Source organism: Bacillus sp. SA1-12 (genome assembly GCF_000981385.1).
Lineage (GTDB): Bacteria > Bacillota > Bacilli > Bacillales > Bacillaceae > Metabacillus.
Genome location: NZ_LATZ01000128.1, coordinates 1 through 230686 on the forward strand (window position 1 = coordinate 1; position 230686 = coordinate 230686).

General features: G+C 38.0%; 198 protein-coding genes, 4 tRNA genes and 1 rRNA gene (1 of these 203 cut by a window edge). 140 read left to right on the forward strand and 63 right to left on the reverse strand.

Annotated features, from left to right (window positions below; genetic code table 11):
• The 10 genes from WQ54_RS24250 to dnaA form a co-directional block, all read right to left on the reverse strand.
• Nucleotides 1-104 (reverse strand): 16S ribosomal RNA (locus tag WQ54_RS24250); the annotation flags it as partial.
• A 260-nt stretch (nucleotides 105-364) separates the two neighbouring features.
• A complete protein-coding gene (locus tag WQ54_RS32160) occupies nucleotides 365-910 on the reverse strand; it encodes an HD-GYP domain-containing protein (RefSeq protein WP_052737858.1) in 546 nt (181 codons plus the stop codon).
• A 60-nt stretch (nucleotides 911-970) separates the two neighbouring features.
• A complete protein-coding gene (locus WQ54_RS32165) occupies nucleotides 971-1453 on the reverse strand; it encodes a hypothetical protein (RefSeq protein ID WP_052737859.1) in 483 nt (160 codons plus the stop codon).
• Between the two features lie 160 nt (nucleotides 1454-1613).
• Nucleotides 1614-4100 (reverse strand): DNA gyrase subunit A, encoded by a 2487-nt coding sequence (gene gyrA, locus WQ54_RS24260; RefSeq protein WP_046588167.1) that lies wholly within the window; start codon nucleotides 4098-4100, stop codon nucleotides 1614-1616.
• A 330-nt stretch (nucleotides 4101-4430) separates the two neighbouring features.
• Nucleotides 4431-6353 (reverse strand): DNA topoisomerase (ATP-hydrolyzing) subunit B, encoded by a 1923-nt coding sequence (gene gyrB / locus WQ54_RS24265; RefSeq protein WP_046588678.1) that lies wholly within the window; start codon nucleotides 6351-6353, stop codon nucleotides 4431-4433.
• 56 nt (nucleotides 6354-6409) lie between these two features.
• Complete coding sequence (gene remB, locus WQ54_RS24270; RefSeq protein WP_046588170.1) at nucleotides 6410-6658, reverse strand: extracellular matrix regulator RemB; 249 nt, start codon at nucleotides 6656-6658, stop codon at nucleotides 6410-6412.
• Nucleotides 6659-6671: 13 nt separating this feature from the next.
• Entirely contained in the window at nucleotides 6672-7787 is a 1116-nt protein-coding gene (recF, locus tag WQ54_RS24275) for a DNA replication/repair protein RecF (protein WP_046588171.1), read from the reverse strand.
• 15 nt (nucleotides 7788-7802) lie between these two features.
• Entirely contained in the window at nucleotides 7803-8018 is a 216-nt protein-coding gene (gene yaaA, locus WQ54_RS24280) for a S4 domain-containing protein YaaA (protein ID WP_046588173.1), read from the reverse strand.
• Nucleotides 8019-8240: 222 nt separating this feature from the next.
• Nucleotides 8241-9377, reverse strand: coding sequence for a DNA polymerase III subunit beta (gene dnaN, locus WQ54_RS24285; protein ID WP_046588175.1), 1137 nt, complete (start codon nucleotides 9375-9377; stop codon nucleotides 8241-8243).
• A 279-nt stretch (nucleotides 9378-9656) separates the two neighbouring features.
• On the reverse strand, nucleotides 9657-11009 hold the full coding sequence (gene dnaA / locus WQ54_RS24290; protein WP_046588177.1) for a chromosomal replication initiator protein DnaA: 1353 nt from the start codon (nucleotides 11007-11009) through the stop codon (nucleotides 9657-9659).
• A 538-nt stretch (nucleotides 11010-11547) separates the two neighbouring features.
• Here dnaA and rpmH point away from each other — a divergent pair.
• The 11 genes from rpmH (at nucleotide 11548) to WQ54_RS24345 (ending at nucleotide 22241) form a co-directional block, all read left to right on the forward strand.
• Nucleotides 11548-11682, forward strand: coding sequence for a 50S ribosomal protein L34 (rpmH, locus tag WQ54_RS24295; protein ID WP_026561635.1), 135 nt, complete (start codon nucleotides 11548-11550; stop codon nucleotides 11680-11682).
• Nucleotides 11683-11885: 203 nt separating this feature from the next.
• Complete coding sequence (gene rnpA / locus WQ54_RS24300; RefSeq protein ID WP_046588679.1) at nucleotides 11886-12230, forward strand: ribonuclease P protein component; 345 nt, start codon at nucleotides 11886-11888, stop codon at nucleotides 12228-12230.
• 195 nt (nucleotides 12231-12425) lie between these two features.
• A complete protein-coding gene (gene spoIIIJ, locus WQ54_RS24305) occupies nucleotides 12426-13193 on the forward strand; it encodes a YidC family membrane integrase SpoIIIJ (RefSeq protein ID WP_046588180.1) in 768 nt (255 codons plus the stop codon).
• A complete protein-coding gene (gene jag, locus WQ54_RS24310) occupies nucleotides 13190-13825 on the forward strand; it encodes an RNA-binding cell elongation regulator Jag/EloR (protein ID WP_046588181.1) in 636 nt (211 codons plus the stop codon). The genes spoIIIJ and jag overlap by 4 nt, the downstream gene beginning before the upstream one ends.
• 499 nt (nucleotides 13826-14324) lie before the next feature.
• Entirely contained in the window at nucleotides 14325-15710 is a 1386-nt protein-coding gene (gene mnmE, locus WQ54_RS24315; RefSeq protein ID WP_046588183.1) for a tRNA uridine-5-carboxymethylaminomethyl(34) synthesis GTPase MnmE, read from the forward strand.
• A 175-nt stretch (nucleotides 15711-15885) separates the two neighbouring features.
• Nucleotides 15886-17775: a tRNA uridine-5-carboxymethylaminomethyl(34) synthesis enzyme MnmG gene (gene mnmG / locus WQ54_RS24320; RefSeq protein ID WP_046588185.1), complete on the forward strand. Its 1890-nt coding sequence runs from the start codon at nucleotides 15886-15888 to the stop codon at nucleotides 17773-17775.
• 17 nt (nucleotides 17776-17792) lie between these two features.
• Nucleotides 17793-18509, forward strand: coding sequence for a 16S rRNA (guanine(527)-N(7))-methyltransferase RsmG (rsmG, locus tag WQ54_RS24325; RefSeq protein ID WP_046588187.1), 717 nt, complete (start codon nucleotides 17793-17795; stop codon nucleotides 18507-18509).
• Between the two features lie 106 nt (nucleotides 18510-18615).
• Nucleotides 18616-19494 carry a nucleoid occlusion protein gene (noc, locus tag WQ54_RS24330; protein WP_046588189.1) on the forward strand — a complete coding sequence of 293 codons (879 nt, stop codon included), beginning with the start codon at nucleotides 18616-18618 and terminating at the stop codon, nucleotides 19492-19494.
• 286 nt (nucleotides 19495-19780) lie between these two features.
• Nucleotides 19781-20542 (forward strand): ParA family protein, encoded by a 762-nt coding sequence (locus WQ54_RS24335; protein WP_046588191.1) that lies wholly within the window; start codon nucleotides 19781-19783, stop codon nucleotides 20540-20542.
• Nucleotides 20535-21386, forward strand: a complete 852-nt coding sequence (locus WQ54_RS24340; protein WP_046588193.1) for a ParB/RepB/Spo0J family partition protein — start codon at nucleotides 20535-20537, stop codon at nucleotides 21384-21386. Before WQ54_RS24335 ends, WQ54_RS24340 begins: the two co-directional genes overlap by 8 nt.
• Before the next feature lie 153 nt (nucleotides 21387-21539).
• Nucleotides 21540-22241: a DUF554 domain-containing protein gene (locus WQ54_RS24345; RefSeq protein ID WP_046588196.1), complete on the forward strand. Its 702-nt coding sequence runs from the start codon at nucleotides 21540-21542 to the stop codon at nucleotides 22239-22241.
• Nucleotides 22242-22296: 55 nt separating this feature from the next.
• On the opposite strand, the gene yyaC is transcribed toward WQ54_RS24345, so the two are convergent.
• The gene (gene yyaC / locus WQ54_RS24350; RefSeq protein WP_046588199.1) at nucleotides 22297-22920 is read right to left on the reverse strand and encodes a spore protease YyaC; all 624 of its coding nucleotides are present in this window, start codon (nucleotides 22918-22920) and stop codon (nucleotides 22297-22299) included.
• 1112 nt (nucleotides 22921-24032) lie between these two features.
• Between yyaC and WQ54_RS24355 the strand changes: the two genes are divergently transcribed.
• From WQ54_RS24355 to rlmH, 25 genes are all read left to right on the forward strand, one after another.
• Nucleotides 24033-24902 (forward strand): mechanosensitive ion channel family protein, encoded by an 870-nt coding sequence (locus tag WQ54_RS24355; protein ID WP_046588202.1) that lies wholly within the window; start codon nucleotides 24033-24035, stop codon nucleotides 24900-24902.
• Between the two features lie 16 nt (nucleotides 24903-24918).
• Complete coding sequence (locus tag WQ54_RS24360) at nucleotides 24919-25125, forward strand: DUF951 domain-containing protein (protein ID WP_046588204.1); 207 nt, start codon at nucleotides 24919-24921, stop codon at nucleotides 25123-25125.
• A gap of 18 nt (nucleotides 25126-25143) precedes the next feature.
• Nucleotides 25144-27153, forward strand: a complete 2010-nt coding sequence (locus WQ54_RS24365) for a molybdopterin-dependent oxidoreductase (protein ID WP_046588205.1) — start codon at nucleotides 25144-25146, stop codon at nucleotides 27151-27153.
• Between the two features lie 332 nt (nucleotides 27154-27485).
• On the forward strand, nucleotides 27486-28586 hold the full coding sequence (gene ychF, locus WQ54_RS24370) for a redox-regulated ATPase YchF (protein ID WP_046588207.1): 1101 nt from the start codon (nucleotides 27486-27488) through the stop codon (nucleotides 28584-28586).
• A gap of 125 nt (nucleotides 28587-28711) precedes the next feature.
• A complete protein-coding gene (gene rpsF / locus WQ54_RS24375; protein WP_046588681.1) occupies nucleotides 28712-28999 on the forward strand; it encodes a 30S ribosomal protein S6 in 288 nt (95 codons plus the stop codon).
• Between the two features lie 42 nt (nucleotides 29000-29041).
• Nucleotides 29042-29560 carry a single-stranded DNA-binding protein gene (gene ssb / locus WQ54_RS24380; RefSeq protein ID WP_046588210.1) on the forward strand — a complete coding sequence of 173 codons (519 nt, stop codon included), beginning with the start codon at nucleotides 29042-29044 and terminating at the stop codon, nucleotides 29558-29560.
• Between the two features lie 46 nt (nucleotides 29561-29606).
• Nucleotides 29607-29846 carry a 30S ribosomal protein S18 gene (gene rpsR / locus WQ54_RS24385; protein ID WP_046588211.1) on the forward strand — a complete coding sequence of 80 codons (240 nt, stop codon included), beginning with the start codon at nucleotides 29607-29609 and terminating at the stop codon, nucleotides 29844-29846.
• A 228-nt stretch (nucleotides 29847-30074) separates the two neighbouring features.
• The gene (locus WQ54_RS24390; protein ID WP_084822310.1) at nucleotides 30075-31019 is read left to right on the forward strand and encodes a YybS family protein; all 945 of its coding nucleotides are present in this window, start codon (nucleotides 30075-30077) and stop codon (nucleotides 31017-31019) included.
• 34 nt (nucleotides 31020-31053) lie between these two features.
• Nucleotides 31054-33027 carry a DHH family phosphoesterase gene (locus WQ54_RS24395; protein ID WP_046588215.1) on the forward strand — a complete coding sequence of 658 codons (1974 nt, stop codon included), beginning with the start codon at nucleotides 31054-31056 and terminating at the stop codon, nucleotides 33025-33027.
• Entirely contained in the window at nucleotides 33024-33470 is a 447-nt protein-coding gene (rplI, locus tag WQ54_RS24400; RefSeq protein ID WP_046588217.1) for a 50S ribosomal protein L9, read from the forward strand. The genes WQ54_RS24395 and rplI overlap by 4 nt, the downstream gene beginning before the upstream one ends.
• A 135-nt stretch (nucleotides 33471-33605) precedes the next feature.
• Nucleotides 33606-34967, forward strand: coding sequence for a replicative DNA helicase (gene dnaB / locus WQ54_RS24405; RefSeq protein ID WP_046588683.1), 1362 nt, complete (start codon nucleotides 33606-33608; stop codon nucleotides 34965-34967).
• A 256-nt stretch (nucleotides 34968-35223) separates the two neighbouring features.
• The gene (locus WQ54_RS24410) at nucleotides 35224-36510 is read left to right on the forward strand and encodes an adenylosuccinate synthase (protein WP_046588219.1); all 1287 of its coding nucleotides are present in this window, start codon (nucleotides 35224-35226) and stop codon (nucleotides 36508-36510) included.
• A gap of 341 nt (nucleotides 36511-36851) precedes the next feature.
• A tRNA-Lys gene (locus tag WQ54_RS24415) sits at nucleotides 36852-36927 on the forward strand.
• 21 nt (nucleotides 36928-36948) lie between these two features.
• A tRNA-Glu gene (locus tag WQ54_RS24420) sits at nucleotides 36949-37020 on the forward strand.
• A gap of 29 nt (nucleotides 37021-37049) precedes the next feature.
• Nucleotides 37050-37126: transfer RNA gene (locus WQ54_RS24425), tRNA-Asp, on the forward strand.
• A gap of 122 nt (nucleotides 37127-37248) precedes the next feature.
• Nucleotides 37249-37321: transfer RNA gene (locus WQ54_RS24430), tRNA-Phe, on the forward strand.
• A gap of 287 nt (nucleotides 37322-37608) precedes the next feature.
• Nucleotides 37609-39057, forward strand: a complete 1449-nt coding sequence (locus WQ54_RS24435; RefSeq protein WP_231597640.1) for a M23 family metallopeptidase — start codon at nucleotides 37609-37611, stop codon at nucleotides 39055-39057.
• Between the two features lie 410 nt (nucleotides 39058-39467).
• Nucleotides 39468-40175 carry a response regulator YycF gene (gene yycF, locus WQ54_RS24440; protein WP_046588221.1) on the forward strand — a complete coding sequence of 236 codons (708 nt, stop codon included), beginning with the start codon at nucleotides 39468-39470 and terminating at the stop codon, nucleotides 40173-40175.
• 4 nt (nucleotides 40176-40179) lie between these two features.
• Nucleotides 40180-42030, forward strand: a complete 1851-nt coding sequence (walK, locus tag WQ54_RS24445) for a cell wall metabolism sensor histidine kinase WalK (RefSeq protein WP_046588223.1) — start codon at nucleotides 40180-40182, stop codon at nucleotides 42028-42030.
• Nucleotides 42023-43357, forward strand: coding sequence for a YycH family regulatory protein (locus WQ54_RS24450; RefSeq protein WP_046588225.1), 1335 nt, complete (start codon nucleotides 42023-42025; stop codon nucleotides 43355-43357). The genes walK and WQ54_RS24450 overlap by 8 nt, the downstream gene beginning before the upstream one ends.
• A complete protein-coding gene (locus tag WQ54_RS24455; RefSeq protein ID WP_046588227.1) occupies nucleotides 43344-44177 on the forward strand; it encodes a two-component system regulatory protein YycI in 834 nt (277 codons plus the stop codon). The genes WQ54_RS24450 and WQ54_RS24455 overlap by 14 nt, the downstream gene beginning before the upstream one ends.
• 21 nt (nucleotides 44178-44198) lie before the next feature.
• The gene (locus WQ54_RS24460; RefSeq protein ID WP_046588228.1) at nucleotides 44199-44993 is read left to right on the forward strand and encodes an MBL fold metallo-hydrolase; all 795 of its coding nucleotides are present in this window, start codon (nucleotides 44199-44201) and stop codon (nucleotides 44991-44993) included.
• A gap of 335 nt (nucleotides 44994-45328) precedes the next feature.
• Entirely contained in the window at nucleotides 45329-46561 is a 1233-nt protein-coding gene (locus WQ54_RS24465; protein WP_046588230.1) for a S1C family serine protease, read from the forward strand.
• A gap of 140 nt (nucleotides 46562-46701) precedes the next feature.
• Complete coding sequence (locus WQ54_RS33045) at nucleotides 46702-46857, forward strand: CxxH/CxxC protein (protein ID WP_084822312.1); 156 nt, start codon at nucleotides 46702-46704, stop codon at nucleotides 46855-46857.
• Between the two features lie 69 nt (nucleotides 46858-46926).
• Nucleotides 46927-47406, forward strand: a complete 480-nt coding sequence (gene rlmH, locus WQ54_RS24470) for a 23S rRNA (pseudouridine(1915)-N(3))-methyltransferase RlmH (protein WP_046588231.1) — start codon at nucleotides 46927-46929, stop codon at nucleotides 47404-47406.
• Nucleotides 47407-47532: 126 nt separating this feature from the next.
• On the opposite strand, the gene WQ54_RS24475 is transcribed toward rlmH, so the two are convergent.
• The gene (locus tag WQ54_RS24475) at nucleotides 47533-48465 is read right to left on the reverse strand and encodes a GNAT family N-acetyltransferase (protein ID WP_046588232.1); all 933 of its coding nucleotides are present in this window, start codon (nucleotides 48463-48465) and stop codon (nucleotides 47533-47535) included.
• Nucleotides 48466-48912: 447 nt separating this feature from the next.
• Here WQ54_RS24475 and WQ54_RS24480 point away from each other — a divergent pair, with 447 nt between their 5' ends.
• Nucleotides 48913-50304 carry an amino acid permease gene (locus WQ54_RS24480; protein ID WP_046588233.1) on the forward strand — a complete coding sequence of 464 codons (1392 nt, stop codon included), beginning with the start codon at nucleotides 48913-48915 and terminating at the stop codon, nucleotides 50302-50304.
• A 147-nt stretch (nucleotides 50305-50451) separates the two neighbouring features.
• Here the strand turns inward: WQ54_RS24480 and WQ54_RS24485 are convergent, their stop codons facing one another.
• Nucleotides 50452-50883, reverse strand: coding sequence for a MarR family winged helix-turn-helix transcriptional regulator (locus WQ54_RS24485; RefSeq protein WP_046588234.1), 432 nt, complete (start codon nucleotides 50881-50883; stop codon nucleotides 50452-50454).
• 115 nt (nucleotides 50884-50998) lie between these two features.
• Between WQ54_RS24485 and WQ54_RS24490 the strand changes: the two genes are divergently transcribed.
• The 4 genes from WQ54_RS24490 to WQ54_RS24505 all read left to right on the forward strand — a co-directional run bounded on the left by WQ54_RS24490 (nucleotide 50999) and on the right by WQ54_RS24505 (nucleotide 53863).
• Nucleotides 50999-51583, forward strand: a complete 585-nt coding sequence (locus WQ54_RS24490) for an NAD(P)H-dependent oxidoreductase (protein WP_046588236.1) — start codon at nucleotides 50999-51001, stop codon at nucleotides 51581-51583.
• A gap of 318 nt (nucleotides 51584-51901) precedes the next feature.
• Nucleotides 51902-52477, forward strand: a complete 576-nt coding sequence (locus WQ54_RS24495; protein WP_046588238.1) for a bifunctional transcriptional activator/DNA repair enzyme AdaA — start codon at nucleotides 51902-51904, stop codon at nucleotides 52475-52477.
• A complete protein-coding gene (locus WQ54_RS24500) occupies nucleotides 52474-53382 on the forward strand; it encodes a DNA-3-methyladenine glycosylase (protein ID WP_046588240.1) in 909 nt (302 codons plus the stop codon). The genes WQ54_RS24495 and WQ54_RS24500 overlap by 4 nt, the downstream gene beginning before the upstream one ends.
• Nucleotides 53375-53863: a methylated-DNA--[protein]-cysteine S-methyltransferase gene (locus WQ54_RS24505; RefSeq protein ID WP_046588241.1), complete on the forward strand. Its 489-nt coding sequence runs from the start codon at nucleotides 53375-53377 to the stop codon at nucleotides 53861-53863. Before WQ54_RS24500 ends, WQ54_RS24505 begins: the two co-directional genes overlap by 8 nt.
• A 96-nt stretch (nucleotides 53864-53959) precedes the next feature.
• On the opposite strand, the gene WQ54_RS24510 is transcribed toward WQ54_RS24505, so the two are convergent.
• Nucleotides 53960-54718 (reverse strand): SDR family oxidoreductase, encoded by a 759-nt coding sequence (locus tag WQ54_RS24510; protein WP_046588243.1) that lies wholly within the window; start codon nucleotides 54716-54718, stop codon nucleotides 53960-53962.
• A 446-nt stretch (nucleotides 54719-55164) separates the two neighbouring features.
• On the opposite strand from WQ54_RS24510, the gene WQ54_RS24515 reads away from it, so the two are divergent.
• From WQ54_RS24515 to WQ54_RS34935, 3 genes are all read left to right on the forward strand, one after another.
• Nucleotides 55165-55731 carry a TetR/AcrR family transcriptional regulator gene (locus WQ54_RS24515; RefSeq protein ID WP_046588245.1) on the forward strand — a complete coding sequence of 189 codons (567 nt, stop codon included), beginning with the start codon at nucleotides 55165-55167 and terminating at the stop codon, nucleotides 55729-55731.
• Nucleotides 55732-56018: 287 nt separating this feature from the next.
• Entirely contained in the window at nucleotides 56019-57518 is a 1500-nt protein-coding gene (locus tag WQ54_RS24520) for a malate:quinone oxidoreductase (protein ID WP_046588247.1), read from the forward strand.
• A gap of 784 nt (nucleotides 57519-58302) precedes the next feature.
• Complete coding sequence (locus tag WQ54_RS34935) at nucleotides 58303-58836, forward strand: GGDEF domain-containing protein (RefSeq protein WP_269431592.1); 534 nt, start codon at nucleotides 58303-58305, stop codon at nucleotides 58834-58836.
• 111 nt (nucleotides 58837-58947) lie between these two features.
• Here WQ54_RS34935 and WQ54_RS24530 read toward each other — a convergent pair whose 3' ends face one another.
• Nucleotides 58948-59547, reverse strand: coding sequence for a hypothetical protein (locus tag WQ54_RS24530; RefSeq protein ID WP_046588249.1), 600 nt, complete (start codon nucleotides 59545-59547; stop codon nucleotides 58948-58950).
• Between the two features lie 328 nt (nucleotides 59548-59875).
• A complete protein-coding gene (locus tag WQ54_RS24535) occupies nucleotides 59876-60580 on the reverse strand; it encodes a DUF421 domain-containing protein (protein ID WP_046588251.1) in 705 nt (234 codons plus the stop codon).
• A 234-nt stretch (nucleotides 60581-60814) separates the two neighbouring features.
• Between WQ54_RS24535 and WQ54_RS34415 the strand changes: the two genes are divergently transcribed.
• The gene (locus WQ54_RS34415) at nucleotides 60815-60940 is read left to right on the forward strand and encodes a helix-turn-helix transcriptional regulator (protein ID WP_046588253.1); all 126 of its coding nucleotides are present in this window, start codon (nucleotides 60815-60817) and stop codon (nucleotides 60938-60940) included.
• A gap of 208 nt (nucleotides 60941-61148) precedes the next feature.
• Here the strand turns inward: WQ54_RS34415 and ahpF are convergent, their stop codons facing one another.
• The 4 genes from ahpF to WQ54_RS24560 form a co-directional block, all read right to left on the reverse strand.
• Nucleotides 61149-62678, reverse strand: a complete 1530-nt coding sequence (ahpF, locus tag WQ54_RS24545; protein ID WP_046588254.1) for an alkyl hydroperoxide reductase subunit F — start codon at nucleotides 62676-62678, stop codon at nucleotides 61149-61151.
• A 14-nt stretch (nucleotides 62679-62692) separates the two neighbouring features.
• Nucleotides 62693-63256 (reverse strand): alkyl hydroperoxide reductase subunit C, encoded by a 564-nt coding sequence (gene ahpC / locus WQ54_RS24550; protein ID WP_046588256.1) that lies wholly within the window; start codon nucleotides 63254-63256, stop codon nucleotides 62693-62695.
• Nucleotides 63257-64126: 870 nt separating this feature from the next.
• On the reverse strand, nucleotides 64127-64996 hold the full coding sequence (locus WQ54_RS24555; RefSeq protein ID WP_046588260.1) for an RNA polymerase sigma-70 factor: 870 nt from the start codon (nucleotides 64994-64996) through the stop codon (nucleotides 64127-64129).
• Nucleotides 64980-66284 (reverse strand): NAD(P)/FAD-dependent oxidoreductase, encoded by a 1305-nt coding sequence (locus WQ54_RS24560; protein ID WP_231597641.1) that lies wholly within the window; start codon nucleotides 66282-66284, stop codon nucleotides 64980-64982. The genes WQ54_RS24555 and WQ54_RS24560 overlap by 17 nt, the downstream gene beginning before the upstream one ends.
• Before the next feature lie 397 nt (nucleotides 66285-66681).
• Here WQ54_RS24560 and WQ54_RS24565 point away from each other — a divergent pair, with 397 nt between their 5' ends.
• The gene (locus WQ54_RS24565) at nucleotides 66682-69876 is read left to right on the forward strand and encodes a DEAD/DEAH box helicase (protein WP_046588265.1); all 3195 of its coding nucleotides are present in this window, start codon (nucleotides 66682-66684) and stop codon (nucleotides 69874-69876) included.
• A gap of 151 nt (nucleotides 69877-70027) precedes the next feature.
• Nucleotides 70028-70756 (forward strand): DsbA family oxidoreductase, encoded by a 729-nt coding sequence (locus WQ54_RS24570; RefSeq protein ID WP_046588268.1) that lies wholly within the window; start codon nucleotides 70028-70030, stop codon nucleotides 70754-70756.
• Between the two features lie 175 nt (nucleotides 70757-70931).
• On the opposite strand, the gene gnd is transcribed toward WQ54_RS24570, so the two are convergent.
• The 6 genes from gnd to WQ54_RS24600 form a co-directional block, all read right to left on the reverse strand.
• Complete coding sequence (gene gnd, locus WQ54_RS24575; protein ID WP_046588270.1) at nucleotides 70932-72335, reverse strand: decarboxylating NADP(+)-dependent phosphogluconate dehydrogenase; 1404 nt, start codon at nucleotides 72333-72335, stop codon at nucleotides 70932-70934.
• Between the two features lie 117 nt (nucleotides 72336-72452).
• On the reverse strand, nucleotides 72453-73799 hold the full coding sequence (locus tag WQ54_RS24580) for a GntP family permease (protein ID WP_046588273.1): 1347 nt from the start codon (nucleotides 73797-73799) through the stop codon (nucleotides 72453-72455).
• An 18-nt stretch (nucleotides 73800-73817) separates the two neighbouring features.
• A complete protein-coding gene (gntK, locus tag WQ54_RS24585; RefSeq protein ID WP_046588274.1) occupies nucleotides 73818-75362 on the reverse strand; it encodes a gluconokinase in 1545 nt (514 codons plus the stop codon).
• Nucleotides 75355-76086 carry a GntR family transcriptional regulator gene (locus WQ54_RS24590; protein WP_046588276.1) on the reverse strand — a complete coding sequence of 244 codons (732 nt, stop codon included), beginning with the start codon at nucleotides 76084-76086 and terminating at the stop codon, nucleotides 75355-75357. The genes gntK and WQ54_RS24590 overlap by 8 nt, the downstream gene beginning before the upstream one ends.
• A 198-nt stretch (nucleotides 76087-76284) precedes the next feature.
• Entirely contained in the window at nucleotides 76285-77808 is a 1524-nt protein-coding gene (locus tag WQ54_RS24595; protein WP_046588278.1) for a BCCT family transporter, read from the reverse strand.
• A gap of 47 nt (nucleotides 77809-77855) precedes the next feature.
• Nucleotides 77856-78521, reverse strand: coding sequence for a hypothetical protein (locus WQ54_RS24600; RefSeq protein ID WP_046588280.1), 666 nt, complete (start codon nucleotides 78519-78521; stop codon nucleotides 77856-77858).
• A 197-nt stretch (nucleotides 78522-78718) separates the two neighbouring features.
• On the opposite strand from WQ54_RS24600, the gene WQ54_RS24605 reads away from it, so the two are divergent.
• Nucleotides 78719-79390 (forward strand): YdeI/OmpD-associated family protein, encoded by a 672-nt coding sequence (locus WQ54_RS24605; RefSeq protein ID WP_046588281.1) that lies wholly within the window; start codon nucleotides 78719-78721, stop codon nucleotides 79388-79390.
• A 62-nt stretch (nucleotides 79391-79452) separates the two neighbouring features.
• On the opposite strand, the gene WQ54_RS24610 is transcribed toward WQ54_RS24605, so the two are convergent.
• The 4 genes from WQ54_RS24610 to WQ54_RS24625 form a co-directional block, all read right to left on the reverse strand.
• Nucleotides 79453-81393 carry an FtsX-like permease family protein gene (locus WQ54_RS24610; RefSeq protein WP_046588283.1) on the reverse strand — a complete coding sequence of 647 codons (1941 nt, stop codon included), beginning with the start codon at nucleotides 81391-81393 and terminating at the stop codon, nucleotides 79453-79455.
• The gene (locus WQ54_RS24615; protein ID WP_046588285.1) at nucleotides 81383-82144 is read right to left on the reverse strand and encodes an ABC transporter ATP-binding protein; all 762 of its coding nucleotides are present in this window, start codon (nucleotides 82142-82144) and stop codon (nucleotides 81383-81385) included. Before WQ54_RS24615 ends, WQ54_RS24610 begins: the two co-directional genes overlap by 11 nt.
• 100 nt (nucleotides 82145-82244) lie before the next feature.
• On the reverse strand, nucleotides 82245-83249 hold the full coding sequence (locus tag WQ54_RS24620; RefSeq protein ID WP_046588287.1) for a sensor histidine kinase: 1005 nt from the start codon (nucleotides 83247-83249) through the stop codon (nucleotides 82245-82247).
• Entirely contained in the window at nucleotides 83242-83937 is a 696-nt protein-coding gene (locus WQ54_RS24625; RefSeq protein WP_046588290.1) for a response regulator transcription factor, read from the reverse strand. The genes WQ54_RS24620 and WQ54_RS24625 overlap by 8 nt, the downstream gene beginning before the upstream one ends.
• A 315-nt stretch (nucleotides 83938-84252) precedes the next feature.
• On the opposite strand from WQ54_RS24625, the gene WQ54_RS24630 reads away from it, so the two are divergent.
• Nucleotides 84253-84675 carry a DUF1801 domain-containing protein gene (locus tag WQ54_RS24630; RefSeq protein WP_046588293.1) on the forward strand — a complete coding sequence of 141 codons (423 nt, stop codon included), beginning with the start codon at nucleotides 84253-84255 and terminating at the stop codon, nucleotides 84673-84675.
• Nucleotides 84676-84992: 317 nt separating this feature from the next.
• On the opposite strand, the gene WQ54_RS24635 is transcribed toward WQ54_RS24630, so the two are convergent.
• Both WQ54_RS24635 and WQ54_RS24640 read right to left on the reverse strand, forming a co-directional pair.
• Nucleotides 84993-86423: a Na+/H+ antiporter NhaC family protein gene (locus WQ54_RS24635; protein WP_156178130.1), complete on the reverse strand. Its 1431-nt coding sequence runs from the start codon at nucleotides 86421-86423 to the stop codon at nucleotides 84993-84995.
• Nucleotides 86424-86630: 207 nt separating this feature from the next.
• Nucleotides 86631-88166, reverse strand: a complete 1536-nt coding sequence (locus WQ54_RS24640) for a DHA2 family efflux MFS transporter permease subunit (RefSeq protein ID WP_046588296.1) — start codon at nucleotides 88164-88166, stop codon at nucleotides 86631-86633.
• Between the two features lie 379 nt (nucleotides 88167-88545).
• On the opposite strand from WQ54_RS24640, the gene WQ54_RS24645 reads away from it, so the two are divergent.
• The gene (locus WQ54_RS24645; protein WP_046588299.1) at nucleotides 88546-88905 is read left to right on the forward strand and encodes a DUF488 domain-containing protein; all 360 of its coding nucleotides are present in this window, start codon (nucleotides 88546-88548) and stop codon (nucleotides 88903-88905) included.
• Between the two features lie 56 nt (nucleotides 88906-88961).
• Here the strand turns inward: WQ54_RS24645 and WQ54_RS24650 are convergent, their stop codons facing one another.
• Entirely contained in the window at nucleotides 88962-89759 is a 798-nt protein-coding gene (locus WQ54_RS24650) for a helix-turn-helix transcriptional regulator (RefSeq protein WP_046588301.1), read from the reverse strand.
• Nucleotides 89760-89938: 179 nt separating this feature from the next.
• Here WQ54_RS24650 and WQ54_RS24655 point away from each other — a divergent pair, with 179 nt between their 5' ends.
• A complete protein-coding gene (locus tag WQ54_RS24655; RefSeq protein ID WP_046588303.1) occupies nucleotides 89939-90388 on the forward strand; it encodes an SRPBCC family protein in 450 nt (149 codons plus the stop codon).
• Between the two features lie 32 nt (nucleotides 90389-90420).
• Here the strand turns inward: WQ54_RS24655 and WQ54_RS33945 are convergent, their stop codons facing one another.
• Nucleotides 90421-90588: a hypothetical protein gene (locus WQ54_RS33945; RefSeq protein ID WP_156178132.1), complete on the reverse strand. Its 168-nt coding sequence runs from the start codon at nucleotides 90586-90588 to the stop codon at nucleotides 90421-90423.
• Between the two features lie 456 nt (nucleotides 90589-91044).
• Between WQ54_RS33945 and WQ54_RS24660 the strand changes: the two genes are divergently transcribed.
• Nucleotides 91045-91689 (forward strand): LytTR family DNA-binding domain-containing protein, encoded by a 645-nt coding sequence (locus tag WQ54_RS24660; RefSeq protein ID WP_046588305.1) that lies wholly within the window; start codon nucleotides 91045-91047, stop codon nucleotides 91687-91689.
• Between the two features lie 128 nt (nucleotides 91690-91817).
• The gene (locus tag WQ54_RS24665; RefSeq protein WP_046588306.1) at nucleotides 91818-93332 is read left to right on the forward strand and encodes an acetyl-CoA hydrolase/transferase family protein; all 1515 of its coding nucleotides are present in this window, start codon (nucleotides 91818-91820) and stop codon (nucleotides 93330-93332) included.
• Nucleotides 93333-93451: 119 nt separating this feature from the next.
• On the opposite strand, the gene WQ54_RS24670 is transcribed toward WQ54_RS24665, so the two are convergent.
• The gene (locus WQ54_RS24670) at nucleotides 93452-94945 is read right to left on the reverse strand and encodes a peptide MFS transporter (protein WP_046588307.1); all 1494 of its coding nucleotides are present in this window, start codon (nucleotides 94943-94945) and stop codon (nucleotides 93452-93454) included.
• A 286-nt stretch (nucleotides 94946-95231) separates the two neighbouring features.
• Between WQ54_RS24670 and WQ54_RS24675 the strand changes: the two genes are divergently transcribed.
• From WQ54_RS24675 to WQ54_RS34940, 10 genes are all read left to right on the forward strand, one after another.
• Complete coding sequence (locus WQ54_RS24675; RefSeq protein ID WP_046588309.1) at nucleotides 95232-97055, forward strand: sigma-54-dependent Fis family transcriptional regulator; 1824 nt, start codon at nucleotides 95232-95234, stop codon at nucleotides 97053-97055.
• A 154-nt stretch (nucleotides 97056-97209) separates the two neighbouring features.
• The gene (locus WQ54_RS24680) at nucleotides 97210-98406 is read left to right on the forward strand and encodes an iron-containing alcohol dehydrogenase (protein WP_046588310.1); all 1197 of its coding nucleotides are present in this window, start codon (nucleotides 97210-97212) and stop codon (nucleotides 98404-98406) included.
• A gap of 232 nt (nucleotides 98407-98638) precedes the next feature.
• A complete protein-coding gene (locus WQ54_RS24685) occupies nucleotides 98639-100096 on the forward strand; it encodes a CoA-acylating methylmalonate-semialdehyde dehydrogenase (protein ID WP_046588312.1) in 1458 nt (485 codons plus the stop codon).
• Between the two features lie 147 nt (nucleotides 100097-100243).
• Entirely contained in the window at nucleotides 100244-101467 is a 1224-nt protein-coding gene (locus WQ54_RS24690) for a HAMP domain-containing sensor histidine kinase (protein ID WP_046588314.1), read from the forward strand.
• A gap of 17 nt (nucleotides 101468-101484) precedes the next feature.
• Nucleotides 101485-102324, forward strand: a complete 840-nt coding sequence (locus WQ54_RS24695) for an oxidoreductase (protein ID WP_046588316.1) — start codon at nucleotides 101485-101487, stop codon at nucleotides 102322-102324.
• A gap of 904 nt (nucleotides 102325-103228) precedes the next feature.
• A complete protein-coding gene (locus WQ54_RS24700) occupies nucleotides 103229-104413 on the forward strand; it encodes a ParM/StbA family protein (protein WP_046588318.1) in 1185 nt (394 codons plus the stop codon).
• Nucleotides 104414-104422: 9 nt separating this feature from the next.
• Nucleotides 104423-105034, forward strand: a complete 612-nt coding sequence (locus WQ54_RS24705; protein WP_046588320.1) for a hypothetical protein — start codon at nucleotides 104423-104425, stop codon at nucleotides 105032-105034.
• Nucleotides 105035-105669: 635 nt separating this feature from the next.
• The gene (locus tag WQ54_RS24710; protein WP_046588322.1) at nucleotides 105670-107418 is read left to right on the forward strand and encodes an ABC transporter ATP-binding protein; all 1749 of its coding nucleotides are present in this window, start codon (nucleotides 105670-105672) and stop codon (nucleotides 107416-107418) included.
• A complete protein-coding gene (locus WQ54_RS24715) occupies nucleotides 107419-109452 on the forward strand; it encodes an ABC transporter ATP-binding protein (protein WP_046588324.1) in 2034 nt (677 codons plus the stop codon).
• An 82-nt stretch (nucleotides 109453-109534) separates the two neighbouring features.
• Nucleotides 109535-109630, forward strand: a complete 96-nt coding sequence (locus WQ54_RS34940) for a hypothetical protein (protein WP_231597642.1) — start codon at nucleotides 109535-109537, stop codon at nucleotides 109628-109630.
• A gap of 95 nt (nucleotides 109631-109725) precedes the next feature.
• On the opposite strand, the gene WQ54_RS24720 is transcribed toward WQ54_RS34940, so the two are convergent.
• Together WQ54_RS24720 and WQ54_RS24725 are read right to left on the reverse strand one after the other, a co-directional pair.
• Nucleotides 109726-111015 (reverse strand): MFS transporter, encoded by a 1290-nt coding sequence (locus tag WQ54_RS24720; protein ID WP_156178134.1) that lies wholly within the window; start codon nucleotides 111013-111015, stop codon nucleotides 109726-109728.
• A gap of 102 nt (nucleotides 111016-111117) precedes the next feature.
• On the reverse strand, nucleotides 111118-111564 hold the full coding sequence (locus tag WQ54_RS24725) for an N-acetyltransferase (protein ID WP_052737959.1): 447 nt from the start codon (nucleotides 111562-111564) through the stop codon (nucleotides 111118-111120).
• A gap of 506 nt (nucleotides 111565-112070) precedes the next feature.
• On the opposite strand from WQ54_RS24725, the gene WQ54_RS24730 reads away from it, so the two are divergent.
• The 12 genes from WQ54_RS24730 to WQ54_RS24785 all read left to right on the forward strand — a co-directional run bounded on the left by WQ54_RS24730 (nucleotide 112071) and on the right by WQ54_RS24785 (nucleotide 126043).
• Nucleotides 112071-112364: a WXG100 family type VII secretion target gene (locus WQ54_RS24730; RefSeq protein ID WP_046588331.1), complete on the forward strand. Its 294-nt coding sequence runs from the start codon at nucleotides 112071-112073 to the stop codon at nucleotides 112362-112364.
• A 65-nt stretch (nucleotides 112365-112429) separates the two neighbouring features.
• Complete coding sequence (locus WQ54_RS24735) at nucleotides 112430-112669, forward strand: EsaB/YukD family protein (protein ID WP_046588689.1); 240 nt, start codon at nucleotides 112430-112432, stop codon at nucleotides 112667-112669.
• A 14-nt stretch (nucleotides 112670-112683) separates the two neighbouring features.
• A complete protein-coding gene (gene essB, locus WQ54_RS24740; protein ID WP_046588335.1) occupies nucleotides 112684-114018 on the forward strand; it encodes a type VII secretion protein EssB in 1335 nt (444 codons plus the stop codon).
• Between the two features lie 71 nt (nucleotides 114019-114089).
• Entirely contained in the window at nucleotides 114090-118565 is a 4476-nt protein-coding gene (gene essC, locus WQ54_RS24745; protein ID WP_046588336.1) for a type VII secretion protein EssC, read from the forward strand.
• Nucleotides 118562-121603 (forward strand): type VII secretion protein EsaA, encoded by a 3042-nt coding sequence (gene esaA / locus WQ54_RS24750; protein WP_046588337.1) that lies wholly within the window; start codon nucleotides 118562-118564, stop codon nucleotides 121601-121603. Before essC ends, esaA begins: the two co-directional genes overlap by 4 nt.
• Complete coding sequence (essA, locus tag WQ54_RS24755; RefSeq protein WP_046588338.1) at nucleotides 121593-122099, forward strand: type VII secretion protein EssA; 507 nt, start codon at nucleotides 121593-121595, stop codon at nucleotides 122097-122099. Before esaA ends, essA begins: the two co-directional genes overlap by 11 nt.
• 13 nt (nucleotides 122100-122112) lie before the next feature.
• Nucleotides 122113-122544 carry a DUF5082 family protein gene (locus tag WQ54_RS24760; protein WP_231597643.1) on the forward strand — a complete coding sequence of 144 codons (432 nt, stop codon included), beginning with the start codon at nucleotides 122113-122115 and terminating at the stop codon, nucleotides 122542-122544.
• The gene (locus WQ54_RS24765) at nucleotides 122544-122807 is read left to right on the forward strand and encodes a YwqI/YxiC family protein (protein ID WP_046588343.1); all 264 of its coding nucleotides are present in this window, start codon (nucleotides 122544-122546) and stop codon (nucleotides 122805-122807) included. Before WQ54_RS24760 ends, WQ54_RS24765 begins: the two co-directional genes overlap by 1 nt.
• Before the next feature lie 103 nt (nucleotides 122808-122910).
• Nucleotides 122911-124656, forward strand: a complete 1746-nt coding sequence (locus WQ54_RS24770; RefSeq protein WP_052737960.1) for a ribonuclease YeeF family protein — start codon at nucleotides 122911-122913, stop codon at nucleotides 124654-124656.
• 46 nt (nucleotides 124657-124702) lie between these two features.
• A complete protein-coding gene (locus tag WQ54_RS24775; protein ID WP_231597644.1) occupies nucleotides 124703-125200 on the forward strand; it encodes a hypothetical protein in 498 nt (165 codons plus the stop codon).
• A complete protein-coding gene (locus WQ54_RS24780; protein WP_046588345.1) occupies nucleotides 125160-125801 on the forward strand; it encodes a DUF4291 domain-containing protein in 642 nt (213 codons plus the stop codon). The genes WQ54_RS24775 and WQ54_RS24780 overlap by 41 nt, the downstream gene beginning before the upstream one ends.
• 17 nt (nucleotides 125802-125818) lie before the next feature.
• Nucleotides 125819-126043, forward strand: coding sequence for a hypothetical protein (locus WQ54_RS24785; RefSeq protein ID WP_046588347.1), 225 nt, complete (start codon nucleotides 125819-125821; stop codon nucleotides 126041-126043).
• A 156-nt stretch (nucleotides 126044-126199) separates the two neighbouring features.
• On the opposite strand, the gene WQ54_RS24790 is transcribed toward WQ54_RS24785, so the two are convergent.
• Nucleotides 126200-127069, reverse strand: coding sequence for an N-acetylneuraminate lyase (locus WQ54_RS24790; protein WP_046588349.1), 870 nt, complete (start codon nucleotides 127067-127069; stop codon nucleotides 126200-126202).
• Nucleotides 127070-127237: 168 nt separating this feature from the next.
• Here WQ54_RS24790 and WQ54_RS24795 point away from each other — a divergent pair, with 168 nt between their 5' ends.
• Nucleotides 127238-127930 (forward strand): FadR/GntR family transcriptional regulator, encoded by a 693-nt coding sequence (locus tag WQ54_RS24795; protein ID WP_046588351.1) that lies wholly within the window; start codon nucleotides 127238-127240, stop codon nucleotides 127928-127930.
• Nucleotide 127931: 1 nt separating this feature from the next.
• A complete protein-coding gene (locus WQ54_RS24800; RefSeq protein ID WP_046588353.1) occupies nucleotides 127932-128603 on the forward strand; it encodes a FadR/GntR family transcriptional regulator in 672 nt (223 codons plus the stop codon).
• A gap of 84 nt (nucleotides 128604-128687) precedes the next feature.
• Here the strand turns inward: WQ54_RS24800 and pepT are convergent, their stop codons facing one another.
• The 4 genes from pepT to treP form a co-directional block, all read right to left on the reverse strand.
• Entirely contained in the window at nucleotides 128688-129926 is a 1239-nt protein-coding gene (pepT, locus tag WQ54_RS24805) for a peptidase T (protein ID WP_046588354.1), read from the reverse strand.
• 199 nt (nucleotides 129927-130125) lie between these two features.
• Complete coding sequence (treR, locus tag WQ54_RS24810; protein WP_046588356.1) at nucleotides 130126-130842, reverse strand: trehalose operon repressor; 717 nt, start codon at nucleotides 130840-130842, stop codon at nucleotides 130126-130128.
• Between the two features lie 59 nt (nucleotides 130843-130901).
• On the reverse strand, nucleotides 130902-132590 hold the full coding sequence (gene treC, locus WQ54_RS24815) for an alpha,alpha-phosphotrehalase (protein ID WP_046588358.1): 1689 nt from the start codon (nucleotides 132588-132590) through the stop codon (nucleotides 130902-130904).
• Between the two features lie 172 nt (nucleotides 132591-132762).
• Nucleotides 132763-134163, reverse strand: a complete 1401-nt coding sequence (treP, locus tag WQ54_RS24820) for a PTS system trehalose-specific EIIBC component (protein WP_046588361.1) — start codon at nucleotides 134161-134163, stop codon at nucleotides 132763-132765.
• A gap of 330 nt (nucleotides 134164-134493) precedes the next feature.
• On the opposite strand from treP, the gene WQ54_RS33950 reads away from it, so the two are divergent.
• A complete protein-coding gene (locus WQ54_RS33950) occupies nucleotides 134494-135618 on the forward strand; it encodes an SEC-C metal-binding domain-containing protein (protein ID WP_052737961.1) in 1125 nt (374 codons plus the stop codon).
• 490 nt (nucleotides 135619-136108) lie between these two features.
• Here WQ54_RS33950 and ade read toward each other — a convergent pair whose 3' ends face one another.
• Nucleotides 136109-137836 (reverse strand): adenine deaminase, encoded by a 1728-nt coding sequence (ade, locus tag WQ54_RS24830; protein WP_046588362.1) that lies wholly within the window; start codon nucleotides 137834-137836, stop codon nucleotides 136109-136111.
• Between the two features lie 151 nt (nucleotides 137837-137987).
• On the reverse strand, nucleotides 137988-138923 hold the full coding sequence (locus WQ54_RS24835) for a DMT family transporter (protein ID WP_231597645.1): 936 nt from the start codon (nucleotides 138921-138923) through the stop codon (nucleotides 137988-137990).
• 393 nt (nucleotides 138924-139316) lie between these two features.
• Between WQ54_RS24835 and WQ54_RS24840 the strand changes: the two genes are divergently transcribed.
• The 3 genes from WQ54_RS24840 to purU are packed head-to-tail and all read left to right on the forward strand — an operon-like array spanning nucleotide 139317 to nucleotide 141505.
• Complete coding sequence (locus WQ54_RS24840) at nucleotides 139317-140072, forward strand: threonine/serine exporter family protein (RefSeq protein WP_046588363.1); 756 nt, start codon at nucleotides 139317-139319, stop codon at nucleotides 140070-140072.
• Nucleotides 140073-140114: 42 nt separating this feature from the next.
• Complete coding sequence (locus tag WQ54_RS24845; RefSeq protein WP_231597646.1) at nucleotides 140115-140555, forward strand: threonine/serine exporter family protein; 441 nt, start codon at nucleotides 140115-140117, stop codon at nucleotides 140553-140555.
• 50 nt (nucleotides 140556-140605) lie between these two features.
• Nucleotides 140606-141505: a formyltetrahydrofolate deformylase gene (gene purU / locus WQ54_RS24850; protein WP_046588365.1), complete on the forward strand. Its 900-nt coding sequence runs from the start codon at nucleotides 140606-140608 to the stop codon at nucleotides 141503-141505.
• Nucleotides 141506-141605: 100 nt separating this feature from the next.
• Here purU and WQ54_RS24855 read toward each other — a convergent pair whose 3' ends face one another.
• Nucleotides 141606-141980 (reverse strand): YmaF family protein, encoded by a 375-nt coding sequence (locus tag WQ54_RS24855; protein ID WP_046588367.1) that lies wholly within the window; start codon nucleotides 141978-141980, stop codon nucleotides 141606-141608.
• Between the two features lie 211 nt (nucleotides 141981-142191).
• Here WQ54_RS24855 and WQ54_RS24860 point away from each other — a divergent pair, with 211 nt between their 5' ends.
• Nucleotides 142192-143001 (forward strand): uroporphyrinogen-III synthase, encoded by an 810-nt coding sequence (locus WQ54_RS24860; protein ID WP_046588369.1) that lies wholly within the window; start codon nucleotides 142192-142194, stop codon nucleotides 142999-143001.
• A 244-nt stretch (nucleotides 143002-143245) separates the two neighbouring features.
• Nucleotides 143246-144229, forward strand: a complete 984-nt coding sequence (locus tag WQ54_RS24865; protein ID WP_046588371.1) for an aldo/keto reductase — start codon at nucleotides 143246-143248, stop codon at nucleotides 144227-144229.
• A 94-nt stretch (nucleotides 144230-144323) separates the two neighbouring features.
• On the opposite strand, the gene WQ54_RS24870 is transcribed toward WQ54_RS24865, so the two are convergent.
• The 3 genes from WQ54_RS24870 to WQ54_RS24880 form a co-directional block, all read right to left on the reverse strand.
• A complete protein-coding gene (locus WQ54_RS24870; RefSeq protein ID WP_046588373.1) occupies nucleotides 144324-145523 on the reverse strand; it encodes an MFS transporter in 1200 nt (399 codons plus the stop codon).
• Nucleotides 145524-145529: 6 nt separating this feature from the next.
• A complete protein-coding gene (locus WQ54_RS24875; protein ID WP_046588702.1) occupies nucleotides 145530-145907 on the reverse strand; it encodes a MarR family winged helix-turn-helix transcriptional regulator in 378 nt (125 codons plus the stop codon).
• A 337-nt stretch (nucleotides 145908-146244) separates the two neighbouring features.
• A complete protein-coding gene (locus WQ54_RS24880; protein ID WP_046588374.1) occupies nucleotides 146245-147450 on the reverse strand; it encodes a NarK/NasA family nitrate transporter in 1206 nt (401 codons plus the stop codon).
• A gap of 279 nt (nucleotides 147451-147729) precedes the next feature.
• On the opposite strand from WQ54_RS24880, the gene nirB (WQ54_RS24885) reads away from it, so the two are divergent.
• From nirB (WQ54_RS24885) to cobA, 5 genes are all read left to right on the forward strand, one after another.
• Complete coding sequence (nirB, locus tag WQ54_RS24885; RefSeq protein WP_046588377.1) at nucleotides 147730-150075, forward strand: nitrite reductase large subunit NirB; 2346 nt, start codon at nucleotides 147730-147732, stop codon at nucleotides 150073-150075.
• 46 nt (nucleotides 150076-150121) lie between these two features.
• Nucleotides 150122-152254, forward strand: coding sequence for a molybdopterin oxidoreductase family protein (locus WQ54_RS24890; RefSeq protein ID WP_046588379.1), 2133 nt, complete (start codon nucleotides 150122-150124; stop codon nucleotides 152252-152254).
• A gap of 237 nt (nucleotides 152255-152491) precedes the next feature.
• The gene (gene nirB / locus WQ54_RS24895; RefSeq protein WP_046588381.1) at nucleotides 152492-154903 is read left to right on the forward strand and encodes a nitrite reductase large subunit NirB; all 2412 of its coding nucleotides are present in this window, start codon (nucleotides 152492-152494) and stop codon (nucleotides 154901-154903) included.
• 51 nt (nucleotides 154904-154954) lie between these two features.
• A complete protein-coding gene (nirD, locus tag WQ54_RS24900; protein ID WP_046588382.1) occupies nucleotides 154955-155278 on the forward strand; it encodes a nitrite reductase small subunit NirD in 324 nt (107 codons plus the stop codon).
• A gap of 100 nt (nucleotides 155279-155378) precedes the next feature.
• Nucleotides 155379-156863: a uroporphyrinogen-III C-methyltransferase gene (cobA, locus tag WQ54_RS24905; RefSeq protein ID WP_156178136.1), complete on the forward strand. Its 1485-nt coding sequence runs from the start codon at nucleotides 155379-155381 to the stop codon at nucleotides 156861-156863.
• Nucleotides 156864-157017: 154 nt separating this feature from the next.
• Here the strand turns inward: cobA and WQ54_RS33955 are convergent, their stop codons facing one another.
• Complete coding sequence (locus WQ54_RS33955; protein ID WP_156178138.1) at nucleotides 157018-157167, reverse strand: hypothetical protein; 150 nt, start codon at nucleotides 157165-157167, stop codon at nucleotides 157018-157020.
• Between the two features lie 289 nt (nucleotides 157168-157456).
• Here WQ54_RS33955 and WQ54_RS24910 point away from each other — a divergent pair, with 289 nt between their 5' ends.
• Nucleotides 157457-158575, forward strand: coding sequence for an acyl-CoA desaturase (locus WQ54_RS24910; RefSeq protein WP_046588385.1), 1119 nt, complete (start codon nucleotides 157457-157459; stop codon nucleotides 158573-158575).
• 228 nt (nucleotides 158576-158803) lie between these two features.
• On the opposite strand, the gene WQ54_RS24915 is transcribed toward WQ54_RS24910, so the two are convergent.
• Nucleotides 158804-160345, reverse strand: a complete 1542-nt coding sequence (locus tag WQ54_RS24915; RefSeq protein ID WP_046588387.1) for an FAD-dependent oxidoreductase — start codon at nucleotides 160343-160345, stop codon at nucleotides 158804-158806.
• 246 nt (nucleotides 160346-160591) lie between these two features.
• Between WQ54_RS24915 and WQ54_RS24920 the strand changes: the two genes are divergently transcribed.
• From WQ54_RS24920 to WQ54_RS24945, 6 genes are all read left to right on the forward strand, one after another.
• Nucleotides 160592-160942 carry a hypothetical protein gene (locus tag WQ54_RS24920; RefSeq protein WP_046588389.1) on the forward strand — a complete coding sequence of 117 codons (351 nt, stop codon included), beginning with the start codon at nucleotides 160592-160594 and terminating at the stop codon, nucleotides 160940-160942.
• Between the two features lie 87 nt (nucleotides 160943-161029).
• Entirely contained in the window at nucleotides 161030-161680 is a 651-nt protein-coding gene (locus WQ54_RS24925; protein WP_046588391.1) for a PspA/IM30 family protein, read from the forward strand.
• Nucleotides 161681-161850: 170 nt separating this feature from the next.
• The gene (gene liaF, locus WQ54_RS24930; protein ID WP_046588393.1) at nucleotides 161851-162591 is read left to right on the forward strand and encodes a cell wall-active antibiotics response protein LiaF; all 741 of its coding nucleotides are present in this window, start codon (nucleotides 161851-161853) and stop codon (nucleotides 162589-162591) included.
• Nucleotides 162588-163634: a sensor histidine kinase gene (locus WQ54_RS24935; protein ID WP_046588395.1), complete on the forward strand. Its 1047-nt coding sequence runs from the start codon at nucleotides 162588-162590 to the stop codon at nucleotides 163632-163634. The genes liaF and WQ54_RS24935 overlap by 4 nt, the downstream gene beginning before the upstream one ends.
• The gene (locus WQ54_RS24940) at nucleotides 163627-164259 is read left to right on the forward strand and encodes a response regulator transcription factor (protein ID WP_046588396.1); all 633 of its coding nucleotides are present in this window, start codon (nucleotides 163627-163629) and stop codon (nucleotides 164257-164259) included. The genes WQ54_RS24935 and WQ54_RS24940 overlap by 8 nt, the downstream gene beginning before the upstream one ends.
• A gap of 26 nt (nucleotides 164260-164285) precedes the next feature.
• Nucleotides 164286-165122, forward strand: a complete 837-nt coding sequence (locus tag WQ54_RS24945; RefSeq protein WP_046588398.1) for an STAS domain-containing protein — start codon at nucleotides 164286-164288, stop codon at nucleotides 165120-165122.
• Between the two features lie 92 nt (nucleotides 165123-165214).
• Here WQ54_RS24945 and WQ54_RS24950 read toward each other — a convergent pair whose 3' ends face one another.
• Entirely contained in the window at nucleotides 165215-166765 is a 1551-nt protein-coding gene (locus WQ54_RS24950) for an ABC-F family ATP-binding cassette domain-containing protein (RefSeq protein WP_046588400.1), read from the reverse strand.
• A gap of 566 nt (nucleotides 166766-167331) precedes the next feature.
• Between WQ54_RS24950 and WQ54_RS24955 the strand changes: the two genes are divergently transcribed.
• Complete coding sequence (locus WQ54_RS24955) at nucleotides 167332-168510, forward strand: NupC/NupG family nucleoside CNT transporter (RefSeq protein WP_046588402.1); 1179 nt, start codon at nucleotides 167332-167334, stop codon at nucleotides 168508-168510.
• Between the two features lie 151 nt (nucleotides 168511-168661).
• Here WQ54_RS24955 and WQ54_RS24960 read toward each other — a convergent pair whose 3' ends face one another.
• Both WQ54_RS24960 and WQ54_RS24965 read right to left on the reverse strand, forming a co-directional pair.
• Nucleotides 168662-170854, reverse strand: a complete 2193-nt coding sequence (locus WQ54_RS24960; RefSeq protein WP_046588404.1) for a DNA topoisomerase III — start codon at nucleotides 170852-170854, stop codon at nucleotides 168662-168664.
• 340 nt (nucleotides 170855-171194) lie between these two features.
• On the reverse strand, nucleotides 171195-171467 hold the full coding sequence (locus WQ54_RS24965) for a spore morphogenesis/germination protein YwcE (protein ID WP_046588405.1): 273 nt from the start codon (nucleotides 171465-171467) through the stop codon (nucleotides 171195-171197).
• Nucleotides 171468-171742: 275 nt separating this feature from the next.
• On the opposite strand from WQ54_RS24965, the gene WQ54_RS24970 reads away from it, so the two are divergent.
• The 8 genes from WQ54_RS24970 (at nucleotide 171743) to WQ54_RS25005 (ending at nucleotide 180027) form a co-directional block, all read left to right on the forward strand.
• Nucleotides 171743-172948 (forward strand): MFS transporter, encoded by a 1206-nt coding sequence (locus tag WQ54_RS24970; RefSeq protein WP_046588408.1) that lies wholly within the window; start codon nucleotides 171743-171745, stop codon nucleotides 172946-172948.
• A 159-nt stretch (nucleotides 172949-173107) separates the two neighbouring features.
• Nucleotides 173108-173857 (forward strand): oxygen-insensitive NADPH nitroreductase, encoded by a 750-nt coding sequence (nfsA, locus tag WQ54_RS24975; protein WP_046588409.1) that lies wholly within the window; start codon nucleotides 173108-173110, stop codon nucleotides 173855-173857.
• A 105-nt stretch (nucleotides 173858-173962) separates the two neighbouring features.
• Nucleotides 173963-174832 (forward strand): ABC transporter permease subunit, encoded by an 870-nt coding sequence (locus tag WQ54_RS24980; RefSeq protein WP_052737963.1) that lies wholly within the window; start codon nucleotides 173963-173965, stop codon nucleotides 174830-174832.
• Nucleotides 174832-175854: an ABC transporter permease gene (locus WQ54_RS24985; protein WP_046588707.1), complete on the forward strand. Its 1023-nt coding sequence runs from the start codon at nucleotides 174832-174834 to the stop codon at nucleotides 175852-175854. Before WQ54_RS24980 ends, WQ54_RS24985 begins: the two co-directional genes overlap by 1 nt.
• A complete protein-coding gene (locus WQ54_RS24990; protein WP_046588411.1) occupies nucleotides 175851-177161 on the forward strand; it encodes a DUF5050 domain-containing protein in 1311 nt (436 codons plus the stop codon). The genes WQ54_RS24985 and WQ54_RS24990 overlap by 4 nt, the downstream gene beginning before the upstream one ends.
• 159 nt (nucleotides 177162-177320) lie before the next feature.
• Nucleotides 177321-178226 (forward strand): SDR family oxidoreductase, encoded by a 906-nt coding sequence (locus WQ54_RS24995; RefSeq protein ID WP_046588413.1) that lies wholly within the window; start codon nucleotides 177321-177323, stop codon nucleotides 178224-178226.
• Nucleotides 178227-178787: 561 nt separating this feature from the next.
• Nucleotides 178788-179699, forward strand: a complete 912-nt coding sequence (locus WQ54_RS25000; protein ID WP_046588415.1) for an NAD(P)/FAD-dependent oxidoreductase — start codon at nucleotides 178788-178790, stop codon at nucleotides 179697-179699.
• A gap of 73 nt (nucleotides 179700-179772) precedes the next feature.
• Nucleotides 179773-180027, forward strand: coding sequence for a hypothetical protein (locus tag WQ54_RS25005; protein WP_046588417.1), 255 nt, complete (start codon nucleotides 179773-179775; stop codon nucleotides 180025-180027).
• Nucleotides 180028-180365: 338 nt separating this feature from the next.
• Here the strand turns inward: WQ54_RS25005 and WQ54_RS25010 are convergent, their stop codons facing one another.
• Nucleotides 180366-181211, reverse strand: a complete 846-nt coding sequence (locus WQ54_RS25010) for an AraC family transcriptional regulator (RefSeq protein ID WP_046588418.1) — start codon at nucleotides 181209-181211, stop codon at nucleotides 180366-180368.
• Nucleotides 181212-181650: 439 nt separating this feature from the next.
• Between WQ54_RS25010 and WQ54_RS25015 the strand changes: the two genes are divergently transcribed.
• From WQ54_RS25015 to WQ54_RS25030, 4 genes are all read left to right on the forward strand, one after another.
• Nucleotides 181651-182832 carry a galactokinase gene (locus tag WQ54_RS25015; protein WP_046588420.1) on the forward strand — a complete coding sequence of 394 codons (1182 nt, stop codon included), beginning with the start codon at nucleotides 181651-181653 and terminating at the stop codon, nucleotides 182830-182832.
• 12 nt (nucleotides 182833-182844) lie between these two features.
• Nucleotides 182845-183834 (forward strand): UDP-glucose 4-epimerase GalE, encoded by a 990-nt coding sequence (gene galE / locus WQ54_RS25020; protein ID WP_046588421.1) that lies wholly within the window; start codon nucleotides 182845-182847, stop codon nucleotides 183832-183834.
• Between the two features lie 117 nt (nucleotides 183835-183951).
• Nucleotides 183952-185478, forward strand: coding sequence for a UDP-glucose--hexose-1-phosphate uridylyltransferase (galT, locus tag WQ54_RS25025; RefSeq protein ID WP_046588709.1), 1527 nt, complete (start codon nucleotides 183952-183954; stop codon nucleotides 185476-185478).
• 277 nt (nucleotides 185479-185755) lie between these two features.
• Nucleotides 185756-186313: an HPP family protein gene (locus WQ54_RS25030; RefSeq protein WP_046588423.1), complete on the forward strand. Its 558-nt coding sequence runs from the start codon at nucleotides 185756-185758 to the stop codon at nucleotides 186311-186313.
• A gap of 255 nt (nucleotides 186314-186568) precedes the next feature.
• Here WQ54_RS25030 and WQ54_RS25035 read toward each other — a convergent pair whose 3' ends face one another.
• A complete protein-coding gene (locus tag WQ54_RS25035; protein ID WP_046588425.1) occupies nucleotides 186569-186883 on the reverse strand; it encodes a general stress protein in 315 nt (104 codons plus the stop codon).
• A 159-nt stretch (nucleotides 186884-187042) separates the two neighbouring features.
• On the opposite strand from WQ54_RS25035, the gene WQ54_RS25040 reads away from it, so the two are divergent.
• The 5 genes from WQ54_RS25040 (at nucleotide 187043) to WQ54_RS25060 (ending at nucleotide 189445) form a co-directional block, all read left to right on the forward strand.
• On the forward strand, nucleotides 187043-187864 hold the full coding sequence (locus tag WQ54_RS25040; protein WP_046588426.1) for a glycosyltransferase family 2 protein: 822 nt from the start codon (nucleotides 187043-187045) through the stop codon (nucleotides 187862-187864).
• Nucleotides 187861-188532, forward strand: coding sequence for a uracil-DNA glycosylase (locus WQ54_RS25045; protein WP_046588428.1), 672 nt, complete (start codon nucleotides 187861-187863; stop codon nucleotides 188530-188532). Before WQ54_RS25040 ends, WQ54_RS25045 begins: the two co-directional genes overlap by 4 nt.
• A 30-nt stretch (nucleotides 188533-188562) precedes the next feature.
• A complete protein-coding gene (locus WQ54_RS25050; protein WP_046588430.1) occupies nucleotides 188563-188739 on the forward strand; it encodes a hypothetical protein in 177 nt (58 codons plus the stop codon).
• A gap of 15 nt (nucleotides 188740-188754) precedes the next feature.
• The gene (locus tag WQ54_RS25055) at nucleotides 188755-189060 is read left to right on the forward strand and encodes a YwdI family protein (RefSeq protein WP_046588432.1); all 306 of its coding nucleotides are present in this window, start codon (nucleotides 188755-188757) and stop codon (nucleotides 189058-189060) included.
• 85 nt (nucleotides 189061-189145) lie between these two features.
• Nucleotides 189146-189445: a hypothetical protein gene (locus tag WQ54_RS25060; protein WP_052737965.1), complete on the forward strand. Its 300-nt coding sequence runs from the start codon at nucleotides 189146-189148 to the stop codon at nucleotides 189443-189445.
• 153 nt (nucleotides 189446-189598) lie between these two features.
• On the opposite strand, the gene WQ54_RS25065 is transcribed toward WQ54_RS25060, so the two are convergent.
• Nucleotides 189599-191035, reverse strand: coding sequence for an amino acid permease (locus WQ54_RS25065; RefSeq protein ID WP_046588434.1), 1437 nt, complete (start codon nucleotides 191033-191035; stop codon nucleotides 189599-189601).
• A gap of 326 nt (nucleotides 191036-191361) precedes the next feature.
• Entirely contained in the window at nucleotides 191362-192786 is a 1425-nt protein-coding gene (locus WQ54_RS25070) for a sigma-54-dependent Fis family transcriptional regulator (protein WP_046588436.1), read from the reverse strand.
• A gap of 514 nt (nucleotides 192787-193300) precedes the next feature.
• On the opposite strand from WQ54_RS25070, the gene WQ54_RS25075 reads away from it, so the two are divergent.
• From WQ54_RS25075 to WQ54_RS25085, 4 genes are all read left to right on the forward strand, one after another.
• Nucleotides 193301-194503, forward strand: coding sequence for an ornithine--oxo-acid transaminase (locus WQ54_RS25075; RefSeq protein ID WP_046588438.1), 1203 nt, complete (start codon nucleotides 193301-193303; stop codon nucleotides 194501-194503).
• A gap of 66 nt (nucleotides 194504-194569) precedes the next feature.
• Nucleotides 194570-195862, forward strand: a complete 1293-nt coding sequence (locus WQ54_RS25080; protein ID WP_046588440.1) for a Glu/Leu/Phe/Val dehydrogenase — start codon at nucleotides 194570-194572, stop codon at nucleotides 195860-195862.
• A gap of 71 nt (nucleotides 195863-195933) precedes the next feature.
• Nucleotides 195934-196074 (forward strand): hypothetical protein, encoded by a 141-nt coding sequence (locus tag WQ54_RS34420; RefSeq protein ID WP_197089670.1) that lies wholly within the window; start codon nucleotides 195934-195936, stop codon nucleotides 196072-196074.
• 470 nt (nucleotides 196075-196544) lie between these two features.
• The gene (locus WQ54_RS25085; protein ID WP_046588713.1) at nucleotides 196545-196916 is read left to right on the forward strand and encodes a DUF423 domain-containing protein; all 372 of its coding nucleotides are present in this window, start codon (nucleotides 196545-196547) and stop codon (nucleotides 196914-196916) included.
• 43 nt (nucleotides 196917-196959) lie between these two features.
• Here WQ54_RS25085 and gerQ read toward each other — a convergent pair whose 3' ends face one another.
• A complete protein-coding gene (gene gerQ, locus WQ54_RS25090; protein ID WP_046588715.1) occupies nucleotides 196960-197499 on the reverse strand; it encodes a spore coat protein GerQ in 540 nt (179 codons plus the stop codon).
• Between the two features lie 580 nt (nucleotides 197500-198079).
• Here gerQ and WQ54_RS25100 point away from each other — a divergent pair.
• Entirely contained in the window at nucleotides 198080-198565 is a 486-nt protein-coding gene (locus WQ54_RS25100; RefSeq protein WP_046588443.1) for a GNAT family N-acetyltransferase, read from the forward strand.
• Between the two features lie 39 nt (nucleotides 198566-198604).
• Here WQ54_RS25100 and hemQ read toward each other — a convergent pair whose 3' ends face one another.
• Nucleotides 198605-199357, reverse strand: a complete 753-nt coding sequence (hemQ, locus tag WQ54_RS25105; protein ID WP_046588445.1) for a hydrogen peroxide-dependent heme synthase — start codon at nucleotides 199355-199357, stop codon at nucleotides 198605-198607.
• A 259-nt stretch (nucleotides 199358-199616) separates the two neighbouring features.
• Between hemQ and WQ54_RS25110 the strand changes: the two genes are divergently transcribed.
• The 12 genes from WQ54_RS25110 to WQ54_RS25165 all read left to right on the forward strand — a co-directional run bounded on the left by WQ54_RS25110 (nucleotide 199617) and on the right by WQ54_RS25165 (nucleotide 216171).
• Entirely contained in the window at nucleotides 199617-199850 is a 234-nt protein-coding gene (locus WQ54_RS25110; protein ID WP_046588447.1) for a hypothetical protein, read from the forward strand.
• An 88-nt stretch (nucleotides 199851-199938) separates the two neighbouring features.
• Nucleotides 199939-201033, forward strand: a complete 1095-nt coding sequence (locus tag WQ54_RS25115) for an endospore germination permease (RefSeq protein WP_046588449.1) — start codon at nucleotides 199939-199941, stop codon at nucleotides 201031-201033.
• Between the two features lie 176 nt (nucleotides 201034-201209).
• The gene (gene pta, locus WQ54_RS25120) at nucleotides 201210-202178 is read left to right on the forward strand and encodes a phosphate acetyltransferase (protein WP_046588451.1); all 969 of its coding nucleotides are present in this window, start codon (nucleotides 201210-201212) and stop codon (nucleotides 202176-202178) included.
• A 749-nt stretch (nucleotides 202179-202927) separates the two neighbouring features.
• Nucleotides 202928-203785 carry a biotin/lipoate A/B protein ligase family protein gene (locus tag WQ54_RS25125; protein WP_046588453.1) on the forward strand — a complete coding sequence of 286 codons (858 nt, stop codon included), beginning with the start codon at nucleotides 202928-202930 and terminating at the stop codon, nucleotides 203783-203785.
• A gap of 3 nt (nucleotides 203786-203788) precedes the next feature.
• Nucleotides 203789-204484, forward strand: coding sequence for a copper homeostasis protein CutC (locus tag WQ54_RS25130; protein WP_046588455.1), 696 nt, complete (start codon nucleotides 203789-203791; stop codon nucleotides 204482-204484).
• A gap of 246 nt (nucleotides 204485-204730) precedes the next feature.
• The gene (locus WQ54_RS25135; RefSeq protein ID WP_052737966.1) at nucleotides 204731-206989 is read left to right on the forward strand and encodes a helix-turn-helix domain-containing protein; all 2259 of its coding nucleotides are present in this window, start codon (nucleotides 204731-204733) and stop codon (nucleotides 206987-206989) included.
• A gap of 425 nt (nucleotides 206990-207414) precedes the next feature.
• Entirely contained in the window at nucleotides 207415-208356 is a 942-nt protein-coding gene (locus WQ54_RS25140) for a sugar ABC transporter permease (protein WP_046588717.1), read from the forward strand.
• Nucleotides 208357-208366: 10 nt separating this feature from the next.
• Nucleotides 208367-209272 (forward strand): carbohydrate ABC transporter permease, encoded by a 906-nt coding sequence (locus tag WQ54_RS25145; protein ID WP_046588459.1) that lies wholly within the window; start codon nucleotides 208367-208369, stop codon nucleotides 209270-209272.
• 103 nt (nucleotides 209273-209375) lie between these two features.
• The gene (locus WQ54_RS25150) at nucleotides 209376-210959 is read left to right on the forward strand and encodes an extracellular solute-binding protein (RefSeq protein WP_046588460.1); all 1584 of its coding nucleotides are present in this window, start codon (nucleotides 209376-209378) and stop codon (nucleotides 210957-210959) included.
• Nucleotides 210960-211069: 110 nt separating this feature from the next.
• Nucleotides 211070-213364, forward strand: a complete 2295-nt coding sequence (locus tag WQ54_RS25155; protein WP_046588462.1) for a glycoside hydrolase family 3 N-terminal domain-containing protein — start codon at nucleotides 211070-211072, stop codon at nucleotides 213362-213364.
• A gap of 239 nt (nucleotides 213365-213603) precedes the next feature.
• The gene (locus WQ54_RS25160; RefSeq protein ID WP_046588463.1) at nucleotides 213604-214614 is read left to right on the forward strand and encodes an asparaginase; all 1011 of its coding nucleotides are present in this window, start codon (nucleotides 213604-213606) and stop codon (nucleotides 214612-214614) included.
• Between the two features lie 180 nt (nucleotides 214615-214794).
• Entirely contained in the window at nucleotides 214795-216171 is a 1377-nt protein-coding gene (locus WQ54_RS25165) for an alpha-L-fucosidase (RefSeq protein ID WP_046588464.1), read from the forward strand.
• A 55-nt stretch (nucleotides 216172-216226) separates the two neighbouring features.
• Here WQ54_RS25165 and WQ54_RS25170 read toward each other — a convergent pair whose 3' ends face one another.
• Nucleotides 216227-217048 (reverse strand): EcsC family protein, encoded by an 822-nt coding sequence (locus WQ54_RS25170; RefSeq protein ID WP_046588466.1) that lies wholly within the window; start codon nucleotides 217046-217048, stop codon nucleotides 216227-216229.
• 441 nt (nucleotides 217049-217489) lie between these two features.
• Nucleotides 217490-218245: an RsfA family transcriptional regulator gene (locus WQ54_RS25175; RefSeq protein WP_046588468.1), complete on the reverse strand. Its 756-nt coding sequence runs from the start codon at nucleotides 218243-218245 to the stop codon at nucleotides 217490-217492.
• Nucleotides 218246-218723: 478 nt separating this feature from the next.
• Here WQ54_RS25175 and WQ54_RS25180 point away from each other — a divergent pair, with 478 nt between their 5' ends.
• From WQ54_RS25180 to WQ54_RS25190, 3 genes are all read left to right on the forward strand, one after another.
• Nucleotides 218724-218948: a DUF1450 domain-containing protein gene (locus tag WQ54_RS25180; RefSeq protein ID WP_046588719.1), complete on the forward strand. Its 225-nt coding sequence runs from the start codon at nucleotides 218724-218726 to the stop codon at nucleotides 218946-218948.
• Between the two features lie 441 nt (nucleotides 218949-219389).
• Entirely contained in the window at nucleotides 219390-220682 is a 1293-nt protein-coding gene (locus tag WQ54_RS25185; protein ID WP_046588470.1) for an HD domain-containing protein, read from the forward strand.
• A gap of 43 nt (nucleotides 220683-220725) precedes the next feature.
• A complete protein-coding gene (locus WQ54_RS25190; protein WP_156178140.1) occupies nucleotides 220726-221247 on the forward strand; it encodes a YwgA family protein in 522 nt (173 codons plus the stop codon).
• Between the two features lie 348 nt (nucleotides 221248-221595).
• Here WQ54_RS25190 and WQ54_RS25195 read toward each other — a convergent pair whose 3' ends face one another.
• Nucleotides 221596-221781 (reverse strand): 2-hydroxymuconate tautomerase, encoded by a 186-nt coding sequence (locus WQ54_RS25195; protein WP_046588475.1) that lies wholly within the window; start codon nucleotides 221779-221781, stop codon nucleotides 221596-221598.
• Nucleotides 221782-221996: 215 nt separating this feature from the next.
• On the opposite strand from WQ54_RS25195, the gene WQ54_RS25200 reads away from it, so the two are divergent.
• Together WQ54_RS25200 and WQ54_RS25205 are read left to right on the forward strand one after the other, a co-directional pair.
• A complete protein-coding gene (locus tag WQ54_RS25200) occupies nucleotides 221997-222665 on the forward strand; it encodes a site-2 protease family protein (protein WP_046588476.1) in 669 nt (222 codons plus the stop codon).
• A 26-nt stretch (nucleotides 222666-222691) separates the two neighbouring features.
• Nucleotides 222692-223204: a YwhD family protein gene (locus WQ54_RS25205; RefSeq protein WP_046588478.1), complete on the forward strand. Its 513-nt coding sequence runs from the start codon at nucleotides 222692-222694 to the stop codon at nucleotides 223202-223204.
• Between the two features lie 236 nt (nucleotides 223205-223440).
• Here WQ54_RS25205 and WQ54_RS25210 read toward each other — a convergent pair whose 3' ends face one another.
• Nucleotides 223441-225507, reverse strand: a complete 2067-nt coding sequence (locus WQ54_RS25210) for a transglycosylase domain-containing protein (RefSeq protein WP_046588480.1) — start codon at nucleotides 225505-225507, stop codon at nucleotides 223441-223443.
• Nucleotides 225508-225859: 352 nt separating this feature from the next.
• Here WQ54_RS25210 and speE point away from each other — a divergent pair, with 352 nt between their 5' ends.
• From speE to argS, 5 genes are all read left to right on the forward strand, one after another.
• Complete coding sequence (gene speE / locus WQ54_RS25215) at nucleotides 225860-226690, forward strand: spermidine synthase (RefSeq protein ID WP_046588482.1); 831 nt, start codon at nucleotides 225860-225862, stop codon at nucleotides 226688-226690.
• A 150-nt stretch (nucleotides 226691-226840) separates the two neighbouring features.
• On the forward strand, nucleotides 226841-227722 hold the full coding sequence (speB, locus tag WQ54_RS25220; RefSeq protein WP_046588484.1) for an agmatinase: 882 nt from the start codon (nucleotides 226841-226843) through the stop codon (nucleotides 227720-227722).
• Nucleotides 227723-228103: 381 nt separating this feature from the next.
• On the forward strand, nucleotides 228104-228835 hold the full coding sequence (locus tag WQ54_RS25225; RefSeq protein WP_046588487.1) for a CAP domain-containing protein: 732 nt from the start codon (nucleotides 228104-228106) through the stop codon (nucleotides 228833-228835).
• 594 nt (nucleotides 228836-229429) lie between these two features.
• The gene (locus tag WQ54_RS25230; protein ID WP_046588489.1) at nucleotides 229430-229861 is read left to right on the forward strand and encodes a DUF1934 domain-containing protein; all 432 of its coding nucleotides are present in this window, start codon (nucleotides 229430-229432) and stop codon (nucleotides 229859-229861) included.
• Nucleotides 229858-230686: the start of an arginine--tRNA ligase gene (gene argS, locus WQ54_RS25235; protein WP_046588491.1), read on the forward strand. Its footprint extends 842 nt past the window's final position; the window shows 829 of its 1671 coding nt (coding positions 1-829); its start codon is at nucleotides 229858-229860; its stop codon lies off the right edge, out of view. Before WQ54_RS25230 ends, argS begins: the two co-directional genes overlap by 4 nt.

Here is a 230686-nt window from a genome sequence, read left to right on the forward strand (position 1 = left end):
CCGCCGCTAATCGTCAGGAGCAAGCTCCCTCAGATTCGCTCGACTTGCATGTATTAGGCACGCCGCCAGCGTTCGTCCTGAGCCAGGATCAAACTCTCCAATAAAGAGTTGATATAGCTCATAAAACGTACTAGTTTAGTACGTTGTTTTGTTAATCAAAATTAACGTTGGCACGCTTGGTTTTGTTTAGTTTTCAAAGAACTTTTTATTACTTTCGCCTAAAAGCGACTTCTTTAATATAACATGTAAGTCATGGTATAGTCAACATTTTTTTAAAAATTCTTTTAAATCATTTGCTCTGTTTTGCTGACTTAAAGAAGTATACCAGCATACTTATCACTAGTCAACACAATTAGAGCATTTTTTATATAATTTCTTGTATATAAAGTTCTTTTATATCCTTTAAAGAGAATATGTCCCCAGTTTGCTCAATTTTCACTATTGGCCGTGTTGGAAATTGTTCCTCCACAAAAACAATTTCCGCTTTTAATCCATTCGAAAGTTTGATCTTTGTCCCAGTCGAGAATTTAATTATTGCTTTTTTTAACTCATTTACAGCATTAAGATCAAATCTTCCAAAGTCTTGTTGTATGATTTGTTCTAAAACTTTAAAAGGGGATTGTTTACTGCGGTATGGACGTTCTGACACCATTGCCTGATATGTATCAGCTAAAGCGACAATTTTACTGTACGGATGAATCTGGTCTCCTTTAACGCCTAAGGGATACCCGCTGCCATCAATTCTTTCGTGATGCTGAAGGACTCCCATTTTAACTCCTTCTTTTATTGACATGATGTGTTTCAATAATTGATAGCTATGTACTGGGTGTTGTTTTATATCAAGATACTCCCGCTCAGTTAATGTCACTTTTTTGTCATAATAGCCGGGCTTATTCTCGCCATTCCACAATCACATACTAATCCCGTAATGGCAATTTGGTTTATCTCTCCTTGGATATAGCCTAATTTTTTAGCTAAAAATGCACTCGTCAAAGCTACTGCGATAGAATGATGGTAGAGATAGTTTTCTTTTTTGCTGTACTGATAAAGCTTTAACATTTCGCCTTCTGTTTTCCAACTCGGAAACTAACGGAAGGATAACTTGCCTGACTTTAGCTATTTCAACCTGGGTACCAGATTGCCAGCCTGTGAACAATTGCTTCAGTTCCATGACAGCCTGGATATAAAGTAAATGAAAGGTTTTAACAGGCTTGTTTTCTTTCATTTCTTTCACACCAATTGAATCATCTTTCAGAATACCTTCCGGTTGAAACTCTCTTCCATCTTCTAAAAAGGTTTCCACATGAACCTCATACACAAGAAAGGCTTTTAAGGCTTTTTTTATATGCTTTGTAACAATTGTTTTTTTATAAGCTAACACTTTATTTGAAGCAGATAAAATATCCTTTGCTAAAATACACCCTTCTTCCAATTGGTCAATATGAATCTTCATTGGTATCCCCCCTATTCTCATTATATAAAAAATAGTCTTAAATACTCATTTACCTTCATAAGCTTTAGGGTATTTTTTACTATAAAACCCCTATTATTTAGTGGGAATTTTTATAAAAAAAAGACTAACTCACATGAAATGAGCTAGTCTATAAAAGCTTTTATTCTTCTTCTGGAGCTTCTATTATTTCTCCTTCTTCTACTGTTTCTTGTTCAATTTCCTCTTTTTCAACAAGGGCTACAGTTGATACTGCTACATTTTCGTCTAATTTAATTAACTTAACACCTTGTGTATTTCTGCCCATTGAGGAAATAGTCGCAACGTCCATACGAATAATTACACCGCTTGCTGTGATCAGCATTATATCTTCTTCTCCAGTAGCAGCCTTAACAGATACTACATGGCCATTTTTCTCCGTGATATTACATGTTTTTAAACCTTTACCGCCACGACTTTGAATTCTGTATTCCTCAGAAGGAGTTCGTTTTCCATAACCATTTCTAGTAACAATTAATACGTCAACACCTTCATCAAGGATCTCCATTCCTACTACTTCATCGTCCTCATCCAATGAGATCCCTTTTACACCAGTAGCAGTACGTCCCATAGAACGAACATCTGTTTCAGGGAAACGGATCAGCATTCCATTTTTTGTTCCAATGATAATATCCTTCGAACCATCTGTTAGTTTAACAGAAATAAGCTCATCAGCTTCACGCAAGCTAACAGCAATTAAACCATTATTTCGAATGTTTGCGAATTGTGATAATGGTGAACGCTTAGAGATCCCCTCTTTTGTCGTAAAGAATAGGAACCAATCATCCACAAATTCAGAAACAGGAATAATTGCATTGACCCACTCGCCTTTTTCGACACTTAGCAGGTTAATAATTGGAAGTCCCTTTGCTGTTCTGCTGAATTCAGGAATTTCGTAGCCTTTTGCACGATATACCTTTCCTTTGTTTGTAAAGAACAGAATCGTATCATGAGTCGAAGTTGTTAGAAGCTGTTCAACGAAATCATCATCATTTGTACCCATTCCTTGAACGCCTCTACCACCGCGTTTTTGTGTGCGGTAGGTTGAAACTGGAAGACGTTTAATATACCCATTATGAGTTAATGTAATAACAATATTCTCTACTGGAATTAAATCCTCGTCTTCGATATTTTCAAGCCCTCCAGCAACAATTTCAGTACGACGTTCATCGTTAAATCGCTCTTTTAATTCAAGAAGCTCATCACGGATAATGGCTAGTACTTTTTCTTCATCTGCTAGAATTGCTTTTAATTCTTCAATAAGCTTTACAAGTGATTGATATTCTTCTTCAATCTTTTCTCTTTCTAAACCAGTTAATCTTTGAAGCCTCATATCTAGTATCGCTTGCGCCTGTTTTTCACTTAATGAAAACTGCTCCATCAACCCATTCCGGGCAATATCAGTTGTTTGAGAATTACGAATAAGGGTTATCACTTCATCTAAGTGATCCAGTGCTATTCTTAAGCCTTCAAGAATATGAGCACGTGCTTCAGCCTTTCTTAATTCAAAAGCTGTTCTGCGCTTGATAACAACCTTTTGATGCTCTAGATAATGATAAAGCATTTGCTTAATGTTAAGGACCTTTGGATGGCCGTCAACTAACGCAAGCATATTTATTCCAAAGCTTGTTTGTAAGGCTGTTTGTTTATAAAGATTGTTTAAAAGAACATTTGCATTTGCATCCTTACGAACCTCGATAACAACCCGCATACCGTTCCGATCAGATTCATCTCGCAAATCTGTTATGCCATCAATTTTTTTATCACGAACAAGCTCGGCAATTTTCTCTACCAGCTTTGCTTTATTTACTTGATAAGGGATTTCTTTTACAATAATAACTTGTTTACCTGACGGCTTTTCCTCAATTTCTACCTTCGCGCGCAGTGTAATCGATCCGCGACCAGTTTCATATGCCTTGCGGATTCCGCTTCTTCCGATAATTTGTCCGGCCGTTGGAAAGTCTGGACCAGGGATAATTTCCATCAATTCGGGAATTGTAATATCAGGATCCTTACTAATAGCAAGTACACCGTCAATAATTTCACCTAACTGATGTGGAGGTATATTTGTAGCCATACCAACAGCAATTCCAGTCGCACCATTGACTAATAGGTTAGGGAATCTTGCTGGAAGCACAACAGGTTCTCTTTCAGAGCCATCATAGTTATCCTGATAATCGATCGTATCCTTGTTAATATCACGGATGAGTTCCATTGAAATCTTCGACATCCGTGCCTCTGTATAACGCATTGCTGCTGCCGAATCACCATCAACAGAACCGAAGTTTCCATGTCCATCAACTAACATGTATCGAAAGTTGAAATCTTGAGCCATACGAACCATTGTTTCATAAACAGCAGAGTCGCCATGTGGGTGGTATTTACCTATTACTTCACCAACGATACGAGCTGATTTTTTAAATGGTTTATCCGATGTCATCCCTAAATCGTTCATCGCATATAAAATACGGCGATGTACAGGTTTTAATCCATCTCGAACATCTGGTAAAGCACGTGAAACAATAACACTCATTGCATAGCCCAAAAAGGATTCACGCATTTCATTACTAATATTTCTCTCAATTACTTGTGAGTTTTGATTTTCCGCCATCCTAAAATAACCTCCCTTTGTCCTTTTCATATTTTAAATTGGGAGAGCCAAATAAACATTTATAAAAAAGGAATCAATACCGCCCAATTAATTGCCTATTCTTCATTATATCAATGTTAGTGAAAGATTACACATTAATTTCGTAGAATAATATTCGTTTATAAAATATAACTGAAAGATTTATTATCAAAAAACACCTCACCGAAAATGAGGTGTTCTTTTAATAAGGCTCTGGTTAACATACCCCATTGATTCCCGCTGGAATCTAGCTTATACGTTCCAATTAACAATGGGTTTTAACAGAGCTTTTAAAAGCTAGGAGCTTTCACTCTAAATATCTAGATTTTTAACATATTGTGCATTTTCTTCAATGAAGTTTCTTCGCGGCTCTACTTTGTCACCCATTAACGTATCGAATGTTTCATCCGCATCAATGGCATCCTCAAGTGTTACTTGAAGCAGCGTACGTGTTTCCGGAGCCATTGTCGTTTCCCATAATTGATCAGGATTCATTTCTCCTAAACCTTTGTATCTTTGAATACCAGGTTTAGGCTGCTGCGGCATTTCTGCAAGGATTGTATCAAGCTGACGATCGTTATATGCATATTCAATTCGTTTTCCCTGTTGAATTTTATATAACGGCGGCTGAGCAATGTAAATAAAGCCTTTTTCTAGAATTCCTCTCATATAACGGTAGAAGAAAGTTAATAGAAGCGTACGAATATGAGCTCCATCAACATCCGCATCCGTCATAATGACAACTTTATGGTAACGCGCCTTGGATGAATCAAAATCCTCTCCAATTCCTGTTCCTAAGGCTGTGATTATCGCTCTGATTTCATTATTTGACAAAATCTTATCTAATCTGGCCTTTTCAACATTAAGAATTTTTCCTCTCAATGGCAGAATCGCTTGGAAATGACGGTCCCTTCCTTGTTTCGCAGATCCTCCTGCAGAGTCACCCTCTACAATATAAAGTTCACTAATAGATGGATCCCTTGAAGAGCAATCCGCTAGTTTCCCTGGAAGGTTTGAAATTTCAAGTGCGCTTTTTCTTCTTGTTAATTCACGTGCCTTTTTAGCTGCAAGCCTTGCTCTAGCTGCCATTAACCCTTTATCAACAATTTTTCTTGCAACAGAAGGGTTTTCCAGTAAAAACTTATCAAATGCTTCTGATAAAACAGAATCTGTTACTGTTCGTACTTCTGAATTTCCCAGCTTTGTTTTTGTTTGCCCTTCGAACTGTGGATCTGGATGTTTTACAGAGATAATCGCAGTAATCCCTTCACGAACATCTTCCCCTGAAAGATTATCATCATTATCTTTAAAGATTTTGTTTTTTCTAGCATAATCGTTAATGACACGTGTTAAAGCTGTTTTAAAGCCTGCCTCATGTGTACCGCCTTCATAGGTATGAATATTATTCGCAAAAGAATAAATATTACTTGTATAGCTGTCATTATACTGAAACGCAATTTCCGTAGTGATCCCATCCTTTTCACCCTCAATATAAACAGGCTCATCATGGATCACTTCACGAGTACGGTTTAAATGCTCAACATATGATTTAATTCCACCCTCATAGTGGTATTCATTACTTCGTTTAGTTTCACGCTTATCTTCAATGGTAATTTTCAAACCTCGATTAAGAAAAGCTAATTCCCTTATGCGATTTGCGAGAATTTCATAATCATAAACCGTTGTTTCTGTGAAGATTTCAGGATCAGGTTTAAAATGTGTTGTCGTTCCTGTAACATCTGTTTCACCGATAACTTCTAAATCCGCAGCAGGAACACCCTTTTGAAATTTTTGAAAATGGACTTTTCCTTCACGATGTACAGTGACGGTTAGTTCTGTTGAAAGAGCATTTACTACTGACGCCCCTACACCATGAAGACCGCCGGAAACCTTATAGCCTCCGCCGCCGAATTTTCCTCCGGCATGAAGAACGGTCATGATGACCTCGACTGCTGGACGCCCCATTTTTTCATGGATTCCGACTGGAATACCACGCCCATTATCCTTCACAGTAATACTATTATCTTCCTCAATGGTTACATTAATCTCATCGCAAAATCCGGCTAATGCTTCATCTATACTATTATCAACAATTTCCCATACAAGGTGATGCAGTCCTTTTGAGCTAGTGGAACCAATATACATTCCAGGGCGTTTTCGTACCGCTTCTAAGCCTTCTAACACCTGAATCTGATCTGCGTCGTATGATTGTTGTTGAACTTGATTTTCTTCCATCGTCACACTGATTCACCTACACTTTTCTTAAAGCATTCTTTGAATGAATATCTCTATTATTGATCTATGTCAAAAGCGATTTGCGCTCGTTTTTTTAATGTGCTCGACGACAACGGTGAAAAATAAATTTTATCCAGCGTTATAATAATTGATTTTGCTTCACCATTTGCAAGCTGAACCATTTTATCTTTTTGTTTTTCCAAAAATTCAGCAACAATTGCAGAAGCCTTTGATGATTGACGATCTAATATCATAACAACCTCTTTGGAAGGGACAACAAAATTGTCTCCTAGATGAATATACATGGTAATCACCTCGTTAATCGTCTGAAAGCTTTCCTGCTTGCACATGGAAAGTAGCTGCTTCTTTTAATGTTTGGTGGTCAATGCCTTCAACACTGGTCGTTGTTACAAAAGTTTGCACTTTTCCTTGAATCGTATTTAATAAATGTGATTGTCTATAGTCATCAAGCTCAGACAATACGTCATCAAGTAAAAGGATTGGATATTCTCCAATCTCATTATGAATTAAATCTATTTCTGCAAGCTTTAGCGATAGAGCAGTTGTTCTTTGTTGACCCTGGGATCCGTACGTTTGAACATCATGTCCATTCACATTAAAAATCATATCATCACGATGAGGACCAGCAAGTGTTGTCCCTCGTTCAATTTCTTTCTCTCTTATTTTAGCAAATTTTTGTTCATACGCATCTATCATTTTCGTCAATTCATTGTCTTCTGATACCTCTACAGACGGTTTATATTTAATATCTAACGTTTCTAACCCTCTGCTAATTCCCGAATGAATTGGTTGTGCCCATTTTTGCAACTCATTTATGAACTGCAATCGTTTTTGAATAATCTTCGCAGCTGCTTCACTTAATTGAGCAGTTAACACATCCAACATAGTTTGATCTGTTTGTTTCCTTATTTGCAGAAGCTTTAAATAATGATTTCTTTGTTGCATGATTTTCTGATAACGGCTCAAATCATGAAGGTAAACGGCTGACACTTGACCAATTTCCATATCTATAAATCTTCTTCTTACAGCAGGGCTGCCTTTCACTAAATTTAAATCTTCCGGCGCAAACATAATGACATTCATTGCCCCGACATATTGGCTCAATTTTTCTTGTTCAAGATGATTTAATTTAGCCTTTTTCCCTTTTTTAGAAATAATTAGCTGAAGTTCTGTTGAACGATTATACTTTTCTACGCTACCTTCTATTTTAGCATAATCTTTATCCCAACGAATTAATTCTTTATCATTTGACGTTCGATGTGATTTCGCCATGGCAAGAACAAAAATAGATTCCATTACATTTGTTTTCCCTTGAGCATTTTCTCCAAGGATCACATTGACTTTATTTTCAAACTGGATCATCAAGTCTTCATAATTACGATAATTTTTTAGTTTTAGCTCTTTTATATACAAATTTTGTACACCAACTTAATTTTTCACGATATATGTGCCAAAATCAGGAATATAAACAACATCGCCTTCTCTTAATTTTCTTCCCCGGCGATTCTCCGATTCGTTGTTGACAAATATTTCATATTCCCCTAAAAACCATTTTGCCATTCCGCCCGATTGAATGACATCAGCCAGTTTTAAAAATTGTCCCAGTGTAATATACTCTGTCTCAATCCTTACTTGTTTCGCCATAGTGAACCACCATCCTTCAGGAGTCTCTAACTTTATATTTTACTAAAACTTAGACTAAAAATACAACCATTCTAGTACTTTCAAACCTGATGTCCATTCCAGGTGTACACATCACAGATGTTATCTGAAACATTAGTCCTAAATACCCATACCTCTTCATGTTCGTTAAATAGAAAAGAGGCTGACATATGAGCCAGTCCCCTTAAATAAGTGAAAGTTTTTTTAATAAGTCCTTACCGGAAGAATTAACTGCAGCATTGAGTCATCATCTGTTGTTTTAATAACAAATGGTCTCATTGCACCGGTAAAATTAACATTTATTTCTGTGCCCTCAAGTGCTTTTAGGGCATCCATGACATATTTCGCACTAAATGAGATCTTCAATTCTTCACCTTGAATTTCGGATGTTTGAATTTCTTCACTTACCTTTCCGATCTCTGGTGAATTTGAAGAAATTTCAATCATCCCATCAGTAAGTGTTGAAAGTTTAACAACATTATTTCTTGCTTCCTTCGCAAGCAATGATGCACGATCTATAGATTGTAAAAATTCCTTAGAATTGATTGTCATATTTGTTTTGCTCTCTGAAGGAATTAAGCGTGATGTATCTGGGTAGTTACCGTCTAGCAGTCTAGAGAAAAATAATAGGTTTTTTGCTTTAAATAAAACTTGGTTTTCCGTGATAACAATTTCAATTAAATCACTTGTATCGTCTAAGATTTTACTAAGTTCACTTAAGCTTTTACCAGGAATTACAACATTGTATGAACTTTGATTTTCACTAGCAATTAACGCTTTTCTTAAGGCAAGACGGTGACTATCTGTTGCAATACAGATGAGTTCTCCATTTTCCAGCTTCCAATTTACCCCTGTTAAAATAGGCCTGGTCTCAGATGTAGAGACAGCAAATACCGTTTGACGGATCATTGCTTTTAACAAATCAGTAGGGATTTTGAAGATATTTTCTTCTTCAACCTGTGGTAAATGAGGATATTCTTCGGCATCTAATCCATTTAAGCTAAATTCTGCTTTTCCTGAGCGAATAACTGTTGAGTGGTGATTTCCTACTTCAATTTCGACAATATCCATTGGCAGTTTTTTAACAATTTCACTAAAAAATCTAGCCTGTAAAACAATGCTTCCGCTTTGCGTAATTTCGACAATTTCCTTTCCATTTTCCTCAGCAGGAATAAATGATTCTATTGAGATATCAGAGTCGCTTCCAGTTAAAGTTACTCCTTCAGTATTTGCGACAATTTTAATACCTGTCAAAATGGGAATGGTTGTTCTTGATGATACGGCCTTCATGACGTCTTGAACACTTTGCACCAAATGGTCTCGTTGGATAATGAATTTCATGAAATAACTCCTCCTTTTTTGGGCGAAATTAGAATTTAGGTATATATTTATTATTTAAAAATATAGTAGAAGTACTAGTAGGGACTGTGGAAATGTGGATAACTAGTGCGAACGAAAGGAAACACAGCCTATCCACATGTGGAAAGACTGTGTATATATCAGTATTAGTTATTCACAATGTTCAGGTTGATTTTTTCTTTTTAATAAAGAATAACAACCCTTTTTAATTTGTTTAGTGCCTAGATTTAAGCACAGGATGTGCAATCCGCTTCAGCTTTCTTATGAGCCTTTAAGAAGCCCTGTAATGTCCTTTAATTGCTTTTGCAGCTGCTCGTCATTTTGTAGCATTTTCGAAATTTTTTCGTGAGCATGGATGACGGTCGTATGGTCACGGCCTCCAAATTCTTCCCCTATTTTAGGAAGAGAAGAATCTGTTAATTCCCTTGATAGGTACATAGCAATTTGTCTCGGAAAAGCTACAGATTTCGTCCGTTTTTTCGCTTTAAAATCCTCTAATTTAACTTGGAACTCTTGACCAACTATACGCTGAATATCACTGATCGAAATCATTTTCGGCTTTGAATTTGGAATAATATCTTTTAATGCTTCTGCTGCTAAATCAGCATTAATATCTTTATTTATAAGAGATGAATAGGCAACAACTCGAATTAGTGCACCTTCTAATTCACGAATGTTTGAGTCAATTTGATTGGCAATATAAAGCATGACCTCATTCGGAATATCCAGGCCTTCTGCTTTTGCCTTTTTACGCAAAATAGCAATCCTCGTTTCCAGATCTGGCGGGGTAATATCTGTTATTAATCCCCATTCAAAACGCGAACGCAGCCTGTCCTCAAGGGTTGGGATTTCCTTAGGCGGCCTGTCGCTGGAGATGACAATTTGCTTGCTTTCTTCATGCAATGTGTTAAATGTATGGAAAAATTCCTCTTGCGTTTGTTCTTTTCCAGCCAGAAATTGAATATCATCAATTAGTAAAACATCAACACTTCTGTATTTATTTCTAAAATCAACAGCTTTGTTGTCACGAATTGAATTAATAAATTCATTTGTAAATTTTTCAGAGGACAAATAAACGACCTTTGCTGAAGGTTTATGATCAATGACGTAGTGTCCGATTGCATGCATCAAGTGAGTTTTACCTAATCCTACTCCCCCATAGATAAATAAAGGATTATATGCTTTGGCAGGTGCTTCAGCAACTGCTAACGATGCTGCATGTGCAAATCTGTTACCAGAACCAATAACAAACGTATCAAATGTATATTTAGGGTTTAGCATATTTTGCGGCAGCTCAGTATGTTCTGCTTCCGCTTTATTTATTTGTTTTATAGGTGTATTAGGCAAAAATTCATCATCCATTTGGTTTTGAGGAATAATAAATTTAATCGCAAATTCTTCACCTGTTAATTGGTAGATAGTATCGGCAATTAAATGTAGATACCTAGATTCCAGCCAATCTCTCGCAAACTCATTCGGAGCAGTTATGGTAAGTGTATCACCTTGAATCGCATGGGCTTTTGTTGATTTAAGCCATGTTTCAAAGCTAGGCTTGCTTATCTTCTTTTCGATCTCACCTAAAGCTTTACTCCAAAGTTCGGATATATTTTCCAAAGTGGTTTGTCCCTCCTTTACCCAAGCATCAACCTTGTGCAACCTTTGTACAAGGTATGAATAGTCATGTATAAACATACAAATAAGGAAAATGTGAATAAATATATAATATAGTAGAAAAGCGCCTTTTCGACAAAACGACAGATTTGTGGACAACATTTTACACAAGCTGTTTATAATTTTTCCACAATTTATCCACAATCTGTGGATAAAGATAAATATAGCATTCTATATTAAGAGTGAAAACACAAATATAATATCAAAATAAAACTAGAGATGCAATGGTTTTTACAAACTTATCCACATAACTATCCGATTGTTGAAGAAAATTGTCCACATGGGGGGAAGTTGTGAAAAACTTGTCGATAACAGATGTGGATAGTGAAGAATTTTGTCGGATTATTATCCACAGGAGAAGAGTGTGTCGAAGAAGATATTTCCTGATGAAATATTTAAGGGAAGGTTGACAATTTATATGATCGGTCACTATAATTAATAAGACTGTCTTTAACTGTTATTCCTCAGGGAGGTGTCATATATGAAACGTACTTATCAACCAAATAAACGCAAACGTAGTAAAGTTCATGGTTTCCGTAGCCGCATGAGCACAGCTAATGGACGTAAAGTTCTTGCTCGCCGTCGTCGCAGAGGAAGAAAAGTATTATCAGCATAGGCCACTGAAGAATCAGTGGTCTTTTTTTGCAAATAAGATGAGTGCTTGATCTAAAAGGATACACTTATCTTTATGTAAGAGGAAAAAGAAACGATTTTAGCATATCAAGAGATTGGTTTGTTTAAATCGTTTCTATTTCAGCTATAATGATGGTGAGAATTCTGCATAGGGAAAAGCAAGCAGAACATACCGGAGTGAAACAAATGAGAAGAAAATATCGAATAAAAAAAAATGAAGATTTTCAAGCTGTTTTTAAACAAGGAAAATCAATTGCTAATCGACAATTTGTTATTTACATAATGCAAAATCCTGAAGAAAAAGAGTTTCGAATTGGGTTATCTGTTAGTAAGAAAATTGGCAATGCAGTAACAAGGAATCGAATAAAGCGCTTAATTCGACAAGTTTTTTTAGAAGAGAAGCATAAAATCGCAAATGGTAAGGAATATATTATCATTGCCAGAAAGCCAGCTGCTGACATGGGGTATCATGAGGTAAAGAGCAGCTTAAACCACTTGTTTCGAAAGGCAAAAATCTATCAGTCTAATTGAGTACAGGTTAGAATGAAATGATATGCTGTTAGATAACCGATGCTTGATAGTTAAAGAAGATAGAAAAAATATTGTTTCTTTTCTTTTTAAAAAGAAAAATCATGATAAAAATGATAAGATATGAATGATATGAAACTTTTTCATTTTATTAACGTACGGATAGGTATCTATTTTTTGATTAGGAGGAAATAAGGTTTGAAGAGGCGCATACTTTTAATAACTGGCTTTTTAAGTGTTTTAACCCTTTTAACTGGGTGTACGGAGGTAAATCAGCCAATTACATCTGAAAGTGAAGGATTTTGGAATTCGTATATTGTGTATCCTTTATCACAACTTATTACATATTTTGCAGAATTAACTGGCGATAATTATGGAATTTCTATTGTTGTAGTTACCATTATTATTCGCTTAGCTATATTACCATTAATGATTAAACAGATGAAGAGCTCTAAAGCGATGCAAGCCATACAACCTGAAATGCAGAAATTAAGAGAAAAATATAGCTCAAAAGATCAGCAAACACAACAAAAGCTTCAGCAGGAAACGATGGCGTTATTTCAAAAGCATGGTGTAAATCCGCTTGCCGGATGTTTTCCTTTAGTCATTCAAATGCCCATTTTAATTGGTTTCTATCATGCAATTATGAGAACAGAAGCAATTGCAGAGCATACATTCCTATGGTTTGACCTTGGAGAAAAGGATCCTTACTTTATACTGCCGCTTGTTGCTGGGGTAACAACATTTGTTCAGCAGAAAATGATGATGGCTGGCACAGCAAATCAAAACCCGCAAATGGCGATGATGTTATGGCTGATGCCGATTATGATCGTAATCTTTGCAATCAGTTTCCCTGCAGCACTTTCATTGTATTGGGTTGTAGGTAACCTATTTATGATTATACAAACGTATTTTGTAAAAGGACCGGAAATTAAGGCAAGCAAAGATGGAGGAACTAAAAAGTGAAAGAGATAACTGCTAATGGACAGACCGTCAATGAAGCAGTGGAAGAAGCATTAAAGCAATTAAACGCAACTAGAGATGAAGTCGAGATCACAATTCTTGATGAAGGTAAAAAAGGCATCTTGGGTATCTTCGGGAAAAAGCCCGCAAATGTCATGGTAAAATTGATACAAGATCCGGTAAAAGAAGCCCATGCATTTCTTTTAAACGTGATAAAGAAAATGGGAATTGATGCAGAGATTGAAATAAAACAGTCTGGCAAGGTTGTAAATTTTCAGCTTACCGGAGATAAGATGGCTCTTTTAATTGGTAAACGAGGACAAACGTTGAATTCTCTTCAGTATTTAACACAATTAGTAGCGAATCGTTACTCAAAATACTATATTCAAATAATTATTGACGCTGAGAATTATCGAGAACGGAGAAAAGAGACACTAATTCAATTGGCTTCCCGTTTAGCACAGCAGGTTATTCGTACTTCTAAAACTGTTTCATTAGAACCAATGCCTTCATATGAACGAAAAATTATTCATGCTGCTTTATCTGAATTTCATGAAATAAAAACATATTCTGTTGGTGAAGAACCAAACCGACATTTGGTCATTTCACTTAAAGCGAAAGCCGGCTCAAAATAGAGTCGGCTTTTTTTTGCTTAATTTTCTATTAAGAATATTAAATTTTATATACGAATCTGTAACTTGCCTGTTGATTTTCTATTAAGGGTCCTTCATTCCAGATTCGTCTGTAACCTATCTGAGGGATTTCTATTTGATTTGCCAGGATAAGCAATAGACTCACATCTCCCGTTTCAAATAACATATCCTTGAACATAGTTATTTTATTTTGAAAGGTCGTAAAAAATTAGAAATGTCGAATTGGCGTATCAGAAAAAAGAAAGAGAGATTCTGTTGATAAGATAATGTGTTTTGTGATGAAGAGCAAATATTGTTATTAACATGTGGATAAGTTAAAATAAGTAGAGGAATAGTTAGAAAAGGAATAATTGTGGATAAAATTGAGAAGTATTTCGCTTTCGTATAAATGTTAAATATGCTATCTTTGAATTTTGGTTAATGCATATAAAAAGGATGTCATGATATAGATGAAAGATACCAAAGAGAGGTGATCGTAGAAATGGAGTTAGATACAATCGTAGCGATATCAACGCCTTTAGGAGAAGGGGCCATTGCCATTGTAAGATTGAGCGGTGATGAAGCAATCGCTATTGCTGACAAGATATTCAAATCCCCGACAAATAAAAGGCTAAAAGAGGTAGACTCCCATACGATCCATTACGGGCATTTGTTTGATCCGGCAACTGGCAATGTTGTTGAAGAGGTTATGGTTTCCATAATGAAAGGACCAAAAACATTTACAAGGGAAGATGTTGTTGAAATAAATTGTCACGGTGGTTTAGTGACTGTTAACCGAGTTTTACAATTGGCGGTCCAAAATGGTGCACGAATAGCAGAACCAGGTGAATTTACAAAACGTGCCTTCCTAAATGGACGAATTGATTTATCCCAAGCGGAAGCGGTTATGGATTTAATTCGCGCCAAAACTGATCGGGCAATGAATGTAGCTTTAGGTCAAATGGAAGGAAGATTATCAAGGCTGATTCAAAAGCTAAGACAAGAGATTTTAGAAACCTTAGCACATGTTGAGGTGAATATCGATTATCCTGAGTATGATGATGTAGAAGAAATGACTCATAAAATGCTGATTGAAAAAGCAACATTTGTCAAAAATGAAATTAGTAAACTTTTGCAAACATCCAGCCAAGGGAAAATATTAAGAGAGGGCTTATCAACTGTCATTATCGGAAGACCGAATGTTGGAAAGTCATCTTTGTTAAATAGTCTTGTCCATGAAAATAAAGCCATTGTTACTGATATTCCTGGAACAACGAGAGATGTCATTGAGGAATATGTAAACGTAAGAGGAGTTCCGCTTCGCTTAGTGGATACAGCCGGAATTCGCGAGACCGAGGATATTGTTGAACGGATCGGTGTTGAGAAATCGAGAAAGGTATTAAAAGAAGCCGATCTCATTCTGCTTGTTTTAAATTTTCATGAAGAACTGACACATGAAGATATCCAACTTTTTGAAGCTGTTAAAGGGATGGATATTATCGTGATTGTGAACAAAACAGATCTAGAACAACGGATTGATCTTCAAAAAGTAAAGGACCTAGCAGCTGGGCGCCCTGTTGTAACAACCTCTTTATTAGAGGAAAAGGGGATTGACGACTTAGAGGAAGCCATCAGTGCTTTATTTTTCCAAGGAAATGTACAGAGCCAGGATTTGACCTATGTTTCAAATTCCCGCCATATTGCCTTATTAACAGCAGCTCAAACATCAATAAATGAGGCATTAAATGGAATTGAGGAAGGAATACCAATTGATATTATACAGATCGATTTAACACGCTGCTGGGAGCAACTCGGAGAAATCATCGGAGATGCAGTCCACGAAAGCTTAATAGATCAACTATTTTCTCAGTTTTGTTTAGGGAAATAGAAAAGCGGAAGCTCCTTGCTCAGCTCCAATAAGCATAAGACGCTTAGGAACAGAAGACATTCTTTGTCTTCAATTCCAAAGCAGCTAGAACTAAAACTAATTACAAAAGTTATACTTATTTTCACTTAGAAAAGCGGAAGCAAATATAAATTTTAAATAAATAAGGAGGATATTTATGTCCTATCATGCCGGAGATTTTGATGTGATAGTCGTTGGCGCCGGTCATGCAGGTGTTGAAGCTGCACTTGCTTCAGCAAGAATCGGAGCCAAAACACTTGTCATCACAATTAACTTAGACATGGTGGCATTTATGCCATGTAACCCATCTGTTGGCGGACCTGCAAAAGGCATTGTTGTTCGGGAAATCGATGCGTTAGGCGGGGAAATGGGTAGAAATATTGATAAAACACATATACAAATGAGAATGTTGAATACAGGTAAAGGTCCTGCTGTCAGAGCGTTACGTGCACAAGCAGATAAATTTGCTTATCAGCATGAAATGAAGAAAACATTGGAAAATGAAAAGAATATTACCTTGCTTCAAGGAATGGTTGACCGTTTAATCGTTGAAGATGGTGTGTGTAAGGGAATTGTCACTCAAACAGGTGCAGAGTATTCGGCAAAGTCTGTTGTTTTAACAACTGGAACGTTTTTAAGAGGAGAAATCATTTTAGGGGAGTTAAAATACTCAAGCGGCCCGAATAATCAGCAACCATCAATTAAGCTTTCAGAGCACTTACAGGAGCTAGGCTTTGATTTGGTACGCTTTAAAACAGGAACACCGCCACGTGTAAACAGTCATTCTATTGATTACAGCAAAACGGAAATTCAACCTGGTGATGAAGTTCCACGTGCTTTTTCATATGAAACAACAAAATATATTACAGATCAGCTTCCATGCTGGTTAACGTATACTAGTGAAGAGACACATAAAATTATCGATAATAACTTACATCGTTCACCTATGTATTCAGGAATGATTAAAGGTACTGGTCCGCGCTATTGTCCTTCAATTGAAGATAAGGTGGTTCGGTTTAATGACAAACCTCGTCATCAAATTTTTCTAGAACCGGAAGGACGAAATACGCAAGAGGTATACGTTCAAGGGCTATCGACAAGTCTGCCAGAGGATGTTCAGCAGCAAATGTTAAAAACCATTCCTGGTCTTGAAAAAGTTCAAATGATGCGAGCAGGCTATGCAATTGAGTATGATGCGATTGTTCCAACACAGCTATGGCCGACGTTAGAAACGAAAAAGATTTCATCACTATTTACTGCAGGACAAATAAATGGTACTTCAGGTTATGAAGAAGCTGCTGGTCAAGGGATTATGGCAGGGATCAATGCTGCGCAAAAAGCGTTAGGAAGAGAAGAAGTAATTTTAAGCAGATCTGAAGCTTATATTGGGGTTCTCATTGACGATTTAGTTACCAAAGGAACTAATGAGCCTTATCGCTTACTTACATCAAGAGCTGAATACCGCTTGCTGCTTCGTCATGATAACGCTGATTTACGATTGACAGAAGTCGGGAAAAATTTAGGGTTAATTTCTGATGAACGCTTTGAAAGATTCTTAAATAAAAAGCATGCCATCGAAGAAGAAAAGAAACGTTTAGTTTCCACCATTATTAAACCTAATGAAAAAACACAGGAACTAATTCTTTCAGTTGGAGGAAGCGAACTAAAAGATGGCATTAGAGCTTCTGATTTATTAAAACGTCCAGAAATGACATATGACCATATTAAACAGCTTGTTCCATCTGAAAAAGATTTAGATCCAGAGGTAGAAGAACAGGTTGAAATTCAAATAAAATACGAAGGTTATATTGAAAAATCGTTACAGCAGGTAGAAAGACTGAAAAAGATGGAAAACAAAAAAATCCCTGAAAATATTGATTATGATGCTATTAATGGTTTAGCAACTGAAGCTCGTCAAAAACTAAAACAGGTTCGTCCATTATCCGTAGCTCAGGCATCACGTATATCAGGTGTGAATCCAGCCGATATTTCAATTCTATTGATATACCTTGAGCAAGGGCGAATTGCAAGAGTTTCTAATCAATAACCAGAAAGGGTTTGAATATGGATACAGAATTATTTCATTCAAGTCTAGCGGAGAAGGGGATTGTTCTTTCTCCGCAACAAATGGACCAATTTGAGTTATACTTCAACTTATTAGTTGAGTGGAACGAGAAGATGAACTTAACGTCGATCACAGACAAAAAAGAGGTCTATTTAAAGCATTTTTATGATTCAATATCGGCTTCATTTTATTTCGGCTTCTCAAAGCCGCTTTCTATTTGTGACGTAGGAGCTGGTGCGGGCTTTCCAAGTATACCGCTGAATATTTGTTTCCCTGATCTCAAAGTTTCGATTGTGGATTCATTGCAAAAAAGAATTAATTTCCTCACACATCTGACAAATGAATTGGGCTTGAAAAATGTTCATTTGTTCCATGATCGTGCGGAAACATTTGGTCAAGATAAAAGCAAAAGGGAATCATTTGATGTCGTAACAGCTAGAGCTGTTGCAAGACTTTCTGTTCTAAGTGAATTATGTCTGCCTCTAGTGAAAAAGGATGGTTACTTTATTGCGATGAAGGCTGCAGCAGCAAAAGAGGAACTTGATGCTGGTAAAAAGGCAATTAATGTATTAGGCGGCAAGGTAAAAGAAATTCACTCATTTGATCTCCCGCTGGAAAAAAGTGAGCGAACAATCCTAGTGATAGAAAAAATAAAAGATACACCTAAAAAATATCCCAGAAAACCTGGGACGCCAAATAAGCTTCCAATTGAGTAAGTGTTTCATATGAAACACTTACCTGGAACTTTTAAATATTTTGCAGGAAATAATTAATGAAAAAGAGAATATTAAAAATGGTAGTTTTTAAAGGTGGTGTAGGTTCATGAAGCATCCATTTTCTCGTTTTTTCGGTTTGGGAGAAAAAGAGGCAGAACAACAAATCGTCGTTGATGAAATAGAACAAGAAGCAACAACAGAGGAAGAACAACAACACAAGGAAGAGGTTAAGAAAATCCTTATTCAGGATATCGTTCCTAATCGTTTCCAGCCACGTACCGTTTTTTCAGATGAAAAGATAGAAGAATTGGCGTTAACCATTCGTACACACGGAATTATCCAGCCAATTGTTGTTCGTGAAATAGATGGGAAATATGAGATTATTGCTGGTGAGAGACGCTGGCGTGCAGTGCAAACCCTTGGTTGGGATGAGATTCCTGCCATTGTGAAAGATTTTAATGACACTGAAACTGCGAGCGTTGCCTTAATTGAAAACCTGCAAAGGGAAGAATTATCTTCAATTGAGGAAGCAGTTGCTTATGCAAAGTTGCTAGAATTGCATAATCTTACACAAGAGGCATTAGCACAACGGCTTGGAAAAGGCCAATCGACAATAGCGAATAAGCTTCGCTTGTTAAAACTTCCGCAGGACGTACAGGATGCTCTTTTACAAAAGCTTATCACTGAGCGACATGCAAGAGCGCTTATTCCTTTAAAAGATCCGGAAGCACAGACAAAGCTATTAGCGGAAATTATCGATAAGCAGTTAAATGTAAAACAAACAGAGGATCGAGTAGTTAAGTTATTAGAAAAAAAGAATGTAAAACCAAAACCGAAACGAAAAGCATTTAGTAGAGATACTAGAATTGCAATGAATACAATTCGTCAGTCTCTGACAATGGTAGCTGACAGCGGTGTAAAGCTGAATACGGAAGAAGAAGAGTTTGAAGAATATATTCAGTTTACGATAAAAATACCTAAATAACATATGTTATTTTTATAGATAAATAGAAACGAAAGCAGCTCTAAAATTAATATAGCACACGAGGACTGGTTGCCTGGCCAGGCCTTTTTCTCATGTGAAAAACAATCTGTTCATAAAGGAAATCACCAAAAACTAGTGTTAAAAAGATAAAATTCCCTATGTAGAAAATACTATTATCGAAGAAATCCAAAAAAAGACAGACCTTTCGATTAATTTCATGATAAAATAATAAAATGGTAACAAAAAGCTATTCTATTGTTTATTCATGATGAAGGCAGGTGACATCGTGGGAAAAATTATTGCCATTGCAAACCAAAAAGGGGGAGTCGGAAAGACAACGACTTCTGTAAATTTAGGTGCTTGCTTAGCATACATCGGTAAACGAGTGCTTCTCGTCGATGTTGACCCACAAGGTAATGCAACAAGCGGTATAGGAATTGAGAAAGCCGATGTTGAACATTGCATTTATGATATTTTAGTAGATGATGTAGATGTAAAAGATGTTATTAAACAAACAGCAGTAGAAAACTTAGATATTATTCCAGCTACAATACAGCTAGCAGGAGCAGAAATAGAGCTTGTGCCAACTATTTCCCGAGAAGTGAGATTAAAGAGGGCACTTGAATCACTTAAACATCACTATGATTATATGATTATTGATTGCCCGCCTTCTTTGGGATTGCTAACGATTAATGCACTGACCGCATCAGATGCCGTTTTAATCCCGGTTCAATGTGAATATTATGCATTAGAAGGGTTAAGCCAGCTATTGAATACTGTTCGACTCGTCCAGAAGCACTTAAATACAGATTTAATGATTGAAGGTGTTCTTCTAACAATGCTGGACGCCAGAACGAATTTAGGTATTCAGGTCATCGAAGAAGTAAAAAAGTATTTCCAAGATAAGGTTTATAAGACGATTATTCCTAGAAATATTCGTTTAAGTGAAGCACCAAGTCATGGTCAACCAATTATCATTTATGACCCAAGATCCAGAGGAGCAGAAGTTTACTTAGATTTGGCAAAGGAAGTGGTTGTTAGTGGCTAAAGGCTTAGGTAAAGGGATTAATGCTTTGTTTTCACATATTGAAGCTGGACAGGATGAAACAGTACAAGATTTAAAGTTAAAGGAAATTCGTCCCAATCCTTATCAACCACGTAAGGTTTTTGATCAGGAAGCAATCAATGAGCTAAAGGAATCAATCTTGCAACATGGAATCTTACAGCCGATTGTTGTTCGCAAGAGCATCAAAGGGTTTGAAATTGTCGTCGGAGAAAGACGCTTTCGTGCAGCAAAAGAAGCCAAGCTTTCCGTTATCCCGGCTGTAATAAGAGACTTTTCAGAACAGCAAATGATGGAATTGGCTCTATTAGAGAATCTTCAGCGGGAGGACTTAACACCAATTGAAGAAGCTCAAGCCTACCAAGCGTTAATGGAAAAGCTGAATCTTACACAAGAAGTGCTGGCAAAACGCCTAGGAAAAAGCCGACCTCATATTGCTAATCATATTCGCTTACTTTCCCTGCCTGAAAAGATTCAACACTTTATTTCAGAAGGAAAACTTTCAATGGGGCATGGCCGTACACTTCTAGGTTTGAAGAATAAGGAAAAGCTGAATCCGTTGGTGGAAAAAATAATTCGTGAACAGTTAAATGTTCGCCAAGTGGAATTACTTGTCCAACAGTTAAATAACGTTCCACGTGAAACAAAAAAGAAAAAGCCTGAAAAGGATGTTTTTATAAGAGAGCGTGAAACATACTTACAGGAGTATTTTGGCACATCTGTTACGATCAGAAAACAAAAGAAAAAAGGGAAAATTGAAATTGAGTTCTTTTCACAGGATGATTTGGAACGTATTTTAGAACTATTGCAATCGCAGCAATCATCTTAAATTGAATTTCTTGTTTAGAAACCACTGGCTCTTTGTCGAGTCAGTCTTTTTTATGCACGAAACGTTACAGAAACAAAGCACAATACTTTTTCTGCCTGTTTTAGAAAAAACGAATGCAAAATATTTGGAAGACATCAGAAAGGTGGAAAACAGTTGGTTTTATTAGGAAGTATTATTAATGCAATAGGAATAATCGCTGGAACCCTGCTTGGTTTATTCCTTAGAAGAATACCAGAGAGAATGAAAGAAACGGTCATGATAGCAATTGGCCTTTCAGTAGTCATTCTTGGAATTGATATGGCATTAAAAAGTGATAATTTTTTTATTGTAATTGTTAGTTTAGTAGTAGGTACAGTAATAGGTGAATGGTTACGGATAGAAGATTATTTGCATCATGCTGGAAATTTCCTTGAGCGAAAATTAGGCAAATCAGAGAGCGGGAATATTGCTCAAGGCTTTGTAACAGCAACCTTAATTTTTGTTGTTGGAGCAATGGCTATTGTAGGTGCACTTGATAGTGGTTTAAGACAGGATCATGCGGTACTTTTAACAAAATCAATGATCGACAGCTTTACAAGTATTGTATTAGCAAGCACACTTGGGATAGGGGTCTTATTCTCAGCGGTTCCAGTCTTTATTTATCAGGGTGGCATTTCATTATTTGCAAATGTCATTCATCAATTTCTATCAGAATCACTCTTAGACGTATTAATTGCTGAGCTAACTGCAACAGGCGGTGTGCTTATCTTTGCAATTGGAATTAATATGCTTGGTATTAAACAAATTAGAGTGGCAAATCTTCTGCCGAGTATTTTAATTGTTATAATTATTGTTTTATTACAATATTATTTTTGAGAATTATAGATACACTGCATATAAAATGCAGTGTTTTTTTATTTTTAGAATGAAATTAGTTAATAATAGTATTTTGTTCAGCAAACAGGCTGTCTAGGACTGTACGACGTTTTTCTACATATCTTTTTTCAGATTCAATTAAACCTTTAGAAATGACCTCAGCCATACTCATAACAAGATGTAAGCGAGTGTTCTGCAAGACAAAAAATTCCATAAACCCGCTAACATTTACAATGCCTGTGATGTGCATATTCCCAACCGCCGGCAGATCCTTATTCACTCCGGCACCAGGTTTAATTGAGCCTTCTGCAACTTGGACGAAGCCAATACTGTTTAACCGACCCAAACATGCATCAATTGCAATAATAAATGGATTTTTATGTTTCTCTTTAATAAAATCCAAGGTTTCTTTTAAATTAACAGCATGTACAGGATCCTTCAGAGTACCGTAGACATGGAAATGTGATAATTCCTGTTGAATGTTATAGCCTATAAGCGGACCTAAACAATCTCCTGTTGAACGATCTGTTCCAATACAGACGATCACAATAGGCTTTATTGTGAGCTTTGGCAAATGTTCATTAATATGATTTGATATAATTTCGATCGCTTGCTGATCTTCATAATGAATTCGGTCTTGCTTTTTATCAGATTGAAAAAGTCCGGACTTTAGATTCATAGAATTCACTCCCACATCATAGTAGTAACAGTATACGGAAGAATGTTCATTTCTATACATCTTCGTTTCAATTAGGAAAGGCTTAAGAGGTGAGAGAAATGAGGTCAGGGTTAAAATGAATGTTTTTAAATTAAGGATGATTACCAGGTCAGGACATGCTTCTGGCTATGAATATTTGGGTATGAAGGCGGACTTATTTGTATTTTAACTTAATCATCATCGCTGTGTAGGTTATTATGAAAATAAGTTATGAAGAGAGAGTTAATCAGTTTTTCCAGGATTAGAAAGATTAGTAGGCAGAAAACTTTCCTATGTTAATGATGTTTTGATTTGAATTTATCTTTTTAGCCACTACCATTGTAATGAACACTGGAGGCAGTGCTGCCTTTTTAAACCTCATTAGTACCATTTGGGAAGAAATCCTATATTTTTAACCGTATGAGTGCTTCTCTTCTTAGGTAATATAAATGGGATCATTAGACTCAATGTTTTTTATTATTCCAATGCTAGTATTGGGACAGGCTTCAACCGTTACGTTAGTTCATTAATATAATGCCGGCTAATCTTCAATCGGCAAGGGAATGAAAAGACCTTATGGAAGCAAAAGTAGCTAGTATCAAGAACGGCATTGTATAAGGTCTCATTTCGTTTCTTTACAATGAGACATTGGCCCAAATGGCAGATAATTTAGCTGAATTTAAAATTCCACTATTCTCTATTTTAAATGATTCCATTTACCAGCTTTGGCTTTTCTCATCTTGTTGCTATTTTATACCCACTATATGGGTTAATTAACCTTTATCTTATTGTATCCATATTACTTTTCCAATCACAGGCTGCTGTCATACGTGAAAAGCGTTAAAATAGGAAAGACTGACTCTAAGATTATCGATTTTAAGAAATGGATAATCTTTGCCTGAGTCAGTCTTTTTTTGGTATATAATAAGCAAGTACACTAATGAAAAAGGTAATATTTTAGTGCTGCTTTATCAAATTTCCTTTTTTAAATGAGTGTTATGATAGAGTATAATAAGCTATGAAAATAGGGTATTTAATGTTTATTTCAGCAAGGTAGCTCATTGAAAAATAGATTAGTGAAAAGGGTGATAAGATTGAACATCATTGAAGATTTATGGAAGGATTTTTATCAGTATATTACAAATGCAGAACTATGGTTAAATATTGGACAAGGACTTTTGAAGATTGTTCTTGTTCTGGTCATTTCATCTGTATTTATTCGAATCGGAAAGCTTGCCATTGGCAAAATCTTTTTATTCCGTGGGAAATCACCTATTCGTATTTCTGAAAGAAGAGAAAATACACTTGCAAAATTATTGGAAAATATTTTAACATATGTTGTTTATTTCGTAGCTATTATCATGGTGCTGGAGACATTAACAATAAATGTTGGTGCCTTGCTTGCTGGAGCGGGAATTGTTGGACTTGCAGTTGGGTTTGGCGCACAAAGTCTTGTAAAGGATATTATTACAGGATTCTTTATTATTTTTGAGGACCAATTCTCTGTTGGAGATCATATTCGTGTAGGAAACTTTGAGGGAACAGTAGAAGAAATTGGACTAAGAACAACGAAAATTAAAAATTGGACTGGAGAGCTTCATATTTTGCCAAATGGCAACATTACAGAGGTTACAAATTTTTCCATTCATAATAGTATGGCTGTTGTTGATATCAGCATTGCATATGAAACTGACATACCTGAGGCTGAACGAGTTATTCAGGAATTATTAGATGAAGTTCCAGATAAATATGAGGGGATTGTAAAACCTCCTGAGCTCCTTGGTATCCAAACTTTAGGAGCTTCAGAGGTTATCATGCGCGTTGTTTGTGAAGTGGAGCCAATGCGTCATTTTGCTATCGCAAGAATGCTGCGTAAAGATATTAAGTTACGTTTGGATCAACATGGAATTGAAATTCCATATCCTAAAATGGTTATGTTTAACAAAAAAGAACAAGTTGGTTAAGAGCGGAGGGGATAATATGATTGAAAAGGAATTTGGACTAAATGATATTGTTGAAATGAAGAAGCAGCACCCATGCGGAACAAATCGCTGGAAAATAATCCGGTTAGGGATGGATATTCGAATTAAATGCGAAGGCTGTGGCCATAGTGTCCTCATTCCTCGAAAAGAGTTCACAAGAAAGATGAAAAAAGTACTTGTCAAACATGTAGAGTCAAATGAGTAAGGTGAAGGGATAGAGGCAATGAAACAAGTATTTAAGTCATCCTGTCCATTAAACTGTTGGGATAGCTGCGGCTTTGAAGTAACAGTTGAGGATGGAAAAGTAACAAAGGTTGAAGGAGATAAGGATCATCCGATTACCCAGGGTAAGATTTGCGGCAGAGGGAGAATGCTTGAAGCGAAGACAAATTCCCCAGTCCGATTAACAACTCCATTAAAAAAGGTAAAAGGGAAATTTATTGAGATTTCTTGGGAGCAAGCGCTGGATGAAGTTGCTGAAAAAATGAGGGAGATTAAAAGGATCCATGGTTCAACTGCAATCTTACATAGCCATGATTATGCAAACAATGGGCTTTTAAAAAATCTTGATAAGCGTTTCTTTCATTATTATGGCGGTGTTACAGAGTTAGTCGGCAGCGTCTGTTGGGGTTCTGGTATCGAAGCCCAAACCTGGGATTTTGGAAGCTCTTTTAGCCATGCTCCTGATGACATTTTTTATAGTAAGCATGTTGTGATTTGGGGAAGAAATGTAGCTAGAACGAATATGCATTTATTTCATTATTTACAGGAAGCGAAAAAGCGGGGCTCTACTATCACTGTCATAGACCCGATTCATAATGCAACAGCGAAAATAGCTGATCGTTATCTTTCCATTAAGCCTGGGATGGATGGGTTAGCCGCAATCGGTGTGATGAAATATTTGATTGCAGAAAATAAGCAGGATCAGATATTTATTGATAACCATACCACAGGGTATCATGACCTTTTAGCATTATTAGATAGCATAAAGATGGATAACATTTTAGCTCAGGCTGAGATCACCTTAAATGATATTAAGTATTTAGCCTCTATATATGCGGATGGACCAACCTCCACATATATAGGGTTAGGTATGCAAAGATACGCGAATGGCGGCAATACAATCAGATTAATTGATGCATTGATTGCAGTCAGTGGAAATGTCGGAATTCCTGGGGGAGGTGCTAATTTTGGCAACCTACAGGTAGGAAGAAGTTTCCATATGAACAGTCTAACACAACCACATAAAAAAACAGCTTCAAGACAATTTGCTATGATGAACCAGGCTGAAGAGATTTTATCTGCTAAAAATCCTGAAATTAAAATGATCTTTGTCACATGTGGAAATCCGCTGGCCCAAGTTCCAAACTCTAACAAGGTTAAAAAGGCATTTGAAACTGTTGAGACTCTTGTTGTTGTCGATCACTTTTTAACAGATACTGCCGAACTTGCTGACTATGTATTCCCTACCACGACAGTATTTGAGGAAGAAGATATCTATTATTCTTCTATGTATCATCATTATGTTAATTATGGAGAGAAGCTTGTGGACCCTCCTGGTGATGCAAGGTCTGATTTATGGATTTGGACACAATTAGCAGAACGTTTAGGGTTTAGAGAAGCTTTTCAATTGTCACGAACAGAGTTTTTAGAAATAGGTCTTTCTAATTTAAACAAGCATGGCATCACGTTGGATCGACTAAAAGAAGAAAAACGACTGCCACTGCCTGTTCAACATGTTCCATGGGAAACAAAAGAGTTTTTAACACCTACTGGAAAATTTGAATTTACCTCTTCCCTTGCAGAGGGAAAAGGTTTTGAAGGGAAGCCGGTTTATCTCCCGCCAAAAGAATCGATTATCTCTAATTCATCACTGGCCAAGGAGTATCCATATCAGCTTTTATCGATCCATCCTTCTCGGTCAAACCATTCACAGCACTATGTCATGATTAAGGCATTACAAACGGTTAAGATTGAGATCTCTGAGGATATCGCTAATGAAAAACAAATAGGAGACGGTGATTCTGTTGCCATCTATAATGATCGAGGAAGGCTATCGGGTACGGCTAAGATTATGAAGAAAGCTCATCCTCGAACAATTAATGTAGATGAGGGACAATGGCATAAGTTTGGCGGCTCTGTCAATTTACTTACATCAGATGGTCTTTCAGATAATGGATTAGGCAGTGTGTTGTATGATTGTTTAGTCAATATCGAGAAATTAATTGGATAAAAGGCTGTTTAAATACGGACAGCTCCCTTAATGGGGGACTGTCCCCTTTCATTTTATTTACCAGGAAATGATAAATTGATTAAAACTGAGGTTAAGCGCTCACGTGTCAGTTCCTAGGAACAGGACTCTCAACTGTAGTCAGGGAGATTAACTTCATGCCAATTAACTTTAGACTAATTTATCTAAAGCTGTTCAATGCTCTTATGCTTTTGTACCATGACATTATCGTTTAAAGATATTCGCTTGTCTTTTATGAATTTACTATCTATAATTGTTGAAGATTGAATAGAATTCGGACAAATTTTTTTGTTTCTTAATAGAGGAGTGGGAATATGGCATTAACTGCTGGTATTGTAGGTCTTCCTAATGTCGGAAAATCAACATTGTTTAACGCAATTACACAAGCTGGTGCTGAATCAGCAAACTATCCATTTTGTACAATAGATCCTAATGTTGGGATTGTAGAAGTGCCTGATGAGCGTCTGCAAAAGCTAACAGAGCTTGTAAACCCTAAAAAAACCGTGCCAACAGCGTTTGAATTCACTGATATTGCTGGGATTGTTAAAGGTGCCAGCAAAGGAGAAGGTTTAGGAAATAAATTCCTTTCCCATATTCGCCAAGTAGACGCGATTTGCCATGTTGTACGCTGTTTTGCAGATGAAAATATTACCCATGTTTCTGGTAAGGTTGATCCAATTTCTGATATCGAAACGATTAATCTTGAGCTGATTTTAGCGGATCTTGAAACAGTTGATAAGCGAATTGACCGGGTTGCAAAACTTGCAAAACAAAAAGAAAAAACAGCTGTTTTTGAGCATGAAATATTAGTGAAGCTTAAAGAAGCGTTTGAAAATGAAAAGCCTGCTCGTTCTGTAGAGTTTAACGAAGAGCAACTGAAATATGTTAAACAATTGCATTTATTAACCATTAAACCTGTTCTGTATGTAGCAAATGTTAGTGAAGAGGAAGTAGCCGATGCTTCAGAAAATCCATATGTCAAACAGGTTCGTGAGTTTGCTGCTGGTGAAAATGCAGAAGTAATCGTAGTATGTGCAAAAATTGAATCTGAGATTGCTGAGCTTGAAGGGGAAGAGAAGGAAATGTTCCTTGAAGAGCTGGGAATTGAAGAGTCTGGGCTTGACCAGTTAATTAAAGCATCTTACCATCTTCTTGGATTGGCTACTTACTTTACAGCAGGCGAACAAGAGGTTCGTGCTTGGACGTTTAAAAAAGGTATGAAGGCTCCACAATGTGCAGGAATTATCCATACCGACTTCGAAAGAGGGTTTATCCGTGCCGAAACAGTCTCATACGATGACCTGCTAGCTGCAAAGTCAATGGGTGCAGCACGTGAGGCAGGAAAGGTCCGATTAGAAGGAAAAGAATATTTTGTCCAAGACGGAGATGTTATTCACTTCCGATTTAATGTCTAAGACCGGCTGAACAAGGCGCTTGCGCTTTTCTAATTTTTTTGTTAAAATACCTAATTGTGAGTAATTTATTTTAATTGCTCCTTGCCCATAATTGGGCCGTTTAGTCCAGAAGGAGGTGTAAGATGATGAAAAAGTATGAAGTTATGTACATCATCCGTCCAAATATTGAAGATGAAGCTAAGAAAGCTTTAGTTGAGCGTTTCAACAACGTTTTATCTGAAAATGGTGCGGAAGTAACTGAAGCAAAAGAGTGGGGAAAACGTCGCCTAGCATACGAAATCAATGATTTCCGTGATGGCTACTATATGCTTCTTCAAGTAAACTCTGAAGCTGCTGCGGTTCAAGAATTTGACCGTTTAGCGAAAATCAACGAAGATATCATTCGTCACATCGTTGTTAAAAAAGAAGCTTAATTTATAAATAATAGAAAAGATATTCAAAAAAGGATGGTTCTGATGTTGAATCGAGTCGTACTAGTCGGAAGACTAACAAAAGATCCAGATCTGCGTTACACACCAAGCGGAGTAGCTGTTGCGACATTTACTTTAGCGGTAAACCGTACGTTTACGAACCAACAAGGTGAAAGAGAAGCTGATTTTCTTAACTGTGTGATTTGGCGCAAGCAAGCTGAAAATGTTGCAAACTTTCTTAAAAAAGGTAGTTTAGCAGGTGTTGACGGCCGGCTGCAATCACGTAGTTATGAAGATCAAACAGGCAAACGTGTTTATGTAACAGAGGTTGTTGCAGAAAGTGTCCAATTCCTTGAGCCTAGAAGTGCAGGCGGCGGAGGCGGCGGCAACAATAACTTTAACAACAATAATAATTTTGGTGGGTATCCTAGCAATTCTGGTAATCAAAATCCGTTCGGTTCAGATCAAAATCAACGTAATCAAGGGCGTACAAGCTTTGATGACGATCCATTTGCAAATGATGGAAAACCTATTGATATATCTGATGACGACTTACCGTTTTAACTTTAAACATATATTCCAACTATAGTCAGAAGGGAGGAAATGGACAATGGCAGGCGGACGTAAAGGTGGACGTGCAAAACGTCGTAAAGTGTGCTTTTTCACTTCAAACGGAATCACACACATCGATTATAAAGATGTTGATTTATTAAAAAAATTCGTATCTGAGCGTGGTAAAATTTTACCTCGTCGTGTAACAGGTACTAGTGCAAAATACCAACGTAAATTGACTGTAGCTATTAAGAGAGCTCGTCAAATGGCTTTATTACCATACGTTTCTGGTGAATAAGTAAAAAGCACAGATTGGATCTGATCCGATCTGTGCTTTTTTATACATTTGTTGATACATATTCCACAGTTTTTAATTAGACATATTATTTCTCATTTTACGATATACTAACACTATTTTAAGAGTACATATATAAAGTAATGTTGCTATGTTTGTTGTGTCAGATGTTTGATTACAAGTGGAAGGTAGTCTAAAATAAAGCTTGATCCCCTTAAAAAAAGAGGTGAAATGATGAGGCGGATTCATGTAATAACAGAAGGCGCCATTTTATTGGCTCTTTTCCTGGTTTTAATGCTTTTTGCTCTTTACGCACCATTTATAGGTTCTGTCCTGTTATTTGTCCTTCCATTGCCATTCATCATCTTTACGATAAGACACGGTTTAAGTGTATCGTTGATGATGTTATTTGCGGGTAGTCTGCTGTCTGTCCTATTTGGTTCGGTTACTAACATTCTGATGGCCTTCATGTTTGGATTAAGTGGAGTAACAATGGGCATCTTTTATAAAAGAAAACAATCAACGGGTGCTTTAATAGGAGGAAGTATAGCTTATACAATTGGATTAGTTGTGATCTATATAGGAACCATTCTTATTCTTCAAATTGATATGATTAAGGATTCCATTTCTTTATTAGAGCAGTCAATTGAGCAATCAAAATCCATGTATTCATCACTAAATCCTGATGCTGATCTTGAGGAGCAATTTGAACAACTTGAAGATGGATTAGATCTTATACATATTTTAACTCCTACAATATTCGCGGCCACAGGAATGATATTCGCTGTCATTAGCCATATCATCGCCATACCCGTTCTTAAACGGTTGAGGGTTGGAGTTTCTCCAATAAAGCCTTTCAGGTATTTGCGGCTCCCTCAAAGTCTATTCTGGTATTATTTAATTGTCTCCTTGTTTATTATGGTAAACATAGATCCAGACAGCTTCTATTATATGGCACTGATGAATTTATATTTTTTTCTGCAATTTTTTGTCCTTATTCAAGGATTCTCATTTGTATTTTACTATTCCTATATGAAGGGCCTATCAAAGGCTGTGCCAATTATTGTTTTGATTGCTTCATTACTTATACCAATCCTACTTTATCTTGTTAGAATCTTAGGTATAATTGATTTATGCTTCCCTCTCCGTGGTAAAATAACAAAAAAAGTAAGATAGGATTCAGTGCCAAAAGAGGAGTTGATGAGAGCGGATGCCGAGTTTGTATGAAAAACCATTAATCCGATACCCTATTTATGTGTTAATTTCCGTTTCAGTCATATCTGTTCTGTTCCTCTATTTTTTTAATTGGATGATTGGTCTCCTTGTAACGGTTTTTTTAGGTGCTGCCCTTCTTTATCTCAGAAAAGCTGTGGTTGACTTTCAAACTGAAATGGAAGGCTATATCACAACGCTTTCTTACCGATTGAAAAAAGTTGGCGAAGAAGCATTAATGGAAATGCCGATTGGAATTATGCTATATAATGATCAGTATCTTATTGAGTGGACTAATCCTTTTTTAACATCTTGTTTTGATGAAGATACATTAGTTGGCAGATCATTATACGATGTTGCAGATTCCTTAGTACCCCTAATTAAACAAGAGATCAATTCTGAAACCATTACCTTGCATGATGGAAAATTTAAAGTGATTATAAAACGTGATGATCGTTTACTATATTTCTTTGATGTGACGGAACAAGTAGAGATTGAGCAGCAATATGAGAATGAACGGACTGCATTGGCATTAATCTTTTTAGATAATTATGATGAAGTTACACAGGGAATGGACGATCAAACAAGAAGTGCAATTAATAGTGAGGTAACAGCTTTATTAAATAAGTGGGCGAAGGATTATGGAATCTTTTTAAAGAGGATTTCGTCAGAACGTTTTTTAGGTGTGCTAAATGAGAATATCTTAATGAAACTGGAAAAAACAAAGTTTTCCATTTTAGATGAAGTAAGAGAGAAAACGACGGTCCATAATGTATCGCTAACATTAAGTATTGGAATTGGTACGGGTGTCTCATCATTACAAGAGCTTGGCGACCTGGCCCAATCGAGTCTTGATTTGGCTCTAGGCCGCGGTGGTGATCAGGTTGCGATTAAGCAAACAAGCGGCAAGGTTAAATTCTTTGGGGGAAAAACTAACCCAATGGAAAAACGCACGCGAGTACGTGCACGCGTCATATCACATGCTTTAAAAGAAATCGTACTAGAAAGCGATAAAGTAGTGATAATGGGACATAAGTTCCCTGATATGGATGCAATTGGTTCGGCCATTGGGATATTAAAGGTGGCTCAAGTAAATGAAAAAGAAGGGTTCATTGTTTTAGATCCATATGCCCTTGATTCAGGTGTCGAACAATTACTTACTGAAGTAAAGCAAAATCCAGACCTCTGGTCAAGATTTATTACACCAGAGGAAGCACTTGAAATCATGACAGATGAAACACTGTTAATTGTTGTTGATACACACCGGCCATCCTTAGTCATTGATGAAAGGCTGCTTGCTAAAAGTGAGCATGTGATTGTCATTGATCATCATAGACGTGGTGAGGAGTTTATTAAAGACCCTATCCTTGTTTACATGGAGCCATATGCCTCTTCTACAGCTGAACTAGTGACAGAGCTGTTAGAGTATCAGCCTAAGCGTCAGAAAATGAATATGATAGAGGCAACCGCCTTATTAGCAGGAATTATCGTAGATACGAAAAGTTTTACTCTCCGTACGGGATCTCGTACTTTTGATGCTGCTTCTTATTTGAGATCTAAAGGTGCTGATACAGTTTTAGTTCAGAAATTCTTGAAGGAAGATATCGAAAATTATGTAAAACGGGCAAAATTGATCCAAAATGCCTCAATTTTTCGAGAAGGCATCGCTATTACCATTGCTGAAGAAGATCAATATTTTGAGCAGGTTATTATTGCTCAGACAGCTGACACGCTTTTAACGATGAATGGGGTTGTCGCTTCATTTGTCATTGCTAAACGCGGCGAAGGGTGTATTAGTATTAGTGCCCGCTCTCTAGGTGATATCAATGTCCAGTTGATCATGGAAGCTCTTGATGGTGGGGGCCATTTAACAAATGCCGCAACCCAGCTTTTTGATGTCACGCTTCAGGAAGCAGAGGAAAGACTAAAAGCAATAATAGATGATTATCTTGAAGGAGGAGAAGAATCATGAAGGTTATATTCTTAAAAGATGTAAAAGGAAAAGGGAAAAAAGGTGAAATAAAAAATGTTGCTGATGGTTATGCCCATAACTTTTTGATTAAACAGGGGCTTGCAATTGAAGCATCAACTGCAAATGTCAGTTCATTAAATGCGCAAAAGAAAAAGCAAGAAAAAGAAGCAATTGAAGAATTAGAACAAATGCAGGAGCTTAAAAAGGTGCTAAATGAATTAACAGTAGAATTAAAAGCAAAATCTGGTGAAGGCGGACGTCTTTTTGGTTCCATTACAAGCAAACAAATAGCAGATGAGCTAAAAAAGAGCCATAGCATCAAGCTTGATAAACGGAAAATTGACCTTCCAGATGCGATTCGTGCATTAGGTTATACAAATGTACCAGTTAAGCTTCATCCTGAAGTAACAGCAACAGTAAAGGTGCATGTAACGGAACAGTAATTATTGGAAACATATGTGGTTTTGTGGAAAGAGTGAAATTTTTCTTGAAGCGGAGCCACATTTTTTTTATCCTTAATACTTAGGGAGTTTTAAATTTTCATAGCTTACTAATTAATATAAAGGACGGTGATCATCATAAACGAGATAATTGGTGATCGTATTCCACCACAAAATATAGAAGCCGAACAGGCAGTGTTAGGTGCGATCTTTTTACAGCCTGCATCGTTAACACTGGCATCAGAGCTTTTAATTCCTGATGATTTTTATCGGGCTTCACATCAAAGAATTTATAATGCGATGCTTGAATTGTCCGATAAAGGTGAGCCAGTCGATCTAGTAACCGTAACTTCTGAGCTGGCAGATGCAAATCTTTTAGAAGAGGTAGGCGGAGTTTCTTACTTAAGTGATTTAGCGAACTCAGTTCCTACTGCAGCAAATATTGAATATTATGCAAAAATTGTCGAAGAAAAATCGATTTTACGACGCTTAATCCGCACTGCAACAACGATTGCACAAGATGGCTATAGTCGTGAAGATGAGGTTGAAGTGCTCCTCAATGAAGCCGAAAAAACCATCATGGAGGTTGCTCAACGGAAAAACGCAGGGGCGTTCCAGAACATAAAAGATGTTCTTGTCCAAACATACGATAATATTGAATTGCTCCATGACCGAAAAGGAGACATAACTGGAATCCCAACAGGCTTTACAGAGCTAGACAAAATGACTGCGGGCTTCCAGCGAAACGACTTGATTATCGTTGCGGCCCGTCCATCAGTTGGTAAAACAGCATTTGCCTTAAACATTGCACAAAACGTAGCAACCAAAACTGATGAAAATGTAGCAATCTTTAGTCTGGAGATGGGGGCAGACCAGCTTGTTATGAGGATGCTTTGTGCGGAAGGAAATATTGATGCACAAAGGCTGAGAACAGGTTCATTGACTCCTGAAGATTGGGGCAAGCTGACGATGGCAATGGGAAGTCTGTCAAACTCAGGAATTTATATCGATGACACACCAGGTATTCGTGTTAGTGAAATTCGGGCAAAATGCCGAAGATTAAAGCAAGAAAGCGGATTAGGAATGGTCTTGATCGATTACCTTCAGCTTATCCAAGGAAGCGGACGAACCGATAACCGTCAGCAAGAGGTATCAGAGATCTCCCGTACGCTTAAGGAATTAGCCCGTGAATTGAAGGTGCCTGTCATCGCGTTATCACAGCTGTCACGTGGTGTTGAGCAGCGGCAAGATAAGCGTCCAATGATGTCAGATATCCGTGAATCTGGAAGTATTGAGCAGGATGCAGATATCGTTGCCTTCTTATATCGTGATGATTATTATGATAAAGAATCAGAGAATAAAAACATCATCGAAATCATTATTGCTAAACAGCGTAATGGTCCTGTTGGGACTGTATCATTAGCATTTGTTAAAGAATATAATAAATTCGTCAATTTGGAACGGCGTTTTGATGATTCCGGTGTTCCACAAGGTGCTTAAGGAGTTCGCTGATGCGTTCTTCTTTTTTTATTTTAAAGAGAGTGATCCTTTTATATTAGGATAAAATAATATCGGATGTGGTTTTTTAATTAAGAAAGGTAAAGAAGGATAACGTTTTTATTTTTAGGAATAACAATGAATTTACGAACGAATAATCCATTTTTATTTATAAATGTTCGTACTTTCATTGACTTTCCTATTCCTCACTGATAAAATAAACATGTTTGAATAGTGCGAAATTACGGAGGTGCACGGAATGTCTTCAGTAGTAGTTGTAGGAACTCAATGGGGAGATGAAGGGAAAGGAAAGATCACTGATTTCCTTTCTGAAAATGCAGAGGTTATTGCTCGTTATCAAGGTGGAAACAACGCAGGTCATACAATTAAATTTGATGGAGAGACATATAAGCTTCACTTAATTCCATCTGGTATTTTTTATAAAGATAAAATTTGTGTGATTGGTAACGGAATGGTTGTTGACCCTAAAGCACTTGTAAAAGAACTTGCTTATTTACATGAGCGCGGCATTACAACAGATAATTTACGAATCAGTAATCGAGCGCATGTCATTTTACCTTATCATCTAAAATTAGACGAGGTAGAAGAGGAACGTAAAGGCGCAAATAAAATAGGAACAACGAAAAAAGGAATTGGACCGGCTTATATGGATAAAGCAGCACGCGTAGGCATTCGAATCGCTGATTTGCTGGAAAGAGATACTTTTGAAGAGAAGCTAGTTCGTGCATTACAGGAAAAGAACCGTCTTCTAGAGAAATTTTATGAAGTGGAAGGCTTTACTGTAGAAGAAATTTTAGATGAATATTATGAATACGGCCAACAATTTAAGCAATATGTTGTTGATACATCAGTTGTTCTTAACGATGCATTAGATGAGGGACGCCGCGTTTTATTTGAAGGCGCACAAGGAGTTATGCTTGATATTGACCAAGGTACATATCCGTTTGTAACATCATCAAATCCTGTTGCAGGAGGAGTTACAATTGGCTCAGGCGTTGGACCAACTAAGATTAATCACGTTGTTGGAGTATCCAAAGCATACACAACTCGTGTAGGTGATGGTCCATTCCCTACAGAATTAAATAATGAAATCGGCAATCAAATTCGTGAGGTAGGCCGTGAATATGGGACAACAACAGGACGCCCTCGCCGTGTAGGCTGGTTTGATAGTGTTGTTGTTCGCCATGCAAGAAGAGTAAGCGGATTGACAGATCTATCTCTTAACTCTATTGATGTATTAACAGGCATCGAAACATTAAAAATCTGCGTTGCATACAAATACAGAGGAGAAACCATCAGCGAGTATCCAGCAAGCCTTCAAGTACTTGCTGAATGTGAACCTGTATATGAGGAACTTCCAGGCTGGACAGAAGACATAACAAACGTACGTACGTTAAGTGAACTTCCAGAAAATGCTAGACATTATATTGAGCGTGTTTCACAGCTTACTGGAATTCCTTTATCGATCTTCTCTGTAGGACCAGACAGATCACAAACAAATGTTATCCGCAGTGTATACAGCTAATCACTTTTAGGGAATCGGACGGCGATCCGGTTCCCTTTTTAAATGCCTTTTTAAAAAGAATAAATTTTTTTTGAAAAAAGTGTTGTTTTATAATGAATGTATATGATATTATAGAAAACGTCCTGTTAAAAGGTAAACAAAGTTTGAAACGAAAAGCAATTGGTAACAAAATAGTACTGCTCAATTAAAAATGAGCCATTAGCTCAGTTGGTAGAGCACGATCGAATAAGCTGCGAAGCATTAACATCAGCGGACAAATCGAGCTGCATCTTGAATAGCTTCCTGAGATTTGGGCGTCAATAACAAACAGTAAAACAAAATAGTACTACTCATTTAAAAATGAGCCATTAGCTCAGTTGGTAGAGCATCTGACTTTTAATCAGAGGGTCGAAGGTTCGAGTCCTTCATGGCTCACCATTTATTTTTTTGTGTTGCAATGGCCCGTTGGTCAAGCGGTTAAGACACCGCCCTTTCACGGCGGTAACACGGGTTCGAATCCCGTACGGGTCACTTGATTTAGCTTTATAGATTTTCCTTTTGGTCCGGTAGTTCAGTTGGTTAGAATGCCTGCCTGTCACGCAGGAGGTCGCGGGTTCGAGTCCCGTCCGGACCGCCATTACATATTTTTTAAGCTCCTTCTGTTTCAAGAGGGCGATGAGCTTTATTTAATAAGTGTTAAGCAATATATAAGTTATTGATCCAAAAACATCATTAAAAGTTAAACTACATACTAATCATGGCTCGGTAGCTCAGTCGGTAGAGCAATGGACTGAAAATCCATGTGTCGGCGGTTCGATTCCGTCCCGAGCCACTTAAAAAGCATGATCCGAAAGGATTCATGCTTTTTTTCTGTTTATGCAGAAGAAACCTATTTTGATAATATTCCCCTCTAAAATCAACAATATATGACAGGTTTAACCAAAATCTGTATGTATTTATACAATCCTATTACAATTTATCGATATTTAAAGAAGTTGCTAGATTCTATGTTAAATTAGTAGGGTGTAGAATAACGGGGATTTTGTCGACTTAGATCAATATCCCTATGTAAGAGGCTTCCTGAGTTTCTTGTACTAATTATTTAGGAGGAAAAATTCAGTGTGTAAGCGTTTTAATAATTTAATAGAAAAGAATATTCAAGGGAAATACTCCTTTTTTAAAAAGTTAACACTGCTTGCGGCTTTAACAGCTTCCTTTACATTAGGAGGAGTTAGTGCTTCTGCAGAATCATCCTTATCAACGGTCCACCATGTGTACATAGGTGATCAATATATAGGTACAGTTGATAATGAAGAGCTGATCGATCAGGTATCAGCCGCAAAAATAGAAAAGCAAAAATCAAGCTACTCAGATTTACCTTTAACTGTTGAAGATATGGAGATCATTCCAGAAGAAATGTTCCATCCTATTTTTAATAATGATGAGGCTTTATCAAAGCTTGATCAGGAGCTTGATGTTGTTGTTGAGGCAACTGAATTAATAATCGACGGTAAAGCAGTTGCTAGTTTTAAAACTAAAGAGGATGCAGAAGCAGCTTTAAAGGCATATAAGCTTCAATACGTATCTGAATCCGCTTTGAAGGACATGGAAGCTCGCAAAGCTATTGATCATCCTTTAGCAACATTAAAGGAAGGACAGTCTCGTTTATTAGACGTGACTTTTTCTAAAAAGGTTTCACTAGAATCAAAAAAAGTTTCACCAGACAAGGTCATTAGTATTGACCAAGGGGTTAATCTATTAAAAAGGGGAACATTAGAGGAATCAAAGTATATTGTCCATGCTCAAGATGTTTTAAGTGAGATTGCATCTAATCATCAATTATCTCTGGAGCAATTACTAGATTTAAATCCTGGCCTCGGAGAGGACTCATTAATAAACCCTGGTGATGAACTGAATGTTACGGTTTTAAAGCCATTTGTTAAAGTGAATATACAGCAGGAAATGCTCATAAAAGAAAGCATTCCGTTTGAAACAGAGATTAAAGAGGATTCTTCACTGCCCAAAGGCGAAGAAAAAACGCTTCAAGAGGGTTACGCTGGTGAGAGCCTTGTAAACTATGTCGCCCAGCTTGAAAACGGCTCTGAAACTAAGCGTGAAGAATTAAAAGAAGAGATCATTAAAGAACCAGTTAAAGAGATTATCGTTAAAGGGACGAAGGTTATCCCCTCTAGAGGAACAGGAAATTTAGCGTGGCCGGCAGTAGGAGGTTACATTTCCAGCGAACTCGGACAGCGATGGGGCAAGCTTCATAAAGGAATTGATATTGCCAGACCAAGTGAACGAACAATTAAAGCTGCTGATAACGGTACAGTAGTTTCAGCAGGTTATAATGGCGGCTACGGTAATAAAGTAGTGATTAACCATAATAACGGCTTAAAAACTGTTTATGCACATTTGGACTCCATTTCCGTATCTGTAGGACAGGTGGTATCCCAAGGTCAAAAACTCGGAATTATGGGTTCGACAGGAAATTCAACAGGGTTACACCTGCATTTTGAAGTTTATGATAATGGAAGTTTAAAAAATCCAAGAGATTATTTACAATAAGATTGCTTACTAAGGGTCTGACACTAACTATTGTGTCAGGCCTTTTTGTTGTATAGTATAGTAAAAATCTTTTGCTGTGGGATAATGGCTTCGGTATTCATCTCCAGCGCCTAGACCCTCAAGTTAAACTCTAAGGAATTGAAGAAAAGAACATCTTCTATTCCTTAGAGTCTGATGCTTTTCGAAGCTGTTCAAGGCGCTTCTACTTTAGTTATTTCCTACCACATGAAAATAGTTCATTTGAACGTATTTATTTATAATAAAACATTTTATCTTGAATTTTGTTTGATCCTAAAATTAGAATTAATAACTCTCTATTTATTGGTAATCATGTAAAAAAGGTGAATCTCATCTTTGAAAATGTTACATTAAATAATAGGGTTTATACGTAAATAAAAGGGGCGAGAGCTTTGGAGAAGAAGATTTTAGTTGTGGATGATGAAAAACCAATTGCTGATATATTACAGTTTAATTTAAAAAAAGAAGGATATACCGTTTATTGTGCCTATGATGGAAATCAGGCTTTAGAAATGGTCGAGGAAATTACTCCTGACCTGATTTTATTAGATATTATGCTTCCAAATCGTGATGGTATGGAGGTGTGCAGAGAGGTTCGAAAGAAATATGACATGCCAATCATTATGCTGACAGCAAAGGATTCTGAAATCGATAAGGTTCTGGGCCTTGAGCTTGGAGCGGATGATTATGTTACGAAGCCGTTTAGCACAAGGGAACTGCTAGCCCGCGTGAAAGCAAACTTGCGCCGTCAGCAAACAATTGATAATAATGAGCCAAAAGCAGCAACAAATGAAATAAAGATTGGTTCACTTGTGATTCATCCAGATGCATATGTGGTGTCTAAGCGTGGAGAGACCATTGAATTAACCCATCGTGAATTTGAGCTTCTTCACTATTTAGCACAGCATATTGGACAAGTTATGACGCGGGAGCATTTGCTGCAAACCGTATGGGGTTATGATTATTTCGGAGATGTCCGAACAGTAGATGTAACAGTAAGACGATTAAGAGAAAAAATAGAAGATAATCCAAGTCATCCAACATGGATCGTAACAAGACGCGGTGTTGGATATTATTTAAGGAACTCCGAACAGGAGTAATGAGATGAAAAAGGTTAGTTTTTTCCGTTCAATCCATTTTAAGTTTGTTATGGTTTACGTGCTTCTCATTATGCTTGCGATGCAAATCATTGGCATTTATTTTGTTAAAGAGCTGGAGACGTCCTTAAAAGAAAATTTTAATGCATCGTTATCAAAACGTGCCAGCTTGCTTGTTTATAATATTGCAGAAGAAATGTCACCACGTGACCCAAAAGAAAATGAGGATGATGATGGCAATACAGCTTCAAATGAAATAACGTCGATTATTAAGGACTTTGAGACTGATGAAATTCTTGAAGTCCGTGTCATTGATTCCAATAAAACCGTTATTGCAACCTCAAGCATCGACCAAGACATTGTTGGTAAAAAAACAACCGAGGCAATGGTCCTGCGAACGTTAGTTGGTCTGGAGGATAGTAATAATAATTATTTCATCCATCAAGAAACTGGTGACCGTGTAATGGTGATGACCCAGCCAATAAAAGAAAACAACTTCAGTGATAAAACTGTTGGTGCCGTTTATATTGTAGCTTCAATGGAAGAAGTATTTTCTCAAATGCAAATTATTAATAGAATTTTTGCTACTGGTACAGGATTATCATTATGTATAACAGCTGCACTTGGTATTTTCCTTGCAAGGACCATTACAAGACCAATGTCAGATATGAGAAAGCAAGCAATTGAACTAGCAAAAGGAAACTATTCCCGTAAGGTAAAAGTGTATGGAGAAGATGAAATCGGCCAATTAGCTGTGACCTTCAATTATTTAACAGAAAAACTTGAAGAAGCACAGGCAATGACTGAGGGAGAGAGAAAAAAGCTTGCATCTGTTATTGCTCATATGACTGATGGAGTAATCGCAACCAACCGCAATGGAAAAGTTATTCTCATAAACAATCCTGCATTAGAGATGTTAAATGTTTCACGTGGAACGTTAAAAGATGTGCATATTACTGATTTATTAGGAATTGAAGATGGCAATACCTTTGAAAGTCTTATTGATGAACAGGATTCGCTTGTTTTAGATTTTAGCACAAATGAAGGTCCACTAATAATACGGGTAAGCTTCTCTGCCATTCAAAAGGAATCAGGTAAAATAGATGGGTTAATTGCTGTACTGTATGATATTACAGAACAAGAGAAAATTGAACAGGAAAGAAGAGAATTTGTTGCGAATGTATCGCACGAATTGCGGACACCTTTAACAACGATGCGGAGTTATCTTGAAGCTTTAGCAGATGGTGCATGGAAGGATAATGAGATCGCGCCGCAGTTTTTAAACGTTACTCAGACCGAAACAGAACGAATGATTCGCTTAGTAAATGACCTGTTGCAATTGTCAAAGCTTGATCGAACAGAATACAAGTTAAATAAGGATTTTATCAATTTCACTGATTTCTTTAATAAAATTATAGATCGGTTTGAAATGACGAAATTGGAGCATGTGTCATTTGTAAGGAATATTCCTAAAGATGCTCTTTATGTTGATATGGATACTGATAAAATTACACAGGTTTTGGATAATATCATTTCGAATGCGCTAAAGTATTCACCTGAAGGAGGAAAGGTAACCTTCAGCATTGATGTTTTGCCTGCGGAGATTCAAATACGTGTTCAGGATGAAGGAGTAGGGATTCCAAAAGGAAGTGTTAATAAGATCTTTGATCGATTTTATCGGGTAGATAAAGCGAGAACTCGCAAGCTAGGAGGCACTGGTTTAGGATTGGCCATTGCTAAGGAAATGATCCTTGCTCATGGCGGGGATATTTGGGCACAAAGCCAGGAAGGTAAAGGAACGACCGTATACTTTACGTTGCCGTATAACCCGGAACAAGAGGATGAATGGGATGAATAAGGAGTCCATTAAAAGCGCCATTTTAGTCATATTAGTCGTTATCAGCTTGTTTTTCACTTGGAACATGTGGAGCCTTGAGCCAACCCTTGAGGAGTTCGAAGATGAAACGCTTTTTGAAAGTGTTCCAATTGACGAAACCCAAAGAAAGATGTATGAAGTGATCACACCGCAGCAGCTCTTTTTTCATTCTGGTGATAAACATTATAGTACGATAAATGGTAGTTCTGCTAATGAGTTATGGAAGGAAATGCAAAATTGGGAGTATAGCAATCAAAGAGGCTCATCAACGCAAGGCTTTGAAGCATTGGTTCGAGGAAAAAATAATCAATCGCTTGAACTGAGGTTTTTTGATGAAATCCCAATAGAAACCTTTCAATCTATGATAAAATGGGAGGAAGAGACAAGCAGTCTTTTTGCCTTTGATCGAATTTATTTACCAGTTGTGAAAGAGAATGAAATTCAAAAGATTTTCTTTGTTTCAGCTTCTGAAAAAGAAATTGTCGAGGCCTCTGTCAATAATTTAGATGCGAGTGACTTTGTTGCAGACCTGTTTGGCAAGCGGGAAGGGTTTCAGCCTTACTTTGTTTTCCAAGCTGGAGAAGATAATGAAATATTACTCCCAGAGAACCAAATGAAGGTAGATAATTATCAATATTTCACTGAAGTGATCGATGATGAAAAATTTAAAGATGCTTTGTTTAGCAAGCCAAGAATTGTTAAGCAGGATGTCAATAGGAATACAGATGAAACAAGATATACGGATGCCACAAGGGAATTAACTATTAACCCGGCTGAGCATTCGGTGAATTTTGCAAATCCGACTTTAAGGATTAGTAATTCCGTAGATGATTTTACCTTGTTTCAGCAAAGCTTCACTTATTTAAATGATCATGGCGGATGGACTGATAGGTATGTATTATTTGATATTAATGAAAGCGTTCAGGAAGTATCAATGATCATGTCCATTCAATCAATCCCGGTTATTCGTGCATCTAATTCTTCTTTTTATGGTCCCACGATGATTACGCTAAGTTGGGGACAAAATGAAATCGTGAATTATACACGCCCTTCCTATCAGCTTATACATTCGATTTCCGATGATTCTACTATCCTCATGTCAGGTAGAAAGGTAGAGGAAATCATTAGGAATGTTCAGCAGATTGATGATCTATCGCAAATTTATAATATTTTTATTGCATACGAGCTTGGAAGTAGTTCTGATAACGAGCAGATTGTAACAGTCTCTCCAGTTTGGTGTATTAAAATGAAGGATGGAACATTGATGAAAGTCGAACAGACTGGGGGGGATAAAAATGGAGTGGAGTAAAACAAAAACCATTTTTATTCTTGCATTTCTTATCTTGGATATCTTTTTAGCCATTGAATTCTTTGAATTACGTGGAGAAAATGAATTTGCGGTTATTCAGGAAGCAAAAATAGAAGAACAATTAGATGCTGAGGGGATTTCATATGGAAATTTACCTGATGATATCGGGGATAGTTCTTATATTACTTCAAAAAGCAGGGATTTTACTGAGGAAGATGTCAGCAAGCTAAAAAATCAATCAATGGTTTTAACAAGTGCAGACGTTTTAACAAGTGCAGACATAAGTGAAAAATCATTTGTAAAATTAAATATGGAACTTAATGATCCATTTCCATTACCAGAGGTGAATACACAAAGTAAAATCAATCAGTTTTTGAAGGATAATATCATTTCTGGAGAACTTTATCATTTCTGGTATAGAGATGAGCAATTAAATGAAATTATTTGTGTTCAAAAATACAATAATCGATATATTTTTCAAAACAAAGGCGAACATATTGGGATGGTCATTTTAAAACTGAATGAGGACAATGAAATTGTTTCTTATGAGCAATCGATGCTTGAAGATATAAGAGAGGTAGAAGACAGGGAACAGGCTGTTTCTCCTTTAAAGGCCATTGAGGCGTTATATAATAAAAGATATTTAAAGTCAAATAGTGAAATAAAACAAATTCAATTTGGGTATTACACACATATCCCGCTTTCAAATCAACAAATTTTAGCACCAACTTGGCATATTGTTGTGGAAACGGAAGAGGAAGAGAGAGAAGAGTATTACGTCCATGCTTTAGAGGGAGACGTTTTACAATCGCCACAATAGGGAAAAGAGGAGTGAATACTTATGGGCTTGCAGTTTAGTGTCCTTGCAAGCGGAAGTACGGGGAATGCCATCTATGTTGAATCAGAAAATCAATCGTTTTTAGTGGATGCCGGTTTAAGCGGAAAGCAAATGCAGCATTTATTTGAGCAGATCGGAAAAGATATCAAAACGCTATCAGGTATTTTAGTCACACATGAACATAGTGATCATATAAAAGGTCTTGGTGTCCTTGCAAGAAAATATAAGCTTCCTATTTATGCAAATGAAAAAACATGGAAGGCGATGGATGGCTTAATCGGAGAGGTTGCAACAGAACAAAAATTTGTCTTTCATACTGGCACTGTTAAAACCTTTGGTTCATTGGATATTGAATCATTCGGCGTTTCACATGACGCAGCCGAACCCATGTTTTTTGCCTTTCACCATGAAGGGAAAAAGCTTGCATTAATTACAGATACCGGTTATGTAAGTGACAAAATGAAAGGAACTATCCAAAATGCGGATGCGTTTGTATTTGAAAGCAATCATGATGTTTCCATGCTGCAAATGGGGCATTATCCGTGGAGCATTAAACGGCGCATTTTAAGTGATGTCGGCCATGTTTCGAATGAAGATGCTGCTATTGCCATGATGGATGTCATCGGCGATGCAACAAAACGTATTTATTTAGCACATTTAAGTAAAGATAACAACATGAAGGATTTAGCAAGAATGTCTGTACAGCAAACATTAGCAAGCAAGGGTTTTATTACAGGCGAGCAGTTTGAATTATATGACACAGATCCAATAACCCCTACACCGCTTGTAGCGATTTAGGAAGAGTTTTTAGCGTCTATTGTAAAAGATAGGCGTACTACATAGAATGAAAAAGCTAAGAAAGTATAAAAATTTGTACTTAGTTTTAGCGGATAGCTCCAGGTGCCATCGGCCAAGGTTTAAGTCGAATCGGAATTGAAGAAGATTCACCTTCTATTCCAATCCTTATGCTTGTCGCTGAATGGCTTAGTGCCTTGAGCTTTACTTAGTGTTCTCTGTCTCATTTTCAGCATGAAACATAAACATCATGGTTAATATGACGCAGACTAGAGAATAATGTTGATTAGATATAACACTATTCATGCTTTTAGATTAGAAAGGGATGGTGACAGGTAGTGGGTTATTATGATCAAGATTATGAAAACTATGATGCTAGAAAACAAAAGGGAAACCGCGGAGGCTGGTTTTTAGCAGGTTTGGTTGGAGCCGTTATCGGTGTGCTTATCATGCTATTTGCGTTTCCAGCCTTATCAAATTTTTTACCATATAATATGGATTTAGGCGGTGAGGTTACCGAACAGGAAGGTACTGCTGAATCAACCGGACCGGTCAAAAATGTTTCTGTAAATGTAAATACGGCGATTACTGACATCGTCAATGAAGTATCAGATGCCGTAGTAGGAGTTGTCAATCTTCAGGAGGCCGGCTTTTGGAATGAGTCCGGACAAACAGAAGAAGCAGAGGCTGGAACAGGTTCAGGTGTTATTTATAAAAAAGAAGGAAAAAATGCCTTTATTGTGACAAATCACCATGTTATTGCCGGAGCTACACAAGTAGAAATCAGTTTAAGCGATGGAACGAGAATTCCCGCTGAGATTCTAGGCAGTGACGAGTTAACGGATTTAGCTGTTCTTCGTGTAGAAAGCGATAAAATTAAAAAGGTTGCACAATTTGGAAACTCTGATCAAGTCAAACCAGGGGAGCCGGTAATTGCGATTGGAAATCCATTGGGGCTTCAATTCTCAGGTTCAGTTACCCAAGGGATCATCTCGGGTACAGAAAGAGCAGTTCCAATTGATGAGAACGGTGATGGTCAGGTGGATTGGAATGCAGAGGTTTTACAAACAGATGCTGCTATTAACCCAGGGAACAGCGGCGGAGCACTGATTAATATGGATGGAAAAGTGATCGGAATCAATTCCATGAAAATTGCCCAAGAAGCTGTCGAAGGAATAGGATTGGCGATTCCATCTAACCATGCAATTCCGATTATCGAGGATCTTGAAAAATACAGCGAGGTCAGACGCCCTTATATAGGGATTTCAATGCAATCATTGAATGAAATCTCTTCCTACCATAAGCAGCAAACTTTAAAGCTATCAGAGGATATTACAACAGGAATTGTTGTCATGAGTGTAGCTCCAATGTCACCTGCTGCTCAAGCGGGTCTTCAAGAGTTCGATGTCATTACTGAATTTGCTGGGGAAGAACTAAAAGACGTTATTGAACTAAGAAAAATTCTATATAAACAAAAAATTGGTGAGACTGTCGAGTTCACGTATTATCGTGAAGGAGAAAAGAAAACTGGGAAAATGAGATTAGGCGAACAAGATATGTTAGGGAGCTGATAATTCAGCTCTCTTTTTTTACAAAACAAAAAAGACTGTGGATAAATCATCCAAGACAGTTAGAACAAGGTTTGTGGATAAATTAAAAACATGGTAAAACTATTTATGAATGTCCACATGTGGATAAAGGAGGAAGCAGGATGTATTGCTGTGAAGAACATATAGAACTAGCGATTGATATGTACGTAGATGAAAATGAATTAGCACCTGAGATAAAAAAAATGGATAAGGATAGCAACTTATCCACAACTTGTGAATTATGCCAAAACCCTGCAGTATATATAGTGGGAGACTAATTTTCTACTATCGATTGTGGATAAAATAAAGAGTTTTGTGGATAACTATGTTTGAAATGGGGAAGCAGTGTGAATATCTCAATTGTGACAATTGGAAAGCTAAAAGAAAAGTACTTAAAGCAAGGAATTGATGAATACTTAAAACGCCTTTCAACCTATGCAAAAGTCGATGTCATTGAACTGCCTGATGAAAAAGCTCCAGAGAACTTAAGTGAAACAGAAATTGAGATCGTAAAGGAAAAAGAAGGAGAACGCATTCTTACTAAAATCAGTGATGATACCCACGTCATTGCCCTTGCGATCGAAGGGAAAATGAAATCATCAGAACAGCTCGCAAAAGATCTCGATCAGCTCGCTACATACGGAAAAAGCAAAATTGCGTTTGTCATTGGCGGCTCTCTGGGCTTAAGCCCCGCAGTTATTAAACGAGCTAATGATACTCTCTCATTTTCTAAAATGACCTTTCCTCATCAGTTGATGAGGCTGATTTTGCTGGAACAGGTTTATCGGGCGTTTCGGATTAATCGTGGGGAGCCGTATCATAAGTAAATGAGGTTTTTAGTTTCTAGGAAAAATCAAAAAACCAAAAATAAACAAGTTTAAAAACTTGCTTATTTTTGGCTTATTCGCACTACACCATATATCTAACAATTATGGGGTTTGTAATAAAAATGGTTAAAAAGTAAGTTGCTTCAAATAAACCGCTGTTTGGGAATGGGCGCTCATTCCCACTTGTTGATATAAGCGGTTAGCATTTGTTAGACTATCAGAGTCTACATACAGTAAGATTGTTTTTTGATTACGTTTGTAAGCTAGCCCAAATGTATGAAGCAGCAGCGCCTTACCTATTCCATGTTTTCTATATTCACGTTTTACACCTAATAAATCAATGAATAATCCATCATCTTGCATTCTGCTCATTAGGAATCCTACTGGTTTAGATTTCTTCCATACAATAAACCAAAGGCTTGGATCGTATCCTTCGCCCTTTTTTTGCGAAATCCATGTTGTTATATCTTTTTTGGAATACCCCCATGCATCTCGGAATGTTTCGTCGTAGATCGAAAATAGAGTTTCTTCATCATGGTCGGGTTGAAAAGAACGTATCGTTATTCCCTCTGGTAAATGGTGCTGGTATGGTGCTCCTTGTAGCTCGATTTTCATTCGTTCAAATAACCTGCTGAATTGATATCCCCTTGCCTCAACCAGATTTCTGGCATCAATATTGGTATAAGGTAGTTGGTTCATTAACTTTTGCTCGCCGTCTCTACCTTTAACTAGAACATTTGCACGTTCCTCCACTTTCTTTAGTAAAAGTGAACCAATTCCTTGATTTTTAAACTGAGGGTGGACAAATATACAGGTATCCAGTCTGTTTGCCCCTGTTACCTCAACAAAACCATACCCAATCAATTGGTTAGCGGCTGAAAGGGCAATCCATGCATCGGTTTCTATTTGAATGGAATTCCACATATCAAATACATCTGACAATGTAATGTCCGGTTCACCTATTTCCGCAATGTCACATAATGACACCAAATCAGTAACAGCTTGAGCATCTTCTAATGTCGGATGCTTAATAATAAACTTCTGCACGTGTTTTTCCATCTATTTCTCTCTCCCTTTGTTCCAGTCATTAATCCTAATCATAAAGTATTTTTTCTAATTTATACCCATCCATTCTTGAATATGTGACAAGGCTTTGTTTATTTTATTTCAATTATAGCATTTGTTTGTGAAATTTATCACAGGCTTATTTCATAGCATCTCTCTGCCTGTTTAGCTGCTTTTGTTATCGAATGAATGGAAAAAACTATATTAAAATTTAGAAATGATTTAAATTTCGATGTATGGATTTAAACATCTGGATATTAATAAGTGTTTTTCTAGGAAGTACAATTGTGTTTTTTAAAAAACTTTATTATTATAAGATAGTATTTAAATATTTAATAAAGAAGAAATGGATAATTCCAGGAGGAAGCCTTTTAAGATAGATTGAAAAAGGACGCTATCATCATATCTGCGTCTATTAATGGTATAAGAGGAGGAAATGGAGTGGCAAACAAAGAATTGAAGAGAGGCTTGGAAGCACGTCATATTCAGATGATTGCTTTAGGGGGAACAATTGGTGTTGGTTTATTTATGGGTTCTGCTAGCACGATTCAATGGACGGGTCCGTCAGTCCTGCTCGCTTATGCAATCTCAGGGATTTTTATATTTTTCATTATGCGCGCAATGGGGGAAATGTTGTATGTAGAGCCTAGTACCGGTTCATTTGCGACCTTTGGCCATAAGTACATTCATCCATTAGCAGGCTATATGACTGCATGGAGTAACTGGTTCCAATGGGTTGTTGTTGGGATGGCAGAAATTATTGCAGTTGGGACATATATGAAGTACTGGTTTCCAGATTTACCTGCTTGGATACCTGGTATCATCGCAATGGTAATACTCGGTCTAGCGAACTTAATTTCTGTTAAATCATTTGGTGAATTTGAATTTTGGTTTGCGATGATCAAAATCGTTACCATAGTATTGATGATTGTTGCAGGGATTGGTCTAATTTTCTTCGGATTTGGCAACGGTGGAGATGCAATCGGAATAGCTAACCTTTGGAATAATGGCGGCTTTTTTGCTGGTGGCTGGTCAGGGTTCTTCTTTGCTCTATCACTAGTTATTGCAGCTTATCAAGGTGTAGAACTGATTGGGATTACAGCTGGTGAAGCAAAGGACCCGCAAGAAACGTTACCTAAAGCGATTCAAAGTATTATTTGGCGTATTTTAATTTTCTATATTGGTGCAATTTTCATTATAGTAGCGGTTTATCCTTGGGATCAATTAGATTCAATTGGCAGTCCGTTTGTTGCAACTTTTGCGAAAGTTGGTATTACAGCAGCTGCTGGAATTATTAACTTTGTCGTAATCACAGCTGCAATGTCAGGATGTAATAGTGGTATTTATAGTGCTGGGCGTATGCTTTATACATTGGCAATGAATGGACAAGCACCTAAAATCTTTTTGAAACTATCAAATAATGGTGTGCCTTTATTCGGTACGATTGGTGTGTTAGTTGGTTTAGCAATAGGCGTTATTTTAAGTTATATTGCACCGGAAAATTTATTTGTGTATGTATATAGTGCAAGTGTACTCCCTGGTATGATCCCGTGGTTTGTTATTTTGATTAGTCAAATTCGATTCAGAAAAATAAAAGGAGCCGAAATGGACAATCACCCATTCAAAATGCCTTTTGCACCGGTAACAAATTACTTAACAATTTTCTTTTTAATTATGGTATTAATCGGTATGTGGATGAATGATGATACACGAATGTCGCTAATTGCAGGGATTGTTTTCCTAGGTATCGTTGTCATTAGTTTTTACGCTTTTGGAATAGGCAAGCGTGCTTCAGTAGATGCTCAAACAGATGATAGAATCACTAAGGGATAAATCACCCTGTTTGATTAAGGCTAGTAAGTAATAGTTAGTAAAAAAATCAATAATGTAAAATTATATAAAATCAATAAATAGGGACAGTTATGACATTTGGTCCCTATTTTATTTTTTTAGAAACCTCAAGCTTTTGATAGTTAACTGTTATGGATGAAATAATTTTTCCTGAAGAATATCGATTGCTCGTTCAATTTCTTCTAAATTTTCTTTGGAGGCATTTTGTATTCGATTTTGAAACCTGGTTTCAATTGTAGCAAATGCTTCGTTCATGACAACTTCCCCTTCTTCCGATAGACGAATATAGTGTTTTCGTCGGTCTTGGCTATCACTTATCTTTTCAATTAATTTTTTGTCAGCTAACTTGCTAAGCTCACGACTAGTATTGGACATAGACATATTCTGACAATCGTTAATTTCACTAGGAGTCACAGGCTGACTAACTGCTATAAATTCAAGAATGTTATATTGAACTTGTGAGATTGAATTTGGCTTTGCATTTTTTGTTAATTCATTTGTTACACGATGAACAGAAGTTGTAAATGATACCAGTTTATTAAAAAGTTCTTTTTTATCCATTCTTTCACCTCAATAGACAAGATAACAAAATAGTTATCAAAAAACAATTATCAATTGATAATTAAAATTTCGGGTGTTACAATTTAGTTATCAAATGATAATTAAGAGGTGCCTTATGAAAATGTTAATCATTTATACATATCCCAATCATAATAGTTTAAATTATTCATTTTTACAAAACGCCATTAAAGGGAGTAAGCAGAATCCCACTATAAAAGAGTTACAGGTATTAGATTTATATGATGAGGGATTTAACCCAATTTTAGTGTTTAACGAGCAAAAGAGAAGACGTGATATGCATAATGACCCCAATATTGAAAAATATAGACAACAAATTACATGGGCTGACAAGATTGTTTTTATCTATCCTATTTGGTGGGGAAGACCACCCGCGATGCTTTTGGGATATATAGACCAATTATTTGCTTCCAATTTTGCTTATAAAGATAAGAAAGGACTTTTTCCGGAAGGGCTACTGAAAGGAAAGTCGGTTATATGTATATCTACCATGAAGGGTCCAACTCACTATCCATTTCTATGGTGGAATAATGCACATAAAATTTTAATGAAAAGGGCTTTATTTAATTTTGTAGGAATTAAGAAAGTAAAGTTCTTTGAATTTGGGAATATGGAAAGTCCAAAAGGAAAACAAATGAAAAAACTAGAAAAGATTTACCATTATTTTAAAAGACTAGGATAACTCGATCTCTGTTTAGATAAGTCACAGTGAACCGTATCATATTATATACCAAAATTGGTTGGTGTATGACCTTGGGATAACTAGCCAGGCAATTAGGAAATGTTATTAAAATTCGTAACTCTGCACAAGAAGCTCCGGGCTTTCTTTCTAAAAGACGGGCAACGATAGATCCTCATCATTCTCTCGATAGACCATAAGAGCAAGAATGAGGTCGAAGCGGGTGCATTTTCCTTGCTAAAATGAGGTACAACATAGATAAGTCACAATGAATATGACAAAAATTTAGGATGAACTTAATTAGGAAGGACGGAGAGTTTGATGGAAGCTAGTATCAATCTTTCATTTGATGAAATGTGGGAGAAAATCCTTGCTTGTGACCATAAATATGATGGATTATTTTTTACGGCAGTAAAAACAACAAAAATATATTGCCGTCCTTCCTGTAGATCTAGGAAGCCTAAAAAAATAAATGTGGAATTCTTCTGTGACATAAATGAAGTTGAAAAAGCTGGGTATCGTGCTTGCAAAAGATGTCAGCCAAAATCTGAGCATTCTCCGCATATTGGGCTTGTCAAAAATGTGATTGCCTTTTTAGTAAATCATTATAAACAGAAGCTGGAATTACAGGATATTGCAAATCATGTTGGGGTAAGTTCCTTTTATCTAGAACGGGTATTTAAACAGGAAACTTCAGAAACTCCTCGAACATATTTGCAAAAAATACGAGTTGATAAGGCGGTTCATCTTCTAAAAAGCACAGACCGAACGAATCTTGAGATTTGCTACGAGGTTGGATTTCAAAGTCCTTCAAATTTTTATAAAGTATTTCGCCGTCTGAAAAATTGCTCGCCTAGTGAATATCGAGCTCTTCTTAATAAGGAGTTAGAACAATGAAATGGATTGATCAAGGGTCATATCTTGAACTTTTCCCGCCAAAGGAATTTAATTTTAAGGAGTGCCTCGTATTCTTAGGAAGATCAAAGCAAGAGGTATTACATCAGATTAGAGAAGAAAGTGTATATAAACTGTTAAAAATAAATGGAGAAACGCTCTTAATAAAAATAGGGGGGAACCAGAATTCGATTCAAGTAGAATTCCCTATCAGTGCCCCATCTAAAAGTGCCCGAAAAAAAGTGGCCGCCTATGTATGGAAATGGTTTGATCTGGATCAAGAGTTGGAAAACTTTTATTTAATGGCGTGTAAAGATAGAATTTTACAACAAATAGTCCAGCAATACTACGGTTTACGAATTATTTGCATTCCAGATTTATTTGAAGCTTTAACATGGGCGATTATTGGACAACAAATTAATTTGCCATTTGCTTACACATTAAAAAAACGTTTCGTGGAACATTTCGGGGAGAGTCTTACCTTCAATGGACATACCTTTTGGTTATTCCCAGAATTTCAACGAATAGCTATGTTAGATATAGATGATTTAAAAAGGCTTCAGTTTACTTCAAGGAAGGCAGAATATATTATTGGCGTTGCAAAAGCTATGGAAAGCGGCAAATTAACCAAAGCAGCTTTGCTTAAACAACAAGAGTATCAGCTAGTTCATAAATCTTTAATGGCAATCAGAGGTGTCGGAGCTTGGACGGCAGACTATGTCATGATGAAATGCTTACAATTTTCTTCTGCTTTTCCAATTGCTGATGTAGGTCTCCACAATGCAATAAAGATTCAACTTGGGCTTGAACGCAAACCGACAATTGAGGAAATTGAAGAGATGACAATACACTGGGAAGGTTGGCAAGCATATGCTACCTTTTATCTATGGAGGTCCTTATATGAGTAAATTACATAAATTGGATTACAAAACACCCATTGGTGTTCTAGAAATTGTCGGTACAGATGAAGCGATCAGTTCGATTATGTTTACTGAACGGGATCACATAATAAATTCAGTGCAAGATGAAACTCCATATGTCTTGGAGAATTGCCTTCATCAACTTGATGAGTATTTTAAAGGGGAGCGGAGTAATTTTACAGTCCCCTACCTCGTTGAGGGTACAGACTTTCAAAAAACGGTGTGGAATGCTTTAAGAAGTATACCCTACGCCGAAACGGGATCCTATAAAGATATTGCTGTTTCAATTGGGAATGAAAAAGCCATTAGAGCGGTTGGTAGTGCAAATAGTAAAAATAAGTTAAGTATTGTAATTCCATGCCATCGAATTATCGGGTCAAATGGAAAGTTAACGGGTTATGCAGGTGGTTTATGGAGAAAGGAATGGCTTCTTCAGCATGAGAAAACTTGTAATAAGGAACATAAGTAGAGCTCTAAGGCACCGTTTTTGGATTTAAAAAATAAGCACGGATCATAACGCCTTTAATAACAAAGAAGACCACTAAACAGTGGTCTTAATTATTAATTAATAAGCTGTCCAACCGCCATCTACAGCAATAACTTGTCCATTCACAAAACTTGCTTCGTCTGATCCTAAAAAGATGGCCATCTGTGCAATTTCTTCTGGTTGTCCTACCCGTGGATTAATCTTCAGTCCTAATGCTTGGCGGCTTGCGCCAAACTCACTTATATTCTTCATTGAAGAACCTATATTAGTCATGACTGCTCCAGGAGCAATACCGTTACAACGAATGTTTTTGTCAGCATACATAAATGCAGTGTTTTTTGTTAAACCAACAACTGCATGTTTAGAAGCAGTGTAAGCAGCACCAGCACGTGCACCGAATAATCCACCAGCAGAAATGTTATTGACAATTGTACCGTGACCTTGTTCTAAGAATCGGTTTACCGCAATACGCATTGATTTCATTACAGCTGTTGTATTGACAGAAAAAACTTTCTCCCATCTTTCGTCTGAAATTTCACCAACAGGCTCCATCCCATCCATAATTCCTGCATTATTAACAAGAATGTCTAATTTCCCAAAAACCTGTATGGTTTCAGAGAATAATTGATGTAAATCTTTTTCGGAAGTTACGTTTGTTTGAATAGCAATGGCTTCTGCACCTAAAGCTTTCATTTCCTCCGCTACAGTTCGAGCACCCTCTATGTTTAAGTCTGATACAACAACTTTTGCCCCTTCTTTAGCATAACCTTCTGCAATTGCTTTCCCCATGCCTGAAGCAGCACCAGTGATAATCGCTACTTTGTCTTTTAATCTCATTCAAAATGTCCTCCTTTATTTAAAAATAGAAAGTATAACATCTTTGAACATTGTTTTGATTCTAGCTCTACTGATCAAGTATTGCGCTTTACTTATTGCTTAGCAGAAAATAATAAAATGCTTTAACTGTAGGCAAGCACTTCGGCATCCAGCTCCGAAGAACAAAGTGTGCAAGTGCAGACAGTACGCTTAACGCCATAGTTTTTGACTGCCAGCGCCTTAGGCCCTCTAGGATCTAGCCAATTTTGAATTGAAGGCAAAGGACTTCTTTTATTCAAAATCGTTTTAGTTGCCCGAGGCAGTTCTAGGAGTTTGGTACTTTGTTATTGTACAGTTGTTTAATAAAAATTATAATAATATAGAGAAGCGCTTACAATAAGCAAAATAAATAGATCTGTTCATTAATTAACAGAAAGTAAGAAATGTGTTTAATAAGAGGTGAAAAAATGTCACGCACAGATTTGCGAATTGTAAAAACAAAAGAAGCTTTGCATCATGCATTGTTGGAATTACTAAACGGAAAAGCTTTAGAAGAAATCTCAATATCGGAAATTTGCAGAAAGGCAAAAATAAATCGGGGTACGTTTTACTTGCATTATAGCCAAATTGAAGATTTATTTGAGGAGTACTTTAAAGAAATTACTGCAGATTTGACTCGCTCTTATCAAGAACCTTATCGATATGCATCGGTATTAAAAATAAGCAAGTTAGACTCTTCAACCATTCGTATTTTTCATCATATTGAAAAATATAAACCTTTTTATCGTATTGTTTTTTCAAAAAAAGTACCGCTAATGTACTATTATTTATTATTCGAGGAAATACGCCATTTATTACTTCAAGATAAAGAATCCTCCCTTAAAGACGGAATCAATCCTGAGCTTTTTTGTGCCTATCAAGCGAATGCCATTATAGGCATCATTATAGATTGGTACAAAAATGATTTTTCTTATCATGCAAGCTATTTAAATAATCAACTCGTTCAAATTTTAAATATGAAAATAAACACTTAAAAGGTACATTAATAACCGAAAAACAAGGCAAAAAAATGAAGGTTTGTCCCTAGTCTTTTGTTCCGAAAGCTTTGGTGGAAAGACTTCTCACTTTTTTACAAGCCCTAAATAGTTTATAATTATCAGATAATAGTAGAAATTTTAATGGATAAATCATTATAATAGATATGATGTGGTTTTTTATTGAGACAGGGAAGGTATGTATCTAGGTGCCGCTTTGCTTTTGGTGACACCTAAGCAGGAGCGCCGACTCTTTTTTACAAATATAGGGGATAAGGAAGGGTACAATGAGCAACATACAGAATAAAACAGACGTTATTTTAATTGGTGCCGGAGTCATGAGCGCGACTTTGGGATCATTATTAAAAGAATTAGCACCAGAATGGGAAATCAAAGTGTTTGAGAAACTTGCAACACCGGGAGAAGAAAGCTCAAATGAGTGGAATAATGCAGGGACGGGCCACGCAGCGCTTTGCGAGCTTAACTATACTTCTGAAAAAGCTGACGGATCTATAGATATTAGTAAAGCGATTAAAATTAATGAACAATTTCAGCTTTCAAGACAATTTTGGTCTTATTTAGTAAACAGAAATTTGATCCGTAATCCGCAAAACTTTATTATGCCACTGCCTCATATGAGTCTAGTACAAGGTGAAAAAAATGTAGCTTTCTTGAAAAAACGATTTGAAGCGTTATCAAACAATCCTTTATTTCAAGGGATGGAGTTCTCTGATGATTCTAAAAAACTGAAGGAATGGATTCCGCTTATCATGGAAGGCCGTACATCGAATGAACCGATTGCAGCAACAAAAATTGACTCCGGGACTGATGTCAATTTTGGTGCTTTAACACGTATGATATTTAACCACTTAAAGAGTAAAAACGTTGAGATCAACTATAAACATAGTGTGAAAGATATTAAACGTACTAGCGAAGGCTTGTGGGAATTGAAAGTTCATAATATTGATAGCGGTATTACTGAAAATCATACTGCTAAATTTGTCTTTATCGGCGGCGGGGGCGGAAGTCTGCCTTTACTGCAAAAAACCGGTATTCCTGAGTCAAAACATATTGGGGGCTTCCCAGTAAGCGGACTCTTTATGGTTTGCAATAATCCAGAGATTGTAGAACAGCATCATGCCAAAGTGTACGGTAAAGCGAAGGTTGGTGCTCCTCCAATGTCTGTTCCGCATCTTGATACAAGATATATTGATAACAAAAAATCATTGCTGTTTGGACCGTTTGCCGGTTTCTCACCAAAGTTCTTAAAAACAGGATCCTACTTTGATTTGCTAGGTTCTATTAAACCGAATAATCTCCTCACTATGTTAGCAGCAGGTGTAAAAGAGATGGCATTGACAAAATATCTGATCCAGCAGGTACTTTTGTCGAATGAAAAGCGTATGGAAGAATTGCGTGAATTTATTCCAACAGCCAAAAGTGAGGATTGGAGTATAGTAGTAGCAGGCCAACGTGTGCAAGTTATTAAAGATACTGAGGCAGGGAAAGGAACACTTCAGTTTGGTACAGAAGTAGTCAGTGCTGCTGATGGCTCAGTAGCTGCATTACTCGGTGCTTCTCCGGGTGCTTCTACAGCTGTTCATGTTATGCTTGAGGTCTTAGAAAAATGCTTCCCAGAACGTATGATGGAATGGCAACCGAAAATTATGGAAATGATTCCTTCTTACGGCGTATCATTAGCAGAAAACCCAGAACTATTCCAAAAGATTCATACTTCAACAGCACAAACACTTGGTTTAAACGAAAAAGAACCAGTCTTTAGTTAATTATTTAAATATAGAGGTAAAGGTAGTAAATGAAAAAGTTCATATATAATAGATTATCATTGAAAACAAAACTGAGAACCTTTGATCTAACTCTTGATTGAAGGTTCTTTTTTATGCTTTTTAGTAAGTTAGTTGTTATTAGGCAATAGAAGGGGATGTTAAAATTTAGGTTATTCTTTGAAGAGGGACTCTGAGGGAGCAAAGGTTAAGGGAGGCCTAAGCCGGATGGAGCGCTGAGTAGGTTATCGGATCACCTGCTTTAGATGAGCGTCTGTGGCGGAAATTAACATGGAAAAGAGCCGTATCTATAAATAAGAGATTAATATGAAACAATCTCCATACCCGATAGATTATATGGAACAAAAACAATCATTTGTTCCATATAAACATCCACATTTATTTTCGAATGTGGTACATTTAAGCGAAAACATTTACTAATAGAGGGATTCAAACGTGACTTCTCAATTAACTGCTTATATTACTCTTGTTTGCACATCAGACGTATTTAATTTGTATTTATGTTTATATGTATATTTAAAGCGCCACAACTATACAAAAATTGCAAAATTCTTCATTTTCTAACTTTGATAAGGTTTGGTTTTTACTATCGGGAGATTCATTTCCCTTTCATTTAGATAAGGCAGCCTTCAATGAGGAATTACAGCTGAATACCGGTCATGCTGGGCGTATTTATCAGGTTCGTACCTCTCAGTTACAACATGATTAAAATAGCAAAGGTTTATTAGTTATTTTTACTGATATTACAGAGCTAAAAAGGCTGCAGATAAAATTAGAGCACCAAGCTTATTATGATGAGCTGACACAAATTTATAATCGCCGTGCATTTTTTGAGCAATCTGAAAAGGATTTGGCTGAAGCAAAGAGAGATTCATTGCCATTTACGGTTATATTAATTGACGTTGATTATTTTAAAAGAGTGAATGATACCTATGGTCATAATGTTGGTGATCAATTGCTTGTACATGTCGCAAAGGCTTGCCAAACGCAACGGAAGGAAGGCATGCTGTTTGCACGGTATGGTGGAGAAGAGTTTGTCCTTTCCATGAAAGGGTGTACAGCTTCGGAAGGAGAAGCGCTGGCCAATCAGGTGCGCAAGCATATTGAGTCACAGCCTCTTATTACGGATGAGGGAGTTATTTCTGTTACGTTAAGCCTTGGCGTGGCTGAAGCAGCAAGAGAGGCTGGAGAAACTCTCTACCAACTTCTAAATGATGCGGATCACTCTTTATATTCAGCCAAACGAGGAGGACGTAATCAAGTCCGTGTCTATAAAGAGTTATATGAAGTTACTGTTTAACATGAAAAGATGATGACAATGCAATAGCGTTTCCTAGGTCAAAAAGAGGGTCACTACCAAAGGTTGTGGCCCTCTTTTACATTCAACAAATTTACTTTTATTTTTTATCTATTAAGCTAGTCTTTTTACGATGTTTTCTAACTCCTTTGTTAAGGTGCCATTTTTATATTTTTCGATAAAACAGCTATATAATACTTGGATGAGATCTTTTACACTGAATGTTATATCAGGTTCTATAGTTGCTAAATCACTTAAAATGACTTCTAGCCTTAGCGCTTTTTTTCGTTTAATTGTACAGTCTATCCTTTTTTCTCCTTGAATCTTTCTATGAATGTGAAGTACTTCTTGTTCTCCTCTATAATGATAGACTTTGATGGGATGCGGTATTCTTGAATGTAACTCTCTGAATAAACCATAAAAATTCTTACGATTGTTCGCCTGATACAGAAAATCATCAAGAAGAATGCTGATCAGATTAGTTTGGGTAAACGGTTTATTGATTGCCTCGGAAATGTCCTCACAAAATAACTCACCTCTAAGAAATTCTGAAGCAGGAACAGAAATTGTGTAGGTTAAGTCAGTGTTGGAAGAAAACCTTCTTGATACAGTATGAATGAATTTGTCCAAAAGTCCTTTAGGATGATATGTCAGCTCATGAAGTTCTTCTTCATATATCGCATATAAATGTTGATTAGAAGAGGTCTTACTCATTATCATTCCCTACTTTCTAAATGGTTCTATCAATTTGTTATATTGCTAGTCTATTCGAGAGAGAGTAATGATAGAACGTTTAAACTAATAAGTTTTTGTATAAACTAGTAGAAAAAATGGAATAGGATGGGAGAGTAAGATGTCTACTAAAAGGAAAGGCAAGAAAAATAGTCTAGAGGGAGTCGACAAAAAAGTATTAAAGCAGTTTGCCTATACAGCGAAAAAGTCAAAAACAGTTTCTGCTTTTAAAGTAAGATAGGTTAGCAAAAACTAAAAAAATTGAGGTGTATTTTCTTCTATATGATCGGGAAAATGATACCTCAATTTTTTATTTATATAAAAACACGTTCAATTTGTCGTTGTTGTCAATTGTCGCCAGCAGAACATTTTTTACCTCGGTCTGATATAAGCTCTCTAAATTGGTAACCAGCCATCTTTCATCCTTCTGAGCTTCGTTTAACTCTTTTTTAATAATTTTTCCATCCATAATGATTGTCTTTGGCAAATGGAAAGCATTCGTTTTTATTTGTAACATTTCTGCTGTGACAGGCAAATATTTTGGGTCTAAAAAAATGGATATTTTTCCCTCTGCCTCCCAAAATGCTAAGGCTACCTTTTGGATATCCTCTATTTTTTCTTTTCGTAATTCTTCTAACAAAACATCAATAGATATTCTGGCATGGAGTAATCCTTTATAATGAATTTCACCGTTTTGAATGAGTTTGATCGGTTTATGATTTACCCAGTTTCGAATCAAAGGCCATTTTAGAATTGAAAATATGCTTGCCAGGTATAAAATCACCAAAACCATAGTAGTGATGACAGACCCTTTTAACCCAAGTTCTTCATCTGATAAAGGATGAGCGATAATGTTGCCAATAACTAATGCAATGACGAAATCAAGAAGTCTTAATTGGGAAATTGCTCTCTGGCCTAACACCTTCGCAATAATAACTAAAAAGAAAAATGAAACGGCAGCTCGCAGGACCCATTCTAATGTAGTAAGTGATGCTTGGCCGTGGAAAAAATCCATGTAAAACACATCCTTTGTCTCCATAAATCATCTTTAGTTTTCCAATTTCTTTTCTTAATAACCAACAATCAATGATAAATTTTTAAGAGAAAGGACATTAAAGTAAATGCTGATAAATGAAGGTTTTTTGATAGGGTAACCTAAGGTTGCGTGTCTTGTAACTATTGCTATCTTTACATTTAATATATGTTTTAACAATAATGGAGTAGAAACAGGAGGAAGGTGAATCCCAGAATGAATTTTGCAGAGAAATTAAAAAAGGGGAGAAAAGAGAAAGGCTGGTCTCAAGAAGAACTAGCCAAAAAACTTTTTGTTAGCAGACAGTCAGTTTCAAAGTGGGAGAATGGTCGTTTTTTTTAGAATTTTGGCCCTTTAATTTTAATGATTGGCGGAGGTATCGGTTCCGGTGCTATTAAAGAAAAGTATAAAGAGGACTAGGAAACACGTATTATTAAAGAGTACATATGTAAAAGGGATCAGGATTTCCTCTCTTAATTGCTTTAAACTTAAAAAAGAAAGTCACTTAACTACCAGTCAGATAGCAAAGTGACTTTCTGCCATTTATCGATTAATTTCGGATGAGATAGTCAAATGCACCAAGGGATGCATTAGCGCCTGATCCCATTGAAATAATGATTTGTTTATAAGGGCTATTCGTGCAGTCTCCTGCAGCAAACACTCCAGGGATGTTTGTTGCTCCATGATTATCTACAACAATCTCACCCATTCTCGTACGTTCAACAGTATCTCCTAACCAATCTGTATTTGGTACGAGACCGATCTGAACAAAGACACCTTGTAATTCAATATGATGTTCTACTTCTGTATCACGGTCAATATAGGAAATACCGTTAACTTTGTCGGTGCCGGTAATTTCTTTTGTTTGAGCATTCTTGATTACTGTTACATTTGGAAGACTGTAAAGACGGTCTTGCAAGACAGAATCTGCTTTAAGCTCTGGCATAAATTCAAGAACTGTAACATGCTTCACAATTCCTGCGAGATCAATTGCCGCTTCAATACCAGAATTACCACCGCCAATAACGGCTACGTGTTTTCCAGCAAACAATGGACCATCACAGTGAGGGCAGTATGCTACACCTTTATTCTTAAATTCAGCTTCGCCAGGTACACCAACATTACGCCAACGAGCACCTGTTGAAAGAATGACGGTTTTACTCTTAAGAACAGCACCGTTTTCTAATTCAATTTCAATGAGGTCACTCTTTTCTAAGCGTTTGGCACGCTGTAAGTTCATGACATCTATGTCGTACTCTTTCACATGTTCTTCAAGACTTGCAGCGAGTTTTGGACCTTCTGTATATTTCGTACCGATAAAGTTTTCAATACCCAGCGTGTCCATAACTTGGCCGCCAAAGCGTTCAGCTACAATCCCTGTACGGATGCCTTTACGAGCTGCATAGATAGCTGCACTTGCACCTGCTGGACCTCCGCCAACAACAAGTACATCAAATGGATCCTTATCAGCAAATTCTGATGCATCTGGAATACTGCCTACTTTAGCCAGGATTTCCTCCAGTGACATACGGCCGCTGCCGAATGATTCTCCATTTAGAAATACGGTTGGTACTGCCATGATACCTTTGTTTTCAACCTCATCTTTAAATGCTGCGCCATCAATCATGGTATGAGTAATGCCTGAGTTCAGAATACTCATTAAGTTTAGAGCTTGTACAACATCAGGGCAGTTGTGGCAGCTTAGGCTGATGTAGGATTCAAAGTGATATTCACCTTTAATACTTTTAATTTGGTCAATGACCTTTTGTTCAACCTTGGGAGCTCTTCCGCTCACCTGCAGTAAAGCCAGCACAAGTGAAGTAAATTCGTGTCCAAGAGGGATACCAGCAAAAGTTACCCCAGTGTCTTCGCCGATGCGATTTACACTAAAGCTTGGTGTTTTAGGCAATTCTGTGTTTTCTACTTTAATTCTTGGTGACATAGTAGCTAGTTCATCAACTAAAGCCAGCATGTCTCGAGAAACGTCATCGGAGCCTGCATTAACTTTTAGCAGCACGTCACCTTCCATCATTTCAAGATATTGGGCTAGTTGTGCTTTAATATCTGCTTCAAGTATCATGAATCTCGTTCTCCTTAAATTTTCCCTACAAGATCAAGACTTGGCTTTAATGTAGCAGAACCTTCTTGCCATTTTGCTGGACAAACTTCACCTGGATTGTTACGTACATATTGTGCTGCTTTAATTTTGTTAACAAGTGTGCTTGCATCACGGCCGATTCCGTCCGCATTAATTTCAACTGCTTGAACAATACCGTCTGGATCGATAATGAAAGTACCGCGATCAGCAAGACCTTCTTCTTCGTTTAAAACGTCGAAGTTGCGAGAGATTTTTTGTGAAGGGTCACCAATCATGATGTACTCAATTTTTCCAATTGCTTCTGAGTGATCATGCCACGCTTTATGTGTAAAATGAGTATCTGTAGAAACAGAGTATACTTCAACTCCAAGTTCTTTTAAGGTTGCATATTGATTTTGAAGGTCCTCAAGCTCAGTAGGACAAACGAATGTAAAGTCTGCTGGATAAAAGCAAACAACACTCCATTTTCCTTTAAAGTTTTCATCAGAAACTTGAATAAAATCTCCGTTATGATAAGCTTGCGCTTTGAATGGTAATACTTCTTTTCCGATTAAAGACATAATAAATTCCTCCTGGTATAAATTTTGAGTATGTTAGGAAAAATCGTTAATGCGATTCCTAACAATTAATAATTATAATTTGTTTTTAATTATAATTAGTTATTTAAAATAATTCTAATACAAAAGCTATTATTATATAAATCTTATTATTTTGTCAAGGATTAAGTTTTGAGTTGATGAATTTAGAGGAGGGGTGTATAGGTAGCAACACTGATAAATAGTTTTTTTCACAAATTTATAGGAGATTCGCTGATAAATAGGTGGTTTTTGTTGATATTATTGAAGTAGTGCTGATAATATGTTGATTTTCGCTGATATATTTTGGATAACGCTGATGTATAGTTGAATTCCGCAGATATATTTTGAAAAGCACTGATAATTACTTGAATCTGCTGATCTATCATGAATGGGAATGTATTCCAATGTAAGACTAATTATTAAGGGGAGTTTTAACTGAGGCCATAGATCCTAGAAGGGAAGCTTACATTTTCAATTAATCTCAATATTTCTCAATTAATTAGTTAGTGTTTGTTGAACGGTTATCTAGCCTATTCAACAACTATCAGTAAGCTGTAAAAACATTGGTTGTCATATAAAGAAAGTTCATTAGATTCCCTTACAAAATGCTTACTAGCACTTGGAAAATGAATGATTAACAACGGGGAACAAGGTTGAAATCCGTATTTCAAAGGATGGTTTAGTATCTGTAACTGGCAGGGCAACACAGCAAACACTAAATGAGTTATTTCATTTGAATGAAATTAAAAGAATAAAAAATAAATAATAACTGATGAGAAGTGGCTGTCTAAAATGTGCTTTCCTTTTTTGAGACAGCCACTTACTTTTTTTAATAAAGTCAACACAGAAATCCTACTTCTTTCTTTCACCCTCAGGTAACTTCTCAGGATTCAATGTCATGTACATTTCGTAGATTTCCCCCTCAAGAATATAAAAGCTAACAATACAATAAATTCTTTCATTCATATAAATGATAATTGCTGGCTGGCCATTGACGTTTTTTACTTCAAAAGAAAAGTTAGTTGCATGTTTTTTGATGATGCCAAATAAGAAGGCTGTCACATTTGAGGAGGTAATGATTGGGCGAATAGCTGCTCTAACTTTTCCGCCGCCATCAGAGTATAAGATAATATTTTCTGAGATAAGATTTAATAAATCATCGATGTTTCCCCTTTGAAATGCCTGGATAAACAGATTAACTATTGACTTGTTCTTTTCGTAGTTTAAGCATTCATCTTCTACTCTGGATATTTTATGTTTCGCCCGACTATAGATTTTTCGGCAGTTCTCTTCTTTTTTTTCAATTGTTTCTGCAATCTCTGAATACGAGAAATCAAATACTTCTCTTAAAAGGAGAACAGCTCGTTCATCAGGCGTTAAATGCTCCATCATTCGTAAATACGCAATGCTTAATCCTTCCTTTTGCAAAAAATGTTCGGACGGATCTGCTGATTGATCTAGCATAAGAGGTTCTGGATTCCATGGTCCAACGTATTGTTCGCGTTTGTATCGGGCTGATTTTAGGACATCAAGGCAACGGTTTGTCATCATTTTGCAAAGAAAGGCTTTTTTATTTTCAATGCTGTATTCATCTATCTGATAGGCCTTTAAAAAGGTTTCTTGAACAAGATCTTCGGTCTCCGCAGCCGATCCTAACATGCGGTAACCTAATGAAAACAAGAGTGGTTTAAGCTGTTGGTAATCCTCATTTGTAATTTGCAAGGTCTTTCCTCCTTGTGTTTAAGATAATATCTTCCGCTGCTTGCTTGCCGCTGCTAACAGCTCCATCTGCCAATATGTGTTCAGGTGAGGCCCAGTCTCCAGCTATATATAATCCAGGAGTTGCTGAATTATACCGGCTCAGCTTTTGCTCATCTCCGATACGAGGTAAGCGTTGATTAACGGTTATTTGAGGCATGAACCGACTGGAAATTACACACTGTTGCCAGCCTGGCTGCAACTTATTTAAAAATTGTTCAAGTTCGTGCTTTACTTCTATTGCCTCAATAGGGTGGTCGGGATGGTGATATTTGAAGACATGAAGAACCACGCCTTTTCCATCATCAGATAACTTTGCATAATTTGAATGAACAGAATAGTAGTAGGGGTGCTCCATATCCATTGCAAACAATCGTTTTGTATTAGGAAGGTGAGTCAAAGAGATATCAAATGTTGCCCCTTTTACAGTCTTTATACTTGAAAGAAATGACTTTTGTTGAGGATTGATTTTGTCGCCAAGCATGGCAACTAATTCTTGAGGGCCAACTGTAGATATGACATACTTCCCATATATTTCATCTCCGTTTGAGCAGTTTACTAGAATCTGTTCGTGTTCGATAGGGATGAGTTGTTTAACAACAGTATTTGATTGAACTTGAATTCCTGAAATCACCGCTTTATTATGCAGCTGGTCAATTATCGTTTGCCAGCCTCCGTCAATGTAGCGGACTCCGCCAAGCGCACTTTTTAAATTGGCGACAATTATTTTTGCACTTGTCTGCTCGGGTGCATGGCAGTACGACACAAGTCTGCCTAGAACGAAAAGGAGTGACTGTACCTTTTTAGAATTTGTCATTTCCTTAACCCATTGCTCGAAGGTGTGCTCGGCTAATAGATCGGTATTAAGATGAGTTGTTTTTGTCAAAACTGCAGCCCATTCGATCCTTTCCTTCCAATTGAGTAAGTTGGTTGACATGGCTGAGAAAAAATGAAAAGGTGCGGTGTATTCGATATCGTTTTCTATTAAAATACCAGCTAATGAAGGTGAATTTCCATACAGGTTAATATCAAGTTCTTCGAGAATGGACATGGCTTTTCCTTTATTATACAAGGCATGTGGTCCTAAATTAAAATACTTGCCTTTGATCCTGTTTGTTTTCGCTCTCCCGCCAACTGTATTGTCCTTTTCAAGCAGTAATACAGATAAATCTTTTTTTGCCAAGTAATTAGCTGCCGTAAAACCTGCTAATCCGCCTCCGATTATGATAACATCCCATTTTTGAGTCATCATTTAACCTCCAATATTTATTTTTGACTCAGTTAACCTAATTTCCGCTGCAGGTGCTTATCTTTATCTGATGATCCAGGAGTCTCGCACCTTTAGGGCAAACCAACATTGAGTTGTATTTTTGGGGAAATAATATTCTTGTCAAATGGATAACACCTTAGAAACCCAGCATAGAAGCGCTGAGAGTGGAGACTTTCATTCATTGGATCTAATCTGCATGCATTTCCCCTTTTCATAACTCATGACGAAACAGCGCGTATAATTGTGACAAAGAAATAGGTGGAATTTGTTATGGCGGTATGTGGTGCAGGCTTATGGTACAATCAAGGTAATTAGATTTAGACGGAATTTCATATCTAGCCTTGAAAAACGAAATTATAGGTAGAAGTAGGCGAGACATTTGGAGATAGAGTTAAATCAAAAAATAATTGAAAAAATGTGCGGTACTGTCTCCTTTAAACGAGGAGACTCTTTTTATCGTGCCAATAAAGTAAAGTTTAAAAGTTATACTTCTAATTGTTGTGAAGCAGTCGTTGAAGGAACGGAGGATTTCCATGTCACTATTAGTAAGGAGCCTAATGGAAAGATTCAGACCGAATGCAGCTGTCCCACATTAGCTTCGTTTAAAAACGATTGTCAGCATATTGCGGCTGTTTTACTTGCACTTGCTAAAAAGCAACATTCAGGAGCACCAGTTGAATCTTCAACAAATCAAGGACTGACAGAAGGGCTAATGACTATTTTTAAAAGGCGTCCTTCCCGATCAAGCGGCAGCCAGCTTCATTTTGAAAATCGGCAAGTTCTTGATTTAGAGTTTATATGCAAACCAGTCATGGTTAGAAAAGAGCAAAACTTGTTTGCCGTAGAAATATCAATTGGTGATTTCAAGATAAAGCAAATTCGTGATTTTCTAAAGCATGTAAGGGAAGGGGATCCATATGTTCTATCGGACTCCTTTACATACGATCCAGATCTTCATTGTTTTCAAAAAGGAACTAATGATGTGATTCAGCAGCTCATCCAAGTGAGCTACGATGAAAGAGTATATATTGGTGAACTGCCAGATAACCATGAACTAACAAACAGCGATCATATGTTAGTTGTTCCTCCGTCTTCCTGGGAACGATTTTTACAACGCATCATACTGGCTCCCTACGTAAGACTGGAATATGACCGCAAAACGTTTCATGGTCTCCAACGATCTGATGAACATCTTCCTTTAGCGTTTTATTTTTCAAAAAATGCAGGGAAGAGCTATCAGCTAAGGATAAAAGGGATGGATCAGTTCATAATTCTAAAATCATATAGCGCTGCTATCTATGATGGAAAAGTGATTGAGTTAAGACAGGAGGACTGCAACTATCTCTCTGATTTGAAGCAGCTGCTTGATGCTTCGGGAATGAATCAAATCCCAATTGCCCAGAACCAGATGGAGTTTTTTATAGAAAAGGTGCTCCCAGGATTAAAAAGATTAGGCAGCTTTCATTTATCTGAGGAACTATCCAAGCATTTTGAAAAGACGCCTTTGATAGCAAAATTATACCTAGATCGTGTGAAAAATCGCCTGTTAGCAGGTCTGGAATTTCATTACGGGAATATTGTGATTAATCCTTCTGAGAGTCGTGATATCAGAACAGGAGCCTTCTTTATCAGGGATATGGAAAAGGAAGAAGCTATTTTAGAATGGATGGAGAAGAGCTCGTTTGCGGAAACTGATGGCGGATACTTTTTGCATAATGAAGAGCTTGAATATACGTTTTTGTATCACAATCTTCCAAAGCTTCAAAAGCTCGTTCAGGTTTATGCAACTACAGCAGTAAGGAACCGCGTAATCAAGGGAAATAATCAGCCGAAAATCAGGGTAAGGGTAAAAAAGGAGAGGACCAACTGGCTGGAATTCAAATTTGAAATGGATGGCATACCTGATCAGCAAATACGTGATGTTTTAGTGGCTTTAGAGGAGAAAAGGAAATATTACCGGTTACGTAATGGATCATTGTTATCATTAGAAACACGGGAATTTGAAGAAATTCAACGGTTTTTGAAGGCTGCTCCTATACAAGATGAAGACCTTGAAGCGGGTTTACAGGTACCAATTGCCGGAGGATTTCAGCTTCTTGATACAGCTGATGATCAGGTCTTTTCTTTCGAAACATCATTTCATCAGTTCATAGAATCGATCCAACATCCAGACAATCTGGCGTTCAATGTACCAGAAAGCTTAGAAACTATTTTACGAGAGTACCAAAAGCAAGGTTTTAGGTGGATGAAGAGCATTGCTAATTACGGATTTGGAGGAATTCTTGCCGATGATATGGGATTAGGGAAGACACTGCAAAGTATTGCGTTCATTGTCTCAGAACTTTCTGTTATCCGTCAAAAGAAACATCCTGTTCTAATTGTTTGTCCCTCATCTTTGACGTATAACTGGCTAGGCGAAATAAAAAAGTTTTCTCCCGATTTACAAGCTGCAGTTGTTGATGGCAGCAAAGATAAGCGCGCTAAGCAATATAAGGGTCTTAAGGAGATGGACGTTATTATTACTTCCTATACGCTGTTACGCAAGGATATAAAGTGGTTTGAAAAACAATCGTTTCACACCGTATTTTTTGACGAGGCACAAGCGTTTAAAAATCCTATCACACAAACAGCGAGGACAGTAAAAAAGGTTAAAGCAAATCATCGCTTTGCCCTTACAGGTACACCGATAGAGAATTCACTAGAGGAGCTGTGGGCAATTTTTCATGTTGTATTTCCAGAACTATTCTTAGGGTTGAAAGAATATAGCAGGCTTACAAGGAAAAAGATCGCTCGGAGGGCACGACCATTTATGCTTCGCAGGGTAAAAGAGGATGTCCTTTCAGAGCTTCCCAAGAAAAATGAATATATGGAAGCAGTAGAGCTATATCCAGAGCAAAAGAAATTGTATGCGGCTTATTTAGCAAAACTGCGACACAAAACATTGAAGCATTTGGACAAGGATACCATTCGAAAAAATCGAATCAAAATCCTTGCAGGTTTAACACGGTTACGGCAAATTTGTTGTCATCCTGCCTTGTTTATAGATGGCTATAAAGGCAGGTCTGCTAAATTTGAACAGTTGAAACAGATCATAGAGGAGTCAAGGTCCTCCGGCAGAAGGGTGTTAATTTTTTCCCAGTTTACAAAAATGCTGGATCTAATAGGGAGAGAATTAACCAATCAAGGACTACCATATTTCTACCTTGATGGACAAACTCCATCAGAGGAACGAGTGGAAATTTGCCATCGGTTTAATTTAGGTGAACGTGATCTCTTTCTCATTTCCTTAAAAGCAGGGGGGACAGGTCTTAATCTGACTGGAGCAGATACTGTTATTTTATACGATACGTGGTGGAATCCGGCAGTTGAGGAGCAAGCAGCTGACCGTGCTCACCGCATGGGACAGGTAAATGTCGTTCAAGTGATTAAACTTGTTACACGTGGAACAATTGAAGAAAAAATGAGTGAATTACAGGATAAAAAGAGACAATTAATAGAGGAAATGATTGATTCGGATGAAAAAGCGACTGCCACTCTTACGGAAGAGGATATTCGAGAGATCTTAATGATGTAATTGAATGGACGAAAAGCGGAATGAAAAAGATATGAGGGGCAAATTAAGAGTTAGTCAATTAACAATCAATCCGAACATTTTGAGCATGTATTTTTGAGCTTTTCTTTGTTCATGCTACAATGATTGATACCTAAAGGAAAGAGGTGTAATGATGAAAATAGAAGTATGGTCAGATTTTGTATGTCCATTTTGTTATATAGGGAAGAGAAGATTAGAATTGGCTTTAGAACAATTTCCGCATAAAAATGAAGTTGAGGTTGAATTTAAAAGTTTCGAATTAGATCCAAACGCACCATTGTATTCGGGGAAAAGCATTCACGATGTACTCGCATCAAAATATGGAATGAGCATTGAACAAGCCAAACACAATAACGTACAACTAGGTCAACATGCAGCTAGTGTGGGTTTAACTTTTAACTTTGAGGAAATGAAACCGACAAATACTTTTGATGCTCATCGTTTGGCAAAGTTTGCGAAAGAACATAAAAAAGAAAAAACGATTACAGAAAATCTGCTCTATTCTTACTTCACAGAATCTAAAAATATTAGTGATATAGATACGCTCGCAGAAATTGCTGAAGCTTCAGGTTTAGATCGACAGGAAGCTTTAGATGTTCTAAATGATAAAACGGCTTATGCAAATGATGTTCGAATTGATGAAGGAATTGCAGGGCAATATGGGATTTCTGGTGTTCCTTACTTTATTATTAATCAAAAATATGCCATTTCAGGTGCACAGCCACTTGAAACCTTTGTTGGCGCACTTCAAAAGGTGTGGGAAGAAGAAAACCCAAAGCCTAAATTCCAGGAACTTTCCTCAGATGGAGCCAACGGTGCTATTTGTACAGATGGCAGCTGTGAAATACCGCCAAAAGAATAATCGTTTAAATGTTATATCGTTCTATGCGAATCGCTGATCATATAGGAGACCTGCAACGAACTATAACAAATGAAATAATGTGTGATAAAAAAGAGGCAGTCCCAAAAGATTTCAATCCTTTGGACTGCCTCTTCATTCATAGATGAAGTTCTACAAATAATTTTTACCCAATGGTTTATTGCCAATTTGTGTGAAAAACACCTTCCATGTCATTTCGCTCATACGTATGGGCGCCAAAATAGTCACGTTGTGCTTGTAGTAAGCTTGCATTTGATTTTCCTGTCCGGTAGCTATCATAATATGTGAGGGAAGAACTTAAGCATGGAAGCGAGATACCGGAATTAATGCCTTCGCAAACAACTTTCCTTAAGCCCATTTGATATGCTTTAGCCTTATTTGCAAAATAAGGAGCAGTTAACAAGTTATTGAGATTTGCTTCTTGCTGGAAGGCTTCGCTTATAACATTTAAAAATTCTGCGCGAATAATGCAGCCGCCGCGGAAAATAAGAGCAATATCTTTTAACGGTAAATCCCAGCCGTTAAGCTCTGAAGTCATTTTATACTGTGTAAATCCTTGAGTGTAAGCACAGATTTTCCCCATGTATAAAGCTTGTTTGATATACTCAATCCACATCTCTTTATCTAAATTCTCCTGCTCCATCTCTGGGCCAGCTAAGATTGTATCGGCATACACTCTTTCGTCTTTTAAAGAGGAGATGTAACGTGCAAACAATGATTCGGTAATAATGGAAGAGGGGATGCCATTATTAATCGCTTGGATGCTTGTCCATTTGCCTGTTCCTTTTTGGCCAACCTTATCTAGGATAACATCGATTAATGGCAGACCTGTTACATCATCTTTTTTCTTTAAAATTTCTGCTGTAATTTGAATTAAATAACTTTTTAGTTCCCCTTGATTCCAAGATTCGAAGATATCGGCAATTTCATCAACAGTTAATTGCAATCTTTCTCTTAAAAAAGTGTAAGCTTCTGTGATTAATTGCATATCCGCGTACTCGATGCCATTATGGACCATTTTAACGAAGTGGCCCGCACCTTTTGGACCAATATATACACAGCAAGGAATATGGTCAACCTGTGCAGCTATTTTTGTTAGAATCGGAGCTACTTTTTCATAAGCATCTTTATCTCCGCCAGGCATAATAGATGGTCCTTTTAATGCACCGACCTCGCCGCCTGAAATGCCAATTCCTAAATAATCGATTCCTTTCGCTTTTAACTCTTCAAATCTGCGTTCCGTATCCTCATAATGGGAATTACCGCCGTCCATAATAATATCTCCAGCCTCAAGAAAAGGAACTAATGAACTGATTACCGAGTCAATCGCTTTTCCGGCTGTCACCATAAGGAAGATTTTTCTTGGCGTTTTTAAAGATTGGACAAAATCTTGTACTTCGTAATATGGGTTGAGTGAATGACCTGAACTTTTTTCCATTAGTTTATCGGTTAAATCTCTAGTGTAATTATAGACGGCCACTTGTTCACCTTTAGTAGCCATATTTAACGCGATATTACTGCCCATTACTCCTAAACCGATGACACCAATTGTATTCATTATTTCTTCTACTCCTTTAATATCAGATGAATAGGCAGTAAAGCCCTTACTTAATCGTTAGGGGATTTACTGCCTAAATATATTTTTTATTATCTGCAACGCTTAGAATAGTGACTTTGTTTATACGAATAAACTTAGTAAAAGGATAAACACTAATCCAGCTACTGAAATAATCGTTTCAAGCAATGTCCATGTTGCAAAGGTTTCTTTCATGCTTAAGCCAAAGTATTCTTTAAACATCCAGAAACCGGCATCGTTAACATGTGAAGCAATTAAGCTTCCTGCTCCTGTGGCAAGTACAACTAAAGCCAGATTCACGTCAGATTGTCCTAACATTGGAATCACCAAGCCAGCAGTTGTTAAAGCAGCAACAGTGGCAGAGCCTAAAGCTATACGTAAGATGGCAGCGATGATCCAAGCCAGCAGGATTGGGGATAGTGTCGTTTCTTTGAATAATTCAGCTACATAATCACCAACACCGCCATCAATTAATACTTGTTTGAAGGCGCCGCCTCCTCCGATAATTAAGAGCATCATTCCTATATGCAAAATCGCTTGTGTACAAGATTCCATTACGTCTTTTATTGGAATTTTTCTTGCTAATCCCATCGTATAGACGGCAACTAATAAGGAAATTAACATAGAAGTTGATGCGTCACCGATAAAGCGAATTACGGCTAGAAAACTATTATCCTCAATTCCTAATGTTTTTTGAAGCAACGTAATAATCGTCGCAATTGACATTAAAATAACAGGAAGCATAGCTGTAAATACGCTGATTCCAAAGCCTGGTGTGTCTTCTAGCTTAAACGCTTTTTGTTCGCCTAACGAGGCAATACTGCCGGTTTTTGTAAATGATTCAGGTACAAGCTTTTTAGCAAGCTTTGTAAAGACTGGTCCAGCTAAAATAACGGTTGGTACCGCAATAATAAATCCATAAAGTAAAACTTCACCAAGGTTTGCGCCAAATTCCCCAGCAATAACAGTTGGCCCTGGGTGAGGCGGCAAGAAACCGTGGGTTACGGATAACGCAGCAACCATTGGGATTCCAAGATACAAGATTGAAATTCTTAATTCTTTTGAAATGGCAAATACGATTGGAATTAATAATACTAATCCTACTTCGAAAAATAATGCGATCCCGATAATGAATGAAGATGCAACAACAGCCCATTGAATATTCTTTTCTCCAAATTTGTTAACAAGGGTCATAGCAATCCGTTGTGCACCGCCAGCATCTGCAATTAACTTGCCCAGCATAGCTCCTAGTCCAAAGATTAAAGCTAAATGTCCAAGTGTCCCGCCTAATCCGGCTTCAATTGTTTTTACAATATCACCCATTGGCATACCAAGGGCTAAAGCAACGCCGAATGATACAATGATTAATGAAATAAATGTATTTAATTTTAAGCCCATGATCAAGATCAGTAAGGCTATGATTCCTATTGCGACAATAACTAAAGGCATTGTCATTCCTCCTATTGTTTATCTTGTTGGGTTGATTAAGCTTCTTTGATATTTTGCAATTCGTGAATAATCTTCTGTTAGTACTCTTGATAGGTTGATAAAGATTGGCAGAAGCTCCCTGTATTCTTTTGCGGCTTCTTCTTTAGGTGTGTGCTTATACGTGCTGCCAACCATTTCTGAAACAATTTCAAAGGATTCAATTTCACCTGCTGCATAAAGTCCTAAAATACAAGCGCCTAAACATGAACTTTCATAGCTTTCTGGAACAACTACTTCAGATTCAAGAATATCGGACATCATTTGCCGCCAAACTTCAGACCTTGCAAAGCCTCCAGTTGCCTGAATTCGTGTCACAGGACCGTCCATACATTCGGTTAAGGCTAAAAACACGGTGTATAAATTGTAAATAACTCCTTCCAGCGCTGCGCGAATCATATGCTCTTTCTTATGTGACATCGTTAAACCGAAAAATGAGCCGCGTACGTCCGGATTCCATAGCGGAGCACGTTCACCAGCCAGATATGGGTGGAATAACAATCCATCTGCGCCAGGCCGTACACGTTCAGCAATCTTTGTTAAGACCTCGTAAGGATCAATACCTAGTCGTTTTGCTGTTTCTATTTCTGAAGAGGCAAATTCATCTCTGATCCAGCGCAGGACCATTCCTCCATTGTTTACCGGTCCGCCAATGACCCAATGCTTTTCAGTTAGGGCATAACAAAATATTCTTCCTTTTTCATCTGTTTGAGGTTTGTCAATAATGGTTCGAATGGCACCGCTTGTCCCGATTGTGATGGCAATTTCACCTTTTTTTATAGCGTTTACACCGAGATTAGAAAGCACTCCGTCACTTGCACCGATAACAAATGGGGTTGTGGAATCGATCCCAATTTGACGCGCTAAATCCGGATCACAGTTTGTAAAGTTTCTTGTTGTCGGAACAAGTTCAGATAAATGATCTGTGGTTACACCTGCTATCTTTAACGCTTCTTCATCCCAATCCAATGTTTTAAGATTCATCATGCCCATGGCTGAAGCGAGGGAATGATCAACAACATATTGTTTGAAAAATCTATAAAAAATATATTCTTTTATTCCAATGTATTTTTTCGCTTTGTCAGCGATTTCAGGACGTTCATTCACAATCCAAGCAATTTTGGTTAACGGAGACATCGGGTGAATCGGTGTCCCAGTTCGCTTGTAAATTTCATGTCCATTCAGTTCGTCCTTTATTTTATGTGCCCATGCTTCACTGCGATTATCAGCCCAAGTGATACATGGAGTAAGTGGCTGATTATTTTCATCCATCGCAATAACACTGTGCATAGCACTGCTAAATGAAAGAAACGAGATCTTTTTTTGCGGGTGTTTTTTCGTAATATTCGAAATCGCTTGCAATACTGCCTGAAAAATTTCATCCGGGTCTTGCTCAGCTGTTGAGATATCGGGTGTATAAAGGGGATACCCAATGTTCTCTGTTTGAATAACTTCACCCTTTTTAGTGAATAAAACCGCTTTTGTACTTGTCGTACCAATGTCTATACCTAACATATAGCTACTCATTTTCTTGCTCTACTCCTTTAAATAGCATTTGTTGAGACATCCATAGATCTTCTACTTTTCCTTGAACATCATCAAAATTTTGGTGTAAGGACTCAACCATGCGGGCCCTGTCTTTTGTTTTGATCGCTTCTATATAAAGCTCGTGATTTTTTACAATCCTGTCAAAGTCTTCATACTTTTCATTAAAACGTACGCGCATGGATATAAGAATAAAGCTTTCCATAACGGGTTTTAAATTATCCCATATCATCTGGATATAGGAATGATTAATCGCTTTAATAATCGTTTCATGGAATAAAACATCTTGAAAGGCAAACTCATCTGCATCTCGATATTTGATCGCGACTTTCATCATTTCTAGTATTTTACTAAGCTCCGTAACTAATTCATTAATATCCATCTTTACAAGCCGTTCAAATACAAATGTTTCTATAAGTAAACGTACATCATAAATTTCTTCTACTTCTTTTTCTGTTAAGCCAATGACGACTGCACCCATTCTCTCTAAACGAATCATGTTTTCGGAAGCGAGTATCTTTAGCGCTTCACGAACAGGTGAACGACTTACTGCAAAGTCTGCAGCTAATTTATTTTCAGATAGGATGGTGCCGCTTTCAATCATGCCTGAAATAATTCGCATTCTAAGCTCAGAAGTAACACGTGTACCGGCAGAAGCTTTTGAAAGCCATTTTGCAGGATAAAGATATTCTTTTGAATCAGACATATATTCACCTACTTACTTTAATTCAAGTATACTTGTATACAAGTATTATATCGGATATTCATATTTTTGCAAGCCCTTTTATGAAATCAAAATTACTAATTCTTCAAAATTCGACAAAATTCATGTTGCTGTTCTGGTACGAGTGAAGTGAAAAATCACCCCGATAAACAAGGCTATTGGGGTGATTTTGGGTACCTTTTACTGCTGTGCGCCCCGCTTACCGCTTCTTTGTGCATGGACTTCATTTTTTAATCCTCTTAGTAATGAGAAGGACATGACCACCATGATAATAGTAAAGGGGAGGGCGGCTGCGATGGACGCTGTTTGCAATACATTTAAGCCTCCCGCCAAAAGCAATACAGCTGCCAGGGCGGACTGAATGACGCCCCATGTCATTTTTATTTTGTTTGAAGGATTCAATGTACCTCCTTCACTAAGCATACCTAAGACAAAAGTGGAGGTATCAGCAACGGTTATATAATAAATTGTTACAACGGCAAAGCCCACAATACTTAACAAGGAACTAAGCGGCAGATAATCAAAAAAGGTGAAGATTGCCAATGAGACATTGTTTTTAATATAGTTCGCCAGTTCATTGTTTCCTGTACTTTGAACAATCTCTAACGCTGAACCGCCAAATATGGACATCCAGGCAAACGTACCGAGAGTAGGAATGATTAATACGCCAATGACAAACTCACGTATTGTTCTCCCTTTCGATACCCGAGCAATAAACATGCCGACAAAAGGAGCCCAGGCAATCCACCAAGCCCAATAGAACAACGTCCATGAGGCAATCCATTCTCCCTCGCTAAAAGGCTTTAGCCTTAAGCTCATATGGATAAAATCACTGATATAAATACCAGTTGTATTAAAGAGAACTTTAATGATCGTCATTGTGGGACCGACAATTAAAATGAGCAGCATGAGAATAAACGATAAGATCATAGCTGCATTTGATAAATATTGAATTCCTTTTTCTAAGCCTGTGTTGATGGAGATAATAAACAGAACAGTAGCAACAGCAATGACAACCAATTGAATTAGTAAGGTATTAGGAATGCGAAAGATGTCATGCATCCCGGCAGTGACTTGCATGGCGCCTAGGCCTAAGGAGGTGGCTATGCCGAAGACGGTTGCAAAAATCGACAGCACATCAATGGTTTTTCCAATCGGCCCGTAAATCCTGTCTCCCAATATGGGGTGAAATGCTGAGCTGATAGCAGCAGGCAGCCTTTTGTTGTATTGAAAAAAGGCAAGCGCCAAACCAATAACGGTATAAATCGCCCAAGGATCAAGACCCCAATGGAAAAATGTATATTTCATTGCGGTATTGGCGGCATCAACCGTGAAGCCTTTCCCAACAGGTGGCTCTGTGTAGTGGGTTACAGGTTCAGCAACACTCCAATACACAATTCCGATTCCCATACCAGCGCCGAAGAGCATAGCGAGCCAAGAAGCGGTATTAAAGTCAGGCTTATCTGTTTTTCTTCCGAGCCGAATATGGCCGTATTTTGAAAACATTAAGTAGATTGAGAAAATGACAAAAAATAGTGTGGCACCAAGATAGACCCAGCCAAGATAATCAATCGAACCGTTGTAAATCAGGTCGGTTACCTTTGCTAAATTGTCTGTGAAAAAGACCCCCCATATGATAAAGATTAGGGTAAGAATGAGGGAGATGATAAAAACGCTGTTTTCTTTAAAAATATTGCTATTCATAGGAACCTCCTTGTAAAAGAAATAGTAGTTCAATGATAAAGGCAACATCATTTATCATGAAGATGATAGAGAAGCTCCCATTTTTCAGAGTTCATTAACTCATCCTGTAATAACTGCAATCCGCCTCCTAAATAGACCGTTTCATCTCGAATAGCAAGTACCATGGTTTCAAAAAAGGTATCATTTTCGGTATTTCTATAAACGTCACCGACTGCCGGCAGGTCACCGCTCACAATTTTTGGAATGAGATTGTTGAAATCATTGCCATTTTCGCTTTCCCCATGTTCATTATCTAGAAAATCGATTGGATTGCTGCCAGCATCACGGCCAAGCTCCATCAATAAATACTCATGATGTTTTATTCCGTTTGAATTGCTGGTAATCACTCCCTTGTTATCGGCTTTTTCAACAACTTCAATTTCATTTAATGAATAATGATCAAGTGAATCAGGAGTCGGATTGGTAATGAGAATTGTTTCTCCTTCGTTAGCATTTCGTTTCCGGAGGGTATATACTTTGTGATCATAGATAAAACTGTCAAGCAACTTTGGCTTGTATCTTTCCACTTGAGCAGCGCTGGTTAAATGCTGGGTTAAATCTCTCAGCCTAATCAAATGAACGGACTTTTTATACATCGGCTTTACGCCATAGACCCTATGTAACGCATTGTTATAATAGACAAATTGCCCTTTTCTTACGTGATATAGCTTCACGGGTAGATCTCCCTTCATAGATTGCGTTTATTACTTCCTATTTTTAGGATGTCTCATTTAAGAAAAAACATGTTACATAATAAAACGATCATATTCATGGTATGGACATTAGGATGGAGTGACTCGAAAACTTGCTAATCGGATAAGGAACTTTTACACTTAAAAATAAAATCATTACTTTTAACAGGTGGGTAAAAATGGCTAAATCAATCGTTGAAAAACTAAACTTACAAAAATATAAGAGGACTGCGGCTTTAAATTTGCCAGAGGGTGCTAATTATTTAGAAGAGTTAGAGGGTTATGATACAGAGCTTGCTGGCAGCGGATATGATCTGATTTTTGCTTTTGTTCTAGATATGGAGGCATTAAAGGACCTCGTATACACGGTGATTGAGAAGGATTTTTTAAATAAAAACGGTTATCTCTTTTTGGCATATCCAAAAAAGGGGAATAAGGTATATCCGACCTATATCCATCGTGATGATTTATTCCCAAGCTTAGGTGTTGATGAGAGCGGCTATGTTGGTACAAGCTCAATTAAATTTGCCCGAATGGTTGGATTGGACGATGTTTTTACGGTTGTTGGCTTAAAGGAAGACTCTAAGAGTAAAAATAAGACATCTACAAAAGCAAGCCAATGTGTGGATGATTATATCGAGATGATTCCTGATGTGGAAAAAGATTTGAAGGATACCCCAGATTTACTTGCTTTCTATCAAACATTAACTCCAGGCTATCGGAAAGACTGGGCAAGATATGTGTATAGTGCAAAACAAGAAACAACAAGGAACAAAAGACGCGAGGAAATGAAAATGATTCTAGGAGCAGGGTATAAGAGCCGGGATCTATATAAAAAAGAACATTCTTAATGGTCATCTGCTTATTATTACAAAAGCACCCTTTCAAAATGGGTGCTTTTTGCTGTTTATGTTTATAATGCTTCCTTAATTATTTTCTTATAGTAAAGTACTGAAAGGATACCAAAAATTGAGTACAATCCGGTGTAAAGTACCATAACAATAATCATCGGTGTCCAAAGCTCAGTTCCGAATAAAAACCAGCCAGATTGAACAGCAAAATAACTATGAAGAAGACCGATTATTAACGGGATCCCAAAGCTGTAGATTTGTTTGGATTGGATGCCTCTCAGCAGGTCTCCACGGGTAAATCCTAGCTTTCTTAAAATCGTATAATTTCCTTTTTCATCTTCACTTTCATCCATTTGTTTGAAGTAAAGGATACAGCCTGAAGTAATAAGGAAAGTAAGCCCTAAGAAGGCGACAATGAACATGATCAGTCCCATGTTTTGCTTCTGATTGTTACTCATATCAAGGCGTGAAGAATGGTTTTCAGCGTAGTTTGCAGCATGAAATAAATCATTTGCCTTTTTAAGCTGTTCTTCGTCTTTAATGTCTATACCGATATAAACCGATGATTCTTTTTGAATTTCCGGGTTAACGTCCTTCCTTAAACGCTCAAATACAGTTTCATCCACAATGGCAACAGGGAGTCCTCCGCTTGTAAATGTATAAGAAAGAATAAAATCTTTTCTAAGCCCTAAATAGTTTTGTTCAATTTCGCCATTTTTTCCTTTAATGATAATTTTTCCGGAATCCTTTAAGGTCATAAATTTTTGCAACAAATCATCGTAGCCAGTAAAAACCGTGTCTTCTGCATTTAGATCTACATCTGGGACAGCCTGATCACTTATGACAGCAAGCATCATGATATTAGGATCAAAATTCACTTCATCCAGATTGATATCCAAAATATTCCTTGCATCAATTTCAGCTTGAATCACCTCAATCACTTTCTTTTCATAAGAAATCTCATTCTTATTTAAGATCTCTTCAAATTGTTTTGCATCTTTCATTTTTGTCATAGCAAAATGGGAGGGGACTTTATTTTCGGCGGACTTTTCGGCTGAATAATACGAAATATAGCTTAACGATAGTAGACCGATTGCCAGTGCGGATACAGTCGTAATAATCGTTAACAATAAGGCATTGGATTTCATACGAAACATAATTGATGAAAGGGATAATACCTCATTAATGTTTAAATAGCCGCCTTTGCTTTTTCGTATAACATTTGCAATAAAGCTAACAGAGCCTTTATAGAAAAGGTAGGTTCCAATAATGACAGAGCCAAGGATAAAGGTCATGGCTAAGAATAATTCATTCATGGTTGTAAAGTCTCCATCAAATAACTTTGATGATACAAAATATCCTAAAATAATTAGTGCAAAACCGATGACCCCAATGATTATTTCAAACACGGACATCGTTTTAACCTTGCCTTCTGTCGAGGAGGTTACACGAAATAGGGCTAAAATACTCTGTTTTTTTATGAATAGATAATTCATGAGCATGATTAACAGGTAAATCACACAAAAAACGATCAAGGTTTGAATAAGAGCTTGCTGTGAAAATTGCAGCTTGGCAATTGCTTCAACATCCGTTATTTTAAATAAAATCATGATGATTAATTTAGAAACGGAAAACCCGACTAAAATTCCAATCAGTAAGGAGCTGAAGTAAAGGATTAAGTTTTCAGCACTTAGAATGCGAAAGATTTTATTTTTTGTCATACCGATTAATTGAAATAAGCCGATTTCCTTGCTTCGTCTTTTAATAAATATCGTATTGGCGTACAAAAGGAAAATAGCGACAATCGCAACAAGCAAGATGGAAGCTGATCTTATGGCTGCTGCACCTTTAATTGAGCCTTCCACTTCATCCATTGACGGGTCATATTGCAAGGTGACAAAGGCAAAATACAGAGCAACACTGAAGATTAACGCAAAGACGTAAAGGTAGTAGTTTTTTAAATTCTTTTTTAGGTTGCGAAGGATGAGTTGATTAATGTTCATGCTGAACACCGCCTAAAACACCTTGGGTTTTCATAATATCCTTAAAGAAGCTTTGTCTTTCCTGTGTTCCCTTCGTAAGCTGAGTATAAATTTGTCCATCCTTAATGAAAATGACTCTGCTGCAATAGCTGGCAGCGACCGGGTCATGTGTGACCATAATGATTGTTGCATCACGCTTTTGGTTTAATTCACTTAATTTGTTTAATAAATCAGAAGCGGATTTTGAATCGAGTGCCCCGGTTGGTTCATCGGCAAAAATGATACTTGGTTCATGAATAAATGCCCGAGCCGCAGAGGTCCGCTGTTTCTGCCCGCCTGAAATCTCATTGGGATATTTGTCTTGAAGCTCGTAAATTCCTAGTTCTTTAGCTAACTCCTGGAATTTTTGATTTGCTTCTTTCCTGGATGTATTTGAAATAGATAATGGCAAAAGGATGTTTTCTTTCACTGTTAGTGTGTCTAATAGATTGTATTCTTGGAAGATAAATCCTAAATGGTGTTTACGAAATTCAGCCAGCTGCTTTTCCTTCATTTTTGTCATTTCAATATCTTGTATTTTGATTGTCCCCTGACTGACCTGATCAATAGAGGAAAGGACATTAAGCAATGTTGTCTTCCCTGAGCCAGACGCCCCCATTATACTGACAAATTCTCCTTTTTTAATGCTGATATCGATTCCCTTCAATACTTCTTGTTTATTGAATTTATTTCCGTAGCTTTTATGAATTTTCGTTGCTTCTAAAATATTCATCCCAACTAACTCCTTTTGTTTGATAGTTCTATCTTAATAGGGAATGCATTCCTTTTCCTTTGATTGGGCTAACAAAAAACAAAAGCATGTGACAATTTTGTCACATGCCTGTAATATTCACAAAATCATTTTTGTTTGGGAAGGATAACGTAAAGATTGTTCCAGCTTTCATTTCTGATTGCACTTCTATATGGATATGTAGTGGTTCTGCAGCTTTTTTGGTTAAATAAAGCCCCATACCTGTTGAAGCATTATCAGCATGGTTTGTGGTTGAGGTAAAGCCTTTATCATAAATCCTCGGTATATCCCTTGGGTCTATTCCCCGTCCGAAGTCTTGAATCTCTAATTTCGTTCTTCCATTCTGTACATAGCCCCTAATGATAATATCACTTGCATCACTATATTTAATCGAATTGCTCAAAAGCTGCCTAATGATAAAGGCAAGCCATTTTGCATCACTAAGCACTTCTTTAACCTCTAGCTGTATGTCAAAGCCAATCCCTTTTCGAATACACCATGACTGTAAGGTTTTAAGTTCTTTATAAATCAATTCTTTTAGATTGATGTTTTCTATATATAAATCATTTTCTATAAACAAGATCCGTTTATTGTGCAGCTGCTGATCAAGTAGAAGATGAATTCGCAGCCATTCATAGGTTAACTGAGATTTTAGCGGTTTATCTTCGATTCGTTCAATAATTAAATGCATAGCTGTTAATGGTGTTTTCACCTCATGGATCCAAGCTAAAAGTTCATCCTTTTCAATTTCTAACACCAGCTGGTTTTCTGAGGCAAGCTGTTTTAAACGCTCTGTTTGATCTTTAATGCTTTTCTCAATTATTTTCTCAAATGGGCGCTCTGGTTCAATGATGCTTGTTAAATCAAGATTGTTCTCCCATTCTTCTAAGCTTTTATAAAACTTTGTTTCTTTATTATAGCGGACAATCAAAAAGAGAATAAATATAATCATTGATAAAAAGACGATATAGAGAATGGGCTTGAATGGGATCGCATTGTCGAGATAGGCGACCAAAATAATGACGAGTTGCTGGACGATGAAGAGCAAAATCCAGCTCCGTCGTTCAATGAGAAAGTTTTTAATCATATCCTTCTTCCTCTTCAGTAGCAATGTAACCTTGTCCTACCTTTGTTTCAATAAAGCGACCTAAGTTAATTTCATCTAGTTTTTTTCGCAGCCGGTTCAGGTTGACGGTTAAGGTATTATCACTGATAAAGCGTTCATCATCCCACAAGCTTTTAATGAGATCTTCACGGCTAACAATCTTATTTTTATGTTCAATCAATTGCTTTAAAATAAAAAATTCATTTTTTGTCAGTTCAATGGAGCCAGTCTCATTGGTTACAAGGTTTTTTTCATAATCAATCGTTGCCATGCGCCAGGTTTTGAGGGAGATAGGTTCTGTATTGTAATTATAGACACGACGAAGAATCGCTTGTATCTTAGCAATTAATACGTCAAAATGAAATGGTTTTTGGATAAAATCATCAGCTCCAAGCTGCATTGACATGACCATATCTGTAGGATGATCACGAGATGATAAGAAGATAATCGGCACATTTGAATGGGAACGAATCATCCGGCACCAATGAAAACCATCAAATTTTGGAAGTTGAATATCAATAATCACTAAATCAGGCTTTATCATTGTGAATTCTTGAAGCACACTGCTAAAATCGGTGATCCCATAAACATCATAAGACCAACCGGCAAACCGATCCTTGATTTCATTAAACAATGTTTCATCATCTTCTATCAAAAGCAATTTAAACAATGGAATTCACCACACTTTTCCTTTCTTTACATAAAGTGTATAGCAAAATTTCCATTCATGCTATAGAGGAGGTAATATAGAGGAGGTTGAATAAGTAGAATTAGACTTAATGTATGGTGTTTGGTAAAGGGGAAGTTGTTATTTCAGAGGGGGAGCTTGTATCTTGACAGAACTGGCGAATAATTAAGTGTTAATCACTATTAATTTAGCAAGCCCCTCAGTTTATCAGTAAAATTATCCTAAACACCACCCACAAATAACTTATTAACGAAGATATCAGCGAAACCAAAAAATAACGAGGGTGAGGTTATCTTTATGTATGAACTAAAAACAAAAGAAACCGACAGCAATGTGATCGAGTTTATTGAACAGGTTGAAAGTCCAAAGAAACGTGAGGATGCTTATAAATTATTGGATATTTTTACAGAAACGTCTGACTGTGAAGCGAAGATGTGGGGACCAAGCATTATCGGATTTGGAAAATATCATTATAAATATAAAACAGGTCATGAAGGTGATGCACCGCTAGTCGGTTTTTCACCTAGGAAGGCAAAAATCAGCCTGTATTTTGCAACTGGTGACACAGAGCGGGAAGAACTATTAAAAGATTTTGGGAAACATACAACAGGAAAAGCATGTGTCTATATCAATAAAGTAGATGATATTGATATAGAGATTTTAAAGAAGTTAATTCTTCAATCTATAAAGTTTTTAAGAGAAACTTATCCAGATCAATGACCAAAAAGCGAAACACTGCTGTTTCGCTTTTTTTATTCATTCATAGCGTTAAAACGCTTATTTTTCGCGGGATTTATGAACAGTTAGGCATAAGTACAGTTAATTAAGAAGGATGATAATTTTTTAATTAGGTGCCTTGCTTTTGGATTTTACAGCCTTAAATGCGTTGGTTAATAGTTTTTAGCCGATATTGGTGATTTTGGCTGTTTTGCCGGAATGTTTTAGTCTAAAAGAAATCTGACTATTTCACAGGAAATAATAAGGCTAACTCGGGACAATCATCCTAACCAATTGGGTTGGGGGACAGTCTCCCCAGCTTAAATAAAGAAGAAGGCAGCTGCAAGATATAAGACTGTAGCAATTGCACAGCCTATTGAAGCAATTTTTAATTTATACCTGGCATAATCAACAAGCGGCATCTCGAGAATGGATGCAGTTGTAATCGTTGTATCTCCTAAAGGTGAGGTTAAAGCGCCAAAGGAGCCGCTCGCAAATACAGCACCTACTGTAAGGGGAATTGATGCACCTGTTGCGGTAGCCAGTGTCATGCCCAACGGCATAAACAATCCCCAGGTTCCCCAAGAAGATCCGATAAAATAGCCGACAGCCGCTCCAATGATAAATATAATGGCCGGAATAACATATGCAGGCAAAAATGTTCCTAAGGTTGAGCTGATAAAGGATGTAAATCCTAAATCCTCTGCTGTTAATGTCAGTGACCAGACAAGTACAAGCAGAATGATCGCTTGCATCATTTGATTTCCGCCATCGAAGAAATGATACAGAATTTCGTCCAACGGCTGTTTGCGAAATATGTAAAAAACGAATGTTAACACAAGGGTAATAAATATAGCTAATAGCATAATAAATGTTGAATCAGCCTTTGAAAAGGCCTCAAAAATAGTTTTTGCCCCTTTTGAAGTGCCATCTAGCCATAAAAGAAATAAGGAGAGGCCGAGGAGCAAAATAAGCGGAATGATTAAATTCCATGGTTGTGCTTTTACCATAGATAGTTCCTCTTTTAATCCTATCCCGTGATAAGGATGGGCTTCATGTTCATGGTGGTGATGATCTTGATGATCGTTTTGCTTTTCCGCCTTTTTAGAAGATGGCCAAAATGTTTTCAAAATCCCGATCACTAACATACTGATGGCAAAGAAATTAAACGGAATGCTAAGTAAAAACACGTGATATGGAGACATGTCTAATTGATGTTCCTGAATGCCTGCCTCCACTAACGATACCATAAAGCCAACAAATGCTGTGGCTACAGGTAAGAGCACAATGACTGAAGCAGTGGAAACATCCATTACAAAGCCAACTTTTTGCTTTGATAATTTCATTTTTTCCATGATCGATTGAACAATGGGACCAATCATCATAATTCGAAACATTGGCATCATAAAGGTAAAGGGAAGTGTCAGCCAAATAAGGCTTAACAGACCGCGCTGTGACTTAATTTTCTTGCCAACCCACTCAGAAAAACCCTTCATTCCCCCAGAAATTTTCATCATGCCGACGAGACCGCCAAAAAGGTAAAGAAATCCGATGATATTAATATTTGTTGGATCTGATAATGTCTTGACAATATATTTTATTGTTTGTTGCAGTCCATCTAATAAATCAAAAGTGACTAGCAATGAACCAAGGATAAGTCCCAACACAAGACCAGGCAAAATTTTCTTTAACCAAATGGACATAGCAATAACAATAAGAAATGGCAGTAAAGAAAACCAAGATTGCTCCAATTTCCCACGCTCCTTTTACCTTTAAATTCTCCATTTTTAGTTGCTTCATTCATGGATATAGGTTTTTGAGTAGAACAGTTACAAGTAAAAATGCAAAAAGGGCTGCCTTTAAGACTGCCCTTCTTAGATTTATCCTAATGCGATAAAACCGCGTTTTGAGAAAAAATGAAGCTAAGAAGAGTGGGAGATTACTGTCCGAAAGATCTGTTAAGTCTCGCTTAATCGTTCATTCAAAGCCAATTTATGCGGCTCTATTTTTTGCCTTTTGATGGTTTCCTGTCTCTCATCTTCTTCAGGTTTCACCCTTTTTATAAAAAATGCGAGGATAACAGCCAATAACGAAAAGCCGGTAGCAACCACAAAAGCATCATTAATTCCTTTAATGGTTGCTTCTTTGACGATTAAAGCCATTTGTTGTTTAGCATCAGATGTAATACCAGAAGCAGTGGCTAGTTCTGTTACATGCTTTTCCGTTTGGTTGGACATGACAGTGACAAGAAATGCGGTACCGAGTGCTCCGGAAATTTGTTTGAACGTGTTGGACATTGCTGTTCCATGTGCATTTAATCGCTGTGGGAGTTGATTTAGTCCCGCAGTCATAATCGGCATCATCAGCAGTGACATTCCGAACATTCTTGCTGTGTAAATAAGTAATAAAAAAGTATAGGCGGTGGAATCTGTTAGTTCACTAAATTCCCAGGTGGTAACAGTGGTGATGGCCAATCCGATAATAGAAAGCCACCGTGCGCCAACCCGGTCAAAAATCCAGCCTGTAATCGGAGACATAATCCCCATTAATATTGCACCTGGCAAGAGTAAAAATCCTGATTCAAGCGGAGTGAAGCCACGGATCGTTTGCAAATAAATCGGCACTAAAATCATGCCGGCAAACATCGCCATTGTGATAATGACATTAATGATCGTCGTAAGAGTAAACATATTATATTTAAACACTCTGAACTCCAGCATTTGATGATCAGCCCTCATTTGCCGCCAAATAAATAAGGCTAATGCCATCACTCCGACAAGGATCGATACGATAACCTCGAAACTTCCCCATCCTGAGTTTCCAGCGCTGCTAAATCCATATAGTAAGCCGCCAAATCCCAATGTAGACAGGACGATGCCAACAAGGTCAATATTCGGATACGATTGGTCTGTAACATTTTTTAGAAGAATAATTGCAATGATGAAATCAATCGCAGCAATTGGTAAAACGATATAGAATAATATCCGCCATGAATAATTTTGTACAATCCAGCCTGAAAGGGTCGGCCCGATAGCTGGAGCAAAGGTCATTGCGAGCCCAATCAATCCCATTACCTGGCCGCGTTTAGTGATTGGAAAGATCGTTAAAATAACCATCATTAATAAAGGCATAAGGATTCCCGCACCTGCTGCCTGAACCACTCTCCCGGTTAAAAGAATAGTAAAGGTAGGAGAAAGCGCACAGATTAAAGTGCCGATTGAGAATAATCCCATTGCTATTAAATAAAGTTGTCTAGTCGTAAATCGCTCAATTAAGAAGGCTGTAACAGGGATTAATACGCCATTCACAAGCATATAGCCTGTTGACAGCCATTGTGCTGTATTTGCAGATATATGTAAGTCTTCCATCATTTCCGGCAAGGCTACGTTCATTAATGTTTGGTTTAAAATCGCCTCAAATGATCCTAGGAGCATAACCGTAAGAATGGCACCTTTCTTCATTTGCTGATTTGAGACACTTTCAGCAGTGGTCATTTTTCATTTCCTCTCCTTTTACCGATCTTTTATGGTCTTCTCTTTTCTGTAATATGTTTTCAACTTTTTAAATGAAATATGATAAAAGATTTATCCCAATTTTAACGGGCAGCCCAACCCCCTCACTTTGAGTTTAAGGGTTATCTAACAAATACAGGGGAAACTGCCCGTAATGATCGATAATTCTCTCTTTATTTTGATCAGTTAATGATTTACCTTTGTTAACTTTTCCACCTGCGAATATTAACGCTGTACTACTATTTTCCCTTTAAGTGATGTCAACCAGTGCTGTAGAAAAAAGCCTCATGAAAGGATTTTTCATCCCTGCGTTAATAATGAGATAATAATGTAAAAGGGTACTAAATCGAGGAGGATTTTAATGCCGGTGAAAATCAAGCGTGCTTATGAAAAATCATCTAAAGAAGATGGCATCAGAGTCCTTGTTGATCGAATATGGCCAAGAGGTCTTTCAAAGCAGGAAATAAACATCGATCATTGGATGAAGGATGTAGCTCCATCTAGTCAATTACGGAAATGGTTTAATCATGAACCAAGTAAGTTTGAGGCATTTAAAATGAAATATATAGAAGAATTACGTGAGGATAAAAAGGACTTAGTGAAGGAACTTCGAGAAATGGCCGCTGAGGAGACGGTTACTTTACTTTATGCGGCAAAAGATCAGGTGCATAATCAAGCAGTAGTCCTGATGGAAATGGTGGATAAGCAGGAAGTTCCTTAAAAAAAGCAAGGGGTCACTGAGCTCCAATCATGGGCTTGCTGACCCTTAAGGATTGACTAGTCCTTGGTTGCGTATTCTTCAGGTGTTTTACCAATGATAGCTTTAAAATCTTTAATAAAATGTGATTGATCGTAGTAGTTTAGCTCGACAGAGAGGTCTACCCAATTACGATGACCATGGTCGATTCTTTCAGCAGCGTTTTGCAGCCGATACAATTTGATCACCCATTTAGGACTAACACCAACATATTTATCAAACAGCCGCTGCAGCTGTCTTTTGTTAATCTTAAAATGTTCACAAACGGTTTCAACCTTTGTAATAGCATCATTTGCAAATATATGTTCAATAATTTCGTTAATAAAGACAATCTTTTCATCTTTTTCAGGCAGCCTATTCATCATGAGATGTTCCACTTTATTAATCATCGTTCTTACATTATCCAAATGAAGAACTTCATTTTCTAGCTCGGCTTCATTAACATCAAAAATATGACTTAGACCGATGTATCGATTGGTCAGATGAGAAATGGAGGATTTTTGAAAGGGGTAGAATCCTCCGGGTTTAAACTTAATACCGAAAACCATGCCTTTCCCTTCAATAAGCTGGGAGTTTTTTGTTTTTGAAACCCCATAGATCGCTGACTTGTTTTTCTCAATGACCAAATTGATGCAAGGGTTCGGGATAACATCCTGTATGTATGCATCCTGGCCAGTAAGATCCCACCTGACAATCCAATAATGCTTCACGAAAAAATTAATATCGGGTGATGGTGCATATCGTTGCAGCAGATATTTCTCTTCGCCTTTACTTAGATTTAGAATGCCCATACTGGGCTTTGGGAGATGTGCTGTCATTTGATCATTCCTAACATGAAAGATGACCGGATGGAGACTTGGTGTATGGGATAAGGGGGGAATCCGGCAGTTTGCTTGTCGCGTTTTTACAATACGGATGTTCTAAGAGCTGTTATGATTATTTTAACAACATCTGGTAATGTCAGCAATTGCATACATAAAGGAAAGGAGATAAAAGTATGGAACTAAAATATGAGTTTTACATTGGTGCAACAGCAGAGGAAGTCTGGGATGCATTTATGTCACCTGAAGGAACCCGTAAGACCTTCTTTGGCTGTGTCTTAAAATCAACTTTTCAAAAAGGGGAAAGGTTTGAGTATGTTGGACCGGGAAATGATGGCGAGGAAACAGTACACGTATATGGGGAAATTTTAGCTTATGAGCCCCTCAAACTGATCAGTTACCTTGAACATCCCGGTCCGTCTTATCATTCAAACCATGAAGAACTTGAATCAAGGGTCAGCTTTACACTCGAACCAGTAGGAAGTTGTACAAAATTAACCTTGGTAAATGATCAATGGACAGAAAACCATCCTTCCGTAAAAAATGCAGAACAGCACTGGTGGATGATTTTAAGCAATATCAAAACAGTGGCTGAAACAGGAAAAGCATTGGAATTTGGCTGGTAGATATAAAGGGAAGGGGGACAGTCCCCCTTCTTTTAGTCGTTAACAGAAATTGGATTAAGCAATTCGACACTTCCCGTTTTCTTTTTTCGTAATAGAAACGTTAATGGTACAGCTAAGATGGCAATCATCGTGCCTACTAGAAATACATCATCAATCCCTCCAAAGATATAAGGAACTCTGTGTCTTTTTCCTCTTTGCACTTAAAGTAAGTTCCTTTCCCATATCGGTAAAGTCAACATTTTGATTTCGTCCATCTTTAGGATTTGGCAGTCTGCACCAGAACATTTTTTTGAGAGAGTTAATCAATTAGAAATGGTAGCAGCTTTTAATTCCATATGCTCAGTCAATTTAATCGGCAGGCAAGGTCCTTCCTTACTGCTCAATATAATTTTAAATAGTATATTGATTGAGGTTATCAAATGGTTCATTGTAGGTGTCCGACATTTTTTTAAACTGTTAAGTCAATGATTATCTAAAAGATTCACCTCATTAAGTAATTTTATTTTAAACTTTCTAAGGTGTAAACGAAGAACAGGCTATTAATAAACCTAATAATGAAAAAGTAGTTAGAATAACTTGAATTTTTTGCTGTTCGTTCCCAGTGTAAAACCATGGTAAAGTAAAATGGTAGCAATTTATGAAGAAAGGTGATCAAAATGGAGAGGTTTACGATTATTTCTCTTTTAGATGTCATTGGTGAACTATTCTCCGATGAAATATCAATTGCAGTATCCAATACAAAAGAATATATCTATTATCGGCCAAGCAAGCGTATAGACTTAAAGATCAGACCGGGAGATCCTATTAGAGAAGAAACCATCACGCATAAAGCATTGTTCACCAATCAAAAGGTATCTGAATTTATTTCGCGCGATGTGTTTGGAGTTCCGTATCATGGAATGGCTGTTCCCTTTCACTACAATGGTGAACTTGAGGGTTGTGTCACGGCTATTTATCCTTCTGTGACGGATGGGAAATCAGTTATAACTGTTAAAACACTAGATGGATGGGTTCCTATTTCATTTTCAGATGTAAAGTATTTAGAGGTAAAGGACCGTAAAACACATGTATTCACAAATCGGCTTTTAGGTACACATAAAAATTCACTTCAGGAATTTGAGTATATGCTGCCAAGGGAATCTTTTATTCGGTGTCATCGTTCATTTATTGTCAATGTCAATCATATAAAGGAAATCTATCCCGATACCCATTCAACATTTGTTTTGGAAATGAATAATGAAGCAAGAATTCCAGTTAGCCAGTCTTATTCCAGCTATTTTAGAAAGCTGCTAGGTTTTTAATTTCTTCTGCTTCAGGTCTTATTTCTTCTGCTTTAACCCTTCCTTTTCCTTTCTGCGTCCTAATTCACTCATGTTTTAAAGCGCTTACGTTAAAATGATGATAAATAGGATGAAATAGGGGTGGATGTATGGAGAGTTATTTCGGTCGGATAAAAGACCCGCGTTTACTTGGACGAGTCGTATCATCGGAGACAGCTGCATCGTGGATCCAAGATGGCATGACTTTGGGGTTAAGCGGATTTACTCGTGCTGGTGACGTAAAAGCTGTTCCATTTGCGCTAGTAAAGCGTGCTAAAAGGGAAAATTTTAAGGTAAATGTTTATACAGGTGCTTCATTAGGCTCAGATATTGATAAAAAGTTTGCGGAAGCTGGAATTATTCATAAACGTTTGCCCTTTCAAGCTGATTCGACAATGAGAAGAAAGATTAATGGGGGAGAGCATTTATTTGTTGACCATCATTTATCACATACGGCAGAATTAGTAAGGGCAAATGTGTTAGAGCCTATTGATTACGCAATTTTGGAAGCGGTTTCTATTACTGAAAATGGAATGATGATTCCTACTACATCAATTGGAAACTCATTAACATTTGTCCGTCATGCAAAATCTATTATTATTGAGATCAATATGGCACAATCTGAATTTTTAGAAGGAATCCATGATTTATACGAGCCTGAAAAGCAGGGTGATCGGTCTCCAATACCATTAACAAAAGTGAACGATCGTATTGGTACAATTGGGATTCCAATTGAGGTAGAGAAAGTTAAAGGAATAGTATTTACGAATCAGCTGGATTCACCTTCTACAATTGTTCAGCCTGATCGCGAAACAGAAGAAATGGCAAAGCATTTAATTTCATTTTTGCGTACAGAAATAAAGGCTGGTCGACTTACGGAATGTCTTGCACCGCTGCAATCAGGGATTGGTTCTGTTGCAAATGCAGTTCTTCACGGAATGCTGGATTCTGAATTTGAAAATTTAGAGGTTTATTCTGAAGTTTTGCAAGACGCGGTGTTTGATTTAATAGATGCAGGGAAGGTTCGGTTTGCGTCATGTTGTTCGATCACATTATCGGATGAAAAAATGGCAAAAGTTTTCAATAACTTTGATAAATACCGAAACAAATTGATCATGAGGCCGCAGGAAATTTCCAACCACCCTGAAATTATTCGACGACTTGGCTTAATATCAATCAATACTGCATTGGAATTTGATCTATATGGGAATGTTAACTCAACTCATGTATCAGGAACAAAAATGATGAATGGAATCGGAGGTTCAGGTGATTTTGCCCGCAATGCCCGTTTAGCTATCTTCGTAACGAAATCAATTGCAAAAGACGGAAAAATATCAAGCATTGTACCATTTGTTTCTCATGTAGATCATACGGAGCATGATGTGGATATTGTGGTAACTGAACAAGGGTATGCAGATCTGCGTGGGTTGGCTCCAAGGGAACGTGTTGAGTTGATTATTGAACGGTGTGCACATCCTTTGTATCGTGAACAATTACGAGATTATTATGGAGAAGCTCTTGCAAGAGGCGGGCAAACACCACATGTGTTAGAAAAGGCCTTTTCCTGGCATGTTCATTTTATGAAGCACGGTACCATGCTTGAAAAGGTTGAACTAAAAATGTAAGAACTCCTGGGAAATATTTATAAGATAAACGGATGTTGTGAAAGAGAATATATAAAATTACCATTCAAAAAAATCCTATTTAGATGATGGTAACATCATCTAAATAGGATAGACAATTTTTAACGTATGCCCTTCATAAAGCCTTGTATTTTTGGTGATAGAGCGAAAAGGATAATACTTAGAACAATCGCTGCTCCCCCAATAACACCAAAGTAGACCATTTCTGTTTCAGGTGTATAGAAACGAACAATCTGTGCATTAATCGCTTGTGCAGCGGCATTCGATAAGAACCATAGGCTCATCGTTTGTGCCGAGAATGCAGCAGGCGCTAATTTAGTTGTAGCTGAAAGTCCGACAGGTGATAAGCAAAGTTCACCAAGGACAACAATAAAGTAGCTTAGGACAAGCCATAAAGGATTAACTAAAGTATTCTCCCCGCCTATATAGGCCGGTAACAGAATAACGAGAAATGATAAGCCAGCAAATAGTAAACCTAATGAGAACTTTTTAGGAATGGAAGGCTGGCGATTTCCAAGCTTTACCCATAGCCATGCAAAAACAGGTGCAAAGATGATAATAAATAATGGGTTTAGTGATTGGAACCATGCAGGTGAAATATGAATACCTGCAAAATCTAATTGTGTTCGTTTATCTGCATAGTTTGCTAAAATAGTTGAGCCTTGCTCTTGAATTGCCCAGAACATGACAGAAGCAATAAACAATGGGATATAAGCGATAATTCGTGAGCGTTCAACTGCCGTTGTTTTAGGACTGCGGTACATCACGATAAAGTAAATTGTTGGGATCAAGATCCCTAAAATACCAACCAGAGCAATAAAACTAGTGATTGTTAATATGCCTGCTGGAATAGTAATGGCAAGAATAATCGCGATAATAACTGCACCTAATCCAATAATAGTAAAGACTTTTTTCTTTTCTGATGGTGACATTGGATTTGCGATGATCGTACCAGCAAGACCAAGATTTTTTTTCTTAGTTAAGATAAAAACTAATAATCCAAGGAACATTCCAACTGCAGCAAGCCCGAAGCCCAGGTGGAAGTTGTATTTCATTCCCACAGTACCGACAATTAATGGCGCCAAAAATCCACCAAGGTTAATACCCATATAGAAAATACTAAAGCCTGAATCACGGCGATTGTCCTCTTCACTGTAAATTTCTCCGACAACACTCGAAACATTAGGTTTCAGTAAGCCTGTTCCAAGGACAATTAAAACCATTGAAACGAAAAACATAGGAACACTTCCAGGTACTGCCAGTACAATATGACCTAGCATAATCAGGATTCCGCCGTAAAAAACAGCATTTGAGGTCCCGAACATTCGATCTGCAAGCCAACCGCCAATGATACCGGACATATACACTAATGACCCGTAAATCGACATGATGGCTAGAGCGGTGTTTTCATCAATACCTAATCCGCCCTTTGAAACTTCATAATACATATAATAAACTAGGATTGCTCTCATTCCGTAGTAGGAGAAACGTTCCCAAAACTCAGTAAAGAAAAGTGTGAAAAGTCCTTTAGGATGTCCAAAAAACCCTTTCTGAGGGACGCTTGCCACAATTTTCTGTTTATTTAAGTCTGACATTACTCAACCTCCTTTGTTCTTCTACTATAATACTTTTATGATTTGGTATTGTCAAAAAAAATCGAATCAAGTCTATTTTACTAGTTATTTCCTTGTTCTTAGTAAAATGTAAATAGTTATAATGTTTTATTAGAATAATTGAAGCTTTCTTGAAGGTTTATTGGTGTTTTGTATGTAATAAGAACCAGGAGTTTTAGATCAATATTTGAAAACGCTTTAAAAAGTATCTATAGATTAATAAGATAGTAGTAATAGTAATGATCATTTTTTGATGGAATGGGGATGAATGATGGACGTACATGATTTTATTCATATTAGCGAAGATGGCATAAATATAGAAAGCCTCCTTCAGGTGAAAAATTGGATGACGCCGAACCCTTTTTGTATGAACGGAAACAAGACGATAAAGGAAGCAGCAGAGGTCATGATAGAGCATAGGATAGACGGTTTGCCAATTGTCAATGATGATTCACAGTTAATGGGGATCATTACCTTGCGACAGGCGCTATCCTATTTTTTGAATGGACATCAAGGTCAATTAGTAGAGAGTACCATATTAGACCGTCATTTTGCCAAAATACAGCAGTTTGATTCTCTATTAGACGTTTTTTCCTTGCCATTTGATCAGTTTCTTGTTGTTGACTCTACTAGTAAACTTTTAGGAATTTTAACAAAGAGAGATGTTTTAGACGGGTTCTCAAAGTATATTCATAAGCTTAAGCAAAGGCAAAATAGTGCAGAGGCACTCAATATCATTTTGGAAAGTGCTTATGAGGGTATAGCTGTTGTGGACGAAAATGGTATTTTACAAGAGTTTAATCATGCCTATAGCAGATTTACAGGAATTAAAAGAGTAGATGCAATTGGGAGGCATGTATCAGAGGTAATTGAAAATACTAATCTGCATATCACAGTAAAAACAGCGATTCCTGAGCGTGGAGTTATTCAAAATATACAGGGACAGGATATGGTTGTTCACCGAATCCCAATTTTGAAAGAGGAAAAAGTTGTTGGAGCTATTGGAATGCTGATCTTTGAAGGGGTAACAGATATCTATAAAATCTATGAAAAGCTGCAAGTGAGTCACGTTGAAGGTCAAATGGTAGAAAGGCCATTTACCTTAAACAAGGAAAAAGATAGCCGCATGACCCTTGCTCAAATAATTGGTGTTAGTGATTCACTGACAATGATTAAGCGGTTAGCGAGAAAAGCGGCAAGAACATCGGCCACGATCCTGATTACTGGTGAAAGCGGGACAGGGAAAGAGATGTTTGCAAAAAGCATTCACCATTTAAGTCCATTTGCAACAGGACCATTTATAAGTGTCAATTGTGGTGCAATCCCTGAGCATTTATTTGAATCAGAGCTATTTGGATATGAAGAAGGTGCTTTCTCCGGGGCGAAGAAGGGAGGAAAGCCGGGTAAATTTGAATTGGCAGACAAGGGAACGATCTTCCTCGATGAAATTGGGGAATTGCCTTTAATGCTGCAAACAAAACTCCTGCGGGTTCTTCAGGAGAAGGAGGCAGAAAGAGTCGGTGGAATTAAGAAATATCAAATGAATGTAAGAGTGATTGCAGCGACGAACAGGGACCTTAAGGAAATGGTAGAAAAAGGAGAGTTTCGAGAAGATTTGTTTTATCGGCTGAATATTATTCATCTTCATATTCCGCCTCTTCGTGAGCGTAGGCAAGATATACCGATCCTCCTTTCTTATTATGTAAAAGAAATTTGCGATAAGTATCAGATGCAAACAAAATCATTTACGCGTGAAGCGATTTCCGCTTTTATGGACTATGAATGGCGAGGGAATATCCGTGAAATGGTGAATACCATTGAGCGTCTGGTTACATTAGTCGATGGACCAATCATTGAATTGAAAGATTTATTGCACTCCTTAACAGGGTTTGAAAAACGCATTAGCAAGGAAGCAACGGCTTTAAACATGAAAGGGGTGTTAGAAGAGGCGAAATTGGTTGGTCATGAACGGGAGAAGGAATTAATTATTAAAATGCTAAAAAATGCAGGAGGAAATAAATCGAAAGCAGCAGAGCTTTTAGGGATTCATCGTACAACCTTATATCAAAAGCTGAAGAAATACGGATTGTGATCATTGTAGTGTGGTGTTATAACTACAAAATATCTACAGATGTAGAGGTTTCCCTACAATTTAATCAATTGATTTGGCTATAAATCATATGATCTTAAATTGGCACACTTCTTGCATTCTAATCTATGAAATGTAAAAAGGAGTGGAGTTCCAAGTGAATAAATTTTCCGTTTTTTGTACACCGAAAACCATTTTATATGGACGTGATGCTTTTCGTCATGTCGGTGCAGTTGCAAAGCAACGGGGCCAAAAGGTCCTGATCGTTAGTGATAACGTAATGGATGGCCTTGGCCTTGTAGGTGACTGCATAGAGTATCTTCAAAAAGAAGGTGTGAATAGCGAGGTATATTTAGGAGTACATTCTGAACCGACAGATCAGTATGTAGCTGAAGCTTTAGCACTTTTTAAAAAGGGTCAATGTGATGTAATTGTTTCCCTAGGTGGAGGAAGCTGCATAGATACCGCGAAGGCAGTGGCCGTTTTAGCGACAAATGGCGGATATATTGGTGACTATAGAGGAAACAAAAAAATGGCAGCTAACTCACCGATTCCGCATATTGCAATACCTACAACTGCAGGAACCGGCTCAGAGGCAACTGATGTAACGGTTATTACCAACACTTCAAATGATGTCAAAATGATGATCAAGCAACCTGCATTTATGCCGGATGCTGCGATTGTCGATCCATTATTAACAGTTTCATCGCCAATGAAAGTGACTGCAGCAACAGGAGTAGATGCTCTAAGTCATGCGGTAGAAGCCTATCTTTCAAGGCGCGCTCATCCAATGACAGATACGTTTGCTTTATCAGCGATGAAGCTTATCGTGGAAAATCTGCTTGCAGCCTATCAGGATGGGGAAAATCTTGATGCTCGTGAAGCAATGAGTTTAGGAGCATTACAAGCTGGAATTGCCTTTACAAATGCTTCCGTTTGCCTTGTGCACGGAATGTCACGGCCAATTGGTGCACTCTTTCATGTGCCGCATGGATTCTCAAATGCGATGCTGTTACCCGCTGTATTAGAATTTAGTAAAGATTCATGTATTGATCGTTTAGCCGATTTAGGCAGGATGTTTAAGCAAGACAGTGATGGTATGACAAATGAAGCTGCGGCTGAACTTGCTGTTGCTTCTGTTAAAAAGCTATGTTTGCAATTAAATATTCCCAATCTTAAAGGCTGGGGGATTAATCAATCGGCATTTGAAAGCGCTGTAGGAAAAATGGCAGCAGATGCTTTAGATAGCGGCAGCCCGGCAAATAACCCTAGAGTTCCCACTCAAGAGGAATTAGAAGAGCTTTACCATATTTGTTATAACTACCAATTTGCAAGTGAAGAAAAGGTAATTTAAGGAATATCGAAATTTTGCATCAGAGGGATTGGATTCACTGCAGCATTATGGATATCTAGTCATTGCGATCAGATCGATCTGTGGGGAGACCCATTAGCGCCCGATTGGCCAATCTTTCTGCTAATTGTAGTTTTGCTAAAAATCGTCTTATTTTTAGCCGTTATTCTTTATGCAATTTATTAATGAATCTTAGATTTTTTAACATACAGAATGTGAAGGGAGAAGGATAATTATGACAACAACAACGAAAAAGGTGTTAGAAAACTATATTAATGGAGAATGGGTTGAAGCGAGAACAGATCAGTACCAAGTTGTACCTAATCCTGCAACAGGGGAAGAGTTAGCCAAGGTGGCACTGTCGACTAAGGCTGATGTAGTGGCTGGTGTAAATGCAGCAAAGGAAGCCTTTAAAACGTGGAGCAAGACTCCTGTGCCAAAGCGTGCCCGTATCCTTTTTAAATATCAGCAATTGCTAGTTGAAAATTGGGATGAACTTGCTAGATTAATAACATTGGAAAATGGAAAAAGCTATAAAGAAGCGTATGGAGAGGTTCAACGAGGAATTGAATGTGTGGAATTTGCTGCTGGTGCACCTTCTTTGATGATGGGCAAACAACTTCCTGATATCGCAACAAATATTGAATCAGGCATGTACCGTTATCCAGTAGGTGTAATCGGAGGGATAACGCCATTTAACTTTCCAATGATGGTTCCATGCTGGATGTTTCCGCTTGCAATCGCTTTAGGTAATACATTTGTGTTAAAGCCTTCTGAGCGTACACCGTTATTAGCAAACCGATTAGCTGAGTTATTTAAAGATGCAGGGCTGCCAGATGGTGTGTTTAATATCATTCATGGCGCACATGATGTTGTAAATGGCTTGCTTGATCATAAAGATGTTCCAGCTATCTCGTTTGTTGGCTCTCAGCCAGTTGCAGAATACATTTATAAAACAGCTTCATCAAATGGAAAACGTGTTCAAGCATTAGCTGGAGCAAAAAATCACTCAATTGTTATGCCAGATGCTGATTTAGACGCTGCCGTTAAGGAAATAATTGCTGCTGCTTATGGTTCTGCCGGTGAAAGATGTATGGCATGTTCGGTCGTTGTGGCTGTGGATGATGTTGCAGAGCCTCTCATTCAAAAGTTAAATAAAAGAGCTGATCAAATTAAAATTGGAAATGGCCTTGAAGAAGATGTGTTTTTAGGCCCAGTCATTCGCAAGGAGCATAAGCAAAGAACGGAGCACTATATTGAGCTTGGAATTGAAGAAGGGGCGACACTCATTCGAGATGGGCGTCAGGATGAAGCTTACCAGGATGAAGGTTACTTTATCGGGCCCACTATATTTGATAACGTAAATCCATCAATGAAAATTTGGAAGGATGAAATTTTTGCACCAGTTCTATCGGTTGTTCGAGTGCAAAGCCTTGAGGAAGCAATTGAACTGACAAATCAATCTGATTTTGGTAACGGAGCATGCCTATTTACGCAAAGCGGCAGCAATGTCCGCTATTTTAGAGAGAATATTGAAGCAGGAATGCTTGGCGTCAACATCGGTGTACCAGCACCAATGGCCTTTTTCCCATTCTCAGGCTGGAAAAACTCCTTTTATGGAGACCTTCATGCTAACGGACCAGATGGAGTTGAATTTTATACAAGACGTAAAATGCTTACTTCACGTTGGTAACAGCATAAAAGAGTTAAAGGGTAAAACACTCCAAGGTTGTCTTGGGGTGTTTTTTCTTCACTTTTTTTTCGGTAATATTTTCAAAGTATTAAAAGAAAATGGTATTCTTATGGGAAGGACGAGATTATAAAAGAAAAGGATGCATTTATGAGAGATTTCAATTATTCAAAAAATAAAGATTTATACAGAAAGGCTATTCTCTTTTTTATTGTCTTAATGTTTTTAGGCTTAATTATTTCTTACCTTGATCCCGGTCAATATGAATGGGCATTCTATTTTCAATTTTTTCTAGTCATTGTATTATCAGTCTTATTGTTCCTATATCCAAAAAAAGAAACAAATGGCATGAAGTTCCTCATCATTACTTTAACGACAATTTATTTTTATACACTGTTTATCATCTACCCGCAAACTTCATCTACGATTATATTACTTGCCATTATACCTGGAGCTGTTATTTTATTTTTTCAACCAATGCTATTTTATCTATCATTATGCTTAAATATTATCTTCATGACGGTCATTTTTGGTTATGTCTTTTTTATTGATAAGGGGGACAATTATCCCTATTTATATCTGGATTTGATTGGGAACATGATTAATTTCCTCGGAAGCCAGGGACTATTATTTCTCATATTTTATTTTTCCCATACAAGAATGAAGCAATTACAGTTGTATTATGAACAAATCCAACAAGCTGAACGATTAAAGACAACCGGACAGCTAGCTGCAGCTGTTGCCCATGAAATTAGAAATCCCATTACAGTTGTAAAAGGCTTCCTTCAACTTTATAAAGAGGATGATTCAATAGATAAACAAAAAAAGGAGCATTTTTCTTTAATGTTAGATGAATTAAATGTTGCTGAAACGGTGATATCTGATTTTTTATCGATTGCAAAACCAAAAGGCAATATTGATTCAAGCACTGTAAATGTAAAAAATGCAATTTTAAGTGTGACCGATCTCATTCAGTCTTACGCATTGCTTCATAACATTTCGCTGAAAATCGATGTCCAGAATGAATACATCATTTCTTGCAGCTTGATGGAATTTAAACAATTAATGATTAACCTTTTAAAGAACGCAATCGAGGCCTCTCCGAATGATGGCACGATCGATATCGAGGTAAAAGAAAAGAAGAAATTTATTGAGATACTTGTGATTGATTCAGGCTGTGGAATGACAAAGGAGCAATTATCAGCAATTGGTACACCGTTTTACACATTAAAAAGCAAAGGGACAGGCTTGGGCCTTATGATATGCTTCAACATTGTACAAAAATATAATGGCAGTATCCAATTTCAAAGTGAAGAAGGCAAAGGAACGAAAGTATCCATTTGCCTTCCTTCTCAAAAGGCTGAAAGTCAATAGCTAAAAGGAGAAGAAAGATGGATAAACAAATTGCGGTTATAACAGGTGCTTCGAGCGGTTTTGGTTTTATGACATCGCTAGAATTAGCGAAATGCGGCTATTTTGTGATCGCAACGATGCGCAATATTGAAAAATCTTCGCAATTGCTGAAACGCGCAGAAGAGCTTGGTGTATATGATTTGATTCATATACATGAATTAGATGTCACTTCCCAGGCTTCAATTAATCGTTGGAGAGATTTTATGAAAACCTTAGGAAGAATCGATGTGCTGATTAATAACGCAGGTTTTGCAGGTGCAGGCTTTGTTGAGGAGATTCCACTTGATGAATATAGAAAGCAGTTTGAAACGAATGTGTTTGGAGTTATGGCGGTAACAAAGGCTGTATTACCGATTATGAGAGAACAAAAAAAAGGTAGAATTATCAATATTAGCAGCATAAGCGGTCGTTTTGGCTTTCCCGGATTATCACCATATATTTCATCTAAACAAGCTTTGGAGGGATGGAGCGAGGCTTTGCGATTTGAAATGAAGCCTTTTCGTGTTGATGTTGTTTTGGTAGAGCCGGGATCTTTTCAAACAAGTATTTGGACATCGGGTAAACATGTAACAAAGAAATCTTTGGATGTGATGTCTCCATACTATGGAATGATGAAAAAACTTGAGGAACATATTGATAAAGGTGCGGACAAGTTTGGTGACCCATCTGAAGTGGCTAAATTAATTGTTAAGATTGCACAAAAGAAACAGACAAGGATACGGTATATGGTTGGTAAAGGAGTAAAGACAGCTGTTTTTCTCAAAGCCATTCTCCCTTGGAAAGTTTGGGAGGGGATTTTTTTACGGCAGCTAAAATAAGCTGTTTTTTGTGTGTTTTTGTCGGATAGTAGGACTGCCGCTTTATTAGGAAGAGGCAGTCTCATGGAATAAATGAAAGAGGAGAGAAAATGGACAACCTCCGTCACAAGGTTTACCGCACTTTCAATTACAGTTGTACCTCTAAACAAATCGAAGATACGCCTTCAAAATCGGTAGTGATAGCCTTAACCAGCCACCTTTAGGGAATAAAGGGTTTTTCCCTCAGTATCCCAGCACTATTATCTTCGACCTCAATAATGCATGTATAACGATTCCTTTTCACTGAAATCATTAACTATCTACTTTTTGGCAGGGGATGCAAAGTATTTTAGATGAAATAACATTCCTTTCTTAAGTGGTCACTCACATACTAGTTAGGTCATTAGCACTGTTTTCAACCGTTAATTCGACATTCATATAAAATGTATTGGGTTGAATGATCAATTACTTCCCTTAAAAAACTATCTTCCTATATATCCAGTTATTAGAATCGTGAATATTTTCTCTATTATTCACTTTTTTGTGAAATATATTGTTATCTTAATTTTTCGACAATTATTATTTCCATCGAGAAAAAATGAGTAAAAAGAGTGATATTTTAAGCTGGAAATGCAGCAAAACCTAATGTATACACAAATGTATACATGTAAACATAATGTAATCTTTTTGTATACAATCATGTAAACGTGTGTACAAAGCTGTACGCATGTTGATTTAAAGGGATGTATACATAAATGTTTACATGTATACGGTTTTGAGTACGTGTATACGTTATTTGTATACATGTTTACTAGATGAACACAACGAAAGTAATATTGACGCTTTTAGCTATAAGCTTTACCCTTAGATTAAACTGATGAACGTTCTTCTTGGACATCATCATTTAATAGAAAGGAATGATTAGATGAGCGTAACGCGTATTGCAGCAATTGATGTGGGAAATGATTGTGTAAAAGCATTATTTGGAAAATTAGATTATAACTTGTACATACCAAACGTCATTGCAAGAGACACTGAAGACCGACCAGTTATTGGTATTGAAGAATTAAATGATAAGGATCCGCTAGATGGCATTCATATTAGAGTTCACTCCCCTGCTTTAAAAGAAAATAATGTGATTTATCGTGTTGGGAATCTAGCCACGAAAAGTGATCATGCGAGTGAATTAGATCCTGGCAGCAGCAAATCTGAAGAGGACCAAACTCTAGTTATGTTATTTGCTTCATTAGCATTAGATGCAGTAAGAGAAGAAAATTCTACTCTTTATAAAAAGACAAATAATGTCATTGATGCGAATTACACGCTTGGAACAGGACTTCCCCTTCGTGAAGTAAAGGAAGGTAAGGATGTAGGCTATCGCTCACAATTACTAAGCTCTGTTCACCAAGTTGAATTTCTAGTCACACCAAAATACCAAGGACTAAAAGTAAATATAAGATTTGATGAGGTGAAGGTGTATCCAGAGGGATTTGCTGCCTATATTAATCTAGTAATGGATAATGACTTAAATATCATTAATCGTGATCTAATTGATAAAAGAATTCTTATTCAAGACATCGGAGGTTTATCAACTGATATTGCTGTCATCAAAAATCGCAATGTTGATGACGATAAGGCACAAGGTTTTAATCTTGGTGTTTCTGAATCTTTAGAAGCAATAAGAGAAGAAATTCGTTCCAAACATGGAGTTGAATTAGACAGCCGAAGAGATGTTGTTGAAATCATTACTCGAAAAAATGACCGAAACCATATTATGGTAAAAGGGAGCCGGACAAGCGTTCATGATATTACGGATCGTATTTTGCTAGAATTAGCGAAAAAGCAATATCGTCATTTACGCAATGTGTGGCAGAAAAACTCGCAAACAGAAATCTGCTACTTTGTTGGCGGCGGAGCAATGGTATTAAAAGACTATATCAAAATGTTAAATAATAGCTTGGATGGCTATAACATTGAATTCTTTGAAGATGAACAAGAGAGCATTTGGATGATGGCGAATGCATATTATAAATTAATCTCTGATTATGCTAGAAGAAATAATCTGAATACAAAGGGTAAAAAGGCAGAGAAACAAACAGTAGAAAAATAGGGTGGTTTCATGAATAAAAAGGGCTCGGCATCCATACAAAGGGGACAAGCAATTACTTTTCGCCTTCCCTCAGACACTCCTGATCATCTTTTAAAGCAGATTCAGATGTTAAAAGATATAGAAAGACGTAACTTTTCTAGTAAAATAGCTGAGTTTGTTTTAGAAGGGGTTGGCGGCTCGCTGTCAAAGGATCGCGAGACAATAACACTACCTCTGCCGAAAAAACTAAGCAAAGACCAGCGGAACTGGTTAAAACACTCTCATTCAGAAGCGTTATTAGGCAGCATTGTTTATCAGCTGTTAGCAGATCCAGTACGAGCGACATCGATCTTAGCATCACTGAACAGCAATGCGTTGGATATTGATGAGGCACTTTATTTGCAAGAAGTTGAACCAATTGAAATAAAAGATGATGACATTTCCACAGTCTCCTCAAACGAAATGGAAGAGCTGGAAGAGGAGACTGCCCTGCCTAAAGTAGATGATCTGGAATTGGATTTAATCAACTTCGATTGGGAGAAGGTTAGACAAGAGCAAGCCTCTGCAGAAGAAGAAGATCAAGACCAGCAAGAAGATATAGATGACCTTCTTGGAGGGTTTCTTGCTAATATGAATAAATAAGAAACTGGTGCCTAATTAGAGCTTTTTAGCATAAGAAGAAACCTAAATGAATATATGTATGAGAGATCATTTCCGGGGGAATGATTTTGTTAAAAAGATATTGACAACAATAATTTGAAAATCATACAATGAAACAAGAATATAAATTTACAAGAAATGGAGGGTTACAAAAATGGAAAATGTAATGGGAAATAAAGCTTGCCAAATTTCATATTTTTTATGTGACCCGCAAAGGATTGTAAATCGGTAATTCTTTTTAATGAGCAATTTCTACTTGTCATTCATCGCAGGTCACTACTTTAGTGGCGTGCGTTTTTTATTGGCTTCTTTTAGGCATCGTGCGTTTACCGTACGGTGCCTTTTTGTCTTTAAAGAAGGCAAATTCCGAGCGGTTAGCTCGTTTATATAGATATTTTTTTGAAGGGAGCTTTGAAAATGGAAAAAGAGAAGATTAATCGCATTGATTTAGATTGGATGAAAGGTGGCTAACGGCCAAAAAATGAATTATTGTACTTAGTTTTGGTGTCTAGCTCAAGTGTACAGCAGCTAATGAACTTCACACTTAATAGGTGAAGCGTCTATTCATACGTTGCTGGTGAAGGCACTTGTGCTTTTTAAAAGGGAGGGACCTTTCATTGTTCTCAGTACTTGGAAAATTAAGCTGGTTTTTTAAACAGTATTGGAAGCGCTACACTGTAGCGATTACGTTATTAATCATCGTTAGTATATTAGATGTTATTCCCCCGAAAATTATTGGAATAGCGATTGATGATATTCAATTTGGGCAGATGACAGGAGATAGGCTTCGTAACCTGCTTCTCTTCTTTGGCGCACTCCTAATTTTAAGCTATGGGATCACTTATGTGTGGATGTACCAACTTTTTGGAGGCGCCCATTTGATTGAACGAATATTAAGGTATCGATTTATGAGACATCTATTGTCGATGACTCCTAGTTTTTATGAAAAAAATCGAACAGGCGATTTAATGGCAAGAGCGACAAATGATCTTAAGGCGATATCCCTGACAGCAGGGTTCGGTATTCTGACTTTGATCGATTCGACGATCTTTATGATTATTATCATTTTTGTCATGAGCATGACGATAAGCTGGCAACTTACCATTGCAGCTCTTCTGCCATTGCCTTTGATGGCACTCGCGATTAATTATTATGGAAGCCTTATCCATCAGCGATTTACCGTTGCTCAAAATGCCTTTGGTGATTTAAATGACAATGTTCTGGAATCAATCGCTGGTGTCCGTGTCATCCGTGCATATGTACAGGAAAAAGCTGATGAAAAGCGTTTTAGTGATATGACAGAAGATGTTTATCAGAAAAACATTGCGGTGGCAAAAGTTGATGCATTATTTGAACCAACCATTAAAATCCTTGTCGGATTAAGCTATGTGATCGGACTTGGGTATGGCGCATATTTAGTCTTTCATCAAGTGATTACGTTAGGAGAATTAATCAGTTTTAACATTTATTTAGGGATGTTAATTTGGCCGATGTTTGCTGTTGGAGAGCTGATTAATATTCTGCAGCGCGGCAATGCTTCATTAGATCGGGTAAATGAAGTACTTGCATATGAACCAGATGTTAAAGATCACGAAAATCCAGTTAAACTGGATACTGCTGAGTCTATTGTGTTTTCAAATGTAACGTTCCGGTATCCTTCATCCACAACGGATAACTTAAAGAACATTGCTTTACATGTAAAAAGGGGCGAAACGATAGGTGTTGTAGGTAAAACAGGTAGTGGAAAGACAACATTGTTGAAACAGCTTCTGCGAGAATATCCATTAGGGAATGGGAAAATAATCGTATCGGGAACTTCTCTAGAAGAGATTGCGATTGATACAGTGCATTCTTGGATTGGCTATGTCCCGCAAGAACAAATTCTTTTTTCGCGGACGATTCGGGAAAATCTAAAGTTTGGAAAAGAGAAGGTAAGCGAGGAAGAAATAGATCGCGCTTTACATTTAGCAGCGTTTGACCAGGATCTATCTGTTTTGCCAAAAGGGCTTAATACACTTGTTGGTGAAAAGGGTGTTGCCTTATCAGGCGGGCAAAAACAAAGGATTTCAATAGCCAGAGCACTAATTAAAGATCCGGAAATTCTGTTATTAGATGATGCAATGTCTGCTGTTGACGGAAAAACAGAGGCGAAAATTATAAAAAATATTCGTAAAGAGAGAGCTGGAAAAACGACCTTTATCAGTGCACACCGTTTATCTGCCGTTCAACATGCTGATTGGATCATCGTCATGGATGATGGGAGAATTGTGGAAGAGGGCACACATGAACAGCTCCTTAAGCAAGGGAAATGGTATAAAGAGCAATTTGATCGGCAACAGGCTGATTCCTATGGCGAGGTGAGTTAAATGAATCAAAAAACAACAGGAAGACGCCTTTTCGACTACGCCCTTCTCTACAAAAAAACAATCTTGATTGCATTGGTAATGCTGGCTCTGGCTGTTATGGCAGAACTAACAGGGCCATTAATTGCAAAGAGAGTGATTGATCACCATATGATGGGTATTGAAAGCCCATGGGTAGAGGTAAAAGAAAAGGATGAACAAACCGTTCTTTACAATGATCGTTATTATAAAAGAAATAGCAATATGACAGATGGAGCATCAGCAGGTGATGCTAAGCTGCAGATTGTTCAAGTAGGCAGATCCTTCTATGTTACAGAGGAGCATCTTAGCTTTGATGGTGACAGGTCAATCAATGGTAATGAACTAACCATTGTTAAAGGAAATGTGCAAGCCAGCTATAAAGTAGATAGATTAAACCAGCAGGAATTAATGGCTTTTTATCAACCAGAGATTCGCCCAATTATTCTGTTGCTTGGTTTTTATGTCGGTCTGCTGATAATTGCAGCATTTTTCCAATATGGAAAATCGCTAATGCTCCAAAAAGCTGCGAATCGCATAATCCAAAAGATGAGAACTGATGTATTTGAGCATATTCAGCGAGTGCCTATCAACTATTTTGATAATAGGCCAGCCGGAAAAATTGTTTCACGTGTAACAAATGATACTGAAGCAATTAGGGAGCTCTATGTAAAAGTACTTGCGACTTTTTTCACTAGCGGAATTTATATGACAGGTATATTTATTGCATTGTTTTTCCTAGATCAAAAGCTAGCCCTTATCACATTGCTTTTAGTACCAATTATTTTGATTTGGACATTGCTATATCGAAGGGTAGCTTCTAAGTATAATCATTTAATCCGAACGAGAATAAGTGATATAAATGGAATGATCAATGAATCAATCCAGGGAATGCCAATCATTCGGGCATTTAGACGCAAGGAACAAACGACAAAGGAATTCGAATTGTTGAATGAGGAGCATTTTGTCTATCAAAATAAGCTGCTCAGTTTAAATGCATTAACATCGCATAACTTAGTTAATGTTCTTAGAAATGCAACCTTTGTTGTGCTTATTTGGCATTTTGGCGGCCAATCAATTAGCACAGCAGGAATTGTATCAATCGGAATGCTTTATGCGTTTGTTGACTATCTTAATCGATTATTCCAGCCGGTAACGGATATTGTTAACCAGTTAGCGCAGCTGGAGCAAGCGAGGGTTGCGGCTGAACGGGTATTTGAACTTTTAGATGAGAAGGGTGTTGCTGTTGATGAGGGAAAACTTCCTAGATATGAAGGAAATGTTCGCTTCAATCAGGTCTCGTTTTCCTATGATGGTGAGCATGATGTTCTGAAAAATATCTCCTTTGAGGCGAGGAAGGGTAAGACAGTTGCTTTAGTAGGGCATACCGGATCTGGGAAAAGCTCTATTATTAACCTGTTATTTCGGTATTATGATATTGATCGGGGAACGATTACGATTGATGGCAAAGATACGAGTAAACTTCCGCGTCAGCAGTTTAGAAAACATATGGGGATTGTGCTTCAAGACCCTTTCTTGTTCACAGGGACCATTTCTTCAAACGTGAGCTTGGATAATCCAGAAATATCAAAAGAGCAGGTCATAAAAGCACTTAAGGATGTAGGAGCTGAACGATTTATTGAAAAGCTTCCAAACAAATATGATGAGCCTGTACTAGAAAAAGGAAGCACCTTATCTGCTGGAGAGAGGCAGCTTATTTCCTTTGCGAGGGCATTAGCATATGACCCGGCTATCCTCATTTTGGATGAGGCAACAGCCAATATTGATACCGAAACAGAGGCGATGATTCAGGAGGCCTTGAAAATTGTCAAGGAAGGCAGAACAACCTTTATTATTGCCCACCGTCTATCAACAATCCGTAGTGCTGATCAAATCCTTGTATTAGATCACGGTGAAATTGTTGAAAGAGGAAGTCATGAGGAGCTGCTGAACCAAAAAGGAAAGTACTATCAAATGTATCAGCTGCAGCAAGGAAAAGAAGTATCAAAGGTCGGATAATTGAAGAGTTGTGAACCGCTCAACTATGTTTACCCTCTAGCAAATTCGGGAAAATCTATTAAAAAAGCGGGAGGTAAAGGCAATGAAAAGAGCGATTAAAAAATTAATAAAATGGGCTCCTATCATTTATCCAATCGTCAAAAAGTTAATCAACAGCCGGAAAGCTAAACGGATCTAAATTGTAGTATAAGATAAATAAGTAATTAAGTTATGATGCTGAAAGGAGCCGGTTAAAAGATAACTGGCTCCTTCTTATTATGAAACATTCAAGTTTTATGACTGATAAGGTGTTTTTTCAATCGAAACAGGTAAGGCGGTCTGTGGTTCAGGTACTCGAGAAAGAATAAGAAAACCAATGATAAATAAAATCACTAAACTGAAAACGCCGCTATTTGTATCTCCAGTAAGCTGTGCAGTTACCCCGACTAAAAGCGGGCCCATAATTGACGCAAATTTGCCGAATATCGTATAGAAGCCAAAGAACTCATTTGCGTTTTCCTTTGGAACCAGCTTTGCGAAATACGATCTGCTCAATGCTTGAATTCCTCCTTGAGAGGTGGCCACAAGCATTGCTAAAATCCAAAAGTCTAGGGTTGTCTCCAGAAAATACGCATAAACGCAAACGATCATATAGATGATAATGCCAACATACAGCATTTTCTTGCCTGTGAATTTTTCAGCCAGCCGGCCGTAAAGAATGGAAAATGGTGCAGCAACAACCTGCGTGACAAATAAAATGATCAATAGATTTGTAGAACTGATCCCCAAATCCGTTCCATAAGCTGTCGACATTGTAATAATCGTTCCAACTCCATCAATATAGAAAAAATAAGCAAGCAGGAATAAAAATAGTGCCCGATACTTACGGATTTCCATGAAGGTTTTTCCTAAACGCCGGAAGCTGTTTACAATTGGGCTTGGCTCACGTTTAATGTAAAATCGTTGATGGACATTCTTCAAGAGAGGGATAGTAAATCCTGCCCACCATAGAGCTGTTATGATGAAGGCAATCTTACTTGCTGCAGTAGTAGAAACAGGGATGATCTCACTTTGCGCCAAAATAATGATCGCAATGCTGATAATAAACGGAATGGTGCTGCCGATATATCCAAAGCTGAAGCCGCGGGCTGAAACACGGTTCATTCGGTTATCTGTGGCAACGTCAACTAAAAATGCATCATAAAACACATTGGCGCCTGCTGAACCAATTGCTGCGACTGTATAACAGATGAGTAAAAGCAACCACTGGTTACTAGGAATAAAGGCCAATAATCCTGTAAAGATTACCCCTAAAGCTACGAAGAATATAAAAAATCGCTTTTTATATCCTTGATAATCGGCAAGGGTCCCTAAGATTGGACCAAGTATAGCCAAAATAAAGGTTGCGATGGCAATGGTGTAGCCTAAATAGGCGGTCGAATCTGCAGAACTGACTCCTGCATTGGTTGCAGCTGCTTTATAAAATAGCGGAAATACGGCGGTTGAAATAATAATCGAATAGGCTGAACTTGCCCAATCATAAAAAATCCAGCTATTTTCCTCTTTCGTGAAACGCCTCATCAAAACCCCTCCTAAAGTCACCCGTTTCTTATATTTTACAAGAAAAATAGCCTATCTAACCGAAAATTTAAAAAATTAACTCCTAGTTTACATTATTAATCATCCTTAGGTCATATACCTGTCTTCAAGACTTACTTCTTCTAATAATTCTGTTTCCATTACCGTTGAAACGTCACGAAAGCCAAGTTGTTCATATAAATGTTTTGCGGGATTGCCACTGAAAACATTTAAGAGGACTTTTTTGTATCCTTGATTTTTAAAGTCATTAAGAGCAGCTTGCATGAGTTTTTTGCCAATTCCTTTTTGCCTATATGCAGGGAATACATAAAGAGAAGAGATCGATCCTGTCTTAACAGTGTTTAAGGGATTAAAGTCAGGACCTATTAAGGCCCAGCCTAAAAGCATCTTACCTTCAAGTGAAACAAGATAATAGGAGCCCCCATTTAAGAGCGGAATAAAGGCATGAAAGCCACTTTCACTGTTTTCCACAAAGCCCATTGAGCTTTCCTTCATCACATTTACCGTCATTTTTAATAATTCGTTTGTCTCCATTATGCTAGCCCTTCTTATGATTAATCTAGACATTTCCATCACCTTTTCAAAGGATATAAAAGCTGTAAACATATTGTATGGAGAAACTAGGTAAAACGTGTAAGATGCTTATTAATAGCACTGACCTGTACTAGGCTGCCTAGCAAAAAGAAATTGTTAGGGTTTTATGCCTAAGTGTTAAAAAATATTCTAATTAAAATAGTTCAAATGGCTTAAAAACAACTTTTGGTTATTGTGTAAAATTTCCTGTGGACAAATGTGTCGGATAGGGAAAAAGTTTGTTTTTTCATGACAATTTTAGTTTTATTCTATATTTATTTGGTTAAATATGTTATTGGTATAATATAGGAAAAAGAGAATGTTTTTAATTATTTTCCATTTATATGTAGAGGAAATTTTTTGTTGGTCACTCAATATTGAGAGATTTTAATAGAGAAAACATGTAAAGGGTACTCACAATTAATATAGATGATTACCAAATAACAAAATGATAGGGAGAGAATGAAATGTCTGGAATTATTCGCGTTACCCCAGCAGAGCTAGTTAGTATGTCAAACCGTTATTCAAGTGAAAGCAGCCAAGTAGGAGAGCAAGTTTCTCGTCTTGATACAATGATTAGAGAGCTAGAAGGCATGTGGGAAGGTGAATCAAGCAGAGCATTCAGCGAGCAATATCAATCATTAAGACCTTCTTTCATTCAAATGCAGCAATTGCTTGATGATATTTCTACTCAATTGAACAGCACAGCGAAAGCACTTGAAGATGCTGATCAACAAATCGCAAGCCAAATCAGAGGATAATCATTTAAGAGATAAGGGAGCGCTCTTTTACATAGATGGCGCTCCTTCCTTATGAGGTGAATGAGGTGTACATAGAAGTTACAATTGATTTAAAAAACTATCAAAAGGATAGCTTCGATTTGCGGCTATCAAACTACCATACTGTCAAAAAAATGGTCGATATCGTTTGGCAGGCAAAGAAAGTTAGTGAGCTACCAAAAGAAGGGGCTTGGATACGAGTCATTAATAAGCATAAAATCGTTCAAGGAAGTGAACGGTTAATAGATGTTGGCATTACAACTGGAGATCGAATTGAAATACTATGAAGGAGTTAGTGGGAATGTCATCACAAAACGATCGCTCATACTTAGAAGAAAAATTAGAAACGAGTATAAAAACTGATAAGCAAACCATCGCGTTTACCTTTCAAATTGAAAGAATAAAATTGGATAATCCTGCCGAAATTTCTTTTTTAAAAGAGATCAACCCGAAAATAAAAAAGGAAATTACCATGATGGATGATGAATTATCCATTCTTCATACAATCCCTAACACATTCACCCTTCTTCCTCGTATGGAGCAAGCGGAGGAAAGAGATCGCCTGATGATTTCTTATAAAATCGTTCAACAGGCTGAGCTCCATTCCTTAACAAGAATTCATCTCATTGTATGTCCTGAGAATATTGTCCTTGACCAAGGGCTTAATCCATACTTTCTTCATTTTGGGGTAAAAGAAAGTCTTCCACCATATGAAAAAAATTCTGAAAATCTATTAAAAGAGGCTAAAGCAACGGTTGCGGCAATTACAGATAATCAATATTCCTTTCAACAATACGTAAACCACTATGAAACACTTAAGCTTTCAGATTTTACAAAACGCGTATTTGGAGCACAAAGCCTTGATGAATTATTGGGAATCATTGAAGAGCGGATTCAGCAGATAAATGAAGAGAAGTCCCTATTAATGACAGTGAATAAGAAAACATGGAAATTAAATCGCTATGTTTTATATGGTGTCACTCTATGCTTAATCCCGGCACTGGTTTATTCCCTTTATTCTTTATTTTTCCTTCAGCCAAAGCAGGAAAGCTTTATTTATGCACAGGAAAAGTTCTTAAATAATGAGTTTAGTGAAGTTGTGACAGTTTTACAGCCATATGAGCTTGATGAGATGCCTAAAGTCACGCAATATGAATTATCTTTATCCTATATTATCAACGAATCGCTAGCAGAAGATCAAAAAGAGGTCATACGAAATACTGTGTCGTTACAGTCTGATCCGCTCTATTTTAAATATTGGATCCATATCGGACGGGGTAATGCCGAGGAAGCCCTTGATATCGCACGATATCTTGAAGACCGGCAATTGATTATGTACGGGCTTTTAAAATATAAAGAACAAGTGAAAGCAGATGATGAGTTAAATACGGATGAAAGGCAACAGCTTTTAGCTGAAATTGACGGAGAAATAAAAGAATATACAGCAGAATTGAAAGAGGCAGGTCTAATTAGCAAAGAAGAAGAGCAAGAGACAACCTCTGAGCAAGCTCAAGAAAAGCCGCAGGGGCAAACGGAGGGAGCAAGTGCGCCAGCTAATACTGACGCTCAAAAGGCTGTGAATCAAACTAAGCAAACAACAACGACAAATGGTCAGGGAGAAAAATCTCCGCAATAAAGAGAAGCTTTTATACGCCTTTAAATGAGAGTAGTTTAAGGCTAAATTGAACGAGTGCAGGTGGTGATACTATGCCAATTTTATGGGTTTTTTATCGTGACTCTTATCAGTATGTAACATTAAAAACAAATCAAAAGCAGGAGGTAACCATTGGAGGTGATTGGCAGCATACCATCACCATTCAACAGGCACCTTCCGCGCAAAAACCACTGAAAGTGAAATATAGGAATGACTCATACTGGCTTTACCAAGCCGAGGAACATGCTGAACAGCTTGTCTGGCATACACAATACGAGACCAGCTGTGGCAAAGAACCGATCACATTGATGGTTACTGACTCTTTTCTGTCAGCAAAAACGTATTATCTTGGAAACAAGAGTGAGGTCGCCTTTTCAACAACACAGGAAAAGGCAGCCTTTCAAAAGGCTGTTGAAGCATCATGGAAGCAAGACTCTTTTACGCTGTACAAGCAGGATAACCGCTGGGAAATAGTTTTTGATGAAACGGAAACAATTTATCGAAATGGCCAGCGATTGGAGCAAGCAGCAAAATTAGAGATAGGGGACCAGCTGTTTTGGCCGACCATGATGATTAAATTACTAGAAGAAGATCTGATTCAGGTTAATAGCCTGCTAGAATATAAGACAGAGCTTTTGGAAACGATGAAGCCTCAATCCGAAATGCAAAAGAAATACCCTGTATACCGCCGTACACCAAGAATGGTATATGATCTGCCTGATGAGAAGGTGCAGTTCTCCTTTCCGTCTCAGGATTCAGAAGGCTCTAACCGAAGCCTATGGCTGATCATTATGCCTCCGCTGATTATGTTGATTGTCATGGGGCTTGTAGCCATTCTTGTTCCAAGAGGGATTTTTATTATTGTCTCATTGGTCATGTTTATGACAACATTGGTCACTTCTACGGTTCAATATTTTAAAGATCGGGGGCAGCAAAAGAAATCAAAGGAACGGCGCAAACGCATCTATACACAGTATTTAGATTCGAAAAGACAGGAGTTGCAGACGCTTGCCGAAAAACAGAGAGAGGTTTTGACCTTTCACTATCCATCTTTTGAGAGAATGAAGTATTTAACTGCTGAACTATCTGACCGTCTTTGGGAAAGAACCCTCGAAAGTCCGGACTTTCTTCAATTTCGACTCGGGTTTGGAACAGTTCGAGCGAGCTATACGATTTCTTCCTCTTCATCCGATATGTCAAACAGAGAAATGGATGAGCTTCTTGAAGAATCGCAAAAGCTTGAGAGAGCCTATAAGCATTTGAAAAACCTGCCGATTACGGCCAATCTTTCGGAAGGAGCCATCGGGCTCATTGGGAAAGACGCTGTGTTAAAAAATGAATTACACCAATTAATTGGTCAGCTTGCGTTTTTTCATAGCTACCATGATTTGCGGTTCGTGTTTATCTTTGATGAACATGAGTACAATGGCTGGGAATGGCTGAAGTGGTTACCGCATTTTCAATTGCCAAATTCCTTTGCAAAAGGATTTATCTACAATGAAAAAACGAGGGACCAATTGCTTTATTCCTTATATGAAATGATCAGGGAACGTGATCAGGAGGAAGACAAAGAAAAACTGCGTTTTACACCGCATTATGTCTTTGTCATTACAAACCACCACTTGATATCAGATCATGTCATTTTAGAATATTTAGAGGGTAACCATAAGCATCTTGGCATCTCTGTTATTTTTGCTGCAGAAGCTAAGGAAAGTTTATCAGATAATATCCATACCCTTGTCCGCTATATCAATGACGGTCAAGGTGATATTTTAATTCAACAGAAAAAGGCGGTTCAAATCCCGTTTCAGCTTGATTTACATAGCAGGGACACAAATGAGAATTACGCCCGCATGCTCAGGACTCTTGATCATCAAATTGGGATGACAAACTCGATTCCTGAAGCTGTATCATTTCTTGAAATGATGAATGTAAAGAGCGTTGATGAGCTTCCGATTAAGCAAAATTGGCTGACAAGAGAGTCAGCAAAATCACTGGCAGTGCCAATCGGTTTAAAAGGAAAGGAAGAAACGGTTGAACTGAATTTGCATGAAAAAGCCCACGGTCCGCATGGCTTATTGGCAGGTACGACAGGATCAGGGAAAAGTGAATTTTTACAGACATATATCCTTTCTCTTGCTGTTCACTTCCATCCGCATGAAGTTGCGTTTTTATTAATTGATTATAAGGGCGGAGGCATGGCCCAACCCTTTAAAAACATGCCGCATTTATTAGGAACGATTACTAATATTGAAGGAAGCAAAAATTTCAGCTTGCGTGCACTAGCTTCGATTAAAAGTGAGTTGAAACGGCGTCAGCGTTTATTTGACCATTATAGCGTTACACATATTAATGACTATACGAAGCTATTTAAGCAAGGAAAAGCAGAGGATCCTCTGCCGCATTTGTTTCTTATTTCTGATGAGTTTGCGGAGCTCAAGACCGAAGAGCCGGATTTTATTCGCGAGTTAGTTAGTGCGGCCCGTATTGGCCGAAGCCTTGGGGTTCATCTCATTCTTGCTACCCAAAAGCCTGGAGGCGTTATTGATAACCAAATTTGGAGTAATGCCCGTTTCCGTGTCGCATTGAAGGTGCAAAACACAGAGGACAGCCGTGAGATCCTAAAAAATGGCGATGCTGCCTCCATCACGGTTACTGGACGAGGATACTTACAGGTTGGAAACAATGAGGTCTATGAGCTATTCCAATCCGCATGGAGCGGTGCCCCATATCATGAAGAAGATAACTATGATATGGAGGACGAAATAGCGATTGTAACAGACCTGGGGTTAATTCCTTTATCAGAAGTGTCTGCATTAGATCAAAAGCAGAAGGATAATGAAAGTGAAATTGACGTGATTGTCGATAAAATTGAGCAACTTCAGCGTGATCTGGAGATTGAGAAGCTTTCAAGCCCATGGCTGCCTCCGCTTTCAGGACGACTCTATCGCGATGGAATGGATCTTGTCCAAAGAGATCCATCAAGTATTGTCTTTGCGATGATTGATGAACCTGAAAAGCAAAGTCAATCACCATATATGTATGAGGTTATTGAGGACGGTAACATTGGAATCTTTGGTTCCTCTGGTTATGGTAAAACACAAACAATTCTTACTCTTTTACTAGGAATGGCAAAGCAATTTACTCCAGAGGAAGCTCATTATTATTTAATGGATTTTGGAAATGGCGGTCTGCTGCCGCTTAAGCAGCTTCCACATACCGCTGATTATTTCTTGCTTGATCAAGAGCGGAAAATTGAAAAATTTATGGGGATTTTACGTGATGAAGTAGCAAGAAGGAAACAGCTTTTCCAAAAGCAAGAGGTAAGCTCTATTAAAATGTATAATGCTTTAAGTGATGAGCCGTTGCCGTTAGTGTTTGTTGTCATTGATAATTTTGACCTTGTTAAAGAGGAGATGCTTGATCTTGAGCAGCAGTTTAACCAGTTTGCCCGTGATGGTCAGTCTCTGGGTATTTACATGATCCTAACGGCTACGCGAATCAATTCAGTTCGTCAATCATTAATGAACAATTTAAAAACAAAAATTGTTCACTATTTAATGGATTCTTCGGAAGCCTATACGATACTCGGAAGATTGCCATTTACACCAGAAGCAATGCCGGGAAGGGCTATTGTGAAAAAGGATACGGCCTACTTTGCCCAGGTCTATCTTCCGACAAATGGAAAAGATGACTTTGAACAAATGACAAACCTGAAGGAAGAAGTACAAAACCTGAAGGATATGTATGCAATGGCGAAGAAGCCTGCTCCAGTGCCAATGCTGCCTATAGAGCTTACGCTTAGCAATTTTGCTGCTTATATTGACAAGCAGAATGGCATGCTGCCAATTGGACTTGATGAAGAAAATGTTACACCAGTTTATATAAACTTCTTAAAGACAAAGCATTGCATGGTGCTCGGCCAAGCTCAAAAAGGCAAAACAAACTCGCTTAAGGTGCTGATTCAAACAGCAATTGAACAGGATATCGAACACATCGCAATTTTTGATTCAATTGATCGGGGATTATCATCATTTATCGGAGAAGAGAATTTAGTTTACCTTGAAGGAAAAGACCATGTCATTTCATGGTTGGATCATTTGGAAACACTCTTTATTCAACGAGAGGAAGCGTACCATCAGCAAATTCAGAGAGGCGAACAATTGCCGCAATTCTCTCCGGTTCTATTCATCGTTGATGGCTATTCTCGCTTCTTGCAAAGCTTAGATAATCCGACTCAAGATCGGATCGTCCGCTATATGAAAAGTTATAGCCACCTTGGCTTTAACATGGTCGTATCCGGCTCAAATAATGAATTAACAAAGGGCTATGACCCATTAACAACTGAAATCAAACAAATCAGACAAGCGGTTATTTTAATGAAAAAATCTGAACAAACTTTATTTACTCTTACCTATGATCGTAAGGAAGCAGAGATCCAGCCGGGCTTTGGTTATTATGTGGAAAATGGAAAAGAGCAAAAAATTCAGATTCCGCTTGCAAATGTTGAAAGGAAGGTACGCATATGACAGAAAAAGCAAGCATATTTAAGCTTATACTCGTCATTATTATGATTATCATCACACCCCTTCTTTTCTTCCGGTCAATCGGTGACAACCCGTTGCAAGTCGTGAAAACGGAAAATGCAACAAAGTCTATTGCTATTATCAATGAGGATATCGGAACACAGGAAGGCGATGAACAGATTCAATTTGGTCAGGATGTTGCAGCAATCCTGGGTGAAAACTCTTCTTATGAATGGACGGTTGTCGGCAGAAGTGCAGGGGAAAATGGTTTGAGCAATTTAAAATACGACGCCATTGTATATTTACCATCAGACTTTTCGGAAAATATCATGACGTATGATGAGGAAAAACCAGTAAAAACGAATCTCCAATATAAAGTACAAAGCCAGTTGAATGCAGTTAATAAAGAAAAAGTTTTAGTTGAACTTGAAAAGGCAACAAAGCAAATCAACCGAAAGATTTCATCCCTATATTGGAATTACGTCTCAGCCGATATGGAGCATATCCGCCAGGAGTTTGATGAAATTCTTGAAAAGGAAGTTTCCTTCCAAGAAACAATGACAGCTTTTTATAAGCCAAGCTCAAAAAACTTGGCAGGACAGATTGATGATCAAAAAGCCATGCTCACAAACATTCAAGAATCAATTGAGCAGATTGGCGAAAGTGCCCCGGATCAAAAGGCAACGGTGGAAGCCTATGCCAAAGACTTAACAACCTTTGTGGAGTTTGTTAAGCAATATAAGGAATATCAAGAAAAACAACAATCCCTGCTCGCTGAGATTCAGGCAGAGTCAATCAAATCGGTTAATCAAGCAACTGAAAATCAACAGCCGATGTTTGTAAAATCACAAAGCCTGTTTAATGACGAGGGCGAGAAGTTTTTAGAAAGCATGACACAGCTCGACCAGCGAATGGATAACAATCAACAGGTATTTAGTCAACTAGAGGAACAAAGGTATAGCCAGGTAGCTAGACAAGTAAATGAGTTCTACTCCCTGCAAAAAAAGATTCTCGAGTTTTATCAGCAGTTAAAGGATACAAACCTGCTAAATGATGCAGAAGGCCAGCTTGCCATTTATAGCGACAAGCTCAGTGTAGGGGAGGAGCCGGAAGAACCTGTTGAAGAACCAGGTAAACCGGATGATCAGGGTATTGTTTCAAATACCGAGGATAATAACGATGAAACAAATAATGATAGTGCAGAAACCCCAAAAGAGGAGAATCCTGGAGAAGAAAATGGGAATCCCAATAAAGCTGAAGATCCGAAAGAGCCATTTGTAGACTTAACATCTGAAAGAGATGAGCTTAAAAGGATCTCAACTGAAATGAATAGAATAAAAGACTCGCTCAATGTTGAAGAACTGCCGCCAGATGCAGTCATTAAAGCGGTAGAAGATATAACAAATCTTGATAAGCGCATTGTCGAAGTCGAAAAGACATTAGGTGAGAAGGAAACTGGAAATAATCCATTAGAAGATACAGTAAAGCAATTACTTAAGGATCTTGAAAATTTAAATAAAGAAAAATCAAATCTTGAAACAGAGCTAAGCAAAAAAGTAGACGAAATTACTAAACTTGAAGAAGAGAAAGCACAATTAGAAACGGCTATTAGTCAATTGGAAGAAACGAATAAAAAACTTGATACCGAATTAAGCTTATACAAAGACTACGAAGCAAACATCAAAGACGAGATCGAGAAAATGGAACAATCAATCCTTTCTTCTGAAGCACTTTCTGCAACAAGAAAAGACGTTTTAACAGGCATCTTTTCCAAGGAAATAAAAAACAAGGATCTTCTCGACATGATGTATTACTTCTCTTACTTAGGCCGCTACAAGGAAACATTGGACAGCATGCTGGCTGAAAACACTGCAATGAACGCTGTTCTTGGGAATGAAGAGTTTAAGAAAGAAGCAAATAAAATTGTTGAAATTACAAGTGAAGAGGAATCAGGCTGGAAGCAATTGGGTAAAGATATACCAACGACCCAGGATGCGTTAAACACAATGGAAGATGGCTTTACCGTATTCATGGCAAATTACCGAAAAACCGTTGATGAGCAGCAAGCGAAGCTGCTTGAAAGCCTGAATGGCATTCAGCAAGAAGCAACAACGGTGCTTAATCAAATTCAAAAGCCGGAGCAAATGCTTACGGTTGTTGAACCAACCACCCCTGTTGAAGGTCAGGAAATGGTTTCAGGTACAGAAAGAATTAGTGAGCAAATGGACTCGATTCACACATGGATGGATTCTATAGGTGAAAGTCAAAGCAGCATCGTAGAATACACGGGTGAGCTTCAATTAAGAGTAAATGATGTTCAAGTAGACGCAGATAAATTAAACAATAAATGGGCATCAAATGTGGCTTCAACGGAGCTGATTCGCGATGATGTATTTAGTGTTCTAGGCAATACCTTTGTCGATGGTCAACAAAATGGTTATGTCTATGATTTCTTGACAAATCCATTAAAGGTCAGCGGCGATATTCCTGAGGAAACTGAAAGTGAAACGGTAAAAAATATTCCGCCGGTAGTTGTGTTGTTTATCGTGCTTATATCGAGCCTGCTAATTGGCTATACAAGCTATTATTTCCAACAGCCTCCGTTATGGATTCAGGCCATTTTGTTTGTTCTATTAAACCTTATTGTCGGCTTTGTTATAAGCTTGTATGGCCTTGATATTTATCCATTACGAGAGGAAAGTGCGGTTGAATGGACCGTCTATACGATCCTGCTCCTGGCAGCTGGTTCAGCCTTAGTACGCATTTCATTTACTGCCCATCATTTAATAGGGTTGTTTGTAACAGTAGGATTGGTGATTTTTTATGTCACGCCATTACTTGCCTTAACAACACCAAACTTTAGCTTTACAGACCCAATGTCACATGTTTATATGTCTATTCAATACGGCACTGAGTCATTATTTACACAAGCAGTTGTGGTTCTAAGCCTGATTTTAGCAGTGTTGATTGGACTTGAATACTTTATAGGCAAATCAAGATTAAATGATGAGAAAAAAGGATCAGAAACCCATGCAGCATAAGCAAGCTTTACTTGTTTCATTGCTTTTGCTGATCATAATTGGTTATCACCTTTTAGCTGTAAATCCTGTCCATGCAGATACAACGAAAATTGAAGAGCTTGTTCCAAATGATTATCAGGAAAATCAATTTAAAAAAAATAATGAATTGCTTCACGATGAATCATTAACGAACAAACGCTCAAATATACCTGAAGAGGTAAAGGATCTAACCTTTGAACGGGAAAAGCAGTCTCAGGATGACATCGTGAAATCAAGCTTGTTTTTAAGTGAGACAAGTGACAACAATACGATCAAAGCGAAGGCACTTGAATTGCAGCTGTTTACAAATGTAGGAGAAAAAGCTTTGAATCTAGCGGAAGAAGATGAATCTTCTTCTTCCAATCTATCTTTAACGATTTTCATTTGGGCATTAGTTGGTGTTTGTAGTTTGTTGTTAATTGTTGTCTTGTTTGTATGGGGAACCTCCCAGAACAAAGCAAAAAATCCTCAATTTTAGTAGAGAGGTGAAGATGATGAGTTTATCAGACATGCTGTATTCGATTCAAAGGAGCATTTCATCACAATCGAATGATCTTGAAGAAAAGATTCAAAGATTGACCCAAGCAAAAAATGATATAAACCGGGAGCAAGACCTATTGCTTCAGGAAATAAAAAAAATAAAACAGCCGGATTTAGGAAAAGAATGGACAGGAAAAAGAGCTGACAATTTTGATCGTGAGCGCGAGGATGCCTATACAATCATGCAAAGAATTGGACAAATTGATTATTCCAGCTATCAACGTTTAATAGAAAGCAAGATCAATAGCTTAGAAATTGAACAAAGTGTCTTAAATGTTACAAAGGCTCTTGCCTATGAGGCAGGACAGCTCGTTGACAAAGGCGAAGATGCTGTTGATGAGCTTGCAAGCAGAATTAGCGATCTGAAAAGGCGGTTATTATAATGGTGACGATCAAACTTAATTACGAAGCAGTTATGAAGGAATTAGATGAGGTAAAGTCAGCATTAGCTAATGTAAAGATTGCTCCGCCGCAAGCTGGCAGCCTCGGGCAAAACAAGCTGGATTTTACCGCCTATTGGCTTGAACGTGAAGCAAGAATTCATCAGCTCATTAATGAGTATGTGGAAGTTGTTGAGAAAAATGTGGAAGATACAAAAGCAAACGTCCGCTCATTAAAAGAGCAGGATGAAGCGATAACTAGATAGCAGAGACTGTTTTGCCATATACATTACTACCCAAGCCATACCTAATCGAGAAGAGGCTGTCTCAAATCAAGGGTCAGACCCTGTAGAGGCAGTCTCTTTTTCAATGGCGCAAGAAGGAGCGAAACTAAAGGAAAGGCAGATGGTGACCGTGAAAGTATATGAAGTAAAATCATTAGTAGATTCAATGGAAGAAAGGGCCAAGAGCTATACAGACTTACGGGAAAAGCTTGAGGAAATCAAAAATCAATTTAATGATATCGTCAACCTGAACGATCACCTGCAAGGAAAGGGAGCCGACGCGATTAAAGGCTTCTACTTGGCCCAAATCGATGTAGTGGATGCCTGGCTTCGCTTGATTGATCGAAACATTGCCTTTTTCCGCGGCATCGCAGGCACAACCGAGGATGTGGAGCTGTCAGGAGATACGATTGTCCATGTTCCGTTTTTAGAGGACGAACTTACCCATCATGCAAGAATTCATAAAGAAATGGTCTCAAGCCAACAGGATGAGCTGATAAGGATTTTCACCCGAATTGACGACCTCATCTCCCTCGATGCTTTTTCAAAAGACCGATTCGAGGACCATATGGAGAAGGCAGAAAAAGACCGTAAAGACACCGTTGACGCCGTTGAAAAGCTGGACAGTGACCTAAAATCTGAATACTTCCTTTCAGAGGGGGATGAACAGTATGTGGTTGCACTCTTCGGACAGCTAATGGAAGCATCCCGCCAAGGCAGCACCATCCAACCGATCCATTTCAACGCAGAAGCCTACAAATCCAGTGAAGTTTATCAACTGAAAGAACAAGCCGAAAAACAAACAAGTGAATACCTTTCATTCAAAGACGAACAGGAAAAATGGAGAGAAGAGCTAAAACGCCAGGAGGAGCTCGAAAACCGCCCATGGTACGAAAAAACATGGGATGGAATCAAAACCTTCACAGGCGAAATAACAGGCTACTACGATTACATACGAGCCTCAGAAGGAGTTGACCCCGTCACAGGCGAAAAACTAACCACAGGCCAGCGTGTCGCAGCGGGCGCCATGGCAGCCGCAGGCTTCATCCCAATCGTCGGCTGGGCAGGGCGCATCGCCAAAGGCGGAACAGCCATCTACCGAACAGCTAAGGGCATGCACGCCGCTGATCAGGCATTGGACGTCTACAGAACCGCCAACACCTTCTCCACTCTTGAAAAAGCGGAAATGGGCATTTACGGGTTAGTATCTGCCAATGGATTCAGTGAGTATCTCACAGGGAAGGACATGTTTGGGAATGAGCTGACCGAGGAGCAAAAGCAGAATAGTCTTTATCAGGCGTTAGGGTTACTGGCTGTTGGAGGCGGTGCTTATTATATAAGTAAGTTGCAGAAGGGGAATGCAGTTTATCAGGTGCCGAAAAGAACAGATACTCATACAGTAGCGGTAAATGAAAAAATAAAGGATGTAAATCAGGGAAGTACTAATGGAGGAGTTACATACTACCGTGTACAGGGAGGAACTGGAAACCAAAGAAGTAGAGAAATCATTACAGTAAAAGAAGATGGAACAATCACAACCTCCCAAACATCGATTAACGTGAGTACAGGAAATATGGAACATGCTGAGTACTTTTTAAAGGAAAAGCGTCCAGGGGGCCATATTGTATCATTTGATATACCAGATTGGATGGATGAATTTATTAAGGATGAAGCTATTCCTCAGTTAGGATATAAGAAAAATCCACTTAATCAAGGAGGAACTGCACCGAAAATCGTCGACCCCACAACTCCAGGAGATTCATTTGAATTACCTCCTATTTGGTCTGATTGGCTTCAAGAATATGCATTTAATGCTAAAATGAAAAAGTGAAGAGAAATAATGATATGCTTTCATTTGCTATTGGAGATGTTCAATTATGAAAAAGGTGGAGAATATGACAATCGATATTGAATATGCCGAAACAATTATTGTTGGAGTTCTTTACAGAGAAAAGTGGAATTGGTATGTTACAGATAAAGAAATGTGGTTTCTCGATTTAATAAAATTTGAAAAGGCCTTTATTGATGCTGGATACGAACTCTATAATCCAGGAGATTATTCTGACCGATTTGATATCCCAATCATCAATAGGCATACAGTGGCAAACTTTATTGAATATATTGAGGAATATAAAGTGACAACAACACAACTTGCTAAAATGCTGTTGGAAGAGTCCGATAAAGATGAAATAGATAAATATAAACCTTCATTATTTGTTAATTTTGATACAGAAACACTTATTTCTAACTTTCCTGAACCAGCATCGTTTGAGAATTATATTCCAGATCATTGGAAGGGTTTATATAAGGATTTTTTAGAGGATATTCCAGTGGATGAAAGGTATTGGATCGTTGACGAGCAAAGCTACTTTTAAAATAATGGACAGAAATATGAAAGAAAGAACGATATTAGCTGAATATAATGAACAGACAACAAGGGTTTATCAAGCGTATAATAATCAAATTGCAAACGAAGCTCTTAATTTAGGAACGTTTGGAAGTTTGTTCAAGAATGATAGGATGACGTGGATAAAACCCTCTTTTTTATGGATGATGTATCGTTCAGGCTGGGGGACTAAGGAAAATCAGGAGAGAATTTTAGCCATTGATATTAAAAAGGATGGTTTTGATACCTTATTAAGGAATGCTGTTTTAAGCAAGTTTGAACAAGAAATACACGGTTCGATTGATCAATGGCGAATAATGTTAAAACATTCAAATGTAAGGTGTCAATGGGACCCTGATAGAGATATATTTGGTACCCCTCAATTAAGAAAAGCGATACAAATAGGGATAAGCGGACAATATGTTGAGATATATAAAAATAGTTGGATAACGAACATAAGTGATTGTACATCTTTTGTTAAAGAATTAAGAATGAAAATAGAAGCTGGGCATGATATACAGCAAGAATTGCCTAAACTAGAAGAATACAAGGTAGATAAAGTGATCAGAGAAAATTTAGGAATGAAATAATAAATAAGGGTGATTGTATGACACAGGCAAATCAATTTAATATGATGGTAGACAAATTTGTAAATGGTGATACAGGTGAGGAGGTAGACGGAATAACGATTTTAATTGATGGTAAATTAAAACAAGTGTTTGATATTCTAATGGAGAAGGACCCAAAATATACAACATATCCTGAAATATTAAGAGATATTATCTTTTCAGGTACTTCTCAATTAATGGAATCTGTAAAAGATAATAAATAATTATAGATAACTAAAAATAATAAAAAAAATCCTTGAAAATAATAACAATTCAAGGATTTTTTTATATTAAGGAACTTTCCTATTATGCAGGAACACATAAATTTAATTTTCAATAATGATTAGTAATGAATCATCGTTCATGTTTTTCTATTAAACTTATAAATTAAATTCTTTTATTAGCTGATGAATTTCTTCCTTTTTGATTGGGTCAAACGGAGCCATTGGCTTTTTAACAGTGCCTGCATTTATTCCTTTTATGTTCAATATTTCTTTCAATGATTGAAATAATCCAAGTTCCAGTACTTTTTCAATGAGATCATTGGTAATATGCTGTAATTCATAAGCTTCGGCGAATTTTCCTTCCAGACACAACTCCATAATCTGTTTAGCTCGTCTGCCATTAATATTGTATGTACTCCCAATTGCCCCATCCACTCCAGAAATCATTCCGTATATAAGCATTTCATCAAAACCAGAATAAATGATTTTATTAGGAAATCTTTTTCGAAGCCGTTCCAATAAGTAAAAGTTTCCATCGGTATATTTTACCCCTATGACTTTCTCATTTTGTAAAAGCTGGTTGAAATGAGCCATTGTCATAGATACACCTGTTAAAGATGGTATAGCATAAATGATCATATTGTTTTTAGTGTTTTCAATAATTGTTTCATAATAGTTTTTAATTTCCTCGAAAGAAAATTTATAGTAAAAAGGTGTGACAGCGGAGAGACTTTCATAGCCAAGCTCTGTTGCATATTGTCCAAGTTCAATGGCTTCATCTAAATTGATTGAGCCTACCTGGGCAATTAATTTGACCGCCCCTTTATTTTCCATACTAACAATTTTAAAGATTTGTTTTTTTTGTACGGTTGAAAGCATAAAGTTTTCGCCAGTGCTTCCGTTGACATAAAGCCCATCTACTTTTTGAACATCAATATTTTGTCTAACGATATCGCGTAAACCATGTTCGATAATCCTTCCATTTTCATCAAAGGGTACAAGTAAAGCTGAAAATAACCCCTTCATATGGTCTCCCCCTTAAAAATGTGTTAAAATAACTAACGAGATATAATATTGTCAGACCAATTTTGTTGTTTACAACCTCATCTTAAGGGGCCTCTATTGAAAAGTCAATAAGTATTTGTAAGGGTTTTCATAGTACTTTTTATAAATATATATAAGGATGATGATGACATGGCTATACAAAAAACGTCATTAGTCGAAATTGCAATTGAAAGAATAAAGAGCTATATCTTTGAAGAAAAATTCAAACCGAATGATAAATTTTTATCCGAAAGGGAATTAGTTGAACAGCTTCAAGTGAGCCGGACTGTTGTACGAGAAGCGCTGATTTCTCTTCAAACAGTTGGAATCTTACATGTGAAGCCGGGTGGCGGAGTTTACATAGCAGTGCCTACGCTTGATTCAATCAGTACGATATTAAAGCATCACTACGATACATATGGTGTAAAAATTAAAGAATTATTGGAAACTCGAGAAATTATCGAGCTTGGGGCATTGAACTTAATCATTGAAAAACAAATAGATGTTGACATTGATTCCCTTATTGATATCAATGAATCTTACTATCAAACCATAATCGAAAAACAAGATGCAAAGAAATTTGACCGGATCTTTCATCAGTCATTAATTAAGGCCACAAAAAATGAGACGTATTATCACTTTAGTGAAATCATTCATGAATATTTTAATCTAGCGAAAATCGATTTAATTGAAAAGGAGACTGCACTAATCCAAGCCTATAATCAGCATCTGGAAATCATTGAGGCAATAAAAAATAAGAACTTGCAAATCGCCCAGAACATCATGAAGGAACACTTTATACCAATTTACAATTTTATTAACCGGTTGGAGGAAAAAGCGTAAAATGGAACCCATTCAAGCTGAAGAAAGAAAACCGCTTAAGAAAACCGTTATTCAGGAAATTAAGCAATACATGATTGACCACCAATTAAAAGCAGGGGATAAACTTCCGACTGAGAGAAAGTTTACAGAAATGTTTGATGTTAGCAGGTCAGTAGTTAGAGAAGCTTTAAGTTACCTGGAAAATACGGAAGTGATTCGGATTAGACAGGGGCAAGGCGCTTTTTTAAATAAATCCAATATCGAAAATTTATTGGACAGCTTCTTTTTCTTATGGCAAATGAACGGGGGAAAAATTCAGGATATTTTAGGATTGAGGATTTTATTTGAATCAAGTGCCATTGATGAAATTGTAAAAAATCATAAATCAGACAAATTGGAACGTTTAAAGAAGGTTGTTGAAGAGAGTAAAAAGGCAGAAACTTCTGAGGAGTTTAGGGAAGCTGATAGCTTATTCCATAAACAGCTTCTTCAAACAACAGATAATGAATTGTTTATACAAATGACAAATATGATTACAAGTTACTTCTTCCAGGTTCAACATATTATAATAACGATAAAAGAATATCAATCCATTGTTAAAGAGCATCAAAATATTGTCGAAGCTTTATGTCTCGCTGATGCAGAAAAAGCAAAACATCTGCTTGTAAAACATATTAAGAAAACAAGAGTTTAGGAGACATTCTATAGAGCCGCTTCGTTTATAGCGGCTCATCATTTGCTGTACATATAAAGCAGAGCCTAACCAGCCTTCTGAAAGTTACTCTCCTGCTCTTTCCTCAAACAGCTTAATAATTTCAATTACCGTATTGGTTGCTTTGATCATATTTTCGACTGAGATAAATTCAAATTTCCCGTGAAAGTTTTCCCCGCCGGTGAAAATATTTGGGGTTGGCAGTCCCATATAAGAAAGCTGTGATCCGTCTGTCCCGCCGCGAATCGGCTCGACGATCGGCTCAATCCCTAAATTCTCCATCGCTTGATAGGCAATGTCAACAATATATTTCACAGGCTCTATTTTATCTCTCATATTGTAATATTGATCATTTAATTCCAAGATGATGGTATCTTGGCCATACACGTTTTTGAATTCGTCGACAAGGTCAACCACTGTCTTCTTTCTAGCTTCGAATTTCTGCTTATCATGATCGCGGATGATATAGTGAAGTTTTGTTTCTTCTACATCGCCTGTGAACGAAAGTAAATGGTAGAATCCTTCATAGCCCTCCGTGAATTCAGGTGCCTCCATAGCGGGCAGTTTGCTGTTAAAGGCCATCGCCATTTTAGCGGAGTTAATCATTTTTCCCTTAGCAGTTCCTGGGTGGACATTGTTTCCTTTAAACGTAATTTTGGCAGCGGCAGCATTAAAGCTCTCATATTGAAGCTCGCCAAGCGGGCCGCCATCGACTGTATAAGCAAAATCTGCATTAAATGCGGTTACATCAAATTTATGCGGCCCTCTGCCAATTTCCTCATCAGGTGTAAAGGCGACTCTGATTTTCCCGTGCTTAATTTCTGGATGCTTAATTAAATAATCCATCGCTGTCATGATTTCAGCAATTCCCGCTTTGTTATCTGCACCTAAAAGGGTTGTTCCATCGGTTGTAATTAAAGTGTGTCCTTTGTAATTAGCAAGATTCGGATAATGAGTCGGCGAAAGGACAATATGTAAGGATTGATTTAAGGTGACGTCATTACCATCATAGTTTTCGACAAGCTGCGGCTTTACATTAGAGCCTATGAAATCGGTCGCAGTGTCGACATGTGCTAAGAACCCAATTGTTGGTACTTGCTTTTCCGTATTGGACGGAAGGGTAGCCATCACGTATCCGTTTTCATCAATGGTCACATCTTCCATGCCAATTTCCTTTAATTCGTTCACAAGGAGATTGGCAAGTGTTAATTGACCAGGGGTTGAGGGGCAGGAATCATTGTTTTCATTTGATTGGGTATCCACTTTTACATAGCTTGTAAAGCGTTCAATGATTTCGTTTTTCATAGTAACTCCCTTTCTTATTGTAGGATAGCTTTATCATATCACGTTGGATGCAAAACTACATAAAGGGAGACTTTCATTAGTGGGGAGTTATCGGATCTTTACGTGCACTTATCCTTCTTAGCTTCTCTTGAATCACTGCCCGTTAAAAAGGGATAAAAAAACCATTGGGACAAGGCCCAATGGCGTGAAAGGATAGCAACTAAACCCCGCGACGTGCAAAGTCAACAAATCGAAATTTGTCAAGGCGGTGGCGAGATTCCGTATATTGGAACAGACTTGCATTATCTAAATAGACATAGTTCTTCACTACAACAATATGTGAAAATCCATCTAAGTCAAGATATTGGCGATCTTCCTCAGAGCAATCCTCCACTACAATTTCCTTTTTGGCAAAGCTAATGTTAAGCTTTAGCTCTTTTTCAAGGTACTCGTAAATGGAGCCCTCACAAATCTGCTTTGTTAAGGTTGGAACATATTTTTTTAAGAAAAAGTCCTTGTCCAAAATAATGTTTTCGCCGCCGATTGATCTTGACCGAATAACCTTCCAGATTTCGTCCTTGCTTGTGGCATTTAATTGCTGCTTGATAAATGGATCGGGCTTGATTAATCCAAAATCATGAACGGTTGTGATCGGTTCAGCTGTGAAGTTTTTTGAAATTTCCTTAAAGCTGACCAAACCCGAAATGGGAAAACTCATTTTTTGGACATCAATGACGATGGAGCCTTTGCCCTTGATTTTTTGGATAAACCCATTTTGTGATAAGAGGTTTAACGCTTTACGGATCGTTTCTCGGCTCGTATCATATGCTTCGGCCAAATCATTTTCAGATGGAAGAGCTTCACCTGCTTTGATTTCACCGGCTTTTATTTTATCAGTCCATTCCTTGTAAATGGCATGGTATTTATTTTTTCTCATGTCATATCACCATTCTTATCTTACCATGAACAAGCTTGACAATGCATACAGACTAAGGTTTAGTCTTTTTTAAAATAATAAACAACCGATTCATATGGACGAAGATCCATTTTCTCAAATGAATCAGCTGTATCCGAGTAGTTTGAAATGAGCTGTTGTCTTGAATAGCCGTCTACATTGATATGCTCAGGTAATTCAAAAGTTGTCTTATCCTCATAAAAATTATTGATAACCAACAGCTTTTCTTTTTCTGTTGTACGCACATAAGCAAATAGTTGCGGGTCATCCTGTAAAATTAGTTCATAATCACCGTCTGTGATAATGTCATATTCTTTTCGCAGCGAAATAAGTTTTTGATAATGATAAAATATCGAATTTGAATCATTAAGGGCATTTATTGCATTAATGTCTTTATAATTACTTGCTACATCAATCCATGGAGTTCCAGATGTGAATCCGGCATGTTCGGTATTATCCCACTGAACAGGAGTACGTGAATTGTCACGTGATTTCCTTTTCAATACTTCAAGGATGTCTTTTTCAAGCATTCCTTTTTCTTTTAAAATCGAATACATATTTAATGATTCAACATCACGATATTGGTCGATTGAGCTGAATTTAGGGTCAGTCATGCCAAATTCTTCGCCTTGGTAAATATATGGCGTTCCTTGCATCATATGAATTGTTGTTGCAAGCATTTTTGCTGATTCACGGTGGTATGCCCCATCATTCCCATAACGGGAAACAACTCTAGGCTGATCATGATTGCACCAAAACAGGGCATTCCAGCCGCCGCCTTGATTCATTCCGATTTGCCAAGTGGATAAGATTCTTTTCAATGCTTGAAAATCCATGTCTCCAATTGCCCATTTTTCACCATTTGGATAGTCAACCTTTAAGTGATGAAAGTTAAACGTCATGCTTAATTCTTTACGCTCAGGATTGGAATACTTAATGCAGTGCTCAATCGTTGTCGACGACATTTCACCGACGGTCATGCTATCATGCTTAGAGAACACTTCCTCATTCATTTCATTAATAAATTCGTGGACACGCGGTCCATCTGTATAAAACTTTCGACCGTCACCTGGTGGTAGGGAACCGTCATCATCCGGGAATTCCTGGTCTTTGGAAATCAAGTTGATTACATCCAGGCGGAAGCCATCAACCCCTTTTTCGAACCAAAAATTCATCATTTTGTAAACCTCGCCTCGCAGCGTATCATTTTCCCAGTTAAGATCTGCTTGTGTAACATCAAAGAGATGGAGATAATATTGACCGGTCTTTTCGTCATATTTCCATGCAGGACCTCCGAACTTAGATACCCAGTTTGTTGGCTCAGGGCCATCTTCTTTCGGATCCTTCCAAATGTAAAAATCCCTGTACGGATTATCCTTTGAAGAAGCGGCCTGCTTAAACCACTCATGCTCTGTTGAAGTATGATTGACAACTATATCCATAATAATTTTAATGCCGCGTTGATGGGCTTCTTCCACTAAACGATCGAAATCCTCCATCGTTCCGTACTCTTCATGGATATTGTAATAATCACTAATATCATAGCCATTGTCGCGCTGCGGTGATTTATAAATTGGAGTAAGCCAAACAACGTCCACTCCCAGTTTCTTTAAGTAATCTAGCTTTTCTATAATACCAGGCAGGTCACCAACACCATTGCCCTGTGTGTCGTTAAAGCTTTTCGGATAAATTTGATAAACAACTGCCTTTTTCCACCAAGGTTGTTTCATGTTTTTCCACCACCAAATTTAATTTAGGTATTCAAGATATACTCATATAAAGCAAGATACGATACCATGATGAACAAGCTTTTGGCTATTATGTTCCATGGTATCGTTATATGTTTGATATAAGCATGGGAGAGGCTGCTTTCTTTCAGCAGACTCTTACCCAGGCATCATCTTATTTTTCTTTACGCATCTTTCCTAACACCAGTGTTAAGACGAAAGGTACAACTATCACGATCGCCATTCCAATGAAGAATGAACCCCATTTTTCTGGGAAGATGGATAAGAATCCAGGCAGGCCGCCAACCCCAATTGATGGAGCTTTAACACCTTGCACTGAAATGAATGCACCTGCAAGCGCAGATCCGATAATTGCTGAGATAAAAGCAAAACGGAATCGTAAGTTTACCCCGAACATAGCAGGTTCTGTAATACCAAGGTAAGCAGAAACCGCGGATGTTAAAGAAAGACTCTTAAGTTTTTCATCTTTTAGAACAAGCATCATTGCTAATGCAGCAGTACCTTGTGCAATATTAGATAGGGCAACCATCGGCCATAAGAATGTACCGCCAGTGCTGCCGATTAATTGGAAGTCTACCGCTAAGAATGTATGGTGCATTCCTGTAATAACAAGAGGAGCGTAAAGACCGCCGTAAATTAATCCGCCAAGAATTGGAGCCACCTCAAAAATCCCAACAACGATATCTGTTATCACATTACCAATAGCAAATGTAATAGGACCAATCGCAATAAAGGAAATAAGTCCTGTTAACAATAAAGCAATTGGTGCCACAAGGAGCAGCTGGAATGCATCAGGAATACGTTTTCTTAAGAAGATTTCAAGCTTAGCTAACACAAATGAAGCTAGTAAAACAGGTAATACCTGACCTTGGTAACCAACCTTTTGTACTTCTAAGCCAAATAAGTTCCATGTTGGAATTTCTTCAGCTGATCCATAACCCCAAGCATTTAAAAGATCAGGGTGAACAAGCATTAAACCAAGAACGATCCCTAATAATGGACTGCCGCCAAATCGATTGACTGCAGACCAGCCGATTAAACCAGGCAGGAACACAAATGCTGTGTTTGCAATTAAGTTAATAATGCTGGCTACATCAGCCCATTGCGGATATACCTCGATAAGTGCCTGTTCAAAGAAAATTCCCGGTCCGGTTAAGATGTTGTTAATTCCCATTAATAAACCGGCTGTTACGATGGCTGGCAAGATTGGAATGAAGATGTCAGCCAATGTTTTAATGGCACGCTGCAGAGGGTTTAAGTTTTTTTCAGAAGCCTTTTTTACATCATCCTTAGAAGCTGCCCCTACTCCTGTTTGCTGAACAAGCTCTTTGTACACCTTATCAACTGTACCTTGGCCAATCACCACTTGGAATTGTCCGTTAGTTGAAAATGACCCTTTGACAAGATCAATATCTTCTAGTGCTTCTTTATCTACTTTACTTTCATCTACTAATGCAAAACGTAAGCGTGTAACACAATGTGTTGCCGCTGATATATTGTCTTTACCACCTATTGCGTCAACAATTTTACTGACTTGTTTTTGATCGACACTCATGGTTTTCCCTCCCGTGTATCCTTTTTCTGTAATCTATAACATTACAAATTTGAACAAGCTCCCTAGAAGCGTTTTCATAATCAAGTCAGCTTGTCGAAATGTGTATATACATGTCATGCTTTTATCATAAACTTGTATATACATGTTGTCAATAAAAATAAATGCGTTTTCATAAAAAGATGTCAGTTAATGATTTCCACCTTTTGAAAAAAATCAAACGAATAAAAGAAAATTTCCTTATAAATAGTAGTGCGTCATTGTATCGAAAAGATACACATGGTAAAACATAAGTAATTCTTAAAATTGCAGATAAAGAGAAAGAGATGATCAATGATGGATTTTAAAGCAAGAATTAAGCCTTTTTTGAAAACGGATGATGTTCAACTTCAACAATTTATTGGATATGTTTTACATGATTACCCGAATGTAGAAAAAAGCTGGACTGAGGAACTCCTGCATAAGGCTGTCGAAAATAGAGAGTCACCAGCTTTCTTGTCAATTGACCCTGAGCATGAAGAGCTCGTTAGCTATTTAGTTGAGGGGGCTCAAAAAGCGCCATATGACATAGCAGGTGGTTATTATCATTTGATTTATGACCTCTCTCCACAGCTTGCTTGGAAATATAAGCAGGAACTCTCGCCTTTCATTTCAAAAGAAATGTGGGATTTATACGATTTATTAGTTAATGGAACGAGGGAGGAAGTATCAGCTAAATTCGAAGACATCTTAGTCAGACTGGAGACGGAACAATTTCTTGATTCGGGTTTTTATCAAATGGCAAAAAAAATCGCCTATACACTTGTGAAAAAACAATGGATAACAGAGGTCGAACTAGAGAAGGAGCTACTAAGGAATGTAAATGCAGAATGGTTTACTTATAGAGGGATTCTCACCGTTTATATGATTGGGCTGCTAAAGAGGGATACGTATCTTCATGCATTAGCACCATTGCTTGTTCGTGATGAGGATATCTTATTGGAAGAGGTTTCAGCGGCATTAATAACCTTTCAAACAGATGAGGTGGTAGAAGCAGTGGCGCCTTATCTTTTAAAAGAGGAATCCTCTATTTTTGCTGCGTCGATCGTTGAGAATATTAAATCAGATTATGCGATCCAGGTGCTAAAGGAAGCCTATCACCAGGCCGGGGATAAGGATAGTAAGGTTATGATTATTGAGGCACTTGCTCACCAATTAAGCCCGGCAGGTGAACCGGAAATCAATGATTTTGTAAGCAAGAGACCCCAATCATATTTAATTGATCTAAATCTAATGGCTTATGGCTATTATAAAATAATGGGAATCGACCATCCGCTTTTAAGTGAATGGGAAAGAGGGATAGGTAATCAAGGAAATGGACAATTGGAGTCGACGCAGCCGGAAATTGTTAACAAGGTTGGAAGAAACGACCCATGTCCATGTGGAAGCGGGAAAAAATATAAAAAGTGCTGTATGTAGAGAGAAAGTAGCCACTTCAAGGACAAAACCAGGTAAAGGAAACAGAGAAAAGTCACATATAAAGCGTCTAAAGGACAAAACCGGGTAAAGGAAACAGAGAAAAGTCCCATAGAAAGGTTCTAAAGGACAAAACCGGGTAAAGGAAACAGAGAAAAGTCCCATAGAAAGCGTCTAAAGGACAAAATCAGGTAAAGGAAACAAAGAAAAGTCTCATAGAAAGGTTCTAAAGGACAAAACCGGGTAAAGGAAACAAGGAAAAGTTCCATAGAAAGCGTCTAAAGGACAAAACCGGGTAAAGTAAACAAAGAAAAGTCCGTCATCCCGTATGTGAAGGCCAAAACTCGAAAAGAAATCCAAAGAAAAGTCCGTCATCCCGTTTGTGAAGACCAAAACTCGATAAGAAATCCAAGGAAAGGTTTCTCATACACAATGTAAAGGACAAGACTTGGATAAAGAACCCCTTACCATAAAAAGTAAGGGGTTCATTTTATTATTCAACAACATCAATATGCTTAAAATCCTTTACCTGAAAAAGTCCAAGGTTTGTGAGCTTTAGCTCTGGAATAACGGGAAGAGCTAAGAAGGATAAGGTTAAAAACGGATTAAAATCCCCGGTAAAGCCAATTTTTATTAAAGCTTTATCTATTCGCTTTAATCCATCATTCACGTGGTCATACCGATCAGCAGTCATTAACCCTGCAATTTCTAATGGTAAAGAAGCTAAAACTTCCTCATCTTTTATGACAACCATTCCTCCGCCTATCGATGTCATCATGTTTACAGCTTTCATTAGATCAAGGTCATTTGTCCCGACCGCAACCACATTATGTGAATCATGGGCAATCGTTGTTGCAATCGCGCCTGAGGATAGTCCAAAGCCCTTCACAATTCCGAGTCCGATCGTTCCTGTCGAGCGATGCCGTTCAAATACCGCAATTTTTAGCTGGTCTCTTCCAAGTGATGGTTGGAAAAAGCCATTTTTCCCTTCTATTTCTTCCTTACTATGACGGGTGACAATTTTGTTTGGAATGATTTCAATGATATTTGCTTTAGCATGGTTTGGGCATTTAATTTGTATATCTTCTAGGGTAAAGGCCTTTAAATGAACTGTATCTGCCAAGTGTTCAGGAACAAGCACTGTAGGAGATGTGTTCAGGCATTTACCTTTTTCGGCGATAAGTTCTCCCTTGATGAAAACCTGATCGATATCAACCGTTTCTAATTCATTTAATAGAACAAGATCAGCATCATATCCAGGTGCAACTGCGCCTTTTGTCGCCAGGCCGAAGCATTCAGCAGCATTAATTGTTGCCATTTGATAGGCTAGCATCGGATCAAGTCCATTTGCGATGGAGAGTTCTATGCTGTAATCAATGCTGCCCTCTGCCATTAAATCATCCAAATGTTTATCATCTGTGACAAATAGACAGCGGCGGGCATTTCTTTCCGTCACGACAGGAAGCAGTGATACTAAATCCTTGGCAGCAGATCCTTCTCTTAGCATGACATACATTCCCCGCTTTAGGCGGTCATATGCCTCTTCAGGAGTTATACACTCATGATCGGTTTTAATTCCTGCTGCTAAATAGACATTTAGAGGATCACCAGAAATACCGGCTGCATGACCATCAATTTTTTTCTTTAAATGGTTTGCATTTGTGAGTTTCTCCATCATGGCTGAATCCTGATGAAAGACAGAGGGGAAGTCCATAACCTCACCTAATCCAAGTACGCTTTCATCCTCATAAAAAGGCTGCAAATCTTCCGCAGACAGCTTTGCCCCTGCGTTTTCAAAAGGTGTTGCTGGAACACAAGATGGCAGCATGAAATAAATGTTCAAGGGCACATCCTTAGCCGTATCAATCATAAACTGAATCCCTTTAGAGCCGCTGACATTTGCAATTTCATGAGGGTCGGCAATAACAGTGGTAACGCCATGCGGCACAACAAGCTGTGAAAATTGTGCCGGTGTAACCATTGCTGATTCGATATGAACATGACCATCAATGAAACCTGGAGAGATTATCTTTCCTTTGGCGTCTATTGTTTTTACCCCTTCATAGTCGCCAATTCCAACAATGACTCCGTCGGTAATGGCTATTGATTCTTCTATTAAGTCACCATTAAATACATCAATGATTCGCCCGTTTCTGATCACGAGATCAGCTTTCTCTTTTTTGGCAGCTGCCGCCAGCCTTCTGCTATATGAATTATCCATATTGGCTAACTCCTTTCGATTGAAAAAAACCGCATAAAAAAGTTTGTGTACTTTTCTTTCTGCGGTTTCTTTGACTATGCTTTAATGAATCTTACAACAATTATAGGCTGATAATCAATTTTATTGACATAAAAAGTAACATGGTTGCCGTTTATTTTGAAATAACCATTCCTCTTTTGGTTCTCTGATGGCGAAGCAGCTCATCGAATCCCCCAGCACCTAGGACAACGCCGAAGATGATAAAGATAAAGCCGATCACCTGTGTGAACGTGATCACTTCATTTAAAAACAGGGCGGCCCCCACTAATGCAAAGAATGGGTTTAAGTTAATAAAAATGGCTGATTCGGAGGCCCCAACCTTTCCAACTGCATAATTATATGTCATATGTCCAACTGACGTAGCTAAAATGGCTGAAGCAAAAAAGATTAACCAAATTGAAACTGAACCGCCAGCCATGCTTTTCAATCCGTCTGGTTCAACCATTAAACTTATAAGGAATAAGAAAACAGAGCCAATGAGAAGCATATAACCTGTCATCAGACGCGGGTCTAAAGTTGAGGAAACTTTTTTAATGATGATAAAGCTAATGCATTGCGAAAAGATCGCTAAAAATACGTGAACATCCCCTAGAGAAATAGCTTGTAAACTGCCAGCGCCTTTGAAAACAATAAACGAAATTCCGACAAATCCAAACATAATGCCAATAAAGCGTAGCAAGGTTACTTTATTTTTAAGAAAAAAGATTGCTAGAATCGTAGTTAATATCGGACCCATCCCTAAAATAAGCCCGCCATTAGAGGCAGATGTTCCTTTAAGCCCAACCGATAAGAAATAATGATGACCAACAACATTAAATAAGGAACAAATAAGGATCCAAAGGAATTCTTTTTTAGAGGGTTTTCTAACGAGTTTCAAACCGAATAAAATGATGAATACTCCAATACCTGCAGTGAAAATTCGCAGAGCAGTCATTGTGACGGGCATAAAGCTTGCTACAAGCAGCTTAGTTGCAATGACATTTAATCCCCAAATCACCATGACAAAAAATAACGAGATGTAAATTTGATATTTGCTTTTGTTGCTCAAGGTTTTTCCTTCTTCCTTTATTACAATTTGTTTAACTTTTGTATGCTTCATCCATGATATAGCAAAACAACTCCATCTGTCTAATGAAGAAATCTAAATTTAATAAGTGCATTTTTCATAGGTTCATAATGTGAGAGCCCCATCAGTGGGGGAATTCTTTATCCCCCCATTGACTTATCACCATAAAATGCCACGGCTATTTTTCACGACTGACTTGGACAACGATCCTTCATCGGATCTTTACGGGCAGTTATCCGAAACTTAGCTCCAAAGCTCCTCTAGATTTCGAATTAGTGGGTTTACTGTCAGTTAAGAACATTATGAAGTAATATTTGCTTTCAGACTGCTTCTTCATTAAACTCTATATAGAATCTGATATGGAGTGATGGCAAGTTGGATCACAAACAAGCGCAAAGCTATGAGATTATTGAGGTATGTTTACTAGCAGGAAAAATTATGCTCCGCAGCGGTGCTGAGACGTACCGGGTAGAGGATACGATGATGCGTATTGCTGCAGCCTATGGAATCTTGCACTCCCATAGCTATGTAACTCCTACGGGAATCATTTTTTCGATTGATAGTCACCATCCAACACAATTAGTGAGAATTGTTGATCGTTCAACAGATCTTCAAAAGGTTGCAAGAGTAAACAGTGTTTCAAGGATGATTAGCAGCGGTGACCTTACTATAAAAGAGGCATATGAACATCTAAAGGTCATCGAACAGGACGCCCATGCCTACCCGATATGGGTGCAAATTGCTGCTTCGTCAATTGCTAGCGGGTGCTTTTTGATCATGTTTCAAGGCGGCTGGACTGATTTTCTTCCTGCTTTATTTGCTGGAGGTATTGGCTTTTCCTGCTTGCTCTATATTCATCGGTTAATTGAGATCAAGTTTTTTGCAGAGTTTTTAGCTGCTTTTATCATTGGATTATTATCGGTTTTATTTATTACGTTTAATCTTGGAACAGAGCTTGATAAAATCATTATTGCTTCTGTTATGCCGCTGGTACCGGGTTTATTAATTACAAATGCTGTAAGAGATTTAATGGCAGGTCATTTAGTTTCCGGTATCTCAAAGGGAGCTGAGGCGTTTCTGACAGCATTTGCGATTGGAGCAGGTGTTGCTGTTGTTTTTTCCTTTTATTAACTGAGTCAATTGGACAAGCTAGGAAAAATGGGGGGAGATAGATTGATTGAACAATTCATTACAAGTTTTGTTGCTTCCTCTGCATTTGGGATTATATTTAATGCTCCTGTGAAATCCTTATTTAAATGCGGCTTTATTGGGATGATCGGATGGATGATTTATATTGGGCTTTATGAATCCATGAATGATAGTGTATTTGCATCGGTGGTTGCTTCCTTTTTTATTGCTATCATTAGTCAATTTTTTGCCAAAGCTTATAAAACACCAGTTATTATCTACAATGTATCAGGCATTATTCCATTAGTACCTGGAGGTTTAGCCTATGATGCTATGAGACAGGTTGTGGAAAATAATTATAATGAGGCCATTCCTCTTGCTGCAAAGGCCTTTATGATTTCAGGAGCAATTGCCATTGGACTCGTCCTATCAGAAGTGATTAACCAAATTATTCGAAAGGTGAATCTTCGAAAGACTACATTTTAATCAATGGCTGTTGTATAATGTTTTTCATCACTATTAGAGAGGTTTTAACAATGAATTCAACTATAAAAAATCAACTTGAACTATTTCAAGAACGAAAAAAAAATCGCGGCCGCCTTTTAGTTAGCTGTCCCGATCAGCCAGGTATTGTCTCTGCCATCTCAAAGTTTTTGTTTTCACATAATGCAAATATCTTAGAGTCTAGCCAGTATTCGACAAATCCAGAGGGTGGGACATTTTTCATTCGCATCGAATTTGAATGTCCGGGCTTAAAAGAAAAGGCAAAAGATATGGAGGAGCAATTCACTCAAATCGCTGAAGGTTTTTCTATGGATTGGAGCTTCACACATGTGTACAATGTAAAAAAAACAGCGATCTTTGTATCCAAGGAACTGCACTGCTTACTTGAGCTTTTATGGGAATGGCAAAGCGGAGATTTAATGACAGATATCGCCATGGTCATCAGCAACCATGAAGAAGCGAGGGATGTTGTGGAAGGGTTGAATATCCCGTTCTATTATATTCCGGCAAATAAGGATATCCGTGAACAGGTTGAAGAAAAACAGCTGCAGCTTCTTAAAGATCATAATATTGATTTAATTATTCTGGCGCGCTATATGCAAATCCTAACTCCAAAATTTGTTGCGGCAAATCCAAATAAAATCATCAATATCCATCATTCCTTTTTACCTGCCTTTATCGGAGCAAGACCATATGAACGAGCATATGGCCGCGGTGTAAAACTAATTGGTGCAACTTCGCACTATGTCACAAACGATCTTGACGAAGGTCCGATTATTGAACAGGATATTGGCCGTGTTGATCATCGTGATGATGTTGACAGCCTGAAAAAAATTGGCCGTTCGATTGAACGCAGCGTCTTGGCTAGAGCTGTGAAATGGCATTTAGAAGACCGGATTATTGTTCATCAAAATAAAACGATTGTCTTTTAAGGTGAATCCCCTTTTGAGGGGATTTTTCCTTTATATTAGCAACAAGTTGAGGATACTGATCATACAAAAACTCACCTAGCAAGGTGAGTGAAAAAAGCAATTATCGACTTGTTCTTCCGCTGTATCTGTGTCTATGGGGATTCATACCATCTACAGTGGTAAAACCACTAAACTCATGATAATGACCGCCTCCAGAAAGGGGGATAGCTGGACCTGTAACACCACGAATCTGGTGTCTATGTTGATCATCGATAGAAGTAAAAGTAAAGTATCTGTGGGTATGTTGTACTCCAGTTGGAGCCGGTTCAGTCATTCCAGCATATCTGTGATTATGTCCTACATCGAAAGAAGTAACACCTTTAAACTCGTGGATATGGGTGGGCCTTCCATCCCATGAAGTGATATAAAGTTGATGGGAATGCATAGGATCAGAATCATCTGAATGATACATAAATCCAGACACAGGAATTTTCATTAGGAACACTCCTTTTTGCCTTTTTTATTACTTTATGAGGTAAAACAAAAAATATTTCAATCTTTGTACCTAAATGTTCAACCAGCAAAAAGGAGGGCGGCTCCCTATAATACCTTATATCCCTTCTTAAAAATGAGAATTCAACCATAACCATTCTTCAAAAATAATGATAAAATAGTAGCAACTTTATTACATATCGGGAGGGACTGTCGTGAAGCGATTAAGTGGAAAAACGATTGCACTTGCTGGACAAAGAAAGTCAGAGGAATTAAGTAAGCTAGTTGAAAATTTAGGCGGAGTTGCTTTAGTGCGTCCGGCACAGGGGACCGTTTTTTTGGATGATTCGAATGTAGAAAAAGAGATTCAGGCTTTAGTAGATGGAAACTTTGATTGGCTTATTTTCACGACAGGTATTGGAACAGACAAGCTATACCAGACCGCAGTGAAGATGGGCTTAGATGATGCATTCATTGCATCCTTAAAGAGTGCAAAGGTAGCGGCAAGAGGCTATAAAACTGTGAATGTGTTAAAGAAGCTCGGGATTCAACCTGCCGTAAGGGATGATGATGGAAGTACAGCCGGGCTGGTTAGAGAGCTAAATGCACATCGTCTAACTGGGTGTCGAGTTGCCCTTCAGCTTCATGGTGATCCAGCACCCGTATTAATTGACTGGCTTGAGGCACAAGGTGCAGATTATCGTGAAATTTTGCCTTATAAGCATATTCCGCCAAAACAAGAGGTGATGGAGCAGCTTGTTGGGGAAATTTTAAATGGTGAGGTAGATGCTGTAAATTTCACAAGTACGCCGCAAGCGCGCTTTTTAATGGCATACGCTAAAGAAAAGGGGTTAGAAGATAAACTGCTAACTGCATTTTCAACAAATGTTGTGGCTGTAGCAGTTGGCAAGGTAACAGCTCAGGCATTACGCGAAGTTGGAATCACAAGAATTGTAGTCCCAGAAGAAGAGCGGATGGGCAGTGCGATTATTGCACTTGTTCACTACTACCAAAACAAACGCTAAGAAGTTAATTGTTGAGGAATAGAGGGAAATCAACCTCTATTCCTGAAGTTTTTATTCTGACTAATTTAGACCTATGAGGAAAAGAGTGCATTGTCCACTCTTTTTCATCGTTATAAGGAATGTATCGAACTACGGATAAAGGAACTTTAGTAAGTCCGATCACTTTTGTTAACGCTTTAAATCTACTATAATAAATCTTGTTTAACACAATTATACTTAAACTGCATAAAGGGTGATGGAGAGCATGAAATATCGTCAGTTAGGAGATACAGAACTTAAGATAAGTGAGCTAAGCTTTGGAACATGGGCGATTGGCGGGTCATGGGGGAAATCGGATGATCAGGAAGCGCTAAAAGGATTAGACCGTGCGATGGATGAAGGCGTTAATTTCTTTGATACAGCTGATGTATACGGCAACGGTCATAGTGAAGAATTGCTGGCAAGGGCAACCAAAGGAAAAGAGGATAAGATTCATATTGCAACGAAGTTTTGCCGGGCGGGAGATATTCATGATCCTGAGACGTATTCAGAAAAAACAGTGACAGCCTATTGTGAGGCTAGCTTAAAGAGGCTGCAGCGTGAAACAATAGACCTTTATCAAATTCATTGTCCGCCAATGGAAATTCTTAAAAGTGGACAAGTATTTGAGGTGCTTGACAAACTTCAGCTGCAAGGAAAAATCCGCCACTATGGTGTGAGTGTAGAAACGGTGGAGGAAGGTCTATATTGTCTGGAGCAAGCAAATGTGAAGGCATTACAGATTATCTTTAATATTTTCCGCCAAAAGCCAGTTTCTGAATTACTGCCGCAAGCAAAGGAAAAGGGTGTCGGCCTTTTAGCGCGTGTCCCACTGGCAAGCGGACTTTTAACAGGTAAATTTACGAAACAGGCAACATTTGAGGCGGATGACCACCGCAGCTTTAATAAAAATGGCGAGCAGTTTAATGTTGGCGAAACTTTTGCCGGAGTTGAATTTTCAAAGGGTGTTGAGTTAAGTGAACAGCTAAACTGGATCGCTGAGGGCCGGGGAAGCATGACAAGAGCAGCCCTGCGCTGGATTCTTGATCATGAGGAAATCACCACAGTCATTCCAGGATTTAAAACAGTGAAACAGGTGGAAGACAATCTGCAAGCGACAAATGTTCCTGCATTCAGTGAAGCAGAATTGAAAATGTTAACCGACTTTTACCATCAGGAAATCCATGCAAATATACGTGGTGCCTATTAAAGAAAATGAAAGAGGACTGACTCAAAAACATGAGACAGTCCTCTTTTTATATCTAAAGGCGGCAATGTGCCATACCGCCTTTCAAATAAACTGTTTATCCATTCGTCTGCTTCATACGTAAAGCAGGTGCTTCTTTTTTTCGATGTAACACCAATTTATAAACGACAATGACGACAAGCATAAAGATCGCGGTATAAAAGTATAAATGACCGTATCCAAGCTGGGTAGCAATCATCCCTAGAATATAAGAGCCTGCGGCAATTCCTGTATCAAAAAGAGTGAAAAATGTTGCTGTAGCATGACCGCTTCTGCTGCGATCAGCGGCTTGAACGGCAAGTGTTTGCAGAGAAGGGACCACCGTTCCATAACCAAGCCCGATAAAGGCTCCCGATAAAAGAAGCATAAAGGATGTCTCTGTGATACTTAATAAAAGCAACCCGACCATAAATAAAACCAATGCTGGATAGATAATGATATGAGGTCCTTTTAAATCAAATAAGCGGCCGCTAAATGGACGGGCCACAAGCATCACAACGGCAAAGACAACGAAGAAAAAGCTTGCAGCATCTAATAAATCAAGCTCTTGTGCATAAATAGATAAATACGATAGAACACTTGAATAAGCAATTGCCACTAAGCTTCCGACAAAAGCAATGGGAAATGCCTTTTGATCTATTAAATCTGAAACTTGCAGTCGTTTCTTAGCTGTTTTAACAGGATTTTCATCAATCTTGCTTGAAGCCGTAAATAAGACACCAGCTGTAATTAATATAGCTAATACAAGAAAGAGGACAATAAAGGAGGTGGTTTGTATTAACGTAAGAGCAATCATTGGTCCAAAAACAACAGCAAGATTCGTAGACATCACAAAATAGCCAAGCCCTTCACCGCGTCTTTTGATTGGTACAAGGTCTGCGGCAATCGACCCTGTTGCTGTTGTCGCGATGCTAAACCAAATCCCTTGGAAAAATCGCAATGCCAGTAATAGAGCGTATTGATCAATCCATAAGTATAAAAACGAGCATAGTGTAAAGAGAATTAGGCTTATCATTAACATTCTCTTTTTGCCAAAATCATCGAGAAGTTTCCCTGAAAATGGACGCACGATGATGGCAGATAAAAGGAAAATGGTTACAATCAGCCCTGCATCAACCTCAGAACGATGAAGCTCGTCAACTACATAAATAGGCAGAGATGTTAGTAACCCGTAAAAGGCCATAAAAATAAAAAAGTTGCTTAAAGAAATGCTAATAAAGCTTTTCGTCCAAATCGGTTGTTTCCTTTCTTCGGTCATTTGGACTCATTCCCCCTCTTCATTTGTTTGTACACCTAGTTTGTTAAGTAGGTGGAAAAAATAATCTTGTTCTTCCTCTGATAAATGCTTAACCATCTTTTGCTCAAAGGTTTTGACCTCATTTTCAATAATTGGCAGGGTGTTTATGGCCTTTTCAGTCAATGAAACAAGCCGTTCCCGTTTATCACTGCCTTGGGACCGCTTTACCCAGCCGCTTTCTTCAAGCTTAACAAGTGTTCTTGTAATTGTTGGTGCTTCAACAAGCAAGTAACGCCATATATCACTTTGGGTCATTGGTCCATTGTTTTTTAAGCAATAGAGGATCGTCCACTGAGAACTGTACAAGTCATGTTTTTGTAAATGCTCATTCAGTTCTTTAGACATTAAGCGGGTCTTTTGATAAAGAAGATGAAATAGTTTGTTTGTATTTTCCAATTTGCTCACCTCAATAATCTTATTCTTAACGGGCAGTAAGGACCAAATCCCGTGTTTCAAGGTTCAGGAAAACAAAGAAACATAAGTGGAGTAAACTTCCCAAATGGATGAGGTCTTAATTTATTTACCTAGGTAAATATCGTGCTTATTTATGATAACAGAAAATAAGAATTTGTAAAGTAAACCTGTGTTCTAAAAGCTTACTTCTATCAAAGTAACAAACGAAAACAGCCATAAAAAACCCTTGACCTAGTTCGGCCAAGGGCTGGAAGCGTCTCATACACATTTAAATTTTTACAGCGTCGCTCTTTAAATTCCATGATTTTTTCCAAGAATAGCTTGCTAATAGCAAAATTCCAAAGGCAATTAATGCGATCGCAGCAAAGGTGATAAATCCGGAAGCGTAAGAACCAGTCACCTCCTTTAAAGTCCCTAAAATATTTGGTAAAAAGAAACCGCCGATCCCGCCGGCAGCACCAACAATTCCAGTAACCATGCCGATTTCTTTTTGGAAGCGCTGCGGAACCAATTGGAAAACAGCGCCATTTCCCATGCCCAGGCACATCATGCCTACAAATAGAAGGGCTGTAATCGCGAATAATGGAGGTAATTGACTAACACCAATCATACAAAGGGCTGCACCGATAAATAAGACTGATAAAACCTTTACACCTCCGATTCGATCGGATATAAATCCGCCTACAGGTCTGAAAAAGCTGCCTGCAGCTACGCAAAGTGTTACGAAGTCCCCTGCTTGGACATTGGTTAAATTATATTCATCTACAAAAAACATGCTTAAAAAGCTTGATAATCCAACAAACCCGCCAAATGTAACACTATACAACAAGCAGAAAAACCATGTATCGCGATAAGCGAATACTTTAAAATAATTGGCCAGCGGCTGCGGTTCCGGCTGTGTTGGCGCATCTTTAGCAAGCAGGATAAAAACCACAAATGCAATAAGTAAAGGAATAAGAGCAATTCCCATTGTGACATGCCAGCCAAAATTTTCTGCTAAACGGGGACCGAATAATGTAGCAAGCAATGTACCGCTGTTTCCTGCTCCGGCAATCCCCATGGCTAAACCTTGGAGATGAGGAGGATACCATCTGCTTGCCATTGGCAAAGCGACAGCAAAGCTTGCCCCGGCAACCCCTAATAAAATACCGATCATAAAGAGCTCAGGCATCGTATTACCTGCCAATAATCCCCATAGCAGCGGGATAGTCGTAATGATCATACCTAGAATGGCTGTTTTCTTGGGCCCCATTCGGTCTGTTAAAATTCCCATTACAATTCTAAAGAAAGAACCTGCAAGGATTGGCACCGCAACCACCAATCCTTTTTGTGAAGGCGATAAACCAAAATCCTGTGTGATAAAGGCACCAAGAGCGCCGAGAATAACCCAAATCATAAAGCTCACATCGAAATACAAAAAGGAAGAAAAAAGTGTCTTAGGGTGTCCGCTTGATTTTAAATCGGATAGTTTCATACAAATACTCCTTTCAATACGACAAAATTTGTGGTAATTTTCAGATTTTTCAACATAGCCACATTATAAGTGGTGGTTTTTTAAACGAAAAGTTACCTGTCAGGAAATATAACATGGAAAATTAATTAAGATGACATGAGGGGAATTCGATTCAGTGAGCAAATTTGATTCGTAAGATTTTATGTTAGGAAATGTGACAAAAATAAGTTAATAGTAGAAAGAATATGAAATAATGAAACCATTGGATAAGGTCAGACCATTGATGCTGGAGGGTTTTAAATGAAGCAAAAACTGGTAGTAATCGGGAATGGTATGGCGGGAGTCCGCTGTGTCGAAGAGATCATAAAGCATAATGCAGAAGCATTTGACATTTCAATCATAGGGAGTGAGCCGCACCTGAACTATAACCGGATATTACTATCATCGGTTTTGCAAGGTGAGGCATCAATAGAGGATATTACGATTAATGGGCAGGATTGGTATAAGCAAAACAACATCACGCTCTATTCTGGTGAAACAGCAATAAAAATTGATCCTGATAACAATGTGATCCTAACAGATCAAGACAGAATTGTATCTTTTGACTTGCTGATTATTGCGACAGGTTCACTGCCATTTGTGCTGCCAATCCCTGGAGCTGAAAAGGAAGGGGTCATCAACTTTCGAACGATAGAGGATTGCGAAACCATTATTAACACCTCAAAGCGCCATAAAAAAGCCGTTGTAATTGGCGGCGGAGTGCTGGGACTGGAAGCAGCAAGGGGCCTGTTGAATTTAGGGGTCGATGTCAAAGTCATCCACAATACTGAATATTTGATGCAGCGTCAGCTTGATGAAACATCATCGAGAATGCTGCAAAGGAAATTAGAACAGCAAGGAATTGGGTTCCTCCTAGGGAAGGTGACGAAAGAAATCGCTGGTGAGAACAAAGTGGAACAACTCCATTTTACGGATGGGACTTATATAGAGGCTGATTTTGTTGTCATGGCAGTTGGTGTCATTCCAAATGTTTCGCTTGCAAAAAACAGCGAAATACAGACAAATCGAGGGATTATTGTCAATGATTTTATGCAGACAAATTATCCGAATATTTATGCTGTCGGAGAATGTGCAGAGCATAAAGGAGTAGTCTATGGCTTAGTTAAACCATTGTATGAGCAAGGCCAAGTGCTTGCAAAGCATATATGTAATCTGGAGGCAGAAGGATATAAAGGTTCTGTTCTATCCACAAGCTTAAAGGTGCCGGGTATCGATCTATTTTCAGTAGGAGAGTTTGGTGAAGATGAAGCAACGAAATCACTGACGATGCTCAATGAAATGGAAGAAGTTTATAAAAAAATGGTTTTTCGCGGAGATATCATTGTCGGCGCGGTGTTATTTGGAGAGACAGCAGATCAATCCAAATTGCTTGATATGATCGTAAAAAGAAGGCATGTCAATGACGAAGAAAAACGCAATCTTCTTCTTTCGTCTGGTAAGAACACTTCGCACGTAAAGGCAATGAAGGTAAGTGAGATTGTTTGTAATTGCAATGGAGTTTCAAAAGGAGCAATTATCGAGGCTGTTCAGCAGAAAGGCTTAACAACGGTTGAACAAGTGAAACAATGTACAAAAGCCTCAGGATCCTGCGGAGGATGTAAGCCGCTGGTATCAAATCTGCTTGCTTACATTCACAGTGATGAATGTGATGAGGTAATTGAGCAAAAGTCTTTATGCAGCTGTACGGCACTTACAGAGGACGAGGTAGTTGTACAGATTCAGCAGCGAAACCTAACTTCACTCAAGGAAGTATTTTTAGAGCTAAATTGGAAAACGAAAGATGGCTGCTCAAGCTGTGTTCCTGCCATCAATTATTATTTAGCGATGATTTATCCGGATAATGAAGGATTAAATCAACCTTTCTATATTAATGGAAGTGCAGGGGCACAGCTGCAAAAGGATGGTACGTACTCAGTCATTCCGCAAATGTATGGAGCGCTTTTAAATGCCGCGGAGCTTAGCAGGATTTCTACTATTATGAAAAAATACCAACTAACTGATGTGGGGATTACCCCTGAACAAAAGATCCAATTAAAGGGAATTAAAAAGGAATTTGTTCAAGCGGTATGTTCAGAATTAAATGTGCGAATGACTCCCACACACGGCAATACCATCCAGCATGTAAACACGCTTTTTGGTGAACCTGTTTGCCATTGCCATAAGGAGCAAGCCTTGCAACTAGCGGTTGAGCTGGAAAAGGACATGGAATTCTTGCTGACACCTCATCGCGTTGTATTAGGTGTATCAGCTTGTAAGCATAGAGAAGCAGAGATGATCACAAAGGATATCAGCATCATTGGAGATAAGCGGGGCTGGGAAATTTACGTAGGCGGAAGTCAAAGTCCTGCCTTGAAAAAAGGAGAATTATTTACGGTGGCTGGTGGTCGTGATGAAGCAAAAACATTGATTTGCGGTTTTGTTCAATATTACCGGGAAACGGCAAATTATCTTGAACAAATTAGTGAATGGATTGAGAGAGTCAGTCTCATCCATATAAGAGAAGTTTTATTTGAGGCGGCTTTGCGGGATCAACTCATTAGCAGGATGGAAGCGGAAGTGCTCCCATATGCACAGAAGTCCGTGTAAAGAATGATGAAATAATGTAGATTGCGAGAGTAAAGGGGGAATTGTCTTGACCGAGTTATTATTGAAATATTTCCGGACAAAGCAGCAAGAGGTTCAATCAGAAAAGGTGTATGATACGCAATGTCCGTTTTGCAGTATGCAATGCAAAATGCAATTAATTGAGCAGTCTGTTGTGACAAGGAAAAAGTACACGACAGTGGGCAAAGACAATCCAACATCAGAAGGTAGGTTATGCATAAAAGGCTTAAATGCTCATCAGCATCCCTTCCATCAGGATCGGATTTTACATCCTTTATTAAAGGTGAATGGTGAGTTTGTTCCGATTTCCTGGGAACAAGCCATCGGACATATAAAAGAACAGTTTACTAGCATTCAAGCTGAGGATGGTTTAAATGCCTTATCTGTATACGGAAGTGCCTCTATTACTAATGAGGAAGCATATTTACTAGGCAAGTTTGCTAGAGTAGCGCTGAAAACACGTTATATCGATTACAATGGCCGCTTATGCATGTCCGCTGCGGCAACAGCAGCAAATCAAACCTTTGGCTTAGACCGAGGATTAACCAATGCGCTATCAGAGGTGCCGCACACAAGAGTGATCATCTTAGCTGGCACAAATATAGCAGAATGTCAGCCGACGATTATGCCGTATTTTGAGAAGGCGAAGGAAAACGGAGCTTATATTATTGCCATAGATCCTCGTGAAACAGGGACAACTGAGATTGCAGATTTGCATTTAAAAGTTAAACCGGGAATGGATGCAGCCTTGGCGAATGGAATGCTAAAGGTGATTTTTGAAGAAAAGCTTCATGACGAAGCGTTTATTAAAGGAAGAGCTACAGGGTTTGAAGACGTAAAAGGGTATGTTATGTCTTTATCATTAGAGGAAATTTCAGAGATGACAGGTGTTTCAGTTGAGCATATAAGGCTGGCTGCCATGAAATTTGCCGGTGAAGAATCCGGGATGATCTTTACAGCCAGAGGCGTAGAGCAGCAAATAGACGGTACTACTGCTGTAAGGAATTTACTGAATATTCTTATCTCTACAGGCAAAATCGGTAAACCTTACTCTGGCTATGGTGCTATAACAGGGCAAGGAAATGGCCAAGGTGCCCGTGAGCATGGGCAGAAAGCTGACCAGCTGCCAGGCTACAGATTAATTGAGAATGAAGAGCATCGCGCCTATATTGCGAAGGTTTGGGGTGTGGATAAGGATGAACTGCCTGGGAAAGGTGTATCTGCATTTGAGATGTTTAAAAAAATTGAAGAAGGCGAAATAACGGGAATGCTGCTCATGTGTTCCAATCCGGTTGTTTCCAATCCGAATGCTAACTTTGTAAAAGCGGCGTTAAAAAAGCTCAAGTTCTTAGTCGCAATCGATTTGTTTGTTTCAGAAACAGCCAAGTTAGCAGATCTCATTTTGCCAGCATCCTCTTATCTTGAGGACGAAGGAACGATGACAAATCTTGAAGGCAGAGTCACCCTAAGGGAAGCGAGCCGTCCTTGTCCTGGCGAGGCTAAGCATGATTGGCAAATCCTTTGTGAAATCGCAAAAGCACTTGGAAAGGAGAAGTATTTTTCCTATTCAAATGCTGAGGACATTTTCAATGAGTTAAGAATAGCAAGCCGGGGCGGAATCGCTGATTATTATGGCATCACCTATGAGCGCATTAGAAAAGAACAGGGAATCCTTTGGCCGTGCCCAGATTTGGAGCATAAAGGAACTGAGCGATTATTTGAAGAGTCATTCGCCCACGCTGATGGGAAAGCAAAAATGATTGCTGTCCCAAATACTCCAGAGGTACCAAAGGAAAAACCAAGTGACGAGTACCCGCTCTATTTAACAACAGGAAGGGTGATGTCACATTATTTAACAGGAGTGCAAACGAGAAAGAGTGCGGCATTAGCTGCAAGGAACTTTGAGTCCTATCTTGAGATTCATCCGGAGACTGCCAGGAAATATAGCATTGAGAATAATCGTCTGGTGATGGTTTCTTCAAAACGGGGAAGTATTGTAGTCAGAAGCAGATGGTCTGAAAAAATTAGACAAGATACTGTTTTTGTACCGTTCCATTGGGCAGATAGCCAAAATGTAAACTTACTAGTTGGCGAGGAACTTGATCCTTATTGCCGAATGCCTGGATTTAAGGTAAGTGCTGTAAAGATAGCGTCTGTTTAACAGATCAAATATGAATAGATGGTTCATTTTCGAGGTGCGGATCGTGCCTCTTTTTTGTTGGTTTCTATATGGGAGATATGCTCTAAATTGAATGCTTAAAGCTGAAATCAACAGGGGTATTTGCAAAGAGCTGGTATGTTAGAAAATAAAACCATGTCAGAAAACCTAACATGTATGTAAAATAATTATTTTTACCGTGATATAGTATAAGAAACTTTCCAAGGGGAGGAAAATCAGGTGGAAAAAAAGAAGCTTGTTTTAATAGGAAACGGAATGGCCGGCGTAAGAGCAATCGAAGAAATCCTAAAGATTTCAAACGACTTATTTGAAATTACAATCTTTGGGAGTGAGCCGCATCCAAACTATAATCGAATCCTATTATCAAAGGTGCTGCAGGGTGACACCGAGGTAAAGGATATTACGTTAAATGACTGGGATTGGTATGAAGAAAACAATATAACGCTTTATACAGGAGAAACCGTCACAAAAATCAATCCTGATAAGATGGTGGTTGAATCCGATAAAGGCCGAATTTTACCATATGATGAATTGATCATCGCAACGGGATCTGTGCCATTTATCCTTCCTATTCCGGGTGCTGATAAGCAAGGTGTTACAGCATTCCGTGATATAAAGGATACCGACATTATGCTTGAAGCGTCTAAAAAATATAAAAAGGCGGCTGTTATTGGCGGAGGTTTGCTTGGATTAGAAGCAGCCCGCGGTCTATTGAATTTAGGGATGGAAGTTAATGTTGTTCATCTTGCCCCAACATTAATGGAACGCCAGCTTGATGAAACAGCAGGAAGACTTTTGCAAAAAGAGCTTGAAAATCAAGGGATGAACTTTTTATTAGAAAAAGCAACAGTAGAGATTTATGGAACAGATCGAGTTGAGGGTTTGAAGTTTAAGGATGACACACAGCTTGAGGCTGACTTAGTCGTGATGGCTGTTGGAATTAAGCCGAATATCGAATTAGCAAAGCAAAGCGGTATCGCAGTAAACAGAGGGATCATCGTTAATGACTATTTGCAAACAGATCTGCCGCATGTCTATTCTGTTGGTGAATGTGCAGAACATAATGGAATTCCATATGGCCTTGTTGCTCCATTATATGAGCAAGCAAAGGCATTAGCTGGCCACATCTGCGGCAAAGAAACAGAGCCATATAAGGGATCTGTTTTATCTACGCAATTAAAGGTTTCAGGCGTTGAAGTATTCTCAGCCGGTGATTTTATGGAAGGCGATGATAAAAAATCTCTGAAAATCTTTGATGAGCAGGATGGAATTTATAAAAAGATTGTCTTAAGAGGAAATAAAATCGTTGGCGCTGTTTTATTCGGTGACAGCAAAGAAGGAAATCGTCTTTTCTCCATGATTAAAAAGGAAGCAGATATTTCAGATACAGAAAAAATCAGCATTCTTCAGCCAATAGGCGGTGAAACAGGGGAGAGCCTTGTTGCATCGATGAGTGCGGATGAAATTATCTGCGGCTGTAATGGAGTTTCAAAAGGTGCAATTGTTCAAGCCATTCAAGAGAAGGGCTGTACATCAGTTGATGCAATCAAAGCTTGCACAAGTGCTTCTCGTTCATGCGGAGGCTGTAAACCATTAGTTGCTGATGTTCTTCAATTGACACTTGGATCTGAATTCGATGCTTCCTCTCAGAAAGAAGCAATTTGCGGTTGTACAACACTTTCAAGAGATGAAATAGTTGAAGAAATCAGAGCGAAAGGCTTAACACATGTTAGAGAAGTCATGAATGTTCTGGATTGGGGAACAGCAGAAGGCTGCTCAAAATGCCGCCCAGCTCTAAACTATTATTTAGGCATGGTGAACCCAACGAAATATCAGGATGAAAGAGAATCACGTTTTGTCAATGAGCGCATGCACGCAAATATCCAGAAAGATGGAACATACTCAGTTGTACCAAGAATGTACGGAGGTGTGACAAATGCAGACGAATTGCGCCGGATTGCAGATGTTGTCGACAAATATGAGATTCCTTTAGTAAAAGTAACGGGCGGACAGCGTATTGACCTATTTGGCGTGAAAAAGGATGACCTTCCAAAGGTATGGCAGGATCTAGATATGAATTCTGGGTATGCTTACGGAAAATCACTGCGCACAGTCAAAACATGTGTTGGTGAAACGTTCTGCCGCTTCGGCACTCAGGATTCAATGGGCTTGGGTATCAGACTAGAGAAGAAATTCGAGGGCTTGCAAACTCCTCATAAAGTAAAAATGGCTGTATCGGCTTGTCCGAGAAGCTGTGCAGAGTCCGGATTTAAAGATATTGGATTTATCGGAATCGATGGCGGCTGGGAAATCTACATTGGCGGTAATGGAGGCACCCACGTTCGCGGAGGAGACTTATTATACAAAGTAAAAACAGATGATGAAGCAATGGAGATCACAGGTGCTTATCTCCAATATTACCGGGAAACGGCAAATTATTTAGAGCGTACATCCGCATGGGTCGATCGTGTTGGTTTAGACCATGTAAAATCAGTGCTTGATGACAAGAACAAGCGCCAGGAGTTAAATGCGCGCATGGATGAAACATTATCTGTTTATAGAGATCCTTGGAAAGAAATTATTGAAGATAAGAAAACGACTAAAGAACTATTTGAAACGGTTGGCATTTAATTGGCTGAACAAAAAAGACAGAATATTTTGTAAAGAGGGAGGAAGTTGGACATGAAGGAAATGACAAAAATGAAGGTGTATGTTGGTCCCTTTTTGGAGCTGCCAGAGCGTGTCGGAAAAACCGTTCAACTAGAGAAGGACAAAGAAGTTGCTGTTTTTAAGCTTTCAAATGGCACCGTTAAAGCCATTGAAAATAAATGTCCTCATAAAGGCGGAGTGTTAAGCGAAGGGATCGTAAGCGGCGAGCATGTATTTTGTCCGATGCATGATTGGAAAATCTGCCTTGAGGATGGAAAGGTTCAAGAGCCGGACTTTGGTTGTGTCAAAACCTATGAAACGATTATTGAAGAGGGAGAAGTTTTTCTCTTACTTTAAATGATAAAAATCAAAGTAAGGTTAGCATAGATTCGCTATGCATATAGAGAGAGCGCACTTCCCTTACTTTAAAAAGGAAATGAAAAGCTAAGGGAGGAAGATGATGATGGGAAAAGGTAAGGTATATTTAGTTGGTGCTGGTCCAGGGGACCGTGAGCTGATTACATTAAAAGGGATCAAGACCATTAAAAAAGCGGAAGTGATCCTGTATGATCGCTTAGTTAACCCTAAACTTCTTGAATATGCACCAGCAAATTGTGAACTTATTTATTGCGGCAAGCTTCCTAATCGCCACTTTATGAGGCAGGATGAAATCAACCATACTCTAATTGAAAAAGCATTGGCAGGCCAAACAGTTGTAAGGCTGAAGGGCGGGGATCCAAGCGTTTTTGGAAGAGTTGGTGAGGAAGCCGATGCTCTTGCGGATAAACGAATACCATATGAAATTGTACCTGGGATTACTTCAGGTATTGCAGCTCCTCTTTATGCAGGTATTCCTGTTACACATCGGGAATTCGCAGGATCGTTTGCGATGGTCACGGCACACGATAAATCAAAGAACGGCAAGCCTGATATTGACTGGGAAGGACTTGCAAGAGGTGTCCAAACGATTGCCTTTTATATGGGAGTATCCAACTTAAAGCATATTTGTGACAATCTCATTTCTCACGGAAAAGCGCCAGATACCCCTGTCATCGTGATTCGCTGGGGAACATGGAGCAGACAGAAAAGTGTCGTAGGTACGCTGTCTACTATAGTAGAAATGGTTAAAGAAGAAAAGATTGAAAACCCGGCAATTACCTTGGTAGGTGATATTGTCGCAACAAGGGAAAAAGGCAAATGGTTTGAGAAAAAGCCGTTATTTGGACAGCAAATTCTCTGCGTTCGCGGAAGTGCCGAAGAAGAGAGTATGGCAGATGAGTTTACAGACAAAGGGGCCGATGTCATTGAATTTCCTAAATGGAAAGTAGATGAAGGAGCCTTGGAGATTACAATTAGAAAAAAGCTGGCAACTTATAAACGTATGCTGTTTACCACTTCTGAGGCAGTTTCTCACTTTTTCACCCTTTTGAAGAGATATAGAATCGATATTCGACAAATACAAGCAAAATTATATTATAAACAGCCAACATCTCTTCCCTTGCTGGAAAACTTTGGTTTGTTCGCAAGCTATGTAGAAGAAATGGAACATGATGGAAGTTTATTGATTATCGGAGCAAACGAGAAAAGTGAACAAAGGTGGAAGCTTGATAAATATGGTGAACATGATTATGCTGGTGTATATCGAACCTCGATTGACAAGAGGTATGAAGCCATTATTCGCAGGTCCATTGAGGATGCATCCATTACATCAATCGTTTTTTCGACAAGCGATGCAGTCCATACGTTTATGAAGCATGCAGCACATTACGGGATCTCGAATCAGTCTATCGATCCAACAATCGATATCACTTGTTTAAGTAAACCAGCATGGCTTGCAGCAGCAAATAATGGTCTTAATCCTTGCATTTATAGTTGCCGCAACGAACGATCTTCAGAAGAAGTCTTCGAAGAAAGTGCCAATTTAGTCGTAACAAATATCTAAAGGAATATAAAGGTAAAAGGCTGAATCAATAGACCCCTTTTTCAAAAGGGTAAATCTTATTGATTCAGCCTTTGTTTTTGAGAATTTTTTAAAAAATGATCATAATCCCATTTAATTATGGTCATATTAAAAGTCATTGTGAGTGGTAATTAAATTAATATTCGATATCCTCATAGTCCTTTGGCTGAGGCATTGGTTGCTCGGGGAGGTTAATGTTGTATTCGGAAAGTGCTTCGGATTTTCTTCGGTAAACTTTTCCTTTGTAGGAATTCGCAGATTGTTTAATTTGATTTGGCTTGTTCATGCTGATCATCTCCTTTTATTTGATATTGGTTTTAGTTTGTCCAGATTGGGTATTAACATGATGAAGTAGGATCTTATTTTCATTGTTAAAAATTCACACATCCGTCACTATATTACCTAATATTAGCACCTAGTAATAATATGTTATTGTCTTTTGTCCCTTCGCTTGTTAGCATTAGTTACATAAAGATCGGAAAATCATTAATAGATAGGTAATGGCTATCTATTCCTGATATAGTCGATTTTTTACACTAGATGATAGACAATATCGATTATGGAAGGAGTAGGATATGAAAGAGCTTCATTCATTTGCATGGTATGCTGCACGTATATCCCCAAAATTACCGAAAAAAGCATTTAAACCTGTCCCAGAACGTCTGTGGGGGGGATTGGCTTATTTACTCATTGTCATTACAGGGTTTTTAACAATCGGTTTCTTTCATTTAAACCCGTTCATTTATTTAGCGATTGCCTTTGTTCTTGGTTCAAGCTTTGCAGCTTTGGGATTTCTAGGTCATGAAATCTTACACGGAACAGTCGTTAGAAAATCTTGGCTCCGTGATCTATTAGGGGCTATTGCCTTTTTTCCGTTAAGCACTGGCCCGAGGCTCTGGAGAAAATGGCATAATTTGACACATCATGTTCATACACAACATGAGGAGCATGATCCAGACTCATGGCCAACATTAGAGAAGCTTTCAAAAACTAAATTTTTACGTTGGATTTATCGTTTGCCGCATGGGTTAAGAGCGTTAGCTAGTTTTTGTTCCTTAACGGTCATGTTTTCTTTGCATTCTATAAAAATGTTTGCTGCCTATATAAAAGAGTTTAATCCTAAGCATCAGCCTTCAGTGTGGTTTCAGCTTATTTTACCGTGGGTGTTCTGGCTTTCATTATTATTTATCATGGGGCCTTATAAATGGTTTTTTGCTTTCTTATTGCCGCTGTTGATTGCCAACGCAATTGTCATGGGCTATATTTCAACGAACCACCGATTAAACCCCATTACAGAAGTAAATGACCCTTTAGCCAATAGCTTAACGGTCACCGTTCCTAAATGGGTGGATGTCCTGCATTTCAATTTCTCGTATCATACTGAGCATCACCTTTTTCCTGGGATGAGTTCAAAGTATTACCCGTTAGTGAAGGAACATATAAAAAGTATGTGGCCTGAGCGATATCACGAAATGTCCCTCGGCAAGGCCTTGGTTGCACTTTGGAAAACACCGCGTATTTACTTTGAGGGAAATCAACTAATTGATCCGCGCAAAAACCATGTCTATGAAACATTAGGCCATGGATTAGATATTTCGAACATTACATTTCGAAAGCTTGATAAAGAAAAGACCTTTGTGAAAATTGCCAATAAACCTAAGGTGAAGATTGGGAAAATTGTGAAAGGCGAATAAACAACAAAGGGACAGTCCCTGAATAAGGTGGGGGCAGCTCCTTTTGCTGTTGACTTAGTCTACCGTCCATTCTTATATTCGATTAAGTGCAAGCTGCATTTTAAATACCCGCATATCTGTATGGATTGAGATAAGAAACACCTTTTACTTGAAAAGGGTACAAAAAGGGACAGTCCCCAAAAAATAGGAGGAACTGTCCCTTTTTGTTGTCAATTTTTAGTAAAGTACTTATCCTAAATCAACCTTTTTTAACGGTTTCTTTGCAGGTCCTTCAACAACATCCCCTTGTACTGAAAATCTTGAGCCGTGGCATGGACAGTCCCAAGTACGGTCACCGCTGTTCCATTCCACCTCACAGCCCATATGGGTACATGTAGTGTCAACTAGGTTGAGATTCCCTTCTGCGTCTTTATAGCAGCCGGCACGCTTTCCATTTACAACAACGACAGACCCCTCGTCATTTCCAATGTCCTCAATCCGTTTATCTGCTATATCAATTTTACCCTCAATTAGATGACCTGCTACATCCAGATTCTGCATAAGGAATTTTTTGATGCTAGGGTCGGCGTAAAATCGTGAAGGGTCATATAACTCTTTGTACGGATTTTCTCTTTCTAACACGAGGTCAGTAAGTAATTTAGCAGCCGCCGTAGAATTGGACATCCCCCATTTCCGATAACCTGTTGCAACGAAAATATTTGGTTTTTTGGAGGTGATAGCTCCGACATACGGTACTTTATCGAGCGTATAAAGATCTTGTGCAGACCAGCGATATTTGATTTCTTCAATGCCCAATACAGCTTCCCCGAATTCTTCGAGAGCCTTATAGTGCTTATATGTTGAAGTCCCTTGCCCTGTTTTATGGCCATCCCCGCTAATTAAAACAAGCTTTTTCCCGTCCATTGGCGTATATCGTAAGGAACGGGCAGGTGAATCTGCACTATAGTACATGCCTCCAGGGAAATCCTGCTTAGTCAATACACCTAATACATAGGAGCGTTCAGCATGTAGCTTTGTAAAATAAAATCCCTTCCCATCAAAAAACGGAAAGTGTGAGCAGGAGATTGCATACTTGCAAGTAACCCGACGGCCTTCACGGGAAATAATCATTGGTTTTGGCGTAGTTTCATCAATATTAATCGCCGTTGTTTGCTCATAGATTTCCCCGCCAGCCTTTGTAATTTCATTTACAAGGGCTGTTAAATATTTTAATGGGTGAAACTGCCCTTGATTTTTCATGATGAGAACACCCTTAATATCGATCGGTAATGGGATGTCCTTTTTAAATTCACTTGGGATGCCGAGTTTTTGATAAGCATGGTATTCCTTCGTGATTTTTCGTTCATATTCATCACTTACTGCATACATATAGGCATCCTCTTCTGTTAAATCACAGTCGATTTTCAATTCTTCTATCGTTTGGCGGACAAATTGCAGCGCATCTGCGTTCGCTTCATAATATTGCTTTGCTTTTTCTGCTCCCATATGCTGAATAAGTTCATCATAGATCAATCCATGCTGGGCAGTGATCTTAGCAGTTGTATGCCCGGTTGTGCCATTAAGCACCTGACTGGCTTCGATGACGGCAACTTTAAATCCTTGCTTTGTTAAGAGATAGGCGGTTGTAATACCCGTTATTCCTCCCCCGACAATGGCAACATCAACTTCAGTATCAATTTTAAGAGGAGCAAAGCTAGGAAGCGTTGCTGACTCTCTCCAGAATGGTTCAACGTCAAACGGCATTTTTCCCTGAGGAAATTCATTGGTCATAACAAGACCCTCCTTAATGCAATCACTTTATACAGATAATTTTCACCAAATTCACTAAAAAAAAACATAAATGCTAAAAAGGCCTTGTCCAAAAGGGAAATTATTCTGATTTTTATTATTTGTTTACGATCAGCTACGTCTCAAGCCTTAGATGAAAATAAAGCCAGCGCTCGTTATAGGGATTTTTAAAAGTAGTTAAGATAGAGACATAGAAACGAACTCATCGTTGAAAGGAGGAAAAAAGACATGAAGAAATTTGGGTACTTACTTTTAGGTGGGGTGGCAGTGATTGTTTTGCTATCAAACCTTGCTCCAATGGTTGCCTTAGCGATTAGCCTGCTTATTATGTATTTTGCATACAAAGGCTTTATCAAAACAACTTCTACTTTCAATAAAGTTGTGTTGGCGATCATTGGCGTTATTGCCTTATTTGCATCAGCTTCAAATCTGCCTGCTATCTTAGGATTTGTTGCCTTGTATGTTTTATATGTGATCTATAAAAACTGGAAAAAACCAGCGAAAACAAAACTAGTCGAAGATGATGATCCATTCACTAATTTTGAAAAAGAGTGGAATGACTTAAAAGGAAATTACTAATTCACAATCAGTGGGCTAAAAATCTGACTTAAGCATTTGGCGCTGTGCCAATTGAGATCCCATACTAATTTTAAAGGAGAGAATATAATGGCTAATCTATTTAAAAGAATAAAAGATACAATTGCAGCAGATTTACATGAGGCTTTGGATCAAAAGGAGCAAAAAAATCCAATTTCGGTTCTTAACCATTATTTGCGACAATGTGAGAATGAAACGGAAAAAGTTCGTCATCTAGTAGAACGGCAATATTTATTAAAAGAAGAGTTTCGCCGTGAATACAAGGAGGCTGTGAATTTAGCTGAAAAACGTAAATATCAAGCTGAAATTGCTTCTAAAGCAGGGGAAACAGAGCTTTATGAATTTGCCGTTAAAGAACAAACATATTATGAGGAGCGAAAGGCACGCTTAATGGAATCAAGTGAGCAAACAAATCGCCAGCTTGAAGAGCTTGAACAAAAATATGCAGAAATGAAGCATAAGCTAAAGGATATGCATCTTAAGCGTATGGAGCTGATGGGCAGAGAAAATATTGCCCGTGCCCATCATCGCATGAACAAAGTGGTTGAGAACAATAGCTATTCAACAAAGGCATTCTCCAGATTTGAAGAAATGGAAAGTTACCTCGACCGATTAGAGCATCAAGTGAATTCGGCTTATCACCGCAATACGATTGATGCCCGCATTGCCCAGCTTGAAAAGCAGATGGAAAATGAGCAAACCGCTTCTGTTTCATCATGAAAAATATGGTATCCTAATAAGGCGTAGGTTTCTGCGCCTTATTTAGGCATTACCATCATAAGAGGTTTCATAATCGAAGAGAAAATGCTTCTTTCTATTATGAAGCGTCTTATTTGCCCGAGGCTGACCAAGCCGCTTACGCTTATGTTATGGGAAGGAGGAGACATCTTATGATAAAAAATATCAAATCAGATTATGTAAACTGGATTCTCTTAATTGGAATTCTCCTTCTTCTTTTAGAGGTCCTGTTTTTTAATGGCGGGCTGATTATTGTATTTGTCTTATCGATTGGCTGTATTTATTTAGGGAAGAAGTGGAAGCCGCGTGTGATGGGTAAGATCTTTTTTTGGATTGGTTGGATATGGCTCATTGTAAATGTCTTAAATATGATAACCTTTCGTTATTTTCTCTGTGTTGTCCTTTTGTATTTCCTTGTTCAATTTTTTCAATCACAGAAGCAGCCTAAGCAAATTAAGCCGATCATTGTAAAAGATGGATCTGATAGTGAAACAGAGACTGAACCTTTTATAAAGCGGCAAAAGATTTTTGATAATAAATTCTTCGGTACTCAAAAATCACCGGAGCATGTGTATGAATGGGATGATGTAAATATCCAGGTTGGAGTTGGGAATACAGTTATCGATTTAAGTGATACCGTATTGCCGAATGGTGAGGCGATCATTTCAATTAGAAGCCTGATTGGAAATGTTCAAATTCTCGTTCCGTATGAGGTTGGCGTTCATGTAAACCATTCAATTTTGGCAGGAACTGTGGCGTTCTTCCAGGATCAAGAGGAAAGAGCCCTTAATGAGTCGATCGTATATGAAACAGCTGAATATGATAAAGCCGAACAGAAAGTGAAGCTAATCACCTCATTGATTACTGGGAAGCTTGAGGTGAAGCGGGTATGACCATCATGCAGAGGCAAATTCTTATTGGAGGCATTTTTTCGCTGGTCCTATTCCTTCTTCTTTCTGTGTTGTTCTTTATTGCTTATCCTTTAGAAAGCTGGAATTCCCTTTGGATGCGGACAGTGATGGATTTACCCTTTATCTACATTGTTCCTAGTTTAAGTATTTTATTAGGCGTTTGTTATGGAGGCTTTTCAGGATACCTTTGGAAAAAACAGTTTCATGTGGTGGAATCCGCTGTTAGAGAAGTGGAAAAGGGGCGTCCGGTTCCAGATGAACCGCAGGCCGCCTATCCTGAAATCCATGAGATCTGGGTTAAAATAGAAAGTATCCAAAAGCATATGTTAGAGCAAACAAAGCTATCGCAAAAGCTGGCAAATGAGAAAGCAGAGGATCAAGAAAAAAGAATCCAAGAGATGATCTCTCAGGAAAGAAACCGCTTAGCACGTGAGCTCCATGACTCGGTTAGTCAGCAGTTATTTGCGGCTTCGATGATGATGTCGGCGATAACGGAGTCAAGGCCATTATCCGACGACCGGGAGACAAAACAGCTTAATTTGATAGAAGAAACGATCCAACAGTCACAGCTTGAAATGAGAGCGCTGCTTTTGCATTTACGACCTGCAGCTTTAAACGGTAAATCTCTTCAAGAAGGAATCCAAGAGCTTTTGGTAGAATTAATGCAAAAGGTTGTCATGAACATTAAATGGAAGGTTGAGCCGATTCCTCTTGATAAAGGGGTGGAGGATCATTTATTTCGAATTCTCCAGGAATCTGTATCAAACACCCTGCGCCATGCAAAAGCAACAAGTCTCGATGTCTTGTTAATTAAGCGCGACGACTTTGTGATCATGCGTGTTTCTGACGATGGTGTAGGCTTTGAAGTTGATAAGGAAAAAACAGGATCTTACGGCTTGCAGAATATGCACGAACGGGCGGTTGAAATTGGCGGTACGTTGAAGATTGTTAGCTTAAAGAATAAGGGAACTCGTCTAGAAGTAAAGGTTCCTGTACTTTTAAGTAAGGATGATGAACATGATTAAAGTTGTTTTTGTAGATGACCATGAAATGGTACGTATTGGGGTTTCTGCTTATTTATCAGCTCAGCCGGACATTGAAGTCATTGGTGAAGCTGATAATGGCAAAAAAGGTGTAGAGCTTTGCCTGGACCTTCGCCCTGATGTTATATTAATGGATTTAGTTATGAAGGAAATGGACGGAATTGAAGCAACTAGACAAATCATTGAAGTATGGCCAGATGCAAAAATAATTATTGTCACAAGCTTTCTAGATGATGAGAAAGTATACCCGGCACTTGAGGCAGGCGCAACAAGTTATTTATTAAAAACATCAAAGGCAAGCGAAATTGCAGGGGCGATACGTGCTACCTATCATGGACAATCCATTTTAGAGCCAGAGGTTACTGGCAAAATGATGATGAAAATGCGCCAAAAGGATAGTACACACCCTCATGAATCATTAACTGCAAGGGAAATAGAAATTTTAATGCTGATGGCAGAGGGCAAAACAAATCAAGAAATAGCCGATCAATTGTTTATTGCGTTGAAAACAGCCAAAACCCATGTTAGCAACATCTTAAGTAAGTTAGAAGTTCAGGATCGAACTCAAGCCGTAATTTATGCATTCAAACATTCACTTGTAAAATAATCAACGTATAGGAGAGAGACATATTCATGCATAGAAATCGTGATTTATATCAATTCTTAGTAGAGAATTCCTGGCAAATGACAGAAGACTGGTATCAAATGGTTGATGATCAAGATCCTGAATCCATTTATTCCTCTAATGATCCTAAGATTATTCAAACCTTAAAGGAGCAAAATCAAGATTACTTTCTTCATCTGCATAAGCTTTTTATTGAAGAAGAAGGGAAGTTTTTCAGCGAATTTAAAAAATGGTCTGAAGAGCTTGCTAAAGACCAAAAGCATCTAACAACCCCTGTACACTGTGTTGTCAGAGAATTTAATCATACGAAAGATGTTTATCTATCCTATCTTAAAAAGTTCTATCAAGAAAATACAGATAAAATTAACGTCGACCAATTGCTCAATTGGATTGAAATTGTCGGAAGAGTCGTGAATTTATCGATATACATATACATTGATGAAGCTCATAAAAACACAATAAAGCAGCTTGAAGCACAAAAACAAATGATCAATGAACTAAGCTCGCCGGTGATCTCTCTTGAAAACAAAACGGCCTTATTACCATTAATAGGGGATATTGATACAGCAAGGGCGAAATTAATTTTAGAGAGTACGTTAACACAATGTGCGGAAAGACGGATCGAGCAGCTCTGCATCGATTTATCAGGTGTTGCCATTATTGATACGATGGTAGCCCATGAAATTTTCAATTTAATTAGAGCATTAAAGCTGCTTGGTGTTCAATCGATATTATCTGGTATTAGACCGGAAATCGCACAAACCGCGATTCAGCTTGGCTTGGATTTTGAAGAAATTACAACAACATCTTCCCTTGCCCGTGCTTTGGAATGGATTAAAGCGTAGGGATCATATTGAAAATAGTAAATAAAAACGCTTGGATATTACTAAATCCAAGCGTTTTTATGTGTTTATTCTATTGATTAATTAAAGAAAAATTATTGCTTTTGTGCCCATTCCTCAATATCCCAAACCTTCGTAACCCAATCCTCATAAAAATCAGGTTCATGGCAAACTAGGACAACGGTTCCTTTATAGGCTTTAATTGCCCGTTTTAATTCTTCTTTTGCGACAACATCGAGGTGGTTTGTCGGCTCGTCAAATAACAGCCAGTTGCTATCATTCATCTGCAATTTGCATAGACGGACCTTTGCTTGCTCGCCACCGCTGAGCTGTGTAAGCGGGCGGGAAATATGTTCATTTTTTAGGCCGCAGCGTGCCAGAAGTGCCCTAACTTGATGCTGATCAAGATGTGGAAAGGCATTCCAAACATCATCTATCGGCGTAATGGATTCAGCCTTTACCTCTTGCTCAAAATAAGAAGGAAACAGGAAGTCGCCGCGATTGGTTGTTCCGCCTAATGGTTCGATTTTTCCTAGAATCGTTTTTAATAGTGTGGATTTCCCAATACCATTACAGCCGACAATGGCAATCTTTTCACCGCGTTCGATCGTCATCGTAAGCTTAGGCAATAGAGGTAGATCATAACCAATTTCCAGATCTTTCGCCTCAAACACATAACGGCTGCTGCTTCTTGATTCCTTAAATTCAAATGTTGGTTTAATCGCTGTTTCCGGACGGTCAATGCGCTCAATCCGATCCAGTTGCTTTTGGCGGCTCTTCGCACGTCCGGTAGTAGAGTAGCGGGCTTTGTTTTTAGCAATAAAATCTTCTTGCTTTTTAATAAATTCTTGCTGTTTTTCATAAGCTTGAAGATGCTGGTTTTTATTTATCTCCGCAAGCTCAAGGAATTTTTCATAGGTTGCTGTGTACCTTGTCAGCTTTGAAAATTCCAAATGAAAGATGACATTCGAAACACCGTTCATAAATTCTGTATCATGAGAGATTAATAGAAAAGCATACGGATATTCTTTTAAATAATTGCTCAGCCAACGAATATGCTCAACGTCTAAATAGTTTGTCGGCTCATCAAGCAAGAGTACATCCGGCTGTTCAAGCAATAGCTTGGCAAGAAGAACCTTTGTACGCTGGCCGCCGCTAAGTGCGGAAACATCGCGGTCAAGGCCGATCGCATCAAGTCCTAATCCTCTAGCCGTTTCCTCCACCTTCATATCTAATAAATAAAAACCGCCTGCATCTAAACGATCTTGAATCTTTGCCATTTCCTCCAGCAAATCCTCAAGCTCTTCAGGTGTAGCAGAAGCCATTTTTTCTGTAACCTTATTTAATTCCTTCTCCTGCTCAAAGAGCGGTAAAAAAGCATCGTTTAAGATATCACGAATTGTTTTTCCTTTTGTTAAAACGGTATGTTGATCAAGGTAGCCATAACGAACTCCTGGAGTCCATTCGACACGGCCTGTGTCGTATATAAGCTGCCCTGTAATAATATTCATTAAAGTAGATTTCCCTACACCATTCGCACCAACTAGACCGACGCGTTCACCTGCTAGCAGGCGAAGTGAAACATCTTTAAATAGCGTGCGGTCACCAAAGCTATGGCTGAGATTATCGATCGAAAGTAGACTCATTTTTATAAACCCTCCAAGAGTAAAAACAGTATCTTGTCTCATTCTACAATTGTTTTACCCAAAGTGCTACTGGTAATAGATGAAGGTTGTTTTTTACTTTAGCCCAATTTTTCGGATTAGATAAAAGAAAGGGTTTACATATTTCATAAAGTATGATTATAATTACTATGGTTGTTAGACATCTTACCTCTTAGCAAATAGATAAACATAAATATGATACTATGGAAGGGAACGTTATTTTGTTAGGAGCTAAACATAGCAGGAGCATTACTGAAAGTATGAGGTAATCCAAATTGATAAATATGATTTGGGGAACATTCTACAATGAAGTAATGAATTTAATTCTTGGAGCAAATAAATCTTTAGAGCCATAGTATATCATTTATTGCTCAAAACAGAGGTCGGACGTCTGATTACTGGTTATATTTGGGATTAGCATACTCAATAAAATTATTTTAGCTAACTAAAAGGTAAATTTTTATGTCAAAGTGATTGATGAATGACTACTGTGGTATTTTTTCAAAAAAAATTACAAAAATAAAGATATTATCTATTTGGAGGAGATTATGAAATATTTATTGGGAATTATAGGTTTAATCGTCGTTTTTGGGTTAGCTTTTCTAGTGAGTAATAATCGCAAGCAAATCAAATATAAACCATTAATCGTTATGGTTGTCATTCAGCTCCTGCTTGCAGCTCTTTTGTTAAATACAAAGTTTGGATTTATTATTATTAATGCAATTGCGAATGTATTTAACAAACTTCTGCAATACGCAAATTCAGGGGTAGAGTTTGTTTTTGGCGGCATCGCAAATGAAGGATCTCAACCATTTTTTCTTACGGTCTTACTTCCAATTGTTTTTATTTCAGTATTAATTGGAATACTTCAGCATCTTAAAATCCTCCCATATGTGATGAAATGGATTGGGTTTGCACTCAGCAAAATTAACGGGATGGGAAAACTAGAATCTTATAATGCGGTTGCTTCGGCTATAGTTGGACAATCCGAGGTATTTATTACGGTCAAAAAACAGCTCGATCACCTGCCGGCAAACCGTCTTTACACACTGTGCGCTTCAGCAATGTCAACAGTGTCAATGTCAATAGTTGGTGCGTATATGACTATGATTGAGCCGAGTTACGTTGTAACAGCAATTGTCATTAATTTATTCGGGGGATTCATCATTGCTTCGATTATTAATCCGTATACAGTAAAGGAAGAAGAGGATTTTTTAGAGGTAGTAGAAGAAAAGCAGTCCTTCTTTGAAATGTTGGGAGAATATATTTTAGACGGTTTTAAAGTGGCAATTATCGTAGGGGCTATGTTAATTGGTTTCGTCGCATTAATGGCAGCAATTGATAATGTATTTGAAATGATTTTAGGTATTACATTTCAGCAATTACTTGGTTATGTGTTTGCGCCGCTGGCATTTATTATGGGCATACCAGCGTCGGAAGTCGTCTCAGCGGGAGGCATTATGGCAACAAAGCTTGTGACAAATGAATTTGTTGCGATGATGAATCTATCGGATATGGCGTCGCAATTCAGTGAAAGAACGTTGGGAATTGTATCTGTATTCCTGGTATCATTCGCCAACTTCTCATCAATCGGTATTATAGCAGGTGCTGTTAAGGGTTTAAGCGAAAAACAAGGGAATGTTGTTGCCCGATTTGGTTTTCGTTTATTGTACGGTGCAACACTTGTGAGTGTTTTATCAGCTATTATTGTAAGTATTATTCTATAAATTGAAGATGTGCAATTTGAAAGAGAAAAAGTATCATTTTTCTTATTAAATTGACATAGGTGTCCAGAAACTTGCACATTCAAAAAATGCACAAGTGTTGTTAAATAAACACTTGTGCATTTTTATATAGAATAATCCTTTTTGAAAGTTATTATTTGTCTACTTTAAATCCTTTTAACAGATCAGCAAATGCATTGTTCAAAGGTTCTGCTTCTTTTTCCTGCTGTTTTAAATATCTTTGTACACTGCGCTTATCCACTTTTCCACCAGATTCTTTTTTACGTCTTTCTTCAAAAGCAGATAATTTTTCACGATATCCGCATTTACATGTGAAGATTTGGCCTTTCCCTTCACCACGGAGTTCCATTTTCTTTTTACATTGAGGGCAGCGTGCGTTCGTTAAGCGTGCTACGTTCTTTCTATGACCGCATTCACGATCTTGGCAGACAAGCATTTTTCCTTTCTTACCGTTTACTTCTAACATTGGTTTGCCGCAATCTGGGCAAGACTTTGTTGAAATATTGTCGTGTTTATATTTTTTAGCGCTGGCTTTAATTTCTGCAACAATTTCCTTTGTATGTTCTTTCATTTCATTAATAAACACACTTTTTTTCAGTTTCCCTTTAGCAATTAGTTCAAGCTTTTGTTCCCATTCAGCAGTGGTTGCTGGAGATTTTAATTCTTCTGGAACTAAATCTAGAAGCTGACGTCCTTTAGAAGTGATATAGATTTCCTTACCGCCACGTTTTTCAATTAGAAATGAATTAAATAATTTATCAATGATATCGGCTCGAGTTGCCACTGTACCAAGTCCACCAGTTGACTTTAAAGTGTCTGCAAGCTTTTTATCGTTTGTCTTCATATACTTTGTAGGATTTTCCATTGCAGAAAGTAATGTTGCCTCTGTAAAGCGTGAAGGTGGTTTTGTTTGACCTGATGTTTGAACCATCAATTTTGTTTGTAAAACATTCCCTTTTTCAACGTTGGGTAGTAACTGCTCTTTTACATCATCTGTTGATTCTTCATCATCATAACGATTTTGGTATACTTCTTTCCAGCCCGCATTAATCACTGATTTTCCTTTGGCAATAAATTTTTCATCACCAATTGCTGCATAAACTGTTAATTGTTCATATTCAAAAGCAGGGAATAATACCGCTAAGAAGCGTTTTACGACAAGATCATAAATTTTTCGTTCTTTATCTGTAAATGCTGAGAAATTCACATAACCTTCTGTTGGAATGATGGCATGGTGATCACTTACCTTACTATCGTCAACAAATGCTTTTGTTGCTTTAATTGGTTTTTTCAAAACTTTATTGGCAAGAGGACGATATTCCCCAACACTGCACGCTTTTAAACGCTCTGGTAGTGTACTAACAATGTCTGAAGATAAATAACGTGAGTCAGTACGAGGATAAGTTAATACTTTATGTTGCTCGTACAATTTTTGCATGATATTTAGTGTTTCTTTAGCTGAATAACCAAAAATTTTATTCGCATCACGTTGTAATTCTGTTAAATCATATAAAGCCGGTGCGAATGTTTTCTTTGCTTTACGGTCAATTGCTATAACAGTCGCATTTTTACGCCCAAGTGATGTAATGATTGCATCTATTTTTTCCTTATTAAAGCTGCGAGAATTACCTTTTGCATCTTGCCAAGTTAATGTAAGTTCATCTGTTTGAACTTCAATCCCGTAATATGTTTGAGGTTTAAAGTTTTTGATTTCTTCTTCGCGTGCTGCAACCATGGCCACTGTAGGGGTCTGAACACGTCCACAATTTAATTGAGCATTAAATTTCGTTGTTAATGCACGTGTTGCGTTTAAACCGATATACCAGTCCGCCTCAGAACGTGCTACGGCTGATGCATATAAGTTTTCATAAGCTTTACCAGGTTTTAAGTTATTGAATCCATCTTTTATAGCCTTATCTGTTACAGAGGAAATCCACAAACGTTTGATTGGTTTATGAACTCTTGCTTTATCAATAATCCATCGAGCAACTAATTCTCCTTCTCGCCCTGCATCAGTTGCGACAATTATTTCATTTACATCATTGCGAGTTAACTGTGCTTTTACAGTATTAAACTGTTTTCCTGTTTGCTTCATAACAACTAATTTCAAGTTTTCTGGAAGCATAGGTAGATCTTCTAAATTCCATGTTTTATATTTATTATCATATACTTCTGGATCTGCTAAAGTGACTAAGTGTCCAAGCGCCCAGGTTACGATATAGTTAGTGCCTTCTAAAAAACCATTTCCTTGCTTTGTACACTTCAATACATTTGCAATATCACGTGCCACAGAGGGTTTCTCAGCGATTACTACACTTTTTGCCATTTGTTCGAACTCCTTTACTGACTATGTACCGTCTAATATATCATAGTTTTAATATAGAGTTTAAAGATATGTTATTTCGACTTCAGGAATTTTGAAATCTCTCAGATTTTGTCGAATGCTAGAAAAAATCGAAAAGTTGCTAAAATCTCTTTAAGAAATGCTAGAATACTTTTCAAAGTTACAAAAATAACCTGGAAAGTTGCAAGATTATTTATCAAAGTTGCAAAATATATCTAAATATGCATGAACGAATGCAGAATTGATATCAGTTTATGCGGATATTAATTCATGAAAAAAGAACCTGGCTCAAAATATGAGCCAGGTTCTTTCATTTAAAGGATTATAGTACACTTTTCGGTTTTTTTAACATATTAAAGAACGGAACAACAAATAAATGGAAGATCGTCATGTGTGCAATTACCACATTGGCGAAAAATGATAAACCGAACAGGATATGTCCTGTCATTCCTAAATCAAATGACAGATATGAAATAAACACGATCCACATGCAGATCACAACCGGGATATGGCAAATGGCTAACTTTCTATTTTCTTTCCATAAAAACAGTGGAGTTGAACTTGAAATTAATAGATAGGCGAAAAATACATCCATAATAAGCAGCTCCTTTATATTTAGAATGCGCTTTCATATTTGTGTCGAAAAAAAGTACGTTTTGTGAACGTTTTGTTACACTTACTATATCACATGTTGACAAAATTAAAAAGTATAAATTACCCAATTGTTAAAAAACGAATGAAGAAGGTAAGAATTTGGTATGTTAAGCAATAAATATTGATGTTTAAAAGGGTTTGCAGTATAAGTAATAGGGAGAGCTTTTCTGTCAAGACACCATTAAAGACAGGTTGGAAAAGAGAAAGGTGGTTTAAATGAAAACCAAAGAAATATCCAGAAAAAAATTACTTAGTATTGCAGGCTTAGCCTGGATGTTTGATGCCATGGACGTGGGAATCCTCTCGTTTATCATTGCTGCATTAAAAATTGAATGGAATTTATCCGCTTCTCAAATGGGTTGGATTGGCAGTGTCAATTCTATTGGGATGGCAGTGGGGGCTTTGGTATTTGGAATCATGGCAGACCGGATCGGAAGAAAAAATGTATTTATCATCACCCTGCTCCTATTTTCAGTTGGCAGCGGTTTATCGGCTTTTGTGACCTCATTAGCATTATTTCTTATTTTACGATTTTTTATTGGAATGGGGTTAGGGGGAGAGCTTCCGGTTGCCTCAACACTCGTTTCTGAAAGTGTGCCAGCTCATGAACGAGGAAAGGTCGTTGTGTTATTAGAAAGCTTTTGGGCAGGCGGCTGGCTAATTGCTGCGCTCATTTCCTATTTTGTTATTCCGAGTTATGGATGGCAAATAGCCTTATTGTTAAGTGCAATACCAGCTTTTTATGCGATTTATTTACGCTTGAAACTTCCAGATTCTCCGCGCTTTCAAGCGATTAATGTATCAAAGCAAAAGGAATCTTCATTCCGAAAAATCGCAAAGGTTTGGACAAAGCCTTATGTAAAGCAAACAACCATGCTTTGGATTTTATGGTTTGCTGTCGTTTTCTCTTATTATGGAATGTTTCTTTGGCTGCCGAGTGTAATGGTGTTAAAGGGATTTAGTTTAATTAAAAGCTTCCAATATGTCTTGATTATGACACTTGCCCAGTTGCCGGGATATTTTGCTGCAGCTTATTTAATTGAACGGACTGGTCGTAAATTTGTGTTAATCACCTTTTTAATGGGAACAGCTGCTAGTGCATATTTCTTCGGAAATGCTGATACTCTTCCTTTATTGCTTACTTCAGGAATCTTTTTATCCTTTTTTAACTTGGGTGCATGGGGAGCGCTTTATGCATACACACCTGAGCACTACCCGACAGAGGTTCGCGGGACAGGCACCGGCTTAGCTGCTTCATTCGGAAGGGTCGGAGGTATATTAGGACCTTTGCTGGTAGGCTATTTAGTGGCGGCAGATGTTCAAATTCAGACAATTTTCATTATATTTGCGGTTTCGATTGTCATCGGTGCATTGGCTGTTCTCTTATTAGGTGAAGAGACGAAACAAAAAGAGCTTGTTTAATGTAAGAAATTCTTTGCAGAGATTAGTTTTGAACTAGTCTCTATTTTTTATTATTGAACTGTGGGAAAGCGCTTCGACCTCCAGCTATGTCTCTCCAAATCATTTAAAATGCTGAAACTGGTCAAAAGCGGTATTCTATAATAAAAAGGAGGGTTTATAGTGAATCAAGTCATTGAAACCATACTGGCTCATCGTTCGATTAGAAAATTTGAGGACAAAGCTTTAACTGAAGAACAAATTAAAACAATTGTACAAAGTTCCCAGGCAGCTTCGACCTCCAGCTTTGTACAAGCATTTTCAATTATCGGTGTTAAGGATCAGCAGAAGAAGACCAAATTGGCTGAACTCGCGGGAGGTCAGGCCTATGTTGCTGAAAACGGCCATTTTTTTGTGTTTTGTGCCGATCTTTACCGTCATCAGCTAATCGCCGAAATGTACAAACAAGATTCAGATCAGGTGTTAGAAAGCACAGAAAAATTTATGGTTGCTGTGATAGATGCAGCATTAGCCGCACAAAATGCAGTCCTTGCGGCTGAGTCAATGGGACTTGGTGCTGTTTATATCGGAGGCTTGAGAAATAACCTGGAAGAGGTTTGTAAGGTGTTAAAAACGCCGGCCCGTGTTGTGCCGCTCTTTGGAATTGCAGTCGGATATCCGCTGGCCAAGCCTGATCAAAAGCAACGTTTACCTTATGAACATGTTTATCATGAAGACGAATATGAGCAAAATCAAGAAACATATATAGCACAGCTTAAACAATATGATCAAGATATCTCCAGCTATTATGAAAAGCGGACAAGTGGGAAAAGAAACGATACGTGGACAGGTCAAATGGCAGGTTTATTGTCAAAACCAACGAGAATGTATATGAAAGAGTTTATTGAGAGCAAGGGATTTAATAAACGGTAGGATAGGGAAGGGGTGACTCGTGGTGGGTTACCTCTTTTTTATGGGATTAACTATTTTACAAATATAGTATAATTGGTAAAAAAGGACAAATTTGGGGGTGGAAGGGTGAAAAAGGCAGCGGGGATTTTTCTGCAATTTTTAGCAGCATGCATCGGAATTATTGTCATTGGTGCACTGCCATCATTATTTATTGCAACAAACACTGGAGAAGGTCATTTTTATCTATTAGTCGAAACGATCGGGAAAATCATCTACAGTCTTCTGCATTTTAATCAAATGACATTTATCATAAATGGTGAAGAATATAAAGTGTATCCATTTATTATAGATGGTGCTTTTTATTCATTAACACTCATTTTTTCTGCCTTATTTTTAGCTTATATCACAGCTGTTTTCTTAACAATCGGTACCATGCAGTGTCCAAAATGGCTTAGGGACAAAATAAAAATGGTGATTTATTTTTTCGAGTCATTGCCAGATATTCTGGTTGTTCTTCTGCTGCAATTGTTCGTGATTATCCTTTTTAAAAAGACTGATGTGCTGTTAATGAAGGTAGTGACAGTTGGTGATTCGCGAGCATATGGTTTGCCGATCATCTGTTTAGCCATCCTGCCTGCTATTCAGCTTTTCAGAATCACGCTTCATTTATATGAAGAGGAGCTGGACAAGGATTATGTTTTACTTGGAAGAGCAAAGGGATTAACACATACATTTATTTTAATCATCCATATTTTGCGCAATACGATGATCTCTTTATTTTTCCGTATGAAAGAAACAATCTGGTTTATGCTTTCTTCATTAGTGGTTGTCGAGCTTTTATTTGGGATTTTTGGCATCACTCATTATTTAACAACTTATATGATCCCTGAAATCTTTACCTTTCTTCTTCTGTTTATATTTGTTCCGATTTTTCTTTTTTACCACCTTGTTAAATGGATTCTAGAAAAGACGATTAAAGGAGGCGAGACTATTTGATGATCAAGTTATTTAAACAACCGCTTTTTTTAATTGGCTTTATCTTTATTACAGGACTGCTTTGCACCAGTTTCATTTATTCAGAGGTTGTTGATCATAAGGTGCGCCAAATTTACCATATCTTTGGTGAAAACAATGAATTGATTGATTCTTCTCCAATTGCACCTAGATTAGAGGCGCCACTTGGAACAGACAGGCTTGGCTTTGATATGTTAAGCAAGGTGCTAATAGGTGCGAAATTTACGATCATCGCGGCATTTGTTATTGCGGCACTTCGAATGGTCATTTCAATACCACTGGGTCTAATACTAGGGTCATATTTTTCAAAAATACGGAGGTATGTAAATAGCTTCGTTGATGCCTTTCATTTTATACCATTGACGATCATTGCGATCTATTTATTAGGTCCTGTGCTAGTTCAATTTCCAGGAATGAATACATACACGCTTTTTGAGCGAATGGTTATTGAAGTGGTGGTGTTAATCTTATTAACTGTGCCGATCCTGACGGTGTTAATCGGAAATGAAACAAGTGAATTATTTAAAGCTGAATTTGTTTTAAGTGCAAAAACATTAGGAGGCAGTAAGCCCCATATCATCGTAAAACATATCCTTCCCATCTTGAAGGAGCGATTTTTTATCCTTTTTGGCCAGCAATTCGTACAAACCTTGCTTGTTATGGCACATCTTGGCTTGTTCAATCTTTATTTTGGCGGAACATTAATGTCTAACCCCGGGGCCGTTCAGGGTGATCCTCCGCAATCCATAACAAATGAATGGTCTGGCTTGATTGGAGGGACAAAGGAATTTCTGCAATGGGCTCCTTGGATTCCATTTACGCCAATTGTCTGTTTTGCCCTAACGATTCTCGCAGTTACGTTTATGGTCGAAGGATATTCAAGAGTATCGACAGGAAGATCCGCCTATAGGAAAAGGAAGGTCAGTGAGGCTAAGAAACAAAGGAATCATCAGGTAGAAGCTGATTTTTCTCTTCTTAAAAAAACGGAGGGATCAAGTCATTGAAGCGAAATCAAGTACTTACGCTCATTATGATCATAAGCGGCATCCTTTTGGTTACATCTATCCTTTATAGTGTCTTTCGTGAACGGGACCCTTATAAATGCTATACAGGGTTAGGCAGCGAGATCGCTGTTTCTCCTGAGGATGATAAGCTGGCATTTTCTTATTTCCTTGATGGAAAAGAAGCTATTTATACAGTAAATCCAGATGGAACTGAATGGATGGAGGTAAGTAAAGGGAGTGAGAAGAGAGTTCATACACCGCGCTATTCCTTTGATGGAAGGAAGCTTGCTTATTTAACGGAAAATAAGGATGGAATTCAATCGTTGATGATCATGAATGCAGATGGAAGTGGCGCAAAGCGGTTGTCGGATAAAAAGCTGCATGTGTCTGATGCGTTTTTTTCTCCAAAAGGAGATATGCTGTATTTCATTGCCATGCCTGCTGAGGACTTTCAAAAGGCAAAGGGAGAAACGAAGGAAGGATATGACCTTTATGAAGTATCAATTCCCAATGGTCAACAAAAACAATTGACAGATAAAGACCATTTTACAATGACCGATCTTTCCGTTTCCCAAGATGGGGCAGAGCTTTATTACAGTTTGTTTGATGGGAACAGGCAACAGCTTTATGTTTATTCACTTGATGAAAAAACTGAATCTTTAGCAAAGGAAGCTGCCGAACTAAAAGGGGATTTGTATTCAACAGTTTTTTCTGATGATAGAAAGCAACTTGCGTATACAACCGTTACGGAAGAATCAAAGGAAAGCTCCTTATTTGAATACGAATTATTTGTAAAAGATACAGAAACAGATGATATTAAGAGGCTGACAAATTTACACGGAAATATTCAATCACCAGTGTTTTTTCAACATGGGGAAAAAATTGCGTTTCTTCATTACTCAAACTGGCCAAAGGAACCGGCGACATTTCAGCTTATGACAGTAGCAGTAAATGGGGAAGAAGAACCTATAGAAATAGACCTAAATCTGCCAGCCTCAACAGAAAATCATTTTGTAATGAAAACAATGGACTTCTTATTTAGTGATCTAGCTATCGCTGTCTATTACGTTCTTCTGCTGGGAGCATGTACTGTATATTTGCACCGTCACTCAGGGAAAGTTTTCATGCCTTCGTATCTAAGTCTTAGCTTGGCCATCTTGATTTTTATAAGCAGCTTTGTTGTAGCAGCCATCACAAATCCATGGTATGGCATTGGCCTCAGCATGATCGCTTGCTGCGTATTCTTTTGCTCACTTCTTCTGTTTTTATTTGCGCTTCTCGTAAAGAAATATGGAAAAACAACATAAAAGACCTGCTTGTTATAGATTGGCTCTTTGCAATTGGGAGAGTTATTCAATCGAGTAAAAAGAGATGTAATTCGCAAGAGTGTGGTTCAATAAATGGTAATGCGTCCAAGCTGCAGTGGAATAGGATAAATTTAGGAGAAAAATTAGGGAGGGCAAAACATGTATTCATATCCTGTGTATCCCTATTATTCCATCAAGCAAATATGCAAGGAACAGCCGGTAACTTTTCCGCCGCAGCACCAGAATCGTCACCCTGGATTTGAATATGAAATGGTACCAAGACCCATTTCTGAATGGGCAGGTTATAAAGGAAGCGGTAAGCTTATAAATAAAGTAGCGATTATTACAGGAGGGGATAGCGGAATCGGCAGAGCAGTTGCGTATGCTTTTGTAAAAGAAGGAGCAGCTGTTATGATTCCTTATTTAAATGAACATCAGGATGCGCTAGAAACGAAAGGGCGAATTGAAGAGCTTGGGGGCCGTTGTCTTCTGTATTCAGGGGATTTAGGAGAAGAAAAAACGTCATACGAAGTCGTTAAACTTACGCTTGAAACGTTTGGAAGACTTGATATTGTCGTTAATAACCATACCGTACAATATGTCCAAAAAAGCATCCTCGACATATCGGCTCAGCAGCTTGAGAAAACATTCAGGACAAATATATTTGCCTACTTTTATATGGTAAAGGCTAGCCTTCCTTATCTAAAAGAAGGCAGCTCCATTATTAACACAACTTCGATTACTTCATATCAAGGAAATAAAACGTTAATCGATTATTCATCTACTAAAGGAGCAATTACAACATTTACAAGATCACTTTCTCTTTCACTAGTGGATAAAGGAATTCGAGTAAATGGTGTTGCGCCAGGGCCGATATGGACACCTTTAATACCATCGAGCTTCTCCGCAAAGGATGTTGCTACATTTGGCGCAGATACAGAAATGAAACGTGCGGGACAGCCATTTGAATTAGCACCAACTTATGTATACCTTGCTTCTGATGACTCAAGATATGTAACAGGGCAAGTACTACATGTAAACGGAGGTCAATATCACAAATCATAATTCGACATCAATCTAATTATTATTTACTAAATAATGTATTTTTATAGGTAAATAGGGTTAAAAATGCCGAAACACCTGTGTATAACTTGTGAATAGTGGGTAAAAGTCTTAATAGATATTGTGGCGAACATTTGTACTCACACAAAATGTGGATAGAAATTGTGGATATGTTGATAACTTTTGTGGATAATCTGTTGTTAACCGAAAATTCAGCTGTTAATATCTAAATTTTTCGAGCATATAATTCGAAAATTCCTCAGAATAATAAATTTTTAACAGGTTTTATTAAAGTTACCCACAATTAAAATTGCATTATTTATTGTTTGGCTTTATTAACATGTCTGTTAATATCCGCATTCGTTATGAAGCCGGCAGCCTGAGGGCCCTCACTTTTCTAAGGGAGGGCCTCCTATTCACCGGGAACATTATTAACATTCGATTCCCCTACATGCTTCATGTAATCCCCCTAAAAGATATCCACAGCCTTTTTCCCGTTTGATGCATGATGCCATCTAAATTTACACATTCTAATTTGAACGCATAAAAAAAGGACGTGTAAGGATGGCGAAGAAAACATATGAATGTATTATCATTGGGGCTGGAATTGCCGGTCTGCAGGCTGCAATTCAACTGGGAAGATATATGCATGATGTGCTGGTGATCGACAATCAAAATGGACGTTCAAACCTTTGCAGAGGCTACCATAATATCCTTGGCTGGCCTGACGGTGTGAGCGGGCAAACTCTTAGGGAATTAGGCCATAAACAAGCAAAAGCTTTTGGTATTGAATTTGTTAATGATCTTGTTGACCAGGCAGTAAAACACGATAAGCAGATAGAACTTAAAACAAAACTTGGAGTGAAGTACCAGACAAAGACAGTCTTAATTGCCACAGGGATAAAGGACCGGATTCCGCCAATCAAACATATTGAGCCATGCTTGGGAATATCCATCTATGTTTGTCCGGATTGTGATGGATATGAGGTGAGGAATCAGCATGTCTTATTATTGGGCTCTGGAAAAACGGGCGCAAATCTTGCTTTAACCCTAACCTATTGGACAAATAAAGTAACGTTCATCAACCATGATCAAAAAACGCTTGATGAAGAAATAAAAGATAACCTTTTGCAAAAAAACATTAAGGTCATAAATGAACCAATTGCTGAGGTGATCGCTGAAAATGAATCAGAATTTAAAGGAGTAAAGCTGAAAAATGGCGAAATCATTCGCGGCGACAAGGGATTTATTGGTTTTGGTGGCAATGTGGTTCACTCGGAAATTGCGAAACAATTAGGTGTTGAGCTCCTTGAGAACAAGCATATCCTTGTAGATCCCCGAACAAAGGAAACAAATATTACAAATGTATGGGCGGCAGGAGATGTTGTCGCACATTCTGAGCAAGTCACCATCGCGATGGCGGATGGCTGTCAGGCAGCTATTTGGATTCATAAGCGACTTTTAAAGGGAGATTAAAAAGATTATTTTACCTATTTCAATCCGTCTTGTATCATAGGAGACAAGGAGCTTAAAAGGGGAGACGGAGGCAATGAAGAAAGACATTGAACAAATGTATGATGAGGTATATGAAACTATTGAAAGCTATCATCTAAAGTCACATCAGTATGTAAAAAAGTATTCTGGAACACCTGGAATCCTTAGTGAGGAAGAAAAGGAAAAGCTCGAGCGGATTGAATTTGCTCTTCAAGCGGCCAAGGATATTTTAGAAAATATGATGACCCCTGGAACAACGATGACCATTATGCACCAAAAGGGCTCGATTCAGATTGATTTAAATAAATAATTGAAAAACGAGCCCGCAACTGACTGAAAGGGTTTTAAAAAGCTGTATAAAAAGTCCAATGGAAGTCTTCAGAAGGATACACCCCATGAAAATCGGTGATTAAAAAGTCCGATAGAAGTGTTCATAAGGAAAAAGCTGATGAGGTCGGTGATTAAAGAGACCAATAGAAGGGTGGTTATGAAGGAAAAATTGCTCGAACACCACTAAAGGAAATTCCTTTATAGCGGCAATGAATCTTCATTAATTACGCAGTATGGGCTAAAAGGAATTCCCAGAGGAAAAAAGGCTCTGGGAATTTTATTGTATTAATATCACCAATGAATAGCCATCTGCTTTTATCATTTCCCCTGCCTAATCTCACCTGGTGATTTCCCCAGCATTCTGCGGGTTACTTTATTCAAATAGTTCGCATTTTTATAACCAACCAATTGAGCAATTTCGTCAACGGAGTATTTCGTATTATGTAAAAGCTCGGTCGCTTTTTGCAAACGAATATTTGTTAAATATTGAATCGGAGTCACGCCTGTTTCCTTTTTGAACAGTCTTGTAAAGTGATATTTAGACAATTGTGAAGCCTCAGCCATTTCCTCCGCACTTATATCATCTTGATAATAATTTTTTGCAAATAGGGCGGCTCTTATAATTCCTTCTGACCAATCTTCCATCAGTTTATCAATATTAGCAAGATGGACATAGAGTTCCATAATAAACTTGTAAGCAATACTTGAACCTTCATAGGCATTGGTGATTTTTTTGCCTTTTGCTTCGTCATAAATTTCCTTTACAAGCTTGATTGGAGCTGACTCTGGATGAAAGCGGACAACCTGATTGCCTGTTGATTTGACAAAATCCCAGCAACGCTTAGCTTCATTTCCGTAAAGAGTTAAGTAGATAAATTCCCATTTCATTGAATCCTTTGGCAAATAATAATGATAATCGCTTGGACTGCTGACAATAAAGGCATGTCCAGCTTTTACTTTATGCACTTTTCCATCAATATTGATTTCGCCATGCCCGGATAATGTATATTGAAAAATACACTTATCCTGATCCTTCCGTTCTGTCCCGCTCCAATTATATATAGATGAATGCTGCTCATCCCAGCCTACAGACCAAATTTGGGCTACATGATTCACATGATGCTCTGTAAACCGAAAAGCAATTGCTCCAGTTTTTCTATCCATAGCAAAAAAATCCCCTTTTTTTACCCTTTTTTCGAGTGTTAAAGCAAAAAAAGGGTCAAAATCGTCATTCTTTTTTAATCTATAAGGTTAAAGGAACATTGATTTAACGTTAAAGACACTCAGAATTAAAGCAAATATGTGCTAATTTCTCTTTGTAATTTTACCATTGTAACGTTCGGATTTGAAACTTACAATTTAAGTACATATAGAATTTCTCTTAGATAAAGCTAAGTTAGAGGTCATGTTGATTGGAGCGTAAGTTGCGAGGCTCCTGCGGAAACAGCGAAAAGGGGTGACACCTCATAAAGAGAGAGGCTGGAAGGCTTAAGACCACTCTAAAGATGAGCAGCTGCAGCTGAAATCAATTGACAAGTTTAAAAAGGTCTCAGAAAAATAGATAGTCGATAATCAAAATAAGTTATAATGAAGGGTGATTTCAATGAGAGAACAAATGATGGAGCAATTCAAAAAGCTATTCAACACTAGTCAGGATATACGCTCTTTTTTTGCACCAGGTCGTGTGAATTTAATTGGTGAGCATACTGATTACAATGGCGGACATGTTTTCCCATGTGCATTAACATTTGGCACTTATGCTCTCGTAGCATCAAGAAATGATCAAAAGATCCAAATGTATTCAATGAACTTCCCAGATGTTGGCGTGATTTCAATCTCACTTGATGAACCTTTATCGCATGAGAAGGAACATGATTGGGCCAATTATCCAAAGGGAGTCCTAAAGGAATTTATTGATGAAGGTGTCGAATTAAGTCAGGGGTTTGATGTATTATTTTATGGAAATATTCCAAATGGGGCCGGCTTATCATCCTCAGCATCCATCGAGCTGGTAACAGCTGTAATCGTACAAGCCCTCTATGAAACAAGCTTTTCGCGTGTTGATCTTGTAAAGATGTGTCAGCATGCGGAAAATGAATTTATTGGGGTAAAGAGTGGAATTATGGATCAGTTTGCGATTGGAATGGGCAAGGAAAACCATGCAATTTTATTAGATTGTCAAAGCCTGAACTATCAGTATAGCCCGATTGTCCTTAAAGATGCATCTCTCGTTATTGCAAATACAAATAAGCGCCGGACACTTGCGGATTCAAAATATAATGAACGCCGTTCTGAATGTGAAAGAGCGCTAAATGATTTGCAAAGGGAGTTACAGATTCAATCATTGGGTGATTTAACTCCAGAGCAATTTGAGAGCAATCGTCACATGATTCAAAATGAAATCGATCAAAAACGCGCAAAGCATGCGGTTTATGAAAATGCACGTACTCTGCAAGCTGTAGAAAAGCTAAAAGAAGGCGATTTAGCAAGCTTTGGTCAGCTTATGTGTGATTCCCACACTTCACTGCGTGATGATTATGAGGTAACGGGATTTGAATTGGATACTTTGGTTGAAGAAGCAATGAAGCAAGAAGGTGTGCTTGGATCGCGCATGACGGGTGCCGGCTTTGGCGGATGTACCGTATCGATTGTAAAAAATGATAACCTCGAGGAATTTATTGAAGAGGTTGGCAAAAGCTATCATGAAAAAACAGGACTGACAGCAGAATTTTATGTAGCAAATGTTGGCGATGGTGCGAAAGAACTTAGCTATGTTAATAAATAGGAGGTAAAAAAGATGGCAGTATTAGTATGTGGTGGAGCAGGTTATATCGGAAGTCATGCAGTATCAGAGCTGTTGGATCGAAATGAAGAGGTTATCGTTGTTGATAATCTGCAAAAAGGTCACAAACCGGCAGTTTTAGAAGGTGCAAAGCTTTATTCAGGAGATTTGCGTGATGAAGCCTTTTTAAAAAATGTGTTTCAAGAGAATGATATTGAAGCAGTTATTCATTTTGCTGCTGATTCACTTGTCGGTGAGAGTGTCGAGAAGCCGCTGCAATACTATGAAAACAATGTATACGGCACTTTGTGTCTTTTGAAGGTGATGACAGAGTTCGGTGTGAATAAAATCGTCTTTTCTTCAACAGCAGCGACATATGGTGAAGTTGAAAATATCCCAATTTTAGAAACCGATCCAACTGTCCCTACAAATCCTTATGGAGAAACAAAGCTTGCTGTAGAAAAAATGCTGAAGTGGAGCGAGCAGGCATATGGCTTGAACTATGTCGTGCTTCGTTACTTTAATGTAGCTGGAGCTCATATGGATGGAAAGCTTGGTGAGGACCATCAGCCTGAAACACATTTAATTCCTATCATTTTACAAGTAGCACTTGGCGACCGTGAAAAAATCATGATTTTCGGTGATGACTATAATACACCGGATGGTACTTGTATTCGCGACTATATTCATGTAACAGACTTGGCTGATGCTCACATTCTAGCTATCGATAAGCTTCGTAAAGAAAGCAAAAGCGCAACCTATAATTTAGGAAATGGCAATGGCTTCTCTGTAAAAGAGGTAATTGAAACAGCTAGAAAGGTAACAGGTCATCCAATTCCAGCTGAAATAGCTCCTCGTCGTGCAGGTGATCCAGCTGTCTTAGTAGCTTCATCGGAAAAGGCGATCAATGAACTTGGCTGGAAACCAAAATATGCAGACCTTCACACGATTATCGAGAGTGCATGGAATTGGTTTCAAAAGAACCCGCGCGGCTACGAAAAATAAGATTAGAATATAAAGGAGGCTGTCTCAATATATAAGGGTCATATCCTTACGAGACAGCCCTAGATCATCTTGCAAAAATCATGCTAGAGAATGCTACAAGGGGATGATGACATGTCTATCAATATATATCAAGAAATTGAACGATTGGTGCAATTTGGGTTGAAGAAACAGCTTATTTCTGAGTGGGACGTCCAATTAACGCGCAACAAAGTACTAGAGGTTTTACAATTAGACGATTTTAAAGCGGTAACAATCCAAGATGAGGAGCTTGCTTCACCTGTAGCTATTTTAGAAAACATATTAGACTGGGCTTCTGAAAACAAACGGTTACCTGAAAATACGGTTACGTATCGTGATTTACTTGATACAAGGATCATGGGATGTTTTGTCCCATCACAGGGAGAAGTAATTCGTCGTTTTCAAGAAACAGTAAGCCAAGATGGACCGGAAAAAGCAACTGAAGCCTTCTATCAGTTTTCACAAGATGTTCATTATATTCGTACAGATCGCATCGCAAAAAATGAAAAATGGCTGGTTAACACAGAATACGGCGATCTGCAAATGACCATCAATTTATCTAAGCCTGAGAAAGATCCTGTTGCCATTGCCGCTGCTAGAAATATGAAAAAAAGTGAATACCCAACCTGTTTGCTTTGCAAGGAAAATGTCGGATATGCCGGCCGTTTAGATCATCCGGCTAGACAAAATCATCGGATTATTCCGGTAACGCTAAATGATGAACAGTGGTTCCTCCAGTTCTCGCCGTATGTTTATTATAATGAGCATGCGATTGTCCTATCAGGTGAACATAAACCGATGAAGATTTCACAGGAAACATTTGTTAAGCTGCTTGATTTTGTTAAGCATTATCCCCACTATTTTCTTGGATCCAACGCAGACCTGCCAATCGTTGGCGGTTCGATTTTAAGTCATGATCATTTCCAAGGCGGACACCATACGTTTCCAATGGAGGTAGCAGAGACAGAGCACTTCTTTAAGCTTGAAAAGTATCCTTCCGTCGATTTAGGGGTTGTAAAGTGGCCAATGTCTGTGTTGAGGCTGCAAGGGGAACATCCAGAAGATTTGATCAATGCTGCAGATGATATCTTGCAGGAGTGGAAGAACTATAGTGATGAATCGGTTGAGATTCTCGCATTTTCCGGGGAAACTCCGCATAATACGATTACGCCTATTGCTAGAAGAAGAGGAAGTCTTTTTGAGCTGGATCTCGTGCTGCGAAATAATAGAACTAGTGATGAACACCCGCTAGGAATTTTCCACCCGCATCAAGAGGTCCATCATATTAAAAAAGAAAATATCGGTCTGATAGAGGTAATGGGGTTAGCGGTGTTGCCAGGCAGACTATTAGACGAACTGCAAAAATTAGCAGCATTCCTGGTGAATGATAATGGATTAACGAGCATTCAGGTAGATGATGAGCTCTCTAAGCATTATGAGTGGGCGATAAAGATTAAAAAAGACCATCCAGATTTAAATCAAAAAACAGCCTATCAAACTTTGTTAGAGGAAGTAGGTAAAGTGTTTGCCACGATCCTGGAGCATGCAGGGGTATTTAAGCGGGATGAATCAGGTCAGCAAGGTTTTAAACGGTTTATCAGTGAATTACAGAAAAAAGTGAAATAAATGAAATTTGCTAGTATAAGATAATCGCAATCTGGCAATGATGTTAGTACATCCCCCCCTAATCTTTATATAATGTATGGGCCTCCTTAAAGTAAGGAGGTTTTTTTTGTCCCCTGTCTTACATTTAAGATTTCTAAAGTACAGTTGGAGAGTTCATAGTCTCTATACTTAAAATTAGAATTTTTCCTTTATTTTGAGATAATGATCGATTAAAATAAAATTTATCTGTGAGAAAAACTAACAAACTAATAGATATTTTATAAAGTAGGGGGAACAGATGAATATAGAGAAAGTTAGAAGAGCTGAGGTAGGTTCTTTCCCGATTGGGTTCGGTACCTATATAAAGAAAATGAAGGGTGAAGCGAAGAATAAAACCAATTTAAATTATACGGATTTAATGATTTCAGCTGTCGGTTGTTTGATTGCAATGAGCATTATCAGTATTATTGCCATTGCTCTCGGGTATCCAATGGCATTAGGACCAATTGGCGCAAGCTGTTTATTGATATTCGGTGTTCATAATGGGCCTTTTTCGCAACCGAGACAAATTGTTGGCGGCCATTTGCTGACAACCTTTGCTTCGCTAACCATTTGGGACCTTTTCGGGCGTAGTTTTCTGACTATTGGGATAACTCTAGCGGTGGTGATTATTCTCATGGTTATTACAAACACTATTCATCCTCCCGCAGCGGCTAGTGCCATCGTAGCGATTAATTCAGAGGCGGGTTGGGGGTTTATCCCATGCATGATCGTATGTAGTCTTTTATTAGTGGTGATCTCATTGTTTTATAATAATTTATTTCAATCCAGACAGTATCCAAAGCATTGGATATAAAAAAGAGGCTGCCAAAGGCAACCTCATTATTTTTGTTATAAACTGTAACTGTTTTTCATTCGTTTTTGAGTCTAGCTCTTACTGTCTATCGTATAGAAACTAAAGCCTTATACTGTGGAAATGCGCTTCTGCATCCAGCTGCAGCGCCTAGCCCCTCGAATCATAAGTCACTCCAGAATTGAATACAAAGAACGTCTTCTATTCCCAAGCGTCTTATGCTTCTCAGGGCTGGGCCAGGCGCTTCCGCTTTTGTTATTATTGAGCAATAATAACAACTTTGCCCTCGTCCAATTCTCTTTCAAGTTGTGCCGCTTCTGTTTCAGAAACACCTAATGATGACATTCTTGCGCGAAGTTCATCACCGCGTGAACGAAACGCATTTGCCATCTTTTCAAATAAACCTTCTTCTTTTAACCCAATATTGTTTGTATCCGTATTTTCTGTTAAATGCTCGGAGCGTGTAGAATCATGTGCGAATAAATAAATGTCATCCTTGTTATAGCCCTGAGTTTCAAGAGTTTGAATAGCTTCCGTAGCTTGTACTCCATTTTCAACAACATATGTTTTCATGGTTTTTCATCTCCCTTTCATTGTTACTTTGAACATACCCGTCTCATTGCGATGAAAACATGTTTGGGAAAAAATAGGAGAAAAGTCACGGTAGATACTTTCTCTATATGAAATGCTTAAACCTTGTTAAAATAAAAAAATAGACATGAGGTGATAGAAATGAAAATATCAATTTTAATCGCAACCTATAATAGATTAATAGAACTTGCAGAGCTTCTTGAATCGATTTGTAACCAAACGGTGCAGCCACATGAAATTATTATTGTAAATGATGCAGGAACGAGCATTACTCCATTAGTTGAACTTTATAAAGAATTGCCAATTAAGTCGATAGAACTTGAGGAAAATGTTAAGCATGTTCATGCCCGAAATATTGGTGTAACTTATGTAACAGGTGATGTCATCATGCTTTGTGATGATGATGATTATTTTACTGAAACCCATATTGAACAGGTTCAAAAAGAGCTAGAGGAAGCTGAGTTTGTTTATGCAGATGCGGAAATTGTCAGCTTTGAGCAAAGAGGGACAACGCGCTATCCTTTGACTAGAAGAACATTTGCTTATGAGTATAATCTTCAGGAAATGAGAAAATTTTCTACCTATATTCCTTCAGGCAGTGCCTATAAAAAAGAGCTTCATGATCAAATTGGTTTATTTGATTCAGAAGTTCATAATTATTGGGACTGGGATTTTTTCCTGCGTGCAGCACAAGTATGCCGGGTAAAACGAATGCCTATAGCAAGTGTTATCTATGCTTTTTCGGAAGCGGGAACGAATCAATCAGCAGATTTGAATGATAGAAGAAAGCATTTTCTAAGAAAACTTTGTGACAAGCATCAGCTGGGCGATTTACCAATAAAAAATTTCTTTGTTCTCTTAGAGGAGGCTGAAATGAAACAGCGTGAAGCGCAAACCAAACTCGTTTGGAACGGACAGCCTCTTCGTTCAAGATTAGCGGAACAAGAGGAGGTAATCGAATGAAGCAATTACTGCATTCTGATTGGGCGGAAATATTAAAAAGTGAATTTGAAAAGCCATATTTTCAGCAGCTTTCCCAATTTTTACATGAGGAATATAAGCAAGGTGCTATTTTTCCAAAATGGGAGAATATATTTGAGGCATTAAATAAAACACCATATGGTGCTGTAAAAGCTGTTATTCTTGGACAGGACCCTTATCATGGTGACGGACAAGCACAGGGACTTAGCTTTTCTGTACAGCTGGATGTTAAGTTGCCGCCTTCTTTGCGGAATATTTTTATCGAACTTCAGGAGGATCTTGGCTGTCAGCCTCCTTCAAATGGTTCATTAATAAAATGGGCAAATGAGGGTGTACTGCTTTTAAATACCGTGTTAACTGTAAAAAAAGGAATGGCTAATTCCCATAAAGGCAAGGGATGGGAGCTTCTTACAGATGAAATCATTAAACAATTAAATCAGCGGGAACAGCCGATTGTCTTTATTTTGTGGGGAAAACATGCTGGTGAGAAGAAGAAATTCATCACATCATCCCAGCATTTCATTGTTGAGTCGCCACATCCGAGTCCTTTTTCTGCGAGGAAGGGATTTTTTGGAAGTAAACCTTTTTCCAAAACAAATGACTTTTTAAAACAGAGTCAAATAAAAGAAATAGACTGGTGTTTAAACTAAGTATTAGCCTTATAAAAGGAGTTAAAACTAGTGAAAGAACAAGCTGTAAATTGTATTAAGTGCAGGCATTTTTTTGTTACTTGGGATCGGATGTATCCAAATGGCTGCCGTGCGTATGGATTTAAATCAGCGAGCAGACCGGCAATAATGGTGAGAAAATCATCAGGAATCACATGCTTGAAGTATGAACCGAAGGCGATCAAGTAAACGGAGGTTTTTTTAGTGAATATACATGTATCAAAGCTCCTTGGAAAAATGGAGGAGGAGCTAGTAAAGGCAAAAAATTCAGACACAGATAAAGAATTAAGGGAAAAGCTTGTCGTCATTCGATCCCTTTGTGAAATTATATTAGAAGATGATACGTCTAGTTCATTACGTATACCATCACCAAAAACAAATGAAATTAACCCTGCCGAGCTGCAAAAAATGATGGGAAGTTTTTCAGCTTCTGCAAAACAACAACCCGGCATTTCCTCTGCACGTTACAAGGAGGATGATGCAAATGGGGATTCCCTATTTGATTTCTAGAAGTCATTAGTTCCAAAGAAATCCATCATATTCTAATCTAATCAGGACACAATGAATAGTAACAATTTAACTGGAGGTTATGAATATGGCTTACGATGACTTATTTAGTATGGGAAGAACAAGGTTTAATATGGGGATATTTAACGGTCCCTCACCTACTCAATTATCACATGATCGATATGATGTCTATGTGAATCAAGACTTTATTGGTCAGAAATATTTGCTGACTGCACAAGAATCAGTACAAGATATTGACGATTTTTTAATGAATGAAGGCTACAGCCAATTTCAGTCCTATCTTGATGGCGATCATTATTATATAAATACCGTAAAGAATGAACAAGACATTGCTAATGTGTTGAAAGTATACTTACAAAACCGTTAAGGCTTTTCTCAAGAGGATCAGAACCCCGAATACCAATATATGGTGTTCGGGGTTCTGATAATTTTGTGTTGAGACAGCTTGTCGTTGTCGTTTTAGGTATAAAAAATTCTAGAAATGTCGATAAGCTCACACTCTCGGGCGCCTGGCCCTAAATCAAATAATCATTTTTTTATTTGTTTGCAATTCCACTTCTTGTTTCGTTAAAGAAAGTTGCTGCTTCTTTTTGACGATGAAGTGATAATAGACATAACAACCTATAAAAAATGCTCCTCCGAAATAGAGTGCCAGCCTTTGCTCTGGATCAAATGCCAGACTAATCATAACGATGCAGTTTGCTAGTAAGGCTAGGAGGGGAACAAACGGATAGAGTGGTGTTTTAAACTTTAAATCCTCCACGTTTCCTCCTTCACGTATGAATTTTCTTCTAAATACGAGCTGAGAAGCCGTGATAGCAATCCAGCCAATTTGAGCTCCCAATCCAGCAAGGGAGAGCAGCCATACAAATACAGTTTCTGCAGCAAAGAAACCTGAAAGTAAAGATAGACAAGCGATGGCAAGTGTGATCACTAGGGCATTAAATGGCACCCCTCGGCGATTGACTTTGCCGAGCTTCGGACTAGCCATGCCTTCTCTAGATAACGAGTAAAGCATGCGTGTTGCAGCATAGAGACCTGAATTAGCAACTGACAATAGGGCTGTAAGAATGATGAAATTCATAATATCAGCTGAATAGGGCACTCCGATGCTATCTAGTACAACAACGAATGGACTTTCAACAACTCCCGCTTGCTCCATTGGAATCATGCCTGCGAGGAGAAACACGGATAAAACGAAAAAGAAAAGTGTTCTCCAAACTGTTTGCTTAATCGATTTAGGGATTGTTTCTTCTGGATTTTCGCTTTCGCCTGCAGCGATACCAATTAATTCTGTACCCTGAAAGGAAAAATTGACGGCAATCATTGTAATGAGCAGAGCTGTTACCCCATTAGGAAAAAGTCCTTCAGCGAAAAAGTTTGATAAAAATGGGGCATCTTTTCCACTTTCCATATCAATCAGACCAAACATGGCAGCTCCGCCGACTGCGATAAACATTAAAATGGCCAATATTTTGATGCTTGAAAATAAAAACTCTGTTTCGCCAAATGCTTTTGCTGATAAAGCGTTAAGTAGAAAAATCAATGTACCAAAGAGTGCACACCACATCCAAACCGAAGAATCAGGAAACCACCTTTGCATCAGTTGCCCAGCAGACAGGAATTCAAGTGCAACTGTTACTGCCCATCCCAGCCAGTAGAGCCAACCGATTGCGAAGCCTGTTCCGGGACCGATAAATTTCGTCGTATACGTCTGAAAAGAACCTGAAACCGGCATTGCAACAGAAAGTTCACCGAGACAAAGCATCGTTAAATACATGATAATTCCCCCAACGATGTAAGAAAGGATTGCGCCAGTCGGTCCCGCTTGTTGAATGGTATAACCGGAACCAAGGAAAAAGCCTGTCCCGATGCATCCTCCTAATGAAATCATGAAAAGATGTCTTGCCTTCATGCTCCTTTTTAATTCATTTGATTGATTTGCTCCTAATGTCATTTAATTCGCTCCTTGTAGTAAATTTGAAAGCGGTTCCAATATTTGGGTAATGATGAACAACATATAAATTTGACATTACTCTTAATCATGCAAGTTCTGTGCCATATTGTAAATAGGTGAATTTTTACGTATTTATGAACAAAGTTAATGGAAATTTTGCAGATGATAGTTAAAATTTTGGCAGCAGGTGCAAAAAAATTTGCAAGGGGAAAATGATTATACGACATGAATCCCAACATAGGCGTACACGTTTTCTAATCAAACGATGATCTTTGCTGGGATATAGTCTAGAAACTTTTGATCTATTTAGTAATAGTGACAATTGATTACCTGTTTATAATATTCAGTTTTCTCATCCGGTACTGTAAGCTTTGACGGCTTAAGCCAAGAAGGTTAGCTGTTCGCGAAATATTATAATCGTTTTGCTTTAGAGCGTGTTCAATATAGTATTTTTCAAATGATTCCAGTTGGTCTTTTAAATGAATGGTTATATCCGTAGCATTATGAATAAAAGATTCAACTCCAGGAGCAGGAATGGTTTTTTCTTTCATCTGCAATTTGTTTCGATAATGGTAAGGCAAATGCGAATACTTGATCATTTCTTCATCCATCATGATGTTCATAGCAGCTTCAATAATATGTTCCAGTTCGCGGACATTTCCAGGCCAATCGTAGGCAAGGAATGATTGAATGACCTCTTCATCTAACCCTTTTACATCCATTTGAAACAATTCATTGTACTTCTTGATAAAGCACTGGACTAAAAATAAAATATCTTCTATTCTTTCGCGAAGCGGGGGAATGAATAGGGTCACTACCCCAAGGCGATAATATAAGTCTTTTCGTAAATGATTATTAGCAATAGCATCAATTGGGTCCTCATTGATATTAGCGATGACTCGCACATCAACAGGTATATCATGAGTATCGCCTATACGTCTTACCGTCTTTTCTTGTAGGACACGCAATAGTTTAGCTTGAAGGTTTGGATTTAATGAATTAATCTCGTCAAGCAGCAATGTTCCTCCTTCTGCTTGTTCAAATAATCCTGCATGATCAGTAGCACCTGTAAATGCCCCACGCTTTGTTCCAAACAGAAGGCTTTCTATTAAACTATCAGGAAGGGCTGCGCAGTTTTGTGAAATGAAGGGAGCGGCTGAACGACTGCTGCCGTTATGAATACTTTGAGCAAATAGTTCTTTTCCTGTTCCGGTCTCACCGACGATAAGCACATAAGAAGAGGTGCGGGTAGCTCGTTTTGCGCATTCAATCACTTCTTTTATGGAAGGGCTGCTCCCGATAATGCTATCAAAGGTGTATCTCGTATTTCCTTTTCTCTTAATTTTTCCTCTAATCAAGCGTTCTAGCTTGGTCACATCTTTAGCAATTTCGACCGCACCTTGAACTTTGCCATCTTTTAATATAGGAAGCGTATTGTTAATCGTTGTAATTTCTTTTCCTTTGTTATTAAAATAAGTCTGTTTTACGTTGATGGCTTCTTTTCCTTCCTGTAACGCTTGAACGAGGGTGCTTTCCTGGTTTTCTTTAAACATAAAAACGTCCAATAAGTTTTTATTTAATACATCTTTACTATCCATTGACTCCATTTGCATCATTTTTTTGTTATATATGATGGTTTTTCCTGTTTCGTCTACTGCATGGATACCAACATCTATTTCATCCATGATTCTTTCATACATACGATTCACATATTGTAGAGATTGAATAGTTTGTTTCAATTTTTCTTCCATGATTTGATTCTCCCTTATCCAGGCATTCAGACTTAGATTTTTTTCGAATTATACATAAAACAAAAGAAAAATATTATGGCGTAAATGAATACTAGTTTTCTATAAAATAGCAAAATAAATTGGCAATGTTCAATACTAATATCTTTAAAATGCAAATTTTTTATAAAAATTAAACCTTATTTATTCTTAAGATTAATTGTTTGTGCAAAATTTATTGGCGAATTACTTCTGTGTTCTATAAAGGAGCAAAAAAAATTGGCGGTTTTCGATGCTTTCGCTATAAGAATCGCTTATTTTTCAAAAATGAAAGTTGGCATGAAACTTGCAATAAGTAACATAGAAAAAACAATAGGGGGTACACGCGTATGTCTTTACCATCCATTCATGAATCATTTACAGATTTGCGAAAAAAGAAAATAAGTAAGAATTTCAAAAGAAGCGTTACTCATATTAACTAACAGCTAGGCTTTAAAAAAGGAATCATAGACACACTCGCTTAAGAGGAGGAAAAAAGATGACTACAAAGATAACAAACACGAAGAGAATTATTGATCAAACAGAACACTACGGAGCGAATAACTATCATCCGCTGCCAATCGTTATTTCTGAAGCGGAAGGTGTATGGGTAAAAGATCCGGAAGGCAACAAATATATGGATATGCTAAGTGCTTATTCAGCGGTGAATCAGGGGCACTGTCATCCTAAAATTATTCAAGCGTTAAAAGATCAAGCAGATCGAGTTACATTAACATCCCGCGCTTTTCATAATGACCAGCTTGGCCCATGGTACGAGAAAATTTGCAAGATGACAAACAAAAATATGGCCCTTCCAATGAACACTGGTGCAGAAGCGGTAGAAACAGCGGTTAAAACAGCACGCCGCTGGGGTTACGAAGTAAAGGGTATTACAGAGAACCAGGCGGAAATTGTTGCATGTGAAGGAAATTTTCATGGCCGTACGATGACAGCCGTTTCATTATCGTCAGAAGCTGAATATAAAAGAGGATTTGGTCCGATGTTACCGGGAATGAAATTAATTCCTTATGGAGACATTGAAGTATTAAAAGCAGCTATTACACCTAATACAGCAGCGTTTCTAATCGAGCCGATTCAAGGAGAAGCAGGAATTGTACTTCCGCCGGAAGGATTCTTAAAAGCAGCTTCTGATGTATGTAAAGAAAACAATGTATTATTTATCGCGGATGAAATCCAAGTTGGCTTAGCGCGTACAGGAAAAATGTTTGCCTGTGAATGGGAGAACGTGAACCCTGATATGTTGATTTTAGGAAAAGCGCTTGGAGGCGGGGTGTTCCCCATTTCTTGTGTAGTGGCGAATCAAGACATTTTGGGCGTCTTTAATCCAGGTTCACATGGTTCCACATTTGGCGGAAATCCACTTGCTTGTGCGGTATCCATCGCTGCACTTGATGTGATAGAAGAAGAAAAATTGGAGGAGCGCTCGCTTGAATTGGGTCAATACTTTAAACAAAGGTTATCTGAAATCAGCAATCCACTCATTAAAGAAGTAAGAGGAAGGGGACTGTTTATAGGAGTAGAGCTGCAAGAAGCTGCCCGTCCATATTGTGAAAAATTAAAAGAAGAGGGATTGTTATGTAAAGAAACGCATGATACGGTAATTCGATTCGCGCCGCCACTTGTGATTTCTCAGGCGGATCTTGATTGGGCGATTGAAAAAATTCGCAAAGTCCTGTCTTAAGAAGCAAAGAGACAACAAAGGATATATTAAAAAAAGTTTTATTCTACTATTTATGGGGGCGATATTATGTCTAATACAAAGGTTTTAGAGAAATTATCTGAAGAACAGAAACAAGAAAATGAATCATTGGATTTATTTCTTTCCACACAAACGGTCATTAAAAAGGCACTGGATAAATTAGGATATTCAAACGAAGTATTTGAATTATTAAAAGAGCCTATTCGAATGCTTACAGTTCGCATACCTGTCAAAATGGACGATGGTTCGGTCAAAGTGTTTACCGGTTTTCGCTCCCAGCATAACGATGCAGTAGGTCCTACAAAAGGAGGCGTGCGCTTCCATGCTGAAGTAAATGAAGAGGAAGTAAAAGCATTATCAATGTGGATGAGTTTAAAATGCAGCATTGCCAATCTTCCTTATGGCGGGGGAAAAGGCGGGATTATTTGTGATCCAAGAAAAATGTCCTTTGGGGAACTGGAGAAATTAAGTCGTGGATATGTTCGTGCTATCAGCCAAATTGTGGGCCCTACAAAAGATATCCCTGCACCTGATGTGTATACGAATTCTCAAATTATGGCGTGGATGATGGATGAGTACAGCCGCCTTCGAGAATTTGATTCTCCAGGATTTATTACGGGGAAACCGATTGTTTTGGGAGGCTCACAAGGTCGTGAAACGGCAACAGCGCGCGGTGTCACAATTTGCATTGAAGAAGCGGTAAAGAAAAAAGGCATTGTCTTACAAGGTGCGCGCATCGTAATTCAAGGCTTTGGGAATGCGGGAAGCTTTCTGGCGAAATTCATGCATGACGCAGGGGCAAAAGTGATTGGGATTTCGGATGCACATGGTGCACTTTATGATCAAGAAGGGCTTGATATTGATTTTTTGCTTGATCGACGCGATAGTTTTGGCACAATCACGAATTTATTTACAAATGTCATAACGAATCAAGAATTACTTGAAAAAGAGTGTGATATTCTTGTGCCTGCTGCTATCTCAAACCAGATTACCGCACAAAATGCCCATCGTATTAAAGCTTCTATTGTAGTAGAAGCAGCAAATGGGCCAACAACCCTTGAAGCAACCAAAATTTTGGATGAAAGAGGAGTCCTCCTTGTGCCGGATATATTGGCAAGTGCCGGCGGCGTCACCGTTTCTTACTTTGAATGGGTTCAAAACAATCAAGGATATTATTGGTCAGAGGAAGAGGTGGTTGAAAAACTGCGAAAAGTTATGGTTGATTCCTTTGAAACGATTTATCAAACATCACAGGCCCATCAAGTGGATATGCGTTTAGCTGCCTATATGGTGGGAATCAAAAAACCGGCTGAAGCTTCGCGTTTCCGGGGCTGGGTATAAAAGGAAAAATTCTCTATCAATCTATGGAAAAAAAGGTTAAAAAATATTCTTTTTATTGGAGGGGATTTTTCATGTGGATCATCACTGCTCATTCAAAGAACAACATCAAAATGTTTGAGTTTGATACGGAAAAAGAAGCAAAAGAAGCTTTCGGAAGAATTAGAGGTTATAAAATCCTTACCAAAGTAATTTACTTTAATGATTTTGCTTAGTTAAATCATGACCAATTCGGATTATCTATTTTGTTAACGGTTAGATAGTATCTAAGGTACAAACGCTTATGGAGAGTCGATGAAACCTAAAAGAAAAAGGACAAAAGTGTACTTTTATCGTTTAGTCAATTCGAGAGGATATTTAATTAAATCCAAAGATACCAAATCAGCCAAACGCTTTTTCACAAAAGCCTTGGCTGTTCGTCATTCTAAAACAACACGTTCGCTGTCTGCATGCATCAAATAGTTTTTGCGCCAGAACTTCCTTTTATACGATCTATCTTTTATTTTAAAGATGATCGTATAAGAACTAAGGCTTTCGCCATTCATACTTGGCGATAAGCCAAGTTTTCTTAATAATAGCATGTTAATAGTTACTAAATCGTCATAATTTCCCGCATTTAAAAGTTGAAAACATGCGAGAGTAGGGTAAGATGAAAGAGGAAGAAATAAGGGAGGTATGGAACAAGATGAAGCTTTTTCTTATTTTAGGAGCCATTAACGGATTTTTAGCTGTAGCGCTAGGGGCCTTTGGAGCACATGGTTTAGAGGGGAAAATCCCAGAAAAGTACATAAAAACATGGCAGACCGGAGTAACTTATCAAATGTTTCATGCAGGTGGATTGTTTGTCGTTGCATTTTTATTAGACAAATTGACAAATGTCGGATTACTATCAACAGCAGGTTGGTTATTTTTAATTGGAATCATCCTTTTCTCAGGAAGCTTATATGTCTTAAGTGTTACACAAATAAGTGTTTTAGGGGCTATAACACCTTTAGGCGGACTTGCCTTTCTAGCTGGATGGCTGCTTTTAGGCTATACCGCGATTCGCTATTTATAATAAATAAGAGAGGCTGGCTCGAATTTGAGCCAGCCTTTATAAGTTATCTTGGAGGGTATGAAACCAAGCCTTGAATATCATAATTCAGCTCTTCATCAAATGTTATATAGTCTAAGTACACCATTAATAATAAGTAACGAATACCAGTTTGTGGATCACTGAGAATGATGTGATCACGGCCAGCTGCTTCGATTACCCCTTTGAAGATCTTCGCATTCCATTCACGGTTGTTTTCAAATGTCATATAAACGGTTGCAACTTTTCCGCGATTTAAACGCAAAATGTTTTCAATATATGATTCTTCCATTGGGAGCATACCAGGTATTTGTTGGGACTGCCCTTGTTGTTGCTGTGGAAATGAAGGACCTTGCATTTGCATTCCGAGTTGCTGACCGCTTTGGGCAGGAAATGGATATGTAGGATATTGCTGATATCCCCCTCCCTGATACATAGGCATTTGTTGACCTGCTTGCACTCCTTGAACTCCTGGCATACCCTGCATACCATCCATACCTTGCATAAACCGCATACCATCCATTCCTGGCATACCTGGCATGTCAAAACCATAAGGCTGTGGTTTAATTTTCTTTGCCATATTATAACCCTCCTCAAAATTTATAAATGGCTGGGCAATCTGACTAGTACGGTGAATACCAAACAGTGGGCTTTAAAACGTCCGATACTAATTGATCTGCCATTTTGCAGGACAGTTCCAGGCGGCTTTAAGAACCATAGTGAAATTTGTGCTGAGTGGAAACCTTTCCCTTAATGGCTTGTCAAGCTAGGTTGAGTTCATTTGGCGACTTCGTTAATAAATAAATAGCCTTAAATCCCCTGGACGTTGAAAGACCATCTTTCGGATACTGGTAATATCCTTAAAATCTAAACAGTTTGATTGGAAACGATTAACACCTGTGTTTCCAATCATAAGCGATCTCCTTCACTTTCAGCTTCTGAACGCATCAAACACACAAGAAGCTTTACATCTTCTTGATTATAAGGAATAACGCCCAATTACTCACCTGGTTCATATGGTTATAGACTTATGGTGTCCTGGCAGTAAAATGGGAAGGGGATCTCTAATTCATTCTTTGCTCATTCATAGGTATGTATGGTAGAAACAACTTATGACTTTTAACGAAAAAATAACAAGGAGAGAGAAGATGCAAACTATCTCGTTTGAAGAAATAACAGAGACAAAGCTGTGTATTGTCAAAGAAATTGTTGATTCTAACAAAAGCTATAACCTTTTGGAAAATGGTAGGGAAACACGTTCTCTTGAAGAACTAAAAGAAGAATTTCTAAATTCATCGACAGAAAGTGTTTTTATTAAATACGGCAGCCACTATATTGGCGTTATTGATTATTTGGATAAAAACCCAAAGGATGGTTTCCCTTGGTTAGGCTTGCTGATGATTCAAAAAGAGTATCAGGGAAAAGGCATTGCCAAGCAAGCTTATAAATTCTATGAAAAGACATTGCAGCATAAAGGGATATCGGCCATTCGACTTGGGGTATTGATAGGAAATGAGCGGGCAAAAACATTTTGGGAATCGTTAGGTTTTGTTTATCTTGAAACAAAGCCATACAAGGAAAATAGAGAAGTAGCATGTTACGAAAAAGTGATTACTAATCAGCAAAAAAACTGACTCGGGAAAGAACCTGAGTCAGTTTTTGTTCTTCTATCATTACTTTACATGAAAGAAAGAATAAAGCTTTGAAGAGCTTAATAGGTGGCCTACAAAGAATGAACCAAATTCTCCATAACGTGCACTGACCTCGTCAAAGCGCATTTCATAGACAAGTTTTTTGAATTGAAGCACGTCGTCAGAGAAGAGTGTGACTCCCCATTCATAATCGTCAAAGCCAACAGAGCCTGTAATTATTTGTTTCACTTTACCTGCATAAGATCTACCGATAAGTCCATGACTCTTCATTAATTGGCGGCGCTCCTCCATAGAAAGAGAGTACCAGTTATCATTACCTTGACGGCGTTTATCCATTGGATAGAAGCAAGAGTATTTAGCTTGCGGTAATTTTGGATACAATCTAGCGCGAACATGCGGATTTTGGTATGGATCCTCATTGCTTTCGCCAGCTAAATAATTGCTAAGCTCAACTACAGAAACATATGAATACGCAGGAATAGTAAACTCCGCTAGCTTTGTTTTGTTAAATTCAAGCTCGATTTCATTAAGCTCCTCCATTGTCGGACGCAAAATCATCAACATAAAGTCTGCTTTTTGGCCAACGATCGAGTAAAGAGTATGACTGCCTTGCTCAACATCTTCCGTAGCTTCCCACTTTTCCATCAGCCCTAAAAATTCATGGATAGCAGCTTGACGTTCATCACTTGTTAAAAGCTTCCAAGCTGACCAATCGATCGTACGGAAATCATGCAAACAATACCAGCCATCTAATGTTTGTGCTGCTTCACTCATTTATATTCACTCCTATTTTATAATTTCACTATGTATACACTTTAACTATATCACAGTTTGTCCTTACGGCCATGTGAATAAAACTTGAATTTATTGAGGAAAGAGAAACGTAATCTTTAACAAATGATCGAGTTGGTTCTTGTACGTATATAGGAGATTAAAAACAAGTGAATAAACTCAATTAATTGAAGTAACAATTTAATTACATGCTTTATTTACCAGCATGGAACGATTATGAATAAATGAGGGAGTAAATGAGATGTGGGCAATGATAGGGATTTTAGTAGCAGGAATTTTGATTGTACTATATGAAGTTCCTTCCCTTATGAAAAAAAAATCAAAAAAAGAGTTATTTGTATTTATTTTTTTGTTTTGTGTAGGGGAGGGATTATTCATTTTATTAAGTTTAGAAATTAAAATACCGAATCCATTAGATTTTATTGCGTTTGTATTTAATCCACTTAGCCAGTTTCTTGAATGGATTATCAAATGAATGGAAACACTTGAGAAGGATATTCAGTTTTGTTTCATGGAGTGGGGAAGATGCTGTACCGAATTGTTATATATGGGATGAGGAAAATATGAGTGAAAAAATATCAACTGGGCAATTTTTATTGTTAGTAACTCTATTTACAATTGGCACATCGATCTTTTCCCTGCCTGCCAGTTTGGCAGCAGAGGCAAAGCAAGATGGCTGGATAGCTGTTATTATCGGGATTGGCATAGGATTATTTATGGTATGGATCTTTACAAAGCTAGGCGATGCTTGTCCACAAATGACACTCATTGAAATCAATATATTCGCATTTGGAAAGCTGATAGGTAGTTTCATATCTATAATGCTTGTTTTTATTTCATTGATCGCTGTTGCGGAACTTTTATTTTATATGGGGAATTTCATGATAACGAATTTGATGCCAGAAACCCCAATAGAAGCATTCAATATTATTTATATTATCGTTGTTATCATTGGATTGCGATTAGGGATCGAAACCATCGGCCGTACTGTGGAGATTCTTTTTCCATGGGTGATTTTGCTTTTTATGATGCTCGTTCTATTCAGCTTTCCGCAAATTAAATTGGAAAATATTCAACCTGTTTTTGAGGCTGGAGGAAAGTCAATATTTAGAGCTGCTATAACATTTTCTGCAACATCTCATTTCCCCTTTATTTATCTTTTCATGATTTATCCATCATTAGTTAATAACGTGAAAAAAGCTAAAAACGCCTTTTTTATAGGCACGATAATAGGTGGAATTGTAGTATTAATAACCACCTTATTATCTATTGCGATTTTGGGTGAGGCTCAAACAGCCAGGTTTCAATACCCCAGCTTTGTTTTAACTAAAAAAATAAGTGTGGGAGATTTTATTCAAAGAATTGAAGCGATCATCGCTACCCTATGGATTTTCACCATTTATTTCAAGATGTCATTATATTTTTATTGCGGTGTTACTGGAATAGCGAAACTATTAAAGCTGGATGATTATCGCTCGCTGGTGATACCATTAGGAATGATTGTAACGGCTTTATCTTTTATTGTATATCCCAATACCGTTTATATGTCAAAGTGGGATAGGGAAATTTGGATTCCTATATCTCTATTGTTAGGTTTCGTCTTGCCATTACTATTATTGGGGATAGCAAAGATAAAAAGGAACAAAAGCGCCATGTGATCAATTAACCTATTTTATTTTTGTATATTTAAATACATGGATAATTTTTAGTTTATTTTGAAATTAAAAACTTTTCAGTTGTAAGCGTTATTAAGTGGTTTTGAAGGTTTGAATTTAGGGATAAGTAGAGTATTCTAGTTTGTGGAAGCAGTATTTTACGTACAGGAGGGTTTTTTATGTCAGATTTATTTGCGACATTAAAGGAAAAAGTGAGCGGACAACAAATTAAAATAGTCTTTCCAGAAGGGTTAGATGAACGGATCTTAACAGCAGTTAACCGCCTTGCTGGAGAAGGGGTTTTAAAGCCAATTCTTGTTGGAAGCCAGCAAGAAATACAAAAGAAAGCAAATGAGTTAAACCTAACATTGGATGGCGTTGAAATCTTTGATCCAGCTAACTATGAAGGAATGGACGAGCTAGTTGCGTCATTTGTTGAAAGACGTAAAGGGAAAGCAACTGAAGAGGATGCTCGTAAAATATTGTTAGATGAAAATTATTTCGGTACGATGCTTGTCCATGTAGGCAAAGCTCATGGTCTTGTAAGCGGTGCGGCACATTCTACAGCTGATACTGTCCGACCGGCGTTACAAATTATTAAAACGAAGGAAGGAATTAAAAAGACTTCCGGCGTCTTCATCATGGTTCGCGGTGATGAGAAATATGTATTTGCTGATTGTGCAATCAATATTGCACCAGACAGCCAGGATCTTGCAGAAATCGCTATTGCAAGTGCAGAAACAGCGAAAATGTTTGATATTGATCCTCGCGTAGCCTTGCTAAGCTTTTCAACAAAGGGTTCAGCAAAGTCTCCTGAAACTGAGAAAGTGGCAGATGCAGTAAAGCTTGCAAAGGAGCTTGAGCCAAGGTTAACATTAGATGGAGAGTTTCAATTTGATGCAGCATTTGTTCCTTCTGTTGCTGAAAAGAAGGCACCTGGTTCTATTCTGAAAGGTGATGCAAATATATTTGTCTTTCCAAGTCTGGAAGCAGGAAATATTGGCTACAAAATTGCTCAGCGCTTAGGTAATTTTGAAGCGGTTGGTCCGATCCTTCAAGGCTTAAATAAACCTGTCAATGATTTATCACGCGGTTGTAATGCAGAGGATGTTTATAAATTAGCGCTGATTACGGCTGCTCAAGCATAAAGTAAAAAGGCTTTGATTCTAAAGTGTAAAATAAATAAATGACGTGTGAATTGTCACACGTCATTTATTTGTTTGATCATGGCTAAAATAGAATTTTTATGTTTTTTATACTGTCAGATCATATCCACTGGTTTTGTCCCCTAGGAGCGGTATCAAGGCCACCTTTATGTGAATCCATGGAGGGTTTTGTCTCATAGGAGGAGTATCAAGACCACTTTTCATGGGGACGTCGAGAGTTTTGTCCCATAGGAGCGGTATCAAGGCCACTTTTCATGGGGACCTCGAGAGTTTTGTCCCCTAGGAGCGGTATCAAGGTCACCTTCCATGAATACATTGAGAGTTTCGTCCCATAGAGGAGGTATCAAGGCCACTTTCCATGAATACATTGAGAGTTTTGTCCCATAGGGGAGGTATCAAGGCCATTTTCCAAGAATCCATAGAGAGATTTGTCCCATAGAAGCAATATCAAGGCCACTTTTAATAAAATCCTCGAGTGTGTTGTCCTCCAGATCCGCTTTCAAAGACCTTCATTCATTTGGTCTGAGGTTCTTTCATCTATATGATATTACACATTATCATGTGAGACTCGTTATCAGCATGGCAGTGCAATTAATATAAGCATCATTTAACCGAGTCCTTTGATTATAAATCGGAGCTTTTAACAATTTTTTAATAAGGTCTAAATTGCTTGTATTTTTAAGTGATATAATAAAAGATGAAAAATGTTTAATTTAAGGGAGTAACATGGTATGAACCTTTCATCATCAGCGTCACTAATCAGTCAACCTGAGTGGCGTATCATAGATCAATCAACTCTTGGTCCGCAATTTGAGGCCAAGCATTCATTTGCCATTGATGATACCTTGTGCGCAAGTGTGGGCAAGCATGAATCACAGGCAACTGCCCGGACCTGGGTGCATCACAATACGATCGTTCTTGGGATTCAAGATACAAAGCTTCCTTATTTAGAGGACGGCGTCCAATTCTTGAGAGAACAGGGCTGCCATGTCATCGTCCGAAATTCAGGAGGACTTGCGGTCGTTTTGGATAAAGATGTCTTAAATATTTCACTAATCTTCCCCGATCAAGAAAAAGGCATTGATATTAATCGCGGATATGATGCAATGCTCGACTTGATTAAATATATGCTGGGTGACAATGGCGATAAAATTGAAGCACGTGAGATTGTCGGTTCCTATTGTCCTGGAAGCTATGATCTCAGTATAAATGGCAAGAAATTTGCAGGTATTTCTCAGAGAAGGCTGCGCGGCGGGGTGGCGGTGCAAATCTATCTATGTGTAGCTGGCAGCGGCAGTGAGCGCGCTGATTTGATCCGCCAATTTTATGACATTTCCTTAAAAAACGAACAAACGAAATTTAGTTATCCTAAGATAGTTCCTGACACAATGGCATCATTAAGTGAATTGCTGCAGATTGACTTAACTGTTGAAAAGCTGATATTTAGGCTTTTAACAGCTCTAAAAGAGCACAGTCAGCGACTTCTTCCTTCATCCTTAACAGCGGAAGAGCAGCTGGTATTTCAGCAAAATTTATTAAGAATGATTGAGCGAAATGAAAAAGTTTTTCTAAAGAAGAATGAGGGATAAAACATGAGCAAACTGGAAGTGATTGTATTAAATGAGCAAGATGCCGAAATGGCTGAGGCGTATGGGGCTGATCGGCTTGAACTGGTGACTGCCATTGGTGAAGGCGGATTAACTCCTAGCTATGGGGTCATCAAACGGGTGGTCAATCGTGTCAATATTCCTGTTATGGTAATGATTCGTCCTCACAGCCATTCCTTTGTTTATCAAAAGGAGGAATGGGATGTCATGAGAGAGGACATAAAAATGGCCAAGGAGCTTGGGGCGTCAGGTATTGTGTTTGGAGGTTTAACCGCAAAGGGATCAGTGGATTTTTCCATCCTTGAAATGGTTGTAAAAGAAGCCGGCAGCATGTCGGTTACCTTTCACCGTGCGATTGATGAAGCAATGCCTATTGAGATTTATAAGTCATTATGTGAATCAGGACTAAAGATCAACCAAGTGTTAACCTCTGGTGGAAGACCTAACGTAATGGAAGGTTTACAAACATTGCGTGATTTAGTGGAGGACTCTGTCAACGGTACGGATAAACCGGTTATTATGCCGGGTTCAGGGCTTGGTTTACACAATATTGAATTCGTCCATGAAACATTGCAGGCTCCATACTACCATTTTGGCTCAGGCGTGCGAAAAAATGGAGATTTTCGTTATACAATCGATGGGGGGATCCTTGAAAGGATTAAAGAGATTGTTACCAGGTAAGCCTGGTGAAACAGAGACAAAAAATGAATGTCTAGATTTAAGAGGATCCTTAATGTATTGGAATATGATGAACCAATAACCAAATTATGCTATAATAATAGAGTCAAAAGGAAATCGGCAATGACCCGGTTTCCTTTCCTTGAGAATTCTTCCAGAGATAAATGGAAGCGTTTCCTTTGTTGGGATCGATCTTACGCGTGACTTTACATAATGAATCGCTTAGAAAAAAATATAGGGGGTGGGGATTTGCTGCGTAATAGGATTAAATCTAGACTATTATATAAATATATCATCTCCTATCTGCTCGTTTTTCTTGTTCCTTTTTTTATCATGAGTATGATTATTTACTTTCATTCAGTGGCTAGCCTTCGCGATGAAATAGAACAATCGAACATTAATAAATTAGAACAAGTTGAATCCATTACAAATGAACGAATGAAAGAATTAGAGACACTGGCAGCAAGAATTTCTTACGATCCTAGGCTTACGCCCTATATGATCAGACATGGCTATTATAGCGGGGAAGCTATTGAAGAATTAAAAAAATATAAAGCAAATAGCTCGATTATTGAAGAACTATTTGTCTATTATCATCATGATGAAAGAATTTATTCCACTAACGGCTCATATTCAATAGATGCTTTTATGCAAAAAAAGTATCATTTCGGTGAATGGGAAAAAGAGGAAGTTATTAGTGATTTACATTCGAAAACTCCTTTTATAAAGCCTATTAATAACGTTGTAATTAATAATGAAAAGCACAAGAATATGATCGCTTACTTATACCCAATCACCCCCAACAGTCATAATCCTTATGGCACAGTTATGTATTTTATTGAAGAATCGACAATAACAGACCTTATTCAAAATATATTAGGTGAATATGACGGCAATGTCTATATTATCAATGAGCATAATCAAGTGATCGCTTCTGCGAATAATGATCAATCCATTACTGAGAAACAAGTAAAGTCCCTTCCGATTGGTCAATTCGGGGTAAAGAATGTTGAGTTAAATGGAAATGAGTATTCGCTTGTATCTGTAAATTCTGAGTTAAGCGGCTGGAAATTTATCACGTTGATGGATGCTGATCAATTTTTTCAACGGTTAGATAATACGACAATTTTAATCGTTGCCATGTTAATTGCCCTGTTAATTGCAGGCTTAATATTGGCAGTATTACTTGGGAAATATCAATATAAACCAATCCAGAAACTATTTGAAATGACAAATACGTCTATCAGGAAAAAGGTTGAGCTGGAAGGAGAAAATGAACTAGAAACCATCCGCAAGACGATTACACATGTATTTGAAGACCACCAGATTTTAAATGAGACGATGTATTTACAAAAGCCTTTTGCAAGAGACCAGTTTCTCGTGAAGCTATTAAAGGGTGATTTGGGAAATACTGGTGAAATAAATGCGTTGTTGGAAACGTTAAATATAAAAATGAAGAAGGGTCGTTATTTTGTTGCGATTGTTTACTTTGAAAAAGGAGCTTTTGTAGAGGATAATTTGGAAGAGCGGGAAAAAGTCTTTAGTAACCTTTCAAATATTTCCTTAGAAAGTGCCACAGCGTATGGGATTGATTTATTTTATCAGGATGCAATGGCGTTAATTATTAGTATCGATCAAATAGGAGAAGAAGCGGAAGTTGAACGCCGCAAGCTTGTTCCGCAGATTCAAAAGTATATTAAAGATACTTGTCATTTTGATCCCACAATTGGGGTCGGTGGACTTTATGATGAAAAAAGTCGGATCAATCGATCTTATATTGAGGCACTTGCAACGTTGGAATATAAATTTGCAAAGCCGCAGGGAAGTGTCATCTACTTTGAGGAAATTGTCATACAGCCAGAACAGTCCCTCGGATATCCAAAGGAGGAGCAAATGAAGCTTGCTCAAAGTTTAAAACAAGGGGATCAGGTTGTTGCAGCTGAAACGTTGCGGATTATCTTTACAAATTTGGCTAATAAAGATTTATCTGTTCAAGTTTTAAAATGCATCTGCTTTGATATTATCAATACCGTTGTGAAAACAGCTTCTGAAATGGGCTTGAATAGATCAATTAAGGATTTCAATGCAATAGCAGATTTTCATTCGATTGAACAGCTGCAAAAACAGCTTCACACGTTAATAATGACGATATGTATAGAGGTACAAAATAAGAAAGAAAGCCATAATGATAAATTAAGAAATGATATTTTGGATTATATTAATGAAAACTATCATCATTATGATCTATCTTTAGAAAGTATCGCTATTAAGTTTCAACTATCAGTATCGTATGTTAGCCGTTTTATAAAAGGGCAAACAGGTGTGACATTTACACAGTATCTACAAGACCTCCGTATGGAAGATGTAAAGAAGCAATTAAAGGAGACAGATAAGTCCATTAAAGAAATTGTTATTCAAGCGGGGTATTTGGATGTTGCAAATTTTACCCGTAAGTTTAAGAAAATAGTAGGAGTAACCCCTGGACAATATCGTAATTTAAGCAGGTAATCTAATACCTGTTAAGGTCATGATTTTATTAAAAATCATGACCTTTTTCTGTTTAGCTAATTCTAAATGATTTTAAAAAGGGGTTTATTCAAGATAACCTGAAAAAAACCTGCAGATGAAAATCCACTTTACCATTTGGCAGCCGCTGATAGCCCTATTAACAAGAAAAACATGCCTATGTAAAGGATGACATAGTTGAGCAAGATTGACATATTGCCAACGGTTTAGAGCCTTTTATGGCAAGTCTAAGCAAAATTAGAGAGGTATTCTTGACAAGGCTTGATGAAAATAACATATTGATTACATTTACAAGAAAGCGCTAACATGAAGGCAGATCATATACATTCCAAGGAGGGGTTACCTAAATGAGTTCGAGTACGGCAACTTCAAGACTGCAACAAGAAGAGGAATTGAATAAAGTGTCTATGAACCCCCATAAAGTAAAGCGGGAAAAACCACAAAGATTAAAGAGGAGCAAAAAGATTCTGCAAAACTGGCAGCTTTACTTGTTTGTCTTGCCAGCATTTTTATACTTTCTAATCTTTCATTACATCCCAATGTACGGGGTACAAATTGCGTTTAAAAATTTCATTCCAACATTAGGCATATGGGGAAGCGAATGGGTTGGATTTGAACATTTTATTCGATTTTTCCAATCTTATTATTTTTGGGACTTAATCAAAAATACTTTAGGGATTAGTATTTACGAATTAATTGTCGGTTTTCCATTGCCTATTATATTAGCTTTGGCATTAAACGAGGCAAAAGACAGTGTATTTAAGCGAACGGTACAGACGGTTACATATGCGCCTCATTTTATTTCCGTTGTTGTCATGTCAGGGATGATCATCGCCTTTTTGGCCCCGACAACAGGGATAATTAACCATGCTATTCAACTACTAGGTTTCGAACCTATTTCATTTTTAAGTGAACCTGCTTGGTTTAAAACAGTTTATGTATTGTCAGGAGTCTGGCAAAGTACAGGGTGGGGAACGATTATTTACCTTGCCGCACTTGCCGGTGTAGATCCGCAGCATCATGAAGCAGCAATTGTTGACGGGGCGTCACGCTTACAACGAATCTGGTATATAAATATTCCTGCAATTGTTCCCACAATGATTATTTTACTTATTATGAATGTTGGGAGCATTATGGCGCTGGGTTTTGAGAAAATTTTATTATTACAAAATCCGCTTAACCTCGAGTCTTCGAATGTCATAGCGACGTTTGTTTATCAGGCAGGTTTATTAGATGCCCAGTATAGTTTTGCTTCAGCAGTCGGGCTATTCAACGCCATTATAAATGCTATATTACTTATAACCGTAAACAAGATTGCGAAAAAGACCAGTGAGACAAGTCTATGGTAAGGAGGAACCTATGAATACTTCAATACATGAAACTAAGACTGATAAAATTTTCAAGGGATTCATTTATCTTTTTCTCACCGGTGCACTAGTGATTGTACTTTATCCATTGATTTACATTGTAAGTGCATCTATTAGCGACCCGGCAGCTGTAAACTCAGGGGAAATGTGGCTTCTTCCAAAAGGAATAACATTTGAGGGCTACAAGCTTATTTTCGAAAATGGCGATATATGGAGAGGGTATCTCAACACGATCTTTTACACCGTTCTAGGTACTTTTGTGAACTTAGCCGTTACCATCCCGGCAGCATACGCACTATCGCGAAAGGATTTTGCCGGCAGAAATATTCTTATGGGAATGTTTGTCCTGACGATGTTTTTTAGCGGCGGATTAATTCCAACCTATTTAGTTGTAAAAAATCTAGGTATGATCGACACCATTTGGGCAATGGTCTTACCTAATGCTGCTGCCGTATGGAACATCGTTGTTGCACGCGTGTTTTTCCAAACATCTATACCAAAAGGGTTGGAAGAGGCAGCAATTATTGATGGTGCTTCAAATTTTAAAATGTTTATCAAAATTATTTTGCCTCTATCGGCACCAATTATAGCGGTTATGGCGTTATTCTATGGTGTTGGCCATTGGAATGGCTATTTTAACGCATTAATCTACTTATCTGACAAACAAATGTTTCCGCTTCAATTGGTTTTAAGAGAAATCCTAGTCTTGCAAGAAATGTCATCACAAGGCACAAATTTAACGGGAAGTATGGCTGAAGCCCTTCATAGCAAGCAGCAGCTTTCAGCCGTTATTAAGTATGGGGTCATGATTGTCTCTACCCTTCCGATCATTATCGTTTATCCATTTTTACAACGTTATTTTGTCAAAGGGGTTATGATAGGTTCATTAAAAGGATAAGAAGGAAGGACATCCAGATTGAGAGATTTAAGGGGGTGATGATGTAAAAAAGCGTCATTCAAAGTTAGGTTTTATGTTTGGAAAAATGAAAGGGGATGCAAGGATGAAAAAATTACTACTATTATTTCTAGCCGCTATTTTAGTACTGTCAGCATGCAGTTCAAAAGAAAAGGCAAGTAATGAGCCTGCTAAAGAGGTAAAAGTGAATAAAGAGGGGTTTCCAATTGTAGATGAAAAAATAAAAATATCTATGATGGCTCCAGGTACTGGTATGGCAGAATGGAAGGACATGCCTACTTTAAAAGAGTATTCAGAAAAGACAAATATAGATATTGATTACAATACTCCGCCAATGAGTGATTTCCAGACAAAATTAAATTTAGCATTTGCAAGCGGTGATATTGCAGACGTTATCTATGCTGCAGGGTCAACGAATTTGACTCCTGGAATGGAAGTAGATTACGGAAAACAAGGAGTATTGATCCCATTAGAAGACTTAATTAAAGATTATGCACCAAATATACAAAAATTATTAGAGGAAAATCCTGAAATTAAAAAATCCATTACAACAGTAGATGGACATATCTATTCATTACCTGCGATCAATATGCACCCTACATCTAGTTGGTATCGAGGACCAATGTGGTTCAACGGTCAATGGCTAAAAGCATTAGGAGTAAAAGAACTGCCTAAGACGTCTGACGAACTATATAATTTATTAGTACGTTTTAAAACAGAAGACCCTAATGGAAATGGAAAAGCGGATGAAATTCCGCTAACAGATGTAAAAATGGATAGCACACGTCCGTGGTTACTCGGTGCTTTCGGCTTGAAAGAATGGGGAATTGATGAGGTAGATGGAAAAGTAAGATATACCCCAATGACAGATAACTATAAAGAATACTTAACCTACATGAATAAACTTTATGAAGAAGGATTGTTGGATCCAGAAACATTCTCTCAATCTGATGAACAGAAAAAAGCAAAAGGACAAACAAACAGGCTTGGACTATTCCCGGATTATTTCTCATTCTTTACGACTGGTGAAACACAGGAAGTAGCAATAAACAATCCAATGTTTGCCCCGTTAACGAGTTCAGTTTCAGATAAGCCGTTGTTCCCGCGCAGCCCTGGTATTAGCAGAGGTGCTTTCTCGATCACAAGTAACAACGAAAATCCAGAAGCTACGATTCGCTGGGTTGACTATTTTTATTCAAAAGAAGGTCGTGAATACTTAAATGATGGGCCAGAAGGATATCTTTGGGAAAAAGGTGAAAACGGGGAAAGAAAATATAAGGAAGTTCCTGAAGGTTTTGATAGCAGTGAAGACTATCGCGGAACATTAACACCTGCATATGGAATTACTGCACCAACAGTTACGGCTCGAATTGAAGGTGTTCCGTTATCAGAATTTGATAAATTTATTGAAGCTGAAACGAAAGAAAAAATTGATCCTAATGCAGAAGTTCCATTCCCGCTTGTCTATTTAACAAATGAAGAACAAGCAACAGTAAATTCAATTGAAGTAGATTTACAATCCTATGTAGAACAAATGGAAGCAAAATTCATCACTGGGGTAGAGCCTTTATCTAACTGGGATAAGTACGTAAAAACAATTGAAGATATGAATATTGAAAAATATATTCAAGTGTACCAAGACGCTTATGATCGTTGGAAGGAAAGTTAATAGGTAAGTATTTTCTGACTGTTGTTAAATGAATAGTAAATAAATGAAAGATGAATCGTATAACCAGTTTAATAAGCTGGGGATACGATTCATCGTTATATTACGGGGGAATGCAAGTGAAAACAGATCAGGATTTTCAAGATCCCATACAAGAAAGAATGAATCGTTTACTAAACAAAATGACCTTGAAAGAAAAAGTTGGCCAGTTAAATCAAAAAATGTATGGATGGAATGTCTACCAAAAGACAGAAAATGGCTATGAATTAACCAGGAGTTTCAAAGAACAAGTTTCGAAATTTGATAGTATGGGTGCCTTATATGGTTTGTTTAGAGCGGATCCTTGGTCAAATGTAAATTTTTCAAATGGTATTGATCGTGAGGATAGTGCAGTTGTGGCTAATATGATCCAAAGCTATATAAAAGAAAATACAAGATTAGGTATACCTGTGCTATTTTCAGAAGAATGCCCACATGGACATCAAGCATTGGATAGCACCATATTTCCGACACATATCGGGGCTGGAGCATCTTGGAATCCAGAGTTACAGCAAATGGTCTCACAGCATGTAGCGGAAGAATTACATGCGAGGGGAGGACATTTAGGTTTAGTCTCTACTCTTGATATTGTCCGCGATCCTAGATGGGGAAGAACAGAAGAATGTTTTAGTGAAGATCCTTATTTATCATCAAAAATGACTGAGGCAGTGGTGCGTGGTATGCAAGGAGATGGAGAGAATCCTAAAGTACTTCCGGTATTAAAGCACTTTGCTGCACAAGGAGCAGGAGTGGGAGGTCACAATGCAGGACCAGCATTAATTGGAGAAAGAGAATTGCGTGAGATTTTTTTACCTCCGATGAAAGCGGGGGTACGGTCCGGAGCTTTAGCCTGTATGGCTGCTTATAATGAGATTGATGGTATTCCTTGTCATGCGAACCACTTCCTATTAACTAAGGTTCTTCGCCAGGAGTGGAATTATAAAGGAATCGTAATGGCTGATGGTACGGCCCTTGACCGATTGCTATTATTAACAGGTGATAAAGAACTAGCGGCTGCATATGGTTTAAATGCAGGAGTTGATCTAAGCTTATGGGATGAGGTTTATACAGTAATCGAAGCAGCTGTGAAAAATGGGAAAATTGAAGAGCAACTTGTTGATCAAGCTGTATTAAGAATACTGTATGTAAAGTTTAAGTTAGGACTATTTGATGACAAACCGATAAGAAACGAAAAAAAGGTATCAAATAGCAAAGCGGTAGAAACGAATTTAGAAATGGCTCGTCAGTCGCTTGTTTTAGTTGAGAACAAGAAAAATAGATTACCCATTAGTAAACAGACAAAGAAGATAGCTGTAATTGGCCCAAATGCAAATAATATCTACAATTTACTCGGTGACTACACGCCGCCACAAAGAAGGGAAAATGTGGTCACGATCCTTGATGGGATAAAATCGATCGTCGGAAAAGAAACTGAAGTTTTCTATACAAAGGGCTGTGGGATAAGGGATACTGATAAATCCGAGTTTGCTATTGCCAAGCAACTAGCTAAAGAAGCTGATTTAGTAGTATTGGCTTTAGGCGGAACTAGTGCTAGGGAATTTGGAATGGAATTTGAAAATAATGGAGCTGTTAAGGAATATCCGGCAACTGAAATGGATTGCGGAGAAAATGTTGATGTCGCAAATCTAGATCTAGGCGGAATTCAGCTGGAGTTAGTGAAAGAAATTCATTCAACTGGAACACCGATCATTTCTGTCCTTATTCAAGGGCGCCCTTATTCAATACCATCGCTAACCAAATACTGTGATGCCGTACTAATAGGCTGGTATCCTGGTCAACAAGGAGGAAGAGCAATAGCTGAAGTATTATTTGGTGATGTTAATCCAAATGGAAAGCTCCCTGTTTCAATTCCTCATTCGTCCATGCAATTGCCTGTCTATTATAACGTCAAGAATAGCGGGGGCAAAGAACATTACTTTGATATGTCTGGAAAGGCATTATACCCTTTTGGTTATGGTTTAAGTTATACCTCATTTACATACCGTTTTCTTTCCGAAGACAATGAAATCATCACGTTAAAGGAGCTGCAGGATGGCAAGCAAGTGAAGGTAAATGCCCAAGTCACAAACACTGGAGGCAAGGATGGTTTTGAGGTCGTTCAGCTCTATATTAAAGATGTAGAAGCTACTGTGACACAAAGGGTGAAAGAACTGAAAGGATTTCAAAAAATATGGCTAAAAGTTAATGAAACCAAGACAGTGACATTTACTCTTGGTTTTGAGGAACTTGCTATATGGGATATAAAGATGAATTTCACCGTTGAACCTGGACTAGTAAAACTGATGGTTGGCGGGTCATCTAATACTGTGATTGAGAAAGATCTAATCATAGAAGGCCATTATGATTAAAAAGAAAAAAATAAAGGCCAGGAGAAGTAAAAGTAGCTTTGCACAATTGTTGTTCACAAGAGATTCCTAAAAAGGAAATTAGTACACTGCCGATTAAAGAGTAGATAACCGATCACCAGAACGAAGTTTTCGCGGGGAAATTCGATGTTTAGTGAAATTTTTAAGTCAACGTCATTTGTTTATTAAAGGATCACCTTTAGCCAAGGAGTAAAAAATTAACACATAATGGAGAGAAACCTATGAATATTCAAGTTCTTGTTAACGATTATCGAAATGGCTTGCTTGAAAATATCCATCCTGGACATATTTGCGGAGTTACCTCTATGGGGCAAATCAAATACAAGGTGGGAGATACGGAGCATTTGACTTTTTTGAGGTCTGCCCTAAAACCGATACAGGCGATTCCAGCGATTGCTCACCAGATTCAGGAAAGTTTCAAGCTAACCAATCGAGAAACATCCCTAATCGCTGCATCGCATCGAGGCGAAAATTTCCATATTGTTGAGCTTGAGAAATTACTGGATAAAATCGGAGTAGCAGAAGAAGAATTGTTATGCCATCCGACATATCCGTTAAATCCAGAAGCAAAGGAAGAACTCCTTAAAAAGAATCAACCAAAAAGAAAGCTTTACCATAACTGTTCTGGTAAGCACCTGGGAATGATCGCCCTTGCAAAGGTCCTTGGGGTAAGTACAAAAGGGTATTTCGAATTGGATCATCCGGTACAGCAGGAAATTTTAAAAGCTTTATCAAGTATTTCCGGGTGTAGAATGGAACAAATTAGCACTGGGGTAGATGGGTGTGGTGTCCCCGTTCATGCGCTTCCGCTTAAATTTATTGCAAATGCTTACTTAAGATTTGCAAATCCCGAGCTTATTGAAGACCGCTCTATTCAACAGGCAGTGATTAAAATAACAAGCATGATGAATGAAAATCCAGATATTATTTCCGGAACAAATACGATTTGCACAAGCTTGCTAATGGATGACAATATTGTTGCAAAAGGCGGGGCACAAGGGGTTTATTGCTTTGGATTAAAAGAGGAGAAATTAGGATTTTCATTAAAAGTAATGGATGGAACAGAGGAACAATGGCCTTTAATCGTCGCAAGTATTCTCGAACAAATCGATTATAAAAATAAGGATACTATTCAGAGATTGTATCTATTGTCTCGTAAAGAAATTTATAACGACAACAACAAGCTGGTAGGAAATAAAAAGGCAGTATTTAAATTGGTAGAAGCCCAATGATGTGAAAAACCTGCCAGTAGGATCACTTGTTCATCATACAGGTTATCGGATTATCTTTTTTAAAAAAGACTTTGATTAGAATTTGAAGGAATGGAGCTATGCAAGAAGCTTGCAAAGTGGATGATCTAAGGCGTTTCTGAGAACGTTTAATCTAAAAAGTAGATCGAAAGGGATGGAAACATGGCGATAGAAGTGACTGGCCAAGACGTAAATCAAGGCGTCCATAATTATAGTGCAGAAGAAAAATGGGTTAAACCGAAAGAACCAGCTTTACTGGAGCGACTGGAGTGGTTTAAGGATCAAAAGCTAGCACTGATGATGCACTGGGGTCCGTATTCTCAGCTTGGTATTGTCGAATCATGGGCTTTAAGTGACAAGGATGCTGAATGGTCTCGTACGGATATTGATTGGGAAGAAGATGGTGAGGAATTTAAGCGGCAATATTTCAATCTAAATCAAACATTTAACCCTGTTCGTTTTCAACCTGAGGTTTGGGCTGATTTAGCGGCAGAGGGCGGTTTTAAATATTTAATCTTTACAACAAAACATCATGATGGCTTTAGTATGTGGGACACAAAAGAAACAGATTACCGGATCACTTCTTCGGATTGTCCTTTTCACGCTCATAAATATGCAGACATCTGCAAGTATGTATTTGATGCCTTTCGCAAAAAGGGTTTGGGGATAGCTGCGTATTTTTCGAAGGCAGATTGGAATACACCTTACTATTGGGCTTCTGGTATGGCTCGCGGCAGAAATATGTGGCGGGGACCATCCTATGACCCTGATGAATACCCTTGGTTATGGGAAAAGTTTGTGACCTTTACTCATAATCAGATTATGGAGCTAATGTCTAACTATGGACGAATCGATGTGCTGTGGCTCGATGCAGGCTGGGTAGGGAAAGGAAAACAGGACATCCGACTGGGGGAAGTAGTGGAAAAAGCTCGTGAAGTTCAGCCTTGGCTGATTACAGCAGACCGTACTATTGGTGGCGAATTTGAGAACTATATAACTCCTGAACAGACAATTCCAGAACATCCTATGAGTGTTCCGTGGGAAAGCTGTATTACAATGGGGACATCTTTTTCCTTTAAATATGAGGATAAGTATAAATCAACTCGTGATATCGTCCACACCTTGATTGAAATCGTATCAAAGGGAGGCAATCTTGCTCTAAACGTACCACCTCAGCCAGATGGCCGCCTGCCTGAAGGAGCCATACAAAGGATAAAAGAACTTGGTGCATGGTTGAAAATATATGGTGAATCAATCTATGGCACTAGAATTTGTGCCCCTTATTTTAAAGAGGACTTTGCCTTTACAAGAAAGGGTGAAACGGTTTACTGTTCAAGGCTATATAAAAGCGAAGACGGCCGTTATAGAGATGAACACGTTTATATACCTTACCCAGAAAAGGTTCATCGTATCGACCTGTTGGGAGGGGAAGAAAATCTTGAATTTAACCAGACAGAAGAAGTGATATCTGTCAGAATGCCAGCAACGGCAGAAAAAGACAATCAAGCTCCAATCGCCCATGTTTTTAGGCTGCTTTAATCAACATCACAAAAAACCGGTATCTGTTAGGCAGATGCCGGTTTTTTGTTATAGTTCAAAGCTCGGGACTGCATGTTTCATCTTTCTCCAGCCGATCAAGAATTCTCCTTTTTCGATAAAGCATCATACCGGATTCTGCCAGATCATGAATCATCGATCGATTGGTGATTGCACCAAAGACCATCCCTGCAATTGGCACCATTTGCAGAAGCTTTTTCCAGCCGAATTGATCTCGATACGTATAGACAACCTCACGCCAGCCTTGGAGCTGAGATATCATTTCATTCTTTGTCATTTGATCACGATGATAAAAGGTGGACAATTCATTTAAGATTGCTTGTTTTCCCACAACATCAGCCGAGGAAAACTGAAGGCATTTCACAATGAATATTCGCTCATTACGGTCCTTTGGGTCATAGCCGTATGCAATGGCTATTTCTTGAAGGGTTTTTAAAGATAGACCGAGCAGGACAGGGATATCAACTGCCAATGTAAAAATGCCCCCTACCCCTGTTGTGGCTCCTTGAATGGTGGCCAGCTTGCTTCGGTTTGTCTTTAATTCCTCACTTACCGTATCCATCGCGGCTAAAGGCAGGGAAGAAACATCGGATAACGTAATATCTTCACGGTCCGTAAGCTTTTCCAGTTTCGCTAAAAGGGCTTTTTCTTGTGTTAAGTATTGTCCCCCTGTTTGTACAAATGCCCCCAGCTCATCTAGTAAGGTACCAATTTTCTTTTGAATAAAAGCAGGTGTGACTTTATCTAAAAGTTTAAAAGGAAGTCGTCCAATTCTTTCCCAAAACCAAAGTCCTTTTTGATCCTGCTCCCATTTTTCAATAGACTGCAGCTCAGTTTGAAGCCATTCTCTCGTTTCCATGTCATACCAACCTTTTTCTTTTATTTAATCCATCTTAACAAACAGTAATAAATCCGCTGATGTCAGTCTCACTTTATCCCATCTTACTGGGCAGTAATCTATGCTTTTAATGTTCAGGCAAAAGCTAATCTTAAGGTATAAATAAAGGGGTAAACTGCCCGTAAAGATCTGATGAGTCTCACTTTATGATCCAGCTTTTATTACGTTTTTAATGGTAAGGAAGTTCCCTATTATTTATTTTTTTGTGATTTTACCATGCTTTCCGAACTTTTAGTGCATTAAACGCAAAAAAGACGTGAGAGCCCTCTCACGTCTTTTTGCAATGTAAAGAACGTATAACTTTTTTATATATGCCTTGCTCCGAAAGTCCAGCCACTCATGAATAGAAGGCAGAGTACGTCATCTATTCATGAGGCAAAACAAGGCGCTTCGCTTTTCCTATTACTCAGCTAATTTCTCTAAATTTCCATTGCGATCCATTTTAAATGTTGTTGCAGATGCGCGGTCATCTTCATCAAATAATACTAGTTTTCTTGCGCGGTTCATGATTTTCATTAATGTTTCATAGTCTTCTTGGACCGTAACGGTATCTTGCTCAAGTCTCTCAACCTTTTTCTTTAATTCTTCATTTTGCGAAATGAGCTCTTCATTTTCACGTTTTAATCGTTTATTCTCACTCATAAGAGCTTCTGAATACTCATTATTCGATTTGTAAGAATGTAAGAAAGCAATGACTTGATCCATCGTCATTTTGTTTGAAGCGACAACCGGTTGACTAACAGTTGCTTTTGGTGCAGCTTTCGGTAAGTTTGCCTTAACATCCTCATCAGCAGGCATCACCTCTGCCATATGACTCTCTAAAGCTGACATCATCGTAAGCTCTTCCTGTTCATCCACATCAACATCAATAGAAGGAATATCAGGAGAATAAAGAAGCTGTTTTTTCACTGGCTGTCCTTTGCCAAGTGCTCTCATACGTTGCTTACGTTGCTTTTTAGCAAGTTGTAAAGCTTTTTCATAATCGTGACGGACAACGGCATTCCAACGGAAACCACATGCTGCAGAGGTACGATTTAACTTATCTCCAACCTCTTCAAAGGCATTTAATTGTGTGCTGCCCTCGCGCACATGTCTTAAAACAGTTTCTGCTAGTAATAAATCATTCTCTTCAGACCAAGCGTCTTGTCTTTGTTTCATTTTTTCCAACTCCCTGTGTAAATAGATAAAATAACTAGTTGATTGTTATCATGATGGACAATTCTGCGGTATTTTATACATTTTTCTTAAGAGGATAGTAGACTTTTTATGACATTTTTAGAATCTAATAGTAACAAAAGCGCAAGCGCCTTGATCAGCCCTGACAAGCATAAGTCGCTTAGGAATAGAAGGTGTTCTTTACCTTCAATTCCTAAGCGGCTTATGACCTCGAGGAGCTAGGCGCTGGAGCTGGATGTCGAAGTGCTTATCCATATTCCTAGATTTTTTAATTTCCTAGTAAACGATAACAAAAGCGCAAGTGCCTTGATCAGCCATAGGCAAATAAACAGAAGGAAAAACAAACCAATACTGTAAATAGAATCTGGCTTGTTCTGCACTTGCATTGAAGGTGGATAAGCGGTAAAATACCTGTTAGTGTAAACGGAAGATCGGATAGCAGAAAGGGTTGTAAATGAAGATGGCAAATGAATTTAGAGTTTGTGATGATTGCCAAGCAACAAATATAAAAACACTAGTGCCGCGCTTGAAAAAAGTAGATTCAGAAGCTGTGATTGATATTGCCTGCCAATCTTACTGTGGTCCAGGAAGAAAAAAATCATTTGCATTTGTCAATAATCGTCCCGTTTCAGCGCTGACTGAAGACGAGCTGATTGAAAAAATTGAAAAGAAATTAAAAAAATAACATCACCCTTGTTCTCTTAAACAGCGGTGATTTTTTATTGCTAAAGAAATTATAAAATACTTTAAACTATTGATAAGCGCTCACGTATCAGCTCCAGCGCCTAGCCCATCTAGGATCTAGCAATCGTCTTATTTGCCCTGGGCTGTTCAAGTTGCTTACGCTTTTGGTCTTGGGAAAGTCAGGAGATTTTTGCTGTAAATGTCGTCTGGAAATCGATATAATAGAAGACAATATAGAGAAAAGAATGTCTGTTTAGGAAACGGAAAATCAATGAGAAATACAAAAGCGCTTTGCTCAGTTTACGGCAAATATGACGCTGGCAGTCTATACCGCGAAGATAGTCGCCCTGACTGCATTTGCACATCCTGTGCATCAGAGTTAGAGAACAAAATGATCTTATTCTTTCTTAACTAGACAAGTCTGAACGGAAGAGGGAAGACAATGAAAAACGGAAAGTTGTCTGAGGAAAAGGTTTTTAAAGATCCTGTTCACCGCTATATTCATGTTCGCGATAAATTGATTTGGGATCTAATTGGAACGAAGGAATTTCAGCGGTTGAGAAGAATACGGCAGCTGGGAACGACATACTTAACCTTCCATGGTGCTGAACACAGCCGGTTTAATCACTCATTAGGTGTATATGAAATTGTGCGCAGGATTGTGGATGATGTGTTTAAAGGGCGGCCTGAGTGGAATGACGATGAGAGACTATTATGTCTTTGTGCGGCTTTGCTGCATGATCTTGGGCATGGTCCTTTCTCCCATTCATTCGAAAAGGTGTTTCATCTTGATCATGAGGATTTTACCCAAGCAATCATTCTTGGTGATACTGAGGTTAACGCTGTATTAAAACAAAATGGAGATGATTTTCCGAAGAAGGTTGCCGAGGTTATTGCAAAAACATATGAGAATAAGCAGGTTATTAGTTTAATATCTAGCCAGATTGATGCAGATCGTATGGATTACTTGCAGCGGGATGCTTATTATACAGGAGTGAGCTACGGACATTTTGATATGGAACGGATTTTGCGTGTGATGCGTCCTCGTGAGGATCAGGTTGTTATAAAAAGCAGCGGTATGCATGCGGTTGAGGATTATATCATGAGCCGCTATCAAATGTATTGGCAGGTTTATTTTCACCCTGTTACAAGAAGTGCTGAAGTGATTTTGACGAAAATTCTCCACAGAGCAAAACAGCTACATAAGGAATATTACACCTTTAAGCATAATCCTATTCATTTTTATTCCATGTTCGAAGACGAACTCACATTAGAAGACTATTTGAAGTTAGATGAATCTGTCATTTTGTATTATTTTCAGGCATGGCAGGAAGAGCAGGATCCGATATTAAGTGACCTCTGCAGACGGTTTATGGATCGCAGGCTTTTTAAATATGTTGAATTTAATCCAAATGTTCAAATGATGACATTAATTGAACTGACAGCCTTATTTAAGAAAGCAGGCATTGATCCGGAATATTATTTAGTCGTAGATTCTTCTTCAGATCTTCCCTATGATTTTTATCGGCCAGGTGAAGAGGAAGAACGATTGCCCATCCATCTGCTTATGTCTAACGGAGATATAAAAGAGCTTTCGAGACAATCAGAAATAGTTGATGCCATTTCGGGGAAAAGAAGAACAGATCATAAATTATATTTTCCTTTGGATTTAGTCGAGGATTTTTCAACGAAACGAACGGTAAAGAAGAAAATTCTTGAGCACTTAAAACTTTAACGCAGATTATTAGAGAAAAAGAAAGTTAGGAGATGACGGGGCATTGATGAAGGAACATGCGAAGCTGATGAAAGTTATTTCGTCAGCTGGAGAAATCATTGGACGGAAAAAGCTGCAAAAGATGATTTATATTGCGAAAAAGATTGATCTTCCTTTCTATGAAAAATATAATTTCCATTTTTACGGTCCGTACTCAGAGGAGCTGACACTTCGGATTGAAGAGCTTTGCAACCTCGGGTTCATAAATGAAATCCACGAAAAAAAGGGCGGATATTTTCAATATCGCTACTCTTTAACCGAAACAGGCAGTGAATTTTTAGGTCATTATGATTTGGACATGCCGCCGCTAAAGGGCTGTATTCTCGATCTAAATGATCAAAGCTCAAGGTTTTTAGAGCTTGTCTCTACCGTTTTATACTTTGAGGGGCTGAATCAAGAAGAGGTAAAAGAAAAAGTCTTTACACTAAAGAGTAAGCAGCGCTATACGGAAGAAGAGGTTCTTGAGGCGTATCGCTATATCGATAAAATAAAAGGTTTAGTAAAAGAAGAGCTCGCCGAACAGTAAGAGGCGAGCTTTGTTTTGGTTAAAATGGATGAAATGACTAAATCTTAGGTGCTTAGTTATTAAAAAGCAAAGAATTTATAACTTTTTAGCGACTAATGAACTTCCCCCCTCTTTATACGCTAAGTCAACATCACATCGCTTACGCTCTTCGTGTTTCCTTTGCCTCACCTTAACGAGCAGTAAAGAGGGTGAGTGCTTTATTAAAAATTTTTGGCTGAAACTGCCCGTAAAGGTTCGATAAGTTCCGCTATCCACCAGCAGGAAAACCATCTGCTGATGGAAGTCTTGCTATATCTCATACGGAGTGCTCTTTTTTCTACGTCGCTCTAGCAAGGCGCTTCCGCTTTTCTAGAGATCACTAAGTCTTTTCCCGGCTACTGCGTAATTTTCCTTTTTCATTTCTTCAATAAAAACGGCGATTTTTTCTGCAGGTGCACCAGTTGTTTCAGAAACAGCTGCTGTTACCTTTTCAACTAGAGCTCTTTTTTGGTCATCTGTTCTTCCTTCCAGCATTTTCACAGTTACATATGGCATTGTTTCTCTCTCCTTTATTTAGCATGTATGAAAGGGCTTTATCCCTTTTTGATGGGCTGTCAAACCCCGACTGCTTTATTATGCTTTATTACAAGCAAATGAATGCGAATAAGCCCGTAATTATAGTATACTTTAAGCAAGTTGGTTTGTATAACATGTTAGGGTGGTTGTACTCATTTTTGAACATTGAACTTTTAAGTCTAAAGGAGAGAGAGATGGACAATTTAAATAGTATACTGGCATTTCCGCTCGAGATGATTCCATATGTTGTCATTACCCTCATGGTTGCATTTACGTTCCATGAATTTGCTCATGCCTATGTGGCTTATAAATTTGGCGATCCAACGGCAAAGAGACAGGGCAGATTAACGCTCAATCCGATAGCCCATTTAGATCCATTTGGAACGCTTCTTATCTTTATTGCAGGCTTTGGCTGGGCGAGACCTGTTCCTGTGAATCGCTACTTTTTTAAAAGGCCGCGCCTGGCTGGTGTTCTTGTCTCGGTTGCCGGTCCGCTAAGCAATTTGGTGATTGCTTTTCTTGGAACATGTATTTGGTACATCCTTTTGGCAACAGGAGCAACAACAGCACTGCCGAATGTAGAAGGGGTTCAGGCTTTCTTCAATATATTTGTTTCGCTTAATGTGATGCTGTTTATTTTTAATCTGCTTCCATTTCCGCCATTGGATGGCTATCGAATCATTGAGGATCTTGTCCCGGCAAATATTCGTGCAAAGATGACTCAATATGAAAGCTATGGCATAATCATTTTTTTAATACTTGTCATTACACCGCTTGATGCATACATCATTCACCCGATTTTTGATGTTGGCCGAACAGCTGTGATGAATATGTTTCATTTTCTGTTAAGTCCAATATTATAGGAAGAGATGATGAAGGAGGTACAAAAATGGAAGAAAACAAAAAGAAAAAAAGTATTGGTTTTAATATTATTAAAAATGACCCTACAGACGGACATGGAGGTTTTGGTGTCGGTGCATTAAGTCTTGATAATGTATCCCCAGTGTTTATTGATATTGAAGAAGGCGAAGCCTTTGTTGATATCGGAGCCATGCATGCTAGAAGTGTTGTAGAAAAGGGGATAAAATTCCTTCCGAATAAAGAGGAAGTCCCTAATGGAAAGCCGTATTGGCTAGTATGGGTAACGATTGACCGCAAGTTAGACGGACCGTATTATGCAGGGGTCACTGCTTGCGAAATGACGGTTAACCGTGAAATAAGAAGAGGATATAAATCGCTTCCTGAACATGTGAACCGGATGGATAAATCGTTAAAACGCCATATCATTGTTGAACATATGGATGACCGCTCAAAGGAAATCCTTGCTGGTTACTTAAAAAAGCATGATCATAAGATGTGGGACCTCTCCGAGCAAAAATTAAAAGATGATTTAAACACATAGGAATTTTGTCGAAAGTGTGACAGTTTCGTGAACAAATTGGTAAATTCTTGTGGTTCTTCCTCAAAATTAGTAGACTAAAAATACAGTTATAAAACTAGGACATAAAAAATCCCGAACCTTAAGCAGTTCGGGGTTTTTTATGTCTATTTTAATAGTTGAGTTTAGAATTTTTACTTATTTCAATTCTAAATCGTCTTATTTGCCCTGGGCTAATCAAGGGTGCATCCGCTTTTCCTCTACCACCATTTAAACATCCTCTCAAACCAGCTGTCCTTTTCTTTTTTCGAATGACCTTGGTTTTTTTCTTCCTTGTTTTCTGTTTGATGCTCTTTGCAATATTCCGTAGGCTCGGTGCCTTCAATAAAATAGGTGAGTCTCCGAACTGGGCAATCCTTTGTGGCAAGCTTACCGCTGGCAGGATTTATATAGACTCCAACAACACCATCAGGCGGTCTGAATGCTCTGACCGATTCGTTTTCCAACGCCTGTTCCATGAATTTAGCCCAAATGGTTTTTGCATAGCTGCGCTCTTGAACTAGATCAATGGTTTCATCCTTGTCATATCCTGTCCATACTCCTGCTGCCAGCTGCGGAGAATAACCAATCATCCAGCTATCCGTAGACGTTGTCCCGGATTTGCCTGCATAATCTCTTGTTAAAACATCTGCAATGCTTTGCCCTGTAACAGAAGTATAATCATTTAAGGCTGTGTCGAACATTCCTTTCATCATATGTGTGGTCACAAAGGCTGCCTGCTCATTCAGAATCTGTTCTTTTGTCTTATCAGCTTTATAAATGACTTCACCATTCGCATCCTCTACCTTTGTGATAAAGGTAGGCTCAATTTTTTTTCCGCCATTTCCAAGCATTCCATAAGCATTAACCATTTCAACTAAACGTACAGAGGATGTTCCTAATGCTGCAGATGGAACCTTTTTTATTTTAGAAGTAAGGCCAAACATTTCCCCAGACTGGATTAACTTCTCCATCCCAAGGAAAAGATGAGTTTTCACGGCAAAAATATTGTCGGATAATGCAATGGCCTGAAGCATCGTAATAAAGTCATTGGCATAATAACCATTATAGTTGCTTGGTTTATAGGTAGCATTGCCGTCATCATAAGAAAAAGTCGTAGGCTCGCTCATCATTTCTGTAGAGGGCGAAAACCCATTTTCAACTGCTGTATAATATAATAGCGGCTTAATCGTCGAACCCGGCTGCCTTTTTGCTTGTGTTGCACGGTTGAACGGACTCATTTCGTAATCGCGTCCGCCAATTAATGCTTTTACATAACCCGTTTTTGGATCAATCGCGATAAAAGCGGCTTGAATCTCTGATTTCTTTTCGATCGAATTTTTCACAATATCCTCAGCCGTTTTTTGCATTTCAGGATCTAAGGTTGTATAAATTTTCAATCCTTTTGTTTCAATAAGTTGTGCATCTATATTTAATTTATCTGCCAATGAGCTCATGACAGCATCTTGAAAATACGGGGCGATTCCCTTTTGAACATTTTCTTCTTTTGTTTTATAAGTAAGCTTTTCCTGTAAGGCCTGTTTCAGCTGCTTTTCTGTGATATACTCCTCTTTTTCCATCGTTTTCAAGATCATCGTTTGGCGTTCCTTTGCTCTTTCTTCGTTCGAATAAGGAGAATAAATGCTTGGACCCTTTGGAACACCTGCCAGCATAGCAGCCTCTGCTAATGATAATTCGCTGGCATTTTTCCCAAAATAGTATTTTGCTGCTGCCTCGATCCCGTATAACCCATGACCGTAATAAATCGTATTTAAATAACCTTCTAAAATCTCGTCTTTCGTGTAATTTTGTTCAAGGCGTATTGTATAAAAAGCTTCCCGAGCTTTTCTTATCCAGGTTTTTTCATGCTCTAAAAAGAGATTTCGGGCATATTGCTGTGTAATTGTACTAGCACCCTGGACCTTGGCCATCGCTTTTAAATCTGCCAGGGCAGCCCCGGCAATCCGTTTATAATCAAACCCGTTATGATCATAAAAGCTGCGATCTTCAATCGCAATCGTCGCTTGCAAGACATGCTCTGAAATATCATCAAGATTTACCCAATACCTTTTTTGTCCATTATGCATTTCCCCAATCTTTGACCCGTCACTTGCATAAATAATGGTTGATTGTGGTACTGTTATGGAAGGAGGTCCTTGCCATTTTGCATATAAAACAATACTTAAAATGATGGTCGAAAAAAAGACTAATAATAGCAAACTAATAAAAATAAGTGCTCGTATCGTTTTTAAGGTAATTCTGATTCTTTTAGGTGTGATTACATCCATCTCTATTCACCTCCGATCGATTTTGTTTACCCAGACATAGATACTATTAGCCATTATTAGTTTTTTTAAAGATTTTTAAACATTTTGCGAAAAAGTCATGATTTTTTTCTTGATTTTTTGCTAGATTCATCTATAGTTTTAAAAGGATAAGTTCAAATGCGGAAGCGCCTTGAGTAGCCTAGGGCAAATAAGACGATTTAAAGAAGGCGTTCTTTTCCTTCAATTTATATTGCTGATTCGTGAGCGCTTATCTATAGTTGAGATTTTCCTAACATACAAAAAATTTCGGGATGGTCTGACCGTCTCCCGGTTAAAATATAGTAGAGCTTAAGGCTGAAAGGATGGTAAAAACATGAGTGAATTATGGTATACAGAAAAGCAAACAAAGAATTTTGGAATCACATTAAAAATTAAACAGACGTTACATACAGAGCAAACTGACTTTCAATACTTAGAAATGGTTGAGACTGAAGAGTTCGGCAATATGCTTTTCCTTGATGGCATGGTCATGACATCTCAAAAGGACGAATTTGTTTATCATGAAATGGTTGCACATGTACCTTTGTTTACACACCCGAACCCAGAAAATGTGCTTGTTGTCGGTGGTGGAGATGGCGGTGTAATCCGTGAAGTCCTTAAGCACCCTCAAGTGAAAAAAGCAACGCTTGTTGATATCGATGGCAAGGTAATCGAGTATTCAAAAAAATTCCTGCCTGAAATTGCTGGTAAGCTTGATGACCCGCGTGTTGATGTAAAGGTAGGGGACGGCTTCATGCATATAGCAGAAAGCGAAAACGAATATGATGTTATTATGGTTGATTCCACAGAACCAGTTGGACCGGCTGTAAACCTATTTACTAAAGGCTTCTATGCAGGAATTTCAAAAGCACTTAAAGAAGACGGTATTTTCGTTGCGCAAACGGATAATCCATGGTTTACACCGGAATTGATCACAAATGTTCAGCGTGATGTAAAGGAAATCTTCCCAATTACACGCCTTTACACAGCGAACATTCCAACATACCCAAGCGGTTTATGGACATTCACAATCGGTTCAAAAAAACATGATCCGCTTGAAGTAAGCGAAGACCGCTTCCACGAAATTGAAACAAAATATTACACAAAAGAATTACACAAAGCTTGCTTTGTCTTACCGAAGTTTGTTAGCGATCTAATTAAATAATAAGAAAAGCGGAAGCGCCTTGCCAGAGCGACGTAGAAAAAAGAGCACTCCAATCTAGTTGCTGCTCCTAGCTCCGCTAGGCGTCGCTAGACAATAAATCTTAGTAAAGTGAGGGAATCTTTCTCTCACTTTTTTAAGGAGGAAAAGAACATGAGATTTGATGAAGCTTATTCAGGCAATGTATTTATCAAAAGCCACCCGAATTATGAAGAGAGCGAAGCGGTTATTTACGGTATGCCGATGGACTGGACAGTTAGCTACAGACCAGGCTCACGTTTTGGCCCGGCGCGCATTCGCGAAGTGTCAATCGGCCTTGAAGAATATAGCCCTTATTTGGACCGCGAACTGGAGGAAGTGAAATATTACGATGCAGGTGATATTCCACTGCCATTTGGCAACCCGCAGCGAAGCATTGATATGATTGAAGATTATATTGACCAATTGCTCGCAGAAGGAAAATACCCATTAGGGATGGGCGGGGAGCATCTAGTTTCATGGCCAGTGATGAAAGCAATGTACAAAAAGTATCCGGATCTGGCTATTATCCATATGGATGCCCATACAGATTTGCGTGATGATTATGAAGGTGAGCCGCTTTCACATTCAACACCAATTAAAAAAATCGCTGATCATATTGGGCCGACGAATGTATATTCATTTGGAATTCGTTCTGGAATGAAGGAAGAGTTTAAATGGGCAAAAGAGGTGGGCATGCACATCTCTAAATTTGAGGTGCTTGAGCCATTAAAAGAAGTGCTGCCAAAGCTTGCCGGCCGTCCGGTTTACGTTACAATTGATATTGATGTTCTTGACCCTGCCCATGCGCCAGGCACGGGCACAGTGGATGCAGGCGGAATTACATCAAAAGAGCTGTTAGCAGCGATTCATGAAATTGCAAAATCTGATGTGCGTGTGGTAGGGTCTGATTTAGTTGAAGTAGCCCCTATCTACGACAATTCGGAGCAAACAGCGAATACAGCAAGCAAAATTATTCGCGAAATGATTTTAGGCTGGGTTCAAAAGAAGGGATAAGCTCTTATAGATAACCAAAAGAGAAGTGTTGCTTGCAGCACTTCTTTTTCATTATGTATAAGATAAAAATGGAAGAAATAATCTTAAAATTTGTAATCCTAACGTTATATCTGTAATAACTAAAAGGGATTTCAAAAGGCGTCAATAGGAAAATGCTAATAAAAAATTGGTTTAAAATCCAGCAAATGGTATTTTTTAGATCGGTGAATAACACCTCCTCACTCTATGAAACCCCCGTTCAATTCTATTAAATAAATAAATTCTGCGAATAGTGTTCAATGTCCGTTAAACATCTTGTAAAATCCTTCCTCAAATATTACAAAAAAACACATGTTAAGATAGTTCCGTAGAAAGCAAGTGATGATAGGGAGGATGAAGAAAGTGAAGAAAAAAATGATTTTATCAGTCGTAGCGGGTGCAGCTTTATTAATGGCAAACCCAATCGCAAATAAAGCGGATGCAGCTTCTAACTCTGTTAATACGGAATCTAAAGTTTACTATTATCAAGCAGGTAATATAAATCTTGATCAAGTAGATGAATATATTAATAATCTATTAAAAAAATATCAAATTGAACAACCAACAGAACAACCTGCAGAAACAGAACAGCCTAAAGAAGAAGCGAACACAGCTGCTCAGCCAGCACCTGAACAACAAGAAGCTGCGCAGCCTGCTGAACAGCAGCCAGCTCCAACTCAAACAGAGCAAAAACCAGCAGAGCAAGCTTCATATCAATTAAGTGAATATGAACAACAAGTAGTTGATTTAACAAACCAAGAACGTGCTAAACAAGGACTTCCTGCACTTAAAGTCGATCTTGAATTAAGCAAGGTAGCACGTGAAAAATCAGCGGACATGCAAAGAAATAACTATTTCTCTCATACAAGCCCTACGTATGGCTCACCGTTTGATATGATGAAGAAATTTGGCATCACATATAAAGCGGCTGGTGAGAACATCGCAAAAGGACAGCGAACTCCTCAAGAGGTTGTCAATGCTTGGATGAATAGTGAAGGTCACCGTAAAAATATTTTAAGCTCAAACTACACTCATATTGGTGTCGGCTATGTAGCTGAAGGGAATTACTGGACTCAGCAGTTTATCGGAAAATAAGAAGTTCGAAATTTGTCGAATGCTAGAATAAATGACCAAGTTGCAAGATTATAACAGAAAGTTGCTAGAATCTTGTCAAAAGCTGCAAAAATAGCGCTTAGAGTTGCAAAATTCTGATTAAAAGTTGCAAAATAATCATGATATGAAATCTTTTTGGTACAAAGAGAAAAGGAAACGGGACTAGAATTACTAGTTGCTGTTTCCTTTTTTTGTTTAAGCGTAAAGAAAGAATAATAACTTTTTGTACATCTTTTTAATAACTGCTTCTGAAAGTTTAGCCAATCCTAAATTGAAGGACCCTCTAATTCGGAGGGTCTTATTTGCTAATAGCTGATAGCAATGAGATTGAGCTTTTGTTGAAACATAAGAAAGATCGAATTTGTACTTAGTTTTGGTGTCTGGCTCCAGCGCCTAGCCCCTCGAGCATAAGTCACTCCGGAATTGAAGACAAAGAGCGTCTTCTATTCCGGAGCGTCTTATGCTTGTCGGAGCTGAGCAAGGCGCTTCCGCTTTTCTCATTTCCCACTTGCTTTGTTGCAAATGGTTCTTTACAATAGTAAAGTTATAGAAGAATGATGGAAAGGGAGTGTCTGCATGTCAGAAAGCACACCTGTTCAAATCCATGTTTTGTCGGAGATCCACAATGAGAACGACAAAGAAAAAGATACAATTGAAATCCGTACCAAAGGGGAAATTGTCCTCAAAGGGAAGACCACTTATTTAAGGTATGATGAAGAGCATGAGCTTGGTTTTGTAAAGACGACGGTTAAAATGGTGCAAGGTGAAGTCACAGTAATGAGGTCTGGTGCGGTGACGATGAAACAGCGTTTTATACAAGGGAAGCCAACCATAACTGATTACTCGACTCCTTTTGGAAAGTTGCAGCTTGAAACAAAAACAAAATCTCTGTCGATCGAATCCGATGGATTGGAAGGCAAGCTAGTGATTTTATATGATTTGCAAATAGATGAGAAGGAAAAACATGTACATACACTAATGCTGACATACAAGGAGGAACAATCATGAATATTGTAGAACAAGTCAAAGAACGTTTAAAGGAAGAGATCAAGGCTTCAGTCATTAAAGCAGGACTTGCTGAAGCAGCGCAAGTTCCTGACGTTCTTTTAGAAATCCCAAAAGAAAAAGCACATGGTGATTATTCAACCAATATGGCGATGCAGTTAGCGCGTGTGGCAAAAAAGGCACCTCGCATGATCGCAGAAGACATCGTTGCGAATTTTGATAAAGAAAAGGGGTCAATTGATAAAATTGAAATCGCCGGCCCTGGCTTTATTAATTTTCATATGAACAATAGCTATTTAACTGATTTAATCTCAACTATTTTACAATCAGGCGAGAGCTATGGTGAAACAAATATCGGGAACAATGAAAGGGTTCAAGTTGAGTTTGTTTCAGCAAACCCAACTGGGGATCTGCACTTAGGCCATGCACGCGGCGCGGCAGTAGGGGATTCCTTATGCAATGTGCTAGCGAAAGCAGGCTATGATGTATCACGCGAATACTACATCAATGATGCAGGGAACCAAATTAACAATTTGGCTCGCTCTGTTGAAGCCCGTTACATGCAAGCATTAGGCAAGGATGCTGAGATGCCCGAGGATGGCTACCATGGCGAGGACATTGTCGGAATCGGTAAAAAGCTTGCCGAGGAATTTGACGACCGATTTGTTCACGAAGACAGTGATGAGCGTTTAGGCTTTTTTAGAGAATACGGTCTTAAATATGAGATGGATAAACTAAGAGTCGATTTAGAAGAATTCCGTGTAGCATTTGATGTATGGTATTCAGAAACGTCGCTCTATCATAATGGAAAAATTGATGAGGCACTTG

Coding starts and splice junctions, on each gene's coding strand:
- WQ54_RS24505 (WP_046588241.1), top strand. CDS start 53,375: ATGAGTAAATTACATAAATTGGATTACAAAACACCCATTGGTGTTCTA.
- WQ54_RS25040 (WP_046588426.1), top strand. CDS start 187,043: ATGAAAATATCAATTTTAATCGCAACCTATAATAGATTAATAGAACTT.
- WQ54_RS25005 (WP_046588417.1), top strand. CDS start 179,773: ATGAAGAAAGACATTGAACAAATGTATGATGAGGTATATGAAACTATT.
- remB (WP_046588170.1), bottom strand. CDS start 6,658: ATGTATATTCATCTAGGAGACAATTTTGTTGTCCCTTCCAAAGAGGTT.
- WQ54_RS24785 (WP_046588347.1), top strand. CDS start 125,819: ATGACACAGGCAAATCAATTTAATATGATGGTAGACAAATTTGTAAAT.
- WQ54_RS24610 (WP_046588283.1), bottom strand. CDS start 81,393: ATGAACATTAATCAACTCATCCTTCGCAACCTAAAAAAGAATTTAAAA.
- WQ54_RS24800 (WP_046588353.1), top strand. CDS start 127,932: ATGGAACCCATTCAAGCTGAAGAAAGAAAACCGCTTAAGAAAACCGTT.
- WQ54_RS24650 (WP_046588301.1), bottom strand. CDS start 89,759: ATGACAGCACATCTCCCAAAGCCCAGTATGGGCATTCTAAATCTAAGT.
- WQ54_RS34420 (WP_197089670.1), top strand. CDS start 195,934: ATGTGGATCATCACTGCTCATTCAAAGAACAACATCAAAATGTTTGAG.
- WQ54_RS24790 (WP_046588349.1), bottom strand. CDS start 127,069: ATGAAGGGGTTATTTTCAGCTTTACTTGTACCCTTTGATGAAAATGGA.
- WQ54_RS32165 (WP_052737859.1), bottom strand. CDS start 1,453: ATGAAGATTCATATTGACCAATTGGAAGAAGGGTGTATTTTAGCAAAG.
- WQ54_RS24875 (WP_046588702.1), bottom strand. CDS start 145,907: ATGTCTAAAGAACTGAATGAGCATTTACAAAAACATGACTTGTACAGT.
- WQ54_RS24880 (WP_046588374.1), bottom strand. CDS start 147,450: ATGAAACTATCCGATTTAAAATCAAGCGGACACCCTAAGACACTTTTT.
- WQ54_RS24460 (WP_046588228.1), top strand. CDS start 44,199: ATGGGCTTGCAGTTTAGTGTCCTTGCAAGCGGAAGTACGGGGAATGCC.
- WQ54_RS24760 (WP_231597643.1), top strand. CDS start 122,113: ATGATGAGTTTATCAGACATGCTGTATTCGATTCAAAGGAGCATTTCA.
- WQ54_RS25145 (WP_046588459.1), top strand. CDS start 208,367: ATGAATACTTCAATACATGAAACTAAGACTGATAAAATTTTCAAGGGA.
- essB (WP_046588335.1), top strand. CDS start 112,684: ATGTCATCACAAAACGATCGCTCATACTTAGAAGAAAAATTAGAAACG.
- WQ54_RS24765 (WP_046588343.1), top strand. CDS start 122,544: ATGGTGACGATCAAACTTAATTACGAAGCAGTTATGAAGGAATTAGAT.
- WQ54_RS24780 (WP_046588345.1), top strand. CDS start 125,160: ATGAAAGGTATTGGATCGTTGACGAGCAAAGCTACTTTTAAAATAATG.
- WQ54_RS24870 (WP_046588373.1), bottom strand. CDS start 145,523: ATGACCGAAGAAAGGAAACAACCGATTTGGACGAAAAGCTTTATTAGC.
- dnaN (WP_046588175.1), bottom strand. CDS start 9,377: ATGAAATTCATTATCCAACGAGACCATTTGGTGCAAAGTGTTCAAGAC.
- gntK (WP_046588274.1), bottom strand. CDS start 75,362: ATGAGTAGCTATATGTTAGGTATAGACATTGGTACGACAAGTACAAAA.
- WQ54_RS24645 (WP_046588299.1), top strand. CDS start 88,546: ATGCCGGTGAAAATCAAGCGTGCTTATGAAAAATCATCTAAAGAAGAT.
- WQ54_RS24490 (WP_046588236.1), top strand. CDS start 50,999: ATGAAAATGTTAATCATTTATACATATCCCAATCATAATAGTTTAAAT.
- treR (WP_046588356.1), bottom strand. CDS start 130,842: ATGAGAAAAAATAAATACCATGCCATTTACAAGGAATGGACTGATAAA.
- WQ54_RS24775 (WP_231597644.1), top strand. CDS start 124,703: ATGAAAAAGGTGGAGAATATGACAATCGATATTGAATATGCCGAAACA.
- WQ54_RS25175 (WP_046588468.1), bottom strand. CDS start 218,245: ATGAAACAAAGACAAGACGCTTGGTCTGAAGAGAATGATTTATTACTA.
- WQ54_RS25125 (WP_046588453.1), top strand. CDS start 202,928: ATGAACCTTTCATCATCAGCGTCACTAATCAGTCAACCTGAGTGGCGT.
- WQ54_RS24515 (WP_046588245.1), top strand. CDS start 55,165: ATGTCACGCACAGATTTGCGAATTGTAAAAACAAAAGAAGCTTTGCAT.
- WQ54_RS24695 (WP_046588316.1), top strand. CDS start 101,485: ATGGATAAACAAATTGCGGTTATAACAGGTGCTTCGAGCGGTTTTGGT.
- WQ54_RS24935 (WP_046588395.1), top strand. CDS start 162,588: ATGACCATCATGCAGAGGCAAATTCTTATTGGAGGCATTTTTTCGCTG.
- WQ54_RS25015 (WP_046588420.1), top strand. CDS start 181,651: ATGAGAGAACAAATGATGGAGCAATTCAAAAAGCTATTCAACACTAGT.
- WQ54_RS24660 (WP_046588305.1), top strand. CDS start 91,045: ATGGAGAGGTTTACGATTATTTCTCTTTTAGATGTCATTGGTGAACTA.
- WQ54_RS24960 (WP_046588404.1), bottom strand. CDS start 170,854: ATGGCAAAAAGTGTAGTAATCGCTGAGAAACCCTCTGTGGCACGTGAT.
- WQ54_RS24560 (WP_231597641.1), bottom strand. CDS start 66,284: ATGATGACTCAAAAATGGGATGTTATCATAATCGGAGGCGGATTAGCA.
- WQ54_RS34940 (WP_231597642.1), top strand. CDS start 109,535: ATGAAAAGAGCGATTAAAAAATTAATAAAATGGGCTCCTATCATTTAT.
- WQ54_RS24485 (WP_046588234.1), bottom strand. CDS start 50,883: ATGGATAAAAAAGAACTTTTTAATAAACTGGTATCATTTACAACTTCT.
- WQ54_RS24595 (WP_046588278.1), bottom strand. CDS start 77,808: ATGAATAGCAATATTTTTAAAGAAAACAGCGTTTTTATCATCTCCCTC.
- WQ54_RS24920 (WP_046588389.1), top strand. CDS start 160,592: ATGAAGAAATTTGGGTACTTACTTTTAGGTGGGGTGGCAGTGATTGTT.
- ssb (WP_046588210.1), top strand. CDS start 29,042: ATGTTGAATCGAGTCGTACTAGTCGGAAGACTAACAAAAGATCCAGAT.
- rpsR (WP_046588211.1), top strand. CDS start 29,607: ATGGCAGGCGGACGTAAAGGTGGACGTGCAAAACGTCGTAAAGTGTGC.
- cobA (WP_156178136.1), top strand. CDS start 155,379: ATGATGATGGGAAAAGGTAAGGTATATTTAGTTGGTGCTGGTCCAGGG.
- WQ54_RS24620 (WP_046588287.1), bottom strand. CDS start 83,249: ATGATTAAAAACTTTCTCATTGAACGACGGAGCTGGATTTTGCTCTTC.
- hemQ (WP_046588445.1), bottom strand. CDS start 199,357: ATGAGTGAAGCAGCACAAACATTAGATGGCTGGTATTGTTTGCATGAT.
- WQ54_RS24995 (WP_046588413.1), top strand. CDS start 177,321: ATGTATTCATATCCTGTGTATCCCTATTATTCCATCAAGCAAATATGC.
- WQ54_RS24510 (WP_046588243.1), bottom strand. CDS start 54,718: ATGAGATTAAAAGACAAAGTAGCGATTATCACTGGTGCTGCTTCAGGC.
- WQ54_RS24395 (WP_046588215.1), top strand. CDS start 31,054: ATGCCGAGTTTGTATGAAAAACCATTAATCCGATACCCTATTTATGTG.
- ahpC (WP_046588256.1), bottom strand. CDS start 63,256: ATGTCTTTAATCGGAAAAGAAGTATTACCATTCAAAGCGCAAGCTTAT.
- WQ54_RS24390 (WP_084822310.1), top strand. CDS start 30,075: ATGATGAGGCGGATTCATGTAATAACAGAAGGCGCCATTTTATTGGCT.
- walK (WP_046588223.1), top strand. CDS start 40,180: ATGAAAAAGGTTAGTTTTTTCCGTTCAATCCATTTTAAGTTTGTTATG.
- WQ54_RS24495 (WP_046588238.1), top strand. CDS start 51,902: ATGGAAGCTAGTATCAATCTTTCATTTGATGAAATGTGGGAGAAAATC.
- treC (WP_046588358.1), bottom strand. CDS start 132,590: ATGAAACAACCTTGGTGGAAAAAGGCAGTTGTTTATCAAATTTATCCG.
- pta (WP_046588451.1), top strand. CDS start 201,210: ATGTCAGATTTATTTGCGACATTAAAGGAAAAAGTGAGCGGACAACAA.
- rsmG (WP_046588187.1), top strand. CDS start 17,793: ATGGATACAGAATTATTTCATTCAAGTCTAGCGGAGAAGGGGATTGTT.
- WQ54_RS33950 (WP_052737961.1), top strand. CDS start 134,494: ATGATGGATTTTAAAGCAAGAATTAAGCCTTTTTTGAAAACGGATGAT.
- WQ54_RS24925 (WP_046588391.1), top strand. CDS start 161,030: ATGGCTAATCTATTTAAAAGAATAAAAGATACAATTGCAGCAGATTTA.
- WQ54_RS25080 (WP_046588440.1), top strand. CDS start 194,570: ATGTCTAATACAAAGGTTTTAGAGAAATTATCTGAAGAACAGAAACAA.
- WQ54_RS24605 (WP_046588281.1), top strand. CDS start 78,719: ATGGCTAAATCAATCGTTGAAAAACTAAACTTACAAAAATATAAGAGG.
- gyrA (WP_046588167.1), bottom strand. CDS start 4,100: ATGGCGGAAAATCAAAACTCACAAGTAATTGAGAGAAATATTAGTAAT.
- WQ54_RS34415 (WP_046588253.1), top strand. CDS start 60,815: ATGAATTTTGCAGAGAAATTAAAAAAGGGGAGAAAAGAGAAAGGCTGG.
- esaA (WP_046588337.1), top strand. CDS start 118,562: ATGACAGAAAAAGCAAGCATATTTAAGCTTATACTCGTCATTATTATG.
- WQ54_RS24670 (WP_046588307.1), bottom strand. CDS start 94,945: ATGTCAGACTTAAATAAACAGAAAATTGTGGCAAGCGTCCCTCAGAAA.
- WQ54_RS25230 (WP_046588489.1), top strand. CDS start 229,430: ATGTCAGAAAGCACACCTGTTCAAATCCATGTTTTGTCGGAGATCCAC.
- WQ54_RS25170 (WP_046588466.1), bottom strand. CDS start 217,048: ATGGAAACGAGAGAATGGCTTCAAACTGAGCTGCAGTCTATTGAAAAA.
- WQ54_RS24500 (WP_046588240.1), top strand. CDS start 52,474: ATGAAATGGATTGATCAAGGGTCATATCTTGAACTTTTCCCGCCAAAG.
- WQ54_RS24365 (WP_046588205.1), top strand. CDS start 25,144: ATGAAACAAGTATTTAAGTCATCCTGTCCATTAAACTGTTGGGATAGC.
- WQ54_RS25075 (WP_046588438.1), top strand. CDS start 193,301: ATGACTACAAAGATAACAAACACGAAGAGAATTATTGATCAAACAGAA.
- WQ54_RS24865 (WP_046588371.1), top strand. CDS start 143,246: ATGAAATATCGTCAGTTAGGAGATACAGAACTTAAGATAAGTGAGCTA.
- WQ54_RS24700 (WP_046588318.1), top strand. CDS start 103,229: ATGAGCGTAACGCGTATTGCAGCAATTGATGTGGGAAATGATTGTGTA.
- WQ54_RS24730 (WP_046588331.1), top strand. CDS start 112,071: ATGTCTGGAATTATTCGCGTTACCCCAGCAGAGCTAGTTAGTATGTCA.
- gyrB (WP_046588678.1), bottom strand. CDS start 6,353: ATGGAAGAAAATCAAGTTCAACAACAATCATACGACGCAGATCAGATT.
- WQ54_RS25100 (WP_046588443.1), top strand. CDS start 198,080: ATGCAAACTATCTCGTTTGAAGAAATAACAGAGACAAAGCTGTGTATT.
- WQ54_RS24630 (WP_046588293.1), top strand. CDS start 84,253: ATGTATGAACTAAAAACAAAAGAAACCGACAGCAATGTGATCGAGTTT.
- WQ54_RS24945 (WP_046588398.1), top strand. CDS start 164,286: ATGCATAGAAATCGTGATTTATATCAATTCTTAGTAGAGAATTCCTGG.
- WQ54_RS24715 (WP_046588324.1), top strand. CDS start 107,419: ATGAATCAAAAAACAACAGGAAGACGCCTTTTCGACTACGCCCTTCTC.
- WQ54_RS24530 (WP_046588249.1), bottom strand. CDS start 59,547: ATGAGTAAGACCTCTTCTAATCAACATTTATATGCGATATATGAAGAA.
- WQ54_RS24535 (WP_046588251.1), bottom strand. CDS start 60,580: ATGGATTTTTTCCACGGCCAAGCATCACTTACTACATTAGAATGGGTC.
- WQ54_RS24795 (WP_046588351.1), top strand. CDS start 127,238: ATGGCTATACAAAAAACGTCATTAGTCGAAATTGCAATTGAAAGAATA.
- WQ54_RS24665 (WP_046588306.1), top strand. CDS start 91,818: ATGGAGAGTTATTTCGGTCGGATAAAAGACCCGCGTTTACTTGGACGA.
- WQ54_RS25165 (WP_046588464.1), top strand. CDS start 214,795: ATGGCGATAGAAGTGACTGGCCAAGACGTAAATCAAGGCGTCCATAAT.
- essC (WP_046588336.1), top strand. CDS start 114,090: ATGCCAATTTTATGGGTTTTTTATCGTGACTCTTATCAGTATGTAACA.
- WQ54_RS24690 (WP_046588314.1), top strand. CDS start 100,244: ATGAGAGATTTCAATTATTCAAAAAATAAAGATTTATACAGAAAGGCT.
- WQ54_RS24970 (WP_046588408.1), top strand. CDS start 171,743: ATGAAAACCAAAGAAATATCCAGAAAAAAATTACTTAGTATTGCAGGC.
- WQ54_RS24915 (WP_046588387.1), bottom strand. CDS start 160,345: ATGACCAATGAATTTCCTCAGGGAAAAATGCCGTTTGACGTTGAACCA.
- liaF (WP_046588393.1), top strand. CDS start 161,851: ATGATAAAAAATATCAAATCAGATTATGTAAACTGGATTCTCTTAATT.
- WQ54_RS24855 (WP_046588367.1), bottom strand. CDS start 141,980: ATGAAAATTCCTGTGTCTGGATTTATGTATCATTCAGATGATTCTGAT.
- WQ54_RS33045 (WP_084822312.1), top strand. CDS start 46,702: ATGTATTGCTGTGAAGAACATATAGAACTAGCGATTGATATGTACGTA.
- noc (WP_046588189.1), top strand. CDS start 18,616: ATGAAGCATCCATTTTCTCGTTTTTTCGGTTTGGGAGAAAAAGAGGCA.
- WQ54_RS25045 (WP_046588428.1), top strand. CDS start 187,861: ATGAAGCAATTACTGCATTCTGATTGGGCGGAAATATTAAAAAGTGAA.
- purU (WP_046588365.1), top strand. CDS start 140,606: ATGAATTCAACTATAAAAAATCAACTTGAACTATTTCAAGAACGAAAA.
- WQ54_RS25115 (WP_046588449.1), top strand. CDS start 199,939: ATGAGTGAAAAAATATCAACTGGGCAATTTTTATTGTTAGTAACTCTA.
- WQ54_RS24675 (WP_046588309.1), top strand. CDS start 95,232: ATGATGGACGTACATGATTTTATTCATATTAGCGAAGATGGCATAAAT.
- WQ54_RS25185 (WP_046588470.1), top strand. CDS start 219,390: ATGAAAAACGGAAAGTTGTCTGAGGAAAAGGTTTTTAAAGATCCTGTT.
- WQ54_RS24360 (WP_046588204.1), top strand. CDS start 24,919: ATGATTGAAAAGGAATTTGGACTAAATGATATTGTTGAAATGAAGAAG.
- WQ54_RS25150 (WP_046588460.1), top strand. CDS start 209,376: ATGAAAAAATTACTACTATTATTTCTAGCCGCTATTTTAGTACTGTCA.
- WQ54_RS25065 (WP_046588434.1), bottom strand. CDS start 191,035: ATGACATTAGGAGCAAATCAATCAAATGAATTAAAAAGGAGCATGAAG.
- WQ54_RS24955 (WP_046588402.1), top strand. CDS start 167,332: ATGAAATATTTATTGGGAATTATAGGTTTAATCGTCGTTTTTGGGTTA.
- nirB (WP_046588377.1), top strand. CDS start 147,730: ATGAAGCAAAAACTGGTAGTAATCGGGAATGGTATGGCGGGAGTCCGC.
- WQ54_RS24410 (WP_046588219.1), top strand. CDS start 35,224: ATGTCTTCAGTAGTAGTTGTAGGAACTCAATGGGGAGATGAAGGGAAA.
- WQ54_RS25035 (WP_046588425.1), bottom strand. CDS start 186,883: ATGAAAACATATGTTGTTGAAAATGGAGTACAAGCTACGGAAGCTATT.
- WQ54_RS24615 (WP_046588285.1), bottom strand. CDS start 82,144: ATGAATATTTTAGAAGCAACGAAAATTCATAAAAGCTACGGAAATAAA.
- WQ54_RS24580 (WP_046588273.1), bottom strand. CDS start 73,799: ATGCCTTTAGTTATTGTCGCAATAGGAATCATAGCCTTACTGATCTTG.
- WQ54_RS24450 (WP_046588225.1), top strand. CDS start 42,023: ATGAATAAGGAGTCCATTAAAAGCGCCATTTTAGTCATATTAGTCGTT.
- WQ54_RS24475 (WP_046588232.1), bottom strand. CDS start 48,465: ATGGAAAAACACGTGCAGAAGTTTATTATTAAGCATCCGACATTAGAA.
- WQ54_RS24685 (WP_046588312.1), top strand. CDS start 98,639: ATGACAACAACAACGAAAAAGGTGTTAGAAAACTATATTAATGGAGAA.
- ychF (WP_046588207.1), top strand. CDS start 27,486: ATGGCATTAACTGCTGGTATTGTAGGTCTTCCTAATGTCGGAAAATCA.
- WQ54_RS25130 (WP_046588455.1), top strand. CDS start 203,789: ATGAGCAAACTGGAAGTGATTGTATTAAATGAGCAAGATGCCGAAATG.
- WQ54_RS24770 (WP_052737960.1), top strand. CDS start 122,911: ATGGCGCAAGAAGGAGCGAAACTAAAGGAAAGGCAGATGGTGACCGTG.
- WQ54_RS25155 (WP_046588462.1), top strand. CDS start 211,070: ATGCAAGTGAAAACAGATCAGGATTTTCAAGATCCCATACAAGAAAGA.
- treP (WP_046588361.1), bottom strand. CDS start 134,163: ATGAGTGTCGATCAAAAACAAGTCAGTAAAATTGTTGACGCAATAGGT.
- WQ54_RS24655 (WP_046588303.1), top strand. CDS start 89,939: ATGGAACTAAAATATGAGTTTTACATTGGTGCAACAGCAGAGGAAGTC.
- WQ54_RS25085 (WP_046588713.1), top strand. CDS start 196,545: ATGAAGCTTTTTCTTATTTTAGGAGCCATTAACGGATTTTTAGCTGTA.
- WQ54_RS24940 (WP_046588396.1), top strand. CDS start 163,627: ATGATTAAAGTTGTTTTTGTAGATGACCATGAAATGGTACGTATTGGG.
- WQ54_RS25195 (WP_046588475.1), bottom strand. CDS start 221,781: ATGCCATATGTAACTGTGAAAATGCTGGAAGGAAGAACAGATGACCAA.
- yyaC (WP_046588199.1), bottom strand. CDS start 22,920: ATGAATCTAAAGTCCGGACTTTTTCAATCTGATAAAAAGCAAGACCGA.
- WQ54_RS25200 (WP_046588476.1), top strand. CDS start 221,997: ATGGACAATTTAAATAGTATACTGGCATTTCCGCTCGAGATGATTCCA.
- mnmG (WP_046588185.1), top strand. CDS start 15,886: ATGTCCTATCATGCCGGAGATTTTGATGTGATAGTCGTTGGCGCCGGT.
- WQ54_RS24725 (WP_052737959.1), bottom strand. CDS start 111,564: ATGGAGACAAACGAATTATTAAAAATGACGGTAAATGTGATGAAGGAA.
- WQ54_RS24705 (WP_046588320.1), top strand. CDS start 104,423: ATGAATAAAAAGGGCTCGGCATCCATACAAAGGGGACAAGCAATTACT.
- rnpA (WP_046588679.1), top strand. CDS start 11,886: ATGAGAAGAAAATATCGAATAAAAAAAAATGAAGATTTTCAAGCTGTT.
- WQ54_RS25110 (WP_046588447.1), top strand. CDS start 199,617: ATGTGGGCAATGATAGGGATTTTAGTAGCAGGAATTTTGATTGTACTA.
- WQ54_RS25000 (WP_046588415.1), top strand. CDS start 178,788: ATGGCGAAGAAAACATATGAATGTATTATCATTGGGGCTGGAATTGCC.
- mnmE (WP_046588183.1), top strand. CDS start 14,325: ATGGAGTTAGATACAATCGTAGCGATATCAACGCCTTTAGGAGAAGGG.
- WQ54_RS33955 (WP_156178138.1), bottom strand. CDS start 157,167: ATGAACAAGCCAAATCAAATTAAACAATCTGCGAATTCCTACAAAGGA.
- WQ54_RS25210 (WP_046588480.1), bottom strand. CDS start 225,507: ATGGATGTAATCACACCTAAAAGAATCAGAATTACCTTAAAAACGATA.
- WQ54_RS24455 (WP_046588227.1), top strand. CDS start 43,344: ATGGAGTGGAGTAAAACAAAAACCATTTTTATTCTTGCATTTCTTATC.
- pepT (WP_046588354.1), bottom strand. CDS start 129,926: ATGAAAAACGAAATCATTGAACGCTTTACAAGCTATGTAAAAGTGGAT.
- ade (WP_046588362.1), bottom strand. CDS start 137,836: ATGGATAATTCATATAGCAGAAGGCTGGCGGCAGCTGCCAAAAAAGAG.
- ahpF (WP_046588254.1), bottom strand. CDS start 62,678: ATGATACTTGAAGCAGATATTAAAGCACAACTAGCCCAATATCTTGAA.
- galE (WP_046588421.1), top strand. CDS start 182,845: ATGGCAGTATTAGTATGTGGTGGAGCAGGTTATATCGGAAGTCATGCA.
- WQ54_RS25030 (WP_046588423.1), top strand. CDS start 185,756: ATGAATATAGAGAAAGTTAGAAGAGCTGAGGTAGGTTCTTTCCCGATT.
- WQ54_RS25070 (WP_046588436.1), bottom strand. CDS start 192,786: ATGGAAGAAAAATTGAAACAAACTATTCAATCTCTACAATATGTGAAT.
- rpsF (WP_046588681.1), top strand. CDS start 28,712: ATGAAAAAGTATGAAGTTATGTACATCATCCGTCCAAATATTGAAGAT.
- WQ54_RS24570 (WP_046588268.1), top strand. CDS start 70,028: ATGAAAATAGAAGTATGGTCAGATTTTGTATGTCCATTTTGTTATATA.
- WQ54_RS24590 (WP_046588276.1), bottom strand. CDS start 76,086: ATGTCTGATTCAAAAGAATATCTTTATCCTGCAAAATGGCTTTCAAAA.
- WQ54_RS24950 (WP_046588400.1), bottom strand. CDS start 166,765: ATGAGTCTACTTTCGATCGATAATCTCAGCCATAGCTTTGGTGACCGC.
- speE (WP_046588482.1), top strand. CDS start 225,860: ATGAGTGAATTATGGTATACAGAAAAGCAAACAAAGAATTTTGGAATC.
- WQ54_RS25205 (WP_046588478.1), top strand. CDS start 222,692: ATGGAAGAAAACAAAAAGAAAAAAAGTATTGGTTTTAATATTATTAAA.
- WQ54_RS25140 (WP_046588717.1), top strand. CDS start 207,415: ATGAACCCCCATAAAGTAAAGCGGGAAAAACCACAAAGATTAAAGAGG.
- rpmH (WP_026561635.1), top strand. CDS start 11,548: ATGAAACGTACTTATCAACCAAATAAACGCAAACGTAGTAAAGTTCAT.
- rplI (WP_046588217.1), top strand. CDS start 33,024: ATGAAGGTTATATTCTTAAAAGATGTAAAAGGAAAAGGGAAAAAAGGT.
- WQ54_RS25010 (WP_046588418.1), bottom strand. CDS start 181,211: ATGGATAGAAAAACTGGAGCAATTGCTTTTCGGTTTACAGAGCATCAT.
- WQ54_RS24910 (WP_046588385.1), top strand. CDS start 157,457: ATGAAAGAGCTTCATTCATTTGCATGGTATGCTGCACGTATATCCCCA.
- WQ54_RS25180 (WP_046588719.1), top strand. CDS start 218,724: ATGGCAAATGAATTTAGAGTTTGTGATGATTGCCAAGCAACAAATATA.
- WQ54_RS24640 (WP_046588296.1), bottom strand. CDS start 88,166: ATGACCACTGCTGAAAGTGTCTCAAATCAGCAAATGAAGAAAGGTGCC.
- yaaA (WP_046588173.1), bottom strand. CDS start 8,018: ATGGCGAAACAAGTAAGGATTGAGACAGAGTATATTACACTGGGACAA.
- WQ54_RS25160 (WP_046588463.1), top strand. CDS start 213,604: ATGAATATTCAAGTTCTTGTTAACGATTATCGAAATGGCTTGCTTGAA.
- WQ54_RS24965 (WP_046588405.1), bottom strand. CDS start 171,467: ATGGATGTATTTTTCGCCTATCTATTAATTTCAAGTTCAACTCCACTG.
- WQ54_RS24520 (WP_046588247.1), top strand. CDS start 56,019: ATGAGCAACATACAGAATAAAACAGACGTTATTTTAATTGGTGCCGGA.
- WQ54_RS24985 (WP_046588707.1), top strand. CDS start 174,832: ATGATCAAGTTATTTAAACAACCGCTTTTTTTAATTGGCTTTATCTTT.
- nirD (WP_046588382.1), top strand. CDS start 154,955: ATGAAGGAAATGACAAAAATGAAGGTGTATGTTGGTCCCTTTTTGGAG.
- WQ54_RS25060 (WP_052737965.1), top strand. CDS start 189,146: ATGGCTTACGATGACTTATTTAGTATGGGAAGAACAAGGTTTAATATG.
- speB (WP_046588484.1), top strand. CDS start 226,841: ATGAGATTTGATGAAGCTTATTCAGGCAATGTATTTATCAAAAGCCAC.
- essA (WP_046588338.1), top strand. CDS start 121,593: ATGCAGCATAAGCAAGCTTTACTTGTTTCATTGCTTTTGCTGATCATA.